We start from the raw sequence: 223758 nt of genomic DNA on the forward strand, positions 1-223758 counted from the left end.
TCAAGGCGGCGCTGGTCGGCCCACCCCCGCCCACCGACTGACAAGCCGCCGCGTCTCGGGCTGGCCCCCATCAAGGCGGCGCTGGTCGGCCCACCCCCGCCCACCGACTGACAAGCCGCCGCGTCTCGGGCTGGCCCCCATCAAGGCCGCGCTGGCCGGCCGCCCACTGACTGACGCTGGCCGGCCCGCCCGCTGACTGAGAAGCCGCCGCGTCTTGGGGTGGCCCGGATCAGGGACACGCCGGCCCACCCCGTGTCCGCCGACTGACAAGCCGCCTCCTCGTAGGCTGCTCGAGCATCTACGCCATCGCGTCGGTCAGCTGGATCTCGCCGCCGCGGCAGGGCTTGCGAGAGGCCGCGCCGGCCATCCCCGGCCGCCGCCGGCTAACAGGCCGCCGCGTGTCGGACCGGCCCAATCAAAACCGCGACGGGCGACGCCCACCACAACCGACCAACAGGCTGCCGCATCCTGCGCTGTCCCTATTCACCCTGCCTACCGGCTCACGCCGTGGACCGATTCACGGCGCGCACCGGCTGAAGCCCTCGACCGGCGCACCACCAGCTCGCGCCGCGGACCGACTTGTGCCGCGGACCGGCATGTGCCGCCCACGGGCTGAAGCCGCTGACCGGCTCAATATCGGCTTGTGCCGCGCACCAGCATGTGCCGCGCACGGGCTGAAGCCGCTGACCGGCTCACCACTGGCTCGCGCCGCGCACTGGCTCGCGCCGCGCACTGGCTCGCGCCGCGCACTGGCTCGCGCCGCGCACTGGCTCGCGCCGCGCATCGGCTGACGACCGGCTCGCGCCGCCCAACGACTGACGCCGCTCGTCGGTTCACGCCACCCCACGACTCACCACCGCCGGGCACCGGTCGACAGGCTGCTGCTCCTGGACCGGGTGGAGCCCGCCGGGGCTCAGGTGCAGCGCCGGTTCGGGTCGCGGTCGTCGGCGATTGGTCAGTGGGGTGGCGCCACCGAGTACGTCAGGTAGGCGAACGGGCCGCGGCGTTCCAGGGTCGTCAGGGTCAGGCGGGATGACGTGAGGCGGCGGGGGAGGACCGGGGCGCCCGCGCCGAGGGTCACCGGGGCGACGCCGAGGATGACCTCGTCGAGCAGGCCGGCGTCGGCGAACGCCCCGGCCAGTTCGCCGCCGCCGACGATCCAGATGTTCCGGCCGGACGCGGCCTCGGTCATCGCGGCGTGGACCGGGCGGACGTCGCCCTGCACGAAGTGCACCGTCGAGCCGGGCAGGGGCGGCAACTGCCGGTGGGTGAAGACCCAGGACGGGACGTCGCCGTAGTACTCACGCCACTTCTGCGGCTGGTCGCCCAGTTTCTCGTGGGCGAACACCCACTCGTAGGTGGTGGCGCCCATAGCGAACGCGCCGACGTCGGCGAAGAACGTGGCGAAGGGCTGCTCGCCGTTCTCGTCGTCGCGGCCGTCGCCGGTCTCGAAGAGCCAGTCGAGCGAGTTGTGTTCGTCGGCGATGTAGCCGTCGATCGAGGTGGCGGTGTAGTACTGCGTCTTCGGCATGCCCGGCACGATGCCACCGGGGTACGACAGAAACGGCCGGGTCCGGTTGGCCGGGGCGGGCCGCAGCGGGCACCATGGGCATTTGCCGTTCGAGGTCCTCCACCACGGTCACCGAACGGCCTGGTCAGCACGTCTAGCTAGTGAGACGGGGTGCGGAGAGGGTTGAGCCGGTGACCGAAGACCTGCGTGCGCTGCTGCGGGCCGAACTGAACAACGAGCGGCCGCCGCCGCTGGGCGACGTGGTGGGCGCCGCGCTGCGCGAGGGCCGCCGGGTGCAGCGGCGCCGGCGGCGGGTGATGTCGGTGGCGGCGGGCTGCGTAGGCGTGCTCGTGGTGGTGCTGGCCGGCGGGGTGGCCGCCTATTCGGAACCGCGCCGTTCGATATCCGCGGCCGATTCCGTGGTGGCGGCGTCACCGGCTGCGACGTCGGTTCCCGTTCCGCTGGGGCATGCCGCTCAGAAGGCCGCAGCGTCTCCCGGATCTGTGCCAGTCAGCCCGACTGCCCCCACGACCCTGGCCCCCGGGCGTACGTTGGCGATCCACAGCGGCGTCGAACGGGCCGCGGGAGCGCGCGAGAAAGCGACAACGGGGGCCATGCTTCATCTCTTGACGCAGTTGTTGCCGGCGGGGCAGTTGAGCAATGCGGCTGTGTCCGCCGCCGACGACCGGTACGTGCAGCTCTACCTCGACCGCGGCGACGGTCCCGGCATGGTGCGGCTGGTGGTCGGGCAGCTTCCGGCCGAGGACACCCGCCCGCCCCGCGGCGGCACGGCGACGGTGTCGATCGAGCACGTCCCCGGCAACTGCCTGCAGGACACGGTGGCGGTCTCGCGCTGGCCCGACGGCACGGCCGTGCAGCTCGACGTGGCGTCCTGCCTGGCCGGTGACGGCCGCACCAACCCGCCCGGCCGTCCCGTCCTGTCCGCCGACGAGGCCGCCCGGATCGCGGCCGACCCGCGGTGGGGCGTCACGATGGACGCCGACCTGGTCAAGGCCGGCAACGCCCGCTTCGGCCGGGTTCCGGTGTTCGACTCATGACCGACGACGAGCAGTTCGCCGAGTTCGCCCACGCCCACGCCGAACGCCTACGCACCACCGCGTTCATGCTCTGCCGCGACTGGCACCTGGCTCAGGACCTGACCCAGAGCGCGCTCACCAAGCTGTTCCTGAGCTGGCGCCGCGCCGTCCAGGCCGACAACTTGATGGCGTACGCGCAGAAGATCCTGCTCCGGGTCTTCCTCGACCACCGCCGCCGCCGCTCGTCCAGTGAATCCACGACGGCGGTCATGCACGAGCCGGCCTACCGCGAGAGCCCCGAGCTCCGCCTGACCATGCTCGACGCCTTGGCCCACCTGCCCGAACGCGACCGCGCGATCGTGGTCCTGCGGTACTTCGAGGACTACAGCGTCGACCGCGTGGCCGACGTCCTCGAACTGCCGGTCAGCGTCGTCAAGAGTCAGACCCGCCGCTCCCTGGCCAAGCTGCGCGAATTGCTGGCCGAGGACCAGTTGGCCCTCTTCGCCGGCTGAGTTACCCGGCCGGATAGCCTTTTCCGCATGTCAGTGCGGCCCATCAGAATCTTCGGCGACCCTGTCCTGCGCACCGAGGCCGACCCGGTCACCTCGTTCGACGCCGGGTTGCGAGCCCTGATCGACGACCTCGAGGACACGGTTCGCGAGCCCGGCCGGGCCGGCGTTGCCGCCCCTCAGATCGGCGTGAGCCTGCGGGCCTTCTCGTACAACGTCGACGGCGCCATCGGCCACCTGATCAACCCGACGCTGACCGACTTCGAGGGCGAGCAGGACGACGACGAGGGTTGCCTGTCCATCCCGGGCCTGTACTTCGCGACGAGGCGGGCCATGTCGGTGACCGCGACCGGCTTCGACCGCAACGGCGAGCCGCTGACCATCCACGGCACCGGCTTCCTGGCCCGTGCCCTGCAGCACGAGACGGACCACCTGAACGGCACCCTCTACATCGACACCCTCACCGGCGACGTCCGCCGCCAGGCCCTGCGCGAGCTGCGCCGGGTCCGGCCCGCCCCACCCGCCCGCTGACAGATCGCGCCGTGCGGGTGCTCTGAACCTGGCCGGTCGTCCCGGCGTGGGGCGACCGGAGATCGATCAGCTGCCCGGCGGCAAGCGCGGACGTCGTACGGTGAGAGCCCGGCGCGCCGAGGGGGTCCGATGGACGACACCAGCTCCGACCAGCTGCGCCAGTCCATTGTGCTCGCCACTGTTCCTCTCATCGGCGAGTACGACACGCTGACCACCGCGCGGATAGCCGAGGCGGCGGGGATCGGCGAGGCCGAGCTGCTGGCCGTCTTCCCCGACAAGGAAGCGGTCCTGCAGGCCTGTGTTGCCATGATGACGGCGCAGATGAGCGCGATGTTCGACCCCACCGCGGAAATGGCGAGGCTGGACGCGATCCGTGTGGATCAGCCGCTGGCCGATCGCCTGGCCGAGGTGCTCGGCGTCATCGACGACTACCGGCGCCGTGTCTGGGCCGAGACGGCCGACTTCGAACGGGGCATCCTCGCGGGCACGGCAACCGCCGCCGCGACCGGCACCCGACCGTCGGCCAGTGCGGACCTCCGGTTCCTGCCCACCCTGCCCGAGGCACGACGGGCGGTGGCCGGACTGCTGGAACCGGAGGCCGAACGCCTGCGCCTGCCCGCCGTCGCCCTCGCCGAGGCCTTCCTCATGCTGTGCCAGATGGCCGCGCCGACCCGGGAGGAAGACAGGTCACCCCTGTCACCCGGCCAGGTCGTCGACCTCTTCCTGGGCGGCGCGCTGACCACCGGCTGACCGGCCAGTTCCTCGACCTCTTCCTGCACGGCGCTCAACGCCAGCTCACCGATCAGGTCTTATGCCTTCTCCTCGGTGCACCGACCGTCTGCAGACGCCGGTATCGCTGCCTGTCCCCGGAAGCTTCGGTAGCGCATGGCCTACTCTGTGCCGATGCCGACCGGGATCGTGTTCGAAACCCACTCCTGGAGCGAGGACAACGACCGCGGGATCGCGACGGGCTGGTTGCCAGGCCGGTTGTCGGAACGCGGCCGGGAGCTGGCGGCCGAACTCGGGCAACGCCGGCGCGACGACGGCATCGCCGCGGTCTTCACCTCCGACCTGCGCCGCGCGGCCGAGACCGCGGAGATCGCGTTCGAGGGCAGCGCGATCCCGGTCCTGCACGACTGGCGGCTCCGTGAGTGCGATTACGGCACCGGCAACGGCATGCCGGCCGCCGAACTGCACGAGCACCGCGAGCAGTACCTCGACCAGCCCTATCCCGGCGGGGAGAGCTGGCGGCAGGCGGTCGAGCGCGTCGGCCGCTTCCTGACCGACGTGCCGACCCGGTGGGAGGGCCGGCGCATCCTGGTCATCGGCCACGTCGCGACCCGCTGGGCCCTGGACCACCTGTTCGACGGGGTCCCGCTGGAACAGCTCATCGTGGCCGACTTCGGCTGGCGCGAGGGCTGGGAGTACCGGCTGCGGCCGTCCTGACCGGCATCCCGACGAGTGCGCGGGACAGGGACAGGCGGCATCCTAGGATGCCTTACACGCCGAGATCAAAGGCACGGCGGAAGAGCGACCCTGCGGGCCGCTCTCGACATCGAATCTCATGAGGCCATCGCCGTTGCCGGGTCGACCGGCACCTACGGCATGGCCCTGACCACGTGGCTGGCCGCCCGCAGTCAACGAGGCGATCTCACTTGCCGTCCACGAGGCGTCGACTTGAACTCCGACTACCCGCCGTTCAGGGGCGTGTGCGCGCTGCGGTGGTGAGGCCGAATGGCAGAGCATCGGCCGGCAGTCGATTCCACATCGAACCGCGGGCTGACTCAGTCGACCAGGGACTGGGTGCCCAGGACGATGGCCAGGGCCAGGCGGTCGGCGTCCTCGGTGCCGGGCTCGGCGGTGTAGACGGTGATGCGCAGGTCGTCGACGGCGACGATGAGGGTGTCGCAGTCGAGGGTGAGGCGGCCCACGGCGGGGTGGTCGATGACCTTGCGTTTGGACGGGTCGGGCAGCGGGGGCGGCGCTTCGCCGTTCCAGAGTTCGGTGAAGCGCGGGGCGGCCGTCGCCAGATCGGCGGTCAGGCGGCGCAGGGACTGGTCGGCGGGGTAGCGGGACGCGGTGAGGCGCAGGTCGGCCACCAGGCGGGCCTCGTGTTCGGCCTGTTCCTGCGGGGTGTGTGACACGCGGCTGGGCGGGCCGCACAGATTGCGCCAGACGGCGTTGCGCTCCAGGCCGTGCCACGAGGTGGTGTCGCCCATGAGGGCGTCGTAGGGGGCGTTGGCCAGCACCAGCGTCCAGGTGGCGTCGTAGACGACGACGGGGGTGCCGGCCAGGCGGTCGAGCAGGCGCTGCACGCTGGCCGTGACGCGCGAGGGGACGACGTCGGGGCCGGGGGCGGCGTGGCCGGCCAGGCGGTGCAGCTGGTCGCGCTCGGGGGCGGGCAGGCGCAGGGCGCGGGCGAGGGCCTCGACGACCTGGGCCGAGGGGGCGGTGGCGCGGCCCTGTTCGAGGCGGGTCAGGTAGTCGGCGGAGATGCCGGCGAGCTGGGCCAGTTCCTCGCGGCGCAGGCCACTGGCGCGTCGGCGGTGGCCGGTGGGCAGGCCGACGGCGTCGGGGGCGACCCGGTCGCGCCAGCGGCGTACGGTGCTGCCGAATTCCCAGGCTTCCACGGAGTTCAGTCTGCTCGCCGGGACGGGGATTGTCCTGGCCCTGCCAGTCCTACGACAACGGGACGACTGCCTGGCGGGCGGCGGCGCGGCCAGGCTGGGGTCATGACTGGAACCGTTCTCATCACCGGGCCGACGCGGGGGCTGGGCCGTGCTGCCGTGCTGGCCATGGCGGGCCGCCCGTCGGCCGTACGCCCGGAGCTGATCCTGGTCGGCCGGGCTCTGTCCGCAGTCGCGGCCGAGGCGCGCGCACTCGGCGCCCGGGTGCACGAGGTCAGCACCGATCTGTCGCGGCTGGCCGAGGTGCGGGCTGCGGCCGGCGCCGTACGGCAGCTGCTCGACGACCGGCCGTTGCGGGCGCTGGTCGCCAATGCGGGGGCCATGTCGTCCGACACGCGGGAGGCGTCGGCCGACGGGTTCGAGTTGACCTTCGCCGTCAACTATCTGGCTCATGCGCAGCTGATCGGCTCGCTGCCGCCGCCGGCCCGGATCGTGCTGCTGGGCTCGAACACGTATCACGCGAATGTCTGGCGGCGCCTGCTCGGCGTGCCGGAGGCGCAGTGGCGTGACCCGGTCGAGCTGGCCCGCCCGGCCACCGGGGCGGTGAACCCGGGGATGAAGGCGGCCGGTGTCGCGTACTCCGATGCGAAGCTGGCGATCCTGTATTACGCGCACGAGTTGCAGCGCCACGTCGGCCCGGGCGTCGCCGTCTCGGTGTTCGAGCCGGGCTGGATGCCGGGCACCGGCCTGGGGCGCGGTGCCCCGGCGGCCATGCAGGCCGTCGGCCGGGCGCTGGGACGGCTGCCGGGAGTGTCTACGCCGGAGCGTTCTGGTCCGGCGCTGGCCTCCGTGGCGCTGGACGACAAGTGGGCCGGCCTGCGCGACGGCGCGTTCGTGCTGAAGGACCGGATCGTCGAGGTGAAGCCGATAGCCCACGACCGCGATCGCGAGCGCCGCCTGTGGGCAGCGACCGGAGAGTTGCTCGCGGCGTAGCTACGAAGCCGGCCTCAGGACGCAGAACGGGTTGCCTTCCGGGTCGGCCATGACTGCCCACGACACGTCGCCCTGGCCGACGTCGGCCGGTGTCGCGCCGAGGGCTTCGAGCCGGGCGATCTCGGCCGGCCTGTCTTCCGCGCGGTACGGCAGCAGGTCGAGGTGGACGCGGCCGGGTTCGCCGGTGGTGCGGATGAACTCCAGGTAGGGCCCGACGCCCTGGGCGGAACGCAACGACGCGAAGTTGTCGTTGGTGACGTGCGGGGTCCAGTCGGTGGCCGCGCCCCAGAAGCGGGCCAGGGCGCGCGGATCGGCGCAGTTGACGACGACCGCGGCGATCGGGCCGGTCTGGTCGTAGGGGTAGCTCTCCCGTGGTTCCAGGACGCAGAACAGGTTGCCTTCGGGGTCGGCCAGCACGACCCACGGCACGTCGCCCTGGCCGATGTCGGCCGGTGTCGCGCCGAGCTCCTGCAGACGGCCGACCAGTTCCGCCTGGTGGGCCTCGGACCGGGTGGCCAGGTCGAGGTGCACGCGATAGCGGATCGGCTCCGGGTCGTCGACGATGACGAAGTCGATGCAGACGGCGCTGGGGTCGGGCCAGTCGAAGTTCGCGGGCGTGACGTTGGTGACGCCGGGTCCTTCTTCCTGGGAGGTGACCCAGCCGAGGGCATCGGCCCAGAATTGGCCGAGTGCCACGTTGTCCCGGGCCTTGAAGTTCACCTGAGGGAGTCGCATCGCCATGCCGTCCACCTTAGGGTTGTCTCTGCTGGCCGCCGCGATCGAGGTCGCCGAGGCGGGCATGGCGGCCGGGGAGTTGCCGATCGGGGCCGTGGTCGAGATGGGCGGCGAGATCGTCGCGAGCGCGTTCACCCGCGACGTCTCGCTGGGGCGGCGGCTGGTGCACGCGGACCTGCTGGCGATGACGGCAGCCGACGAGGTGCTGGGCCGGCGCCCGCGAAAGCATCCTCTGCGGCTGGCCGTCAACCTGGAGCCGTGCCTGATGTGCCTGGGCGCGGCGATGGCGTTGAAGGTCGACGAGGTGTACTTCGGGCTGGAGTCACCCGCGGACGGCGGGGCCGCCGCGGTGGCGGCCTGGCCGGTGAGCGCCGACCTGCCCTGGTACCGCCCGCCGGTCATTGCCGGCGGTCTGCGCCGCGACGAGGTGCGCGACCAGTTCCGCCGCTACTGCGAGCGCGCGCCCGAGTCGGGATTCCGCCGGTGGGCGGCGACGCTGACGAGGTGACGAACGGTGGGCGGCGACGCTCACCGGGTGACGCTCACAGGATGACGAACTCGGGCGGGTCGTGGCGCAGGAAGTCGTGGTGGGAGATGTCCCAGCCGTAGGCGCCGGTGCGGCCGAAGACGAGCAGGTCGCCGGCGCGGACCGAGGCGACGTGTTGCCCGCGGCTGAGGACGTCGCGTGGGGTGCAGAGCTCGCCGACGGCGTCCACGGCCGTGTCGGTGGCGGCGGGCCGCAGGTAGGGGTGGGGCCAGTCGTCGACCGGGACGACGGTGAACGGGTGGTCGTAGCCCCACGCTGCGGGCAGGCGGAAGTGGTGGGTGCCGCCGCGCAGCACGGCGAAGGTGCGGCCGTGGTTGGTCTTCACGTCGATGACGGTGGCCGCGTACCAGCCGGCGTCGGCGGCCAGCAGGCGGCCGGGTTCGAAGACGAGGTCCACACCCGCCGGTACGGTGATCGACCGCAGCGGCGTGAGGTCGATGGTGGCGTCGGACAGGTAGTCGACGCCGAAGCCGCCGCCCACGTTGACCACGCGCGGGTCGATGCCGGTGGCCAGCGACCAGCGCAGGGCCTCCCGCACGAAGGCGGCGTGGGCCTCGCCGTCCAGGTTGTTGGAGACGGCGTGCAGGTGGAACCCGACGATGCGGACGCCGGGGACTGCCAGCGCGGCCGGCAGCTGGGCCTCGTCGACGCCGAACGGGGTGGGCGCGCCGGTCATCGTGTGGCTGCCGGTCAGGGCGTGGCCGGGCCGGTTGACGCGCAGCACGACCTCGGCGCCGGGGCGCAGCGCGGCGATGCGGTGCAGTTCGTGGACGCTCTCGGCGTTGATCTGCGCCCCGGCGTCGAGGGCGGCGCTCAGCTCGGCGTCGGTCTTGGCCGGGCCGCCGAACACGATGCGGCGCGCGCCGGCGGCCAGCGCGAGGGCCAGTTCGCCGCCGGAGGCCACTTCCAGCCCGTCGGCGTCGGCGGCCAGGGTCGTGAGCACCGCCGGATTGCCGTTCGCCTTCACCGCGTACAGAAGGGAAGCCGGAACCGGAAGGCTCGCCCGGACCGTCGCCGCTCTCGCGCGCAGCGCGGCCGTGTCGTAGACGTAGGCGCAGACCGGGCGGGGCAGCTCGAGCAGCGCCCGGACGACGTGGTCAGGCGGGCGCATGCAGGGGGTTCCGCACGGGCACGTAGATGTCGCCCTCGCCGGCCAGCCGCATCCGCACGAGGGCCTTGTGCAGGGCGGTGGGCGCGGTGAACGCGGCGTGGTCGTCGCCGGTCGTGTGCTCGTCGAGGACGGACCGGATGATCCGCCACGCCTGGTCCTCGTCGATGTCGAGGCGCAGCACCAGCTCGCCCAGGTGGGCCTGGAACAGCGTGTAGCCGATCTTGGCGCGGAACACGTCGAGGTCGTCGGTGCCGACCACCGAGCCGGGCCACAGGCCGATCTCGTGGCCGCCCGCGGCCAGCCGGGGCCGGTGCAGGCGCAGACCGGCGAAGTCGCGCAGGGCCAGCCGGTGCGGGCGCCCGTCGAGGAACGTGGGCAGGCAGTTCTGCAGGTGGGCCTCGAGCGCGACGCCCTGCGCGGTGAGCCGCATCAGCGGCGGCACAACCAGTTCCGCGTACGACCGGAGCCACTCGCCCGGATCCCCGGTGACCAGCTCGCCGAGCAGCAGCGGCAGCGCCCCGCCCGGAACAGCGCGTTCGCCGGGCTGGAGCCGCCCGGCGAGGCCGTCGCGGCGGATGGCCGACAGGTCGCGCCCGGATCCGACGGGCACAGCCGCGCCCGCGGTCTCGGCCATCAGCAGCAGCCGTTCCTCGCCGGCGGTCAGCCTGTGCAGCAGGGCCGACACGGCCGGCCCGTTGCGGGTGCTGGCCACGCTGATGCTGCGCCGGGTCGAGGTGACCTGGATGTCGAGCGACACCTTCAGGTACTGCCCGGCGCCCGGCAGCAGCAGGGTGCGCAGGGCCGCGGTGGGGATGGCGTCGCGCTCCTCGTCCAGGATGACCAGGTCCTTGCTGCGCAGCAGGTCGCCGTAGCGTTCGGCCAGCACGTTGTCGCGCTGCCAGGCGTGGACGGGCTGCACCGCGTACCCGGAGGGCTTGGCGATCTCGGGGAACACGTCGTCGCCGACGAGCAGCCGTTCGCGCACAGCGACGAAACCGATGCGGGTCTTCTCCGTCTCCAGGTCGTGCGCGAGGACGTCGCCGGTGTCCCAGCCGAGCCGCGTACGCCCGCAGGGGTGCAGGTTGTGCCCGGCCACGGCCAGGCGTTCCAGCCCGATGGCCTGCTCGTCCGGGTCGTCGCCGACCGGCGGGCGGGGCCGGGCCATCGCGATGGCCAGATTCATCACCGCGTTGCGCAGCTCGGCCGCGAACCCGGGGGCGTCGATGTCGCCCAGCAGCTCGACCGGATCGCCGGCGCCCGCGCTCGGGTACTCGACGCGGCCGAAGCCGTGCCGCTCGCCCGGGCCCATGTCCCGCAGCCCCTCGCGGACGAGAGCGCCGCGCAGCCGCCGCCCCACCGTGTCGGCCGCCTCCGGTAACGCCGCGAGGAAGCCGGGCACCAGGTGCGGGGCGTGGACGGCCAGGGCGGCCTCGGTGTGCGCGATCCGTTCCGGGCGCAGGGTCTTGTTCATGCGTGTGCCGCCATCGGGTTGGGGAGCAGGGCCCATCGGTCGTCGAGCGGATCGGTGGCCAGCCGCATCGCGGTCGTGGCCTTCACGGGCAGGGGGTCGCGGAGCAGATGCGGGACGTCCTCGCTGCCGGTGGCGCGGACGGCCCGGGCGACAATGCCCCACAGCCGGTCCGGATCGGTGTCCAGCGTGCGGGTGAACATGGCGATCAGCTCGGCCGCGACGGTGCCGAACGCGGACGCGGCCAGTTTCGTGCGCAGCTCGGCCGGGTCGTCGCTGGGCAGGTCGCCGAGCAGCGCGGGCGGTTCCAGGCCGGAGGCGCGCAGCCGCGAGGCGCTGACCCGCACGCCCCCGAGGTCGCGGTAGAGGATGCGGGCCGGCTGGCTGCCCGCCAGCACGACCAGCGTGTTCTGGCCGTGCGCCTCCAGCGCGACGCCGCGCGCCAGGACCCGGGTCACCGGTCCGAAGAACAGGTCGGAAAACCTTTCCCACCACGCGTACGGATCCCCGACCGGCACCGGCACGGCCGCCAGCACGGCCAGCGGCACCGCCAGCTCACCCGGCCCGAGCTGCGGAGCCTCCCGGATGACGTGCGCGAGGTGGCGCTGCGGGACGCCGTGGACGACGACCGCCCCGGCGGCGATCTCGGCCAGGATCTCGATCGGCTGGTCGGCCGTGAGCCGCCGCAGCAGCCGCGACAGAACGGGCCCGTTGTGCACGGCGGCCGCCGAGACGGTCCGTACAGCGCTGGTCATCTGCACGTCGACCGCGGTCTTGATGTGCGGGCCCCCGTCCACGGGCGCGACGGTACGCAACGACATCAACGGCCGGACGGGATCGGACCAGCCGTCCGGGATGAGCCACGGGTAGCGGTCGACCAGCCGGGCCGCCTGCCAGGGGTGTGCGAAGAGGATGGGCGCGGCGGTGCCGTACCAGCGGTCCCGGGGCACGCGCAGGCGTCGCAGGCGGATGACGGGGGAGTGTTCCGGGGCGTACGCGAGGACGTCGGCCACACTCATGCCGCCACGGGTGCGGCAGCAGGGGTGCAGGGGGTGCCCGTCGGTGACGAGCTGCTCGATGCGGCCGAGCGCGTCGGCGCCGCCCGGCTCGGGCAGACGTTGCTCCGGCCGGTCCGCCCGTGCCAGCGCCAGGTTGGCGACACTGTTGTCGATCTCGGCGACCAGGGGCACGTCACCCCACAGCAGCCGTACGAGCTCCGCCGGATCCGCGACCAGCCGAGCGCTACCCACCTCGGCCGCGAGGCCGACCCGCGCGACGGCGAACGGGCGCGCGGCACCGGCCGGGTAGCGCACGGTCACGGTATCCGTGGCATCAACGGCTGCCCTGAGCTGCGCCGCGACCGCACCAGCGACGGCTCCCACGGTTCGTCCAGCGCCGTCGGGACCTTCCATGTCACTCGGCACGCTCTGCGTAGCCACGACGCCACCGCCCGCCGCAGTGGTGGTCGGGGCAACGGCGAAGGTGGCCTCACCGGGGCGGCGTACGGTCAAACCGGGGAGGGGCTCGCGGTCGACAGCGCCGAGCAGCCGGGCGAGAACGGCCGCGCGCGCTCCGGGCAGTTCGGCGTCGTAGCGCGCGACCAGTTCGGGCCGGAGGACGGCAAGGTCCTCACGTGTCCGGTGCGGACCGGCGGTGTGCCGGTACGGCGAGGCGCTTCCAGACGATCGCGGCACGTCGTCAATTCTCCGCACCGCGCCGGCAAGATCTCCGCGGGGCGGCCCGGCGTGAGCGAGAACGCAGTAACCAATCCATCATCCTAGGACGCTTTAGCCGGTGTGCGCCTCACTACCGGCGCACCCGACCAACCAAAACCCTGAAAACCAAAAGGAATCAACGACATCCCGTTTCAGTTCGGCCCGCCTGGATTGCCGAAGTCGGCCGGCCCCGCTGGGTGCTCGTGTTTGTCGTTTCATGGGGGGTCGACCGTAGAAACGAGAGCAGCCGGAAACCCGAGCCGAACGGCAACCGCGCACCCCCGACGATCGTCAGGGTTGACCACTTCGCAGACACGAGCGCAGCGACAACCCACGCAGCGGGCCCGGCCAGTCACGGGGAGATGCCGTGATCCGAGGCGGGGGCGCGGGTGGGGGACCTCGGCACTAGTCTCGTGGCGGTGGAGATCGGGGCCGGGTTCGGGTACAAGATCGAGTGGTTGGCGGTGCGCCATCGTGGTGCCGAGTCGGTGGCGGCGGTGCTGGGGCTCGGTGGGCTCGCGCCGGCGGCCTATTCGGGCCGGTGGCTGATCACGCCGCCCGTCGACGGGTGGACGCTGGCCGCTTCGATCGATATGGAGCCGCCCGCGGACAGTCGTTTCGTGTCCTGGCTGGCGGGTTTGAGCGCGTCCCTCGGTGAGGTGCAGTATTTCGGCACGCACCGGGTGGTGGAGTACCACTGCTGGGGGCTCGCGAGTGGCGGTGTGGTGAGCCGGGTGTTCGGCTACCTCGGTGAGCGTGATGAGGTGCTGCGCCAGGTCGGTGAGCGGACTCCCGAGGAGCGGGCGCTGGGTGTCGGCTGGGTTCCCGACGACGCGTGGTGGGACGAGTGGAACGAGACGGAGGACGACGACACCTGGCCGTGGCCGACCGAGGAGACGGTGATGAGACTGGCGGGCCGGTGGAGTGTCGATCCGCAGACTTTCGAGGGCGCCCCCATGCCGGCGCGTCCGTGGATCGCCGAACGCGCCGGAAGTCAGTGACCGCGGGGCTATTTCGGTTGCGGGGGTGGCGGTGACGGGGCATTGTGGGCGTCGGACCTGTTGCCGTTTGCTGGGAGTGCCTCTCTTCATGTGATAGCGACCCGAGCTTGGTGAATCGCCCCGCTGGTGTGCGGGTGGCGTGTCCCTGTCGGTGTCTCGCTCGTGGAGGGCCCCTTGTTGAAGGCTGTCAATCTCAGTTGTTCCCATGACGGTGATCCGTTGTTCGCCGGGTTCGATCTGGTGGTCGGCGACGGTGACCGGATCGGGATCGTCGGGCCTAACGGCGCGGGCAAGTCGACGTTGTTGCGGGTGCTGGCCGGGGAGTTGGGGCCGCAGTCGGGCAGTGTGACGTACGGTCCGGGCAGCCGGGTCGGCTATGTGGCGCAGCAGATGCCTGATCCGCGGGGTTCGGTCGGCGAGTTCCTGACCGGGGGTCTGGGTGAGCTGGCGGTGGTGACGCGGACGATGCGGCAGCTCGAGCGGCGTCTGGCTGACGGTGATGACGTGCTGGCCGAGTTCGGGGTGGCGCAGGAGCGGTGGACTGCTCTGGAGGGCTGGTCGGCGGAGGCTCGGATCGCGGAGATCCGGCAGCGGCTGGACATCGCGGAGTTGCCGGATGATCTGACGCTGGCTGAGGTCAGTGGTGGTGAGCAGGCGCGGTTGTTGCTGGCGCGGGCGCTGTTGGACGAGCCGGATGTGCTGTTGCTCGATGAGCCGACGAATCACCTGGATGCCGAGGGTGTGGCCTGGCTGCAGGGCTGGCTTCAGGCGTACGCGGGTGGGGTTCTTACCGTCAGTCATGACCGGGCGTTTCTGGATGCTGTGGTGTCGCGGGTGCTGGAGTTGGACGGCATCGACACCGAGGTGCAGGACTATCCGGGTGGCGGCTATTCGGCGTACCGGGCGGAGAAGCAGCGTCGGTGGGAGCGGTTGCTGCTGGATTTCGTGGCGCAGGAGAAGGACCGCCGGCGGTGGGAGGCGGACATCGAGCGGACGAAGGAGTTCTCGCGGGGTGTCGAGAACGCTTCGGGGCTGGGGGTGGCCGGTCCGCATCTGCGGCGGGTGGCCCGGTTGGTGGCGCGTAAGGCGAAGGTGCGGGAGCGGCGGCTGCGCCGGCAGATGGAGTCGGTCAAGTGGATCGCCGAGCCTCGTACGCGCCCGCCTCTGACGTTGGCTTTTCCGGCTGATCAGGCGGATCCGGGTGAGGTGGTGCTGAAGGCTCGCGGGCTGCGCAGGACGGCCGGTGACCGGGTGCTGCTCGATCGGGTGGATGTGGAGGTGCGGCGCGGTGACCGCATTCTGATCACCGGGCGTAACGGGGCGGGGAAGACGACGTTGCTGCGGGCGTTGGCGAGCGATGACACGGCTGTGTTGCCGCAGACGACCGATGGGCTGCGTTCCGCGGCGACGGTGATGGAGTTCTTCCGGTCGCGGGTGCCGGTTTATCTGGACGATGCCGAGAAGCTGCTGGCGGGGCATCAGTTCGGGCCGGATCAGTGGGATTCGCGGCTGTCCGGTCTGTCGGCGGGGGAGTTGCGGCGGTTGCTGCTGGCCGTGCTGGTGAACAGTCCGGCGCGGGTGTTGTTGCTGGACGAGCCGACGAACTTCCTGGATCTGGACGCGCTGGACGTGATCGAGGAGGCGTTGCGCCGGTACAAGGGGACGTTGCTGGTGGTGACGCACGACCGGTTCTTCGCGGAGTCGGTCGGGTTCGGGCGGCGCTGGCATGTCGCGGGCGGCGCGGTGATCGAGAGCTGACACGATGGGCGCATGCAGCTGGTGCCGAGGCAGGGTGGGGAGCTGTCGGTCGGTGGGCCGGCGGAGCAGGTCACCGAGGTGTGGCTGGCGAACCGCCGGTTGTCGGAGCACACGCGGGCGGCGTACCGGCGGGATGTGTCGGGGTGGCTGGCGTGGTGTGCCGAGCGGGGCGCGGATCCGCTGCGGGTGTCGTTTCTCGACGTGAACGCGTACGCCAGGGGGTTGGAGGCGCAGAGTTTGGCGCCGTCGACGGTGGCTCGCAAGTTGTCGGCTCTGTCGAGTTGGTACGACTTCCTGATGAAGATCCGGGCGCTCGACGCGAACCCGGTGGCGGGCGCCGACCGGCCGTACGTGTCGCGGGATCATTCGGCGACGCTGGGGCTGTCGCCGGAGGAGGTCGACGCGCTGCTCGAGCGGGCGCGGGCGGCGGGTCCGCGGCATCACGCGGTGATGACGATCCTGGCTGATCTGGGTCTGCGGGTCGGTGAGCTGGTCGGCCTGGATCTGGGTGATCTGGGCTGGGAGCGCGGGCACCGGACGGTGCGGTTCGTCGGTAAGGGCGGTAAGCCGCGGCGGCGGGCGCTGACCCCGGCCGCGTCGCAGGCGCTGGACGCTTATCTGGCGGTGCGCGGCGATGAGGACGGGCCGGTGTTCCGGACGTCGACCGGTGGGCGCCTGGATCGGCATGCGGTGTTCCGGCTGTTGCGGCGGCTGGCGGCCGAGGCGGGTATCCCGGAGGCGGACAGGTTGTCGCCGCACTCGTTGCGGCACGCGTTCGCCACGGCGGCCCGGGCCGAGGGGGTGCCGCTGGAGGATGTGCAGGACGCGATGGGTCACGCCGACCCTCGGACGACCCGCCGGTACGATCGGGACCGGCACAACCTGGACCGTGATCCGGCCTACATGATCGCGGCGGCGCGTGCCCGCCGCGCCGGGGGATGACGGCGCCGCCTATGCTCGGCCGCGGTAAAAAGCGGATGAAAGAGGCGGTCGGGGTTTGAACATCTTCGAAGCGGTGCTGCTCGGCGCCGTTGAGGGCTTCACCGAGTTCCTGCCCGTGTCGAGCACCGGCCACCTGACGATTCTCGAGAAGCTGCTGGGGTACCGGATCGACGATCCGGCGATCACGGCGTTCACGGTGATCATCCAGTCGGGCGCGGTGCTGGCGACGATCATTTTCCTGCGCAAGGACATCGCGCGGGTGGTGCCGGCGTTCCTGGCCGGGATGTTCAACAAGGCGAAGCGGGACAACGCGGATTTCCGGTTCGGGTGGGCGGTGCTGCTGGGCGCCATCCCGATCGTGATCGTGGCCCTGTTGTTCAAGGATCAGGTGGAGACGACGCTGCGCAGCCTGTGGTTCGTGGCGGGGGCGCTGATCCTGTGGTCCGGGGTGATGGCGTTCGCTGATCACGCGGCCACCCAGGTGCGTCACGAGGAGGACGTGACCTGGAAGGATTCGCTGATCATCGGCCTGGTGCAGTGCATGGCGCTGATTCCGGGCGTGTCCCGGTCGGGGGCGACGATGTCGGCCGGTCTGCTGCGTGACTTCGACCGGGTGACGGTGACGAAGCTGTCGTTCTTCCTGTCGATCCCGGCGCTGCTGGGCGCGTCGATCCTGCAGGGTTACGAGGAGGCCGGCAACATCTCGGCCGGGGTGGGCTGGACGAACACGCTGATCGCGACGGCCGTGAGTTTCGTGGTGGCCTACTTCTCGGTGAACTGGCTGCTGCGGTTCGTGTCGCGGCACTCGTACAGCGTTTTCATCTACTACCGGGTGGCGCTGGGCGTGATCCTGATGGTGCTGCTGGCGACGAACACGATCGAGCCGAAGTGACCCCGGCGGCGCAGCGGGCTCTGGCGTACGTGCGGGAGTTGTTTCCCGAGGCGGGCCCGGAGCTCGGTGCGCCGATCACGGTGAATTTCCACCCGGACAGGTTGCTGGCCGACGGGCGTACGGTCGCCGAGCACCTGGCGGCCGACGGCGTGTACCGCTCGCAGTTCGAGACGCGCATCTCCAACGGCGGTCTGACCGCGTACGCGGGTGGTGACCGTGACGTCTGGGAGCAGCGCATGTTCCCCGGTGTGTACGAGGGTGACGTGGGCCGTCCCGTCTACGGCGCCCTGAACCTGGCCGGTTATCCGGACGGGGCGTCCCCGCGGTTCGGCAGCTGCCATCTGGTGCTGGCTCCGCACGTGGCGCCGAGGGCGACGTTCAGTCACGGTGACAGCTTCACCGAGCCGACGGTGTTCGGCACGTCGGCCACGTTCGGTGCGGTGTGGGCGGCACTGCTGGACGAGGTGTCCCGCACCGGCAGCGCGCTCAACCTGTCCGCGGCGTCGCCGGCCGAGTGGGTGCGCGCGCTGGCCGCCGGCCGTTCGGAGCCCGGGCGGGCGATGGACCACTACGTGGAGGCCCAGATCCACGGCGGCGTCACCCTGAGCGAGGATGTCGCGGCCGTCGTGGCCGACCCTTCCTTCCGCGGTACGCCGGTGGAGGCGCACCTGCGCGCCCTGGGCCCGGAACTGCGGTGGGCACCCGGTTTCGCGCTGCCCGCCGATGACTTCCCGGCCGATCTGAAGGGCCCGGAGCTGCCGCCGTTGGCCCGTGCGGTGGCCGACCACTACGACCGCGACGTGCTGGATGCCGCCGTGGTGGGCCGGGCCACGCATGAGCCACACACGTGGGCGGCGTTCGGGACGCCGCCCGAGGTGCTGCAACTGCTCAAGTACGCGTGGCACATCCTGGTGATGCTCGGTTAGGAACTGTACCGTCCGGACGGTACAGTCGCCGCATGGGCACAGCACGCGAGCGCATTCTGGACGCCGCCGAGGAACTGATCACCGCCGGTCAGGTCCCGCCCGCGTTGGACGCGGTGGCCGCGGCGGCGGGCGTGAGCAAGGGCGGCCTGCTGTATCACTTCGACAAGCAGTCTTTGCTGCGGGCGTTGGTGACCCGGGCGGTGCACCGGTTCGACGAGCGGCTGACGGCGGCCGCGACGCAGGGGATGATGGCCGCGGCCTGGTTGCGGTTGTCGGTTCCCGAGCCCGGTGAGCGCACGGTGTACCGGGCGATGCTGTCGATGCTGCGGTTGACCACCACCGGCGAGTTCGACCTGCCGGAGGAGGTGGGCGGCGCCGAACAGCGCTGGCAGCAGATGCTGACCGCCGAGCTGGGCGACCCGGTCCGGGCCCGGCTGGTGCGGCTGGTCGGTGACGGGCTGTTCCTGGCCGCGCTGACCGGCCCGGCGCCGACGTCCGACGAGGTGGAACAGCTGCTGCGCCACCTCGGCCTGCGTGCGGCAGCCGACGAGGCGTCGCCGTGACCGCGGCGCTGCTGGCCGGTGTCGCCGGCCTGGCCCTGCTCGACGCGCTGAATCCCGCGACGATCGCCGGTGTGGCCTTGCTGCTGCTCGCGCCGATGGCACACCCGGTCCGGGCGGCGGCCGGTTTCGTCACCGGCGCCTATCTGACGGTCCTCGCGCTCGGAGCCGTGGTGTACGCCGGCGCTGATATCGCCGCCGACGCCGTCGGCAACGGCCTGGTCTGGCTCCGCCGGATCGCGTTCACGGTGGCGGCCGTGGGTCTGGCCGTGGCCGGGCTGCGCCGGCTGCGCGCCCGGATCCGCCCGGCGGTCACCGTGCCGGGCTGGGTCAACCCGCTCAGCGCCGCCGTGCTCGGACTGATCATGACCGGGGCGGACCTGCCCAACGCCTTTCCCTACTTCATCGCCATCGAACGCATCGTCACCGCCGATGTCGGCGCCGCCCGCTCACTGGTCATCATCGGCGGGTACGCGCTGGTCTACTGCCTGCCGTGCCTGCTGCTCCTCATCGCCGGCGCCACCCGCGGCGACCGGGTCCGCCGCCGCCTCGGCGGCCTCTACGAGCGGCTCGGCGCGGAGAAGAAGCAGCCCCGCAGCGTGCCCATCGCAGCGGGTTACCTGGCCGCGGCGGCCGGCGTGCTCACCGTCGCCGTGCTGGCATGAATCCGACGGCGGCAGCGGTCAGGCGAATTCCGTCGCGAACGCTGTCCTGATGCTGTCGCCGTACTTGTCGCCCGAGAGCGCCCCCAGGTGCGCCTGTCCCCGCTCGTAGTGCCGCCGGGCGCTGACCTCGTCCCCGAGGCGCCGGTAGCCGACGGCCAGGTTCAGATGCAGGGACGGCAGCAGGGCGTTCCGCCCGCCCGGATTGCCGCGCTCGAGAGCACGCTGGTCGGTCAGCTCGTCGAAGAAGGCGAGCGCCCGCAGGTCCCAGGCCAGCTCGTCCTCGGGGTTGTCCTGCACATCGGCCAGCGAATGGGCGAGGAAGACCTTGAGGTACGCGTCGTTGCCGCCCTCGACCTCGGCGAAGAGGGCCTCCATGAGCGCCTTCGCCTCCGACCGGCGGCCCTGCTCGCGCAGGGCCATCCCCTCGCGGATGGTCGCGTAGGCGGGTGTTTCGTCCATGTCAGGCAGTGAACCGGGTGCGGCGGCGACGGCTCAAGGCGAACGCCAGCACGCCGGCGGCCAGCAGCACCCCGCCGGCGGCGCCGGCCAGCACGGTGTTGGCGCCGGTGATCGGCAGGCCACCGCCTTGGCCGGGGGCCGGCGTGGGCGCGCCGATGTCGTCGCCGGGCCGGCCGGGCGGGGTCTCCACCGGCGCGGTGGGCGACGAGGTCGGTGTGCCCGGGCCTTCGGCGCCGCCTTCGACCTGCACCAGCATGTCGGCGGTGGAGGTCCACGGCATGCCGGCGGTCGGGGGTGCGGTGGGGGTGCCGCAGCAGTCGTCCTGCGGGGGCGTCGTCAGTTTCAGCGCCGGCCGTCCGGGCCTGGCCTCGGCGCCGGGGATCAGGACCCGGGCCACGTTGTCGGCGCTGCTGCCGGCCCACCAGGTGGTGCGGGCCAGGTACTGGCCGTTGCGGGCGTCGTCGTCGACCTTCAGGGCGCGCTCGGACAGCTGCTGGTACGGGATCGAGCTGAGTACGGCGTCGCGCAGCTCGCACACCACGGTGCCGCCGGCCAGGGGCCAGCAGTTCTCGTAGTCGAGCAGCCAGCGCAGGGCTGCCGGGTCGGCGTCGAAACGCACCACGGCCCGGCGGACCGCTGCGGGCCCGGCGTTGGAGATCTGGATCGGCGCTTCGAGCAGGGAGCCGGGCTTCTCGGTGCTGCGGTCGCGCCATCGGACGATCAGGCGGACCTCGTCGACGGTGACCGTCGGCGTGGTGACCAGCGTGCCCAGCCCGTCACCGGTGACGGTGATCTTCAGTTTGCCGGACCGGCCCGCGGCGACGCCCTCGGTGGCCTGCAGGAGAAGCTGCGGCAGGGCGTACCCGTCGGCCGCGTCGAGCGTGCCCACCTCGCAGGCGACGGGCCGGCCGGTGGTGCCGCAGACGTTGGGCACGGCGACCGTGCCGAGACCCTCGATCCCGGTCGCGTCCAGGATGATCCGCACGTTGGTGATCTTTTTCGGCTTCACGTGGCCGGCGCGCAGCACGATGGGCAGGTAGGCGCCCGTGGTCGAGAACCCGAGGTCGGGTGCGGACAGACCGTATCCGGCTACCGGAGCGGCGGCCTGGGCCGGTGCCGGGACGAGGGCGACGGTGGCGGCGACGGCGGCCGCGGCGCTGATCAGGCGAAGCACGCGCGGCAGCGTATCGATGACCGGCTACTCCCGGCCATCGCCCGTTAGGGTGATCATCTAGCGTGGGCGGCATGCCAGTTCCCGAGTACGTGACGCGGATGCGCCAGCACATCGGACACGACCTGCTCCTGCTGCCCGGCGCCGGCGCCGTGGTCCGCGACGAGCAGGGCCGCATCCTGCTGCTCAAGCGCTCCGACAACGGTCAGTGGTCGCTCCCGGCCGGCATGATCGAACCGGGCGAACAGCCGGCCGAGGCGATTCTGCGCGAGATCACCGAGGAGACCGGGATCGTCGCCGAGATCGAACGCCTGGCCGGCGTGGCCGTGCACGAGACCGAGTACCCCAACGGCGACCGGTGCTCGTATCTGGCCGTGTGGTTCCGCTGCCGGGCGGTCGGTGGCGAGGCCCGGCCCGACGGTGACGAGTCCCTGGATGTGGGCTGGTTCGCCCCGTACGAGCTGCCCCCGGTGGGCGGGCTGACCAGGCTGCGCATCCGCACGACCGCCGACCCGGACGCCCCGGCCTGGTACGCCGAGCCCGGCGACAAGCACGAGGAGTTCGGCGGTACTCACGGACTCTGACGACAGCCGATGAGTTTCCGGAGGTCGCACGGTCTACCCCCAGGAGACCGTCTGCCTGAAGGAGAGCCATGACTTCGATCCATCCCATCGCCGGCACACCCGACCTGCCCCGGCTGCGCGCCTTCTACGAGACGGTGCTCGGAGCCACGCAGACCCTGCGCGTGCCCGAGGAGGGCGACGAGTTCTACGTCGAGCTGCGGATCGGCACGAGCACGCTCGGCATCGTGCAGGAGGAGAAGACCGAGATCGGCGCCCCGGTGCGGATCATCCTCAGCGCCGACGTCGAGGACGTCGACGCGCTGCTGCCCACGGTCGAGTCGGCCGGTGGCACGGTACCGGGACAGCCCCACGACATGCCGTGGGGCCAGCGGGTCGCCCACGTCCACGACCCCGACGGCAACATGCTCAACCTGACCCGGTGGCTCTGAGACGCGGCTACAGGCCCAGGGCCGCCCGCACCAGCGCCAGCGCTGTCTCGGGCGGCACGCCCAGGCCGGCCACCTTCTCGGCGTACGCCTGGGCGGCCTTCTGAGCCTGGGCCGAGGTGCCCGCGGCGCGGGCGGTGACGACCGTGCCGAGCCGGCCCCGTGTCTCCACGAGGCCGGCCAGTTCGAGTTCCCGGTACGCCCGTGCCACCGTGTTCGCCGCCAGGCCCAGTTCCGCGGCCAAGGCTCGTACGGGAGGAAGCTTTTCCCCCGCGGCGAGGTCGCCGGACGCGGCGAGAGCGGCGATGCGCAACCGCACCTGCTCGTACGGTGGGGTGGCCGAGCCGGCGTCGATGGTGATGTCCATCAGAGCAGTCTGGGGGGTGTGTTGCCGACGGCGGTGATGGCGCGGCGGATCGGCACGAAGGCCAGCAGGACGCCGCCGACCACGAAGAACACGATCAGCGAGATGATGCCGAGCCGGTAGCTGTTGGTGAGCTGGAAGATCAGGCCGAACAGCAGCGGGCCGAGCCAGCTGGTGCCCTTGTCGCTGATCTCGTAGAAGCCGTAGTACTCGCCCTCCTTGCCCTGGGGGATGAGCTGGGAGAACAGGCTGCGGCTGAGCGCCTGGCTGCCGCCCAGGACGATGCCGATGCCCGCGCCGAGCAGCATGAACGGCAGGGGTTCGCCGGCCGGCAGCCAGTACGCGGCGACGATGACGACCAGCCACAGGGCCAGGCTGAGCAGCACCGTCTTGCGGGCGCCGATGCGGGCGGCCAGAGCGCCCAGGGCCAGCGCGCCGCCGAAGGCCAGGAACTGCACGATCAGGATGGTGACGATCAGGGTGGACTGCTCGAGATCGAGCTCCTCGCTGCCGAACTGGGCGGCCAGGGCGATGACGGTCTGGATGCCGTCGTTGTAGATCAGATAGGCGAGCAGGAAGAACAACGTCAACGGGTACGCCTTGAGGCTGCGCAGCGTGTGGCCGAGCTGCTTGAAGCCGTCGGTGAGCAGGTTGCCGCGGGTCGTGGCGGCCCCGGCGGCCGGGTGTTCCTTGAGCCAGCGCAGCGGGATGAGCGTGAAGACGGCCCACCACACACCGGCGCTGACGATGCAGAACCGGGCGATGTCCAGGGTGCGCTGGTCGTCGCCGTCGACCGACAGCAGCATCACGGCGATCAGGTTGGCCAGCAGCAGCAGACCTCCGCCCAGGTAGCCCAGCGCCCACCCGCGGGACGACACCTTGTCCCGGTCGTCGGGGGCGGCCAGTTGCGGCAGGAACGAGTTGTAGACGACCACGGCCGCGCCGAACGCGATGTTGGCGATCAGGAACAGCAACCCGCCGAGCAGGTAGCGGTCGCCGGTCACGAACACCATGGCGATGGTGGCGCCGGCGCCGAGGAACGCGGCCCCGGCCAGCAGCGGCTTCTTGCGCGGGGCGCGGTCGGCGATGGCCCCCATGATGGGCAGGACGAACACGGTGAGCAGGACCGACAGCGACACGACGTACGGGTAGAAGGAGCCGGCGGCGACGGTGATCCCGAACGGGTGGACCCGGCCGGTGCAGTCGTCGGTGCCCAGCGGGCAGCCGGCGGCGATCTCGGTGACCGTGGTCAGGAACGGGCCGAGGAAGACGGTCAGGACGGTCGTCGAGAAGGCCGAGTTGGCCCAGTCGTAGAAGTACCAGCCGGTGCGTTCCCGGCGTGCGGTCGCCGGGGTCAGGTCGGTGCCGGGTGCGGCCATGTGTTTCGGCTCCAGAAGTCGATCGTTGGCGCCGAAACTATGTCACCTGGGTGCGGGCGAAGGGGAGAGGCCGCGTACTCAGTTTTCGCTCCACCACTTCGCGAGGGAGCTCGTGGCCGGGTCGTCGGACTCGGCGAGTGCGGCCCACGGGTCCTGCGCCGGGGGAAGGTCGACGCCGGCGTACTCGGCGAGCTCCTCCGGGCGTACGGGATCGGGGGTCTCGGCCAGGGCGGCGGCGGGCACGACACCGAGGCTGCCGGTGTCGATCCACGGGAACCCGTCGACCGGTTCCGGCAGCTCACCGACGTCGACTGCCGGCGGGAACACGTCGACCGGGTCCTCGGTGACCGCGGCCGCGTCGGTCAGCGCCGCGTGGTCCTCGACGAGCGGTTCGGAGTACGACACCTCGTCGTGGTGCTCGACGGGCGGAGCGGCCGCGCCGTGATCGTCGTCCGCGTCGTACAGCTCGTGATGATCGTCGAACGGGGGCGGTTCGTAGTGGTCGGCGTGCGGCTCCTCGAAAGACGGGAAGTCGTCGGGGTCGCCGAAGTCGTGATGATGGTCGGTCATCGGTCCTCCTCGTGCGGCACGGGCGTCAGCGACCGGGCCTGGGACAGTGCCGCGTCGGCGGCGCGCAGTCTCGCGCGCACCCCGTCGAGCTCTTGTTGTGCGGCGGCGCGGCGGCGGGTGCGGCCGGCCGCGTCCTCGGCGGCGGCCGCGTCGATCTCGGCGATGTGGGCGTCCAGGTCCCTGAGGCGTTTCTCGACGGCGTCGTCGACGGCCACGCTCAGGGCGTACTGCAGGTCGGTGAACCGGTTGGCGATCTCGTCGGCGAGGGCGGCGCGGGCCTCGCCGAGCACGTCGCGCAGCCAGATCCGGGCCTGCTGCCGGTCGGTCTGCACCCGGCGGCGGTACAGCACGTACCCGCCGGCGGCCAGCCCCAGTCCGATCCCGGCGACCGGGATGAGCAGACCGCCGCCGACCGCGAGCACGGACGCGCCGAGCATGGCGCCCCGGCCCGCCATGAACGCGATGCCGCCGGCCGACAGGGCGATGAGCAGGTTGTCGGCGGAGCCGTCGCGCGGCGGGGCGGCGGCCATGGCGTGGCGCAGGGTCGCGTTGAGCCGGCCCAGCATCTCGGCCCGTTCCTTGTCGTCGAACACCGACGCCAGCACCTTCTCGCCGAGAAGTCCGAACGTCTCCTCCAGACGTTCGGACAGCTGCACGGCGACGGCCTGCAGCTCGGCGTCCAGCTGGTCGGGCAGCTGGGCCAGGGCTTCCCCGCGCCCGGTGTCGATGCGTTCGGAGAAGTCCTGCTGGACGGCGGCGATGCGGGTGCGCAGGTGGCCGACGGTCTCGACCCGGGCGCGCTGGGTCTCGGTGCTCAGCAGCAGCGTCCACTGCCGGGACTCGGTGCGTTTGCGGGCGGCCAGGGCGGCCCGCTCGGCGCGCAGCTGAGCGGTGCGGGCGGGGTCGGCTTCCACGGCCCGTACGCGGTCGAGGGCCCCCGATTCGAGCCGGAGCAGGTCTCCCCGGGCGGCGCGCAGCACGTTGGCCAGTTGCAGCTGGTGCCCGCGGCCGGCCAGTTCGACCAGCGCGTGCTGCAACTCGGCTATCCGCGACGCCTCGATGAGGGCGGCCTGGTCGTCCGGCCCGGCGTCGACGGCCAGCTCGGCCAGCGTCGAGGAGACAGCGAACCAGGCCGCCTCGGCGAACCGGGGCGCGTGGGCCTGCAGCAGCGCCTTGTTGTCGTCGAGGATGCGCCGCCACCCCGGATAGGCGTCGACCTTGGTGAGAGCGAAGACGACGGCGTCGACCCGTTCGCTGGCGGCGACCAGGAAGTCGAGCTCGGGCCGGGACAGCGGCGCCGACGCGTCAGCCACGAACATCAGCGCGGTGGCCCGTTCCACGGCGGCCAGCGCGACCGCGGTGTGGGCCGGGTCGAGCCCGCCCACGCCCGGGGTGTCGAGCAGGCTGACGTAGCGCAGCAGCGGCGCCGGGTGGGTGACCTCGATGCGGCGGGCCCGCTGCTCCCCGGTGGCCCATCCGGCGAGCCCGTCGATGACGATCGGCTCGGCCGAACCGGGCAGCCACGCCCGCGCGCCCGGCTGCCCGGGCACGAACTGCAGATAGGTGGCGGTGGCGACGGCCGCGTCGACCGGGGACAGGCCGGGCACGCCGAGCAGCGCGTTGATCAGTGAGCTCTTGCCGCGCTTGGTCTCCCCGACGATCACCACCTGGGGCCGGGTCAGCCGGCGGCGGCGCAGCTCGGCCAGCTCGGCGCCCGCGTCGGGGTCGTGGGTCCGCACGTACGCCAGGGTGTCCTTGACGGCCGTGTCGAGCGCCGCGGTCAGGTCGGTCATCGCTGCACCTGCGGGCTGCGCAGCTGCTGGGACAGGATGTGGAAGCCGCGCTGGGCGATCTGCGCGACCCGGGACTGGGCCGGTCCGGCCCCGGCCACCGCGTACACGCGCCACCGGTTGGCCGCGGCCACCGCGGCGGCGGCCAGCTCGTCGGTGGTCGCCTCGGGCAGCCGCAGGATCCAGCGCGGGTCCTCCGAGGTGGCCAGCCGGGTCAGTTCCTGTTCCCACTCCACCGGCATCGGCACCGACCCGGTCGCCACCCGCTGCGCCGCGTCGAGCAGCCGCAGCCGGTGATAGGCGGGATCGCGCAGCAGCCGTTCGACGGCGTCGCGCAGCCGCTCGCGGTCGCCCTCGTCGCGGGTGTGCCCGGCCAGCCGCTCGAGCCGCGCCAGCGCCCACCCGGCCTTGATCGCGTCCGAGCGCCAGCGGAACGTCTCCTGCAGGGTGTGCCGCAGCCGCGGGAACCCGGACGCGGCGACCAGGCGGCGCACCAGTTCCCCGGTGGACAGGTTCCGATCGGCCGCCAGCTGGGACAGGGCGAAACCGATGCCGTACAGGTCGAGCAGGGTCAGCAGCCGTTCCCGCTGCTCGGCGCCGACCGGGCCCGGCCGGGTGCGGAACAGGTCGGCCGACGCCGTAAGGATGCGCAGCTCGGCTGCGGGCAGCTCGGACAGCCGCTGCAACGCGTCGCGGTCGGCCCCGGTCAACCGGCCCGACTCGCCGGTCTCGGCCAGCAGCCCCACCACCGGCACGACGTCGGAGACCGTGCGGGCCAGCAGGGTGGCCTGCTGCTCGGCCAGCGGCGCAGCCACCGGCCACGGGTCGCCGGCCCCGCCGACCAGGGTGTCGGCCTTGCCGAACACGCCCAGCGCGTTGATCGGGCTCGACGCCAGCCGGGACGAGGCGTCGCGGAACGCCTCCAGGGCACGCAGGTCGTCGGCCCGCACGGCCTGGGTGAACACGTAGACGACAGCCTCGGCCGCGGCGACCTCACCGGCCGAGTCGGCGTCGATGTCGGCGTCGAACGGGGCGGTGGACACGCCGACGGCCTCCTCGGCGCGGGCGCTGACGACCGTGTCGGTCGACGCCAGGCCCGGGGTGTCGACGACCGTCAGGTCGCGCAGCTTCTCACTGGTGAGGGTGACATCCACGTACGCCACCCGGGACGCGGGCACCCCGAGCCGCTGCGGGATCATGCCGTCGTCGTCCAGCGGCAGGCTGCGGCGCACCCCGTCGCGGCACACCACATCGACCCGGTCGGCCGGCCCGTAACGGAACCGGGTGACCACCCGCGTGCACTCGCCGACCGCCGTCGGGGCCACCCGGCGCCCGATCAACGCGTTGACGAGTGTCGACTTTCCGGCTTTCAGACGACCTGCGATAGCAACGCGTAGCGGCTCGCCGAGTCGATCGCGGATCTGTATGAGCTGGCCACCGGCCTCTTTGCCGACACGGGGCACCATTTCGTCACAGAGCGTCGCTACGCTGGCGCTCAGCGGGCCACTCACCACGACTCGTCAGCCGGGCACACTGTCGGAGAGAATGTGCAGACCACGGCGGGTGTCACGGCCGGCCCTCCCTGCGTGTCGGGGCGGGCCGCAAAGGTCACCCGCCGCAGGAACAGCCTACGGACAGCGCATGAGCAGGGGATCCCGTGTTCGTGCCACGCCGGATCTATTCGGGGGGAGGGGGTCAGGTGGCGGAAGCGCTGCGTCAGGCCGCCGCCATGCTGCAACGCCCCGGTCTCGTCGTGCTGACCGGCCCGCCCGGCTGCGGCCGGAGCACGGCGCTGCGCGAGATCGCCGCCTCGGTGCCCGGGCCCGTGCACGCCGGCGGCGGGCTCGCGATGCTGCAGACCGTGCCCGCGCTCGCCCTGTCGCGAGCCGTGCGCGCCCGGCTGCCCGCCGACGACGTGCACCTGCTGGCCGAGGCGGTCCGCTCCCGGGTGCGGGGCGGGCTGCTGGTTCTCGACGACCTGCACTACGCCGACCCGGCCACCCTGGCCGCGCTGCCGCTGCTGGCCGCCCGCTGCCGGGTGCTCACCGCCGTGCGCACACCGCACCGCCTGCCCGCCGCGGCCGTCGAAGCGCTCCGAACGGCGGCGACCGCGTGGATCGAGGTGCCGCCGCTCGACCGTGCGGCCGCGCTCGACCTGGCCCGCCGCAGCGCCGGCCACCTCGACGAGGCGACCGTGGCCGCGGTGACCGACCGGGCCGGCGGCAACCCCCTCGCCGTGACGGCGCTGGCCCGCCAGGCCGCCGCGGGCCGCGCCGCGTCCGGCCCCGACATCGACCAGGTGGCGTACGCGATCGCCACCGCCCTGGCCGACCTGCCGCGCCCGGCCCGCACGGCGCTGGCCGCGCTCGGCCTGCTCGGCCGCCCCGCCCCCGCCGCCCTGCTCGGCCCCGGCGCCACCGACCTGCTCGCGGCCGGCCTGATCGCCCCCGCCTCCGTCCTGCTCGGCGCCACCCCGCCGTCCCTGGGCGCCGCTCCCGGTGATGCTTCGTCGCCGCCGGGCCTGCGGTCTCCGTCCGCCAACGCCGTGCCTCCTGGCGGCGCCTCGGCAGCGGCGGCCGCCGCTGCCGGTGATGCTTCGTCGCCGCCGGGCCTGCGGTCTCCGTCGGCCGACGCTGTGCTTACCGGCGGCGGCGAGCTGTTGCTGCCGGTGTCGTCCTATGTGGCCGAGACCGCGGCCGGGCTGCTCGACGCGGCCGCCCGGGTCGAGCTGCACACGCGGCTGGCCGAGCTCACCCCGCCCGCCGAGGCGGCCCGCCACCTGGCGGCCGCCGGCGACCTCATGGGGGCACACCGGCGAGCCCTGGTGGCCGCCGACCTGGCCTCGGGTGGTGACCGGGCAGCGTTGCTGCTGTTCGCCTGCGAACTGGACGTGCCGATCGACGCGCGGGTGCGGCTGGCGGCGGCCGACGCGGCCCTGACCGCCGGACGCCCGGCCGCCGCGGCCCGGGTGCTGCAGACCGGCGAACCGCTCGGCCCCGAGGCCGACGTGCTGCGCGGCGAAGCCCTGTTGCAGGCGGGCGACCCGGCCGGGGCCCGCGCCGCGGTCCGGTCGGTGCCCGACGCCGCCACCGGCCCGGTGCTGGCCGCCCGCGACCGGGTGCTGCTGCTGGCCGAACTGGCCGCCGACCCGTCGGCCGCCCAGGACCTGGCCGGCAAGGTCAACGCCCGCCATCCGCATCCGTCGCCGGGCGTGGCGGCCGCGCTGGCCGCCGTGCAGGCCCATTTCCGCACGCCCGGGTGGGACGTCGCCCTGGCCGCGGCCGCCCGCAGCGGCGACCCGCTGATCGCCCGCTGGTCGGCGTGGCTGCTCGTGGAGCAACTGGGCGCCGACGGCAGGCTCACCGACGCGGCCGACGCGGCCCTGGCCGCCGCCCGCGACAGCGCCGCCGACCTCGCCTACGGCTGGCAGACCCGCTTCACCGCGGCCGCCGACTGGGCCCTGGCCCTGCACGGCTCGCTGCCCGGCGACCTGGTCGCCCACTCGGTCGCGCCCGCCGCATCGCCGGGCCCAGCGTCGGATCCGGCCGCGGCGCCGTCGCCCGGGCCGGGCGGTGCTCACGCCGCATCGTCGCCCTACCTGAGCACCGGCTCGGCGGGCGGCTCGGCTCCTTCGGGTGCTCACGCCGCATCGTCGCCCCACTCAGGAGCCACCTCGACAGGCGAGCCTGCTCCTTTCGGGCCGTCTGCGGCAACAGGTCGGTCCGTACCCGCGTCCCCGTCCTACCCGGGTGCCGGCTCGACGGGTACGCCGCCACCTTCCGGGCCGGCGGCATCGCTGCACTCGAGCACTGGCTCGAACGCTCCCTCCGAGCCGGGCGCGGTGGCCTACGGTTCCGGCGCGGCCGGCGTGCGGGCCGGGGGCGGCGTTGCGGCCGGGTCTGCGGTGGCGGCACGGATGTGGGACGGGGCTGACGGCGTACTGAAGCGGGCTTCGAACTTGACCGACCGGGCGCTGCCGGACGAGGCGCGCGGGTATGCGACCGCGGCGGCGGCGCTGATCGAGGCCGACACCGGGTTGCTGGCGGCGGCGCGGGCGCATCTGGACGCGGCGGGGACGGCGCATCCGGCGACTGCGTGGGTCGCTCAGGAGACGGCGTGGCTCGACGGGCAACCGGAACGGGCCGCGCAGAACGCCGCGCCGGGGGCGGCCGGGCTGCTGGCCGGGCTGCACGCGATCACCGCGCAGTGGGCGGCCCACGATCTGGGGGAACTTTCCGCCCAGCCGCTTCCGGGCGGGCTTCCGGCTGCCGCCCGGCGTACGCTGACCGCCTGGGCCACCGGCACCGGCTTCACCGCCGCCGCGGAGAGCTGGCGGCCTGTCGCCCTGCGGGAGCGGATCCGGTGCCTGCTCGCCGCCGGGGTGACCGACACCGACCCCGCCCGGGCTGTCGCCGCGCTGCTCTCCGCCGAGCAGCTCGCCGACGCGGCCGGGCTGACCGTGCTGGCCGGCCGGGCCCGCCGCGGTCTGCGCCGCCACCACGTGCACCGCGACACCCGCAGCCCGCGGTCGGGCGACCAGCTGACCCGCCGCGAGAACGACGTGCTGCGGCTGGTCGCCGCCGGCGAGCCCACTCGCCGGATAGCGGGCCAGCTCGGCATCTCGGCCGAGACGGTCGACACCCACATCCGTGCCGGCATGCGCAAGCTCGGCGCACGGACCCGTACCGAAGCAGCCGCCCTGGCCTTCGCCACCCACCCATCAGAAATCGATACGAATGATACGAATGACTCGCACAAGGATGGCCGGTGACCAGACAGCCCGACGCTCCTCGCCACGTCGTCGCCAATCACGGCGACGCCGACACCGTGATACGCCGGCTCACCCGGGACGGCTGGGTGCCGCGCGACGGGTTCGCCCTGCCCGACCCCGCGTGGGACGTCACGGGCAGTCGCCTGGTCCTGCACGGCCGGGTGGGTGATCCCGACACCCTGCAACTGGCGGTGCTGGCCGCCGCCCGCGGCGCCGGCATCGTCGCCGTGTGCGACGCCGAGTCGCAGCTGGGCCGGGCTCTGATCGACGACCTGGGCCGCCTGGGCCCGGTCAACCAGGGTGTCGCCGAGCCGGCCGGCGATCAGAACTCGGTGGCCGACCTGGTCCCCGAGCAGCGGGCCCTGCTCGACCGTCTGGCCGCGGGTGACACGATTGCCGCCGCGGCCGCCGCCGAGTTCCTGTCCTTGCGCACCGCCAACCGCCGAATCGCCGAGGCCCGGGCCATGTTCGGCGTCCGCACCACCCGCGAAGCCGTCCTGGCCTATCTGCGCCAGCGCGGCGCACCACCGCGGCAGCACTGAGACCGACGCGACGGCTCGGCCGCCAACGAGCCCGTCACGCCCCGCTCGACCACCGTTCGTGAGCAGTCACCAGGCGCCGCCACAACGCGGCCCGCTCGGCCCGGTCACCTCGCCGAGAGTGAGCCCGAACAGATCACCCAGAGCTGCGAAGTAGTCCGCCGGCTCGTCCGCGGCCGTCCGGGTGATCGTCTCCGCGACCCGTGTCAGCGTCAGACCACGCAGCACGCCGGCGCCGCCCACGTCCCGGCGCTGCGCCGTCGCCGTCCGCACGAAGCCCGAATCCGGCCAGGTCCACAAGTGTTCGTGCCTGGCGGCGAAGGCTTCCATCGGTACGGCCGGGGCCCGGAATTCCATGCCGGCGAACCCGCCCCGCCGGTCGTGGTCGAACCGCCAGCCGCCACGCTCCGCTCCGGATGCCCGCAGACCGTAGGTGAACGGCCCCTGTCGATGTTCACCCTCGGTCAGCGGCAGCGGTTCGTACAGCGCGTCACCGAGACCGACGTCGACCAGCCACCGCCCGCTTGCCGGCTGGGCACGCAGCCCGTCGGCGCTGGGCGGCGCACCCGCCAGGTGGCTCAGCCGAGCCGCCGCAGATAGGCGTCCACTTCAGTCGGCACGCCGCGCTGTCTGCAGCATGTTCAGGTAGTACTTGCGGACGGTCCCCGACGGGCGGGCCGCGATCATGCGGCGGATCTCGGCGAACAACGCCTCCCGCTGTCCGGGCGACGCGGCGATGTGCCCGGAGTAGGTCGACAGCAGGGCCAGATACTGGTCTGCCGTGTAGTCCTGGGACCAGACGTAGCGGCGCACGACCGGCGGGTCGAAGAGCCCGCTGCCGATGATCGCCTCGACGTCGGGGTCGGCGAACGCCTCGGGCGGTTCCGGGCCGTCGCTGCCGTCGCCCAGGCCGAGCCGTTCGTACACGGGCTGGACCTGGTTGAAGAAGTCGTCGCCGCCGGCCGGGCACACGTGTGTGGTGGCGACAATCGCCAGGTGGCCGCCGGGACGCAGCAACTCCGCGGCCCGCCGGTAGGCGACGTGAGGATCCAGCCAGTGCCACGACGTCGCCGCCAGGACGAGGTCGAACGGTTCCCGGCCGTCGGCGACCCACTGTTCGAACGGCGACCCGACGACCTCGACGGCGCCGCGCCCGGCCAGGACCCGGCGCGCCACCGCGGCCAGTTCCCGTCCCGGTTCCAGAGTCACCACGTTCCACCCCCGGTCGAGCAGGCTGCGGGTGGCCTGCCCGGTGCCGGTCCCGATCTCCAGCACCCGGGCGCCGGGGCCCGGGTGACCGCTCAGCTGCGCGAGGTCGTCGAACAGCTCGCCGGGATACCCGGGGCGGACCTGCTCGTACAGCTCGGCGGCCGTGTCGAAAGTGGCGGCCAGTCCGGTGTAGGGGCCTGTCGTCATCGCGGAACTCTCCCAGAAAATCGCTGTCCGGCAACCGAGGCCCGATGGTAGACAGCCCCGGTGCAAAGAACACTCGAGTTCCCCGACCTGGTGACGCTGATCGACGAGCGGTCGGCGGCCTTCCGGACGGCTCTGGCCGCGGCGCCCACCCTCGACGTGACAGTGCCGTCGTGCCCCGAATGGACGTTGTTCGAGCTGGCGCGTCACCTGGGGGAGGGGCGGCAGGCCTGGGCCGCCACCGTCGCCGCGGGCCCGGGTGCGACGTCGAAGGCCCCGCCGGGCGGCCCGGCCGCGCCCCACGATCGTGAAGCGCTGACGGCCTGGCTGGCTTCGTCGACCCAGCTGCTGATCGACGCGCTGCGGGAGGCCGGGCCCGATCGTGGCTGCTGGACGTGGTGGGGTGACTCCCAGTCCCCGCAGAACAGCGCCGCCGTCGCCCGGCACCAGCTGCAAGAGGTCGCGGTGCACACCTACGACGCGCAGCTCACGGTGGGGGAGGCGCAGCCGCTGCCGGTCGACGTGGCCCTCGACGGCGTCGACGATTTCCTGTCCACCTGCTGCGCGACGACAGCCGCGTGGCCGCACGAACCGGCCACGCTCGACTACCACGCCACCGAGGGCCGCTCCTGGCGCGTGGAGCTCTCGGCCGCCGGCGCCCGGACCGGGCGTGCGCCCGCCGACGGCGCCCCCGCCACGGCGGCTGCCTCGGGCACGGCCGGTGAGCTGGTGCTGCTGTTCTACGGCCGCATCCCGCTGGACGCGCTGAAGCTGCAGGGCGACACCCGCGTCTTCGACCAGATCATCGCCTGGGACCCGAGCCTGTGACGACCCTGCGGTGACGAGTGTGCTGAGCCGGTTGTCCGCGGTCGCGCGGGCCGAGACGGGACAGCGCTGATCGTGCGCTCGATGCGCGAGTGGGCACCGGGAAGGCGGCGACCCGGCCGCGGCCCCCGAGGATTTCGATCCGGTTCGCGCGGCCGAAGCCGCGGCCCGGCTGACCGAGGTGCTGCTGGTGCCGGCGGCAGCCGCCCATGAGGTGACGGCCCTGGTCCCCGGCCTCCTGCCGATCATGAACCACTGGCCGGGCGGCCCATCGCACCCGGATCTCCAGCACGCCGACCCGTGCTCGCCCGCGAGCCTGACGGGCCCGGCATCCGTGCCCTTGCGTCGGCGGCACCTGAGTCTTCCGCTGTCGCAGAAGCTGGCTGGGCCATACGCGGTAGCGTCGCGGCGATGCAGGTGATCCTGGTGCGGCACGCCATGCCCGAGGTCGACCGCCGCAGCACTGGCGCCTCGGCGGGCCCGGTGTGGCCGCGGCCCGGGCACTTTCGCTGCCACTGGGCGGCCGTCTGGTGGCCAGCACCGAGCCGAAGGCCGCCGAAACCCTGCGGGCGGCGGCGATCGGGGGTGGCCCGGTGCTTCAGGACGCGGGCTTCGACGAGGTGCGCCGCCCTCACGAATGGCGCGACGATCACCGCGAACGTGCCCGGGCGTACGTCGGAGGCGCCACCCATCCCGGCTGGGAACCTCAGCCGCACGTTGCCGCCCGCTTCACGGCGGCGATCGCCCGGCACGCTGCCCTGGCCGGCGCCGGCCCACTCGTGGTCGGCACCCACGGCATGGCCCTGACCACGTGGCTGGCCGCCCGCAGCCTGATCACCGACCCGCCCGGCGCGTTCTGGGCCGCCCTGACCTTTCCCGACGTGGTCACCGTCGACCTGGCTTGACGACGCGCCGTGGTTCAGCCATCTCCCAACAGCAGAGGAGTCTGAGCCGGCGCGACGGCGCCCGCGGCCGGCTCAGACTCCGAACCGCAGACGGGTTCGGTCCAGCGCGACGCCGCCGCGCGGGCTGCCGGCCTCACCCGAACGACACGAGGGCACCCCGGGAGTCGAACCGGGCCGAACCCGCCCACGCGATCTCCCACCGGTTGCCCTCGGGGTCGGCGATGTAGCCCGACCGGCCACCCCATTCCCGGTCGACCGGCTCGGCGATTGCGGTGGCGCCGGCGGCCAGCGCGGCGGCGAAGGCGGAGTCGACCTCGTCGCGCGTGTCGACGTTGCAGGCCAGCGTCACGCCCGACCACGAGCCGGGCGGCCCGCCCGCCCCGGCCTCGGCGGCCAGCTCGCCGAGCGGATACAGCGCCAGCAGCACACCGCCGAGCAGGAAACCGGCCCAGGTGTCGTCGCCGCCGGGAGCCTCGGGCCAGCCCAGGGAACGGTAGAAGGAGCGCTGCGCGCCCACGTCGCGGGCGCCGAGGGTCACGACTGTCAGCCGTGCGGGGATGTCACTCATGCGGCGATCCTTCTCCGGGGGTACGACACTTCTGCGATGGACGTCTACTGGATCGGCGGGGGCAGCGGCGCCGGCAAGAGCACCGTCGCCCGGCGGCTGGCCGCACGTCACGGCCTGCGCCTGTACGACACCGACGCCGTCATGACGGAGCACGCGCGCCGCAGCGACCCGGCCACCAGCCCGCAACTGGCCGCGTTCCTGGCGATGAGCATGGACGAGCGGTGGCTGCGGCCACCGAGGGTCATGCTGGACACGTTCCACTGGTTCCGCGGCGAGGCCTTCGACCTGATCCTGGACGACCTCGCCGCGCTGCCCGACGGCCCGCCGGTGATCGCCGAGGGGTTCCGGCTGCTGCCCGGCCTCGTACCGGACCCGGCTCGAGCCGTGTGGCTGCTGCCCACCCCGCAGTTCCGCCGGGCGGCGTTCGACAGCCGCGGTTCGACCTGGCAGATCGCCGCGCGCACCAGCGACCCGGAGCGGGCCCTGGCCGGCCTGCTCGAACGCGACGGCCTGTTCACCGACCGGCTGCGCGCGGCCACCCGCGAGCTGGGTCTGACCGCGATCGACGTCGAGCCCGGCCTGAGCGAGGACCACCTGACCGCGCTGGTCGAGGACGCGCTCGGCCTGAAAAAGTCGGATGCCGGACACCATCGAGAGGCTTAGGACGATAGGGTTCTGCCCGCTATGCGTTTGACGTCACCCGGGCGGGGGCCGAAGTGACCGAAGCGGTCGACCGTGCGTGGCCCCGGACCGCCCGCCTGGATGCCCCGCAGATCATCGACCGGATAGCCGACATCACCGGCGTCCGGCTGATCCTGGAGGGCCCGGCGCCGGGCGGCGAGGTCGGCGCGGCCTACGTGCGCTGGCCCGACGGGCGGCGATCCGTGCTGACCGAGGGCCGGTCCCGCAGCGGCCCGCTGGTCGACCGCGCCCGCCAGGCCGGCATCCCCACCGCCCGCCACGAGCTGGCCGCCCACGTCGACGGCGCCCGCGTCATCGTTCAGCAGCGGCTGCCGGGCGCACCGCCCGACCGGATGGACCAGACCCTCGTACGCCAGCTCCTCGCTCTCAACGACCGGCTGGCCGGCCTGCTGCTCGACGTGCCCGCGCCGAAGCCCAGCGACCTCTATCTGACCTCCGACGGCCCCGGGTTCTGCCTGCATCAGCCCCTGGCCGAGCACAGCGCCCGCTCGGCCGCCCTGCTCGATCGCATCCACGCCGTCGGCGCCGCCTACGGCTCGGCCATGATCGGCGACGACCTGGTGCACTTCGACTTTCACCCCGGCAACGTGCTGGTCGACGCCGGCCGCGTCACCGGCCTGATCGACTGGGACGGCGCGACCCGCGGCGACCGCCACTTCGACCTGGTCACCCTGCGGTTCTGGCTCACCGGCCGGCACGACGAGCTGCTCGCCCCGATCGACCGGCGCCTCGACGGCATCTCCCGGCGCCGCCGCGACGCCTACTGGGCCCACATCAGCCTGCGCATGGTCGACTGGTCCATCCGCCACCACGACGAAACGACGGTCGAGCACTGGCTGACCGTCGCCGAATCAGGCCTGGACGGAGATCGGCCGCCCGGATGAGCCGTGCGACCATTGTCGGCCTGATGACCAGCAACCCCGTCCCCCTCATGTGGCGTTTCATGCTCGCGCTGTCCCGCGTGGTCGTGTTTCCGCTGTGCCGGCTGCGCGTCTCCGGCGACATCCCGGCCGAGCTGCGGGCCGGCCCGCTGATCCTCGCGGCCAACCACGTCAGCCCGTTCGACCCGGCTGTGATGACCGCCGCCTGTCACAAGGCCGGCATCGCCCCGCGCATCCTGGCCACCGGCGGCCTGTTCACCGCCCCTGTCGCCGGCGCTGCCATGCGCGCCGCCGGGCACATCCGCGTCGACCGCAACACCGCCCACGTCGCCGACGCCCTGCCCGCCGCCGTCCAGGCCCTGAAGGACCGGGCGCTCGTGCTGGTCTACCCCGAGGGCCGCATCGGCCTCGACCCGTGGATGTGGCCCGAACGCGGCAAGACCGGCGTCGCCCGCATGGCCGCCGCCTCCGGCGCCCCCGTGCTGCCGGTCGCGCAGTGGGGCGCGCACGCCGTCCTGCCGTACGAAACCCCGAAGCACATGCTGCGCTCCGTGCTCCGAGCCATCCGCCACCGACCGGTCGTCCACGTCCGCTTCGGCACCCCCGTCGACCTGACCGGCCTGTCCGGAACCGCCGGCGCCCAGGCCATGCAGGCCACCCGCCTCATCATGGACGGCATCCACGACACCCTGATCCCGCTGCGCCCCGGCGAACTGGAAACCCCGCACTTCGTCGACCGGACCCGCGCCGTCGACCTGACCCGGGTCCGCCCCCGCCGCCCCGCCACCGACCAGCCCGCCGTGCCCGCCCCCACGCCACGGCACCGCCTGCGTCTACGCCGCCGCGCCGACGACACCATCACCCAGCGATGACGTCACCTCGCTCGGCGCCCGCCGAGCCCGCGCCACCACGTGGACCAACCCGGCCTCACGGCTTCTCGGTCAACTCGGCCAGCCGAGCCTCGACCTCAGCCAGCTCGGCCCGCAGCCGCCGCGCCTGTTCCTCGGCCTCGGACCGCTCGGCCGACAGGATCTGCTCCACCGCCTCGTGCACCCCGGGCACGTCGACCAGCGCCACCATCCGCAACGCCTCGGCCGGGCGCACCACGTACGGCTTCGCCAGCACCTTGGAACCCTGCGAAGCCGCCACCGTCCACTCACCCTCGCCGTAAGCCAGCGTGACCGTCAGAGCGGGCGGAGGCTTCGGCTTGGCTGAACGCCCCGCCGCCTTCCGAGGCCCAGGAGCCGCCGCCACGTCATCCCCACCCTTCCGCGGCGCGGGCGCGCGCGCCCTGTCCTCGCCGCCGGCCGCCTTGACAGCCGTCTGCGACCCGCCGTTCGCTTCCGCCGCGGCCCGCGCCTTCTTCGCCCCCGGCGCCGGCTGATCGAGCACGAACGCCGGCCCCGGCGGCGCCACCGGCTCAGCCGCGGCAGGAACGGGCGCCGCCTTCTTCGCCACCGCACCCCGCGGCGCCACCAGCAGATCACCGGGGGAGAAGGGCAACTCGTCACGCCCGAACCGCACCACCACCCACTCGTCGGACTCGGCCGGATCACCCAGCCCGACCACCTGCCCGAGCTGCCCCGCCATCTGCCCGGCGGCATCGGTGAACTGGACCCGCGGCTTACGCCCGGCCGCCAGCCCGTCACGGATCGTCTGCAACTCGTCGGTGCTCAGCCCAGCCATCGCCCCAGCCCTCCACGTCTTCGAACGTTTGTATGACACTTCTACCAGGTGCCACCGACATTCCCGCGCGCACACCCCGCACGGACGGGACAGCCGGCCACCCCGCCGGCACGCCTACGACCCTGGTCGTAGCGCTACGCTCCCCAGCAGTTCCACCCGGCTACGCCGGCATGTGCCGTGACGCGCTGAATAACGACTTCCGCCTGGTCAAGATCGACTGCGGCCCACCAGGTCCACCTCGAACGCCCCGCCGAGACGGCCGCCCCGATCAGTGGAACAGCTTGAGCCCGACCACCCCGGCCACGACCAGCAGCAACGACAGAATCCGCAGGATGCCGGCCGACTCGCCCAGAAACAGCATCCCGGCCAGCGCCGTGCCCACCGCGCCGATGCCCACCCACACCGCGTATCCCGTGCCGATCGGAATGCTCCGCAGGCTGTAACCGAGCCCGACCATCGACGCCACCAGCGCCACCACGAAGATCACGCTGGGCACAAGCCGGGAAAAGCCCTGCGAACGACCGAGGGCCACCGCCCACACCGACTCGAGCACACCAGAGATCACCAGAACGATCCAGGCCACGACGACGCACCACCTTCACGCGGTCGTCTTCGCCTGCCGGGTACGACACGTCCTCGTCCGGGATATCCGCTCCTGCGGTACCGCAACCCACGTTAGCAAACAGACGGCGACCGTCCAGTGACGCAATACTCCCGGCCCGAAGGGTCACGCAACGTCGTCCAATCACCCTCGACCCGCCGCACCACGGCCGCCCCCAGAGCAACGTGCCGCGCCACCTCACGATCCACGTCGTCACACGCCAGATCCAGGTGCATCCCCGCCCGCGACGACCCCACACGCTGCATCAACAGCTTCAACGGCAGGCCCTCGCCCCGCTCCAGGTGCTCGAACTCCGGTAGGTCCGACGGCCTGCGCGCCCACCCCGTCAACGCCGACCAGAACCCCACCTCACGATCAAAAGCCTTCCCCGGTACGTCGACACACACCTGATCCACCGCGCTGACCGGCCCGCCCGGCCACGCCACCGGCGACGGCCGCGCCACCTCGCCATCCCAGCGCACCAGGCAGAACACCGCACCCGCGGGGGAGCGCAACACCACCAGATCACCCTCGTCGAGCAGCACCGAAGCCCCCAGCGACACCGCCTCACCCGCCGCCGCCGGCACCGACAAGACATGCAGATCCAGATGCGTACGCGGGGGAGAGGACCTCAGAACCTGCACCCGCAGATACGCATCCCCGTCCGCCGGCAGCAACGTCGCGAAATCCCCGCGCCGCGCCGACAACGTCGTACCCGTCACCGCCAGCCAGAACCCCTCGACCTCACGCGCCGGCGAATCCAGGAAACCCGTGACCCACCTGACCTCCACAAGATCGCCCCCTGTCAAAATTCATCCACATCGAAGGAGCAATGCGATGAAGTGGATAACCCTCGGCAGCGCGATCATCTCAGAAGTCAGCGCCAGCCTCGCCCTGCGCGCCGCCGTCGACCACCCCGCCTGGTACACCCTGGTCGTCGCCGGCTACATCGCCGCGTTCATCCTCATGTCCCTGCTGCTGCGCCAAGGCATGCCCATCGGCGTCGCCTACGGCATCTGGGCCGCCAGCGGCGTCGCCCTCACCGCCCTCGCCGCCGCCGTCATCTTCGGCGACCCGCTCACCTGGCTCATGACCGTCGGCTTCGCCGCCATCATCGGCGGCGTCCTGCTCATCGAAACAGGCTCGCGGCCCGAAGAGGCCCGATGAGCTACCTCTACCTCGCCCTCGCCATCACCCTGGAGATCAGCGCCACCATGGCCCTGCGCGTCTCCGACGGCCTGCGCGTCAAGAAATGGATCGCCCCCATCCTCGCCGGCTACACCGTCTCCTTCACCCTGCTCTCCCTGGCCCTGCAGGAAGGCATGCCCATCGGCATCGCCTACGGCATCTGGTCAGCCATCGGCATCGCCGGCACCGCCATCATCGCCAAGGCCGCCTTCAACGACCCCCTCACCAGAAAAATGGCCGCCGGCATCACCCTCGTCATCATCGGCGTCCTGCTCGTCGAACTGGGCAGCCACTGACCCGGCGCTGCCCGATCAACCTCAGCAGGAGGAAGGATCACGACCCCGCATGAAGATCCGCGAAGCCACCGCGGCCGACATCCCCGCCATCATGGACATCGGCCACCAGACCTGGCCGCCCACGTACGCGTTCGCCGGTGAGGACTACATCGCCCACGGCTTGGCCACGTGGTGGTCCGAAAAGGCCGTCGAGCGAAGCCTGCAGCGGACCACAGTCCTGATCGCCGAACACCGCGACGGCCCGGTAGGAACCGGCAACATCAGCCTGCACGCCCCGGTCGCCATCATCTGGAAGCTGTACGTCGTCCCCGAGGCGCAGGGCACAGGCGCCGGCTCAGCCCTGCTGCAAGAACTCGTGCGCCGCGCGGACGGAGCACCCGTGCGCCTCGAATACACCGGCGGCAACCACCGGGCCGCCCGCTTCTACGCCGCCCACGGCTTCACCGAACTCCGCCGCGACCCCGGCGACCAGCCCGGCTGGCCCGACACCGTCTGGCTCGAACACCGCACCCGAAGCTGACCGGGTAGCCCGCTGCTCCCGCCCGAGCCGCACCTGGCGGGCCAGCTGACCGGCATCGCCAGCTTCGTGCTCAGCGCCGACGGGAAACCCTCGTTGCCCGCCGGCTCCGAAAACACCCGCCACGGCGTGGGACACCTCAAATCCGCCGCACCGCCGACAAACGATGCCGACCGGCTGCAGGGCCGTACCGTCGCTGGGGGAGAGGCTGATGACGTTGATCAGGCCGCGCTGTCGCCGGGGGCGATGACGCCGGCCGGCAGTGCCATCGGTCAACGCCGACCACCGACCTGGGGGACAGAACCGAACGGCGCCTCACGGTTCATCCAGGGACTGCCGACAGGAATGCTCGGTGCTGAATTCAGCGGCGAAGGTCATGAGCGCCAGCGCACAGCCCCGGCTTGCTGGCCGGCAACCCTCCGCTCGCGGGCGGGGTGCTCCGGGTGACGACCAGGCCGGCGCAATCCTGCCCGGCAAGCCGCCGGCTGAGGAGCTGTCACCGTGTCCCAACCCTCGTTCGCCGCCCGTACCGAACCGGTGATCTTCAGCCCCGCATCGCCGCCCTGCACGCCGACAGCTGGCGACGGCACTACCGAGGCGCCTACGCCGACACGTATCTCGACGGCGACCTGCTCGGCGAACGCACCGCGGTATGGTCAGCCCGCCTCGCAGCACCCGACGGCACCGCCACGATCATCGCCGAGCGCGCCGGCCGCCTGACAGGCTTCGTCCACGTGATGCTCGACGCGGATCCGCGGTGGGGCAGCCTCGTCGACAACCTTCACGTCGACCACTCGGAGCACCGCGCCGGCATCGGGGCCGAACTCATGGCCTACGCCGCCCGGGCAGTTCTCGCCCACGGCAGCTCGCCCGCCCTCCACCTGTGGGTGCTCGAGCAGAACATCCGAGCACAGAAGTTCCATCTGGCCTGCGGCGGCGCCCAGGTGGAAACCGGCACCGTCTCCGCCCCACGGGGCAACCCCACCCTCCTCAACGGAACCCCCCGCAAATACCGCATGGCCTGGCCCGACGCCACAGGACTCGTCAGCCCTGACTGGAACCGATCGGCGGATTAGCCGAGCAGGGGGACTGGCGCCGGTGTCGTCCGGCTTCAGGCTGGTCGCTGCGGTGGGGACTGACGCGTCTGACCCGCGCGCACGAGTTCGATACTCGCCGAGGTGAGGGGCGTGCCGCCGTACACAGCGGACCCGCCTCCTCACATCGCGGCGTCGTCGGGCAGTCGCGCTCGCGCGAGAATCGGAACAAACGCGCTTGGTTGCAGCGAGCATGCACGTCAGCAAGGAGCGGAAGCAGAAAACAGCCAGATGGCCGGAAACCGCGAGACAATCCATCGACGATATCCCGGGTCGAGAATGTGCGTTATGTCAACCTAGCTCGGGAGTGTGGACGACTGAAGGACCCCCGCAGTCGTTGGCTTACAGATCGGTGGTTGTTCCGTGATGGGCGCGACGTGAGGCGCGTCGGCCGAATACCTCACCTGACCGTGTCGTAGCTCGGCGGCCGCGGAACACATCGCCGGTCACGCGCTTGGTCGGCGCACGGCCGCTGAGGAACACATCTCCCGGCCATGTGATTGGCCGGCGGAGTCCGAGCGTGTCATCGCCTGCAAAGGCAAACAGTCAGAGCTTCACGCGCCGCCCACCGCAACACGGCCGCTGCGGATGGCGTCGACAGCATGGCTGCCCCATTCGGGCGGCCCGACGCTGGCCAGGCGTGCAAATGATCGCGACGCACACCGCGGTCGATCCCCGAGGGCGCCCGGCGCGCGCGCAGCATGCCATCCGGCACCCCGTACATCCGTACGAAAATGCTGTATAATATCTCATATGCATGACGAACGTAGCATTTCGGTCAGCACGCTCATTCAAGACTTTCTTGCGGCTCGGGCCGTGCGCAAGCCGTCGGCTCACACCCTGGCGGCGTACGAGCGTGATCTGAACTCGGTTGTCATGCACATGGGCGAAGGCCCGATCACTCTGGGTGACCTCTCCCCTCGTTCGCTGCGGGCGGCGTTTGCGGCTTTTGCGGGATCTCGGGCGCCGGCTTCGGTGGCGCGGGCCTGGTCGAGCTGGAACGCGTTCTTCACGTTTCTGGTGACCGAGCAGGTGGTGGCGGGGAATCCGATGTCGGCGGTCGACAAGCCCAGGCAGGCGCACCACTCCCCCAAGCCGTTGCGTGGTGAGGACACTCCGGAGCAGCTTCTTGACGCTGTGAGCAGGGTGGATGACCGGGTGCGGGATCCGTGGCCGGAGCGGGATGTGGCGGTGCTGGCGCTGGCGTTGTGTGCGGGTTTGCGGCTGTCCGAGCTGCTGGCTCTGCGGGTGGGCTCGTTTCTGGGGCGTCCGGGTGAGCGGCGGGTCGAGGTGGCCGGCAAGGGTGGGCGGCCGCGGACCGTACCTGTTGAGCCCGAGCTGGATGCTGTGGTGGAGCGCTATGTGGAGAGCCGTCGGCTGCGGTTCGGGCGGGTGGCGGCGAGCGACGCGTTGATGGTGGATCGCAAGGGTGCTCCCCTGCGGCGTGGTGGTCTGCAGTATCTGGTGAGCTCCTGTTATCGGCGGGCGGGGGTCAATGACCGGGTGCCCCGGGGCGCTCAGCTGCACGCTTTGCGGCACACCTTTGCTACGCGGCTGGCTGAGGACGGCGCCAACGCCAGCGAGATCATGCGGCTGCTGGGGCATGCGTCGTTGGCTACGTCGCAGAACTACATCGAGGTGACGGCGGAGCAGCAGCGCGCGGCCGTGCGGGCGAACCGCACGAACCGCGCGCTGGGCAAGCTGGCTTGATTGCCGCTGGTAAGGGTCAGGCGACGCTGAGTTTGACGTCGATGTTGCCGCGGGTGGCGTTGCTGTAGGGGCAGACCTGGTGGGCGGCTTCGATGAGCTGCTGGGCGGTGTCCTGGTCGACGCCGCTGAGTTCGGCTTCGATGGTGGCGTTGAGCTGGAAGCCGGGGGTGCCGTCGGCCTTGGGGCCGATGCCGACGTCGACCGTGATGGCCGTGTCGGTGAGGTCGATCTTCTGGTTGCGGGCGACGAGCTTGAGGGCGCCGTGGAAGCAGGCGGCGTAGCCGGCGGCGAAGAGCTGTTCGGGGTTGCTGTGGGCGCCGCCGGGGCCGCCCATCTCCTTGGGGACGGCGAGGTCGAAGTCGAGGACGCCGTCGCTGGAGCGGACGTGGCCGTTGCGGCCGTCGCCGGAGGCGGTGGCGCTGGCGGTGTAGATCGCCGTCATGGTGTTCCCTTTCCTTGGGTGCCGCGGATGCGGCTCAGCAGGTTGTGCAGTTGGAGGAATTCGTTCTCGGTGAGGTCGACGGCGCAGGCGATGCGCCGTGGGAGGTCGGCGAGGTCGTCGCGGAGGCGGTGGCCGCTGTCGGTGAGGTGGATCTTGTGCGCAATGGGAATGTGGCGACGACCGCAACGGTGTGTGATCATCGCTCGCGTGGCGGACATCCGATTCGTACAGCTCTCCCCCGCGGCGCTGGCCGCGCTGATCGACGGCGACCTGGCTGCCGCGAGTGCGGCGGCGGGCGCCGCCCTGAGCCCGTACCTGGTGGACGAGGCCTGGTTGTGGCGCATCCGGCTGGCCGACATCGAGGCCGATCCGGCGGCGGCCGAGTGGATCGCGCGGGCCGCGGTGGCCGAGCCGGAGGGTGTAACGGTCGGTCACGGTGGGTTTCACGGTCCGCCGGACGCCGATGGGGTGGTCGAGGTGGCGTACTCGGTGGCGCCCGAGCATCGCCGCAAGGGTTACGCCAAGGCGATGCTGCGCTCGCTGCTGGAACGGGCCGACGCCGACCCTCGGGTGACGGCGGTGCGGGCGAGCATCCGTCCGGACAATGTGGGCTCGCGGGCGACGATCGCCGGGTTCGGGTTCCGCAAGGTGGGCGAGCAGTGGGATCCGGAGGACGGGCTCGAGGACGTCTATCTGCGGTCGAGCTGAACGACCAGGGGCAGGTGGTCGGAGACGCCGGGCCGGGTGGTGGCGACCTGGACGACGCGGCCGAGGTTGTCGAGGCCGCGGGGGTCGGCCAGGATGTGGTCGAGCTGCGCGCGGGGCATGGGGCTGGGGAAGGTGGCGGCCCGGGCCAGGGTGCGCCATCCGGTCACCGCGCGGACGGGGCGCGACGGCATGTTGAGGTCTCCCAGCAGCACCCGGGGCGCGGGTAGCGCGCGCAGGGCCCGTACGGCGTGGCGCAGTTGCCGGAGGTTCCAGCCGGGCACGAAGGACAGGTGGGTGGTGGCCACGGTCATCGGGCCCTGGGGTGTTTCCAGTACGGCGGCCAGCAGCACCCGGGGTTCGTCCTTGAGCAGCCGCAGGCCGTTGTCGGGGTCGTAGATGGGTGAGCGCATGGGCGCGCCGGGCAGGGCGGTGATCTGCCAGCGGGTCACGGGGTAGCGGCTGACCAGGGCGATGCCGTACAGCGGGTGCTGGTTGTCGTCGTCGCTGCGCCAGGGTTGCCACTTCTCCCCCGGTGTGCCGACGACGGCGGCGGCGAAGCGGTGGACCTGCGCGCCGAGGGCGTCGGCGGCGATGGCGGTGAGGTCGAGCAGGCCGCTGCGGGGCTGGGCCTTGTCGACCTCCTGCAGGCCCAGCACGTCGGCGTCGAGGTCGGATACGGCGGCGGCGACGCGATCGGCGTGTACCGTGCCGTCGGACAGCGATCTGCCGTGCAAGAGGTTGAACGTGGCCAGGCGCACGAGTACCGACCCTAGCCAACGGGGAGAAGCCGATGTTCATCAAGGCGCTCTGCTGCTCAGTGATGATCTTCATCGCAGTCGCGGCGATCGGGATCTGGTTGCAGCGCCGGCGCGGCCGATAATGCCTGTCATGACTGATGATCTGATCGCCGAGCTGGAGTCGCAGGAGCGCGAGCTCGAGCTGAGCCGTTTCGACAACGCGGACGCGTGGCGGCTGGGCAGCCTGCTGGTGGAGCTGGCGACCGGGCGGGGGTTGCCGGTGGCGATCGACATCCGGCGGGGCGCGCAGCAGTTGTTCCATGCCGGGCTGGCGGGCAGTGTGGCCGACAACGACCGGTGGATCGAGCGCAAGGTGCGGGTGGTCGAGCGCTACGGGGCGTCGTCGTTCCTGGTGGGGCGGCGGCTGGCCGCGAAGGGGCAGGAGCTGGACGCGGGCATGGGGGTGAACCCGGCCGACTACGCGGCGCACGGCGGGGCGTTCCCGATCCGGATCCGTGACGTCGGGGTGGTCGGGGTGGTGACCGTGTCGGGTCTGCCCCAGGCCGACGACCACGCGCTGGTGGTGGAGGCGTTGCGGGCGTTTCGCTCGTAGCGAGAAAGCCTTCCGGTGCGGCCCGGGGCCGGGGCAGGGTCGTGCGCATGAGATTGCTGATCCTGGGCGGGTCCGGCTTCGTGGGCCGGGCCGTCGCCGACGAGGCTGTGCGCCGCGGCTACGACGTGACCGTGCTCAACCGGGGGCAGCGGGTGGCGCCGTCCGGTGTCAGCGTGCTGATCGGCGACCGGATGGGCGACCTGTCCGCGCTCGAGAGCGGCACGTGGGACGCGGTGGTCGACACATGGTCGGCCCAGGGCGAGGCGGTGCGGCGGACGGCGGAGCTCCTGAGCACAAGGGCCGGGCATTACGCGTACGTGTCGAGCCGGTCGGTCTATTCGGGCGAGCAGCACGAGAAGGCCGAGGCGGCGCCGCTGGTCGACGACGGCGACGAGGGGTACGCCGGGGACAAGCTGCGTGGTGAGCAGGGCGCGGCTGCTTTCGACGGTTCGGTGCTGCTGGCCCGGGCCGGGCTGATCCTGGGCCCGTACGAGGACATCGGCCGCCTGCCGTGGTGGCTCAACCGGCTGGCCCGGGGCGGCCCGACTCTGGCCCCCGGCCCGCGGGACAACCCGCTGCAGTACATCGACGCCCGCGACCTGGCGAACTTCCTGCTGGACACGGCCGCCCGCCGCGTCGCCGGCCCGTTCGACCTGGTCAGCCGGTCCGGTCACACCACCATGGGCGAGCTGCTGGAGGTCGCGGCCGAGGTGACCGGCGGGCGCGCGGAGCTGCGCTGGACCGACCCGGCGACGATCGAGGCGGCCGGGATCGAGCCGTGGACGCAGCTGCCGGTCTGGCTGCCGCCGGGCGACCTGCACGACTTCCTGCACGGCGGGGATGTGAGCAAGGCGTACGGGGAGGGTCTGGTCTGCCGGCCGGTGCGGGAGACGGTCGAGGACACGTGGGCGTGGCTGCGCAGCCTGCCCGGTGACGCGCCGCAGCGTGCCGACCGGCCGCGGGTGGGCCTGGACCCGGCGGTGGAGGCGAAGGTGTTAGGCGAGTAGCTCGGCCAGGCGGGCCGCGCCCACGTTGCCGCCCGAGATGATCACACCGATCCGGGCCGGCGGCGGGTCGAGGCGGCCCGCCAGCAGCGCGGCCACACCGGTGGCGCCGCTGGGCTCCATGACGAGCTTGAGCCGGTCGACCGCGAAGCGCAGGGCGTCGCGGATCTCGTCGTCGCTGACCAGCACGATCTCGTCGACCAGCTCCTTGTTGATCGAGAAGGTCAGCTCGCCCGGGGTGGGGGCGGCCTGCCCGTCGGCGATCGTGCGAGGCACGGGGATGCTCACGCGCTTTCCTGCGGCCAGCGACAGGAACGTGTCGTTGCCGGCCTCGGGTTCGACCCCGATGACGCGGATGCCCGGCTGCAGGCCCTTGGCGGCGGTCGCGCTGCCCGCGATGAGGCCACCGCCGCCGACGGGCACCAGGATCGCGTCGAGGTGGCCGGCCTCTTCGAGCAGTTCGAGGGCGGCGGTGCCCTGACCGGCGATCACGTCGGGGTGCTCGTAGGGCGGGATCAGGGCCAGGCCGCGCTCCTCGGCCAGCCGGGCGCCGATCTGCTCGCGGTCGCCGGTGTACCGGTCGTAAGTGATGATCTCGGCCCCGTAGCCGGCGACGGCGTCGAGTTTCGAGCGCGGTGTGTCCTCCGGCATGACGATGACGGCGGTGGTGCCCAGCTCCTTCGCCGACAGCGCGACCGCCTGGGCGTGGTTGCCGGACGAGTACGCGGCGATGCCGCGGGCCAGCTGCTCGGGGCTCAGCCGGCGGATCGCGTTGTAGGCGCCGCGGAACTTGAACGCGCCGATGCGCTGCAGGTTCTCGCACTTGAGGTAGACCTCGCAGCCGGCCCGCTCGTCGAGCGTGCGCGAGCGCAGCACCGGGGTGTGGTGGGCGACCCCCTCGATGCGCTTGGCCGCCTCCCGGACGTCCTGCAAGGTGACCATAAGCCGTTTCCCTCTCGACCCGCGATGCCGATAGCCTGCGCTGCGATGACGACGCTATCGCATGACTCCGACGGAACCGGGCGGCCCGTGCTGCTGCTGCATTCGACGGTCTGCGACCGCCGCATGTGGGATCCGCAGATGGTCGCCCTGGCCTCGGCCGGCCTGCGGGCGGTGCGGGTCGACCTTCCCGGGTACGGCGACTCCCCCGTCCCCTCCGCGCCGTACAACCCGGCCGACCTGGTGATCGAGACGCTCGACGGCATCGACGAGTTCGCGGTCGTCGGCTCCTCCGGCGGCGGCCTGGTCGCGTTGGAGATCGCCGCCCGCTGGCCGCAGCGGGTCACCGCCTTGGCGCTGTTGTGCACAGCCGGCCCCGAGATGAACCCGTCCGCCCAGCTGCGGGCGTTGTGGTCGGAGGAGAACGCCCTGCTCGAAGCGGGCGACGTGGCGGCCGCGACCGAGCTCATGGTGGACACGTGGGTGGGCCCGCTGGCCGACGACGCCACGCGCGCCCACGTCCGCGTCATGCAGCGCCACGCCTACGAGGTTCAGCTCGCGGCGCCCGAAGTCGAGGAGCTCGAGGTCCCGTACACGGTGGAAGCGATCACCGCCCCCACGCTGCTCATCTCCGGCGCGCACGACCTGCCCGACTTCCGCGACATCGCCGAGGGCCTGACCGCCCGCCTGCCCGCCGCGACCCACCTGCCACTCGACTGGGCCGGCCACCTGCCCAACCTGGAAGATCCGGCCGCCCTCAACGACCTGCTGCTCCCCTTCCTGACGGGTCACTGATGCCGCGGTCGTCTTCGGTAGTCATCAGTGCCGGCTGATCCGTGCGGCCTGTGGACGACCGGGCCGGCTTGGCCGCCGCCTCGGCGAACCGGGTCGAGCAAGCCACACGGTCGTGTTGTCACCCCGCCGGGCCGGCCAGGCCCAGGTCGGTGCTCGTCCCCGGCTGGATCTCGGTCGCTTGGGACCAGACCACCTGTCGGAGACCGCCTCGAACCGCCGGTAGTCGATGACGCCGCTGTTGATGCCTCCGAGGTATTCGGCCCTGGACCACACGCCCCCACCGGGATGGATCAGAACGAAGTCGTCCGCGTGCAGAGCATCCAGGGTGGGCGCGTCGGCGTCGACCAACGCCCGGAGTCGTCTCTTCTCGAGATCGATAAGGCGGGCGGCTGGGGTGACCATCCCGTGAGAGTAGGCGGGGCGGGCATCTGACCGTCCCTCACCAGCACACCTAGGACGTGTTCGACGGATCGCCGCGGTCCTGCGTCGTGGTCCGCCAAACACGCCTTCAGGTACCGATCGACTCAGGAGACGGGCACCGTGAGAACGGTCGGGTTCCCTGTGCTCCAGAGGCCCCGGATCCGGCGGTTGCTGATCTGCCATCCCTGCTCGGTACGCCGGAAAGTGTCGTCATAGGTGCCGCCCAACAGGAACTGCTCTCCACCTCGCACGTGCTGGGCCGTCATCGTGGCGTGAGTGGTGGCGGCGTCGCCGTCGATGCTGACCTCGATGTTGTGCACGGCGTGATGAGTCGCATCGAGCGGTCCCAGGAAGGCCCGGGTGCCCTCGACGATCTCCGCGCGCCCGCTGGCGGCGGCGTTGACGTAGTCGCCCTGGGCATCCTCGGTGTAGCCGGCCGCGAGCAGGTCCCAGTCCTTGCTGTCCATCGCGCGGGCGATCCGGTACAGCACGTCGGTGATGGCGGCGCGGTCGAGCAGTTCCTGAACGTCGTTGCTGTGCATGGTGGTTCTCCTGGATCGGATCGGTGGGACGCTCCGACGCTAATACGGCACTAGTCAGTGCCGCAATCGATGGTGCATACCATCACGGGATGACCAGGACTCCTACGGCGGGTAAGGCCGGACGCCGGCGCGACCCTGAGAAAGACGCGCAGATCCTCCAGGCCACCCTCGACGTGCTCGCGGAGACGGACTACGCCGACGTCACCATCGAGTTGGTCGCGGCCCGGGCCGGAGCGGGAAGGCACACCATCTACCGCCGCTGGGAAGGCAAGGACGAGCTGATCCTGGCCGCCATCGCCTGCACCGACTCGGCCGACCTGGGCCCGGACGGCCTGCCGGACACCGGCACACTGCGCTCAGACTTCCTGGCCCTGCTGGACCCGAACTGGATGGGCGGCAGCGAGCGGCGCCTGCGCATCCTGAGCAGCGTCTCGGCCATGATCACCCGCACCCCCAGGGCCGTGGACGCCGTGACCAAGGCCATTGTCGACCCGTCGACCGCCGCCTACCGGTTCCTGATCCAGCGGGCCGTCGATCGGGGCGAGTACGCCCCGCCGCACAACCTCGACGCTCTGGCACAGGTGATCCCGTCGATGGCGGCCTACCGCGCGTTCTTCATGCAGCAGGTCGTCGACGAGGAGTTCATGCTCGCGATCATCGACGGCGTCGTGCTGGCCGCACTTCGCGAACCATCCGCTGCCAATCGCTGAGGAGCGATGCCGATCCACAGCAACATCTGGCCTTGACATGGCTGCTTTACGTCGCGCCGGCCGTGGGGTCGACAGCGAACTGGGCCAGCTCGACTCCGACGGCTACCGGCCGCTACGTCTCGCGGGACCGGGCACGGGCGAGCGACCGGCCTGAACCGTTCGCCCCGCGACCAGTCCGGTCGCGGGGCGAATCCGTCTGCGAGAACCGAGGCGGCGGCGATTTTCGCCGGTGCTGTTCACCGGCTTTCGATCACCAGCCGGGCGACCAGGCCGCCGAACACGACGGCGGAGACCCGCTGCATGGTGCGGCGCCACTGCGGGCGGGCGGTGAACTTCTCCGACAGGACGAGCACTACCGGCGGCACCGCCGCTGACCTTGCATCCCCCTTACCGGGATCACGGAAACCGGCGACCGAGGTTCGGCAAACCATCCCGCCTTGAGCAAGTCGTCCCAGGTGGTGCCCTAGATAAACTGCTTACCGTTGTTTTTGGCCTGGAAACTACGGGCGGCCCAACTGGGCCGGCTCAAGCTGAGTCGGCGAGGGCGGTCGCCGGTTGGCTGCGCGGCGTCGCGGGTGCAGAGGATGGCCCAGCTGAGCTGGCGTGGGCGTCGGCTGCGCGGCATGGCCGACTGGGCCGGCTCAAGCTGAGCTGGCGAGGGTGTCGCCGGCTGGCTGCGCGGCGTTGCGGGTGCGGAGCATGGCCCAGCCGACCAAGGCGGCGGCGAGCAGGGTGAGGACGATGCCGGCCAGGGTGACGGCCTGGTGGAACTCGGCGTGCTGGTGGGCAGTCCAGGCCGAGGTGGCGATGGCGCCGGTGAACAGGGCGGCCAGCATGGTGCCGGCGATGGCGACGCCGGCGGCTGAGGTGACCTCGCTGGCCGTGTCGACCAGGGCAGCGCCGATCGAGGTGCGGTTGCCGGGCAGGCCGCGCAGGACGTTGACCCCGGCCACGGCGCCGACCACGCGGATCGCGGCGGCCACCAGGGCCAGGGCGAGCGCGACCCACACGTAGCCGAAGCGGCCCAGCGCGGCGTACACGGCCAGGCCGCCCACCACGGCGGCGGAGCTGAGCCAGGCCGCCCGGTCGAGGCCCACCCGCTCGACGAAGCGGTTGACGAACGGACCCGCGCAGACGAGCACGACCACCTGCGGCAGCAGCCCGGCGGCGGCGAGCGCGGGCGGCCAGCCCCAGTCGAGTTGGAACTGCAGGGTCACCAGGTAGCCCATTCCGGCGACGGCCAGGCCGGTCGCAGCCTTGTAGGCCAGGCCGGCCGAGACCAGCGGGCGGGCGACGAGTCCGAGGTCGAGCAGCGGTGGCGGGCCGTGCGTTCGCGCACCACGAACAGCACCGCCGCGACGACCGCGGCGACGGCGGCCGTCCAGGGCGCCCACGAGTGGCTGCCCCGGTCGACGAACAGGGTGGGGGCGACCAGGGCGAGCACGATCGTGGCGGTGCCGAGCACGGCGCCGGGGACGTCGATCGGGTCGCGATGCAGCCCGGCCGGGTCGTCGGGGTCGATGCCGGCCCGGATGCCGGCGATGGCGAGGGCGGCGATCGGCACGTTGACCAGCAGCAGCGCCTGCCACGGGGCGACGGCGAGGACGAACCCGCCGGCCGTGGGGCCGACCGCCAGGCCGACCAGGCCGACGGTCGAGATGAGCGTCATCGCGCGGACGCGCAGTTGGTCGTCGTCGAACAGACGGAACGCGAGCGCTATCGAACCAGGGGTGGTCATCGCGGCGGCGACGCCCATGACCGCGCGGACGGCGATCAGCTGCTCGGCGGTGGTGACCAGGGCGGTGGCCAGCGACGCCGCGCCGAGCAGGGTCAGGCCGGCGAGCATGACGCGGCGGCGACCGGCCCGGTCGGCGACGGCGCCGAACACCAGCATCAGGCCGCCGAAGACCACCGAGTACGCGCCGGTGACCCACTGCAGGCCGACGGTGGAGGCATGCAGCTCGCGGCCGATGGTGGGCAGCGCGACGTTGAGGATCGAGTTGTCGATCATCTCGAACAGGAACACCGCCGACAGGCCGGCCAGGGCAACCCAGGCCGACCGCAAGGACGTCTTCATGTCGCCAACGGTAACCCTAACGGTTAGGACTTCACAACAGATATGACTTCGGCACTGATAGGGTGACGAAGTGACCGAACAGCAGGTGGGCCGGCGGGAACGCAAGAAGGCGGCCACGCGCCAGGCCATCGCCGACACGGCGCTCGGCATGTTTCTCGAGCGCGGGTACGACAACGTCGGCATCCGTGAGGTGGCACAGGCGGCCGACGTCGCCGTCACCACCGTGTTCGCGCACTTCGCGTCGAAAGAGGCGCTGGTCTTCGACCGCGACCAGGGCCTGCAGGAAAGGCTGATCAAGGCTGTCACCGGTCACGGCGCGCGGTGGAGCGCCCCGCAGGCATTGCGCGACGAACTGCACCTCATGGTCGGCGAGTTCGCCGGCGAGCAGTCGACGGCGTTCTGGCGCCTGGTCGACAGCTCAACCGAGCTGCGCGACTACGAGTCGAAGATGTGGCAGCGGCATGCCGACGCCCTGGCCGTGGCCATCGCCACCGACCGCGGCCGGCCCACGACCACCACGACCGACAAGGCCCTGGCCCGCTTCGTGCTCGGCGTGTTCCCCCTGGCCCGCGAGGCCGACGACCCGGCCGCGGCCGTCGACGAGATCATGGACCTGGTCAGCGCCGCCTGGGCCGCCGCGGCCTGAAGGGGCCGAAGTGACCCGGGCGGACCTGCTTTCCTGCCGCCGCGAAGCGTCGCCCGGCCCGCGGCCGAAGCCGGCTGGGGTCCCGGCCGCGGCGTAGCGGTCAGCCGGTTGCCGGTCGGAGCCAGGTCGATCCGGGGGCCGGCGCAGCGGTCAGGCGGCGGCGAGCAGGCCCTGCGCGTCGGTCACGGCGAGGCGCGACGCCATGGTCGTACGGGCGGCGATCTTCGCGACGTAGACGGCGCGCTTGCGGGCCACGCAGCCGTCCTTGGCCGCGGCCGACTGCTGCTGCTCCAGGTGGGTGCTCAGGCCGTCCTTGAGCAGGGCCAGGGCCTCGGTGCGCAGCTGCGACACCCGGGACTCGGTCACCTGGAGCTCGGCCGCCACCTCGGCCAGCGGCCGCTCGCGCAGGTAGGACTCCTCGACGACGAACCGCAGCCGCTCGGGCAGGACGGCCACGGCGTCGTGCAGGTAGCCGATGCGCTCGCGGTGCAGCAGCATCTCCTCCGGGTTCAGGGCGGTCTCGGGCAGCATCTCCTCGGCGGTGCCGGCGGCGAAGCCCTGCAGCGAGAGCACGGCGGCGCGCTGCACGTCGTCGTGCACGGAGGCGAGCTCGCTGACGGCCACGCCCAGCAGCTGCGCCAGCTCGGTCTCGGTGGGCGTGCGGCCCAGCTGGGCGGTCAGCTCCTGGCGGGCCTGCTCGGCGCGGCGGGCGCGGGCCCGCACCGAGCGGCTGGCCCAGTCGAGGCCGCGCAGCTCGTCGAGCAGGGCGCCACGAACCCGCATCGCGGCGAACTTGCCGAACGGGACGCCGCGGGCCTCATCGAAGCCCTGGGCGGCGGTGACCAGCGCGGCGTAGCCGGCCGAGGCCAGGTCGTCGCGGTGCACGTGCGGCGGGACCTTGAACAGCGTCTCGCGCACCATGTGGCCGACCAGGGCCATGTTCTCGCGGATCAGGGTCTCCTGCTCGCGGGTGACGGTCGTGGTGGCGTTCATGGTGGTTCCCCCCTTGTCGTTGCTGACAGGGAGGAACTTTTGTCGGCGCCGGGTGCAGGATCCGGTTACACGGAGTTGCCGCTCGGTTGCACTCGGAACGGAACTCTCAAGTGAGCAGCCAGCCGTTCTCCACGGCCAGGCGCACGGCCTCGGCGCGGGTGCGGGCGCCGGTCTTGCCGATGGCCGACGACAGGTGGTTGCGCACGGTGCCTTCCGAGAGGTGCAGCTCGCGGGCGATGTCGGCCACCGTCCCGCCGTCGCGGGCGGCCCGGAGCACCCCGGTCTCGCGCTCGGTGAGCGGCGAATCGCCCTGGGCCAGGGACTGCGCGGCCAGGCCGGGGTCGACCACCCGCAGCCCCTCGTGGACCCGGCGCACCGCGTCGGCCAGCTGCCGGGCCGGGGTGTCCTTGACGATGAACCCGCCCGCGCCGGCGGCCATGGCCTGACGCAGGTAGCCGGCCCGGCCGAACGTCGTCACCATCAGCACCCGTACCGAAGGCATCGCCCGTTGCAGCGCCCGGGCCGCCGCCACCCCGTCGAGGCCGGGCATCTCCACGTCCAGCAGCGCCACGTCGGGCTCGCTGGCCCGGGCGGCCGCCACCACCTCGTCGCCGCGGCCGACCTCGGCCACGACCTTCAGGTCGGGTTCCATGTCGAGCAGCGCGGCCATCGCGCCGCGGACCAGGGCCTGGTCGTCGGCGAGCAGCAACTTGATCATGTCGGTACCTCCACGCGTACCCGGAAACCCGGCCCGTCCTCACAGGCGCCGGCCACCAGCCGGCCGCCCACACTCTCGGCCCGACGCCGCAGGCCGGACAAACCCTGCCCGGTGACGAAGACGCCGCCGGCGCCGTCGTCGACGATCTCCACGCAGTCCGGGGTGAGCTGCACCCGCACGTGCCGGGCCCGGCTGTGCCGCACCACATTGGTGACGGCCTCGCGGATGGTCCAGGCGAACAGTTCCCGGTTGCGGGTGGGCACCTCGTCGGCGGCTCCCGGCAGGTCCGCCTCGACGTTCGCCGCGGCCAGGGCTTCGCGGGCGGCGGCGATCTCACCGGGCAGCGAGATGCCGCGCACCCCCAGCGCCGTGGTGCGCACGTCGGCCAGGGCGTCGCGGGCCAGCGTCTCCAGGTCGGCCAGCTCCTTGCGGGCCCGCTCGATGTCGACGTCGAGCAGCCGCTGCGCCAGCTCCGCCTTCACGGTGACCACGGTCAGCGAGTGCCCGAGGATGTCGTGCAGGTCGGCCGCGATCCGGGCCCGCTCGTCGGCCACCGCCCGGTCGGCCAGTTCGAGCTGGGCGGCGATCAGCCGGCGCTGGCGTTCGGAGGCCATCCGGATCCCGTAGGTGGCCAGCGAGCCCAGCAGCACGGCCAGGCCGTAGCCGCGGTCGGCCCAGCCGTCGACCGTACGCGGAAGGATCTCCGCCCCGGCGAACAGGATCACGGCCAGCGGCGCCGACTGACCGATCGGCAGGTTCACCACGGCCAGGGCCGCGATGTACACCAGGCAGGTCAGCGCGTGGTCGCCGGCGCCGGGCACCTGCAGGGCGAACAGCGCCAGCAGCAGCGTGATGCCCAGCCAGACGCGGACGGTATGCCGTGCCGACGGGTCGCGCCGGCGGCCGCGGGCCACCAGGAACAGGTAGCCGGCGGCGAACACCGCTACCGAGATCAGCCCGGTCACCCGCCAGTACATGTTCGGCTGGTTCAGCAGCGCCCCGACGTTGCCGCCGAGGTAGAACAGCCAGACGGCGGCGAACACCCACCCGAAACGTGGTGGGCCGCCCGTCGCCGTCGCCGTCATACCGAGGAACCTACGGCTCATACGCGCGCGGTGTCCCGCCGGAACCGCCACATCGCGCCCGCCGCGAACAACGCGGTCCACACCACCACGTTGAGCACGGCCAGCCACAGGTTGCCGTCGTGGGTCAGCGGGTAGCGGGCGATCTCACCGACCCCGTACACCGGGGTGAATTTGGCGATCGTGGCGAACGTCGGCCCGAACTGGTCGAGCGGCACGAACAGCCCACCGGCGAACGAGAGCACCGCCAGCACCGGCCCGAGGATCTGCATCACGTTCTCGCTGGGCAGCAGATAGCCCATGAACAGGCCGAACGCGGCGAAAACGAGGGCACACACCCAGGCCAGAAACCCGCAGACGACCCACGCGTACGCCGGCAGCTGCGCCCCCGCGAACGCGCCCACCACGAACGCGACACCCACCGACACGGCCCCGATGATCATGGCGAGGACCAGTTTCACGGCGACGTAGGCGACCGGGCGCAACGGGGTCAGCCGCAGCTGCCGGCTCCACCCGGCGGCCCGTTCGATCGAGACCATCGCCCCGCCCGAGGTGGTCGCCAGCATCGCGCCGTACACGGCCATGCTGACCAGGATGTAGCCGGTGACGTTGCCGTCGCCCAGCCGTTCGGTCTTGTAATCGCTGCTCGTGCCGAGCAGTAGGAAGAACACCGCCGGCATGATGAAGGTGAAGATGACCGTGCGGCGGTTGCGCATCATCCGGCGCAGCTCGAGCGCGATCATGCCGGGGGTGAACCCGCCGAGCCGGGGAAGTGTGCGGACCGGGGCGGCAACGGTGGTCATTGCGGGGTCTCCTCGTCGGCCGTCAGGGCCAGGAACGCGTCCTCCAGGTTCCGGGAGGTGATCTCCAGGTCCCGGGCCGCGGTGCGGGTGAGCAGGAAGCGGGCGATCTCGTCGGAGTCGTTGCCGTGCAGGAAGACGGTGTCGCCGCGCACCTCGGCCCGGTCGACGCCGGCGATCCGCGCCATCTCGCCCTCGGCCGCGCCGGGCAGCGTGGCCCGGACCGTGCGGCCCGAAGCCAGGGCCTTGACCTCGGCCGCGGTGCCGTCGGCGACGATCCGGCCGCGCCGCACGAAAACGACCCGGTCGGCGTACGCGTCGGCCTCTTCGAGGTAGTGGGTGGCGAAGATGACCGTGCGGCCGCGGCGCGCGTCGTCGCGGATCGCCGACCAGAAGTCGTGGCGGCCGGCGACGTCCATGCCGGTGGTCGGCTCGTCCAGGATCAGCAGTTCCGGGTCGGGCAGCAGCGCCATCGCGAACCGCAGCCGCTGCTGCTGACCGCCCGAGCACTTGCCGACCAGCCGGTTCGCGACGTCGGTGAGGCCGGCCCGCGCGATGGTCGCGGCGACCGCCGTCCGCGGCTTGCCGAACAGCACCGCGGTCAGGCGCACGGTCTCCTCGACGGTGTAGTCCTTGAGCAGCCCGCCGGTCTGCATGACGGCCGAGACCAGGCCGAGCGCGACCGCGTCGTGCGGGGCCCGCCCGTACACCTCGACGCTGCCCTCGTCGGGCTGTTGCAGGCCCAGCAGCATGTCGACGGTGGTGGTCTTGCCGGCGCCGTTGGGGCCGAGCAGGGCGACCACCTCGCCGGGGCGGATGGTCAGGGTGACGCCGTCGACCGCGGTCACCGCGCCGTAGCGCTTGACGACGCCGGACAGGTCGACCGCTGCGGTCTCCAGAGCGGTGGTGAGGGTCATGCGTTCATCGTGGGCGCCCGGTGAGCCGAGGCCGGCTGCTGCGCGTCACGACCCGGGCATGACATTCGTCAGGGCCGCACTCTGGCGCCGCGCCGCCCCGGGCACCAGAATGCGGCGATGGAACCGACGCACAGCGCCCTGATCGTCGCCGTCGCCGAGGCCGAGCCCGCCGTGGCCGTCCACCGCGACCGCCTCGACCTGGCCGCCTCGTGGGGGGTGCCCGCGCACATCACGGTCTGCTACCCGTTCCTGCCGCCGTCTCGCATCGACGCGCACGTGCTGGCCGGACTGCGCCAGGCCGCGGCCGGGGTGCCCGCGTTCTTCTGCGCCCTGACCGGGGTGGGCTGGTTCGGCGAGCGGGTCGTGTGGCTGGCCCCCGAACCCGCGCACCCGTTCCAGGCCCTGACGGCCGCCGTCTGCGCCCGGTTCCCGGCCGCCCGCCCCTACGACGGCCTGTTCGACGAGGTCGTGCCCCACCTGACCATCGGGCACGACCATCCCCCGGCCGACCTGAAGGCCGCGGCCGGCGCCGTCGCCGAGCACCTGCCCATCCACGCCCGGGTGACCAGCATGCGCCTGGCCGTCGGCACGCCGGCCCCCGGCGCGACCTGGTCAACCCTGGAGGAGTTCGCGCTGGGCTGAGGGTGAGCCGTCGGTCACCACCGGCTCGGAGTCCAGCTCCGGCTCCGGCTCGGGCTGAGGCTCGGCCCCGGAGGCTCGCTGCCGGTCGAGGCGGCGGGTCAGGGCTCCGCCCTCGACGTCGACGTCGGGCAGCAGCCGGTCGAGCCACCCGGGCAGCCACCAGGCGGCGTTGCCCAGCAGCACCATCACCGCCGGCACGAGGATCATGCGGACCACGACCGCGTCGAACAGGATCGCCATGCCCAGGCCGAACCCGATCGACTTGATGACAGCCTCGGGGCCCAGCATGAACCCGAAGAACACACTCATCATGATCAACGCGGCCGCGGTGACGACCCGGGCTCCGTGCCGGAAGCCGCTGATCACCGCGTCGCGGGCCTTCGCGCCGTGCACGAAGGCCTCGCGCATGCGGGTCACCAGGAAGACCTGGTAGTCCATGGCCAGGCCGAACACGATGCCGATGAGCAGGATGGGCAGAAAGCTGATGATCGGCCCGGTCTGCAGGAGCCCGAACCGGTCGGCCTGCCAGCCCCACTGGAACACCGCCACCAGCGCGCCGAACGTGGCCGCCACCGACAGCAGGAACCCCAGAGTCGCCGTCAGCGGCACCAGCACCGACCGGAACACCAGCGCCAGCAGCACGAACGCCAGACCGACAACCAGGATCAGGTACGGCGCCAGGGCGCCGGCCAGCTTCTCGCTGATGTCCACGTCGACCGCGGTGGCGCCGGTGACCCCGAGCACGCCCTCGGTGTCCCGCAGCCGGTGCACGAGATCTTCGGTGGCCCGGTCTTCCGGGGCGGTGGCCGGGACTACCGTGACGATCGACGTGTCGCCGGCCACGTTGGTCGCCGGCGGACTGACCATCGCGACCCCCGGCAGGCCTTCGAGCGTCGTGCCGGGCACGACCACCACGGTCAGCGGGCCGTTGAAGCCCGGCCCGAAACCGTCGGAGAGCTGGTCGTACGCGCGGCGGGGGCTGGTGTCGGCGGCCGCGCTGCCGTCGGTCGGCAGCCCGAGGCGCAGGTCGGTGGCCGGGATCGCGATCGCGCCGAGGCCGAGCACGGCGGCCAGCAGGGCCGGCACCGGGTGACGGGCGATCACACGCACCCACGTGTCACCCAGCGCCGGGCGGGCGGTCCTGTCCCGTACCTGGGCCGGGGTGATCTTCGCGCCCGCGTACCCGAGCAGCGCCGGCAACAGCGTCAACGCGATCAGGACGGCCACCGCCACGGTGCCGGCCGCCGCCACACCCATCTGGCTCAGGAACGGGATGCCGGCGACAGTCAGACCGGACAGGGCGATGACCACGGTGAGGCCGGCGAACACGACAGCGTTGCCCGCCGTGCCGACCGCTCGCCCGGCCGCCTCGGACCGCTCCCGCCCGGCCCGGAGCTCGGTGCGGTAGCGCGACACGATGAATAGCGCGTAGTCGATGGCCACGGCCAGCCCCAGCATCATCGCCAGGGTCGACGTCGTGCCCGACAGCTCGGTGAAGCGGGTGGCGATGCCGATCCCGGCGAAGCCCAGCGCCACCCCGATGATCGCGGTCAGCAGCGGCAGGCCGGCCGCCACCAGCGACCCGAACGTGACGAGCAGGACGAGAGCGGCGATCACGACACCGAACACCTCACCGATCGGGGCGTGCCCGGCGGCCTGCACGGCGTCGCCGCCGACCTCGGCGATCAGCCCCTCGGCCCGCGCCCACAGGATCACGTCGTCCAGGCCCTGCCGGGCGGCGCCGGTCAGACCGCTCGGCGGCACGCTGTAGGTGACCTGCACGTACGCGACCGTGCGGGCCGAGTTCTGCGCCGGGTCACTGACCGTGGCGACCTGCGGCGAGCTCTTGAGCGAGGCGACCGCCCGGCTCACGGCCGCCTCGTCCAGCACGTTCCCGCCGGGCTGGGCGAACACCACCCGCGCGGTCGCCCCGGCCGTCTGCGCCCGGGCCTGCGGGAACCGCTCGGCCAGCAGGTCGATCGTCTGCTGCGCGGGCGTGCCCGGAATGCTGAACGAGTCCGTGGTGGGCCTCTGCAGCAGCACCATCCCGGCCAGCGCCGCGACCAGCACACCCAGCCAGGCCAGCAGCACCGTCCGGCGGTTGCGGAAGGAGTACCGGCCCAGCCGGTACAGCAACGTAGCCATACCCTTCACGGTCCTCGCGATCGGCGCCGCCCACGTCGTGTTCGCGCAGAAAGCCGGGTTAGGGTCGGATCATGACCGAGTGGCTGCCCGAACGCGTCGCCGCGGCCGAGCGGGAGTCCGGCACCAGCTTCGACCTGACGGCCTGCGTGCGGGAACCCATCCACCGGCTCGGCGGGGTCCAGTCGTACGGTGCCCTGCTCGCCGTCGAGAACGACCGGGTGACGGTGCTCAGCGAGAACGCCGCCGCCGTGCTGGGCGTCGGCGACCTGGCCGGGATGCCGATCGACCAGCTGATCGGGCCGCAGCAGCGCGACCTGCTGTGGTCGCTCGCCGACACCGACGCCGGGCAGACCGCGATGATGCCGCTGGAACTGGGCCCGCGCCGGTTCGACGTGACCGTGCACCGCTCCGGCGCCCGCGTGGTGCTGGAGTTCGAACCGGGCCCGGACACTCCCGAGTTCGGCAACCTGTACGCGCCGGTGCGCCAGGCCCTGGCCCGGCTGCAACGCGCCGGCACCGTCGTCGAGGCGTGCCGGGCCGCCGTCCGCGAGATCCGCGAGCTGACCGGCTACGACCGGGTCGTGGCCTACCGTTTCGAGGACGCCGACGGGCCGGGCGAGGTGATCGCCGAAGAGGTCGCCGCCGACTGGGAACCGTGGCTGGGGCTGTGGTTCCCGGCCACCGACATCCCGCCGCAGGCCCGCCGCCTGTACGAGCGCAACTGGATCCGGGTCATCGCCGACGTCGACGACGCCACCGCCCGCCTGCGCCCCGACGGCGAGGCCCTCGACCTGTCGCTGTCGGTGCTGCGTACGGTGTCGCCGTTCCACCTGGAGTATCTGCGCAACATCGGGGTGGCCTCGTCGATGTCGGTGTCGCTGCTCGACGACGGCCGACTGTGGGGGCTGATCGCCTGCCACGGCCGCGAACCCAGGGTGCTCAGCCCGCAGACCCGCGCCGCCTGCGAGTTCTTCGGGGTGGCGCTGTCGCTGCACCTGGCCGCCCTGCGGGAACGCGACGAGTCGGCGGCGCGCGAGAGCTCCCGGACGGTGATCGCGCGGCTGCTGGAGCGGTACTCGCTGGACGTGCCGGTGCGCTGGTCGCTCGACCCGGCCGGCCTCGAGCAGGTCGTCGACTGCGACGCCGTGCTGGTGCGCACCGACGGCATCGTCGTCTCGTCGGCCGACGACACGAGCGACGTGGCGGCGCAGCTGACCGTCCCGCCCGCCGGGGAGGTCTGGCACACCGATCGCCTGCCCGGGCCGTACCCGGGGGCGTTGGTGCTGCCCTTCGGCGCCGACGGCGACTGCATCGTGTGGCTGCGCCGCGAACGCAGCGTGCCGCGGCGGTGGGCGGCCGACCCCCGGACGCCGGTGATGCTCGGCCCGCACGGCGAGCGATTGACCCCGCGCGGCTCCACCGCCGTCTATCTGGCCTCGGTGCGCGGGCGGGGCATGCCGTGGTCGACCACCGACCTCGCCATGGCGGTCGAGCTGGGCCGGGCCGTCACCGGCGTCGCGGTGGTGCACGCCCGGCAACTGGCCGAGCTCAACGTCGACCTGGACGCGTTCGCCCACGCCGCCGCCCACGACCTGAAGGAGCCGCTGCGGGGGATCGCCAACACCTCGACGTTCATCGCGGAGGACGCGGCGGGGCGGCTCGACGACGTGACACTGCGCCGCCTGGAGTCGATCCAGCGGCTCGCCACGCGGATGGATTCGCTGCTCAACGCCCTGCTGTCGTACGCGCGGCTGGGGCGCACGGCGCTCAACGTGTCCTCGGTCCGGGTGCCCGACGCCGTCGAGCGGGCTCTGGACGTGGCCGGACCGCGGCTCGCCGAGGCCGCGGTCACCGTCACACCCCGGCCCGACGTCCTGGACGCCGATCCCCTGCTGCTCGACCAGGTGCTGGTCAACCTGCTCGTCAACGCGGCCAAGTACGCCCGTCCCGAGGGCGGCCACGTCGAGGTCGGCGTCGCCGACGGCGCCCTCTATGTCCGCGACAGCGGCATCGGCATGCCCGCCCACCTGCGCGAACAGGCGTTCCAGCTGTTCCGGCGGCTGCACCCCGAGGCGGCTCGCGACGGTTCCGGGGCCGGGCTGGCGATCGTGCGGCGCATCGCCGAACGGCACGGCGGTCACGCCTGGGCGGACGACTCCCCCGGCGGCGGCACCACCATCTGGGTCACGTTCGGTTCGCGGGACCGCCAGTAGTCCAAGGTCTGCGCGAGCACGCTCTGGAACAGCGCGAAGTTGATCGGTTTGTAGATGTAGCTGTCGGCGCCCGCCGCGTAGCAGGCCTCCGCCTCCGCCTGGTTCTCCGAGGACGTGAACACCACCACGCGCAGCGCCTCGAACACGGCGTCCGCCCGGACCCGCCGGATCACGTCGAGACCGCCCTCACCGGGCATGTTCAGGTCGAGCAGCACCAGCCCGGGCCGGGCCTGCCCGGTGTCGTTGAGCCGGGGCAGCACCCCGTTGCCCGAGCGCAGGAACTCCAGCCGCACCTCGGGGTGCGACCGGCCGATGGCCCGGGCTATCGCCTCGATGTCCTCGTCGGAGTCCTCGACGACCAGCACGAGATCAGTCACGGTTCTGCCCTCACCCTCAACGCCAGCAGGGCGATGTCGTCGGACGCCTCGGCGCTGGTGCTCAACTCGTCGACCAGGGTCTGCACCGGCACGCCGCCCAGCCGGTCGAGGGCCCGGGCCAGGCCGTCCTGCTCGAACATCTGCCCGTCGCCGTCGCGGCTCTCGGTCAGCCCGTCGGTGAACATCACCAGCGTGTCGTGGCGGCTCAGCCGCAGCGTCGAGGAGCCGAACTGCGGGGAGTCCAGAACCCCCAGCGGCACACCGCCCCCGGAGCCTCGGCTCGCCCCGCCGGCGCCGCGCATGACAACGGGCGCCGGGTGCCCGGCCGAGGTCCACTGCACGGCGTACCCGTCGTCGTGCGGCCGCAGCAGAGCCACGGCCGCGGTGATGAACCGCCACGAGCCGTCCAGCCGCAACCGCGCGTTGAGCCGGGTCAGCGCCCGCTCCGGCGACAGCCCCTCCTGCAGCAGCGCGGTCAGCGTGTGCCGGGCCATGCCGGTCAGGGCGGCCGCGTCCACGCCGCGCCCGCACACGTCGCCGATCACCGCGGCGACCACGCCGTCGTCACGCACCACCACGTCGTAGAAGTCACCGCCGACCTCCAGCACCCGGTCCCCCACGGTGTAGGACGCGGCCAGCTCGAGCCCGCCGGCGCGTGGCAACCGGGTCGGCAGCAGGTGCTGCTGCATCCGCGCGACCTCCTGGCGGCGCTGCTCGTACAGCGTGCTGTTGTCGATCGCGAGGGCGGCCCGGGCGGCCAGGTCGCGCAGGAACGCCGGCGGTGGGATGCGACCGGCCGGCCGGTCGAACAGGAAGACCAGCATCCCGATCACCCGGCCCCGGGCCCGCAGCTCCAGGGCGTGCTCACCCGGCTCGGCCAGGCTCTGCACCGCGTCCGGGTCGTGCAGCAGCCGGCCGAGCAGGCGCATGTCGACGTGCACGGCGCTGCGCAGCACCGGCTTGCCGTCCTCGTAGACGAAGACCAGGCAGCCCTCGGCGATCGCCGGGACGGCCATGCGTGGCACCCGGTACATGGTCTGCTCGGTGTCGAGCACCGCGTCCATCTGCAGCGACGCCTCGGCCAGCAACGCGTCGCGAACCTGTTGCTCCTGGTCGACGCGGGCCTCCGAGAGCCGGCGTACGGCCTCGTGGGTGACCTCGATGACCTGCTCCAGGCACCGGCCGACCAGCGCGGCGTCGCCCGTGTCGTCCAGCGCGACCAGGATCGTGCCACCCGCCTCGCCGGGCTGGTCGAACCGGGCCGCGACGACCCGGGTGACCCCCTGCTCGCGCAACTCGTCGCCGGCTCCGATCACCCGGGCCGGACCGGCCTCGCCGGGCGCCAGCCGTTCGACCAGGTCCCGCAGGTCGCCGGTGAGGGGCAGACCCTTCCAGCGGTACGCGAGGACGGTGTCGCCCTGCACAGCGTGGCGCAGCCCCCACACCGCCCGCACCCCTGGCAGCTCCTGTAGCGGGGGCAGCACCAGTTCGGCCAGCTGCTCGCGGGAGCTGATGACGACAGCCGCGCTCCACAGGCGGTGCAGCGCCGCCGACCACTCCGTCACGCTGCGCCCCCGATCACTTGCCTCCCAACAACTATCCCCCGCCGGGAATGATCCTGTCAGCCAGCCAATGAGCCAGTCCGGCGGGGTAGGGAGCTTGCGGACTGAGCACGAAATGGCGGAACCCGGCGTCCAGCGCCGCGGCGATCGCGTCCCGGGTCCGCTGCGGGTGCTCGTGGTCCACGGCGAAGTGCACCGAGCGGGTGATCCCGGCCGGGTCGCGGCCGATCTGCTCGCAGTAGCGGTCGAGCAGGGCGCTGCGGGCCACCACGTCGTCGTGGTCGCCGCCCGGGATGTTCCAGATGTCGGCGTGCCGGGCGGCCACGCGCAGGGTCGCCGCGGACCGGCCGCCGATGAGCACGGGCGGCACGCGTACGGGCTTGGGGTTGCCGAACGCGCCGGTCAGCCGCACCTGCTCGCCGGCGAAGTCGAACGGCGCGGGCTCGGTCCACAGCCGCCGGATCACCGTGCACGCCTCGTCCAGGGCGGCCACGGCGTCCGCGGTGGCGGCGAAGGGCAGGCCGTGCGCGTCGTACTCGCGGCGCCCGAGCGGGTGGTCCGGGCGCGAGCCGACGCCGATGCCGAACTGCAGCCGCCCGCCCGCGATCACGTCCACCGTGGTGGCGATCTTGGCCAGCACGGCCGGCGGCCGGAACCGGTTGCTGCTCACCAGCACGCCCAGCTCGAGCCGGCTGGTCTGCGCGGCCAGGGCGGCCAGCAGGGTCCAGCCCTCCAGCGCCGACCCGTCCAGGTCGCCCCCGATGGGCATGAGGTGGTCGAACACCCAGGCGTGGTCGATCGCCTCGACCGTGTCGGCCTCGCGCCACACCCGCACGATCTCGTCGTAGCCGACGTTCATGGGAGCCGTCATGATCCCGAAAGTCGGCTTCACTTCGACACCCCCGGCGTGGGCGCGCCGGTCAGGTAATCGACGGTGACCCGCTGGATCAGGGCGACCCGCTCGGGGTTCTCGTCGGTCGTCTCGGCGGCGCCGGCCCCGACGACGCCGCCCAGCGAGTGCTCGGCGCCGGGCAGCGTGAGCAGCGTCTTGGGGCCGGGGCTGTCGTGGAACGCGTCAGTGAGCCAGTCCGGACCGCGGGTGGTGCTGAAGTCGGGGTTCATGAAGGCGAAGTGCTCGGCGGCGAACGGGCTCAGGTCGGCGGGGTCGGCCGGCCCGGACACGCGCAGCTGGAGCTCCCCGAGGCGTACGGGCTTGACGGAAACGATGGTCTTCACGCTGCTCCCAGCTTCAAGCGGAACGTTGCTCCGCAAACATACGGAGCCGTGTTCCGATTCGCAAGGCCCAGCTTGTTCTTGGTCGTGGTGATCCTGAATACGTGTGGCATGCTGGTAAAAGGAGCGATGTTCTGGCTGTGGACAGCGGCGCTCTGGCGGCTCGGCGGTGTAACGCCCTGTGGACAGCCGGCACGCTGCGGCGGCGGGAACGCGTAGGGTTCGGTCCCTGCCCCGGGTGGGAGGGGGCTGGGGATGGCGGCTGAAGGTTTGATCTTGGCTGGAGGAGCGTGCGTGGCGGGCAAGCGGGCGGACGCCCGGCGTAACGAGGAATCGCTGCTGGACGCGGCGGCGGCCGTGTTCGTGGCGGCGGGGGTCGAGGCGCCGGTGCGCGACATCGCGGCCAAGGCCGGGGTCGGCATGGGCACCATCTACCGCCACTTCCCCACCCGCGCCGATTTGATCATCGCCGTCTACCGGCATCAGGTGGAGGCGTGCGCCGCGGCCGGGCCGGCGTTGCTCGGCTCGAGCTCCACGCCGTACGTGGCTCTGGGCCGGTGGATCAGTTTGTTCGTCGACTTCCTGGTCACCAAGCACGGGCTGGCGGCGGCGCTGCAGTCCGACCAGGCCGGGTTCGAGGCGCTGCACGCCTACTTCCTCGACCGCCTGGTGCCGGTGTGCGGGCAGCTGCTCGACGCGGCGGCCACGGCCGGGCTGATCCGCGGCGACGTGGAACCGCTGACGCTGATGCGCGGGGTCGGCAATCTGTGCATCGGCGCCGAGACCGACGTGCGCTACGACGCCCGCAAGATGGTCGAGCTGCTGATCGCCGGGCTGCGCGTTCAGCCGTAGTGGGCCACGCCGGCCACCAGCGCGGCCGTCACGGCCACCAGGAACACCGACGGCCCGAGCAGAGCGCGCGAGCCCACCCGCAGGTGCGCGATCAGCGCCCCGACGAAATAGAGCACCAGCCCGCCGGCGGCGAGCACCCCGAGCAGCGGCACGACGAATCCCGCCAGCAGGCCCAGCGTGCCCGCGGCGAGCAGACCACCGAGCACGGGCACCCACGAGCGGGGGATCCGCTTCACGTCGGCCTGGGTCTTGGGGTACTCGTGGCCGATCAGGTAGGTGACGGCGGCGCTGCCGGTGAGGAACGCGGCGACCAGGGTGACGACGGCATGCATGACACCAGGACGAGCCGGCCCGCCTCTATGTGACAGCGGCCAGCTGGAACTGTTCGAAGCGCGACAACGCCCGGTCGACGGCGTCGCGGTGCGTACGGTCGGAGCCGTCGCCCGTCCACGTCCACTGCTGCACGAGCAGCCGGCGGGCGGCGCGGTCGGTCTTGAGGTCGATCGCGGCGACGACGCGGTCACCGGCCAGCACGGGCAGCGCGAAATAGCCGTACCGGCGCTTCGGTTTCGGCACGTACGCCTCGAACACGTGCTGGTAGCCGAAGAACAGCTCGAGCCGCTCGCGCTGGATGATCAGCGGGTCGAACGGCGACAACAGGTGCACCGAGGCCGGGTCGGGCGCGGGCGGCACGGTGTCGAGGGTTTCCGGGGCGGCCCAGTGCTCGACGCCGGCCACCGTCACCGGCACCAACTGCTTGCGGCGTACGCGGGATTCGATCAGCTCCCGCGCGGCCGGCTTCAGCTTCGGCGCGTGGAAACACACCGACGGCAGGCTCACCACCCCTTGCGCGCGCAGCGCCCGGTCGAGGCGATAGGCCAGCTCCTGCCGCGCGGTCGCCGGCCGTGGGGGCTTCGACCAGCCGAAGTGGCGGTCCGTCAACTCGTACGTCTTGAGCATGCCGGCCCGCTCGCTGACGGTGAGCAGCCCCCACGTGACCGCGATCTCCAACGCCAGTTTGGACGGTTTCCGGCTGGCCCACAGCCAGTCCTTGTCGACCAGCACGTCGTCGGTGATGTCGCGGATCGTCAGCGGCCCCCCGTCGCGCACCCGCGCCACCACCCGCCGCACGTCCTGCGGAGTGGCCGCCGCGTGCCAGCTGAGCCACGGCCCGGTGCGCAGCTGCCGCATGCGAGGCAGGAAGAACCGGACATCCTCCGACGGCGCGTACGACAGGGCGTGCGTCCACACCTCGAAGACGCTCTTGTCGACGCTCTGCGCCTGCGTCAGATCGGCGCGCCGGTAACCCGGGATGCGGCTGAACAGGATGTGGTGGTGAGCCCGCTCGATCACGTGGATCGTGTCGATCTGCACATAGCCCAGATGCCGCACGGCTGCCGCCACCGCCTGCGGCCCCGCCCCGAACGGTTCCGCGGTGTCGAGGCGTTGCGCCCGCAGCCAGATCCGTCTCGCGTCCTCGATCGACAGGTGCACGCCATGACTTTAGGGCGTCCGGGGTTGTCCGGGATCGGTGCCCGCCGGCCACCCGCAGCGCCTGCTGCCACTGCCCGACATAACCGGCGTCGGGGTGCAGCGCCCGCACCACCGCCAGCACCAGGTCGGCGTTGACACGACGCCGGTGCGGCCGGAAACAGTCGGCGACCGTTGTGCGCGCCGCCAGCTCGTACCCCGGCCGCCCCTCGGCCCGCCACCCCGCGTTGACCCGGTCCTTGATCGTCTCGTACGACGGGTCGCCCGCCCACACCTTCATAGCCCCGCAGCATCCGCACAAGCTCGTCGAGCCTTGTGACCGCAGCCGGATCCGGTGGTGACACAGCCGACACGCTATCGACCGCGGGCAATCGGCCGGCCGGGCGCTCTAGGATGGCCCGCTGTGGAACAGCCCGTGATCTCGCGCCGCCGGCGCCGTGCCCTGATCGCCGTCATGGCCGTCGTCTTCGTGGTCGCCGCGGCGTTCACCGCCTACCTGGCCGGAGTGTTCGACGACGAGGGCAGCTACCGCAGCGAACCCCGGGCCTGCGCCGCCCTGGAACCGAGCCTGCCCCGGCTGGGCGCCACCTACGTCCCGAAGGACGACGGCAAGAACAACTGCGGCCTGTGGCTGCCCGGCGCCGACGACGCCCCGAAGATCACCGTCGCGTACGCGGTGATCGCGCCCGCCCGCGGCGACGCCCCCGACGCCGCGAGCAGCAAGCTTCAGGAGTTCGCCGCCCTGGGCTTCAGCGTACTGCCCAACCTGGCCGACGAGGCCTACATCCGCGACACCAACCTCTACTTCCGGGTCAGCAACCTGCTGGTCGGCATCACCACCGAACCCGACCCCGCCACCACCCCGGCCGCTGTCCTCGCCTTCGCCCGTGATCTGGCCACCCACCTGCAGTCCTGACGGGGACTCGTATTGTTGTACGCCTCCAGTAGCGTGGCCGCATGCCTCTTGTGGACTCCGCCAATGGACTCTCCCTCCAGGCAGCACGCCTGGGCCAGGTGGTCCGCGGTGGCCGGCGCACGCTCGACGACGTCTCGCTGAGCGTGCGGGCCGGCGAGCTGGTGGCGATCATCGGGGCCAGCGGGGCCGGGAAGACCACGCTGCTCGACGCGTTGTCCGGGGTGCGGCCACCGGCCGAGGGCCAGGTGCGGTTCGGCGGGGGCGGCGGCCCGGTCGGCTATGTGCCGCAGGACGACATCATCCACCAGCAACTGCCACTGCAGAAGACGCTTCAGTACGCAGCCCGGCTGCGCCTGCCACCTGCCGACGCGCACCGCCGGGTTGCCGAGGTGCTCGACGTGCTGGGCCTGTCCGAGCGGGCCGGCACCCGCGTGGGCGACCTCAGCGGCGGCGAGCGCAAACGGGCCAGCGTGGCGGTCGAGCTGCTGGCCCGGCCCGGAGCGTTGTTCCTGGACGAGCCGACGTCGGGCCTCGATCCGGCGGCGGCCGCGGAACTGCTCGCCGTGCTGCGCCGGCTGGCTGCCGACGGGGTGCCGGTGGTGCTGACCACGCACAACCCGGCCGACGTGGACCGCTGCGACACCGTGGTGGTGCTCGCACCCGGGGGGAGGCTGGTGTTCGCGGGCCGGCCCGCCGACGCGCCCGGCCATTTCGGCGCGGACGACGTGGCCGGCATCTACGGGCGGCTGGCCGACGCTCCGGCCTGGACTCATCCGCCCGAGCCGGTCACCGCCCCGCGCACACCGGACGCAGCGACGCACACGCCCGGCGTACTCAATCAGATAGTGCTCCTGACCCTCAGGAACGTTGCCCTGTTGCGGGCCAACCCGCTCACCCTGGCGATTCTGGCCGGGTCGCCGCTGGTCATCCTGGCCATGTTCCTGATGCTGTTCAAGGCCGGCTCGTTCGACCCGGCCCGGCCCGACCCCGCCACCACCGTGATGATCCTGTTCTGGATCGCGTTCGGCGTGTTCTTCTTCGGGCTCAGCTACGGCCTGCTGCAGATCTGCACCGAACTGGCGATCCTGCGCCGGGAAGTGTTCGCCGGCCTGCGCCGCGGACCGTACCTGGCCGCGAAGATCCTGCTGCTCATGCCGATGCTCGCCGTGGTCGACCTGCTGCTGCTCGGGGTGCTGCGCTGGCTCGACCGGCTCCCGGCGTTCGACGCCGGCCTCTACCTGACGACCCTGCTGGCGTCGGCGTGCGCGCTCACCCTCGGCCTGCTGTGCTCGGCCCTCGTGTCGGACGTGGCGCAGGTCGGGCTGCTGCTGCCCATGCTGTGTTTCCCGCAGGTGCTGTTCGTCGGCGCGATCCTGCCGGTACCGGTCATGGCGCCGGTCGGCCGGTGGATCAGCTATGCGATGTCGAATCGGTGGTCCTTCGAGGCGCTCGGGCACTCCGCCGGCGTCGAAGAGCTGTGGGCGTCCGGCGCGTCCCCGCTGGGGCCGCCGCTGCTCGCCACCTACGGCGACACGTTCAGCCGGGCCCTGTGGATCGACTGGACCATCCTGGCCGGCATGACCCTGGTGTTCACCGCCGCGACCTGGGGGGTGCTGCGCCGCCGTGTCTGAGCAGTTCGACCAGCTCCGCGCGACCGAGTACGCCCACCTCGACGCCGGCGGTGAGGTCTACCTCGACTACACCGGCGCCGGGGTGTACTCGCAGTCGCAGCTGCGGCATCACCACGAACGGCTGGCCGCCCGCGCGTACGGCAATCCGCACTCGGAGAACCCCGCGTCGGCCGCGTCCACCGCCCTGGTCGAGCAGGCCCGCGGCGACGTGCTGCGGTTCCTCAACGCCGACCCGGCCGAATACGCGGCGATCTTCACCGCCAACGCGTCGGGGGCGTGCCGGCTGGTGGGCGAGGCCTACCCGTTCGGCCGCGGCCGCGACCTGGTGATGACCTTCGACAACCACAACTCGGTGAACGGGATCCGCGAGTTCGCCCGCCGCGCCGGGGCCCGCCGCCGCTATGTGCCGCTGACAGCGCCGTCACTGCGTATCGCCGACGACGACGTGCGCACAGCGCTCCGGCGGCGGCGAGGACTGTTCGCGTTCCCGGCGCAGAGCAACTTCACCGGGGTGCAGCATCCCCTCGACTGGGTCGGCCGGGCCCACGACGCCGGCTACGACGTGCTGCTCGACGTGGCCGCGTTCCTGCCGACCAACCCGCTCGACCTCAGCACCGTGAAACCCGACTTCGTGCCGATCAGCTGGTACAAGGTGATGGGCTTCCCCACCGGCGTCGGCTGCCTGGTGGCCCGGCGCGACGCCCTGGCGAGACTGCGGCGGCCCTGGTTCGCCGGCGGCACGATCGCCGCGGTCAGCGTGGGCTCGGAATGGCACCAGCTGGCCCCGGACGAGACCGCCTTCGAGGACGGCACCCTCAACTTCCTCGACATCCCGGACGTCTCGTACGGCCTGCAGTGGCTCACCCGCATCGGGCGCGAAGCGGTGCGCTCGCAGGTGGCGGCTCTGACCGGCGATCTGCTGGCCGGGCTGTCGCCGCTGACCCACGGCAACGGACGGCCGCTCGTGCGCCTGTACGGGCCGCCCGACACCGCCGGGCGGGGCGGGACCGTCGCGTTCAACCTGCTCGACCCGGACGGCGTGGTGGTGGACGAGCGCCTGGTCGCCGCCGAAGCCCTGGCCGAGGGCCTGTCCCTGCGAACCGGCTGCTTCTGCAACCCCGGCGCCGGCGAAGGCGCGTTCGAGATCGGGCGGCGGGTGCTGCGCGGAATGCGCGGCTGGGGTGTACGCACGGTGGACGACTACCTGAAAGTGATGGGCGTGCCGACCGGCGGCGCGATCCGCGTGTCGTTCGGAGTGGCCTCCACAACCAGAGACGTGACACGGCTGCTGGAGTTCGTGGCAAAAACCTACCTCGACCGGACCGCGTCGGCGGAAGGCCTCGCCCCACGCCTGCGGTGCTGACCTCCACGATCCCTACCGTGTGTTTCGATCCGGTGCTCGGACGTGCCTAGAGGTTCTTCAGCATCTGCTCCTGGACGAGTCCGTTCGCCATCAGCAGCGCGTTTGCCACCGCTTCGATCTGGTCGCCGCCCATCGGCAGGATGACGCCCTCCGCGGACGTGCCGGTCGCGGCGAGTGTCTCGATGCCGAGACGCGGTGGCACGTTCGTTCCGACGAAAACACGTGTGAGCGGGACTTCGGGGTCGGCCAGAAGCGTGAGCTGAACGTTGTCGAACTCGATGATGCCCGTGCGGGACCGCTCGATGTCGCTGAGCATCTGGTCCACGACCCGCGCCGTTGCCAGGTCGGTCGACTTCACCTGGGTGGCCAGCACGACGACGGCCTCGCCGCCCCGTCCGTCGGCGGACAGTCGGCGGACGATGATCGCGTCGTCGTAGAACTGGGCCAGTTGCCCCCGGCCGCCGGCCGGCGCGCGAACCTGGGTGCGGCGGGTGACGACCTCCCATCCGCCGCCCGAAGCCGCGTTCAGCCGCTTCGCCACCTCCTGGGCGTCGTTGAGCGCCTGGGCGTACACGGCGCGGTAGGCCCGGGTGGACATGGTGAGCATCTCCGCAAGCAGGCCCTGGAGTCGCCAGCGGAGCCCTCGGGCCTGTTCCAGTGTCTCGACCGCCTTCATACCAGCCACCAGCTTTCCCACGGTGAACCAGTGATCGGCGTTGGCCCGGACGGCATCCCCCATGCAGGCCACGGCAAGTCGCTCCGGGTGGCCCGGCGCCAGACTGTCGATGTAGGTGTCGAGCGCCAGCAAGGCCTTGGCGCCGTCACCGCTGGGCGTGACGGCTTCGATACGGCGGATCACTCCGTTGAGCCGGTCGCGGAACTGCTTGGTCCGGCTCGGTGAGATCCGCTTGCCGACGGCAGCCACCAAAGCTGCGGCAGCGCCCCGCAGGACGGGGGTATCGCCGGTCGTGCAGGCGTCCCGGAACGCCACGAGCGCTGTCCGGACCGTTTCGTCCCGCTCGGCCAGCTCGAACAGACGATCCCACCAGTTCGGCCGGAGATCGCCGGACGCCAGTCGCCCGGCGCGCGTACGGATGCCGTGGAGGATTTCGTCGACCTCGCGCCTCGCCCGGGTCAGATCGGAGCCGCGCACCTTCGTCGCCCGTAGTGCGTCACCGAGGTCCTGTGCGCGCTGTCTGACGATCAGCCGTGCCGCGTCGTCGCCGGTCGCGACCAGCCGCTCGTGGGCCTGACCGAACAGATCCAGCGCGACCGCCACCGCTCCGTCCTGGGCGGCCACCCGGCCGAGGGCGTTCTCTGCCCGGCCGAACAGCATGCGGTTGCGGGTCACCCGGCCCAGCGCCATCCGGATGAACGAGTCCTCGATGGCCTCCTCGAACGCCCGCGTCGCGCTGCCCGCGTTCACGGCTCGGCCGGTGTCTCTGACGGTGGCCCGGGTTCCACCGCGGGCGCCCAGACGTGCATCGCGACCGGGACGAGGCCGGCCGCGACGGCGACGCCACCCTGCAGCGGGACGATGAGGACGGCGGCGAGGTTGGCGGCCACCTCGTTGCCGGACGGCGGGCCGCCCAGGGCTTTGCGCTGATCAAGGATCGCGTAGTACTCGTCCAGGCGGTCGCGGTACCGCTCGATGCTCCGGTAGAGGTCGTAGCCCGTCAGCATCAGGTCCACGGCGACCCCCACCGGCGGCGCGGCGACATAGGCGGCGGTCAGCAGGACGAAGCTGCCGGCGGTGTACGCCCAGGCTGCGGCGGACGAACCACCGGCACCCGAGATCACCTGTCCGACGGCGGCCGCTTCCGGGGTCGACCGTACCCAGCCGAGCTCCTCCGTCGCCTGCTGCAAGATCGGCGCGAACCGCCACGGCCCGGCGGTGTCGGCGTCGTCGAGTTGCTCGCTGACCTGACGGATCGGGTCCGGCCCGGTGGCGTCGCGGGCCGGTGTCGCGTACGTCCGATCGTGCTCCTTCCAGGAGCTGTCCCAGCACCTCAGCAGGGCGGTCCGGATCCGGTCGAGCAGATTGCGGTCGGTGCCGCCCGCGGTGAAGCGGTCTCTCCTCGGCTCCGGATCCGACAGATTGAGCCAGGGCAGCAGCGGCGAGTCGCTCGCGGCCCGGGCCACATAGCGCTGGAGCGCGGCGGTCTGCTGAGCAAGCTCCCGCTGCTGGGCGTCGAACTCGGCTCGGTTCGCCGGCGAGCGGCGCATCCACCGGTCCTCGACCTCCTCGATGTCGATCCGGCGGCGGGCCACTTCAACGAGGAAGACGCGGACCTCGCGGGCCCGGCGAACCGCCAGTCCGGCGCCGTCGAGCCGCAACTCCCGGTCGTCCGGCGAGGTCTTCGGCACTCCGGTGAGATAGCGGTGGCATTCCCTGAGCACTTCCACCCGGCTGTCGCGGAGACGGGCCCGGGTCAGGCCCGCGGCCCGGTCCTCGGCCCGTATCAGCCATGTCCGTACGCGGGCGTCGAAGCGCTCCACCTCGTCGTCCCACAGGTCAGCGACGGCGGCCTCGGGGTCGAGCACCGCGTCCACCGAACCCATCGCGGTGATCCGGGCGCCGGTCAAGGGCAGGTGCGCCGGGCCGGGCCGGACAGCGCGGTCAGCGTTGCCACGCAGGGCGGCGCCGACCACCAGCAGGCCCCCGTATCCCTGCAGCATGTGGACCGTGGCAACGAGTTCCGCGGTCCGGTCGCGGTCGGTGGTCACCTCGAGTGCGCCACCCTGGAACGGGATCACGGACCGGGCCGGCGCCGGGCGTGCCCCGCCACCGGTCGGTGTCGCGGCCCTCGGCGCGGTTTCGGCCCGGGGCGGCGCCACGGCCGCCAGCAATCGGATCATTCGTCCCGCGGCTCCTGCACGAGGCTGATCCGTAACGTCGGCGCCGCCTCCTGATCCGGGTCGGAAGTGTCGTCCTGGTCCAGTAGCGCCTTGCGGCGGGCGGCCTCAAGTTCCCGGATCCGTGCCTCCGCCAGCGCCAGTCGCGCCTGGGCCTCCCGCTGCTGCTCGGTGTGTTCCTCGCACCCGGAGCAGTCTCCCAGCCAGGATTCGACGCTGATGCCGGGCGTGGGGAGCACGACGTGGTCGGTCGCGATCTGTCCGCCCGCCTCCAGCGCCTCCTCGGCCGCCTTCTCCATCCGGTCGGAGAGGTTCGTGACGACCTTCGCGATCGTGGTCTCGGCGACCGGGGTCAGCGGAATCGCCAGGTTCGGGCCGTCACAGGCGACGACGTGCGGCTCGAACGTGCCGACCCGTAGCGCCGGCGCCAGGTCGACGATCCGCTGCAGCTGCTCGCTCGGCGGCATGCCTTGGAAGAGCACGAACCGGTAGTAGTCGAGGTGCTCGTTGAGGTGGGCGAGGAGCGCCTCGCGCCGTTCGAACGCGGACCCGACGACCTCGGCTCCGAACTTCATCTCGAGCCGGTCGGCGACCGTCGCCTTCTGCTGTTCGTTGTTCGCCCGCTCCAGCGCCGCCTGGGCCTGCTCGAGGCCGGCTCCTTCGGACTCTTTCGACTCCCACTCGCGGAACTTGTCCCGCAGGGCCGCCAGTAGTCCGGGGATACCGCCGTCGACGACGTTGTAGCAGCCACTGTCCTTCAGGCGCGGGTACCACCACCACCACGGTCCGCCGAGCGCGCCGGACGACGCGGCGAACAGCCCGGCGTCTTCCTTCTCCTTCTCAGACAGCGATCCGAGCTCGCCCAGCGCCGGGAAGCCTCCCGGCGGCGGGGCCGCCGCGACGAGCCGCCGTGCATTTTTGGCACCGGGAGACGCGGTCGAGAGCAGGTCGGTCAGCGTGGCGATCAGCCCGTCGCCGTACTTGGTCCTGACCAGGCGCATCCACAGCCAGCGACCGGCGTCTGTCACCTCCGTAGCAGGGGGAGGGATCTTCCAGTTGCCGATCGACTTGTAGGCCGGCGTGGCGTCGGCGCCTGGGAACGGCGCGAATCGCTTCTTCAGGTCGGTGAGGATGGCCTGCAATGGCTTGATGTGCGGGTTCGGCGGCTTGTCCTCCTTGACGTCCTCGTTGACGGTCCGTTGCCGTTCCTGGTCGAGCTCGGCCTTGGCGTCGGTCGCCAGGCGCTTGATCTCGTCCTCCGCGTATTGGTAGGCGGCCAGGAGCCGACAGGCCTCGAAGCCCTCCACCAGGCCGGCGTCGAGCAGACCCGCTCGCAGTGTGGCCTCGTGGGCGCGGACGGTGAGGCCGTCGAACCGCCGAGTCGGCTCGGGGTTGGGGACCAACACGACGAGCCGGACGGCCGCCCGGTTGAAGACCACGTCGATCTCGTAGTGGGCGAGAACCTCATGGAAGTTGAGGGTCAGCGTGTGGCAGACATTGGGGTTGCGGATCTGCCGGACCACCTCGTTCATCGAGGTCCGCTCGACCGACTCGGTGATCCGGGTAACCCGGCGCGAGGTCACCCGCGTCGCGGCGCGGGTCACCGACTCCCGCATCCGTTGCGAGGAGTTGCGCGCGGTGATGGCCAGACCGGCGTCGTTGGTGACGCCGCCGTCGGCGTGGACGGTGATCGAGGCGACCCCGGGCGAGTACGAGGCGTCGAGCGACGCGTTCGCCTGGGCGTGGAAGTCGTTGCTCTGCACGATCTCCCGGAAGACATCCTCGGTGTCGCGGGTCGTCGACGTGTAGTCGAAGGTCTGCTCGGTCTCAGTCTCTGCGAGCTGGTCGAGCGACTTGGCCCGGCGTTCCCAGCTGGCCACCGTGATTCGGGTGTCCTCCCCGGGCGCGAGGGCCAGCGAGGACAGGAGGTTCCCGCGGGTGAACCCGGTCAGCTTCCACGTCTGCTTCCACGGCAGCAGGATGGCGATCGGCAGGCCGGCCTTGGAGAACTGCGGCGCGTCTGCCGGCTTCGGGTCGGTCGCCGTGGTGCCGCCGCCGGCGCCGGTCACCTTGCCGTCGAAGTTCTGAAGGTGCCCCCAGTCACGCCGCACCCTGCTCAGGTCCCAGCGGAGATCGCCGAGCGGGACGTACGCAGGACCGAGATTCACCGGGGGCGGCCAGTCGGGATCGGGCTTCCATTCCTTCTGGGTGGAGATCCGGACCCCCGTGCCGTTCAGCACGAAGGCCCAGTTCCCCTCGGTGCGCAGCATCCGCACCGCGTCGCCGTCCAGTGGGACCCGCACCATGCTGCCGTCCTTGGCCGGGATCACCGGAGCGGCCAGGAACTCGGCGAGGTCCGCCACCACGAATGACTTCGCCGCGGGCGTGGTGACGCCCTGCCCGCCCTCAAGCTGGACGGTGACGATGCCACCGGAGTTGTTCGGGGCCCGTGCCTCGCCCGTCTCTATGAGCGAGCGGATGGCAGGCTCGGTGAAATGCACCGTCCCGTCCGGCCCCTCGAAGTCACGAGCCGCGAGCAGCTGGTCGAGCCGCTCGGCGGAAATCTGCATTGTCTGTGCCTCGGCCTGCAGCCGGACCACAGTCGGGCCACCCTCGTCCCGGTGGGCGACGGCCAGCACCGGCTCTCCGGCGCGGAGCGCCGCAACGCTGTCCGGGCCCAGCCCGACAAGCGCCGGCCTACCGTCGAGATCGACAGTGCCCTCGGCGATGACCCGCTCCGCGTCGGTGACGCGGAGCGTACGAGCCTCGCCGGCGAGCGCCCTCTCGAAGTCCGGCGACTCCCACATCCCGATCGGGGTGGCGGCGACCCGGCCGGAGGCCCCTGTGGCCCGCAGTGCCGGCGCACCGCTGGTCGTGGCGGGCCGCGGCTCGACGACGTCGCCGTCCGCGTTGAGCACGATCGGCGTGACGGTGATCTTGCCGTCCGCGCCCCTACGCTCGTCGTAGAGCCGGATGAACTGCCCGAACCGGAACTCTCGGGTGACACCCCAGATGGGCAGGTTCTGCCGGCAGTTGTCAGAGGTGAGGACCGGGACGACGGTCTCTCCCGGTGCTTGCCCGCCAGATGACATGAAGTCAGCATCCCGGGTACGCGGTGATGTCAGAGGAGCCCATCGTTGATCTGACAGTTACTCCACGGCTCGGCTCCGGGCAGGCAGCCGATGATCTGCTGGCACCCCACGCCCACAGTGCGCTGGGCAGACCTTGCGACAGTCCGAAGAGGGCACAGCCCGTTACAACATAGCAGTGATTATGGTGTCTTCGACTTTGCGGCGTGTCTCGATTAGTGGATTGCCGTTATTTGTAATCCAGTAATTTGCCAACGTTCCGGATGGCGAGCGTCGTGATCGGAAAAAGCGAGAAATCTTGAGAGAGTGCGTTCAGGAGAAGCCCAACCAAGGCGCACCGGCCGCACTGATCTGGCGTCGGGCGGAGCGGTCGATCGTCCCCAATGGACTGGTAGCGTCCCGGGCATGCGTCGTCGAGGGCTGCTCATGTTTGCCGCTGGACTGCCGCTCGCGGCGGCCGGACTGGGTGCCACGCCGGCTACGGCGGCCACCGCCATGGGCCCGCCGCGTGGGCGGGTCGCCGGGCTCCTCGCGCGCGAAGACCATCTCGTACGCCCGGGCAACCAGACGCGGCTGCGCGGGCTGGTGTTGCGGCTGCCGTGGAGCGTCGCGCAACCCACGCCGGGTGCCGGCTTCAGCGACGAGGCGAAAGCCCTGCTGGACCGGGCGGAGGATGTTGGCTACCCGTTCCTGAAGCTGCGCCTGGTCGCCGGGGCGGAATCGCCGCCCTGGGCCCTCGAGCTCGGTGACGGTCCGCTGACCGGGTGGAAGGATCCGGAGGACGACAGCGAGCACACCGTGCCGCAGTGGTGGCACGACGACTTCCTCACCGCCTACGAGGAACTGCTCGTGGAGCTGGCCTGCGCCCTCAAGGGGCGGTCACGCTGGGCCGAGGTGACAGTCTCGGCCACCTGCACTCTGTACGCGGAGCCGTGCGTCAAGCAGCTCGGGGTGGCGGCCAACCGTGGCAAGGCGCTCGCTGCCGGCTACACCGACGCGGCGGACCAGGCCGCCTTGCGACGGTCGATGGCGGCCCACGACCGGGTTCTCACGCCGTTGGGCATCACCTCGTCGGTGGCGTACAACCCGTGGCAGACGATCGACGACGGCGCGGTGAAGGTCTGCCCGGCCACCACGATCGCCCTGATGGAGCACCAGAGGAACACCATGGGCGCGTACGGCGTCTGGGCGAACAACTCGCTGAGTGCACGGTGGGCCGGTGACGAGCCGGTACAGACCCGGCCCGAGTACGAGGCGATGTACCAGCACATGGCCGCGGCCGCCGGGGATGGGCATCCGGTGCAGCTCCAGACCGCGACGCTCGCCAAGATCCAAGCGGCGCAGGGGTCGGCCTACGCCACGGCATCCTGGGCGGCCCGCCACGGCGCCGTTTCGGTCGAGCTTCCGCGCGGGTGGGAGCAGGACGACGACCTGATCGACCGGGACCGCGCCGACGAGCTCAACCTCCGGTTCGCGGACAACGCCGCGGCCACGTTGTGATCACGGCGCGCCGCCGGCGGCATCGACGGCAGCCTGCAGCGAGGACACCACCGGCACCCCGAGCTGCGCGAAGTGTTCGCGGGCGTGCAGCGCGTCCTCGCCGGCGTGGTAGATGACGCACCGCACGCCGCACTCCTGAGCCGCGCGGGCGTCATCGACGCTGTCGCCCACCAGCAGCACCTGCCACGGTTCCAGGCCCAGGCACCGAAGATGGCGGGCCAGATGGGGCGCCTTGTGAGCCAGATCCGTCCCCGTGCTGCCGTCGATACGCGCGAAGTACGACGCAATGCCGGCCGCGGACACCAGCGGCAGCAGTTCCGGATGCGGATACATCGACAGCAGCGACTGCGTTCCCCCCGTGTCCGCCCATCGACGCAGCGCTGCCGACGCGTCGGCGGTGAGGCTCACGGCCGAGCGATGCCGGGCGTACGCCTCGCGGAAGCACTCGTCCAGGCGTAGCTGCTCCTCAGCGTCCAGAGTCCTGCTGACCAGCCGCTCGTAGAACAACGGGATCGGCTGGCAGTGGTGTCGCTGATAGTCGGCCCGGGTGATGGACGGGAACCCGCAGGCCCGCAACGCGTCCATGGTCGCCGCGATGAGAGCGCCGCTGTCGCCGAGAATCGTGCCGTTCCAGTCCCACACGATGTGCGCCGTGTCCCCCACCGCGAGCACCTCCCCACCGGGAGGCGCCCTTGGGACCAGGGAACCGGCCGAGCGTGGCGGATGATCATCCGTCGCAGCGCCTCTCGACCCGCATCAGCACGGTAACAAGGCGGGACATGCCCGCGACAGTCAGCTCAGAGTTGACGAGTGGCCTCGCGGCGGCCGCGCTTGCCCAGCGGCACCTCGGCCATGTCGACCGTCTGCACCGACACACCCTTGATCGGATAGCCGCGCCCGGCCATCCACGCCTCCGCCTTCGACCGGGCACGCACACCCGCCGCCGGCACCTCGTCGGGGCCGTCCACCTCCTCGGCGAACCGGAACGTGAAGAACGGCCGCGCCGGCAGGTCGTACGCCAGATACCCCTCCGCGGTGTACTGCGTGTTCATGAAGTCATGAGCCGCCGACTCCGCCCGCAACTCCGCCACCTGCGCCTCGCTCAAACCGTCGAAGCTGCCCCGCACCGTCACCCGCACCGAACGACCCATGGCCCCAGCCTGCCAAAACCCGCCCCGGCCCGAAACCGGATTACTCACGGCCAGCCGACCTCGTCCAGGAACTCCTCGACCGCCACCACGATCCGGGCCAGCACCGCGATCGTGTCCGTCAACGGACCCGGCACATACATGCCATGGTTGGCCGCCGGCACCTCCACCACATAGGGCGACAACCGCCGCGCCGCAGCACGATCCCACAGCGGATCAGCCGAACCGCCCACCAGAAGAAACGGCGCCGTCGCCCGTTCCAACGCCGCCGTCAGCCACACCGCCGTCAGGACCGGAGTCAGCCACACCGCCGGCAGACTCCGGTCCGCCGCCAGACCCGCCGCGAAACACCCCAGCGATTTCCCGATCAGCAACGGCTGGCCCGGCAGGCCGTCGAGCACCGGGGCCACCTCACCCTGCACCCACGCCTCAACGCCCGGCCCCGGACCCGGCGGCTCCCCCGCCCACTCATGCCGATGCACCACCGCGCCCCGCTTCTCCGCCACATCGCCCGCATACATCGGAAGCGGAGAACCGGGCCCGAACCTGCGTCCAGGAATCACCACCGCATCGGCCATGCCGTGACGCTATCGGGGCTGAAAGCGGAACGCGATGCCCCGCGGATCATCCACCTCGGCCAAACCATCCGTCACGGTGAACGCCGACAACCGGTCCAGCGCCGCAGCCGCCGACGAGACATCACTCAGCTGCACCGTGAAACCCCGGAACGCCAGCCACGTGTCCACACCCACCTCATCCGGCCCCAGACCGTCGATGTCACCCGACACCGACGCCACCACCCGGATCCGGTCGCCCCGCTGCTCGGCCACCCGCACCGCCACCCGGTCGTACCGGTGATGACCGCGGAAGTACACACTCGCCTCGGCCGGCTCCGCGAACGACGCGCACGACACCTCGGCCCCGGCCATCGCCCGCCAGTCAGCCGCCGCCCACGGCAACCAGTCCAGATCCAGGGAGGCCCGCTCCCCCCGCACCGGCTCCAGCGGAACCGAACACGTCCACGTCAGCGCCGGGGACAACCCGATCACCGGATTGTCGAACAGCAGCCCGGACCAGCCGCCACCCTCGGCGGCGATCAGCGCGCGAGCCTCCAGCCCGCCCTTGTCGTCAGCCACGCGCGGCAGTTTCTCACAGCCCCCCGACACTCTCCCGGGCCGCCACCGTCAGCAGATGACTGCTCGCCCCCAGCAGACTCGGCTCGTCCTCGACCTCCCGCAACCTGTCCAGCAGCAACGCCGGATCGTCGAGAAAATCGGCCAGGGCCGCCGGGCTCATCCACAACGGACCCTCCACCGACACCAGCCGCCGCAACACCAGACCCGCCTCCGCCACCTCGACCGGCAACTCCTCCGGCCGGTGGAAATAGGCGCTCGTGAACCAGCGCGGCACGTCACGCGGATTGCCGTGCCGCCCCTCGGCCAGCGTCCGCTCGACCAGCGGACCGAACCCCGGATCCCGGAAGAACCCCTTCACGAACCCGTCGAACAACGACGCGAACCGGCTGATCGTCGCGGCCATCACCAGACCACCCGGCCGCACCACCCGGGCCGCCTCCCGCCACGCCGCCAACCGATCCGGCCGCTCCTGCAGGTGATACAGCGGCCCGAGCAGCAGCACCACATCGGCGCTCGCGTCGGCCGCCGGCAGATCGCGGGCATCACCCACCACGGCCTGCACCCCGGGCAGCTCATCCGAGACCGCTACATGCTCGGGAACCGGGTCGACCACGGTCACCCGATAGCCGGCCTGCGCCAGGGGCGCCGCGTACACACCCGTCGCGCCGCCCACATCGAGCACCTCGGCCGGAGCGGGCGGCAGCGTGCGGGTCAGCACGTCCCACGTACGCAGGAACTCGAGCCGCCCGGCGCCGGCGCTCAGCCGGCCCCGTTCGCCTCCGCGCCGGTAGTACTCCAGAACCTCAGGTCTCAGCATGCTGCCGATCGTCCGGCCTCTCGGCAAGCCGAGCAAAGGGTTTTGGCCGGTGTTGCGGGCGGCCCGAAGGGTCGTCCGTCCTGCGTGCTGTTGATCTCTGCGTCTAAGCCATCCTAGGATGATAGGAGTGACAAGGACGGCACCGTACGCATCGGGTTCAGGCCGTCAGGCAGCTCGCGGCCGGTGCGGTTGACGAAGATCGCGGGGATGCCGAGTCCGGCCGCGCCCAGCAGGTCGGAAGCGGGTGAATCGCCGATGTGGACCACGTCGGCCGGCGCCTCGCCCAGCAGGCGCAGCGCCATCTCGAACGGTTCGGGGCGGGGCTTGTAGGCGCGGGCGTCCTCGCTGGTGACCACGTGGTCGACGGTGATGCCGAGCCGGTGCAGGATGCCGTCGAGGTGGTCGCGGTCGGCGTCGGAGACCAGGCAGACGGGCACGTCGAGCGCGTCCAGGAACGGCCGTGCGTCCGGGAACAGTGCGGGCGACGGGTCCTGGGCCGCACGGCACAGGGCGAGGGCATCCACCCGTACGCCGAAATGAGTGGCCGCCGCGGCCAGACTGCCCGCGTTGAGGTCGGCAAGGGTACGGAAGCCGTCGCCGTACGCGGTGTCGGCCATCGCCCAGAGCCGCTTCTCCCACTCCCGGGTGACCTCGGCTGCGGTCACACCGGCCCGAGCGGCCACCTCGGCGGCGATGGCGGCCGCGCCCGCACCGTCGTCGCGCACGAGGGTGCCGAACACATCCAACAAGATCGCTTTGCGCACCGCCCGATCGTAGAGTGGCCCGATGAAGAGCTTCGACGAGGCGACCGCCGTCGACCAGGATCTGCGAGCCGACCTCGATGCCCAGTGGGCGGTCGGCGACAAGCTGCACGGCGGCTACCTCATGGCTGTCCTCGGCCGGGCGGTGGCGGCCGTCGCCCCGCTCCCCCACCTGGTGGCGATGACGACGACCTTCCTGCGCCCACCGGCGCCGGGGCCGGCCCACGTCGAGGTCGAAACCCTTCGCGCCGGGCGTACGGCGGGACAGTATCGGGCCCGGCTCGTGCAGGACGGGGAGCCGTGCGCGGAAGCGCTGGTCACGCAGGGCATGCTCGACGCGGCGGAACCGTTCTGGAGCCGCGCCGAAGCGCCCGACCTGCCGGCCGAACAGGACTGCTTCCTCCTGCCCGCGAACGCGCCCGGCTCGCCGTTCCCGGTGCCCCTGCTCGACGTGGTGGAACACCGGCACGACCCGGCCGTGCTGGGCTTCGCGGCCGGGCAGCCGTCGCGCGACGGGCGGGTCGCGGGCTGGCTGCGGCTGGCCGACGGCGCCGACTGGGATCCGCTGAGCCTGCTGATCGCCATCGACCCGGCCCCGCCGGTGTCGCTCACCCTGGGCGTGACCGGCTGGGCGCCGACGCTCAGCCTGACCGCGTACGTGCGGCGGCTGCCCGTGCCCGGGCCGGTGCGTGTCGTCATGCACTCCAACGAGATCACCTCGGGGCGCATGGACGAGATCGTCGAGGTCTGGGACGACGGCGACAACCTGGTGGCGCAGGGCATCCAGCTGGCCGCCGTACGGGTCTAGCCGAGCGGGACCAGGTAGGAGTCCACCCGGGCGATCAGGCCGTCCCGGAACGTGAAGAGATCGTTGAAGGCGAAGCGGAAGGGACCGTGGTCGACGGTCGTGCCCCGCCCCTCACCGGTCGTGATGACGGTGGCGCCGTCCTCGTAGACGCGCTGCACGTCGAGGGTCGGGCTGCCGGTGAAGGCCGGGTTCTCGATCTCGCCGTCGAAGTCACGCTTGCCGTGGGTGGTGCGGTGGCCGTGGATGACCCACTCGACGTCCTCGGTGAGGGTGGCCAGGATCCGGGCGTGGTCGCTGGTGCGGAAGCCGTCGAAGTACTGGGCGACCAGGTCGCGCTGTGCGGTCATCGTGTCTCCATCAGGTGGGTGGCCAAGGCGTCGAGGATGCCGGCCAGGCCGTCGGCGGCCTGGGTGGTGCGCAGTTCGGGAGGCAGCCGCTTCTGGTGGACGGTGAGATCGGTGCCACCGGGGGCCGGGCGCAGGGTCACGGTCGTGCGCAGGCCGGTGCACGGCTCGTCGAAGACCAGTTCGTGCGGCGTGAGCTCGTCACCGTGCAGGCGGGCCGTCACTGGGCCTCGAGATGCCGGGTCAGGACGTCGAGCCGGTCGTCCCAGACCCGCCGCTGCTCGTCGATCCAGCCGCCGACCAGCGCCAGCTGATCGGCCCGCAGGCGGCAGGGGCGGCGAGTGCCCTCGCGGCGCTGCTCGACCAGGCCGCAGCGGCGCAGCACGCCGACGTGGTGCGAGATGGCCTGCTGGGTCAGGGCGAAGGGCTCGGCCAGCTCGCCCACCGTGGCTTCCCCCCGGGCGAGCCGGCTGACCAGGGCCCGGCGCACGGGATCGGACAGGGCGGCGAACGAGGCGTCCAGCTCGGAAGTGGGCATGCACCGCACTCTAATACAAACGGTTGTTTGTGCAAGCGGCTGCTTGTGCGACGAGGATGATCTCGGGCGTGATCGCCGCCTCCGGCTTTCCGTCCCAATCTCCGTACGAGAAGGAGAGCCGGAAGCCGACCGCCTCGAGTGACCGGCGCAGGGTCTCCGCGTCGCGGAAGGCGAGGACGTCGCGGGTCGACGTCTGCTCGCCGGTGCGCACGTTGCGGGTGAACGTGTCGTAGGCGACCAGCGGCAGCGTGACCTCGGCCGTCTCGTGCCAGAACTCGACCGGACCGTCCGGGGTGTCCACGGTGCGCAGGGTCGCCTCCCGGGTCCAGCGCTCCCAGGCGCGGGCCGACGGGTTGCGAGACTCGAAGGCCAGCGTGCCGCCGGGAACGAGCGCCCGGTGCAGGTCGTGCAGCGTGCGCTCCCAGGACGCGTCGTCGCGGAACACCTGAGCCACGTGCCCCGACATGACCGCGAAGCTCGCCGCGCCCGGGTCGGCGCAGTCGCTGTGGCCGAGCCGCCAGTCGACGAGCTCGGCCCCCGGACGGCGACGGGCCACCCGCAGCATCTCGGGGTCGGGGTCGACGGCCACCACGGACAGGCCGCGCCGGGCCAGCAACCGCGCCAGCGTGCCGGTGCCGCAGCCCAGGTCGAGAACGCTGGTGGCGCCGAGCCGGGCGGCCAGGGCGGCGTAGAAGCGGTGGTCGTGGTCGGCCGGGTTGAGTTCGTCGTACGCGGCGGCGAAGTCGAGAGCCATGCGTGCAGTGAGCCCGTCGTGAGCCGGACACGCAACGCGATTACGCGCGATAGGCTGCGACCCTGTGATCACTGTTGCCGGGCCGGACGACCGCCGGGGCGTCCTGGAGGCTCTCGTCGCCGCGTTCGTGAAAGATCCCGCACTGCGCCACGTCTTCCCCGACGACGACACGTACCCCCGGTACGCCGAGGCGTTCTTCGGCGCGTGCTTCGACAAACGCGTCGGCCACCGCTCCATCTGGACGATCCAGGGCGGCGCCGCCACCGCCATCTGGGAGCCGCCCGGTGTCACCCATGCCGGTGACACTCTCGAGTCGGTGCTCCCGGCCGACGCGCTGGAGCGGGTCCGCGCGTACGACGAGGCGGTACACGCCGCCCTGCCGAGCGAGCCGTTCTGGTATCTGGGCGTGCTCGGCACCCACCCCGACCACACCGGACGCCGCTGGGCCCAGGCCGTCATGCACGCGGGTCTCGACCGGGCCGCCGCCGACGGCCTGCCCGCCGTGCTGGAGACCAGCAACCCCGCCAACGTCGACTTCTACCGCCAAGCCGGCTGGCAGGTGACCGGCGAGATCGAGACCCCGCTCCCCACCTGGATCATGCACCGCTGACGAATTTTGTACCCTCCCACCGTATGAAGGAGATAGCCGAGTTCTATCGGCAGCCGAGCGCGACTTCCGGCCTCGGGCGTCACCTGGACCAGGCGCCCGGCCCTCCGACCGGCCCGGAGGCACTCAGCGCAGTCGTGCGAGGTCTGCTGATCCACAACTACACAGCCGAGATTCAGGGCCTGCGATTCTCGGCCGAGCGCATGGCGCAGAAGGAGACCGTCGGCGCCGAAGCGATCCTGGACAACGTGGTCGGCATCGACGCGGCGCCCTTGAATCGCGAGCGGCCCGCCGAGCAGCGAATGTTCGGCTTCTGCTACCACTTCGCGCTGCTGCACTGCGCCTTGCTGCGGGCAATGGGAACGCCGGCCCGCATCCGATGCGGCTTCGCCGGCTACTTCGCGGCGCAAAGCTGGATCGACCACTGGGTGGTCGAGTACTGGGACGGTTCCCGCTGGATTCTCACCGACCCCCAGACCGGGCGCAGCAACCTGACGGGCGACGACTTCCAGGACGGCGTCACCGCCTGGAACCTGTGTCGCGATGGCGCTTCCCAGCCGGCCGCGTACGGCAACGGAGAACTGTGGGGCTGGGACGAGCTGCGGGGCAGCCTGATCAACGACGTCGCCGCCCTGAACAAGGTGGAGGTCGCCGGCTGGTATTGGTGCGACCGCCTCCAGGTGGAGCCTCTCGATCAACCGCACGACGAGCTCGACCAATCACTGGACGTCCTCGCCGGGCTGGCGGCCGCCGCGGAGGCGGTCGACGAGATCACGAGGTGCTTCGACCTGTATCCGGAGTTCAAGCCGCCGGCCGACGCCGCCGCGCGTTGAGGCCCAGGGCCGGCTGTTCATGCGGGCTTCGTCAGCACGTAGATGCGCGGGGTCAGTTTGCCCAGCATGCGGTAGACGTGCCACAGGCAGTCACCGAGGGCTATGTCGTACGTGGCCCGGCCGAACCGCTGCACGTAGTGCTCCGGGGCGCGGAGCAGGCGGGCGGCGTGCAGCAGCTTACGGCCGGGGGCGTTGACGCTGTGTTCCTCGGCGTATTCGCCCCACTCGCTGGTGGGCTCGATGCGCTGGTCGACGCTCAGCCCGGCCGCAGCGATCGCCGCCTCGGTGGTCGCCGGGTCGGCGTTGGCGGGCGCCACGCCCATCGTCGGGAAGAGCCATTCGGCCTCGGCCGGGGCCAGCAGCGCAGTGCCGTACATCTGGTAGACGACGGCCCGGCCGCCGGGGCGCAGGACCCGGCGGAACTCGGCGTAGGCCCGGTCGAGCGGGGTGACGTGGACGAGCACGTCGCGGCACCAGATCAGATCGACCGACCCGGAGGCGACCGGCAACTCCGTCGCCCGGCCCGCCGCGTGCACACCGGGCGCCGCGACCGGGTCGATACCGGTCACCCTGAAGCCGAAGCGGGCTGCCAGCCGGGTGGTGTGGGCGCCGTCGCCGCAGCCGACGTCAAGCGCCCGCGCGCCGGGCGGCAGACTGAGCGCGGCCACCAGGTCGTACAGCAGGTCGGGGCCGCGTGGTGTGAGGCTCTCGTCCAGGGCCGCCTGCACGTCGGCCTCGACCGCGGGGTAGTGGCGGTAGAAGATGTCCAGGTCCATGACCGGTCACGGTGCCAGGAGGCCGCCGATTTCTGCCACGGTTATTCGCATCGCCGGGCTGGTGCCACGGGGAGCGGCCCGGGTCGCCGTCGACGGGGTGGACGGGGTCGGGAAGACCACGTTCGCCGCCGAGTTGGCCGGGGCGCTGCGGGCCGGCGGCCGGGAGGTCGTCCAGGTGTCGGCCGACGACTTCCATCAGCCGCGTGCCGTGCGGCATCGGCGGGGACGGCAGTCGGCCGAGGGCTTCTGGCTGGACAGTTACGATTATCCCGCTCTGCGGCGCAATGTGCTGGAGCCGCTCGGGCCCGGGGGTGATCGCCGCTTTCGGCGGCGCGTGCACGATCTTCGTACGGACGCGGCTCTGGATCTGGAGTGGGAGACCGCGCCGGACGACGCCGTGCTGATTGTGGACGGGCTGTTCCTGCACCGGGACGAGTTGCGCGGGTGCTGGGAGTTCACGATCTTCCTGGACGCGCCGTTCGAGGTCACCGTGCCGCGGATGGCCGCGCGGGACGGCTCGCACCCCGATCCGGGCCATCCGAGCCTGGCCCGTTACGTCGGCGGGCAGCGGTTGTATTTCGCGGCCTGCCGACCGCAGGACCGGGCCGATGCGCTGATCGACCACTCGGATCCGGGCGCCCCGAGAATTCTTCGGCCCGGCGAGGCGGTGAGGTAGAAATCCGTCGGGCGGCTCCGTTCAACCGGTGACAGCACGAACGAGGACGGGAGACAGCAATGCCGAGGTACCTGCTCATCGTGGACCACCGGCCCGGGGCGGTCGAGACTCCGATGGACGAGTGGAAGCCGGACGACGTCAAGGCCCACATGGACTACTACGGGGCGCTGCGCGAGGAGCTGCTCGACAGCGGGGAGCTGGTCGACCAGCACGCGCTGACCGGGCCCGAGTTCGCCAAGGAGGTCGTCAGCGACGGCGGCGCGCCGGTGGTCACCGACGGCGTCTTCCCGGAGTCGAAGGAGATGCTGGCCGGCTTCCAGCTCGTCGAGGTGGCCGACGAGCAGCGCGCCTTCGAGATCGCCGCCCGCATCTCGGCCGTGCCGGGGCCGGGCGGGGTGCCGCTGCGGCAGCCCATCGGCGTACGGCGGGTGATGGAGGCCGCCGACTTCGAGGCCCTCGGGTCCGAGCGGTGATCGACCTGCTGCGCGAGCTGGCGCCGCAGGTCGTCGGCGTGCTCACCCACCGGTTCGGCGACTTCGAGTCGGCCGAGGACGCGGTGCAGGAGGCCCTGCTGGCGGCGGCCACCCGCTGGCCGGTGGACGGGATGCCGGCGAACCCGCGCGGCTGGCTGATTCAGACGGCGCAGCGCAAGATGCTCGACCAGCTGCGCGGCGACCAGGCCCGGCGCCGACGCGAGGTTCTCGCGGAACGCCGGGGACCGGCCGGGCCTGCTGTGGACCGCGACGACACGCTCGATGTGCTGTTCCTGTGCTGCCATCCGGCCCTGAGCGACACGTCGGCCGTCGCGCTGACGCTGCGGGCGGTGGGCGGGCTGAGCACCGGGGAGATCGCGCGCGCGTTCTTCGTGCCGGAGAAGACCATGGGTCAGCGGATCAGCCGGGCCAAGCAGCAGATCCGCGCGTCGGGCGCGCCGTTCGGCGGGGAGCCGCGGCTGGGAGCGGCCCTGCGCGTCCTCTACCTGATCTTCAACGAGGGGTACGCGAGCAGCGCCGGGACGACCGTGCACCGGGTCGAGCTCGCGGCGGAGGCGATCCGGCTGGCCCGTCTGGTGCACGAGCGGCTGCCGGAGGACGGCGAGGTGGCCGGCCTGCTCGCGTTGATGCTGCTCACCGACGCGCGGCGGGGCGCTCGCACGGGGCCGGCGGGCGATCTGGTGCCGCTGGCCGAACAGGACCGGACGCTGTGGGACGCCGGCCGGATCAAGGAGGGCACGGCCGTCCTGGACGCGGCGTTCCGGCGCGGCCGGGTCGGCGAATATCAGCTGCAGGCGGCGATCGCGGCGCTGCACGACCGGGCCGCCTCGGTCGACGCCACGGACTGGCCGCAGATCGCCGCCCTGTACGGGATCCTGGAACGGATCACGGGCAGCCCGGTGGTGGCGCTGAACCGGGCGATCGCGGTGGCCATGGTCGACGGGCCGGCGGCCGGGCTCGCCCTGGTCGACACCGTTTCCTTGACAGAGCACCATCGGGTCGCGGCGACCCGCGGTCACCTGCTCGAGCTGGCCGGCGACCCCGCGGGGGCGGTGGCGCAGTACCGGCTGGCCGCGGCGGCGACGGCCAGCGAACCCGAGAAGCGGTACCTGACGATCCGGGCCGCGACCTTGACCTTGACCCTCGGGCAAGGCCCAGGGTGAGTCGTGCCGGTCGTGGTGACCGGCACGAGGAGGATGTCGCTGTGGGGCTGCTGACGATCGGGGCGTTCGCCCGCGCGGTGGGGCTGACGCCCAAGGCGCTGCGGCTCTACGACGAGCTCGGTGTGCTGGCGCCGGCCGCGGTCGACGCCGAGTCGGGCTACCGGTTCTACGACCCGTCGCAGGCGGCGCACGCCCGGCTGGTCGCGCAGCTGCGCGAGATCGGGATGCCGCTGGCCGAGATCCGGGAGGTGTGCGCGCTGCCCCCGGGGGCGGCCGCGGACGCCGTCGCCGGGTTCTGGCAGCAGGTCAGCGCCGACACGGCGGCCCGCGCCCGGCTGACGTCCGCCCTCGTCGAGCATCTGTCGGGGAAGGACACCACCATGAGCGACTACCGTTTCGCCGCGGGCACCGACCCGGGCGTCGGGCGCGACACCAACGAGGACCAGGCGTACGCGGGTGAGCACCTGGTCGCCGTGGCCGACGGCACGCGGGGACCGTTCGGGGCGGCCGCCGCGGCGGCGGCGATCGAGGCGCTGAAGCCGTTGGAGCTGACGGCCGGCCCGGGCACGGAGCTGCTGACGGCGCTGGCCTCGGCAGTCACGGCGGCCGACCGTACGGTGCGGGGCCTGAGCCCGGACGACGAGCCGGTGACCACGCTGACGGCGTTGCTGCGGCGCGGGTCGCAACTCGCGCTCGTGCACATCGGCGACACCCGGGCCTACCTGCTGCGCAACGGCGAACTGTCGTTGCTGACCCAGGATCACACGTGGGTGCAGACGCAGGTCGACCAGGGCAAACTGACCGCGTCGGAGGCAGCCGGGCATCCGCAGCGGGCGCTGCTCGTGCGGGCGCTGGGCTGGGGCGAGGGCGTCGAGGCCGACCTGGCCCTGCGGACGGCCCTGCCCGGCGACCGATACCTGCTCTGCTCGGACGGGCTGTCGACGGTCGTGCCCCGGGACACGCTGCGGGCGGTGCTCACCTCGGCGCAATCACCGGACGAGGCTGTTCAACAGTTGATCGCCGCCGCCCGCGAGGGCGGGGCGCCGGACAACATCGCGTGCGCCGCTTACTTCAGCGCTGCTTAAGTGTCGACGAGCAGAATTAAATAGACCTTACGCGTACGCGTTGAGACCGTGACCGCATGACTCTGAGCGGCCTCTACGTCCCGTTGATCACCCCGTTCGCCCCGGACGGCACTGTCGACCTGCCCGCGCTGGAGCGCCTGGCCGCTGACGTGCTCGACGCCGGGGCGAGCGGCGTGGTCGCGCTCGGCACCACCGGCGAGCCGTCGTCGTTGACCCCCGCCGAGCGCGCTTCCGTCCTCACCGTCCTCACCGGCGTCTGCCGCGACGCCCAGCTGATAGTGGGCGCCAACGACGCCGCCGGGCTGCGCGCGGTGCCCGCGTCGGCCACGGCCGCGCTGACTCTCGTGCCCCCGTTCGTCAGGCCCGGCGCCGACGGGGTGGTCGCCCATCTGACGGCCCTGGCCGCCGAAAGCCCGGTGCCGCTGGTGATCTACCACGTCCCGTACCGCACGGCCCAGCCCCTGCCGGCCGACGCCATCCGCCGCCTGGCCGCCATCCCGGGCGTGGCCGGCATGAAGCTGGCCGTCGGCGGCATCGACGCCGACACGATCGCCCTGATGGCCGACCCACCCGCCGGCTTCGCGATCCTCGGCGGCGACGACGCCTTCATCTCCCCCCTGCTGGCGCTGGGCGCCCACGGCGGCATCGTCGCCTCGGCCCACCTCGCCACCGCCGCATACGCCGCACTGACGCACGCCTGGGAACCCACCCTCGGCCACCGCCTGGCCCGGCTGTCGGCAGCCCTGTTCGCCGAGCCCAACCCCACGGTCATCAAGGGCGTCCTGTACGCACAGGGCCGCATCGCCACCCCGGACGTCCGCCTCCCCCTGCTCCCCGCCGGACCGGAGTCCGTACGGGCCGCGCTGGATCAGGCGGGCCAGGGCTGGTCGGTCTCGACCGGGGCGGTGTAGTCGACGCCCGGGACGTCGAAGCCGTACAGGGACCGGAACTGGCGGCGGAACCAGGCGATGTCGGCCACCTCGTCCACCGTGGCCGGAGTGACGGCGGCCCAGCGCCGGGCCACCTCCGCCTGCACCGCCGGGTCGAGCTCCCAGCGGTCCAGGCGGATCCGGCCCTCGTCGTCGAGATCCAGCGGCGCCGCGCCGGTCAGCTGGTCCCAGAGCTGCACCGACTGCTCCAGCGGGGACTGCATCCGGTCGCCCAGCACGCTGCGCAGCAGGCTGACGTAGAGGGCGATCCCGGGGATGGCCGTCGACGCCTGGGTGACAGCCGCGCCGTTGACCGACGTGAACGCCCGGCCACCGACCGGCGTCAACCGCTCCGTGAGGGCGGCCGCGGTGTTCTCCAGGTCGACCTTGGCGGCCCCGATCGTGCCGTCACGGTAGATGGCCGACGTCAGCTTCGACCCGATGTAGGACAGGGCCACGGTGGTGAACCCGTCGCGCAGCAGATCACGTGAGGCCAGCGCCTCGACCCACCACGACCAGTCCTCGCCGCCCATCACCTTGACCGTGGCCGCCGCCTCGTCCTCGGTGGCGGGCGCGGCGGTCACCTCCCGCAGTTCGGGGCGGCCGTCGCGATCGAAGCCCAGCGTCCGGGTGGTGTGCTCGGCGCCCAGCGGCTTGATGACCGACTGGTGGGTGGTGCCGCTGCGGGGGTCGGTGCGCCGGGGCGCGGCGACGCTGTAGACCAGGACGTCGAGGCCGCCGAACCGGTCGGCGATCAGGTCGAGCGCCTGCTGCTTGGTGGTGTCGGCGAAGGCGTCGGCGTTGAGGAAGGTGAACGCCGGCGACAGCTTCGCGGTGGCGATCGTGCGGTACCAGCCGGCGGTTGCCGTGCGGCGGCCCGGCGGCTGTTCGAACGCGATCCCGATGCCCTCGATGCCGTGGCGGGTCAGGCCGGCCACGGTGGCCGCCAGTCCGTACCCAGCGCTCGAGCCGATCACCAGAGCGGTCGGCTTCCTGCCCGGCGCCCGGGCCTCGCCGAGCTGCTCCCGCATGTCGGCGACCGTGCGGAAGCAGCCGGCGGGGTGCGAGTCGACCAGCAGGAAGCCCAGACCGGCGGGGCTGACGATGCGTTCGGACACGGGCGGCCTCTCAGCGGGGAACGCGGTACCAGACGGAGGGGATCGGTCCCGGCGTCGACGAGATCTCTTCCAGGGGCACGGCCCGGCCGCCGGGGTGGCGGAACAGCGGGGTGCCGTCACCCAGCAGGACGGGAGCGACGAACACGAGGATCTCGTCGAGCAGGCCGGCGGCCAGGCACTGGGCGGCCACGTCGGCGCCCAGGACGTTGACGTAGCGGTCGCCGGCGGCGGCCCGGGCCGCGGTCACCGCCTCGTGCAGGTCGGTGACGAACGTGGTGCCGGGGACGGGGCTGTCCGGCGGGTTGTGGGTCAGCACGAACTGCGGGCCCGACCACAGGCCGCCGAAGGCTCCCTCCTGGTCGGTGCCCTCGTTCGGGTCGTTGCCGAAGAACGTGCGGGCGCCGGTCAGCAGGGAGCCGATCTGCTGCCACAGGCCGTCGGCGACCGTGTGCGGGCCGGTGTCGGGCAGCTCGGCCATCCAGGTCATGTCGCCGTCGGGGCCGGCGATGAAGCCGTCCAGGGACATCGTCGCGGAGTACAGGAGTTTCGCCATGGTTGTTGAGACGGTCGCGGCGCCGGAAACTGATCGGCCGGGTCAGGAGCGGCGGCGCCGGCCCAGCAGCACAGCGCCCGCTCCCACGACGAGCAGGAGCACGCCGCCGAGCAGCAACGGCATCGTGGCCGCGCCGGTGATCGGCAGGCCGCCGCCACCGCCGCCGTCACCGGGCGCGGGCGCCGCGGTGCCGCCCGTCGAGGACGGGGACGGCGACGGCGACGGGGTGGGCGACGGCGACGCGGGCGGGGCGAGGCCGGTCAGGTCGGCCACATAGCTGGTCTTGTCGTTGTCCGGGTTGATCGTGTTCACGAACCATTCGCTGCCGGCGAAGTTGGACGGCGAGTCGTAGACGTACAGCTCGACCGGGACCTTCGTGCCGCGCCACTTGGAGTTCGCGGCGATCGGGACCGTGCGCTTGATCTCGGTCTCCTGCCCGGGGGCGAGCGCCTGCCGCACCGTGCACTGGTTCTTGCCGGCGGTGAACCGGCAGGACGCGCCCTGCCCCACGCCGGTGCCGTGCCAGTTCGTCACCGGGAACGTCTCGTGATAGGTGAACTTCGTCGTCGTCTGCGGGCCGTAGTTGTGCAGCACGACGGTGTAGGTGACCGCCTCCTCGGCGACCGCCAGATCCTTCACCGCGATGCCCATGTCGGCCGACCCGGCCACGGTGATCTCCCAGCTGCGGGTGTTGTCGTTGGGCCAGTCCTCCTGGCCGCCTTCGACGTCGAACGTCAGCTTGAAGGGCAGCTTCGTGCCGATCGGCGTGTCCGGGCCGACCCGGAGCTCGATCGGGAAGGCGAGCGACGTGAACATGCTGCCGGCCGGCGGCTGCTGGGTGGACGTGCAGGTCAGGACGCCTTCCGCCAGGTCGCAGGGACCGGACGACTCGCCCTCGCCGGGGGCGTACGTGACACCGGCCGGGATGGTGAGCTTGACGGCGAGGCGGGACGGATCGATCGGCAGGGTGTCCCCGCCCGTGGTCGAGGCGTCGGCGCGCAGCGTCAGCTTCCACACGTAGCCCTGCGGGAACTCGGCCGGTGCGACGATCTCACGCACGCCGGAGTGGACGGGCTCGGCCTGGGCGGGGGTGGCGGCGACACCCGCGAGAACGACGGCGAAGCCGAGCACGGTGGCGATGCGGCGGAGGATCACCGCCGGAGGTTAGCAGGGCTCAACGCCGTACGGTGCCCCGGATCAGATCCTGCGACGGCGACCCGTCATCAGGGCGAACGCCCCGGTCGTCAGCAGCGCCAACCCGGCCAGCGCGACCGCCGCGGCCGGCGCGCCGGTGATCGGCAGGCCGCCCCCGCCGCCGGGCGCCGGGGCGGCAGTGCCACCGGACGCCGCCGGGGAAGGCGGGGACGGCGGCGAGGGTGCGGGCGACGGATCCGGCGACAGCGCGGTCAGGTCGATCGTGAGGCTCGCCTTGTCGTTCGTGGCGTCGAACGTGGGGTGGATCCAGACCGAGCCGACGAAGTTGGACGGCGAGTCGAAGACGTGGAGGGCGAGCTTCACCGTCGTGCCCCGCAGCGGCGAGTTCGCGGGGATCGGCACGGTCCACCGGACTTCGTAGTCGTCGCCGGGCGCGAGCGGGTCGCGGACGGTGCACTGGTTCTTGTCCGACGTGTTCCGGCAGGTCAGACCCGGCTTCGTGCTGGCGCCCCGGCCCGGCCAGCGCGGCCCGTAGGTGTGGGTCTCGTGGAAGGTGAACCTGCCGGTCGTCATCGGGCCGTTGTTGCGCACGACCACGGTGTACGCCACGGCGTCGGCGCCGACTTCCAGGTCCTTCACCGACAGGCCGAGGTCGGCCCCGGCCGCGACCCGGCTCTGCCGGGTGATCGTGATCGGGCTGTTGGGCAGACCGTCGGCCGAGACCACCAGCCGGAACGGCAGCACGGCGCCGACCGGGGTGCCGTCCGCGACGCGCAGCTTGACCGACCACGGGAAGAGCCAGGGCTCGGTGGGGCTGACCCTGGTCGCCCGGCAGGTGAGATCGACGCCGTCCTGGACGCACGGGCCGGCCTCCTCGCGGCCCTCGAGCGCGCCGGGGCCGTCGTAGCTGACGCTCGGCGGCAGGGTCAGCACGGCCTTCAGCAGGGACGCGTCGGCCTCGCCGCCGATGAACTGCGCGCCGAACCCCTGCTGATAGGAGTAGCCGGCCGCCATCTCGGGGGTGAAGGTGCCCGCGTAGGCGGACAGCTCGACAGCCGCGGCACGGGCGGGGGTCATGGCTGCGCCCACGAGGGCAAGCGCGATGCCGAGGGAGCAGACGAGCCGGCGCAGGATCACGGCCGCACGGTAGCAACTGCGACGGTCCCGCCACGCACTCATCCGATTTGGCGCTAATTCCGGATGGTGAAGCGGGTGCGCTCCCAAGTTTCGGGGTCATGACAGCGGCGTTACGTTCCGGCAATGGCGATGAAAGCGCTTTCAAAGGCGACCATCTATCAGGTGGCCCAGCTCGCGGATGTCTCCATCGCCACTGTCTCGCGGGCTCTGCGCGACTCCGATCTGGTCACGGCCGAGACGCGGGAGCGGGTGCGGAGCGCCGCCCGCGAGCTGAACTTCACCCCCAGCCGGCCGGCACGTTCGCTGGCCGAGGGGCGCCACGCGGCCAACGGCATCGTCTTCCCCGACCTGATCGGTCCCTACTACGCCGAGGTGGTGCTGGGGTACGAGGCGACCGCGGCCGCCTCGGGCAGCAGCGTGCTGATCCTGGCCACCAACGGGCGGCCGGACGCGGCGGCCGCCGTTCGTGAGCTGGCCGGGCGGGTCGACGGGCTCACCGTGATGGGCCGCACCGTCGACGACGAGGTGGTGGCCGGGATCGCGAGCACCGGACTGCCCGTCGTGCTGCTGGCGCGCGACCCGGTCGACGGCGTGGACACCGTGCGGGCCGGCAACTCCGGCACGGCGCGGGCGCTGGCCGAGCACCTGGTCGGGCATGGGCACCGCACGCTCACGTTCCTGGGCGACCCGGACGAGTCGCCCGACGTCGCCGGCCGGTACGCCGGTGTGCGGGCCGGGTCGAAGGGGGCGCGTCTGACCCTCGTACGCGGGAAGGGTCTTGACCTTGATTCGGGCCGGCGCGCCGCCGAGCAGCTGCTGACCCGCGCGAAGCCGGACGCCGTGATCTGCGCGAACGACGAGGTCGCGCTGGGAGTGCTGCTCGCCGCGAGCGAACAGGGCCTGCGCGTGCCCGAGGACCTGGCCGTGACCGGCTGGGACGACCTGCTCGCGGCCCGGTTCGCCGGACTGACCACCGTGCGGCAGCCGATGCGCGAGCTCGGCGCGACCGCGGCCCGCTGGCTGAACCGGCGGATCGACGAGAACAGCTCAGAACAGAACAGGACAGCCGCCCGCCGCCGGATCCTGGCCACCGAGCTGGTGATCCGGCAGAGCTGCGGCGTGCACGAGGAGGTGCGTTCATGAGACAGCGATGGCTGGCCGTGGCAGCGTCCGCGGCCCTGATGGTGAGTGTGACCGCGGGATGCGGCCGCGACGACAGCGGCGGCGGCGAGACCGCCAAGGCCGTGGAGGAGGGCAAGGCCACCGGCGAGATAACCGTGTGGGCGATGGGCACCGAGGGCGAGAAACTCGGCGAGTTCGCCAAGGCGTTCACCGCCGAGAACCCGGAGGCCAAGGTCAATGTGACCGCGGTGCCGTGGGACTCGGCGCAGCAGAAGATCTCGAGCGCGATCGCGGCCGGGCAGACCCCGGACGTGTCGATGATCGGCACGACCATGCAGGGCGAGTTCGCCAAGACCGGCGCGCTCGACCCCACCCCGGCTGACCTGTTCCAGAAGGACGCCTTCTTCCCGGGCGCGTGGGACACCACGGTCGTCGACGACACGCCGTACGGCATTCCCTGGTACGTCGAGACGCGCGGCATCTTCTACCGGACCGACCTGGCCCGGAAGGCCGGCTTCCCGGACGGCCCGACGACGTGGGAGGACCTGACGGCGTTCGCGAAGGCGTTGCAGGACAAGGCCGGCGCCAAGTGGGGCATCAGCCTGCAGCCCGGCAAGACCGGCAGCTGGCAGTCGATCCTGCCGTTCGGCTGGTCCAACGGCGCTTCCATCGAGGCCGACGGTAAATGGACGTTCGACACGCCGCAGATGGCCGAGGCGCTGACGTACTACCAGTCGTTCTTCAAGGACAAGCTGTCCCCGGCCGACCTGCCGCAGGGCGCGCTCGAGCCGGCCTTCGTCAAGGGTGAGATCGGCGCGTTCATGTCCGGCCCGTGGCACGTGGGCATCCTCAACGAGCAGGGCGCCAAGGGGAAGTTCGCGGTCGCGCCCATGCCCACCAAGCAGTCGTCGACCTCGTTCATCGGCGGCAGCAACCTGGCCGTCTTCAAGGACGCCAAGAACCGGGACGCCGCCTGGAAGTTCCTGGCCTGGCTGAGCAAGCCCGACGTCCAGGTGAAGTGGTACCAGGCGGTCAGCGACCTGCCCGCCGTCCAATCGGCCTGGGACGACCCGGCGCTGTCGGCCGACCCGATGCTCAAGGTGTTCGGGACGCAACTGGAGTCGGCCAAGGCGCCACCGTCCTTCCCGACCTGGACCCAGCTCGCCGCGACGTTCGACGTCGAGGCCGAGAAGGTGTGCGTCGCCGGGGCCGACCCCGCGGCCGCGCTGAAGGCGGTGCAGAGCCAGGCCGAATCCATCGGCACCGGCTCGTGACCGCGGTCCTGACGCGGCCCGCTGAGGCGGGCCGCGTCGCCCCGGCCGGTAAACGGCGCCGGAAGTGGGTCGGCTGGTCCTTCGCGGCCCCGTTCACCGTGCTGTTCCTGGTGTTCGCGCTGCTGCCGGTCATCGCCTCGCTGGTGATGAGCGTGACCGACATGCGGGCCACGGACCTGCGGACGCCGCTGTCGGTGAACTTCGTCGGCCTCGACAACTACACGAGGCTGTTCTCCGACGACCTGTTCGTCCGCTCGGCGATCAACACGCTCGTCTTCGTGGGTCTGGGCGTGCCGCTGACCATCGTGGCCGCCATGGCCGCCGCCAACGGGCTCAATTCGGGCCTGATCCGGTTCCGCGCGCTGTTCCGCGTCGGGTTCTACCTGCCCGTGGTCACCAGCATCGTGGCCATCGCGGTGATCTGGCGGTTCCTGCTCGACCCCGAGGCAGGCCTGGTCAACAACCTGCTCGCCCAGGTCGGGATCACGGGGCCGAACTGGCTCGGGGACACCAGCACGTCGCTGGGCTCGATCATCGTGATGGCCGCGTGGCGCAACTTCGGCTCGCTCATGGTGATCTTTCTGGCGGCGCTGCAGGGCATTCCCACCGATCTGTACGAGGCCGCGCGGCTCGACGGCGCGGGCCGGTGGCAGCAGTTCCGGCGGATCACGCTGCCGCTGATGCGCCCGGCCCTGCTGTTCGGCGCGGTCATCACCGGCATCGGCTACCTGCAACTGTTCGAGGAGCCGCTGGTGATGACCCAGGGCGGGCCGCTCAGCTCGACGTTGTCGGTCAGCTACCACATCTACAACCAGTTCGGGTTCGGCAACTACGGCTACGCCGCGGCGGCCTCGTACGTGTTGTTCGTGGCCGTCGTCGCCCTGTCCGTGCTGCAGTTCCGGCTGCTGGGGAGCCGTGATGACTAGAGACCGCGTCGCCAAGCTCTCGCTGTACGCCATCCTGGTCGCCGGGCTGCTGGTGGTGGTCGGGCCGTTCCTGTGGATGCTGCTGTCGTCGTTCAAGACCGAGGCCGAGATCCGCTCGGTGCCGCCGACCTGGTGGCCGTCCACCTGGTCGCTCGGCAACTACCGTGACCTGTTCGACCGGCTCGACTTCCCGCAGTACTTCGCCAACTCGGCGATCGTGGCCGTGCTGGTGACGCTGGGGAACCTGCTGTTCTGCTCGCTGCTCGGGTACGCCCTGGCCAAGCTCGACTTCCCCGGGCGCAAGGCGCTGTTCCTGGTCGTGCTGGGCATGCTCATGGTGCCGGGCATGGTGACCTTCGTGCCGCAGTTCGTGCTCGTGTCCAACATGGGACTGGCCAACTCGTACGCGGGCCTGGTGCTGCCGTTCCTGGCCGGGCCGTTCGGCGTGTTCCTGATGCGCCAGTTCCTGCTGGCCGTCCCGGACGACCTGATCGAGGCGGCCCGGGTCGACGGGGCCGGCGAGTGGCGGATCTTCTGGCGGGTCGTGCTGCCGCTGTGCAAACCGGCCCTGGCCACCCTGGGCATCCTGACGTTCCTCAGCTCGTGGAACAACTTCCTGTGGCCGCTCGTGGTGGCCACGACCGACGACAAGTACACGCTGCCGGTGGCCCTCGCGCTCTACGCCATCGGGCAGAACCGCATCTACTACGGCCTGCTGCTCGCGGGCGCGGTCGTGGTCGTGCTGCCCGTCCTGATCGTCTTCCTGGCGCTGCAACGGCACTTCATGCGCGGCATCGCCACCACCGGACTCAAATAGAAGGAGCACTCGGTGAGACGCCTACTCGTGCCAGTCCTCGCACTAGTGATGATCTTGAGCGGTGCCCAGGTGGCGCAGGCCGCGCCCGATCCACTACGCGCCTACGCCAAGGACACCTGGAAGTCGCTGGTCGCCATGACCGATCCGGCCACCGGCCTGGTCGCCGACAACATTCCAGGCGACTTGTCCGCGCCGGATGCCTACACCTCGCCGACCAACATCGGCGGTTACCTCTGGTCGGCTCTGGTGGCGCGGGAACTGGGCCTGATCTCGCCGCGGGAAGCCACGCAGCGGGTTGATCGCACGCTGACCACGCTTGCTTCGCTGCGCCACCACGACAGATCGGGCATGTTCTATAACTGGTACAACCCACACACCGGAGACGTGCTGACGGTGCTGCCGGACGGCACCGCGGTGACGCCCTTCCTGTCCAGCGTCGACAACGGGTGGCTGGCCGCGGCGCTGCAGGTCGTGCAGGGTGGATTCCCGTCGCTGCGGGGCAAGGCGGCGCGGGTGCTCGACCGGATGGACTTCGGCTTCTCCTTCAACCCGGCGGCGACGTCCCCGATCGGCACGCGCGGGCTGATCCGCGGCGGCTTCTGGGACACCCAGCCGCCCGGGTGCTCGGTGGCTTCTCCGGCCGACGGCGTCTGGTTCACCTGCAACCACTACGACATCACCGTGACCGAGCCGCGGATGGCGACCTATCTGGGCATCGGCTCGGGGCAGATACCGGCCACCGCGTACTTCGACACCATGCGCACCCTGCCCGACAGCTGCGACTACTCGTGGCAGGAGATGCAGCCGCAGGGCTTCACCACCACCCACCTGGGCCGGCAGGTCTACGAGGGCTCGTACCGCTACCGGGGCATCACGTTCGTGCCGTCGTGGGGCGGCGACATGTTCGAGGCGCTGATGCCCGACCTGTTCGTGCCCGAGGCGGCGTGGGGTCCGCGCAGCTGGGGCCGCAACCACCGGGCGACGGTGGCGGCGCAGATCGAGCACGGGCTGAATGACGCCCGGTACGGCTACTGGGGGTTCTCGCCGGCGTCGAACCCGTTCGGTGGGTACGGGGTGTACGGCGTGGACGCCATGGGCATGGACACCGACGGCTACCCGTCCGATGTCGAGGGCGGCAGGTACGACGCCGGCTTCGGTGACTGCCGTCCGGCCGGGCCACCCGCCGTCTACGGCGACGGTGTGGTCACGCCGCACGCGGCCTTCCTGGCTCTGCCGTACGCGCCCGGGCCCGTCCGGGCCAACCTGGCCAAGATGAAGAGCAACCTCGGTGCGTACGGGCCGGGTGGGTTCTACGACGCGGTCGCCGTGCGCTCGGGCACCGTCGCCCAGCGGTATCTCTCCCTCGATCAATCGATGATCATGGGTGCGTTGGGTAACCACCTGGCCAAGGACGTCATCAAGAAGGCGTTCGTGACGCCGCGGTTCGAACGGGCCGTGAGGCCGCTGCTCGCCCGCGAGACGTTCAACGTGCCGGCCGGGCAGAGGCTGCCGCAACTGGGAGGTCGATGAAATGACGATCGAGGACCAGGCCCGGTCCCGCTGGGCCACCCTGATGGGCGGCGGCGGGGCTCAGGACCGTACGCCCGGAAAACCGCAACAGTCGACGCTGCCCGCACCGACCGGGGTCTTCGCGGTCAGCGGCCGGGGCCAGGTCAGCGTCTCGTGGGACGCGGTGCCGGGCGCCATCGGCTACGCGGTGCACCGGGCCGACTCGGCCGACGGGCCGTTCGAGGTCGTCGACCACGGCGGTGGCGACGTCCTGGCCGTGCCGCACGGGCCCTACGCCGACACCACGGCCGGGCGGGGCGGCTGGTACGCGGTCGCTGCCCTGGAAACGGTGACCGCGCTCGGGCCGGTGTCCACCCCGGTGCCCGCCGTCGACATCTCGCAGCCCCCGATGGTGACCGTCAACGTCGGCTCGGACACCTCGCCGCTGCCGCGGGTGTGGGAGGCGATGGTCGGCTCGGAGCATCTGTCGCACCTGCTGTCGGCCGAGGTCACCGGCGGGCGGCTGATCGGTGAGGAGCTGACCGAGGCGCTGCGGCGCGTCCACGACGAGCTGGGCGTGCGGACGGTGCGCGCGCATCACATCCTCGGCGACGACGTGGGCGTCTACCGCGAGGTCGGCGGCGAGCCGGTGTACGACTTCAGCCGGGTCGACCGCGTCTACGACGCCGTCCGCTCGATCGGGCTGACGCCGGTCGTCGAGTTCGGCTACATGCCCCGCGACCTGGCCCGCGATCCGTCGCAGACGGTCTTCACGTATCAGGGCATCATCTCGCCGCCGCGCGACTGGGACCGCTGGTACGACCTGATCCGGGCCTTCACGGCGCACGTCGTCGACCGCTACGGACTCGACGAGGTGCGCTCGACCTGGTGGTTCGAGGCGTGGAACGAGCCCAACCTGTCGGTGTTCTGGTCGGGCACGACCGAGGAGTACTGGAAGCTGTACGAGCTCACCGCGCGGGCGGTGCGCGACGTCGACCCCGGCCTGCGGGTGGGCGGCCCGGCCACGGCAGCGGTCGGCTGGGTCGAGGACACGCCCGCCTCGGCCGACTTCATCTCCACCCACGTGTACGGGACGCTGCCGCTCGACCTGCGCCCGCTGGCCGGCGACCGTCCGCTGCTGTGGACCGAATGGGGCGTCACCGCCACCCACGGCAACCCGATCAACGACACCGTGTTCGCGGCGGCGTTCCTGCTCAAGGGCATGCACTCGGCGTCCGGGCGGATCGAGGCGCTCGCACCCTGGGTGGCCAGCGACCACTTCGAGGAGCTGGGCCGCCCGCAACGGCTGTTCCACGGCGGCTTCGGGCTGCTCACCGTGGGCAACCTGGCCAAGCCGAAATTCTGGGCGCTGTCGCTGGCGGCCCGGCTCGGCCCCGAGGAGCTGCCGGTGTCGCTGTCCGGCGACGGCGCGAACAGCCTGGTCTCGGCGTGGGCGTCCCGCTACGACGACGGCGGAACCGGGGTGCTCCTGTTCAACAGCACCCTCGACCACAGCCGGACCGCCGGCGAACCGCACCTGCACCGCAGGGTCGTGCTGCGGCCCGGCCTGACCGCGCCGCACCGGCTGCGGATGTGGCGGGTCGACCAGACCCACGGGAACATCGCCGCCCAGTTCGACGGCGAGTGGCCGTCGCCCACGCAGTGGGAGGCCCTGGCCGAGGCGGACCGCCTGGATGAGTCCGAGCCGCCGCGGCGCGTCGCGCCGGGCGAGGACGTCACCCTGGAGCTCCCCAACCCGGGCATCGTGTTCCTGGAGTTCCGGCCTATTCCGACCAGGACCGGGTGACCGTCAGGTTCTCCTGCCACCGGCGGCGGGCAGCCGCCGGCCCGTGACGGAAGCGCTCCACGAAGCCTTCGCACCGGGCCACGGCCGCCCGCTGCCGGCGCGCCCACGAGGGACGCACCCCGTACCCGCCGAACAGGTCGTCCAGGTCGGCGACGGCCCGCGGGTGGTGGCGCCGGACTATCCACTCGCACCAGGCGAGGTCCTCGATCGGGTCGCCCGGGTGCGCCCACTCCCAGTCCAGCAACCCGGTGACCCGGAACGTGTCCTGGTCGAACAGCATGTTGTTGGGCCCGAAGTCGCCGTGCACCACGACCCAGCCGGTGCCGGCCGCGGTGCCCGGGAAGACCCGGCCCACGTCGACCTGCTGGAGCCGCCGCAGCAGGTCGCCGCACGACCGCAGCACCGGACGGGCCAGCCCCTCGTCGATCAGATCCTGGCCGTGCAGGCCGGGCAGCTGCTCGAGCTGAAGCGCGCCCTCGGGCACGCCGAGCACCTTGGGCACGGGGAAGCCGGGCGGGAGCCGCTCGAGCAGGCTCAGCTCGGTGCCCCGGCGCAGCGCCTCGTCGATGCCGCCCTGGTAGCGCTTGACCACCACGGACCCATCGCCGCGGGTGTCGTTCGTGTAGCCGTGCCGCAGTGGCCGCACCGCCCCTCCCCTGCCGCTCGTCCTGTGCCTGCGGGTGCCGGGCGATCGTACGACCTGCGCCTTCCGGCTTTCTCCCGGCGCCGGTCCGCCGCGCTGTTCCTCCGTGCCCTTGGTGGCCGCCTTTCGGTGGCCGGGACGCGTCGCCCGCCGAGCCTTTCGGTGGCCGGGGACGCGTCGCCCGCCGAGCCTTTCGGTGGCGGGACCGCCGCCGCCGAGGCGATCCGACGCCGAATCAGGCCACCTGGGTCCGAGCCGGTGGGCCCTGGCTGATCCGTTCCGAGGCGAAGGCAACGCCGCCGCGCCAGTAGCCGAGCGCCTCGATCCACCAGGTCAGGCCGGCTTCGGCGTAGGGCGCTGTCTGTTCCGCTGCCGTCGCCGGGTCGGTGGCGCCCTCCAGCACGAAGTCGTACGGGCGGTTCACCCGACGCGGCTGCCGCTCGGACTCGCCTCGGACGAAGGCGACAGTCGCGGCGAACTCGTCGAGGGGGACGTTGCGTTCACGCTGGTTCTCGTAGATGGGCATGGCGCCGTCGAAGCGGGCGGCCCGGCGCAGACCCGGGCGGTGCGGCCAGAGCCCCCCGCACCAGATCGGGATGCGACCGGCGCCCCACTCGGCCCACAACGCGCTGAGCCGGTCGATCCGCTCGTCGAGGGCGCGGCCGCGTGCCCTCAGGTCGGCGTCGAGGCCGAAGTCGGTGAACTCCCGGTCGAGCGAGCCGATGATCGGCAGCACGGTGAGCCGCCCACCGGACAGGACGTTGAGGGCGGCTGTCTCCTGGGCGACGTCCTGCACCTGCCGCCGGGGCAGCACGACCGTGAGGATGATCTGCACCCGCTCGGTGGCCGCCGCGATCGCCGACGCCGCCACCACGGCGTTCGTGACCGGCCAGTCCGGGTCGTGATAGAGCAGGTGGTCCCACAGATGCACGCCGTCCCATCCGTGCCGTTCGGCCGCGATCCCCAGCTCGACGATCCGCCGGACGTCCCCGAATTCCCCGACCGTCGGCAGACCAACGGCGTACTTCAATCCCATGCCCGCACCCTACTGAGGCCCAGCAGGGTCCCCGTGGACCCCCTCACGGCAACCCAGGAACACGTTCCCGAGCATTGCGCTTCTTACTTTCGCCCCTCGACCGGCAAAGCCTCCCACCCGGGCACTCTGCCCGGCTGACGCACGGCGGATCACCGGCGCCCCGCGCAACGCGCTTTGGGTGGCCATCGCTCCCGGCGTACCTACTCTCGGGCGCAGCGGGAGGTCACTCGGTGGGGCCGCGCGCGCCCAGGATGGTCGGGTCGTCGAGGGCGCGGCGGATGGTCAGTCGGTGGAGCCGCGCGCCCACAATGGCCGGGGCGGCGTAGGGCGCGGCGGGTAGTCAGTCGGTGGGGCCGGGGTCAGCGGGGTGCCAGGCGCGACGGCGGCCGGAGCGGACGACGACCGCAACAATGCCCAGCAGAAGCACGACGCCGCCGCCGATCGCGGCGAACAGCATGGCGTTGCGCTGGGATCGCTCACGGCGGGCGGCCAGCGCGACAGCGGCCGGGTCGTTGGCGCCCATCCGCTCGGGGACCGGCTCGGCGCGGCCCTCGGTGTTCAACGTCGCGGTCAGTGCCCGGTAGGGGTTGAGCGCGCCCAGGCCGTACTCGGCGCTGGACGCACCGCCCGGCACCGGGTCGGCCGTGGCGACGATCCGCTGCCGCACCTGGGCCGGCGTGATCGCCGGGAAGCGCTGCTTGAGCAGGGCCGCCGTCGCCGAAACGAACGGCGTGGCGAAACTGGTGCCGCTGACCGACGCGTGCCCGGAGACCCGGTTGGCCACCGTGACCGGCTCCCCGATCGCGACCAGGTCGACATAGTCGCCGCGCTGGGAGAACGACGCGCGTACGCCGCTGCTGGTGATCGCCCCGACCCCGATCACGCCCGGATAGCGGGCCGGGAACGGATCGGGATTGCCGTCGTCGGGGCCGCCCTTGTTGCCGACGGCGGCCACGACGACCACGCCGGCCGCGATCGCCCGGGCCACCGCCGCCTTCACGTCGTCGTTGTTCTCGGTCATCACGAGCGAGAGGTTGATCACGTCGGCGTCGCCCTCGTCGACCGCCCAGTCGATCGCGTCGGCGAACTGGGCCGGGGTGCCACGGTCACCCACCACGTCGCCGCCGATCTCGAGCTGCTCGCTGATCCGCACCGGGACGATCACCGCGTCGGGCGCGAGCCCCTGGAAGCCCGTGTTGCCGGCCGGCGCGGCCCCGATGATGCTCGCCACCGCTGTGCCGTGACCGGCGCAGTCCTGCCGGCCGGACTGCTCGCCGTGCAGGAAATCTGCCCCCTCCTCGACACGTCCGCGCAGCTGGGGATGCTCGGCGTCGACGCCGGAGTCGATCACGGCGACCCGCACGCCGGCGCCCGTGGCGAACCCGGCGAGCCGCTTGGGGTCGTACACCTGGTCTTCGGTCGGAACGCCCGCGGCGACCGGCGCGGCCGCACCCGGCTGCTCACAGACCACCGCCGCGCGGGCCGGCGCGGGAACCGTCAGCACCGCGACGAGCACCGCCCCGGCGGCGGCCGGCCGACGCCAGTCCATCGAACACCTCCGCACCTGTGGCAGCGATTCGCATGGATGGTATCGAGGGGGTGCGACAACCCCTGTTGTGCGTCCAGCGATCACACAGTTAGGTTGTGGGAACCATCTGCGGCGTCGTGAGGGAAACCGGTGAGATTCCGGTGCGGTCGCGCCACTGTGAACGAGGGTCTCGGTCCTCGTGAGTCAGGACGCTCACCCGTCGCAGCCTGTCATCCGGGACGCGTCATCCCGCAAGGAGGTTCCTGCCATGCCCAAGGCCACGACCGCAGGTCACGTGAGCACCCCCGCTGTCTCCCCGCGGCTGCTCTGGACGGCCCTGACCGTCGTCGCGTTCATGCTGCTCATCACCTACCTGGTCGCGTTCGACCAGGGTGCGGTGTCGCAGAGCGGCATGTACCTGCACGAGCTCATGCACGACGGCCGCCACCTGCTCGGCGTTCCGTGCCACTGAGCGAGGGCTCGAAGGCGCCCACGTTCGGCGCCCTGCTGCTCCGGGGTCTGCTCGCAGGCCTGATCGCCGGTCTGCTGGCCGGCTTCTTCGCGTACGGCTTCGGCGAGCCCAAGATCGACGCGGCCATCGCCATCGAGGAAGCGGCCTCCGCCGCCCAGGTGCCCTCCGCCGAAGCCGGTCACGAAGAACCGCTCGTCAGCCGCGGCGGCCAGAAGGGCGGCCTGTTCCTGGCCACCGGTCTGTACGGCGCGGCCATGGGTGGCCTGCTGGCCGTGGCGTACACGTTGCTCCGCCGCCGCCTGCGCACCGCGAGCGACACCCGCGCCGCCCTCAGCCTGGCCGGCGCCGCCCTGCTGGGCCTGGTGCTGGTGCCGTACGTGAAATACCCGCCGAACCCACCGGCCGTCGGCGACCCCGACACGATCAACCAGAGAACGATCAGCTACCTGGCGATCGTCGTCATCGGGCTGGTCGCGGTCTGGGCCGCCGTGGTCGCGAAACGCACCCAGCCCACCGAGTGGCGCCAGGCGATCGCCGCCGTGACCGGCTTCGTGGTCGTCGTGGTGATCGGCTACGCCCTGCTCCCGAACATCAACGAAGTTCCCGCCACCTTCCCGCCCGACCTGTTGTGGTCGTTCCGCCTGACCTCCCTGGGCACCCAGGCCGTCATGTGGACCGTCCTCGGCCTCGCCTTCGCAGCGCTGCTGTCGCTGGGTCGCCGCCCAGCCACCCAGCCCGAGAAGGCAACCGCGGCCGCCGCCTGACGCGGCCCGTCCACCATCGCCGCTGCTTCACTGTAGCCGCTGCGCACGTTCGGCCCGACGCCGAGCGCGCGCAGCGGCGTTCACAACCTCAGGCTTGCCGAGCGACGTCCGCCGCAACCTCACAGCACCGCGTCGGCCCAGCGGGCGACCACCGTCAGCACCGGAGCGCGGCCGGCCAGCATCGCTTCGAGGCCGCGCTGGTCGTAGCCCGCCTTGCGACCACCGCCGTTCATCGCGGCCGTGACCATGCGGGGCGCGAGCCAGAAGTACTTCGCCGCGCCGCACGTCATGATCGCGCGGCGGACCGTCTCGTCGTCGACCGCGCCGTCGAGGCCGCGCCGGTACTGCTCGGCCACGGCCGTGAGCACGTCGTCGAGCAGCGCGATGTCGATCAGGCCGTCGAAGAACGTGTCCAGGGCCAGGTTCGCCGGGTCCTCGCCGATCGCCCCCGGCCCCGCGTACGCCCAGTCGAGCAGCACCGGGCCGCGCTGCGCGAAGACCAGGTTCATCGGCCAGACGTCGTGGTGGCACAACGTACGCGGCAGGTCGTCGGCCCGCGCGAGGATCTCGGCCCGCCGCTCCCACAACCGGCGCAGTCCATCCCGCAGCGATGGCACCCACACCGCCGCCAGCACCGGGTGCTCCCAGTCGAGGTCGGCGTCGAACGCGTTCGCCATCGTGTAGTCGCGTAGCCAGTCCCGCGCCAGCCACGGCTCCGTGGGTTGGCGACCGAGCCACTGCGCGTGCGCGCCACCCAGGCGGTAGGCAACATCGCCCAGCTGGGACACGTCGGCGGCCGGCCCGGCGGTGCCGGTCACGTCCTCGAGCCACATCGCCACCGACCCGTCGGGGCAGTCCACCTCCTCGTACAACTCGGGCCCGGGAAGGCCGGGCAGGGCGGTCGCGGCGAACCCGGACGCGTACGCCGCCGGCTCGCGCCGCCAGTAGTTGAAATGACCCGGATCATCGCTGGCCGCCAGGTGGCCGGCTGCGCCCTCTCGCCGCGGCGTCGCGATCTTGAGGATCGCGGTGCCTCCGTCACGGTGGACCCGCCAGACTCCGCCGGTCACCTCGTTCGCCGTGCTGTAAACAAGTTCCTCGACGGTCCATCCCGGACGGAGCAGGTTTTCCACAGGCCGACCTTATCGGCGCGAAACTGTCGGAGCCGCCCGCTACGGTCCTCGCCATGACCGCATTCCTGCCCGGCGTCGAACTCGCCCGCCTCTTCTACGCCGAGGCGGTCCGCCCGCTCCTCGGCCACCGGCCCCATGCAGCCGCCCGCCTCGGCCCCGGCTCCGACGTGCTCGGCTTCGACACGCCCCGATCCACCGACCACGATTGGGGCCCGCGCCTCGAGCTGTTCGTCGACGACGACATCGGCGAGCTCGGCGCCCTGCTCAGCGAGCAGCTGCCGACACGCTTCCGCGGCTGGTCCACCCACTTCGAGCCGCCGGGCGCCCGGGTGCGCACGATGGCCGACGCCGACGGCCCGGTCGACCACTACGTGACGATCACCCCGTTCCCCCGGTGGTGCCACGGCCTGCTCGGCTTCGACCCGGCCGGCGGCGTCACCCCGCTCGACTGGCTCGCCACACCCTGGCAGCGCTTCGCCGAGATCACCGGCGGCGCAGTCTTCCACGATCCGGGCGGTGCGATCTCCCGCGTACGCGAGAGCCTGCGCTGGTATCCGGCCGACCTCTGGCGCTACGTGCTGGCCACCCAGTGGCAGCGCATCGCCGAGGAAGAGCCGTTCCCCGCCCGCGCGGCCGAGGCCGGCGACGACCGCGGCGCACGGGTGATCACCGCCCGGCTCTGCCGCGAGATCGCCCGGCTGTCCCTGCTCCAGTCGCGCCGCTGGCCGCCCTATTCGAAGTGGCTGATGGCCGCCCTGCCGCCCGACAAGTCCGCCTGGCACCTGACGGCCGCGCTGTTCGCCGACGACGCCCGCTCCCGCGAGGACGCGGTGTGCACCGCCCTCGAGGCCGCCGCCGAGAGACAGAACGAGCTCGGCCTGGCCGCAGAACTCCCCCCGACACGACGTGAGTTCCACGACCGGGGCTACGAGGTGATCGGCGGCGACCGTTTCGCCGAGGCCCTGCGCGACGCCATCACCGACCCGTCCCTGCGCACCCGTCCCCTGACCGGCGCGATCGACCAGATCACCGACAACACCGCCGTCCTCACGAGCCCACCCATCTGCCGAGCCGTCACTGCGGCCGCCACCATCCCGTGACGCACCAGCCCGACCACCTGTACCCAGCAGCCCGAACCGCCGACGAATGGAGCACCAGCCTGCCCGCGTAGAACACCACTCCGCCCGCGGTCGCGCAGCCTTCTGCAGCGAGGCGAGGTCGAACCGGCAGATCGTGCCCGGGCCCGCGCTACGAACCAATCAAGAGGAGCACCCGAACCGGCAGCGCAACTACCCCGGCAGTGCCGGCCCCGGTCGAAGGCGACAGCCCGGGCCGTCCGCGACAGTCGCCACGTCCCGGCCACCGAGCGCACACCGTCGAGGTAGCTCAGGAGCAGAAGTCGGTATCGCAGCCGCCACTCCCGCGATGCAGCAGGCCGAACAGATGTATCCAGCGTTGCCGAGGCGCACCTCGCTACCGCCGAAGGCCAAGCCCGCGCCACGGCTGTCGCCTGTCCCGCGGGCGCCATCGCGGTCGGCGGCGGCCCGCCACGTACCTGCCGGGCCGTTGCGCAACGCCCGGTCCGGCGTGCAATGGCCGGCGGCGGGGCGGGACGTCGCACAGCCCGGGATGTCTCACGGCCCGGGAAGGCGGTGCGAGGCGGGACGGAGGGCCGGATAGGTTCCGCTGGTGATGACGATTGGTGCGCTGTGGTCCTTCGTCGTGGTCGTCGGCCTGCTCACGATGACTCCCGGGCTCGATACCGCGCTCATCCTGCGGACGGCGACCGTCCGGTCGACGAGGCAGGCCTGGGGTGTGGTTCTCGGCATCCAGACCGGCACGCTCGTCTGGGGTGTGCTGGCCTCGGCGGGCATCACGGCGCTGCTGACCGCGTCGCACGTCGCCTACGACGTGGTCCGATGGACGGGTGCCGGCTATCTCGTCTGGATGGGGGCTCGCATGCTGTGGGCCACGTGGCGCGGAGAGACGGCGGGCGACCATGACCCGCGCATGGCTTCCGCGGCCGGCTTCCGCGCCGGGTGGCGGCGCGGCCTGTTCACCAACCTGCTCAACCCGAAGGTGGGCGCCTTCTACATGGCGCTGCTCCCCCAGTTCATCCCGGCCGGCGCGACGCCCTTGCTGTACGGCGTCCTGCTGGCGGGCGTGCACGTCGCGCTCGGGCTCCTGTGGTCCACGGCCCTGGTGGCAACGGCACGCCGGCTGCGCGGTCTATTGAGCCACCCCCGCGCCCGGCGTGTCCTCGACCGCGTCACCGGCGTCGTGATCGTCGCCTTCGGGATCCGCCTCGCCACCGAGGCTCGCTGACACCACGCGGGGCAGGCCGAACACCACCGTGCAGGCCGACGGTCACCATGGCAGGCGTATCGCCGCCGAGGCCGCTGACGCCACCCCGAGAAGGCTGAGAACCACCGGGCCGGCCGACGGTCACCAAAGCGGGCGTCTCGTCACCAAGCGACCGCGGGGACGGAGCTGGGTGGTCCGCCTGACGCACCGGGGGCTGGCTGGAGGCCGGGCAGGCAGTCGGAAGGCCACCTGGACGGGTGCCACAGTCCCGCGAGTGGCCTGCTGTTGAAGGCTGCACCAAAGCCGCTGGACAACTTTTCTTTTCGGTGGGAGGGTGACGGCGTGGAAGACGTTGCAGTTATCGAGGACCCGGCTGCGGCTGAGGTGTCGCTTGACCCGATTCGTAATCGACTGCTGGCTGAGCTGGCCGTGCCGGGGTCGGCGGCGATGCTCGCCGGCAAGGTGGGCCTGCCGCGGCAGAAGGTGAACTACCACTTGCGGACGCTCGAGCAGCACGGCCTCGTCCGGCTCGTCGGGGAAAGGCGCCGGGGCAACGTCACCGAGCGGATGATGCAGGCCACCGCGGCCTCGTACGTCATCTCGCCCAACGCGATGGCCTCGGTCGCGCCCGACCCCGACCGGGCGCCCGACCGGCTCTCGGCACGCTGGCTGCTCGCGCTGGCCGCCCGCCTCGTGCGCGAAGTGGGCTCCCTGATCACCGGCAGCGCCCGGGCGCGGCAACGGGTAGCTACGTTCGCCATCGACGGGGAGGTGCGATTCGCGTCTCCGTCCGAGCGGGCCGCCTTCGCCGAGGAACTCACGACAGCCGTCACCGACCTGCTCGGCCGCTATCACAGCGAGGCCGGCCGTAAGCACCGCATCGTCGTGGCCCTGCACCCCGCCCTCGACTCCGCTGCGCCGCCGGCCCAGCAGCAGATGACCACAGCACCTCCGGCCACCAACCCCGCCCCTGCCGTTCAGGAGCAGCTGCCCCCGACACCCGCGGCAGCCCTGGACCGGCGGACCAGCGCGCCTCCGGATCCTGGCCCGGACGCACACGAACGGCCGACCGGCGCGCCTCCCGCCACTGGCCGGGAACAGAGGGCCGAGCGCGACGGTGAACAGCGGTGAGCACGGGCAAGGAATACGAGGTCGGCATCGAGGTCACCGTTGCGGCTGGGCCCGAGCAGGTCTGGGAAGCCGTGGCGACCGGGGCCGGCGTGTCTTCGTGGTACATCGGACGGACCGAGGTCGACGGCTCGACCGTGCGGACGGCCTTCGGCGGTGGCAACATGCCGGCGTCCGCGATCACGGCGGCCGACGAGCCGGAGCACTTCGCCTTCCGTACGCCTACCGCGCCCGACGGGCGTTTTCAGGCCTTCGAGTTCCTCGTCGAGGGACGCGACCGGTCGGCCACCGTGCTGCGCGCCGTCAGCAGCGGCTTTCTTCCGGGTGAGGACTGGGCCGACGAGTACGAAGCCATGTCGTACGGCCTCTCCCTGTTCTTCGCCACGCTGGTCGAATATCTCGAACACTTCGCGGGACGGGCCGGAACACCCGTCACGGCGTTCGGGCCGCCGGTCGACGACTGGGCCGCCGCCTGGGCAGCGCTCCACCGCGCGCTCGGGCTGAGCGCCTCACCGACGGCCGGCGACGTCACCCCCGACGGTGGCGAAGTGTTCTTCACCAACCCGCACAGCCTTGCCATCCGTACGCCGGAGGGTCTGCTCCGCTACATCCGCGGCTTCAACGGATCCATGGTGGCCGCCCACGTGATCTTCCCGCCCGCCGACGCCGGCGCCGGCCGGTGGCAGAACTTCCTCCACGCACACTGAGGAGCACGCCCATGCCCACTGTCACTTCCGCGGACGGCACCGCGATCGCCTATGAGACCACCGGCCGCGGGCCCGCGCTGGTGCTCGTCGACGGCAGCCTGTGCCACCGCGACTTCGGACCCGCCCGCGCCCTGGCCGCAGCGCTGGCCGACACGTTCACCGTCCACCTCTACGACCGTCGCGGCCGGGGTGCCAGCGGCAACACCCAGCCGTGGTCGCCCGAGCGCGAGATCGACGACCTGGCCGCCCTGCTCGAGGCCGCGGGCGGCGAGGCGTACGTGTTCGGAGCGTCGTCCGGGGCGGTGCTCGCGGCCGACGCCGTCAACCGCCTGCCCGGGTTCAGCCGGGCCGTCCTCTACGAGCCGCCGTTCATCGTCGACGACACCCGGCCCCCACGCCCGGCCACGTTCACCAGCGACATCGAGGCGATGATCGCCCGCGGCGAAGAGTCGGCCGCCCTCACCACCTTCTTCCGCGACGTCGGCGTGCCCGGACCCGTCGTCCGGATCATGAAGCTCACCCCGAACTGGAAGAAACTGAAGGCGGTCGCCCCCACCCTCCCTTACGACCTGCACATCCTCGGCGACACGAGCCGCGGCGTCCCGCTCGACAGCGCCCGCTGGGCCGCAGCCGCGGCGCCCACCCTGGTCATGGACGGCGGCAAGAGCCCCCGGTACATGCGCAACGCCGCCCGCGCGCTCAGCGAGGCGCTGCCCGAGGCCGAATACCGCACCATCCCCGGCCAGACCCACATCATCAAGGCCGCCGCCCTGACCCCGTCGATCAAACAGTTCCTGAACACCTGAGCGCTTTCCCGGCCGGGTCACCGCGCGGCGAAAGCCCGGGGTGGAATGCCGTTGATTCCTTCTGTTTTTGATCCGGCCCGCACCGGGGCGACCAGTCGCACAACCGCTACGGCGTCCTAGGATGCTAGTTCACTCGTCCCGAGCCGCAGAGTCGTGTCGTGGCGGTGTCGGCGGGCCGCGCACGCTTAGGGTGACCTTGCGATGAACGAGAACGACGATGTCGAGACCAGGCCCTGCGCGCACTGTGGACGGCCGGTGCCGCAGCGGGCGTCCGCCGGGCGGCCCTTCCGGTACTGCCGTGACAACGACGGGGAATGCCAGCGCGCGTCGCGGAACGTGCGCATGCGGCACCGCTCCTCCCCCGGGCTGGCGGGCGAGGTCGCCCGCACCTGGGAGATTGTCGACCGGCTCGATCAGCTCGCCGGGTCGCTGACCGAGGCGCTGCACTCCGAGCTGTCGCCGGCCGGTGTCGAGCGTCAGGTGGCCGAGATCCGGGCCGAGACATCGAGCCGGATCGCGGCCGCGCACACCGAACGTGACGATGCCCGCCGTGACGCGGAGCGGTCGGTGGCGGAGACGGCTGCGGCGCAGCAGCTCGCCTCGGCGGCGGTGGCCGAGCGGGACGAGGCCCTCCGGCGCGCGGAAGAGGCGGAGCAGGCGTCCCGCACCGCGGCCGAACGGGCCGCCGAGGCGCTTGCCGGGCGCGAGGAAGCCCAGCGTGCGGCTACCGCCGCGGCGGCTCTCAGGGAACGGGCGGAGGCGGACCGGGATGCCGCGCGGGATGAGCTCGGCACGACCCGGGCCGAGATTCTCGACGTACGCCGGGAACGCGAGGCCACCGAGCGGGAGCTGGTCTCGGCGTTGCGCGACGCCGAGACGGCCGCGACCCGCAGCGAGGAGCTCCGCCGCGAACGGGACGCCGCCCGCGAGGACACCCGGAAGGCCGAGACCGAGCTGGCCGCCGCCCGGCGCGAACTCACCGAGCAGCGTGACGCGGCGGACAAGGCCCTTCACGACGTACGCCGGGAGGCCGCATCCGCCCGGCAGGCCGCCGATGCCGAGCTGGCCGAGGTGCGCCGCGACCTGGCGAGTGCCCTGTCCGAGCGGGATGCCCTGCTGCGGACGCGCGAGGAGCTGGAGCGGGCCACCCGCGACCGGGCCGACCTGGAACGCCGCCTGGCCGCCGCCCAGTCCGAGGCGGAGGCCGCACAGACCCGGGCCGCCCAGCTGTCCACCCAGGTCAGCGACCTCGCCTCGGCCCTGGCCAGCCTCGGCACGACCCGCCCCACCCCGCCCGCCCAGCCCACGCGGGCCGACACCCACGCCTGACCGGCCGGAATGCTGCCCCGTAGGCACGGGGCAGCGTCGGCTGTGGATCACGGCCGTCGGAGGCCGGGGATGATCATCCGCTGGGTGGACCGTCCACATCACCCGCAGGCGGGATTGCGGGGCGGCGGCGCGCCGGTACATTGCTGCCGTGAGCGGAGGTGGGGGTGTGCGGCATGGTCGTCTGATGCTGCTCGCGGCCCTGGTGGCTGTGCTGGCCGGTGCGTGCACGAGCGGGCGCCACGGGGCTGCGCCCGCGCCCTCCGGCGAGGGGGCGCCGCAGGCGCTTCCGACGCCGGTGGGAGCCGCGGCCGCCGCGTTCCCGCTCGATCAGTTCATGATGCGGCCGGCGCAGGCCAACGACCTCGACACGGTGGTCAAGCGGCTCACCCGCGCCTGCCTGCTGAGCCGCGGGGAGGACTGGCGGGGCGGGCAGCGCAACGAGTTCGATCTGCTGCGGCACCGGGCGCACCGGTTCGGGCTCGACGACGAGCTGCTGGCGGCGTCCGTCGGCTATCACTGGGACGACGTGCCGGGCACGCCTGCCCCGCGAGGGCTCGACGACTGCGCCGGCCAGGCTTATCAGGCCCTGGGATGGGCGCCGGACGAGTTCCGATGGCTCGGGCAGCTTGCCGAGCAGACGGTCGAGCAGACGTACGCCGACCCGCGCGCAGCCACCGTCACGAGGCGCTGGAGCGAGTGCATGGGCCGTGCCGGCTTCCGGTACGCGGCTCCGCTCGACGCCGAGGCCGACCCCCGCTGGTGGCGTGACGAGCAGGCCGGCACGGCGGAGAAGCAGACCGCAGTGGCCGACACCCGGTGCAAGACCCAGGTCCGGTTCGCCGAGCAGCTCAGCGGCGTGCTCGCCGAGAAGCAGGTGCGGGCGGTGCGCGACAACGCCCGGCGGCTCGAGGCGTTCCGCCGCATGGCTACCGCCGCGGCGACGAAGGCGGACGCCCTACGCGGCGACCACCGGTCCCCGCAGCCCGGCGGATCCGTGAAGGTCGTTCCGCCCGGCATGTGGCGAACCGAACACACCTCCGCCTGATTTTGACTGCTAGGAAGGATCCAGCTGCGCCTGAAGTCCGGCGCGATGCCGATGTCCGGGCGCGCCGGACAGGACCGGTGCGACGCCAGAGGGCCGGGCGTCAAGTCGGTCCGGAGTGATCCGGCCGCACCCGGCGAGAGGCGGGAACAGCAGGTCGGACAGGTCAGAAGGGAACGCCGGATCCGGGCGGAGCCGCATGATCCGGCTCGAACGGGGAACGTTAGTTCTCAGCTTCGGTGGACGCCGGACGAATGGTGGGCAACGCGGCGCCGAACCAGGCGGCGGTATGCGGTATTACTCGACCGGGTGAGCAATATCGCACCAGTTGGAGAACACCCATAGGCCGTAAAGTGGACCAAGGTCCACTTCGGTGGGGGTGCGCGGTGCCAGGTAAGGGACGCGGGCGGTTACGCTCGTAGCGTTAACACCGCCGTCACAACGGTGGTCCAGTGTCTCGGCGACCGTAGGAATCCGACGGCCGCCCCTTTCGTTACATCAACGGAAGCAGCACCACGAGCGAGGGGAAAGCCACCATGGGCGAACGCATGCTGCGCGGCAGCCGTCTTGGCGCAGTCAGCTACGAGTCCGACCGCAACACCGAGCTGGCTCCCCGGCAGACCCGAGAGTACCTGTGCGTGAAGGGGCACCAGTTCGAGGTGCCGTTCGCCGTCGACGCCGAGGTGCCCGCCACCTGGGAGTGCAAGTTCGACGGCAGCGTCGCCCGACTGGTCGACGGCAGCGAGCCGGAGCAGAAGAAGGCCAAGCCGCCGCGTACCCACTGGGACATGCTCCTCGAGCGGCGGTCGATCTCGGAGCTGGAGGACATCCTCAACGAGCGGCTCCAGGAAGTCCGCACCCGCCGAGGCCGCTGACCCGGTCCGACCGAATCACGAACGAGGCCGCCCCCCATCGGGGCGGCTTTTTTCGTACGCGCCATAGCCGGGAACGTCCGAGCGGAGCGCACGCACGAAGGACAGCAAGCGGGCCCCGCGCCTAGGAACGGCGGAGGCCCGGAGCGGGACGGCAATTGGGTCGCCTAGCGCATGACCTCGCCCTCGATGACCTCGCCCTCGATGGCGGCGGCCGGCGGCCGCGGGCGCGGCGAGGACGACACCGGCTCCTCGTCGATCACCACGATCGGGTCGCCCGGGTGCACGCGCACGTGGCGGGCGCCGAACAGGTCGGACGCGGCGGCGCCACCCACGCGGCGCTCGGCGTACCGCTCCATCTGGTGGCGGGCCAGCTGACGGCCCGGCGGCAGCAGCAGGAGCAGACCGGCGACCGACGACACGAAGCCCGGGACGGCCAGCAGCAACGACCCGAACAGCCCGACGAGGCTGTGGGACACCTCACGGCCCGGCGGGCGTCCCTCGACGGCGGCGGCCTGGAAGCGGCGCCAGCCCTTCATGCCCTCGCGGCGCAGCAGGGCCAGGCCGGTGAGGCTGGCCGCGACGCCCAGCAGGATCGCCCACAAGCCCCCGATGGCGTGCACGACGGCGATGAAGACGACGATCTCGACAACAGCCAGCGCGGGCAGCAGCAGCGGTAGCAGGGCAAGGCTTCGACGGCGCATGCGGTCCCTCCGTGTCAATCGACCTCAAGCATGACACGCAGCGGCGCGGTCACGGCCAGGTCGAGCCCTCGGCGGCACGCTTGCCGAACCGCTTGCGCAGCACCTCACGGCGGGCCTGCAGGCCCCACACCGTGACCCTGAGCAGCTGTTCCTTGAAGATGTTGCCGCTCATCTTGCTGACGCCGTGTTCGCGCTCGGTGAACGTGATCGGCACCTCGGCGATCCGGAACCCGGCCTGATAGGTGCGCCAGGCCAGCTCGACCTGGAAGGAGTAACCGGTCGAGGCGACCGTTTCGACGTTGATCACGTCGAGAACGGGCATCCGGTAGGCACGGTAGCCACCGGTCGCGTCCTTGAACGGCATGCGCAGGGCCATCCGGATGTAGATGTTGCCGCCGCGCGAGAGCAGCAGCCGGCGCATCGGCCAGTTCCGCACGCTGCCGCCGGGGATGTAGCGGGTGCCGAGGACGGCGTCGGTGTCCTTCAGCGCGTCGAGCAGCCGCGGCAGCTCCTCGGGGGCGTGGGAGCCGTCGGCGTCCATCTCGACGACCGCGTCGTAGCCCTTGTTCTTGGCCCAGGCGAACCCGGCCTTGTACGCGGCCCCGAGCCCTTCCTTGCCCGCGCGGTGCAACACGAAGATGTGGTCGTCGGCGACACCCAGCTCGTCGGCGATCGCGCCGGTGCCGTCGGGGGAGTTGTCGTCGGTGACGAGGATGTCCGCCTCGGGGACCGAGCTTCGCACCCGCTCGGTGATCAGGCGGATGTTGTCCGCCTCGTTGTAGGTCGGGATCACCACCAGGACCCGCCCCACCCCGGGGTAGCCTTCCGCCTCGCTCACCGTGCCTCCGCATCGTCGTCCGTCGTACGCCGGCGGCGACGCAGCGGAAGCGCACCGGCCAGGGCGAGGACCGCCAGTGCGGTCATCGCCATCTCGGGCCAATGGCCCAAACGAGTCGCCAGCGTAGTCGTTCCGCCCAGCCTCATGTCACGCACCATCACCGCGCCGACGTTGAAGCCGCTCGAGTCGTACACCTGACCGGCCGTGCCGGCGAAGGCGGACACCCCGACCGTGGACACCATCAGGGCCTCCCGCCCGTGCTCGACGGCGCGCAGCCGCACCATGGCGAGCTGCTGACGGGCCTCGGCCTCGTTGAAGGTCGCGTTGTTGGTCTGCACCGCGAGCACCTGCGCCCCTCCCGTCACAGTGTCGCGGACCACATCGTCGTACGCCACCTCGAAGCAGATCACGTCGCCCACGGTCACCGCGCCGCTGTCGATGACGCCGGGGTGGTCGCCGGCGAGCATGTTGCGCACCAGGTCGACCTTGTCGGTCACCATCCGGGCGATCGTGCGCAGCGGCACGTACTCGGCGAACGGCACGGGGTGGCGTTTCACGTACGTCTGGCCGAGGTCGGGCCCGGTGCCGGGGTTCCACAGGATGCCGGCGTTCTTGATGTCGCCCGGGGTGTCGGTGCGCAGCACGGTGCCGACCAGGATCGGCGCCCGGATCAGGTCGGCCGCCCGGGAGATCTCGGCGGCGGCGTCGGCGTTGCGCAGCGGGTCGATGTCGCTGGAGTTCTCGGGCCAGACGACCAGGGTCGGCTGCTTCTGGCGGCCGGCGGCGACCTCGGCCGCGAGCCGTTCGGTGGCGGTGACGTGGTTGTCGAGCACGGCCCGGCGCTGGGCGTTGAAGTCGAGCCCGAGCCGGGGCACGTTGCCCTGCACGACCGCCACCGTCGCGGTCTCGCGGCCCGGCTGGGCCACCGGCGCCAGCAGCGGACCGGCGATCAGCGCGGCCGCGGCCAGCGCGAAGCCGAGGGCCGGGCCGAGCGGACGGCGGGTGTGCGGTCGCCGCGAGCTGGGCCGCCACGCGCGCCAGGCCAGCGCGACCAGGGCGCCACCGGCCGCGGCGACGGCGAAGGTGACCAGCGGGGCGCCCCCGTAGGCGGCCAGCCGCAGCGCGGGCCCGTCGTCCTGGCTGAAGGCGAGCCGCCCCCAGGGGAAGCCGCCGAACGGGGCACGGTCGCGGGCCGCCTCCTGAGCCACCCAGAGCAGGCCCAGCAGGAGCGGCCACAGGGCGCGCCGGCGGTCGGCCAGGGGCGAGAGCCAGGCCGTGGCCAGACCCAGCAGCCCGAAGTACGCGGCCTGGGCCAGCGACAGCAGCAGCCAGGGCAGCCACCCGGCGGCGAACGTGGTCCACCACAGCAACGGCAGGAACAGCACGAGCCCGGCCAGGAAGCCGAGCCCGAACGCCGGGCGCAGCCGCCGCCGGTGGGTCGCCCCGGCCAGCAGGGCCACGCCGACCGGCGAGAGCCACCACAGGCCGTACGGCGGGAGCGCGAGCAGCAGGGTCAGCCCGGCCAGCACGGCCAGCACGGGCGCGACCCGCCGCGGCACCGGCCGGGGCCCGGAGTTGTGCGCCGTGACCTGCGGCGCAGCGGGGGGCTGCAACGTCATCTCCACGCGCGAGAGGCTACCTCGCGACACCTGAGCGGAAACGGACAGTCGGGGCGGGCGGGGGCATCGATAAGGAAACAATCGATGCGGGCCCCACCGGAAAAGCGAGGCGCGGCCCCGCCCCGGGACCGCGCCTCATGTGCACCACACCCCGGGCACGGCCGGTGGACCGCGGGGAGTTCCCGAACGCCTTCGGACCGACATGCTCCGCGCCGGCTGCGCGGGTCACGCCGTTGTCTACTGGCGCCCGTTCCCTCCTCATGCCCACCGCGGACGTGATCTTTCCGCGTCGCCCCGCCGACCCCCGCCCCCTGGACCTGGCTGAACGCGCGACCCCTGCGAGGACTGCGGCCAGTGGGCGGAGGAACGAAGCGAACAGCATCGCTCCCGTGCTCAGGATTCGACGACGGTACGTCCGTCCCCCGCGGTGCTGTCAACCGGCGTCCCGGTGCTCGGGCGTGTCGCGTTTCCCGGCGTGTCATGTCACCTACCCGTTCGGGCTACAGGCTGTTCACCAGGGTGGCCGCGGCGTCACGATGATCGATCGACAACAGCCCGGCGGCGGCCAGGACGTACTGCTCGTCGACGACGGCGCGGGCCGAGGTGGGCGCGACCCAGCCGCCGGACTGGTCAGAAAGCACCGCGTCCAGCACAAACCCTCCGCCCCCGTGCCGCAGCACGCCCCCGGATCCGACCACCAGCCGCACGTCCCGCAGATCCCGGCCGCCCGTACGGGGCTGACCAGGACCGGACGAGTGGCCCCGCGCGTGACGCCGTAGCGCGACCGTGGCGGCGGCCGCGGCTAACTCATTGTCACCCGATGGAAGTCCGGATTCCGGCAGTGCCAATTTCTCGGCCACAGCGGCCGCGCGCGTGCCGTCGGCACTCACCGCGACGCCGAGATCACCCTCCACGGTGCGGGAGCGCCACAGCGTTCCCGCCACGTCGCGCCGCGGCCCCGATTCGCTCTCGGCGTCGGGCACCAGAGCCGAATACACGTCCGTGGTCGCCCCGCCCACGTCCACCACCAGGACACCCGATCCAGTGCTGTCAGCGAGCAGCTCAACCCCCGCGAGGACCGCGTCCGGGGTGGCCGCCCGGACCAGCGAGGCGAACCGGGAGCCCCGCGACAGCCGCTTGCCGCCGATGACGTGCCGCAGGAACACCTCGCGGATGGCCGCCCGCGCCGGGGCCGGATCGAGCACACCGATCCGGGGCAGCACGTTGCCCGTGACGGTCACCGGGACGCGGCGTTCGGTCAACAGCGCCGCCGCCTCGGCGCGGACGTCCGCATTGCCCGCGACCACGACCGGCGCGCGCAGTCGCGAGGCGCCGAGCCGCCGGGCGTTGTGCAGCAGCACCTCGCCGTCGCCGCCGTCGGTCCCGCCGGCCAGCAGGATCACATCCGGCCGGGTTTCGCGCAGGGCCGCCACCGCCCGGCCGTCGAGCAGCCCCGCCGCCACGTGCACGACGCGGGCGCCCGCGGACAGGCCGACCCGGTGCCCGGCCTCGGCGGTGACCAGCGACTCGTAGCCCACGACAGCCAGCCGCAGCCCGCCGCCGGCCGACGAGCAGACGTACATCTCGTCGGCCGGCCCGACCGCCGCGACGGCCTGATCCAGGCCGGTCAGCACGTCACCGCTCGTCGTGGTCGGCACCTCGGCCCGGCGCACGAGCCGCCCCGCCGACAGGTCGATGAGGGCGGCCTTCGTGTACGTGGACCCGACGTCGACGCAGACGGCGGTGCTCACGCCTTCGGCGGGACGACAACCGTGCCCGTCGCGGTCACGGCGACGATCGGCTCGTCCAGGACGGAAGCGGCCGACCCGCCCGTGCCCCGGCACACCACCCGCGACTCGAACGCGATGGTGCGCGACCGGGTGCCCATCCGCACGACGGTGGCGACGATCTCGAGCACGTCGCCGGCCTGGATCGGGGCCTTGAACTGCACGTCGTCGTACGAGGCGAAAAGCCCCTCGTCGCCGTCGAGCTGGATGCAGACCTCGGTGGCGACGTCGCCGAACAGGCCGAGCGAGTAGGCCCCGTCGACCAGGTTGCCCGCGTAGTGCGCGTGCGAGTAGGGGACATAGCGGCGGTGGGTCACTGCGATCACGAGGAGCTCCCGACGAGGGCGTGGACGAGGTAGGAGGCGACTTCGCGCGGGGTGGTGCCCCGGCTGAAGATCCGGTCGACGCCGAGCTCGCCGGCCATCAGCTCGTCGAAGCGCGGCCCGCCGACGATCAGAAGCGGACGCTTGCCGGCCGGCAGGGCCTCCCGGAAGGCCGCCGACATGGCCCGGGTGTTCTGCAGGTGCGCGTCGCGCTGGGTGACGACCTGGGAGACGAGCACGGCGTCGGCCTTGCGCTCCCGGGCGGTCTCGACCAGGTCCGGCACGGAGACCTGGGCGCCCATGTTGGTCACCGACAGCTCGCTGTAGTACTCCAGGCCCTTCTCCCCCGCGATGCCCTTGAGGTTGAGGATCGCGTCGATGCCGACGGTGTGGGCGTCGGTGCCGATGCACGCGCCCACCACGTTGAGCCGCCGCCGGAGCCGCCGCTTGATCGTGGCGTTGACCTCCTTGGCGCTCAGCAGCGGGTAGTCCCGCTCGACGACCTGCACCTTCTCGGTGTCGACGAGATGGCTGACCTTGCCGTAGACGACGAAGAACGTGAACCCGTCCCCCATCGGCCTGGCGTGCACGAGCAGCGCCGGGTCCATGCCCATCTTGTTGGCGAGCTGGACGGCCGCGCCCTCGGCCCGCTTGTCGTGCGGGATCGGCAGCGTGAACGACAGCTGCACCATCCCGTCCCCGGTGGTGTCCCCGTAGGGCCGCACGATGCTCATGCTTCCAGGGCCTCCGTGACGGGGTTGTAGTAGTCGTCGTCGTGGCGGGCGACGCCGTCGAGGCCCTTGCCCCGGTCGGCGGGCCGCTTCATGATCCCGAACGTGCCCTCGGCGATGGCCGTCAGCAACGAGTCGTCGACGATCTTCGCCAGCAGGTCCACGGCCTCGCCGAGCACCTCGTCGGCGCGCTGCTGGATGAAGCCGCCGGGCGCCGGCGCGAAGTCCTCGTGCAGGTTGCCGGCGCCGGTCAGCACGTAGCGGACGTTCTGCAGGGCGATGTCGCGGTCGGACAGCCACGGCGTCACCACGGCCTCGGTCATCATGCCGACCAGCAGGATGCCCTGGCCGGTGAGCGCGCCGACCAGGTTGAAGAACCCGTCGAGCAGGTTGCCGCGGAACACGTCGCCGGTCATGTGCTTGGTCGGCGGCATCCACTTGAGCGGCGCGTCCGGGAACAGCTCCCGGGCCAGCAGCGCGTGCGCCAGCTCGAGGCGGAACGACTCGGGCAGCTCGGGATTGATCTCGAAGGCGTGGCCGAGGCCGAGCTGCCAGTCCTCGAGGCCGGCCTCGTGCGCGAAGAACTCGTTGAGCAGCTGCGACACCGTCACCGTGTGGGCCGCCTCGACCGCGTCGGCCGTGGTCAGGTAGTTGTCCTCGCCGGTGTTGATGATGATGCCGGCGCGGGCGTGGACCTGGCGGCTGAACCGCTGGTCGACGAAGGTGCGGATCGGGTTGATGTCGCGGAACAGGATGCCGTACATGCTGTCGTTGAGCATCATGTCGAGCCGTTCCATGCCGGCCAGCGCGGCGATCTCGGGCATGCACAGCCCGGACGCGTAGTTGGTCAGGCGCACGTACCGGCCCAGCTCCCTCGACGTCTCGTCCAGGGCGGCCCGCATCAGGCGGAAGTTCTCCTGGGTCGCGTACGTGCCGGCGAAGCCCTCGCGGGTCGCGCCCTCGGGCACGTAGTCGAGCAGCGACTGACCGGTCGAGCGGATCACCGCGATGACGTCGGCGCCGGCCCGCGCGGCCGCCTGGGCCTGCGGGATGTCCTCGTAGATGTCGCCGGTGGCCACGATGAGATAGATCCACGGCCGCTGCTTCGGGTCGCCGAGGCGCTTGACCAGCCGCTCCCGTTCGGCCCGGCGGCGGTCGACGATCTTCAGGCCGCCGCCCGTCGCGCGCTTGGCCGCCCGCTTGACCGCCGCGACTTCGGAACGAGACGACGGCACGTCGAAGCGGACCGCGCCGGCCGCCGCCTTCTGAGCCAGGACCGTGATGTCGTCGACCCCGGTGCTCCGCATGGCGTGGAACACCGGGACCGCGACGCCGTGCCCCAGCCCGACGTCGGCCCGCACCGCGTCGACGAGGCGGTTCACCCAGGGGATGCCGTCCTGATCGGCGCCCTGCACACCGGCCAGCCGCAGCACCGCCCGCTCCACCGACACGGTGGTGTGCGAGCGGGCCAGGTCGACCACGGGCTGCCCCGCCTTCGCGGCGAGCCGGCGCGCCGAGCGCACCACCCGCGGGTCCAGATCAAGCTTGGACGCCACCCCTGCTCCTCACTTCGTCAGACTTCGTGGATCGTTTCGCCGTGCAAAGTCGTGCGGCGGCACACCGGGGACGCGCCGTCGAGAACCGGCAGACCCTCCCGCACGCCGGCCGGGGTCTCCCAGACGGCGAAGGTGGCCGACTGCCCCGGGGCCAGCACACCGGCGTCGCCGACACCGGCCGCCCGCCAGCCGCCCCGGGTCGACGCCGCGAACGCCGCCCGGACGCTCATCCGGAAGACCGGGTTGCGCGGGGTCACCGCCGCCGCCACCATCGCCCACGGGTCGAGCGCGGTCACCGGCGAGTCCGACCCGAAAGCCAGCTGAACCCCGGTGGCGTGCATCGCCCCGATCGGGTTGGAGGCCATCGACCGCTCGACGCCCAGGCGCTGCGCGTACATCCGGTCCGGGCCGCCCCACAGCGCGTCGAAGACCGGCTGCACCGAGGCGATCACCCCGAACTCGACCATCCGCGCGATCATCGGCTTGTCGATCAGCTCGACGTGCTCGACCCGGTGGTGACCCGCGCGGACCGCGTCCACCCCGACCGACCCGGCGGCCAGCGCGAAGCCCTCCAGGACGGTCTCGATCGCGGCGTCGCCGATCGCGTGGAAGCCGCCCTGCACGCCGACGGTGATGCAGTCGAGCAGGTGCTCGGCCGCCTGCTCGGCGGTCACGAACGCCTCGCCGCAGCCCCCGCTCGTATAAGGCGTTCGAACCGAAGCCGTGGCGGAACCCAGAGCGCCGTCGGCATAAAGATCACCAGCCGCCCCGACCGCGCCCAGCTCCTTGGCCTTCACAGCGCCGCCGAGCTCGCCCCAGTAGCCGAAGACCTGGGGCAGGCCCCGGCCGCCCAGCGCCAGCAGGGACGTGAAATCCGCCTCGCTGGACGTGCCGGGGCCGCCGCACTCGTGCACGGCGGCGATGCCGAGGGAGGCGGCCTTGGCCAGCGCGGCCCGCTGGGCCGTCGTCCGCTGCGCACCGGTCAGGGCGTTCAGCGCGATGGCGCGTACGGCATGGTGCTTGTCCTCCTTGACCAGGCTCTCGCCGACCGGCAGCCCGGCCGCCGCGAGCAGCGCGGTCGAGGCCAGGGCGGAGTGCACCGAGGCCTGCGAGAGGTAGACGCGACGGCCCCCGGCGGCCCGGTCGAGCTCAGCCGAGGTCGGCAGCGTCTGGTCGGCCCAGGTCGACTCGTCCCAGCCGTGCCCGTGCACGACGCCGTCGGCCGGGCGGGTGGCGGCGAACCGCTCGACGGCGGCCAGCAGCTCGCTCCGGGCGCGGACGTCGGCCAGGTCGAGACCGTCGATCGCCAGACCGGTGTCGGTGGCGTGCAGGTGCGCGTCGACGAAGGCCGGGGTGACCAGGCCGTTCTCCAGGTCGACGGTGCGGTCGGCGGACGGGGCGTCGGCAGCGTCGCCGAGCCACGCGATCCTGCCGTCGCGAACCAGCATGGCGGTGGCCCGCGGGTCGGCGGCGGAGTAGAAGCGGCCGTGGGTGTAGAGCACCTCAATCATGAGCGTCAGTCTCTCGCGAGACGCGCCTCGAAGAGAGACCGGACCGCCGGGACGCGACGGAGCAGATCCACGGCGAACTCGGCGTGACCGGGCACGTAGCCGTTGCCGATGAGCATCGTCACGTCGGCCGCCAGGCCCTCGGCGCCCAGCGCGGCCGCGGGGAAGCTGGTGGCCATCGAGAAGAAGATCACCGTGCCGCCGGGCGCCGTGGCCAGGATCGCGCCGTGCTCGCAGCCGGGCACGTCGACGCAGACGACGGTGATCGTTGCCGGCTCCCCCACCGCCGCCGCGACCTCGACCGGGTTGCGGGCGTCCGCGATCGCCACCTCGTCGGCCACCCCGGCGGCGCGGAGGAGGCCGGCCTCCTCGGCATTCCGGACGATTCCCACCGTACGGGCGCCGGCCATCCGTGCCGCCGCGAGCGCAAGCGAGCCGCTCTTGCCGGCGCCGCCGAGGACCGCCACCCGGGGATGCTCGTATTCGGCGACGATCCGGTCGGTGAGCGCGGGCGCGCCGCACACGTCGTAGACGGCCAGCGCCAGTTCAGGGGCGAGATCGTCGGGCAGCACGCCGACGATCGAACGGCCGAACAGGATCGCGGTGCCCTCGGCCGGCACCTGCTCGCTGCGGCCGTCCCAGTTCCTGAGGGCGTCGGTGATCCGGAGCGGGGTCAGGGTCAGCGAGACGAGGGTCGCCACGCGGTCGCCGGCCTTCACGCCCAGCGGCGACGAGAGACCGACCTCGTCGACGACGCCGATCAGCATGCCGCCCGAGCCGGTGACCGGGTTGTGCATCTTGCCCCGGGCGCCGACGATCTCGAGCACCTCGGCCCGGATCGCGTCGCCGTCGCCGCCGTGCTTCTCGGACAGCTGACGGAAGCTCGCCGCGTCGAGATTGAGGCGTTCCACCCGTACGCGAACTTCGTCCTTGCGGATGGCGGGGCTCGCATCGAGACGCCAGGCGGCCTGCGGGAGCACGCCGACCGGCTCCAGAACCCGTTCAAGACCGACAGAAGACGTCATTCGCCCCACCTTTCACAGCAATTCGTAGATCTGGGACCGCATGTCTACCGTAAATCCTACGGGCAGATGGTTTCTAGGCCGGAAATCCTCCAGTAGCGTGATGTTGTCCGAACGATCGATCAGGGAGGCCCCGTTGACCCAGCCCGCCGGACAGCCGTACGAATACCACCGCCGCCCCCTGGTCGAGCCGGACTGGACCCGGTTCCCCGGCTGGCGCGACGTGACCGAGGCGCAGTGGCAGTCCGCCCAGTGGCAGCGGGTCAACTGCGTCAAGAACATCAAGCAGCTGCGCGCCCTCATGGGCGACCTGCTCGACGAGAGCTTCTACACCGACCTCGAGACCGACCAGAAGCGCCTGGCCACGATGTCGATGCTGATCCCGCCGCAGATGCTCAACACCATGGTCCCCGACCGGGCGCCCGACACGGAGTCGTTCTACGCGGATCCGATCCGCCGCTACATGCTGCCGGTCGCCACCGACCGCCACCTCGACTGGCCGTCGCACCCGCACGCCACCCGCGACTCGCTGCACGAGCACGACATGTGGGTCGCCGAGGGCCTCACCCACCGCTACCCCACCAAGGTGCTGGCCGAGCTGCTCTCCACCTGCCCGCAGTACTGCGGGCACTGCACGCGCATGGACCTCGTCGGCAACAGCACGCCCACGGTCGACAAGCTCAAGCTGTCGCTCAAGCCGGTCGACCGGTACGACGCCCACCTGGCCTACCTGAAGGCCCACCCCGGCGTACGTGACGTGGTGGTCAGCGGCGGCGACGTGGCCAACGTGCCGTGGAAGCAGCTCGAGGCGTACCTGATGGGCCTGCTCTCGGTGCCGACGGTCCGCGACATCCGGCTGGCCACCAAGGCGCTGATGGGCCTGCCCCAGCACTGGCTGCAGCCCGACGTCGTCGAGGGCCTGCACCGGGTGGCCATCACGGCCCAGCGGCGGGGCGTCAACCTGGCCGTGCACACCCACGTCAACCACGTGAACTCGCTGACCCCCCTGGTCGCCAAGGCCACGCAGACGCTGCTCGAGGTCGGCGTGCGCGACGTCCGCAACCAGGGCGTGCTCATGCGCGGCGTCAACGCGACCACGGCCGACCTGCTCGACCTCTGTTTCGGGCTGCAGGGCGAGGCCGGCATCCTGCCGTACTACTTCTACATGTGCGACATGATCCCGAACGCGGAGCACTGGCGGGTGCCGGTGTGGCACGCCCAGCAGCTGCAGCACGACATGATGGGCTACCTCCCCGGCTACGCGACCCCGCGGATCGTCTGCGATGTGCCCTTCGTCGGCAAGCGGTGGGTGCACATGGTGTCCGAGTACGACCGCGAGCACGGCATCTCGTACTGGACCAAGAACTACCGCACGTCCATCGAGCAGGACGACGACGAGGCGCTGTCGAAGCTGTACGCCTACTACGACCCGATCGACACGCTGCCCGAGTCCGGTCAGGACTGGTGGCGCAAGCAGGAAGCCGCGGCATGACAGAAGGGGCCCCCGCTCGGGGGCCCCTTCTGCGCGTCGACTGTCAGCTGAAGGCGTCGCGGACGTCCTTGCCGGCGTCCTTCACGTGCTCGCCGGCCTTCTTCGCGTGCGCCCCGGTCTCCTGAGCCTGCCCCTCGGCGACGAGACGCTCGTTGTCGGTGGCCCGGCCCACGGCCTGCTTCGCCTTGCCGGAAAGCTCTTCCGCCTCGTTCTTGACCTTGTCGGTGAAGCTCATTGCTCTCGAACCTCCGTGGTTTTTCGGCGTGCTTCAGGGGTGCCCGTCCGTCCGTGCCCCGAAACACAACCGGCCCAGCATCCTAGGAACCTAGTCCGAGGTTGATATATAAGATCGCCGTTGTGACTGATCGCGCTGCACACGCGAACTCCTTCGGACCGGCCGCCGCGACCTACGAGCGAGGGCGGCCGTCCTACCCGGCGCAGGCCCTCGACTGGCTGCTGCCCGGCGGACGTCCCCGCGTGATCGACCTTGGCGCCGGCACCGGCAAGCTGACCCGCCAGATCGCCGGCCGCGGCCTGCCGGTCACCGCCGTCGAACCGTCCGCGGGCATGCTGGACCAGTTGCGCCTCGCCGCGCCCGGGGTGCCCGCCGTGCTGGGCAGCGCCGAACAGATCCCGCTGCCCGACGCCTCGGCCGACGCCGTCCTGGTCGCGCAGGCCTGGCACTGGGTCGACCCGGTCGCCGCCGTGCCCGAGATCGCCCGGATCCTCTCCCCCGGCGGTCGCCTCGGCCTGGTGTGGAACGTGCGCGACGAACGGGCCGGCTGGGTCCGGCGTCTCGGCGAGATCATCGGCCGCCCCGAGCAGGACCGCGACACCACGGTGGGCGCCCCGTTCGGCCCGGTCGAGACGGCGACCTTCGAGTGGACCGAGCTGATCGGCCCGGAGCGCCTGATCGACATGGTGTCGTCGCGCAGCTACGTGATCCTGCTGGAGCCGGACGAGCGGGCGGCCCTGCTCAGCGAGGTGCGCCGGCTCATGGCGACCCACCCGGATCTGGTCGGCCGCACCGAGTTCACGCTTCCCTACGTCACCGAGTGCGCCCGGGCGACGCTGAGCTGAGGCCTCAGTGCACCTCGGCCGGGGCGGCGCCCGGGGCGATGCGGGGCGGCCGGTTCTCGTACGGCGTGGACAGCACGACCGTCGTGCGGGTGGTGACGTTGGCCGCGGTGCGGATCTCCTGCAGCAGGCGCTCGAGGTCGGCCGGGCTGCCCACCCGGACGAGGAGCATGTAGAAGTCCTCGCCGGCGACCGAGTAGCACGAGTCGATCTCGGGGAGGTGGGCCAGGCGCTCGGGCGCGTCGTCGGGCTGGGACGGGTCGAACGGTCGGATCGCCACGAACGCGGTCAGCGGCAGTTCGAGCGCCTCGAACGAGACCTTGGCCGTGTAACCGGCGATCACGCCACGCTGTTCGAGACGGCGCACCCGCTGGTGGACGGCCGACACGCTCAGCCCGACCCGCTCGGCGAGGTCGGTGTAGGACAGGCGGCCGTCCGCGGTGAGGGCGCCCACGATCGCCCGGTCGATCTCTTCCACGGGCGCCACCCTACCCAACCGGTCCGCCGCTACGACGCGTCCTTCTCGGTGTCGGCCAGCAGCTGCCGGGCGGCCGCCTCGTCCTCCGGGTTGACCTGCACCTGCACGCCGTCGGTGACCGCCAGGGCGGGGTCGAGACCGCCGGCGTCGTCGGCGATCGCGACCGCCCGCAATCCGTTGCTGCGCAGCAGGCCGACGGCCAGGTCGGCCTCGATCTGGGAGCCGACCACCGCGACCGTCACACCTTCGATGTTCTCCATGGCGACCAGCATGGTCGTTTCCGGGCGCGCCCGCACCCGTGACGCGCCCGGGTCACACCCCCTTGACCAGAGCGCGGCTGATCACCAGGCGCTGGATCTGGTTGGTGCCCTCGACGATCTGCAGCACCTTGGCCTCGCGGAACCACCGCTCAGCCGGGTGGTCGCTGACGTAGCCGGCCCCGCCCAGCACCTGCACGGCGTCGGTGGTGACCCGCATCGCGGCGTCGGTCGCGAACAGCTTCGCCTTGGCCGCCTCGGTCGAGAAGGGACGGCCCGCGTCCTTGAGCCGGGCCGCCGACAGCAGCAGCGCGCGGGCCGCCGAGACCTGCGTCGCCATGTCGGCCAGCATGAACCCGAGGCCCTGGAACTCGGCGATCGGGCGGCCGAACTGCTCGCGCTCCCTCGCGTACGCCACGGCGTAGTCGAGCGCGGCCTGGGCCAGCCCGACCGCGCAGGCCGCGATGCCGAGCCGCCCGGCGTCGAGCGCCTCCATCGCGATGGCGAAGCCGCTGCCCTCCGCGCCCACGAGGCGGTCGGACGGCAGGCGGCAGTTGTCCAGGACGATCTGCGACGGAGCCGACGAGCGCAGGCCCATCACCCGTTCCGCCTTCTGGGGTTGGAGGCCCGGCGTGCCGGCGTCGGCGATCAGGCACGAGATGCCCCGGGGGCCCGGTTCCCCCGTACGGCAGAAGATGTTGTAGAAATCGGCGTCGCGCCCGTGCGTGATCCAGGCCTTGGTGCCGGTCACCACCCACTCCTCGCCCTCGCGCACGGCCTTGGTCGCCAGCGCGGCGGCGTCGCTGCCACCCTGCGGTTCGGACAGACAGTAGGCGCCGAGCAGTTCGCCGCCGAGCATGTCGGGCAGCGACTTGCGTTGCCGCTCGCTGCCGTGGGCGTAGACCGGGTAGCAGGCCAGGGAGTGCACGCTGACCGCCTCGGCGACGGCCAGCCAGCGGCCGGCGAGCGTCTCGAGCACCTGCAGATAGACCTCGTAGGGCTGGCCGGCGCCGCCCACCTCCTCGGGATAGGGCAGGCCGAGCAGACCGGAACGGCCCAGCGTGCGGATCACCTCACGGGGGAATTCGGCTCGCGCCTCGTAGGCGTCGGCTTTGCCGGCGAGCTCGCGGTCGCAGAGCTCCTCGGTCAGGGCGAGCAGGTCGTGTGCTTCTTCGGTCGGGAGCATGCGATCTACCGTCACGACGGTCAGCTTAACGGTCGTTAGGGCAGCGGCGCGACGGGCGGTCAGTATGGTGGCACGGTGACCGCACAGCCGCTGCTCGCCGTCGACGCCCCCAGCCTCTACTTCCGCGCCTTCCACGGCATCCCCGAGAAGGCCGCGCAGACCAGCGCCGGGGAGCCGGTGAACGCGATCCGCGGCTTCATGGACATGCTGGCCCAGCTGATCCGCACGCGTCACCCGGACCGGATCGTCTGCGCCCTCGACGCCAGCTGGCGCCCGGCCTGGCGGGTGGCGCTCGTGCCGTCGTACAAGAAGCACCGGGTCGCCCACGGCGACGTCGAGGTGGTCCCGCCGGCCCTCGAGAAACAGATCCCGGTGCTGCTCGAGGTGCTCAAGGCGGTCGGGATCCCGGCCTTCGGCGTCGACGGCTACGAGGCCGACGACGTGCTGGGCACTCTGGCCGCCGGCCAACCGGGCCCGGTCGAGGTCGTCTCGGGCGACCGCGACCTGTTCCAGCTGGTCGACGACGAGCGCGGCACCCGGCTGCTCTACTGCGGCCGCGGCGTGGCCAAGCTCGAGGACGCCGACAACGCGCTGGTCGAGGCGAAGTACGGCGTGCCCGCCAAGTGGTACGCCGATTTCGCGGCCATGCGCGGCGACGCCAGCGACGGCCTGCCCGGGGTGGCCGGCGTCGGCGAGAAGACGGCGGCGCGGCTGGTCATGCGGTACGGCGGGGTCGACGAGATCCTGGCCGCGCTGGACGACCCCGACGCGGGCTTCGCCCCGGGCCTGCGGACCAAGCTCGAGGACGCCCGCGACTACCTGGCCAAGGCCCTGCCGGTGTGCAAGGTCGCGCTCGACGTGAAGCTGCCGGAGTTCGACCCGGCCCGGCCCCGCGCCCCGAAGGACCCGGACGCGCTGCTGGCGCTGGCCGACCGCTGGAACCTCGCCTCCTCGGCCAAGCGCCTGGTCGACGCGCTGGCCGGTTAGAGCGTCAGCAGGTAGGTCTCTCCGGTGACCGCCTCGCCGGCGAAGCCCGGGTGCGGCGCCGCGTCGGTCAGGGCGAAGCCGCGGGAGAGGTAGATCCTGCGCGCCGCCGCCTGCCGGTCGGTGGTCCACAGCCGTACGCGCCGATAGCCGGCCTTCCGAGCAAAGCCGACGCACGTGTCGACGAGGTGCCCGCCGACGCCGTGCCCGCGCGCGTCGGGGTGCACGAGCAGCACGCGGAGCACCGCCGTGCCGTCCCCGCCGTCCACGCACAGCACGCAGCCGGCACGCCGCCCGTCGACCTCGGCGATCCACGCCGCCTCGCGCCGGGGGTCGTGGGCGGCGGCGTAGTCGGCCACGATCCGCGCCACGAGCCCCTCGAACGACGCGCCCCAGCCCCACTCCGCCGCGTACAGCTCGCCGTGGGCCAGCACCACCCAGCCGAGATCCCCCGGCTGTCCCAGTTCCCGGATCACCGTCGCCACCTCCAACTGAAACGACTGTTTCAGTTGGCATACTATGCCTCGTGTCGGGCGAGCGGCGGGAAGAGCTTCTGGAGAAGGCGTACGCCTACGTCCGCCGGACCAGCCTGTCCGAGATGTCGCTCCGGCCCGTCGCCGCGGCCATCGGATCGAGCCCTCGCGTGCTGCTCTTCCTGTTCGGCAGCAAGGAGGGACTGATCCGGGCCCTGCTGGCCCGGGCCCGCGCCGACGAGCTCGCCTCGGTCGACGGCCGCCTTCCCGACGGCGCCGACGCGGCCGGCCTCGCCGTGTGGGAGTGGCTCGCCGACCCGGCGAACGCGTCCCTGCTGCGCCTGTGGGTGGAGGCCTACGCCCGCTCGCTCGGCGCCACCGACGGCCCGTGGGCCGGATTCGCGGCCGAGACCGTGAGCGACTGGCTCGACGTGCTCGCGAGAGCCCAGCCACCGGGCGAGCGTGACTCCCCCGCCGGCCTGGCCCACCGCACAGCGGTGCTGGCCGTCCTGCGCGGCGCCCTGCTCGACGTCCTCGCCACCGGCGACGCCGGCCGGGTCACCGACGCCGTCCGCCGAGTCCTCGCTCCTTGATGTCTACGCGTGGGACGAACGGGTGGTGGGGACAGCGTCGTTCTGCCGGCCGCGCGCGGTCAGCACGTCGGCCAGGGCGGCCACCAGCGCCACCACGACGAAGCCGACCGTCAGCCACAGGGCGCCCCGGAAGGCCGAACCCCAGTCGCCCTGACCGGCGGCCAGGCGGTTGAAGAACAGCGAGCCGACGGCGGCGATGCCCATGGCCGTGCCGATGCGCTGACCGGTCTGCAGAACGGCGCCGGCGCTGCCCGCACGGGCCACCGGCACCTCGGCCAGCGTCAGCGTCTGGTTCGGGCTGATCACGAAGCCGCTGCCCGCACCCGCCACCAGCAGCGGGAGGGCAGCCGCCCAGCCGCCGCCCGAGCCGGGCACCGCGTCGAGCACGACGTCCGTGGCGACCAGACCGGCGATGACCGCGATCAGGCCGCCTACCACCATGTGCCGGCCGAAGCGGTTCACGAACCGGCCGCCCACGGCCGCTGCCACCGCCGAGCCGACCGCGAACGGCGTGATGGCCAGGCCCGCCTCGAGCGCGCTGTAACCCAGCCCGCTCTGCAGGTAGAGGGTGTAGATGAAGAAGATCGTGGTGAAGCCGGCGAAGTACAGCAGCCCGATCAGCGCGCCCAACGCGTACGACCGCACCTTGAACAAGCCCAGCTCGACCAGCGCGGTCCGCGTCCGGTTGAAGGACCGCTCCCACAGCACGAAGCCCACCAGGACCGTTAGCCCGGCCGCCGCGAGCAGCCACTTCCAGGAGCCCTGCCACTCGCGCTCCTGAACCAGCGGCAGCAGCACCAGCGTCACACCGATCCCGAGCAGGGCGACCCCGACCGGGTCCAGGCTCTCCTGCCGCTTCTGCTCCCCGGTGGGGATCCACCGGCTGCCCAGCCACACCGCGACGACGCCGATCGGGATGTTCAGGAAGAAGATCCAGCGCCAGCCGTCGGCGGGGCCGATCGCCGCGATCAGGACGCCGCCGAGCAGCGGTCCGACCGCCGTGGAGACGCCGATGGTCGCGCCGAGCAGACCGAACGGGCGGCCGCGCTCCCGGGGCTCGAACATCTGCTGGATCAGGCCGGAGACCTGCGGGTTGACGATGCCGGCGGCCGCGCCCTGCACGAGCCGGGCCACGACGAGCCACAGCGCCGACGGGGCCAGGCCGGCCGCGGCGCTGGCCAGGGTGAAGAGGATCAGCCCGGCGATGAAGACGTTCCGCCGGCCGCGGGCGTCACCGAACCGGCCCGCCGGCACGAGCAGCAGGCCGAAGGTCAGCGCGTAGCCGGAGAGCACCCACTGCAGCTCGGCCGAGCTCAGGTCCAGCTCGTTGCGGATGGAGGGCAGCGCGACGTTGACGATGCTCACATCGAGCAAGGTCATGAAGCCCGCTACCAGGGCAACGGTGAGCGCCTTCCAGCGCGTCGACTGATCCGTGGTCACGAATTGACCGGTTCCCCGTCGATGCCGGTCCAACCCGGGATCTAGTGTGTGCCGCATGACGCGCCCGTCGAGCCGTATCCTCTGGCCGAAGCGTGTGCACCCGCACCGTCCAGAAATCGGCCGATACCGACCATAGCGTGACGATCTCCGCTGCCCGGGGCGGGAGATCCGACCATTCACTCAGGCCCGGGCCCGAGAGCCCGATCAAACACGGGGACGGGCTGGTGCGGCGAGGCGAGGAGGACCGATGACGACGCGAACCGCTCGCGCCGCTTTCGGCGCCTGGATCGTGGTGCTCGCCGCGTTCTACTACGCCTTCCCGGGCAGCCACCTGGTCACGTGGGCCCTGCTGGGCTACTCGTGCGCGGCCGCGGTCGTCTGGGGCGTACGCCTGAACCGCCCCGCCCGCCGCCTGCCGTGGTACCTCATCGCGGCCGGGCTGGTCTGTTTCGTCACCGGCGACACGGTCTACAACCTGATCCTGTGGCTGGGGCACGAGCCGGCCTTCCCGGGTCCGGCCGACCTGCTCTACCTGCTGGTCTACCCGCTGATCACGGGCGCCTTCCTGCTCTTCGTACGGTCCCGGGGCGGCGCCAGCAACCGGGCCGCCCTGCTCGACGCGCTCGTGCCCACCGTCGGCCTCGGCCTGCTCGCCTGGGTCTACTGGATCGCGCCGTTCACCCGCTCCCACGAGCTGAGCTTCCTCGAGAAGCTGGTGTCGATCGGCTACCCCCTCGGCGACGTCCTGGCCCTGGCCGTGACCCTGCGCATGCTCACCACCCCCGGCCGGCGGCCCCCGGCCCTCACCGGGATCGTCGTCGCGATCGTCGGCCTGCTGATCAGCGACATCTTCTACGGCCAGTCCGTGCTCAACAGCGCCTGGTCGCTGGGCGGGCCGGTCGACCTGGGCTGGATCGTCTTCTACGCGGTCACCGGCTGGACGGCCCTCATGCCGTCGATGCGGGACCTCACCGAGAAGCTGCCCCAGCACGTCGGGGCCGAGCTGGGCACCAGCCGGATCGTCTGGATGGCCACGGCGGCGCTGATCGCCCCGGCCACCCTGTACGTCGAGTGGATGAACGGCCACGAGGTCGAGGTGGCCCGCGGCGGGGTCGTCGACGCGCCGGTCATCGCGGCCGCCGCGGCCCTCATGTTCCTGCTGGTGCTGGCCCGGGTCAACGGCCTGGCCGACGCCCAGCGGCGGGCCCGGGCCCGGGAACGGGCGTTGCACCAGGCCGGCGCCACGCTGTTCGCCGCCACCACCGAGCCCGAAGCCCTCCAGGCCATCCGCGACGGCGTCGCCACCCTGATGCCGCCCGACACGCCGTTCGAACTCACGCTGGCCTGCGACCCGGACGCGCCGGTCGAGCCCGGTCTGCGGCTGCTCACCGCGGCTGAGCTGCCCGCCGGCCTGCCCGCCGGCGACTTCACCCACTTCCTGTGCGCCACCGTGCCGGTGCCGGGCGACAACCGGACGGGCATCTGGCTGCTCGGCGGCCCCGGGCCGGTGCTGCGCGAGCTGATGCCGTCGATCGAGGCCTTCGTGGCCCAGATCGAGGTCGTCATGCAGCGCATCGGCCTGTCCCGCGAGGTCAGCCGGCGCGACAGCGAGGCCTACTTCCGCACACTCATCCAGAACGCGTCCGACGTCATCCTCATCGTCGACGGCGACGACCGGATAACCTACGCCAGCCCGTCGGCCGACACCGTGCTCGGCCACCCCGACCTGACCGGCGCGCCGCTCGAGTCGCTGATCGCGCTCAGCCACCACACCGCCCTGCACGACGCCCTGGCCGCGATCCGCGACGGACACGACCAGCACGAGGCGACCGACCTGGCCGTGCTGTGCGCCGACGGGCGGCTGCTCCAGGTCGAGTGCACCGGCCGGGATCTGCGCGAGGACCCGACCGTACGCGGCCTCGTGCTGACCATCCGGGACGTGACCGACCAGCGCCGCCTCGAGAGCGACCTGTCCCACCTGGCGTTCCACGACGGCCTGACCGGGCTGGCCAACCGCGTGCTGTTCCGCAACCGGCTCGAGCAGGCGTTCGCCGTGGCCGGCCGGGACGACGCCACCATCGCCGTGCTCTTCGTCGACCTGGACGACTTCAAGGACGTCAACGACACGCTCGGGCACGCCGTCGGCGACCAGCTGCTGGTCAGCGTGGGTGAGCGGATCGCCGAGATCATCGGAGTGGCCGACACGGCGGCCCGGATGGGCGGCGACGAGTTCGCCATCCTGATCGAGCAGAGCCCCGACGCCACCCGCGCCGAGGAGCTGGCCGCCGAGATCGTGCGGGCGCTGGCCGTACCGGTGGAGGTCTCGGACGGCATCGGCGGCACCCACATCGTCAGCGGCGCGGCCAGCGTCGGCGTGGCCACCAACCGCGACGCCGAGTCGGCCACCGAGGTGCTGCGCCACGCCGACCTGGCGCTGTACCAGGCCAAGGGCGACGACAAGGGCACCTGGCAGCGCTACCGCGGCGAGCTGCACACCGCCATGGTGCAGCGGCTCGAGACCCGTACGGCGTTGCACGAGGCCATCGACGACGAGCAGTTCGCGCTCATGTACCAGCCGATCGTGGACCTCGACGACAGCACCATGGTCGGGGTCGAGGCGCTGATCCGGTGGCAGCACCCGGTCCGCGGCCTGCTCGGCCCGTACCACTTCATCGAGGTGGCCGAGGAGAGCGGCGCGATCGTCGAGATCGGCCGGTGGGTGCTGCGCGCGGCGCTGAACGAGTTCACCAGCATGCGGGCCGGCACCACCCTCAAGTACGTCAGCGTCAACGTCTCGGCCCGCCAGTTCCGCACGCCCGGCTTCGTCGACCAGGTGCGCCAGGCCCTCGAGGACAGCGGCGCCCGCCCCGAATGGCTGCTGCTCGAGATCACCGAGAGCCTGCTGCTGCGCGACGCCGACCAGGTCTGGCACGACCTGGGCGAGCTGCGGGCGCTCGGCGTCCGGATCGCGATCGACGACTTCGGCACCGGGTACTCGTCGCTCAGCTACCTGCGCCAGATGCCGGTCGACGTGCTCAAGGTCGACAAGTCCTTCATCGACGACGTGCTCGGCAGCGAGCAGCAGCGGGCGCTGGTCGACGCCATCGTCACCCTGGCCCGCAACCTCGACCTGGCCGTGGTGGCCGAGGGCATCGAGCACGAGGGGCAGCGGACCGAACTGGCCGCGATGGGATGCCCGTACGGCCAGGGCTACCTCTTCTCGAAGCCGGTGTGGCCGCACGAGATCACGGCCCGGCCGCAGCCCGGCGTCATGTCGCCCGCAGCCTGAATTTCGGTTCATTCACTGGCAATAACGGTCAGTAGGCGGCAGGGTTCTCGGTGTGCTCGAGAATCCCGTATGGGCCGCCCTCTCCGGGCCGCAGGCCTGCTTCGCCGAGGCGTCCGGTGACGCCGCCCGCTACCGGTCCGACGTCGCGCCCTGGTGCGCCGTCGCCGACCCGGCCGACCCGTCGGCCTGGGCCGACCTGGCCACGCTGACCGATCAAGCCGCCCTCACCGCCCCGGCGCTCCGTCCGCCGGCCGGCTGGGAACCGGTGACCGTGATCCCCGGCGTCCAGATGGTCGGCCACACCATGACCGGCGTGCACGACCCCGCCGCAGTCCGCCTGACCGAGACCGACGTGCCCGAGATGCTCGACCTCGTCTCCCGGGCGAAGCCCGGCCCGTTCGGCAAGCGCACCGTGGAGCTCGGCAACTATCTGGGCATCCGCCACGAGGGCCGGCTGGTTGCGATGGCCGGCGAGCGGTTCCGGCTGCCCGGCTGGACAGAGGTCAGTGCGGTCTGCACCGATCCCGAGTTCCGCGGCCAGGGCTTCGGCGCCCGCCTCACTATGGCGGTCGCGGCCGGCATCCTCGAGCACGGTGACCTGCCGTTCCTGCACGTGGCGGCCGAGAACGCGGCCGCCATCCGGCTCTACGAACGGCTCGGTTTCCAGACCGGCCACGAGGTGGTGTTCGCGGACTACCGCCGGGTGGGCTGACTATTCGCCCAGCGCGCCGTCCGGGTCCGGCTTGGCGTGCCCGGTGTCGGCCCAGCGGTCCTGCAGGTCGCCGATCTGCTGCAGCACGTCGGCGATCTCGCCGCGCACCCGGGCGAGGCGGTTCTGCTCGTCGGCGGGCAGGCCGCCGCCGTGGTCGTGCGAGGTGAGGGTGGTCTCCGACTCCTCGAGCTCCTCGCGACGCTCGTGCAGCCGGTTGAGCTGCGACTCGTACTCGGCCTGGGTGATCGGTTCGGGTTGCATGGCCGTCCCTTTCCCTGGCGCCGGCCGTGCTGAAACTCGGCGTGAGCCGGCACACGCCGCCGTCCTGTCGTACCGGGGTGGGAGGCTCTGCCTCATGGTTAGCTTCGATCCCAAGGCCGATCTCGTCCACTATCTGCAGCAGGCGCGCGAAGCGTTGCTGTGGAAGCTCGACGGGCTTTCCGACTACGACGTCCGCCGGCCGCTGGTCTTCACCGGCACCAATCTGCTCGGGCTGGTCAAACACGTCGCGAGCGTGGAGGCGGGCTACTTCGGCGCTACGTTCGGGCGGCCGTTTCCCGAGCCGATGCCGTGGATCGAGGAGGACGCCGAGGACAACGCCGACATGTGGGCCGACGAGTCCGAGTCGCGCGAGCAGATCGTCGATCTCTACCGGCGGGTCCGGGCCCACGGCGACACCACGATCGCGGAGCTGCCGCTCGACGCGGCCGGGCGGGTGCCGTGGTGGCCCGCCGAGCGCGCCGAGGTGAGCCTGCACCGCATCCTGGTCCACGTGACCGCCGAGGTGAACCGGCATGCCGGCCACGCCGACATCGTGCGGGAGCTCATCGACGAGTCGGTCGGGGTGCGGGCCGCCCACAGCAACCTGCCGCCGGGTGACCGCGACTGGTGGGTCGCCTACCGGGAGCGGCTCGAGCGGGTGGCCCGGCTGTCGCTGCGGGAATGAGGGCGGCGGGCCCGGCGGGGCAGTTGCACGCCGGCGAGGGTGCGGGTGGCCGCCGGGCCGCGCCGGCGGCGGGGCTTGGTCTCCGGGCGGCCCAGGTGCGCCAGCAGGTCGATGGTGTCGTGGGTGCGCACGGGGTCCGGCTGCTCGCCCTCGGGGCGGGCGTAGGCGGCCTCGTCCTCCACCGGCGCGATCCACTGGCGCTCGGGTTCCGGCAGCGCCACCGGGCGGAAGCGCGGGAAGCGGTCTGCCACGGCGAGAGCGCGCTCGGGGCTGGCGAAGACCAGGGCGGCGGCCAGGTTGGCGACCGCGAAGGGCAGACCGAGCAGCAGCCAGCCCGGGTTCGAGCCGATCGATCCGGCGGCCAGCACGGCCGCGGCCACCGCGACGCTCAGCGCCGCTCCGGTGCCGATCCGGCGGATCGAGTACGAGCCGAGACCCGAGAGCCGCGCCACCGCGGTGGCACAGACGCCGGCGAGCACCACGGCGATCAGCCACGAGACGATGAGCGGCCACAGTCGCAGCCAGGTGCCGTCCTCGTCGCCGAAGAGGAACATCAGCAACGGCACGCCGATCACGGCCACCGCGAGCAGCACCACCGCGTCGACGGTCAGCACGATCGCCGCCGCCATCACGGTGTCGACGCGCGAGCCCCGTACGGACTCCCCCGCCTCGATGTCGACCATTGCCCCGCCGCCCTCCGCCAGATCCTGACGCAGGAACCTAACGTATCGACACCGGCGGTGTCTCCTCGGCCGAGGCGGTGTCAGAGCTGGCCGTGGTTGGGCGGCTGGACGTCGGCGAGTTCCCAGGCGGCCAGGTGGTGGTACTTCCAGTCGACCGGGTCGTGCACGCTGTGGGTGCGCGCGTTGCGCCAGTGCCGGTCCAGGTCGTACTTGCTCGCGGCCGAGCTCGTGCCGCACAGCGCGAACAGCTCCGACCCGGCCTCCACGGCCACCTCGCTGCCGAAGGCCTTCGCGGCCGCCACGGCCAGCGAGCCGCGGGCTGCGGTGGCGGCGTCGGCGGGCGCCAGGCCGATCTCGTCGAGCGTGCGGGCCGCGTCGGCCAGCAGAGCCTCGGCGGCGCGGACGCGGGTGGCCAGCCGGCCGTATCGGTACATGACATGCGGGTCGTCGACGGCGCGGGCGGCGCCGGCGCGTACGGCCTCGGTCGACGGGCGGGCCTTCTCGCGCAGGTAGGCCCGGGCGTCGGCCAGGGCGCCGCCGGCGATGCCGACCTCGATGGCGGCGTGCACGAGCTGGGCGCGCGCGCCGAGCTGCTGCGGCGCCTCGTAGGCGCGGGAGTAGTCGAGGGCGTGTTCGACCGGCACGCCGGTGAAGGTGGCGGTGCCGCTGATGGTCGCGCGCTGCCCGATCACGTCCCAGTCGGTGCCGACCTCGACACCGGGGGCGTCCCGCGGCACGAACGCGAGCACCAGCCGGCCGTCCTCGCCGATCGCGCTCACCGCGATCCAGGCGCTGGTCAGGGCGCCGGTGGTGTAGTACTTCACGCCGTCGAGCCGCCCGCCGGCCACCCGCGTCCTCAGATCCTGGGCGTGCTTCCCGCCCCGCTCGGCCAGCGCGTTGCCGATCCGGCGCCCGGCCAGCACCTCGGCGAACAGCCGCCCGCGCAGGTGGTCGTCGCCGTGGACGGCCACCACGTCGACCAGCAGGTAGTGCGCCTGGGGCACCTGGGCCAGGGCCGGGTCGGCGGCGGCGATCAGCCGGGTCACCTCGGCCAGCGTCGACGGGCCGAGGCCGGGGCCGCCGTCCTCGGCCGGAACGGTGATCGCGAGCAGGCCGGAGCCGTCGATCAGGGCCAGGGCCTCGCACGGAATCACGTCGGCGCCGTTGCGGTCGCGCTCGGCCGCGCCCGGGGCGAGGGCAGCGGCAAGCTCGGTGGCGGCGGCGACGGCCTCGTCGTGGGTCTTCATCACCGGCACCGTATCAGCGGCCCAGCAGCTCCAGCGTGCGCTCGTCGGGGCCGTCGTAGAAGTGGTCGATGACCTGCTGGAACGGGGCCGGGTCGCCGTCCACCCCGGCGGCTCGCGCGAACAGGGTCATCGACGAGCGCAGCTTCAGGTCGTCGGGGTAGCCGAAGATCTCCGTCGCGCTCCGCTCCGCCTTGACCAGCACGCCGGCCAGCTCGTACAGCCGCGGCCCGAGCACCGGGTGCGACAGGTAGGCCCGCGCCTCGTCGAGGTCGCGGATCGCGTAGTGCTGGGCCGTCGGGCTCGAGCCGAGACCGCTGAGCTGCGGAAAGATGAACCACATCCAGTGGGTGCGCTTGCGGCCGGCCGTCAGCTCGGCCCTCGCGTCCTCGTACGTGCCGTCCTGCGCTTCGACGAACCGGTCCAGACTCATCGGTTCAGGCTACGGCGCGACTCCCGGTCGTTGGCCTTCTGGATGGCCTCCACCAGCTCGGCCTTGGTCATCCGGGACCGCCCGGTGATGTCGAGCCGCTTCGCGAGGCCGAGCAGGTGCTCCTTGCTGGCGTTGGCGTCCACGCCGCCGGCCGTCTCGGCCCCGGTGTCCCGCCCGCCCGCGGCCTGGGCGTCGCTCGGGCCCTTGGTCTCCTTGGGCTCCCAGTGGTCGCCGACCTTCTCGAACGAGTGCTTGACGGCCGAGAACGCGGTGCGGTGCGCGCGCTCGCCCTCGCCGTACTGGTCGACGGCCGAGTCGTGCGTCTTCGCGAACGTGTCCTGGGCCTTCTTGGGCGACCGCTTCAAGGTGGCGGGCATTTCCTCGCGTGCTGGCATGTATTCGGCGTTCCCGCCGCCCGGACCGGCCAAACACGCCTCCGCCGGTGCCTCGGAAACGGACAAAGGACGGATAAGGGACTACAGCGGGGGCTGAATCAGAAAAGACGCCGGTAAAGGCCCATAACCTCGGACAATAGGGGCTCCTGATCATTTAGGAGTCCTCCATGTCGGACGGCGAGTTCCTCCGGTACGCCGGGGCGCTGGCAGCGTCGGGCCTGCTGTTCCTGATCCTGGCCGTGCTGGGCGTCGGCCAGGGTCTGCTCCTGCGCGCGCTCGACGTGCTGGCCGGCCTGGCGTTCCTGGGGTACGCGGGCTACCTGATGGTGGTCGCGCCCGAATCGCCGTTCATGAGCTGGTTCGTCTTCGCGACGCCCGTGCTGGGCCTGGCGGTGGCCGTGATCGCCCGCCGCCGCACCCGCGCCCGGATGAAGCGGCTGGAGGAGGATCTCACTTCCCCGTACGCCGCCCCGGCCGTCACCGGCCATGCCGAGCGCCAGCCGTTCCCGACGCCGCCGCCCCCGCTCGACCCGTCAGCGCCGGCGCCCGCGCCGACGAAGCACAAGAGGTCGGACGCCCCCGCCAAGTCGACCGCGATGCCGTCCGGCCTGCCTCCGTCCGGCCTGGGCGAGAACCCGGTGGTGGCCGAGCCGCGCCCGCCCCGCCCGTCCGGTCTCCCCTCCCTGCGTTCCGAATCCGGCTCTCCTGCGCATTCCGAGCCCGGCCGCCCGCCGGCCCACGTAAGGCCCAGCTCCTCAACGCACGCCGAACCCGGTTGGTCCGCGGCGCACTCTCCATCCAGCGGCCCGCCAACGCACGCCGAACCCGGCCGGCCCTCGGCACACTCCCATCGGAGCGATCGCTCGACGCACGCCGAACCGGACTGGGCATCGGCGCACGCTCACCCGAACGATCCGTCAACACACGCCGAACCGGACTGGGCGTCAGCGCAGGCCCAGGCCGGCGGGTCGTCGACGCCGACCGAGCCCGGGGCATCAGCGTGGCGAGGCGGGAACGGCCCACTCCCGGGCCACGCCGGACACAACCCGGCCCTGCGGCCGCCGGCGCCGGGGTATGCCGAGCCCGGGTATGCCGAGCCCGGGTATCGGGCCCGCCACGGGGCGTCGGGCGACGAGACGGCCGAACACGACTACGCCCGCGGTCGGCACCGGTCCGACTCTGACTAAATTGACGGCATGGACTACCGCCGGACGTACCGCTCCGCCGCCGTGACCTTCGTCGACCTGGTGGGCCGGGTGCCCGCCGACCGCCTCGACGGTCCCGGCCTGGGCGAGTGGACGCTGCGCGAGCTGATCGGCCACACGGTCAGCTCGGCGCTGGAGCAGGTGCCCGCGGTGCTGGGCACGGCATCGTCACCCGCGCTGCGCTCCCCGTCCCTCCCCGGCGCGACCGCGGCGCAGCGGGGCGGCCCCCAGGCAGTCAACATCGAAGCTCCCGAGGGCTACTTCGCCTTCATCCGCGATGTGCCGGCCGACGTGTACGCGGCCGCTGTCGCCGCTTCCGGCGACGACGCCCGCCGGGCCGTCGACCTCCTGGACGCCGTGGGCGAACTGGCCGGCCGGGCAACCCAGGCGCTGGCCGGCGCAGGCGACGACGACGTGGTGACCACCCCCGTCGGCGGCATGCGCGTCCGCGACTGGCTCCCGACGCGAACGTTCGAACTGGTGGTCCACGGCAACGACGTGTCCGCCGCGGCCGGGGTCCCCGCCGGCTTCGACCCCGCGGCCGTGTCGGAGGCCACGCTGCTGGCCGTCCGGATCGCCGTGGCCCTGGGCGAGGCACCAACGGTGCTGAGCGCCCTGACCGGCCGTTCACCCCTGCCCGAGAAGTACTCGGTCGTCTGAGACATCACCCGGGACGCCGAGCGCCCACCGCCCCGGCCTCCGGCGTTCCGCGACTCCCCCGGTCGGGTGACGTCCCGGGTAGGCGTGATGCCCAGGCTTGCCGACTTTGCGTGATGCCCGGCTTTGCATGACGCCCCTTCGCCGGGCCATCGACGTCAGAATCTGAGCGTTCCGGCCGCGGTCTCACCGAACTGCAACCGGTCTGCACTCCACAACGGGCCGAAACACCCGAAGAGAGGGTCATGACCGACACAATGATCATCGAGCTCGGCCTGGGAGCCATGACCATCGCCGCCAAGATGTGCGCACCGGTCCTGCTGACGGCCCTGGCGGTCGGCTTCGCCATCTCCCTGTTCCAGTCGGTGACCCAGATCCAGGAAGCCACCCTGTCCTTCGTCCCGAAGGCCGCAGCAGTCTGCGCCGCCCTCCTGTTCTCGGGCAACTGGATGCTGCACGAAATGATCACCTATACGACGCAGCTCTTCGGCCGCATCCCCGAGCTGATCGGCTGACCCAGCCGTCCCACCACCCGTTCAGCGGCCGACGATGAGTTCGCGCAATCTGTGGAGGGCGTCGGTTCGCGCACCGGCCAGTGCGGGCTCGTGCTGCACCTTCGCGGCGCGCACCGGCACCGGCCGGGGCGAGCACGCGACCTCCTGATCGATGCGGTCGATGAGCTGCATCCCCCATCGGCCACCGATGACCACCATCTCGGGGTCGATGAGCGTCGCGAGTGCCGCGATCAGCCCGCCGACGGCGGTCACCACCGCGGGCGGACGTTCCTCGAGCACACGCCCGACGTCGATGGCGGTCGAGCCCGCACACCGCAGGCCCAGCTCACCGAACACCTCGATGAGCGGCATCGCCCGTCCGCCCGGACCCACCGTGATCAGGTGGGCCACCTCGCCGGCGACCCCTCGATGCCCCCGGCGCACCTCCCCGTCGCTGACGATCGCGCAGCCGAGTCCCTCGTCCAGATACACATAGGCGAAGTCGTCGACCGGCGCCGCCGCCCATTCGGCTTCGGCAGCCCAATTGACGTCGTTGTCCACATGCACAGGGCCGTCCACCCGCCCCGCCAGCACCGCCACCGGATCGATCTCGCCCAGCAGGAACGGCGCATCGGGCAACTGCAGCAGCCGCCCCGTCTGCCGATCAACCGGATCGGCCGCGCTGACCACCGCCAGCCGAGGCTTCGGCCCGGGCGAGGCGGGTCGGATCGACGGATCCACGCCGTTCGAGGGCGACTCGTGGATGGTGCCGGCTTCCGGCTGCTCACCGGCGAGTTGGCGCACCCGGTCGACCGCCCGGGCCAGCGCTGCGGTCACGTCGTCGGGCCGGGCGGGCCGGCCCAGGGGCTCCTGCGCGCGGGCCATCAGGTCGCCGTAGGCGTTGTGGCACTCGGCTACCACGCCCTCGGGGGCGATGCTGACGGCCAGCGCGGTGCCCACGTCGGGAGCCAGCGAGTAGTAGGAGCCGACCCGGCCCCGTCCCCGGCCACCGGGGGTCCGGCGGCCGGTATCCACAACCAGGCCGGCTTCGGTCAGGCGCCGGACGCTTTCTCCGGCGGTGGGCTTGGAGATGCCGGTCTCTGTGGACAACTCGGCGCGCGTCAACAGGCGATGGCGCATGAGAGCACGCAACACGTGCTCATCGGTCAGCGAGCGCAGCAACTCCTGGGAAGGCTTGGCCGGATCCACCGCGCCATTCTAGTCAAGGCTCTTGCCTGGAAAGGGCGCGGGGCCTTACCGTGTTTCCAGTAAAGGGACATGACTAGAAGGGACCCGCCATGTCGCTCCCCCACTGGGAGGAGACGCCCGCCGACCTCCCCGCCGCCATCCGCGAGGTCAAGGCGGCGCTCCGCCGGCAGATCGCCGCTTCCGGCCGTACGGTCGAGGAGGTCTTCGCCGTCGTCGAGCGCTCCATCGCCGCCGAGGTCGCCGAGATCAACGCCGCCCGGTCGCGCGGCGAGACGATCTGGCCCGTCATCTCGTACGACGACATCGAAGCCGGCACCGTCAGCGCCGCCGACGTCGCGCGACTGCGCAAGCGCGGCTGCCTCGTTGTGCGCGGTCACTTCGAGCGTTCGCAGGCCCTCGGCTGGGATGCCGGCATCGTGCAGTACGTCGAGGACAACAACTTCTTCTCCGACTACCGCGGTCCCGGCGACGACTTCTTCGGCAGCGTCGGCTCGAAGCCCGAGATCTACCCGATCTACTGGTCGCGCGCGCAGATGGAAGCGCGCCAGAGCGACCGCATGGCCCGCGTGCAGACGTTCCTCAACAGCCAGTGGAAGCACACCTCCGAGGGCGTGCAGTGGTTCGACCCGTCGCGTGACTCGCTCTATCCCGACCGCATCCGCCGCCGGCCCGAGGGCGCCGACTCCGCCGGCCTGGGAACGCACCTCGACCCCGGCACGCTCGATCTGTGGATGACGGAGGCCTATCAACAGGCCTTCCGCCACCTGTTCAACGGCGATGTGGAGAAGTACGACCCGTGGGACGCGGCCTACCGCACCTCCGGCCCGCAGTACCCCGGCTCGACCATGTGCTCGGCCTTCCGCACCTTCCAGGGCTGGACGGCACTCTCCGACATGGCGCACGACCAGGGCGTCCTGCACACCGTGCCGATCCCCGGCGCCATGGCGTACCTGATGCTGCGCCCGCTGCTGAGCGACGTGCCCGACGACGAGATGTGCGGCGTGACCGTCAACCAGGTCTTCCCCGCCACCGACAAGTGGCACGGCCTGCTCCTGGAGGCGCTGGCCGGCATCCCCGACGTCCAGGCCGGCGATTCGGTCTGGTGGCACTGCGACATGATCCACAGCGTTGCCCCGGTGCAGGACCAGAAGGGCTGGGGCAACGTCATGTACATCCCCGCCGCCCCCTGGTGCCCCCGCAACGAGACCTACGCCGCCACCGTCCGCGAGGCGTTCCTGTCCGGCTCGAGCCCGTCCGATTTCCCGGCCGAGCACTACGAGCGCGAATGGCCCGACCGTTTCACCGAGGCCGACCTCAACGAAACCGGCCGCCGCGGCCTCGGCCTGGCCTGACCGCGGCAGCCGACGGCAGCGCGGCAGGGTAGGCGGGTCGGAGTACTCCAAGTCGTCGACGAGAATCAGCCCGCCCCGCACCCGGGTGCAGACCTCGTCGGCGCACAGCCTGGACACCCAGCTTCAGCCTCGCCCGACCGCAACGCTCAATCCGGACGCCACAACCTCAGCCCCACCTGACCACAACGCGGTCGCCGCAGCCTTTTGGCCGCGGTGACCGCGCGTCGCTGTCCAGGCGAACGCGCCGAACGTCGAAGCGCCGGCACATGACACTCGGCTCCGTCGGCGCGGCTGGCTCGCGTCGTTAATCCGGTGCCCGGAGACCGGGGCGGTCAGTATTCTCGGGCGATGATCAGCGCTCGGCGGGCCACGGTGGACGACGCGGACGAGTTGGTACGGCTGCGAGGCGTGCTCTTCGGCATCGCCGACGACTCGGACGAGCACGGCTGGCGCGATACCGCCCGGCGCATCCTGTTGAGACGGCTGGCCGAGCCGGAGCCGTCCATGGCCGGCTTCGTCGTGGACCAGCCGGGCGCAAACGGGCGGCTCGCGGCCTGCGCCGTCGGCATCCTCGAGGAGCGGCTCGGCGGTCCACGCAATCCCCAAGGACGGGTCGGCTACATGTTCAATGTCGCCACCGACCCCGGCCACCGGCGCCGAGGCTATGCGCGGGCGTGCACGGCAGCGCTGATCGAGTGGTTCCAGAATCAGGGCGCCGGCCTGGTCGACCTTCGAGCCAGCGAGGATGGCCTACCGCTGTACGCCTCGCAGGGCTTCGTCCGCACCGCCGACCCCGCGATGCGGCTCACCCTGCCCCGGGCCTGACACTCCCGGCGCCGCCGCCACCATCGATCGCTTCGGCCAGCCCTCGCCGACCGGACCACGCAATCCCTCCACAGACTCTCGTGGGCGCACCATTTGGCACCGATCGGAGCACTCACGCAGTCAGCTCAACGAACGAGGTTGTCAGCATCGGCCCGGAACCGATCGGTACGGTCAGGGCCACCAGCCCGGCGAACCATCGTCGTCAGCAACGTCAGTCTGTCACGACCGTCGGCACAACCCACGGCACGAGCAGCAGGCGGACAACGCGATCAGGCTGAGGTCGTGACCGAAACCGCTCGAAGCAGCCAGCAGCCGGCTCAACAAGGCCTCGTGGCCAGAACCGCACAAAGCAGCCAGCCCGGCAAGCCTCGCGGTCAGGCGATCAGCTTCAGCAAGGCCGCATGGGTGTCACTGTCGGCGGCGGCTATGAGGCCTTGTGTTCCGCTGTGCACGGGTGAGCCGTCGAGAGCGGTCACGACGCAGCCCGCGGCCTGACACAGCGCTATGCCGGCGGCGAAGTGGACGCTGTCGCCCAGGTGCCCGTCGGTGATGTAGGCGGCCCGGCGACCGGCGGCGACCCACGCGACGGCCAGGGTGCTGGAGATGACACGCGGGCGGAACCGACCGGTGAACCCGTCGTCGAGCAACAACCGGGCCGCGCGGAACGCGGGCGCGTTCGGGAACGGCGGGTCGAGATTGAGGTCGACCAGGTTCGACGAGGCATCCGGCGCGAGCGGCTCGTCGCGCCCGCCGGTGCGGCCCCACGCGCGGTCGCCATCTGTCCAGAACACCTCGCCCGCGAACGGATCAGCGGACGCGGCCGCCACCGTGCGCCCGCCGCCGCGAAGGGCGACGTTGACCGAGACCAGCATCGTGCGCGCCGCGTAGTTCAGCGTGCCGCACAACGGATCCACGAGCCACTCGCGCTGCGGACCGACGCCATCGGACGAGCCTTCGCTGCGCCCGCCCTCCTCCCCGACGACGACGTCCCCGGGCCGAGCCTCCCGCAGGATTTCCAGAATCGCCTTCTCGGCTTCCACGTCGGCCTCGGTGGCGAAGTCCCCCGGCGCCTTGTCGAAACGCGCGAGATCGGTGCCGTATCGGTCGAGCACAACCGCAGCGCCCGCTTCGGCCGCTGCGACGGCCAGTTCCCCGTCAGTGTTCAGCACCGCCCGATCTTAAGATCTTCGCTCTTGAGCGGAACCACTCACTCACGTCGCCGTGGTGGGGTGAGCGTTCCGGGCGCGCCAGCGCCCTGCTCGCCCCGCCGCGGCCCTCGGCGTGAGCGACGATTCGCACCACCCGCCCCGCTACGACATCCGGCTCTTCGAAGTGGGCCCGCCGGGACGCCGGGATCTGCCGCAGGGTATGGATTCACCATGAACCTCGACGAGCAGCGGGCGCACATCCTGACCGGTGCGATGTATGACGATCTGACAATCGAGCTGGTTGCGGCCCGGCAGCGAACCGTCCTGCTCACCGGCGAGTACAACGACAGCTTCGGACAGCCGCCGGCCGCGCGCGAGGCGATCCTGCATCGGCTGTTACGAAACGTGGGCGCCGGCTGTCACTTCGAGCCGACGTTCCGGTGCGAGTTCGGCTTCAACATCACGGTCGGCGACCGGTTCTACGCGAACTTCGACTGCGTCCTGCTCGACGGCGGCGGGATCACCATCGGTGACGACGTGCTCTTCGGTCCGCGGGTCGGCATCTACACCAGCAATCACGCCATTGACCCGGTCGAACGCGCCGCCGGCGGCTGTTACGCGAGACCGGTGGCCATCGGTGACCGCGTCTGGGTGGGAGGCGACGTCACGATCAATCAGGGCGTGACGATCGGTGACGGGTCGATCGTCGGGTCGGGCAGCGTGGTGACGCGATCGATTCCGGCCGGGGTGATCGCCGCGGGCAATCCGGCGCGAGTGCTCCGTAAGATCACCGAGGCGGACAAGACCGGATTCAAGGGGAGCTCGTCGTGACGCGTGTCGGTGTGATGTTGCCGCGGGACCTGCCGGTGGATGAGGTGCTCGACTATGCGCGACGCGCCGACGACCTCGGCTTCGACGAGCTGTGGGTCGTCGAGGATCTGGGCTTCCGCGGCGGCATCGCCCAGGCGGGCGCGGTGCTCGCCGCGACCTCGCGGATCGTGGTGGGCATCGGGATCCTGCCGGCCGGCGCGCGCAACGCGGCCTTCGCGGCGATGGAGCTGGCCACGCTCGCGCAGCTGTTCCCCGGCCGCTTGATCGCCGGGATCGGCCACGGCATGCCCGACTGGATGCGGCAGACCGGCGCGTGGCCGAAGAGCCCGCTCACCCTGCTCGAGGAGTACACGATCGCCGTCCGCACGCTGCTGCGGGGCGAGCCGGGACCGGCCGCGGGCCGGTACGTGCAGGTGGAGGGCGTGATCATCGGCGAGAAGCCGAGCGTGGCGCCGCCGGTCGTGCTGGGCGTGCGGGGGCCGAAGTCGATCGCGGTCGCCGGCCGGGTCTCCGACGGCGTGCTGCTGGCCGAGCCGGCGGCGCCGCCCTACGTCGAGGCGTCGATCGGGCACCTGGGCTCGTCGTCCCTCGAGGTCATCACGTACGACGCCGCGGTGGTCGGCGCCGACGGCCGCGCCGCCCGCGACCTGGTGCGCCCCGGCCTGGCCTGGATCGGCGAGCCCGACTGGGCCCCCCATCTGGCCCCGATGCCGTTCGCCGACGACCTGGCAGAGCACCGCCGGACGTCAGCGGGCCCGGAGGACTTCGCCGCCACGATGCCCGACACCTGGGTCGGCGAGTTGTCGCTGGCGGGCACGCCCGATGAGGTACGCGCTCGGATAGCGGCCCGGCACGGCGCCGGAGCGACCAGCGTCGTGATGATCCCGGCCGAACCCGACCGTCTGGGCGCACTCGAACGCCTCGCACAGGTCGTGCCGCGACAGCAACCGCGCGGTGTGAGCATGCGGACCGGGGTGCCCGACCGTCTCTAACCGCGGCTGACCTGCTGCATCGCGCTGACGTAGCGATTGGTGGCGTACCGCTGGACCTGCTTCGCCACCGGGCTGCCCAGCCGTACGAGGAAATTGGCGGGCCGGCTGAAGGCCCGCAGCTGGAAACGCACCTCGCCGTCGTCCTTGAGCACGACGAAGAACGCCTCCTCGCCGCTCTCGGGGTGGCCGGGCAGCGTGCCGTAGCCGAAGCCCCGCCGGTTCGGCTCGTCGATCGTGTAGACGACGCGGCACGGGATGCTCAGGAACAGCAGTCGCAGCGTCACGTCGACACCAGGTGCGGCCGGCCCGGGAGCGTCACGAACGCTCAGACCGGCCGCGCGGTGCATCTGCCAGTGGAAAAGTCCGTCCACAGCCTTCTCGTACGTCGTACGCCCCTCGCCCAGCCGCACGTCGCGGAAGACATGGTCGTAACCGCCGGGCAGCGGTCCTTCGCGGGTCGCGCCGACCTCGGCGTACGTGAGCGCCTTCTGCATGGGATGAACGTATCCGGTCAGGTTCTGCGCAGGCGGAGCACCTCGGCCCGGGCATGCGCCACCCGAGGTGTCTCCTGCCCGCCCGCGGCCGCGATCTCCTGAGCCAGGTCGCCCGCGCTTTCGACGAGGTGACGAGCGCGGTGCCGGCTGTGGACGAGTTTGCCGAAGTGACGACGGTCCTTGTGCAGGCCGCTCACCGCGTCCAGCAGCGGCGCGTCGATCACGCCGGTCTCGACCTCGGGCGCGAGCAGTTCCCGCATCCAGGCGCGTTCCTTGGCCGAGGCCAGCCGGCGCACGACCAGCAGCGTCGCGATCGCGAGCGGCATGAGGATCAGGTAGGGCCCGACCACGACGAGGAAGGTGCTCCAGCCGAACAGGCCGGACGCGTCGTCCCACGCGAAGTGCAGACACATCGCAGCCAGGCAGGCCAGGATGCCGCGTCCCACCCGTCGTTCCCCGGGTGCGCGGCCGAGAACCCACATCACACCGGCGCAGAAGATCGCGCTGAACAGGGCGTGCGACGTGATGCCGACGAACCCGCGAATGGCCAGGATGAACAGCGAGGACTCCAGTTGGCCCACGCCGAAGCTGGAGGTCGCGTTGTTGTAGGCGTACAGGACGTCCTCGGAGACCTGGAAGCCGAGCCCGATGAACGCGCCGACGATGAAACCGTCGTACGCGCTGCGGATCAGGCGGGGCGCCAGCGCGATCAGCAGGATGAGCCCGAGGGCCTTGCTCCATTCCTCGTCGATCGGCGCGCTGAGCCCGGCGGCCCACGTGCTCGCGCCGGTCGGGCCGAGCAGTTTCGTCCAGATCTCGAGCAGGGCGGTGTTCGCCGGCAGAGCGATCCAGAACGTGGCGGCGACCGCACCCCAGACGAAGCCGGTGGCCAGCAGGCGGCCCGGCTGCGCGGTGTAGCGGTTCTGGCGGCGCAGGAAGATCAGCCACGGGATGAGATAGATCCCGAAGAACACGATGCCGCTGGTGACAGCCAGGCGGTAGGTGCCCCCGAGGGCCGGCCCGAAATACTTGATCATGCCGAGCGCGCCGGCGCCCACCCCGATGACATAGACCCAGAAGGCCGGGTTGTGCGGCTGGAAGAACTTGAAAGGGGCGCCCCAGCCGGACTCGTCGATCGCCTCGAGCTGGGCGTTCTTGGCGGTGGAGATGGTGACCGTCATTCGTTCGCCCCCGAGGTGATGCTGCGCAGGAACGTGTCGACCTCACTGGAGACCTGCTGGAACTCACCGGGTACGGCGGCGACCTCGACCAGCAGGGCCGGCGCCGCCGCCGGTTCGGTCCGCGACATCTTGAACGCCGCGAGCAACTCGTCGCCGCCGGTGCCGCTCGCACTGCGCACCACACCGACCAGTCCGGACGTCGTGGTGAACGTCGCCGGCGTGTCGGAGATGTCGGCGTCCGGGTCTTCCGAGCTGATGACCTGGTCGAGGAACTGGGCCGCGGTGCCGTTGAACGCCGCGCCGGTCATCTGAATGGTCGTGCCCGCCTTGACCAGCTTCACGTTGTCGTTGGTGGCGCTGACGCCCGTACGATCGCTGACCAGCGCCCCGTCCTCCAACTGCCAGCCGACGGGCGGCACCGCGGTCGCGCCGTCGCCCAGGTCGAGCACGTCGCCGACCTTCGTCGGGTTGTCCCAGGGCACGATCGCGTTGAGGGCCGGCCAGCCGTAGATGAGGAGAAGAGCGACCACGAGAACGAACAACGCGGGCTTCATCTGTCGCCGGTCGAGCCCGAACCACCTATGTTCGACGGGCACCCAGCCCGGTATGCCTGTACTCATGCGCACCCCCTGGACATCAACCTAGTGCTGACGACCACCGGACGCTCGGATTGACGACGGTGGTGGGAGGGAAGCAACATCCGCATGCACATCTGGCCAGGAAACCCGTACCCTCTCGGCGCCACCTACGACGGCGGCGGGACGAACTTCGCGCTCTTCTCCGAACTCGCGGAACGGGTCGAACTGTGTCTGTTCGACGAAGACGGAAACGAGACGCGTATCGACCTGCCGGAGCGGGAAGCGCTCGTCTGGCACGGCTATCTGCCCCGGATCGTGCCGGGTCAACGGTACGGATACCGGGTGCACGGCCCCTACGATCCGGCCAACGGTCTGCGCTGCAATCCCAGCAAACTTCTCCTCGACCCGTACGCCAAGGCCATCGACGGACGTAACGACTGGAACGAGGCGCTCTTCGCGTACCGCTTCGGCGATCCCCATTCGCGCAACGACGACGATTCCGCGCCGTACGCGCAGAAGTCCGTCGTCATCAATCCGTTCTTCGACTGGGGCAACGACCGGCCGCTGCGCATCCCGTTCCACCAGACGGTCATCTACGAGGCGCACGTCAAGGGCATGACCGAGCGCCATCCCGGCATTCCCGAGGACGTGCGCGGAACCTATTCGGGACTGGCCCACCCGGCGATGATCAAGCACTTCAAGGAGCTGGGCGTCACCGCCGTCGAACTGATGCCGGTGCACCAGTTCGTGCACGACAGCACGCTCGTCGACCGCGGGCTCACGAACTACTGGGGCTACAACACCATCGGCTTCTTCGCACCCCACAACGGGTACGCGTCCTTCGGCGGGCACGGCGGCCAGGTGCAGGAGTTCAAGTCGATGGTCAAGGCGCTGCACCAGGCCGGCATCGAAGTCATTCTGGACGTCGTCTACAACCACACCGCCGAGGGCAATCACCTCGGGCCGACGCTGTCGTTCCGGGGCATCGACAATCCGGCGTACTACCGGCTGGTCGAGGAGGACAAGCAGTTCTACTACGACACGACCGGCACCGGGAACAGCCTGAACGTCCGGCACCACGAATCGTTGCGGCTCATCATGGACTCGCTGCGCTACTGGGTGACCGAGATGCACGTCGACGGTTTCCGCTTCGACCTGGCGGCCGCGCTGGCGCGTGAGTTCCACGCCGTCGACCGGCTGGCCGCCTTCTTCGACCTGGTCAACCAGGACCCGATCGTCTCGCAGGTCAAGCTGATCGCCGAGCCCTGGGACGTCGGCGACGGCGGCTACCAGGTCGGCGGGTTCCCCCCTTTGTGGACCGAGTGGAACGGCCGCTACCGCGACTCGGTCCGCGATTTCTGGCGCGGCGAACCGTCGTCCCTGGGTGAGTTCGCGTCCCGGTTCACCGGCAGCTCCGACCTGTACGAGATCGACGGACGCCGGCCGATCGCGTCCATCAACTTCGTGACCGCGCACGACGGCTTCACCCTCGAGGACCTGGTCTCGTACAACGAGAAGCACAACGACGCCAACGGTGAGGACAACCGCGACGGCGAGAGCCACAACCGGTCATGGAACTGCGGCGTCGAGGGCCCGACCGACGACGCCGACATCGTCGCGCTGCGGGAACGACAGAAGCGCAATTTCCTGGCCACGCTGCTGCTGTCGCAGGGCGTGCCGATGATCGCGCACGGCGACGAGCTCGGCCGCACCCAGGGCGGCAACAACAACGTCTACTGCCAGGACAACGAGATCAGCTGGGTCGACTGGACCGAGGCCCGCAATCAGGATGTGCTGACCGGTTTCACCCGGCGGCTCACCGAACTGCGGGCGAAGCACCCGATCTTCCGGCGCCGGCGGTTCTTCACCGGCGAGGCGTTCGGCGACGACAAGGTGCCCGACATCGCGTGGTTGCGGCGCGACGGCCGGCCGATGACGGAGGCCGATTGGAACACCCGCAGCGGCATGACGATGACGGTGTTCCTGAACGGGCGAGGCATTCCGGAACGCGGCGCGCTCGGCGAGACGATCAACGACGACTCGTTCCTGCTGTTGTTCAACCCGCTCGGCGAGACGGTGCAGTTCACCTTGCCGGACCGCAGTTTCGGGCGTACGTGGGAGATCGTGGTCAATACCGCGGATCCGTTGCTGGCGGTCCGGCGGAAGACCGCGAAGGCCGCGTCGCAGCACGAGGTGATGGGGCACACGCTCGTGGTGCTACGGTGCCGCTATTAGCGAGACGCGGTTCGCCCTGTTCCCTTCGATGGGCGAATATCCGGTGTACGACGACGGCGTGTACGACGCTTTCGACGTCCGGGACGAACGGTTCCGCGCCTATGGCGACGCGATTGCCCCAGCGGTAGCGGGCAAGGTGGTGCTCGACATCGGCACCGGGCGGGACGCGCTGTGGGCCGTCGCGGCGGCGCGGGCCGGGGCTGCGCATGTCTACGCGATCGAGCGGCAGCCCGACGTGGCCGCGCAGGCGCGCTCGGCCGTGGCCGAACTCGGCGGCCGGGTGACGATCCTCGAGGGCTTGTCGACGGGCATCGACCTGCGCACGCCGGCCCAGGTGTGCGTGTCGGAGATCGTCGGGAACATCGCCTCCGCCGAAGGGGCCGTCGCCGTCCTCGCGGACGCGCGGCGGCGCCTCTGCACCGCGGACTGCCTGTGGATACCGTTCCGCATGCAGACGTGGGCGGCGGCGGTCTCGCTTCCGCAGGGCACCCGGACGCTGGCTGCCGAAAGCCGTCCGTACGTCGACAAGGTCTTCGCCGCGGTCGGCCGGCCCTTCGATCTGCGGCTGTGCCTGGGCGGCCCGGCCGCCGAGCTGCTCGTCTCGTCGGCCGGGTTGGTGGAGTCGCTGGTCTTCGACCACCGGCGCGCGCCGCCCGACGCCGACGAGGTCGCCTCGGCGCAGCTCATTGTCGAAGCCGCCGCGGCCCGGATGACCGGGTTGTTGCTGTGGAGCCGGATCGCCGTCTCGCCGGCGACGTCGTCGCGCGAGATCGACACGCTGTCCGGCGGCACGCGCGGATGGGCGCCGGTCTACGTGCCGCTCGGCGCCACCGAGGTCCGGTCCGGCGATCGTCTGGACGTCACGTGGCGCCGCAGCACCAGCGATGACGGAGTCCATCCCGACTATTGCGTGTCGGTGGCCGGGCCGGGCGCCGAGGAGCCGCTCGTGTGGTCGAGCCCGCACCACGGCGGCGGCTTCCGCGAGTCGGCCCTGCACCGGGAGTTGTTCCCGTCCTGACTTGCGCTGTCCATTGAGGCCGATGGATCGTTGGTTCATGTGGCCGCCGCCCGAACCGGACTGCTGGCTGCATCCTGCTGTCGAGGTGCGGCCCTCCCCCGTCCAGGGTGACGGCCTGTTCGCGCGGGCGCCGATCTCCGAGGGCGCAACGGTTTCCCGCCTGGGCGGACGCCTCGTCTCCACGACGGAGCTGACCGGCAAGCTCGCCACGGCCGACGGATATGTTGACTCGATCAATGTGTATCAAGATGTACACCTGGTGCTGCCGCCCGCCCGTCCGAACGGCAAGGGCAACCACAGCTGCGACCCGAACCTGTGGTGGGCCGCGCCCTACACGCTGACGGCCCGCCGTGACATCGCCGCCGGCGAGGAACTGACCAACGACTACGCCACCAGCACCGGCGTCGACGACTTCGCCATGCCGTGCCGCTGCGGCGCCGCTCGATGCCGCGGCCTGGTCACCGGCCAGGACTGGACCCGCCTCGACCTGCAACAGCGCTACGGCGACCACTGGGTGCCGGCGCTCCTGAGCCGCATCCACCGCCTCGGCTAGCGTCCGCGGTTGCGCGGATGGTTCCGGGCCACGCGCTCGTTGCCGTGCCGGTAGTTGCCGGTCAGCCGGGCCATGAGCTCCTGGGGGTCGCCCTCCTCGACCTCGGCCAGGAACCGCGCGGCCGCCGGCCCGCGCAGCACCCCCGCTGGTCGCCCATGGTGCAGCATCTCGATGTCGCCGTTCTTGCGGACGCGGTAGGTGAATCCCTCAGGCGCATTAGTCATTCCGGCATCGTGCGCGCGGTCCGGAACCCACGCGACCGATTTCCCCAGCCGTCGTCGCCTCGACCCGCACGCTCCGACATCACGGTCCCGTGTGCCGCGAGCGGCCTCAGTTCCGGGCGGACAGTCGGGCGGCGTGGCGGCTGGTGGCTGTTGCCCAGCCGGGCAGGTCGGCCGCGGCGCGTTCGGACGGGCCCACGTAGTCGGCCGACGGCCGGATGATCTTCGCTAGGCGCTTCTGCTCGAGGATGTGCGCGCTCCAGCCGGCCGTGCGGCCACAGGTGAACATCGCGGCGAGCATGTCCACGGGCACTTCGGCGAAGTCGAGCACGATCGCCGCCCAGAACTCGACGTTCGTCTCGAGCACCCGGTCGGGCTTGCGCTCCCGCAGTTCGGCCAGGGCGGCCTTCTCGAGTTCGGCGGCGACCTCGTAACGCGGCGCCCCCAGCTCGCGCGCCGCTTCCCGCAGGATCCGGGCACGCGGGTCCTCGGCGCGGTAGACGGCGTGCCCGAAGCCCATCAGCCGCTGCCCGCTGTCCAGCACCTTCCTCACGTACGCCCGCGCGTCCCCGCTCTTCTCCACGGCCTCCACCATGCCGAGAGCCCGGGCAGGCGCCCCGCCGTGCAAGGGCCCCGAGAGCGCAGCCACCGCGGCCGACAGGCACGCCCCGACATCCGCGCCGGTGCTGGCCACCACGCGCGCCGTGAACGTCGACGCGTTCATGCCGTGCTCGGCCGCGCAGACCCAGTAGCGGTCGATCGCCGCGACGTGCCGCGGGTCGGGCTCGCCGCGCCACCGGATCATGAACTGCGACGTCACGTCCGAGCCCTCGGCGACGCGCCGCTCCGGCACCGCCGGCAGTTCCTCGCCTCGGGCCGACGCCGCCACGACGCTCATGATCGCTGCCGAGGTCCGCGCCAGGTCCTGACGAGCCTCCGCGTCCCCGATGTCGATGAGCGGCCGCATCCCCAACGCGGCCGCGGCCGCCTGGGCGTCCACCCGCGCATCCCCGGTCCGCACCGGCCGCCGGGCCGGCTCCTCCGGTCCCACCGGCACCAGCGGCGACTCGAACGAGCCGTCCGCGAGCAGCCCCCACACGTCACCGAACGAGACGGCGCCGGCCAGCGAGCGGATGTCGACGCCGCGGTAGCGGAGCGCCCCACCGTCACGGTCGGGCTCGGCGATCTCGGTGTCGAACGCGACGACACCGGCCAGCCCTGGGTTCACAGTCATCATGTTGAGAGACTGGATCGCGTACATATTGACGTCAACATTGATCCAGTCAATATGAGAGCATCTGCACATGACCGCCGAGCCGCCCCGCCTGACCACCGCCGAAGTCGCCCAGCGCCTCGGCGTGCGACCAGCTACGGTCTACGCCTACGTCAGTCGCGGCCTGCTCAGCAGCCACCGCAACGCCAGCGGCAAGGGCAGCCTCTTCGACCGGGCCGAGGTCGACAACTTCCTGGCCGCACGGAAGCAACCCATCCTGCCCGGCATCCAGACCGGCATCACCCTCATCCGGAACGGCACACTGCAGTATCGCGGTCACGACGCCATCCAGCTCGCGAGCGTAGCGAGCTTCGAAGAGATCGTTGAGCTCCTGTGGACAGGCACCCGCGCCTACGTCGCCCTGCCGCCCGACGAGACCCAGCGCCGCCTGGCCGAGGCCGTGATCGCCCCGCTGCCCGCGATCGCCCGCCACACCGACCGGCTCCGCGTGGCGGTAGCCGCCCTGGCTGCCGGCGATCCCCTCCGCTTCGACACCACCCCCGCCGCCGTGACCGCCACCGCGCGCACCCTGCTCGGCACGATGGTCGCCGCGCTCCCCCACGCCACCCAGCCGGCGGGTAAACACGGCGGCCAGTCCGCCGGCAAGACGGCCCAGCCGGCCGGCACCATCGCCGAGCGGCTCTGGCCCCGCCTCACCGCCCACGAGCCGACCCCGAAGGACCACAGCCTGCTGAACGCCGCCCTGATCCTGCTGGCCGACCACGACATAGCCGCCTCCACCCTGGCGGCACGGGTGGCGGCCTCGACCCGCGCCAACCCGTACGCCGTCGTCGGCGCCGGACTGGCCGCGCTCGACGGCCCCCTGCACGGCGCCGCCAGCAGCCTGGCCTACCCCCTGCTCGCCGAGTCGATGTCGCGGCCCGACCCGATCGGCACGATCGCCGACAAGCTGCGTTCCGGCGATCCGGTGCCGGGCTTCGGCCACCGCCTCTACCCCGGCGGCGACCCGCGGGCGACGGCCCTGTTCGCGATGCTCGGCGACACCCGCGCCCGGGACGCGGCCGAGCGGCTGGTCGACATCATGCGTACGCGATCGGGCCTGCGACCGAACGTCGACCTGGCCCTCGCCGCCCTGACCATGGAGCACGGCATGCCGGCGGAGGCGGGCGAGACCATCTTCGCCATCGCCCGCACGGCCGGCTGGATCGCGCACGCCCTCGAGGAGTACGGCGACCGCCCGTTGCGGTTCCGCCCGTCCGGCGAGTACGCCACGCCGGCGCCCGCGCCCTGATCGCCGGGCGGGCCGGGCCTGTTCGAGACCGGTAAGGTCCGGGCATGTCGTCCGAAGATCCGAACAGCCTGTACCTGCTCGAAGGGCTGCACTCCACACCCGCCCGCCGCTATCTGTCCACAGAGCCGATCAGCGACGAGGTCGTCCGCGCGATTCTCGACGCCGCTGTCCGCGGTCCCAGCGGGGGCAACAGCCAGCGGTGGGCGTGGATCGTCGTCCGGGACGCGGAGGTCAAGCGGCAGATCGCCGAGTGGTACCGGGAGGGCTGGGAGAAGAACTACGGTTCACGGCGTGAACAGATTCTCCGCGCCGACGACCCGGAGGGCATGAGCGCGGCCAGCTTCCGGGCCGCCGACCATCTCGCCGCGCATCTCGAGGAGGCGCCGGTCTGGGTCTTCCCGGTGCTGCTCGGGGCTGCGCGGTCGAACAACCCGCGGCTGGGCTCCTCCATTTACGGCGCGGTACAGCAACTGATGCTGGCCGCTCGCGCCCACGGGATCGGCTCCACCCTGACGACGCTCTACGCCGGACACGAGGACGGCGTACGCAAGCTTCTGAATCTGCCCGGCGACGCGCTCACCATGGCGCTGATCCCGCTCGGCTACCCGGCGCGCGGGCGGTGGGCGCAGCCGAAGCGGCGCCCGCTCGACGAGGTGGTCTTCCACGAGCGGTACGAGGAATGGGGTTGACGGCATGAACCCGTACGTCAAGAGCTTGACCATCGATTGCCAGGACGCGCTGGTCGTGGGCCGCTTCTGGGCCGCCGCGCTCGGTGGCGAACTGGAGGAGGACTCGACCTCGGCCAAGGCGTTCGTGGAGGCGCCGGGCTGGGGCGGGCCGAACCTGTGGTTCCAGCGTGTGCCGGAGCCCAAGCAGGGCAAGCTGCGCATGCACTTCGACCTGCGGGCGCCCGGCGGCGACATCCCGGCCGAGGTGGAACGGCTGAAGGGCCTGGGCGCGACGTTCGCCTGGGAGGCGGACGGGCTGATCGTGCTGCGCGACCCGGAAGGCAACGAGTTCTGCGTCGAGGAGTAGGCGTCGCCGAGTCGTAAAGTGCGGCGGGGGCCGACCGATATCGGGGTATCGCACGACGACACCACGAGGAAGGGACCCCGCCCATGGCTCAGCGGACACTGCCGGTCCGCGAAGACCGGTGGCAGCCCACGGACCGGATCTACGAAGGCCTGATCGCCCGCGCGGTCGACCGTTCCGAGGATTCCGAGGCCCGCGACGGCACCGCCGAGATGATGGCCGGCGCCCTGATCCTCGTCATCCTGTTCATCGTCGTGATGAAGGGCTCGGGATCGGTCACCGCGGCGCTCGCCGTGACCGGGCTGCTCGGCGCGCTCGGCTTCCTCTACACGGTCAACAGCGCGCGACCCGCCAAGGGCAACCGTTCCCAGGCGCTGCAGGAGCTCGGTGGTCCCGGTCTGCTCCCGGCCGGCTACCTGGTGCACCCGAAGGCGTGGCAGGCGGGCATGTCCGACCATGTCGCGAGCGTGCCCGAGTCGCAGCTGCTGGCCGCGGCCGAGCTGTGCAACATCTTTCCGGGCACGGTCAACGACCTGCTCCGCTTCGTCGGCAACGTCGCGATCCACGTGCCGTCGGGCCGTCACACGAACGCCGAGGACGTCCGCCGCCGGGCTCGCGAGCTGGTGCACGTGGCCAAGCCGATCGTCGTCGACTACGCGAAGAGCGCACCCAAGCTGCCCGCCCCGCCTCCCGAAGGCAAGAAGAGCAAGTAACCACGAGAAACGCCCCGGGCCGATCGGCTCGGGGCGTTTCTGTGTTCGGCTGTCACCGCGGGTCAGGCGGCGAGGGCCGCGTAACGGCCACCCACGTCGACCAGCGTGTCGTGCGTGCCGGACTCGAGGATCCGGCCGTGGTCGACCACGGCGATCTGGTCGGCGTCGCGGACCGTGGACAGGCGGTGGGCGATCGTCACCGTCGTCCGGCCGCGGGCGAGTTCGTCGAACGCTTTCTGCACGGCCCGCTCGGTCTCGTTGTCGAGCGCGCTCGTCGCCTCGTCGAGCACCAGGATGCGCGGGTCGCGCAGCAGGGTCCGCGCGATGGCGATCCGTTGCTTCTCACCGCCGGAGAACCGGTGGCCCCGCGAGCCGACCATCGTGTCGTACCCGTCGGGCAGGCCCGCGATCATGTCGTGGATCTGAGCGGCCCGGGCCGCGGACTCGATCTCGTCGTCGGTGGCGTCCGGCTTGGCATAGCGCAGGTTCTCGCGGACGGTCGTGTGCAGCAGGTAGGTCTCCTGCGACACCACTCCGACGATCGAGGTGAGCGTCTCGAACGACAGGTCGCGCAGGTCGACGCCGTCGATCGTGATGCGACCGGCCTTCGGGTCGTAGAGCCGCGCGATCAACGAGGCGATCGTGCTCTTGCCCGAGCCGGTCTCGCCGACCAGGGCGAGCGACGACCCCGCGGGCACGTCCAGGGTCACACCGGCGAGGGCGGCGGACGGACTTCCCGCGTACGTGAAAGTGACGTCCTCGAAGCGCAAGTGGCCCCGGGGAGCCGCGACCGGCACGGGCCGGGCCGGCTCCTCGATGTCGACCGGCAGGTCGAGATATTCGAAGATGCGCGCGAACAGCGCCAGCGAGGTGGTGACCGTGACGCCGACGTTGAGCAGTCCCATGAGCGGCCGGAACAGGCCGGACTGCAGCGCTGTGAAGGCGACCAGCGTGCCGATGCTCATGCCGCCGGAGGTGACCGGCAGGCCGGCGGCGAGATAGATGACCGCCGGGATGGCCGCGAACACGATGCTCATCGAGGCCATCCGCCAGCGCCCGGCCAGCTCGGAGCGCAGCTCGAGATCGATGAGCCGGCTCGACGAGCTGCTGAACCGGTCGACCTGGGCCGGGCCGGTGCCCATGGTGCGGCTCAGCTGCACGCCGCCGATGGACAGGCCCTCCTCGATGATGACGTTGAGGTCGGCCAGCTCGCGCTGGCGCTGGGCGGTGATGGCCCGGCGCATGCTCGCGACCCGGCGCGTGAGCCAGATCGACGGCGGCAGCACGAGCAGCGACACCAGCGACAGCTTCCAGGACAGGGCGGCCATGGCGACCGCGGTGGCGACGACCGTGGTCAGGTTCGAGGCGATCGAGGTGGCGGTGGACGTGACGACCGATTCCATGCCGCCGATGTCGTTCGTGATGCGCGACTGCACCTCGCCGGTGCGGGTCCGGGTGAAGAAGGCGATCGACTGGCGCTGGAGGTGGCGGAAGACGTCGGTGCGCAGGCGGTGCATGACGCGCTGGCCGATGGTGGTGGAGATCCAGGTCTGGACGACACCGAGCGCCGAGGTGACGGCGGCGACGGCGACCATGCCGACGACGAGCCAGACGAGCAGTCGCACGTTCCTGTCGGGCAGCGCGGCGTCGATGACCTCGCGGAGCAGGAACGGACTGGCCAGGCTGACGATCGAGGAGACCACGATGGTGAGGACGACGACGGCCAGGGGGCCGCGGTGGTCGGTGAACAGGGAGCCGATGCGGCGCAGGGACACGTTCTTCGCCTGCGCGATCTCGGCGGCGGTGGGCTTCTTGCCGCGACCGCGGCCTGAGGTGGGGCTTTCCAAGAGCAAACCTCGTTCCGTACGGGGATTCGGCCGCGGCCGCTCGTAGCGGCGCCTACCGGCCGGGACTTTGCTGAGGTTACCTCAACATGAGGGAACAACAGAAGCCGCTGGTACGGTATTCCCGTGGACGACGAGGGTCTGCTCGAGGCGTTCTTCGCGGTGTCCCGCCAGTTGCGCCACCGCACCCGCGAGGCGCTGGAACCCTGGGAGCTGTCCCCCTCACTGGCCCGCGCGGTCAGCGTGCTGTCCCGTCACGGCGACATGCGCCCGGGCACGCTGGCCGAACATCTGCGGATAGCGCCGCGCTCCGCCACCGAGGTCGTCGACGACCTGCAGGCCGCCGGCCTGGCCGAGCGTCATCCCGACCCGGCCGACCGCCGGGCCGTGCTTGTGACGCTCACCGATGAGGGCGTCCGCGTCAGCCGCGACATCCGGGAGGCCCGCCAGGCCGCGGGCGAGCGCTTCTTCGCCACCCTCTCGGCCGGCGACCGGGCCGAACTCGGCCGCCTCCTACGCCGCCTGCGCGCGGACGCCGGCTGACCGAGGGACGGGCGCCGGTTAACCGAGGCGTCGCGTGTAAGCGGTCAGACAGGCTGCCGAACCGGTGATGCAGAAGACGACGACCAGCAGGGGCATGGGGACCTCGACCCCGGCCAGGCGGATGAGCACGGCCAGCACCACCAGGGCGACCAGGCAGACGCCGAGGGCCACCGCCGCGACGTGGGCAAGGGCGGAACGCGCCTGGTCCGGACGACCGATCCCCCCGGCCGGGACGCGCAGGGACTCGGCGAACGCGTCGGCCAACCGCACCAGCGAGTCGGCGTCCCGGATCTGGTTCTCGGCCGCGGTCAGGCGCCGCAGCTCGGACAGGGCACGCTGGTGTCCGGGCGCGATGCGCAGGGCACGGGCGTACACCTCGCGGGCGCTCAGCGGGCGGCCCACGGCGAACAGCGCCATCCCGTACGCGACCTGCACGTCGGCGTCGTAGTGGGCGATCTCGGCCGCGGCGGCCAGCACGGTCTCGGCCTCGGCTGTGCGCCCGGCCGCCAGCAGGGCGCGACCGTGCCGCTCGGCCGGCCGCGGGTTGCCCGGATCCTCGTCGGCGGCCGCCGACGCGGCGGTGATCGCCAGGTCGTGGCGGCCGAGCGCGGTGTAGGCGGCGCTGACCCAGAACAGCTCCTCGACGCCGCGCGGGTTGATCCCGAGTGCGGTCCGGGCCGCGTAGAGGGCGTCGGTGTACGAGCCCAGCGCCATCCGGGCCCGGGCGAGCAGCAGCCAGGCGACGGCGTTGTCGGGCTCGGCGCCGACCACGGGGGTCAGCAGGGTCGCGGCCTGGCCGGCCCGCCCGCTGGTCAGCAGGTCATCGGCACGGTCGAGAAGGTTTTCGCTGGGCACGCAGTGGTGATCGGTCCGCCCCGGGGCGGATCGCGGTACCGCTCGGGTGCGTCTCGGTTGTGGAAAACGTGACGCAGCTCATTCGCTCCGGCCTTCAAGCGCGACGGTGGCGATGCCGATCGAGAACGGGTGCGAACGAGGAGCAACACCGACTCGGGAGCCCGAAGCCCTCACCCCCGGCTTCGTAGCGAGACGAAGGGAAGACAGCCATGAACCTGACCATCACCGAGACCCGCTGGGCCGCCCACACGAGCCTGGTCCACCTGAACGCGGACGTGCAGCGCCTGCGCACGGACTTCGTCACGGGCGCCGACAAGGAGACCCTGGCCGCCGACCGCGCCGCCGTCCACGACAGCCGCCGGATCCTCAACACCCACCGCGCCACCCTGGTCGACGTCACCGTCTGACTGCCGCGCCGCCTGCGCCGTCAGGTGTTTCCGGTGCGCAGTTCCTGATGGTGTTCGGTGATCGCTTCGAGCATTCCGCTCAGAAAACGACGCACGGTCTCCATCTCGTCCGCGCTGAAGTCGTCCATGACGACCTGGCTACGGGCGCCCAGGGGCCCGAAGAACGCCACCGCGAGCTCCATCCCCGGCTCCCCGTAGCGCAGGTGCACGACCCGGCGGTCGGCGCTTTCGCGCGTACGTCGCAGGTGCCCGGCCCGTTCCAGGCGGTCGATCACCGCGGTGGTCGCGCCCGACGAGAGCCCGAGCGTCTCCCCCAGCCGGCCCGGCGTCAGCGGCGTCCCGCGCCGTTCGGCGTGCATCACCGCGATGAGCGCCTGCAGGTCGGTGAAGTGCAGACCCTGCTGCCCGGCGAACTCATGGGCGACCCGTTGCGCCTCGATCGTGTAGAGCCGCAGCAGGTCCACGACGTCACGGCGCACATCACTCACCGCGCCAGTGTTGCAGATTCCGTCACGAGAGGTAAGAATCTCGATAGTCGAGATACTTAATCGTGGAGGGTTCATGCGACGCGCCTGGCTGACGCTCGTGCTGACGGTGCTGATCGGTGGCGGGGTGCTCGCCTTCGCCGGCCCGCTGGAGACGACGAACGACCCCACCGCCTCGCTGCCCAGCGCGGCCGAATCGACGCGTGTGGCCGAACTCGAGCGCCGGCTGCCGTCCGGGCAGGTCAATCCGGCCCTGATCGTCTTCGCGAAGGACGACGGCGCCGCGCTCACGCCGGCCGAGCTCAAGACGATCGAAAGCTTCGGCACGCCGATCGTGGCGCCGGGCAAGGACGCCGCGATCGTCTCCAAGCCGTACCCCGCCGGCTACTCGGCCGAGCAGATCGTCGAGGCGGTCGGTCAACTGCGTGATCAGGTGCGCGCCGAGGTCCCGCCGGGCATCACGGCCCAGGTCACCGGCGGCGCGGGCTTCACCGCCGACCTCGCCGACAGCTTCTCCGGCGCCAACACCCGCCTGCTGATCGTCACCGTCCTCGTCGTGGCGCTGCTGCTGCTCGTCACGTACCGCAGCCCGATCCTGTGGCTGGTTCCGCTGGCCGTCGTCGGACTGGCCGACCGCCTGAGCGGCTCCGTCGTCGCGATCCTGTCGCGCCACACCGACCTGGCGATCGACGCGTCCACCAACGGCATCATCACCGTGCTCGTCTTCGGCGCCGGCACCAACTACGCGCTGCTGATCATCTCGCGCTACCGGGAGGAGCTGCACCGGTACGAGGACAGGTTCGAGGCGATGCGGCACGCGCTCAAGGGCGCCGGTCCCGCCGTCCTGGCCAGCTCGGGCACGGTCGTGCTCAGCCTCCTGACCCTGTTGCTGGCCAGCCTCGGCAAGAACCTCGCGCTCGGTGTCGCGGGCGCCGCCGGCATCGCCATCGCCGCGGTGTTCGCCCTGTTCGTTCTGCCGCCCGCGCTGCTCGTTTGCGGACGAAAGTTGTTCTGGCCGTTCATCCCGCGCGTGGGCGCTGCCGGAGCCGAGGCGGAGAAGGGACTGTGGGCCCGCATCGGCCGGGGCGTCTCGCGCCGGCCCGCCATCGTCACGGTCGCGGCCGTGCTCGTGCTGGCCGCGCTCGGCAGCGGCCTGGCCGGCACCAAGCTGGGCCTCTCGCAGGCGGACCAGTTCCGGGTCGAGGCCGAGGCGGTCGACGGCCTCGAGACGGTCAGCCGCTACTTCCCGGCCGGCGCCACCGATCCCGCAACGATCATGACCACCCCCGACCGGGCCGAGGAGGTGCTCGCGCTCGTCACCCGGACGTCCGGCGTCGCCTCGGCGCGGATCGGTGAGCGCACGGCCGACCTCGCCAGCATCAGCGCCGTGCTGACCGCCGCGCCGGACACCCCCGAGGCGTACGACACCGTGCGCGCCCTCCGCGACAACGTGCACGCCGAGCAGGCCCTGGTCGGTGGCAGCGTCGCGGCGAGCCTCGACGACCGGGACGCGGCCCGGCGCGACCTGACGGTCATCGTGCCGGCCGTGTTGATTGTCGTGTTGCTCGTGTTGATCGGCCTGCTCAGGGCCCTGGTGGCGCCGATCCTGCTGCTGCTGACGGTGATCGCCAGCTTCGGGGCCGCGCTGGGCGCCGGCTCGTGGCTGTTCCGGCACGTGCTCGACTACCCGGCCCTCGACACCGGCGTGCCGCTGCTGGCGTTCCTCTTCCTGGTGGCACTGGGCGTCGACTACAACATCTTCCTGGTGACGCGGGCCAAGGAGGAGACGCCGCAACGAGGCACGCGAAACGGGATGGTGCACGCCCTCGCGGTCACGGGCGGCGTCATCACCAGCGCCGGCATCCTGCTGGCGGCCGTGTTCGGGGTGCTCGGCGTCCTGCCGGTGATCACGCTGACCCAGATCGGCGTCATCGTGGGCATCGGCGTCCTGCTGGACACGCTGCTCGTCCGCACCGTGCTGGTCCCGGCCCTGGCCACCATGTGCGGCGACCGCTTCTGGTGGCCGGGCCGCCCAGCGGTCAGCTCGGCGAAGCCGGAGCCGGAGCCGGAGCCGGAGTCGCTTCGGGCTTGATCGGCACGCCGGCGAACGGGATCGCCGACGTGACCGCGACGCCGGCTCCCGCGGGGTGCTGCCACACCCCGCGGCGGGCCAGTTCGGGCAGGACACCCTCGCCGAACCAGTACGCCTCCTCCAGGTGGGGATATCCGCTCAGGATGAACTCGTCGATGCCCAGCGCGGCGTACTCCTGGATCCGGTCGGCCACCTCCTGGTGACTGCCGACCAGCGCGGTGCCGGCGCCGCCGCGGACCAGCCCGACGCCCGCCCACAGGTTCGGCGAGACGACCAGCCCGTCCCGGCTGCCCCCGTGCAGCTCGAGCATCCGCCGCTGACCCTCGGACTCGCTGCGGTTGAGCCCCGCTTGCACAGCGGCGATGTCCGCCTCGCTCACCCCGCGCAACAAACGCTCAGCTTCCGCCCATGCGGCGTCGGCCGTGTCGCGGGCGATGACGTGCAGCCGGATGCCGAACCGCACGTCCGGATTCAGGGACCGGATCCAGTCGAGCTTCTGCGCCACCTTGGCCGGCGGCTCACCCCAGGTGAGGTACACGTCGGCGTGCTCCGCGGCCACCGGGCCGGCCGCCTTCGACGAGCCGCCGAAGTAGATCGCCGGCACCGGGTCGGGCAGCTTGGCCAGGCGCGCGCCCTCAACATGCACATGTTCGCCGTCCAGACTGACGGTTTCCCCGCGGAACAGTGAGCGGACGACACCGAGGAACTCGGCCGTCCGGGCGTAGCGCGCGTCCTTGTCCAGGAAGTCGCCGTACTGGCGCTGCTCGTGCGACTCCCCGCCGGTGACGACGTTGAGCAGCAGCCGCCCGCCCGAGAGCCGCTGGAACGTCGACGCCATCTGGGCCGCCAGCGTCGGCGACAGCACGCCCGGCCGGAAAGCGACCAGGAACTTCAGCCGCTCGGTCACCTCGGTCAGCATCGCCGTGGTGATCCAGGCGTCCTCGCACCAGGCGCCGGTCGGGGTGAGCGCCCCGACGAAGCCGAGCTGCTCGGCGCTGCGCGCGATCTGGCCGAGGTATCCGATGGTCAGGGGGCGCACGCCGCCGGCCGCACCGACCGGCACGCCGTGGCCGCCGCCCACGATGTCGCGGCTGTCGCCGTTGGTGGGCAGAAACCAGTGAAAGTCCATGCCCGCACCCTATCTACTTCTCCTATCAACTGGATAGGGTGACGGTCATGGATGAGGTGGCATACGACAGGCTGCGCCTGGGCCAATGGCTGGCCGGCCGGGCGCACGGATTCTCCCGGCGCGACCTGCTGAGGCTGACGGCGGCGGCCGGCGTCGCGGGCGCCTTGGCCGAGGCCGCGCCGGCGTCGGCGTCGGCGGCCGACGGACCGATCGTCAAGCCGCTGCCGCCCGAGCTGTTCAAGTCGTTCGGCACCAACGCCGAGACGTTGTGGTCGTCGCTGGCCGAGACGGGCTACCACGTGCCGATCGACCGCTTCTTCGTGCGCAACCACACCAGCACCCCGGTTGTGGACAAGGCGGCGTGGCGGCTCGAGGTGTTCGGCGCCGGTCTGCGCGGCGGCCCGGTCTCGTTCTCGCTGCGCGACCTCGAACGCCTGCCGTCGGTCGCGCGGTCGGTCACGGTCGAGTGCGCCGGCAACGGCCGCAGCTATTTCGCGTCGCAGCAGGGCCAAACCGTTTCCGGTACGGCGTGGGGGCTGGGCGCGGTCGGCGTGGCGCGCTGGCGGGGCGTACGGCTGTCAACCGTCCTGCGCCGGGCCGGGCTCAGCTCGCGGGCCGTCGACGTGCAGGCCTCCGGACTCGACCCGAACTACGTGACCGGCGGCGTCGACCTCGGCCCCGTCCGGCGGCCGCTGCCGGTGCGCAAGGCGCTGGACGACGTCATCCTGGCGTACGAGATGAACGGCTCCCCGCTGCCGGTGGACCACGGAGCCCCCGTACGCCTGATCGTCCCGTCGTGGATCGGCATCGCGTCCATCAAGTGGGTCGGTCGCATCGAAGTCTCCGACGTGCCGCTGTTCTCACCGTGGAACACCCAGTTCTACCGGTTCTTCGGCCCGGACTTCCCCACCGACGGGCAGCCGTTCGACCGCCAGTCGATCAAGAGCGCCTTCGAACTCGATCCCGGCGCGACGTTCCGCGCCGGCGAGCGGGTACGCCTGACCGGCCGGTCGTGGTCGGCCGCCGGGCGCATCAAGCACGTCGAGGTGAGCACCGACGGCGGCGTCCGGTGGCGCCGTGCCCGCCCGGTCGGCCCGTCCGTCGACAACGCGTGGCAGCGCTGGGAACTCGACTGGAGACCCGAGGCGGGCGCGCACGTCCTCCAGGCGCGAGCATTCGACGTACGGGGTAACTCCCAGCCCGAGGTGGCCACGTTCAACTCGCTGGGCTACCTGTTCGACGCCGTCGTGAAGGTGCCGGTGACCGCGGTTTAGCGCGTTCGGCCGGTCAGGGGAACGGGCAGGCCCTGCTGCACCTCCAGGACGGCTCGTTCCCCCAGCGGCGCGGCGAGCTCGACGGTCGCCGTCCGCGCGGCGCCGATCAACGTGCACGTCTCGTTCGCGTCGTGCGGATCCGCCCGGACGATGACCGCGACAGCGTTGACGGATTCGACAGCCTCGGCCACGTAGTCGATCCCGCACGGCACATCACCGGCCTCGGGCGCTCCGGTGAACCCGACCGTCAGCCGGTTGCCGCCCGCCACCGAAGCCGAATCGATCGCCAGACCGCCGGGCGCGTTGTCGGGATCCCACGAGGGCGGCGTGACCGTGACCGCGCCGCGCCCCTCCACAGCCACCCGGGTGACGCGCAGTTTCGTCCCCGCCACGCTGAACACCCAGGCCGGAACCGTGGCCCGGCCCCGTGTCGTGGGAACATCCACAGTGGCCAGAAGCGCCCCGGTCACCTCGAGCGTCTCGCACTCGCCGCAGTCGGGCGTCCCGCCGGCCACGACGTCGGCCAGCGCCTGCTCGGCGGACACCAGCGGCAGCGCCAGCCGGGATTTGTCCGCCCAGACCACCTCGCCGGTGGCTCGCGGCGCCTCGGGAAGCTTGCCGTCGGCGACGAACCGGCCGGCCCCGATCGACAGCTTGTAGTCACCGTTCTGCGGCTCGAGGTCACCGATGACTCCGGTGAGCTCGCCCACCGGCACAAACTTCGGTCTGCCGCCCGCGGCTGTCACGGCGTCGTCGTACCGCGCCAGCGCAGCCTCCGCCTGTTCCCGCAGCCGATCCCCGCCCCCGCCGGCATCGCCCCGTCCCCCGTCCGCGGAGCCACAACCGGCCACCAGTACGACAGCCGCCACCCACGCCGCCCGGCGCATCCGTCCCATGTCGCTTTCGACTCCCCCACGCGCGCCGCGGTTCCACCCGCACGACCCTGGGAGACGAGTGTGCCGGAACAACTACTGGCCGCGCACGAACGGCTGCCGGACGCGCTGAGCCACGACCGGTTCGCTGTCCCGCGGCGCCGGCGCCGCGGGACAGCGAATGCCGTTCAGATCGCGGGGACGCCGACGGGGACGTCGCCGCGCAAGGTGATGCGGTGCATGACCCGGCGATCAGTGCCGTAGTCCCGGTTGGCGTAGTGGGCCGTGCTGCGGTTGTCCCACATCGCCACGTCGCCGGGACGCCAGCGGTGGCGGACGATGTGCTCCGGCTTGGTCAGGTGGGCGTAGAGCAGGTCCAGGATCGCCCGGCTCTCGAATTCGGACACGCCGACGATGTGCGACGTGAAGCCGGGGTTCACGAAGATGCCGCGCCGGCCGGTCTCGGGGTGGACGCGGACCACCGGGTGCTCGATCGGTTCGAGCTGGGTGACGACCTCGCCGTCCCACTCGTTGCCACGGCCGCCCCGGCGCTGGGCCAGGTAGTAGCCGAACTCCCGGTTTCCGTCGTGCACCGCGACCAACTGGTCGGCCAGGCGCTGCACCGGTTCGGACAGCGAGTCGTAGGCCAGCTGCGCGTCGGCCCAGTTGGTGTCGCCACCGGTCGGCGGAAGGGTCACCGCGCGCAGGATCGAGCCGAGCGGGGGACGCCGCATGAACGTCACATCGGTGTGCCACACGTCGGCGAAGCCGTTGTCGGCGCTGTCGAGCGCGTACACCTCGGGATGCGCGTCGTCCACAGAACCGACCACCGGATGCGAGGCGGTCAGCTCCCCGATGCGCCGGCCGAGCGCGACCTGCCCGTCGTCATCGAGCGTCTGATCGCGGAAGAACAGCACCTTGCGTTCCACCAGCGCGGCCCGGATGTCGGCGACATCGGCGTCGGACACCTTGGACAGGTCGATCCCGTGGACGATCGCGCCGAAGTGCGGCGACAACTGATCGAAAATCATGCGGAAACCTCCGGCGAGTAACGGTCCCGGACGGCGGCGCCGATCTCGGCACGCAGGGCAGCGAACTCCGGCGAGCCGCGCAGTTCGTCCGGGGCGATCCCGGTGCGCGGCAGGCCGATGGGCAGGTCGAGGGCGATCCGGCCGGGCCGCGGTGTGAGCACCACGACCCGGCTGCCGAGGAAGACCGCCTCGTCCACGCTGTGGGTGACGAACACGCACGTGCGGTTGGATGCGGCGCTCACCCGGCGCAGGTCCTCCTGGAGGCGCTCGCGGGTGAGGGCATCGAGTGCCGCGAACGGCTCGTCCAGCAGCAACAGGAGGCCTTTAGTCCGGTCTCGGGTGGCGGGCGGGGTGGTTGGACGGGGGTTGTTGACAGCCAACGCACGCGCGATGGCGACACGTTGCTGTTGTCCACCGCTGATCTGCCATGTCCGCCGGCGCGCGACGTCGTGCAGACCGACACGTTGGAGCAGTTCGTCCACTCGCTGCGGGGTGGCTGGCAGCCCCGCGTACTTCAGGGCGAGTGCCACGTTCCCGCCGACGCTGCGCCAGGGGAACAGGCGGGGCTGCTGGAAGACGAGCCCGGCGCCGCGCCCCGGCACAGGCGGCTCACCTGCCGTCCGTACGGTGCCGAAGGTCGGCTCCTCGAAGCCCGCGATCAGGCGCAGCAGCGTGCTCTTGCCGCATCCGGACGCTCCGACCAGCACCAAGAACTCACCCTCGGGCACGGTCAGGTCGATGGGCCCGACCGCGGTGACGTCGCCGTACCGGTGCTCGACGTCCGCCAGCCGAATGGCGGCGCCCCCGTGCGGGGCCCCGTCGGAGATCCGGGCGGCACCCGACGACCGGCTGTCATCTGATGACCGGGCGGCACCGGAGGACCGGCTGTCACCCGAGGACACTGGGGAGCCCCTTCACGTAGACGGCGCTCTGCACGTCGGCCAGCGCGGGCACGGCGTCGATCTTCTGCTGGTTCTTGAGGAACTCGGCCGCGCTGACCAGGTTGTCGGCCAGCTTGCCGACCTTGCCCTCGGTGCCCAGCCACTCGTCGGTCGCCAGGTCGGCCGGCTTCAGGAAAACGCCTTGCGACAGCTGTTCCTGCGCTTCGGCCGGGCTCAGGTTCAGCTCGGCGCCGACCGCCTTGCCCGCGGTAGCCGGGTCGGAGGCAATGATGTCGAGCGCCTGCGCCTCCACCTTGCGCCACGCGTCCACAGCCTCGGGGTGGGCGTCGATGAAGGCGGTGGACACGACGCCCAGGTCGAGCGTCGGCTTGCCCGCGGTCGCGAGCTCGCGGCTCGAGATGAGAACCTTGCCGGTCTTCTTGATCTCGGCGAGGGACGGCAGCCAGGTGTACGCGGCGTCGAGGTCCCCGCGCGTCCAGGCGGCCTGGATGTCCTGCGGCTCGAGGTCGACGATGCTGACCTCGTTCTCCTTGACGCCGGCCTTGTCGAGCGCGGCGAGCAGGCTGTAGTGCGCGGTCGACGCGAACGGTGTTGCCACCTTCTTGCCGCGCAGCGAGGCCACGTCGGTCACGCCGCTGCCGTTGCGCGCGACGAGCGCCTCGTTGTCCCCGGCCACGTCCAGGACGAACGCCACCTTGTACGGAATGTTGAGCGGCGCCGACAGGCCACGCGCGACCGGGCTGGATCCGATGGCCGCGATGTCCACACTCTTGGCGACGAACGCGGTGTTGATGCTCGCGCCGGAGTCGAACTTGGTCCACGTGATCTCGTAGTCCGGCAGCGCCTTCTCGAGCAGCCCCTGATTCTTGACGATCAGGTCGCCACTCGGGAACGCCTGGTAGGCGATGCGGATCGTCTTCTTGCCGGCGTCCGCGCTGACTCCGCCGCTCGCGGCCCCGTTGCCGCAGGCGGCCGTGCCGGCGGCGAGAAACAGTACGGCGAGGCCGGCAACTCCGGCTCGAAGCTTCTTCACGATCGATCGCTCATTTCTGCACTGTCGTTGTGGATGACACCGAGCTGTGGACATCACGCCCGGAAAGACGGCCGTTGTGGACAACAGTTGTTCTGCACGTTTCCTGGCGCTTCGGTGGACGTATTCGCGCGTCTGAACCGAAGCGCCGGCATTCGTGCAAGCTGTGGACAGCGGCCGGGCAGTCTTGGCCCGAGGTGGATCGACGGCTTGCATCTCGTGCGGGCTCCGGATAGCGGACGGTCTTGGCTTGAGGTGGTTCGACGGGCTCGATCTCGTGCGGGCTGTGGACAAGGGACGAGCCGTGGCTTCAGGCGGTCCGACGGCTTGCATCTGATGCGGGCTCAGCTTCAAGGGCTTTCGGGCTTGCATCTCGTGCCGGCGGTGGACAACAGACGGGCCCTGCCCTTCAGGCGGCTCCGCGGCTGGCAACTCGTGCGGGCTGTGGACAAACGGTCGTTCGGTCGCCTGTCGGGCGGAGGGCGGAGGTCGGAGGGCGGAGGGCGGAGGGCGGAGGGTCAGGTTCGGCCGCGCCATGGGATCAGCCTGTTCTCGGCTGTGCGCAGCAGGGCGTCGATGAGCAGGCCGGAGAGGCCGATGGCGAACAGGCCGAGCACGACCACGTCGGTCTGGGAGTAGCGCTGGGCGTCACGGACCATGCCGCCGATGCCGGGGACGCCGTTGATGGTCTCGGCGGCCACCACGGAGCTGTACGCGATGCCCACGGCCAGGCGAATGCCGGTGAAGATCTCGGGCAGGGCGTTCGGCAGCGTCACGTCGCGGACAACAGCCCAGCGGCCGGCGCCCAGAGCACGGGCGGCCTCGACCAGGCCGGTCGGGGCGCCCTGGACGGCGGCGGCGGTGGCCACGGCGACCGGTGGCAGCGCGGCGATCGACAGCAGCCAGAGCTTCGGCGTCTCGTCGATGCCGAACCAGATGATGAACAGGCTGAAGTACGCCAGCGGCGGCAGCGCCCGCACGAACGTGACCACCGGTTCGGTGACGATCCGCAGCCAGGAAACGACGCCCATCAGCACACCGAGCACCAGGCCCCCGGCCACGCCGATCGCGGAGCCGATGAGAATGCGGCGCAGGCTCACACCCAGGTGCTCGATGAGCAGGTGGCCGCTGTAACCGCGCACCCCCTCATGGACGGTGGACGTCTCGATCAGCTGGTGCCAGACGTCACCCGGCGACGGGATGAAGGTCGGATTCTGCGTCGTGCGGGCGGTGATCTCCCACAGTCCGTAGAGGACGACGAGAGCCAGCGCGCGCAGCAGGAATCGGCGGCGGCGCCCGCCCTGGGGCGCCAGCGGCGAACGCCGGGGCAGCGCGGCTTCGGCCGGCACAACCGGCGGCGCGGACAACGAGGTGGTCACACGCCATTTCCTACCTTGCCTATCGGCTTTTAGGCAAGGGCGCGTCCCGACTACTGGACTTCCCCGCGTCACAACACCAGGAATGCCGCACGAACGCACCGCCGCTGTGAGCGCCGCAGGGTGACCGGGTCGAAGTGGCGCTCGCGCCGGGAGTCGTATGCGCGAGGGAGTCAGACGGGCACGCGAAACGAACAGGAAGCGCGGGAACGGGCAAGCGCAAAGCCGCACGCGCGGCCGCGGCGAATGGCCGTGGCCGCGCGACGTCTTGGCGTGGCGGTGGCTTGTGGTTGCCCGTGGAGCGGGCGGGTGTCAGCTCACGCGAAGGACGGAAATCGTGTCGTCGTCGCCGTTCGAGACGTAGGCGAAGCGGCCGTCGGGGGACACCGCCATGGTCCGGGGACTGCGGCCGACCGGGACCGTTGCCGTGGTGCGGCCCGTGCGCGGGTCGATGACTGAGACCGAGTTGCCGGCTTCGTTCACCGCGTAGGCGTGGCCGCTGTCCGTCGCGAAGGCCGCCGCCTGCGGTTTCTGGCCGACCCGGAACGGGCCGCGGCGCTGGAGCGTTGTCGTGTCGATCAGTTCCACGGCGTTGGCTCCGAAGCAGGCGACCACGACCGTACGGCCGTCGGGCGACACGGCCAGGCTGTGGGGCGCCGTGCTGACCGGGATCGAGCGCAGCCGCTTGTCGGTGCGGACGTCGATCACCGATACCGTGCTCGACTCGTGGTCGGGCGTGAAGGCCCGCCGGCCGTCGGTGTCGAAGGCGACCGCGTGCGGGTTCTCCGGCACGAACACCCGGGCGGTGAGCCGCAGAGCGGCGGCCGAGTAGATCTCGACGTTGCGCCCGCCGTGGATCGGCACCCACAGGCGACCGTCGGGGGCGACCGACAAGGCGTACGGCTGCACGCCGGTCTTCAGATTGCCGACGACCTTCAGCGAGGGAGCGTCGACGACAGCGACGCCGCTGCCGCTGAGGTCGTTCTCGTACATCGAGACGAAGACCCGCCGGCCGTCCGGGGCGACCGTGACGAACCGCGGCGTGTTCCGCAAGGTCACCGATCGGACCTTCCGGGAGGCGAGGTCGACCACGGACAGGATGCGCGAGTTCTGGTTGGCGACATAGACAGTGCGGCTGTCGGGTGACACCGCCACACCCTCCGGCTCGTCACCGACCCGGATCGTCCCTTCGACAGCAGGCCTGTCCGAACTGGCCGGGCCGGCCGGCGGCGAGGTCGGCGCGGAGGGCGCGACGGAGGAGGCGGACGGGGACGGCCCGGACGATGGCGACGAAGGCACGAAGGACGGCGAGGAGGACGTGCCGGTGAACGTCACGGCCGCCGCAATGCCGGTGCCACCGAGCAGAGCGACGGCGGCCGCGCCGGCGATGATCAGACCCTTCACACGCCGCGCCGGACGAGGCGCCCGAGCCGTGATGGATCGCCATGACCGACCGACTCCGCCGCCCCCTCCGAGACCCCCGGCCGCCGCCGAATCGGCCCCCTCGCCGGAGCCGAAACGCAGCCGACCGCCGCCCGGCGGATCCGCGCCACCACCCGAACCGCGACCCAGCAGATCGGCGCCACCACCCGAACCGAAGCCGTGGTGACCACCCGGCAGGTCCGCGCCACCGGCCGAGCTGGGACCCGGGTCGGCGCCCGGCAGACCCGCCGCCGTACCGCTCAAGCCGAAACCCAGCAGATCGGCGTCACCGCCAGAGTCGGAACCCAGGTGGCCACCCGGCAGATCCGCGCCGGCGGCCGATCCGAAGCCCGATTGACCGAACAGCAGATCGGCCCCTCCAGCGGAGCTCAAGCCCAGATGCGCACCCGGCACCCCGGCCGAGGCGACGCTCAGGTGGCCGGTGACCGGCAGGTCGGCCGCGCCCGCCGGACCGTCGAGCGAGATCATGCCGGTCAGCGCCCTCTCCCCCGGTGCCCATTCGATCTGCAACTGATCGCCGGCGAGGCGTGCCCGCAGCCCCGGGCCGGTGACCTTGAGCCGTGAGCTCAGCGCCGCCGGCGAGCCCAGCACAGCCACGCTCGCGGACAGTCGGGGGGTGCCGGGCGACACGGGTCCGAAGTCGATCCGGGCCGGCTCCAAGGCGATCGAGGTCGCGGCCAGCGCCTCGGCCGCCGCGGTAGCGACCTCGGTCGTCTGGGAGCCGGCCAGCCGCACGAGGGCGGCGCGGGCCGCTACGGCCGCGTCCAGATCGGTGCCGGCGGCCAGTTCGCGCAGCTCGCCGACGGTGGTCGGAAGATTGTCGGAGTTCATGGTGTCACCGCGCCCCATCCTTCGATGGGCAGCGGATCGGCAAGCCCGCCCCGGTCAGTCGACCGGGTGGGGCCGGAGCTTCAGAACCGGGGCGATGTGCCCCGGGGGAAGCGCCGGAGCCCGCTCCGCGCCCAGTTCCTGGCGGAGGCGTCTCGCCGTACGCCGCCACTGCAGATCGTCGTCACCGGTCGGGCCCTGGTCGAAGGCCTCGGGTGGCAGCGCGGCGAGCGCGGCCAGCAGTCGCCCGTCATCCCACATGTGGGGTGGTACGGACATCGGGACCTCCCGGTTCAAACCCTGCCGTCCACACGTCGCGACCGCCCGTCCGGTTCGACCAGAAGACGACGAGGAAACACGACGGGGACCGGGCAGACTGGTGCCGGTGGACGCACGGGCAGCGGTGGACGAGACCTGGCGTACGGACGCCGCCGGCATGCTCGGTGTGCTGGCCCGCCGGCTGGGCGACCTCGACCGGGCCGAGGAGGCGCTCCAGGAGGCGCTGGCCGAGGCGTTGCGCCGGTGGCCGTCCGACGGTGTGCCCGGCAGTCCGGCGGGCTGGCTGGTGACCACGGCCTGGCGCAAGGCGCTCGACGCGATCAAGCGGGAGGCGACCGGCCGCGAGAAGGTCGCGGTTCTGGCCCGTACGCCCCCGGACGCGCCCACCGGGGACGACCGGCTCGCCCTGATCTTCGCGTGTTGTCACCCCGCGCTGCCGGAAGCGGCCCGCATGGCGCTGACCCTGAACGCCGTGGCCGGTCTGCCCACCGAGGCCGTCGCGGCGGCGTTCCTGACGCCGCGGGCCACCATGGCCCAGCGCCTGGTGCGGGCCAAGAAAAACCTTCGAGCTTCCGGCGTACGGGTGGAGGTTCCACCCGAAGACGAGCTGGGCACCCGCCTCCCGGCCGTGCTGACCGTGGTCTACCTGATCTACAACGAGGGCTACCTGGTCCACAACGAGGGTCACCTGGCCCGCGAGGGGCTCGACCTGGCCCGGCAGCTGGCCCACCTGATGCCGCGCGAGCCCGAGGCGGCCGGCCTGGCCGCGCTGGTCGAACTGCACGAGGCCCGCGCGGCGGCCCGCTTCGACGACCAGGGCCGGCTCGTGCTGCTGGAGGAGCAGGACAGGTCCCGCTGGGACGGTGCCATGATCCGGCTCGCGGTGGGACGGCTCGCCCGGGCGGCCGCGCTGGACCGGCCCGGGCCGTACCAGTTGCAGGCGGCCATCGCGGCCCAGCACGCGCTGGCGCCGTCGTGGCCGGCGACGAACTGGGCCGCCGTACGCGCTCTCTACGACCGGTTGCAGCTGCTCACGCCGTCGCCGGTGGTCTCGTTGAGCCGGGCCGTGGCGACCGGCTTCGTGGCCGGGCCGGCGGCGGCGCTCGACGAGGTGGACGCCCTCGCCGAGCGTTTGTCCGGCTATCGGCTTTGGCACGCGACCCGGGCCGACCTGCTGCTGCGGCTGGGCCGCCGGGACGAGGCGGCCGAGGCGTGGCGACGGGCGCTGGCCCTGGCCACCAACCCGGCCGAGCGGGAGCTGCTCACCCGGCGGCTGGCCGCGCTCGGCACGGAGTGACGGCTCAGCGTTCCAGGACCGGGCGGATCTCCACCCGGTCGCCGATGGCCGCGATGCCCGGCCAGGTGGAGGCGATCGCCACCGCCTCGTCCATGTCGTCGGCGGTCAGGAAGAGGATCGCGCCGACGACCTCCTTCAGCTCGAGGAACGGGCCGTCGGTGACCGTCGGCCCGCCGTCGGCGCCGCGGCCCACCGTCTTCGCGGTCGAGGAGGGCTGCAGTTCGGCGCCACCCTCCTCGATCTTGCCGGCCGCGGACCACTTCTCCCACCACGAGGTGATCTCGCCCATCAGTCGCTCGGCCGTCCCGGGGTCGTTCCAGGGGGTCTCGTCGCCGGCCAGGATCATGACGTAACGCATGGTGTTGTCTCCTCCGCTGGTGTGCCGTCTCCATGGTGACGATCGAGGCGGCGCCGGAATCGACATCCCGTCGGATCCTTTTTACGAGGCGGGGGTCTGCTCGCCGAACGCGGTGAAGAACTTGTTCCGGAAGTCGTTCATCGGCCAGACCGGGGCGTCGGGGCGGGGGCGCAGGCCCTCGGTCCAGCCCCAGCTCGCGATGCGGTCGAGCGCCTTCGGGTCCTTGGCCAGCACCGTGACGGGCACGTCGTGGCTGGCGCCGGCGCCGGCCGCGATCGGCGACGGTTGGTGGTCGCCGAGGAAGACCATCACCAGGTCGTCGTCGCCGTAGAGCCTGACCCAGTTGATCAGGGCGGTGAGCGAGTACACGATCGACTTGCCGTACTCGGCCCGCACCTCGCGCGGCTCGGCCCACAGGGCGCTCGGCTTCTTGGCCCCTTCGACCATCCGGTGATAGATCGAGCCGTCGCCGACCTGGTTCCAGTCGGGCAGGTAGTCGGGGATCGGCGCCCACGGCGTGTGGCTCGAGACCAGCGGCATCTCGACCATCAGCGGGCCGCGGCCGGCCTTCTTGTACTCGATCGTGTTGAGCTGCTTGAGCGTGTACTGGTCGGGCATGGGCGACCAGCTGAACTTCGGGCCCTGGTAGCCCAGGTTGCGGCTGTCCCACACGGTGTCGTACCCGTAGAAGTTACCCTCGGGCCAGGCCCGCGTCGCCCCCGGCATGACGCTCACCGTGCGGTAGTTCGCGTCGCGGAACGCCCTGGTCAGCGTGAGCCGGTCGGTGGCGACCAGATTGCGGTAGCGCTGCTCGTTGTTGATCCACAGGCCGGACTCGAACGTGGCGTGGGCCAGCCAGCTGCCGCCGCCGAACGTGGGCGAGGTGAGCCAGCCGCTGCGCGCGGTGAATCCGGCCTCGGCCAGGGTGGCCGTCCCCCGGTCGAGCACGGGCGTGACGGTCGGGGCGAGGGCGACGCCCTCGACGGCGCTGCGGCCGTAGCTCTCGACGAAGGTGAAGATGACGTCCTTGCCCTTGAGGCCGGTGAGCATCTGCGCCGGCGGCACGGTCTTGAACGGGTCCTGCTGCACCTCCTTGGCGAACTCAGCCTCGTCGCGGAGGCCGGCCCGGGCCTGGTGGGCACGGTCCCAGGCGTACGTGGCGGTGCTGCGCGCCGCGACCGGCACAGCGCCCCAGACGGAGACGCCGAGCGAGAACGTGAGCGCCCACGCCACGCCGACGCCGCCCGCGGTGATCGCCGACTTCCTGCGGTGGCGGCCGACGAGGGCGCCCACCCGCAGCACCGACCAGCAGGTCAGGGCCAGCACGCCGACGACCAGCAGCACGATCACGGCGACGGCGGCGATCGCGGCGAAGCGGCCGTACGAGTCGACGACGAAGCTGAACGCATCGTCGAACAGCACCCAGTCGAGCACCGGGTCGAACGGCCGGTTCAGCTCCTCGAAAAAGCCCATGTCGAGGCACTTCTCGATGACCAGCAGACCCACGAGGGCGCCGGCGGCGATCGCGAAAACCCGGCGCGCCCGCGGTGGGAGCACCACCAGCAGGCCGACCATGACCGCGCCCTCGAGCGGGATGCGCAGGAAGCCCAGCGGCGTGAGGCGGGACAGGATGTTCGGGAAGATGAGGGCCACGAAGAGCAGCAGGGCCGCCAGGACCGTCAGCGTCAGCTGGACGCGGGGGTGGCGGGCGAACGTCTTCAAGCGGCCGACGGCTGGCGGGCCGTCCTGGATCTCGGGCACGCCAGGGGGAACGGATGTACGGGGCCGGCGGTTCAGTGACACGCGAAAGTCACTTCCACCCCGTACCGAAGACTCTATTGGCCGCCGCCGGGTAGCCGTAGCGTGACTGTCAACGACCGCGAAGTGAGAGGACGAGCCTGTGCCCACGGCTGTCTCCGACCTGTTGCCGACGCTCGACGATGCCGACCTCGCTCGTATCGACGCCTGGTGGCGCGCCAACAACTACCTGACCATCGGTCAGATCTATCTTCAGGCCAACCCGCTGCTGCGCGAGCCGTTGAAGGCCGAGCACATCAAGCCGCGGCTCCTCGGCCACTGGGGCACCAGCCCGGGCCTGTCCTTCGTCTACGCCCACGTCTCGCGCCTGATCCGCCACACCGGGCAGGACGCGATCTACCTGACCGGCCCCGGGCACGGCGGCCCGGCCCTGGTCGCGGCCGGCTACCTCGAGGGCACCTACTCCGAGGTCTACCCCGAGGTCACCCGCGACGAGCCGGGCCTGCGCAAGCTGTTCCGCCAGTTCTCCAGCCCCGGCGGCATCCCGAGCCACGTCTCGGTGACCACCCCGGGCTCGATCCACGAGGGCGGCGAGCTGGGCTACGTGCTGGTCCACGCGTTCGGCGCCGTCTTCGACAATCCCGACCTGCTGGCCGTCGCCGTGGTCGGCGACGGCGAGGCCGAGACCGGCCCGCTCGAGGGTTCCTGGAAGGGCGTGTCCTTCCTCAACCCGGCCCGCGACGGCGCTGTGCTGCCGATCCTGCACCTCAACGGGGCCAAGATCTCCGGCCCGACCGTGCTCGGCCGCAAGGACCCGGCCGAGGTGCGCGAGCTGCTGAGCGGTCACGGCTACGAGGTGATCGAGGTCGAGGGCGACGACCTTCCCGGCATGCACCAGCGGTTCGCCGCCGCGCTGGCCGAGGCGTGGGGCCGCATCCGCACCATCCAGCGCTCGGCCCGCGACGGCGGGTGGGACGGCACGCGCCCCACCTGGCCGCTGATCGTGCTGCGCACCCCCAAGGGCTGGACCGGCCCGGCCGAGGTCGACGGGGTCAAGGTCACCGGCACGTTCCGGTCCCACCAGGTGCCGCTGTCCGGCGTGCGCGACAACCCGGAACACCTGGCCCTGCTGGAACAGTGGCTCAAGTCGTACCGGCCGGAGGAGCTCTTCGACGACGACGGCGCGCCCGTCGCCCTGCTGCGCGAGCAGGACCCGGAAGGCGACCTGCGGATGAGCGCCAACCCGCACGCCAACGGCGGGGTGCTCACCCGCGAGCTCGACCTGCCCGACTTCCGCGACTACGGCATCGACGTGACGACGCCGGCGACGCTGCGGGCCGAGTCGACCCGCAGGCTCGGCGAGTACATGCGCGACATCTACCGCACCAACCCCGACCGGTTCCGGCTGTTCTCGCCGGACGAGACCAACAGCAACCGGCTCGGCGCGGTCTTCGAGGTCTCCGACCGCGCCTTCATGGAGAAGGTGCATCCCGACGACGTGGCGCTCGGCCCCGACGGCCGGGTGATGGAGGTGCTGTCCGAGCACAACTGCCACGGCTGGCTCGAGGGTTACACGCTGACCGGGCGGCACGGCCTGTTCGCGACGTACGAGGCGTTCGCCATGGTGAGCGCGTCGCAGACCATCCAGCACGGCAAGTGGCTGGAGGAGGCCGACCACCTGCCCTGGCGGGCCAAGGTGCCGAGCCTGAACGTGCTGCTCACCTCGACGGCGTGGCGCAACGACCACAACGGCTTCAGCCACCAGGGCCCCGGCCTGATCCAGAACGTGCTGACCCAGCGCGGCACGGTGAGCCGGGTCTACCTGCCGCCGGACGCGAACTGCCTGCTCTCGGTGGCCGACCACTGCTTCCGGTCGAAGTCCTACATCAATCTGATCGTCATCGACAAGCAGCCGCAACTGCAGTGGCTGACCATGGACGAGGCGATCGAGCACTGCGCCCGCGGCGCCGGCATCTGGAACTGGGCCGGCACCGACGACGGCACGACCGACCCCGACATCGTCATGGCCTGCGCCGGCGACGTCGTGACCATGGAGACGGTGGCCGCGGCCCAGATCCTCAAGCAGAGGCTGCCCGGCATGCGGGTGCGCGTGGTCAACGTCGTCGACCTGATGACGCTCGTCCGGCGCAAGGACCACCCGCACGGCATGAGCGACACGCTGTTCACCGAGCTGTTCACCGACACGGTCGACGTGGTGTTCGCGTTCCACGGCTACCCGGGCGCCGTGCACCAGCTCGTGCACGGCCGGCCCGACGCCGACCGTTTCCGGGTGCGCGGCTTCATCGAGCAGGGCACCACCACGACCCCGTTCGACATGACCGTGCGCAACCGGGCCTCGCGCTACCATCTGGTCATCGACGCCATCAACAACGCGCGCCGCCTGCCGCAGGGCGCGGAGGACCTGAAGAAGTGGTGCGAGTCCCAGCTGGCCCGCCACGAGCAGTACGTGGTGGAACACCTGGAGGACATGCCCGAGGTCCGCGACTGGTCGCTCGGCGACTGGGCCGAGTCCTAGGCGACGACGGTGGCGGCCCGTACCGGGATGCGGGCCGCCGCGAAATCGGGGTCGGCGACCGGGCGGCCGAAGTGGTAGCCCTGCAGGTAGCGGTAGCCGAGACGCTGCAGGGCCTCGGCCTGGGCCGCCGTCTCGACGCCCTCGGCCACCGCGGTCAGGCCGAGGCCGGCGGTGACCTGGAAGAGCGCGTCGGCGATGACCGTGTGCCGCCCGGCCTCGGTCACGTTGTCGACGAAGGACTTGTCGACCTTGAGGATGTCGACCGGGACGGTCTGGAGCAGGCCGAGCGACGAGTGCCCGGTGCCGAAGTCGTCGAGCGCGATCCGCACGCCCAGCGCGCGCAGCTCGTGCAGCGCGACCACGGCCTGGCCGCCCTCGAAGACGGCGGTCTCGGTCACCTCGACGGCCAGGCACGAGGCGGGCAGGCCGCTGTCGGCCAGCGCGGCCGCCACCGTCGCCGCGAAGTGCGGGCGGGCCAGCTGCCGGGCCGAGACGTTGACGCTGATCCGGTCGGGCGCGCCCGGGCCGAGGTCGGCGCGCCACGTCGCGAGGCGGTGGCAGGCCGTCCGCAGGATCCACTCCCCCAGCTCGACGATCAGGCCGTTGCGCTCGGCGACCGGGATGAACGCGGCCGGGCTGACCAGGCCCCGCACCGGGTGCTCCCAGCGCACCAGGGCCTCGACCGCGGCCACCCGCCCGGCCGGCAGCTCGACGATCGGCTGGTAGACGACCCGGAACTGGCCCAGATCGAGCGCCGTGCGGATCTCGGCGCCCAGCCGGACGTACTCGCCGGCCCGCTCGTCGAGGGCGGGCGTCCAGCGGCGTACGGGCTCGCCGGTCTGCTTGGCCGCGTGCATCGCCGACTCGGCCTGCCGCAGCAGCTCCACCGGGGTGGTGCCGGCGCCGCCGGCCAGGCCGATCGCGACCCCCACGTACAGCTCGTGACCGCCCTCGGCAACCGGCGCGCCCAGCGTGCGGGCCAGCGACGCGGCGAGCGCCCGGGCCTCGTCGGCGTCGGCGTCGGTCAGCAGCACCGCGAACTCGTCGCCACCGATGCGGGCCACCAGGGCACCCGCCGGCGCCGCCTCGGCCAGCCGGGCGGCCACGGACACGAGCACCCGGTCGCCGATCGGCCGGCCGAGCTCGTCGTTGACGTTCTTGAAGCCGTTCAGTCCGAGCAGCGCGATCTGCGGGCGGCCGGCGGCCAGGGCGTCGCGCAGCTCACCTTCGAAGCGGCGGCGGCTGGCCAGTCCGGTCAGCGGGTCCTGCATGGCGGCCCGGGTCAGCTCGGCCGACTGCCGGCGCACCTCGAACACGAAGCCGGACATGCGGGCGATGATCAAGAGCACCAGGGTGCACGCACCGACGGCGACCGAGAGGCGGCCGACCGGGTCGGCGCCGATCCGCGGGACCAGCAGCAGGGCCGGCGCGAGCAGGGAGCAGGCGCCGAACAGCAGCAGCCGGGACGGGCCGACGCGGGCGGCCACGCGCTCCTCGCCGCCCCGCTCGCCGGCCATCGACGGGTGCAGCGCGGCCACCGACCACAGGATGTAGGCGAGCAGGAACACCGGGTCGGCCAGGTGGGTCGAAGCCGTGGTGTAGAGCGGGATGACGGCGAACGCGGTGTCGGCCACGAGCATCATCACCGCGCCGGCGACCAGCAGGCGGGCGCTCGGCGATCGGGCCGCGCCCCCGGTGAACAGGCGCGCGAGCAGTCCGAGGACCATCGCGTCGGCCGCCGGGTAGGCGACGGTGGTGATCTGCTCCAGCGTCGACGAGCCGGAATCGGCGGCCACGGGATAGAGCACGAACAGCCAGAAGACCAGCCCCAGGCCGGTGCCGACGATGGCCGCGTCGATCAGGTCGCCGGTGCCGCCGCGGTTGCGCCGCACCAGCAGCAGAAGACCGGCGAACAGCATCGGGTACGAGCCGAGGTAGAAGATGTCGGCCGGCGAGGGATACGGCGACCGGTGCAGGACGTTCTCGTAGAACTCGTAGGTCAGGTCACCGGCGACGAACGTGATCTGCGCGGCGGCCAGCCAGCGCCACATCGCCGGGCGCTCCGGCCGGTGCAGGCGCAGGGCGAGCAGGATGCCGGCCGCGGTGGCCACCCCGATCACGTCGTAGAGGAGGCTCGCGACCCTGCCCTCGGGCAGGACGTAGTGAACGGCGGTCGCGACCATCCCGATCGCGAGCCACCAGATCCAGAGCCGTCCGTGCCGCACGCCGGGTGATCGACGGACGGGGACCCGACCTGAGCCGGTGCGATGGACTTCACATGATCATGTGCAGTAGCCTCCGGTGGCCGCTCATCAGGAAGGGTGGATATGGTCCTCCGCCGGTTCCCCCGACGTGTCTATCAGGGCGCCGCCGTGATCGCCCTCGTCGCCGCCACGCAGGCCGCGATCATCCCCGCGATCGGCGCCGGACCGGCCTGGCTGTGGGCCGGCGTCCCCCTGCTGGGCGCCGCCGCCGCGGTCCTGATCGCCAAATCGATCCCGTACGAGCATGTGAAGTTTCCCTAGACATGTTGATCTATCTCGACTGCGACACCGGCATCGACGACTCGATCGCGCTGGCCCTGTTGCTCGGCCACGACGACGTGGAACTGGGCGGGATCGGGACGGTCAACGGGAACACGTCGGCGCGGCAGGCCGCGGCCAACACGCTGGGGCTGCTCGCGCTGGCCGGGCGGGAGGACGTTCCGGTCGCCGTCGGTGCGGGGAACTGGCGCGGCGGGACGCCCCACGTGCACGGCGGGAACGGCGTCGGTGGGGTGCACCTGCCGGCCGGGGGTGCGCCGGACCCACGTACGCCGGTGGAGCTTTTGATCGGACTGGCCCGGCAGCGGCCGGGGGAACTGCACGTGCTCGCGGTCGGGCCGAGCGGAAACCTGGCGGCGGCGCTGCGAGCGGAACCGCGACTGCCGGAGCTGGTGGCCTCGGTGACGGTGATGGGAGGCGCGGTGCGCGCGCCGGGGAACGTCACGGCGCAGGCGGAAGCCAACATCGCCGACGATCCGGCAGCGGCGGCGGAGGTGCTGGCCGCGCCGTGGCCGCTGACGCTCGTGCCGCTCGACGTGAGCATGCATCATCGCTGGTCAGAGGAGGACCGCGCGGCCCTCGCGGCCTCGCCGTCGAGGCTCAACCAGGCGCTCGCCGCGATGCTGCCGGCATATTTCGACTTCTACGAGCCCCGCCTGGGCGAACGAACGGTCCCGCTGCACGACCCGCTCGCGGCGGCGTTCGCCGTGGGTGACGTGGACGCCGCCGACGCGCCCGACCTGGGCGTCCGCGTGGATCCGGCCACCGGGCGCACGGTCGAGGACCCAGCGGCGCGGCACCTGCGGGTCGTCCTCGCCCTGACCGAGCCGGCCGGGCCGGTCATCCGCGACCGTCTGCTGCGGAATCGCTTGCCGGGGCTCGCTTGAGAGACCGGAACATTGGTAGCGTCTCGCCATGACGACGGAATCCGGAGTTGATCGTGCCCTGCTCGCCGGGCTGACGGCCCGCGAGCGCAGCGTCTTCGCGCAGCGGCGGCCCCGCTCGGCCGCCGCCTACCAGCGGGCCGACCACCTGTTCGGCCGGGTGCCGATGACCTGGATGAACAAGACCGCCGCCGGCTTCCCGGTGTATTTCGAGCGGGCGTCCGGCAACCGGATCACCGACGTCGACGGCCACGAGTACCTCGACTTCTGCCTGGGTGACACGGGCGCCATGGCCGGGCACTCGCCGGCGCCCGTCGTCGAGGCCGTGAACCACCGGCTGGCGACGCTGGGCGGCGCCACCACGATGATGCCGACCGAGGACGCGGCAGCGGTGGGGGCCGAGCTGAGCCGGCGCTTCGGCCTGCCGTACTGGAGTTTCGCGCTCACCGCGACCGACGCCAACCGGTGGGCCATCCGCCTGCTGCGCGCGGTCACCGGCCGGCCGAAGATCCTGGTCAACAGCTACTGCTACCACGGCTCGGTCGACGAGTCGCTGATCGTGGTCGGGCCGGACGGGCGCGGCGTGAGCCGCGAGGGCAACGTCGGCGCGCCGGTCGACGTGACCGCGACGAGCCGGGTCGCCGAGTTCAACGACCTGGCCGGGCTGGAGCGCGAGCTGGCCCAGGGCGACGTGGCGGCCGTGCTGATGGAGCCGGCGCTGACGAACATCGGCATCGTGCTGCCCGAGCCGGGCTACCTGGCCGGGGTGCGCGAGCTGACCCGCAGGCACGGCGCCTATCTGATCAACGACGAGACGCACACGTTCTCGGCCGGTCCGGGCGGGGCCACCGCGGCCTGGGAGCTCTCGCCCGACGTCGTCACGATCGGCAAGGCGATCGCCGGCGGCATCCCGATCGGCGCGTACGGGCTGAGCGCCGGCCTGGCCGAGGCGATCCTCGGCCGCGACGACCTCGACCTGGTCGACATGGGCGGCGTCGGCGGCACCCTGGCCGGCAACCCGGTCTCGATGGCGGCGGCCCGCGCATGCCTCGAGCAGGTGCTCACCGAGCAGGCGTTCGACGTCATGACCGCCACCGCCACGGCGTTCGCCGGCGGGCTGCGCAAGATCATCGAGGGGTACGGCCTGCCGTGGTCGGTGAGCCAGCTGGGCGCCCGCGTCGAATACCGGTTCGCCGACCCCGCCCCGCGCAACGGCACCGAGTCGGCGGCCGCCGCGGACGCCGAGCTGGAGGACTTCCTGCACGCCTATCTGGCGAACCGCGGCGTGCTGCTCACCCCGTTCCACAACATGGCGCTGATGTCGCCCGGGACCACCACGGCCGACGTCGAGCGCCACCACTCGATCTTCGCCGACGCCCTGGCCGAGCTCACGGCCTGAGGACGGGCGCCGTTTCACGATAGTGCCGTAAATACCGCATAACACTCCGTAGCCTGACATCATGGGTCTGTTCGGAAAGCGAGCGGTGGACGAGGGCGCGCCGCCGCGCGCGCTCCCCCGCGACATCGAGGCACTCGAAGAGCTCGTCACCAACCTCGAGTCGGCGGTCGACGAGGCCAGCAGCTGGCGCATTTACGCCTCGACGAACCTCGAGTTCTACGGCCTCGAATACGTCGCTGTCTGGCTCGTCGAGAAGGGCAACCCGCGGCTGGAGTTCGAGTGCGGCCAGCTGGCCGGCAAGCTCACCGGCTCCGGGCCGTCCCCGCTGGTGCAAGAGGCCGTTCGCAGCGGGCACGCGGTGTGGGCGAACGAGCGTACGGCGGCCACCGATCCCCGCCTTGCCTCGGCGCTGCGCGGCGGTGCGAACGCCGGGGTGGCCGTTCCGGTCGTCAAGCACGGCCGTCCCACCGCGGTGCTGGAGTACTACACCGCCGCCGACTTCGCTCCGGACGCCGCCCTGATCAGCAAGTGGGGCGCCATCGCGCGGGTCGCCGAGCAGGCCCGGGTGGCCGCGCTGACCGCGTACTACACCCGGCAGGTGGCCGACGACCGGCTGGCCGTCACCAACGTGGTCGCCGCGCTGGGACACACGACCGACTCGTCGGTCGCGCTCCGGTCCGCGCTGGACGCCGTGCGAACGGCCTTCCACTGGGCCTACGGGTCGTACTGGCAGATCGACGAGCAGGACAACGTGCTGCGCTTCTGCGTGGAGTCGGGCGACGCCGGCGAGGAGTTCCGGAAGGTGACGCTGGCCGCGACCTTCGCCGAGGGGGTGGGCCTGTCGGGCCGGGCCTGGCGGGCGCGCGACCTCGTCTTCGTCCGCGACATCGGACAGCTCACCGACTGCGTGCGGGCTCCCGCGGCGCAGCGGGCCGGCGTACGGTCCGGGGTCTGCTTCCCGATCTCCAGCGGCGACCGCATCGTGGGCACGATGGACTTCTTCACCACCGAGTACGTCGAGCTCTCCGACTCGCGGATGGACGCGCTGCGCAACGTGCAGCAGCTGGTGTCGCAGCGCCTCGACGTGGTGCGCGGCGCCGAGCAGGCGGCGAACAACGCCCGCGAGCTGCTCGACACGGTGTCCCGCCTGCGCACGGCCACCAGCGACGCGAGCCGGGTGGCCGACGACGCCGTGAACCGGGCGTCCGACATGACCGGCGACGTCGCCTCGCTCAACGACGCCTCCGCGGCGATCGGCGACGTCATTCAGATCATCTCGTCCATCGCCGACCAGACGAACCTGCTCGCCCTCAACGCCACGATCGAGGCCGCCCGCGCGGGCGAGATCGGCAAGGGCTTCGCGGTCGTCGCGGGCGAGGTCAAGGAGCTCGCCCGCGAGACGGCCGAGGCGACCAAGAAGGTCTCCGAGCAGATCGCGGCGCTGCAGTCGAGCGCCGAGTCGGTGGCCTCCGGCATCCGGACCACCAGCGAGACGATCGCGCAGCTGGACGCGGTGCAGGCCCGGATCGGCGAAGTGCTCGAGGAGCAGGCCTCGATGGCTCACGCCTTCGAGCACTGAGACCGGTCAGTAACGGAAGCGCGAGACCAGGGTCTGCAGCTGGCTCGCGGTCGTCGCCAGATCGTCGGCCGCGTGCCGGGTCTCGCCGACCGAGGCCGTCGTGCGCTGGGTCGCCTCGGAGACGCCGCCGATCGTGGCGGCGATGTTGCCGGCGTTCGACGCGGCCTCGGACAGGGTCCGGTTCATCTCCTGCGTGGTGGCGGTCTGCTCCTCGACGGCCGAGGCGATGGTCATCTGGATGCCGTTGATCCGCTCGATGATCGCCGAGATCTCGCCGATCGCGGCGACCGCGCCGCCGGTGTCGCTCTGGATGGCCTGCACCCGGCGCGCGATGTCCTCCGTGGCCTTCGCCGTCTCCTGAGCCAGGTCCTTCACCTCGCCCGCGACGACCGCGAAGCCCTTGCCGGACTCGCCCGCGCGGGCGGCCTCGATGGTGGCGTTCAGGGCGAGCAGGTTGGTCTGCTCGGCGATCGCGGTGATCGTCTTGACGACCGAGGCGATCTCGCTGGACGACTCGCCCAGCCGGGCCACGATCGCGTTGGTGGCCGACGCGACCTCGACAGCCTGCACGGCCACCTCGGACGCTTCGGTGGTGGAGACGCTGATGTCGCGGATCGCCGAGCCCATCTCGTGCGAGCCGGCCGAGACGACCTGCAGGTTGCTGGAGACGGTGTCGGCCGCGGTGGCGACCGACCCGGCCCGGACCGAGGCGTCCGAGGCGGCCGAGTCGACCGCGCCGGAGACCGCGGTCAGCTGACCCGCGGCGGCGTGCAGCGTGGAAGCGTTGCCGGCCAGGGACACGACGTCCTGGCGCAGGCGGGCGATGGCCTGGTCGAGGGACGCGGCCATCAGGCCCACCTCGTCGCGGACGGTCACGCCCGAGCTCCGGGTCAGGTCACCCTCGGCCAGGCCCTCGGCGACCCGGGCGACCCCACGCACCGTGGTCCGCACCCGGTTCGCCACCCGGAACCCCAGCACCAGGCTGATCAGCACGCCCAGTCCCAGCAGGAGGGCGATCGTCCAGGTGGCGGAGGTCGTGTCGGACTCGGCGGCGCGGATCGCGGCCTCGGAGCGGTTCTGCGCCAGCTCGGCCAGCGCGGTCTGGTCGGCGCCCAGCGCGGCGTAGAGGTTGTTGTACGTCTCGAGGATCGTCTGCAGGTCGGCGGCCGAGGCCTTGCTGTTGTCGGTCCCGAGGAACTTCAGGAACGCGTCCCAGTCGGCGGCCGCCTTGTCGACCACGGCAAGGGCGTCCGCGTCACCGGCGAAGGCGGCGCGCAGCCGCTGGAGCGAGTCCTGGATGGCGGCCTTGTTGGCCTCCATGTTCTGCTCGATGACCGTCCTCAGCGCCGGGTAGAGCCGGGACGCCGAGGTGTTGCCGCCGAACGACTCGATGTTCTTGGCGAACGCGCCGGACGCCGCCGAGACGTCGATGGTCGACCGCTGAGCGGCCGCCGCGTCCCTGTTCTGCCCGCGCAGGGTGACCAGCGCGACGCCGCCGACCAGCACCCCGCTCAGCGTTCCGGCCAGCACGGCCGTCCCGATCTTCGTCCGCAGCGAGCGGTTGTCGAACGCCCCGACCAGTCCCATAATTCCGTGCCTTTCCGGTTGAGCTCCGGTCTCGCTCCGGCTTCGCTCCGGTTTCAGATCCGCGAAACATCAAATCGGCACGGAAGGCACTCTTGCTGAGGTTTACGGCACAGGACCCATTCGCACCTGGTCCGGTGTCCGGCCGGTCCAGGCGTGGAACGCCCGATAGAACGAGTTCGTGTCGTCGTAGCCGAGCAGGTACGAGATCTCGCCCGCGCTCATCCGCGACGTGGACAGATAGTGGCGGGCCAGCGCCTCCCGGGTGTCGCGCAGCACGGCCTGGAAACTGGTCCCCTCGTGCCGGAGCCGGCGCTGGAGAGTGCGGACGCTGACGGCGAGTTCCGCGGCGACCACATCGACACCGGCCGACCCGGCCGGCAGCATCCGCAGCAAGGCCTGGCGGACCAGCTCGGCGTTCGAGGGTTCGGCTTCGAACGCGGTGAGGCGCTGCCGCAGGGCGGGCTCGAAGTACTCCCACATCCGGTCGTTCGCCGTCAGGAAGGGGCGCTCGGCGTCCGTACGCGAGAAGGTGACCGCCGGAACGGGAGCGTGCTCGATCGGGGCGCCCAGATACTCCCGGTACGCAGTGGCCTGGGCCGGGGTCGTCTCGACGGGTGCGGCGAACCGCAGCGGCCGGACGCCGGTCCGCGTCGCGATCCGGGCCAGGGCGACCCAGAAGATCAGCTCCATGAGCATCAACGCGGGCGGAGCGTTCCCCGGGTCGGGCCAGAGCATGGCGATGGTCATGTCGCCGCGGTTCGTGTCCACCTCGAGCCGCAACGGACCGATCAGCTTCTTGTACGTCGCGAGCCGGGCCGCGGCGACAGTCAGATCGGGGCTGCAGAACGCCGAGAACAACGGCGGATCGAAGATCTCGGGGCGGAGGGCCTGACCGACGCGGATCGGCAGCAACCCGTCAGCCGCTTCCTCGTCCAGCGCCCGCCAGAACGCGTAGAACTGCGCGGTGTCGAGCTCGACGGTCCGCTGCCCGTAGACCACCGCCGGAAGCCGGGCCCGGCGCAGCACACCGGGCAGGCTGATGCCCAGGTCGTCAAGCAGCGCCCGGCCCGCCGGGCCGACCGTGAAGTGGTCCGGGCTCATCGCGCTCCTTCCCTACAGCCGGGCCATGACCGCGCGGTCGTAGACCCGGTCGCCGAGCCACTTGCGCGTGGTCATCAGCATCCTCGCGTACTTGCCGGCGACGTAGCGGGTCCGCGGGCGCCGCGCCGTGATCGCCTTCGCGATCAGATCCGCGATCACCGACGGCGGGGTGGCGCCGCTCTCGTACATCGTCCGCGTTCCCTCGGCGACCTTGGCCGCCAGCGCCGCGTACGGGCCCGAACCGGACCGCTTCAGCATCGGCCCGGAGACGACCTCGGCGAACTCGGTGCCGATCACGCCCGGCTCGATGACGATCACGTCGATGCCCAGCGGAGCCAGCTCGAGCCGCAGGCAGTCGGACCAGCCCTCCAGCGCGTGCTTGGTGGCGTGGTACCAGGCGCCCAGCGGCGTGTAGACGCGGCCGCCCATCGACGACAGGTTCACGATCGTGCCGGAGCGACGTTCCCGCATGCCGGGCAGCACCAGCTGGGTGAGCCGGGCCGCCCCGAACAGGTTCACCTCGAACTGGTAGCGCGCCTCCTCCAGCGTGATGTCCTCCATCGCGCCGTACAGCCCGAAACCCGCGTTGTTGACGAGCACGTCGACTCCGCCGCGCTCGGCCGTGATCCGTTCGACCAGCTTCACCAGGTCGCGTTCGTCCGTGACGTCGACGGCGACCACGACGGCGCCGAGCCCGGCGAGATCCCGCATCCGCTCCTCCCGCCGCGCCACCGCGTACACGGTGTGCCCGTCCGCTAGCAGCCGCTCGGCCGTCGCCTTGCCCATGCCCGACGAAGCCCCGGTCACCAGTACGGTCTTCACGCTGTGCCTCCCGCTTCGGCGGCCCCGGCGGCCACCTGGGGACAACGCTAGGGAGCGCCGAGCGTCGGATCACCAGCCGAACCCGCCATCCCACTCGCCATTCCCGCCATTCCCGCCATCCGGCGCTGGCCGGCGGCGAGCGGGTCGTTCACGATGTGTCGGTGGCGGTCGACTTCACGGATCCCGAATTCATCCAGAACCCGTATCCGGGGCTGGCCCGGTTGCGCGAGCAGGGCGCGGTCACGTGGCACGAGCCGACCGGGCAGTTCCTGACGGCCACCCACGCCGCGGCCGGCGCCGTGCTGCGGGACAGGCAGCTCGGGCGGTTCTGGCAGGACAGGGAGCCGGCCGAGGTGTACGAGCCGTTCAACCTGCTGCACCGGAACCAGATGATGGAGAACGAGCCGCCCGTCCACACCCGGCTGCGGTCGGTCGTGGCCCGGGCGTTCGGGCGCGGGCACGTCGCCCGGTTGCGGCCGGCCGTCGCGGCGTCGGCACAGACGCTCGTACGGGAAGCCGGGCGGGAGTTCGATCTGCTGGCCGACGTGGCGGAACCGCTGGCGGTCACGGTGATCGCGGAGCTGCTGGGCATTCCGCCGGGTGACCGGGCGCGGTTGCGGCCCTGGTCGGCGGCGATCGTACGGATGTACGAGGTATCCCGCACGCCCGAGGTGGAGGCGGCTGCCCTCGAAGCCTGCCGGGAGTTCACCAGCTACCTGCGCCGGCTGGCCGCCGAGCGCACCTCGTCGCCGCGGGACGATCTGATCAGCGACCTGGTGCCGGAGCTCTCGGCCGACGAGCTCGTGGCGACGGCGATCCTGCTGCTCAACGCGGGACACGAGGCGTCGGTCAACGCGCTCGGCGGCGGTGTGGTGGCGCTGCTGCGGCACCCGGCCGAGCTGGCGCGGCTGCGGAGCGATCCGGCGCTGCTCGTCCCGGCGGGTGAGGAGATGATCCGGTACGACTCCCCGCTGCACATGTTCGTGCGGACGGCCGCCGCGGACGTCACGGTCGCGGGCGTACGGGTTCCGGCCGGAGCGAAGATCGCCGCCCTGCTCGGGGCGGCCAACCGGGATCCGGCCGTCTTCGCGTCGCCCGACAGCTTCGACATCGGCCGGGATCCCAACCCGCACCTGGGTTTCGGCGCGGGGCTGCACTTCTGTCTCGGAGCGCCCCTGGCCCGCATCGAGCTGCAGGCCGGACTACGGGCGCTGCTGTCGCACCAGTTCGAGCTGGCGGCGGAGCCGGTCAACCGGCCCACGTTCGTGCTGCGCGGCTATCGCGAGGTGCGGCTCACCCGGTCGTGACCGGCAGCGCCGAGAAACCGCGCAGCACCAGGCGGTCGCGGCGCTCGGCCTCGCCGGTCAGGGCCAGACCCGGCAGCGTGGTCAGCAGCAGCGGGAAGGCGACCTGGGCCTCGAGCCGGGCCAGCGGAGCGCCCAGGCAGTAGTGGGCACCGCCGCCGAACGAGACGGGCTGGATGTTCGGGCGGGCGGGGTCGAAGCGGTGCGGGTCGTCGTAGCGGGCCGGGTCGCGGTTGGCCGAGCCGAGCAGCATCGTGAGGCCTGCGCCGGCGGGAACGCTGAGGCCGTCGCCGAGGTCGAGCGGCTCGGTGGTGAAGCGGGACGTGAGTTGCACCGGTGAGTCGTACCGCAGGATCTCCTCGACGAAGGCGGGCGCCCGGTCGGGGTGCGCGCGCAACCGCTCGGCCTCGGCCGGGCGGCTCAGCAGCAGGTGCAGGCCCAGGCCGAGCAGGTTGGCCGTGGTCTCGAAGCCGGCCACGAGCAGCAGCACCAGGTTGGCCAGCATCTCCTCGCCGGTCAGCGTGTCCCCCGAGGCGGCCAGGGCGCTGGTCAGATCCTCCTGCGGGTGGCGCCGGCGCTCGGCGATCAGGCCGACGAAATAGTCCTCGAGGTCGCGTCCGGCCGCGTCGGCCAGCTCCATCTCGGCGACCGTGCTGATCGGCTCGAGCACCACGGTCAGGTCGGCCGCCCGCTGCCGGAACCAGGCGCGGTCGCTGTCCGGCACGCCGAGCAGCGCGCAGATCACGCCGATCGGCAGCGGATAGGCGAACGAGGTCATGAAGTCGGCCGTCGCGGGCATCGCCTTGATCAGCTCTTCGGCCTGCCCGGCGATCACGTCGCGCACGGCGGCGATGCGGCGCGCGGTGAACGTGGCCGCGGCGACCCGGCGTACGCGGGTGTGGTCGGGCGGGTTCATCTGCAACATCGACAGCACGACGGACGCGACCCCGCGGTTCTGCCGCCACTCGGGCCAGAACTGGTCGTAGTCGCGGCTGTCGGCCAGGCGGACGGCCGGGTCCCGCAGGAGGCGGTTGGTCAAGGCGTGGGTGGTGACATACCAGCGCTCATCGGGCGCCAGGAACGCGGGTGCGTGCGCCCGCAGGACGTCGTAGGCCGGGTAGGGGTCGTGACGGCCCTCCGGGGAGAACAGCGAACCGAGCGCGGTCTGGTAGTCCATGCCGTCCATCATCTCCGGCGCGGGCCAGTATCGCGCCCGGCCGTTGGTGGGCGGGCCGCCGCCCCGCTGCCCGCCCACCCCGGCACGTGACCGCCGCCGCGCGCCTGGACAAGCGTTCCCCCGGCGGCGGTCACCCCGGCCGGCCGGCCGCGACCCGGTTCCCGCGGTGTCGTCGGCCGGCTCATCATGACGTTCGATGTGCCGTTACCACGCTATGGAGGTTTCCGGTCGCTCCGGAATCGGCCGTCCCACCCCGGCACCCCCTCGCGTTGGGGGTCCCGATCGGACCGATCCGCCTACCCCGCCGGGACGGCCGGCACGTGCGCCGACAGGAACTCCCAGGCCGCGCTGGCCCGGTCGACCCGGTTGTAGATCCCGACCCACGACTGCGGGCGCCCGCTGAGGTCCGGCGCGTCGCAGGTCTCGCGGTCGGCGGCCCCGGCGGTGACGGTCTGCAGTTCCAGAGCGCCGTCACGCCGTACGAACATGGGCCCGCCACTGTCGCCCCGCGAGGAGCCACCGTGGACGGACGTCACGAACGTCATCTCGCGATCGGGAAACACGCAGGGCCCGTTGTTGACCGCGGCCAGGCTGGTGACCCGCACCCGCCCCACGTGCTGGGACGGCCGGCCGGCGAAGCCGTACACCTCCGCCGTGGCGCCGTTCGGCGCGCCCCGGGCCGCTATCCGGGCCGGCGTCACGGTGGTGACCGGGTCGGTCAGCTCGAGCAGCGCGATGTCGTTGGCCAGGCTCCGGCTGTCGTAGCCGTCCATGCGCCACACGGCCGCGACCGCCCACTGCGCGTCGTCGGGGGCCGACGGCCGGACCACCATGTCCTTCGCCCGGTAGCCGTGGCCGGGCTGCCGGCCCACATTCGTGCAGTGCTGCGCCGTGACGACCCAGCGCGGCGCGATCAGCGTGCCGGTGCAGGCGAGCCCGTCGTCGAGCAGACCCCGGTCGGCCTCGACCCGCACGACGGCCGCGACACCCGCGTCACCGGCCACCTCGGTCGCCATGGCCTGGGCGCCGACGATCGCCGAGGCCTGCCCGGTCATGGCCCAAGCGACGAAGGCGGCCAGTCCGACCGAGCCGACTCGGCCCCATGTGAGCCTGTTCACCACCCGGGCCTCCCCGTAGCGTTCCGCCGCGACGCCCTCACGCTACGAACAACGCGCCACTCCGCGGAATCCCCCGACCCACCGGGCCCGCCCGTCGATCCGCCTACCTCAAAAGTGGAACGCGGACGTGACGCGGCCCGGGCCGCTCGGACGAGCGACCCGGGCCGGGCGGGACGACGAAGCTACTGGAACAGCTTGGCCGCGGTCATCACCGTCTGGATGATGCCGTAGCCCAGCAGGACGGCGACCAGCAGCCAGGACAGAACCAGACGGGCGCTCATGCCGCGGCCTCCTTCTCGAGCGGCTGGGCCGGCTCGTGGTAGCGCTCCGGCACCGGCCGGACCAGCAGGTTGGCGACGAAGCCGACGACCAGGACGCCGACCATGGTGAACAGGGCCGGCTGATAGGCCGCGCTGGTCAGCGTGCCCGGCTTGCCCTCGGCGTCGAGGAAGCCGTTGATGATCAGCGGCCCGGCCACGCCGGCGGCCGACCAGGCGGTCAGCAGGCGGCCGTGGATCGCGCCGACCTGGAACGTGCCGAACAGGTCCCGCAGGTAGGCCGGGACCGTGGCGAACCCGCCGCCGTAGAACGACAGGATGATGCCCGCAAGGATGACGAACAGCCAGGTCGCGGCGTCGCCGACCGTGGCCAGCAGCAGGTAGAGGATCACGCCGACGCCCAGGTAGACCATGTAGATGGGCTTGCGGCCGATCACGTCCGACGTCGACGACCAGGCGAAACGGCCGGCCATGTTGAACAGCGACAGCACGCCCACGAAGCCGCCGGCCGCGGCCACGCTGACGCTGGAGACGCCGTCCGACCGGAAGAAGTCCTGAATCATCGGGCTGGCCTGCTCGAGGATGCCGATGCCGGCGGTCACGTTGCAGAACAGCACGATCCACAGCAGCCAGAAAGCACGCGTGCGGATCGCGTTGGCGGCCGACACGCTCGCGGTGGTGACCAGCGGCTTCGCCTTGACCGAGGCCGGGTCCCAGCCGTCGGGCTTCCAGTCGTCGGCCGGCACGCGCATGTTGGCCACGCCGAACATCATGATGACGAAGTAGGCGATGCCCAGCGTCAGGAACAGCGCCACCAGCGACCCGCCCGAGGCGACCGAGGTGGCCACGCTCGGGTCGTAGTTGTCGTCGTAGAACGAGAGCAGCTGGCGCGAGGCCGGGCTGGCGATCAGCGCCCCGCCGCCGAAGCCCATGATGGCGAGGCCGGTGGCCAGGCCGGGCCGGTCGGGGAACCACTTGATCAGTGTCGACACCGGCGAGATGTAGCCGATGCCGAGGCCGATGCCGCCCAGCACGCCGTAGCCCAGGTAGACCAGCCACAGCTGACTCGTGCTGATGCCGAGCGCGCTGACCAGGAAGCCGGCCGCCCAGAAGCTGGCCGACACGAACATCGCCTTGCGCGGTCCGTTGCGTTCGACCCAGGTGCCGCCGACCGCCGCCGACAGACCCAGCATCACGATGGCGATGCTGAAGATGATGCCGATGGAGGTCTGGCTGGCCTCGAAGTGCGAGACGAAGGAGTTCTTGTAGACACTCGTCGCGTAGACCTGGCCGATACAGAGGTGCACCGACAGGGCGGCGGGCGGGATCAGCCAGCGGCTGAAGCCGGGCGGCGCCACGGAGTGTTCGCGGTCGAGCCTGGTGAGCAGGGACAAGGTAGCGCCTCCCAACCCCGGTGGAGGGTATCGATCTTCATGATCGACCCTCCGGTCCGGGGCGGCAACCGGAGACGGAGCCTAACGCCGGGCGTTGGCGACGATCGCGTCGATGATCTGCGGCCACAGCGCTTCGGGCAGGTCGTGGCCCATGCCGGGGATGACCAGGAGCTCCGCGCCGGGGACGGCGGCCGCGGTGGCCCGCCCGCCGCTCACGTTGATCAGCGGGTCGTCCGCACCGTGAATGACCACCGTCGGCACGGCGACCGACTGCAGGGCTTCCGTCCGGTCCGGCGAGGCGACGATCGCCGCGTACTGGCGCTGGCCCCCGGCCGGGCGGTAGCTGCGCTCGAACTTGGCCGTGGCCCGCCGGCGCAGTTCGGCCTCGGCCGTCGGGTAGCCGGGCGAGCCGATGACCCGCGACGCCGCGACCGCTCCATTGATGATCTCGTCGCGGGTCGTGGCGGGCGGGCGCATCAGCGCGGCCGCGGCCTCCGGCGTCGGGCGGCCGACCGCCCGGTCGCCGGTCATCGACATGATGGAGCACAGGCTGGCCACCAGGTCGGGGTGGTCGAGGGTCAGCTGCTGGGCGATCATGCCGCCCATCGAGGCCCCGACGACGTGCACCGGTTCCAGGCCGAGCTCCTTGATCAGGCCCGCCGCGTCGGACGCCATGTCGCTGAGCAGGTAGGGCGCGCCGGCCGGGTCGCCGCCGAAGATCGCGGCGAGGTCGGGCGCGGGCAGGTCGTCGAACGCGGTCGACAGCCCGGCGTCCCGGTTGTCGAAGCGCACCACGTGGAAGCCGCGTGCGGCCAGCTCGCCGACGAATCCCGCCGGCCAGTCGACGAGCTGCGCGCCCAGCCCCATGATCAGCAGCAACCCGGGATCATCCGGGTTGCCCGTCGTCTCGTACCTCAGATCGATCCCGTTGGCCCGCACATCCGGCACCGCGACTCCCCTTCCTCGCGCCTTCACGATCAGCATGCCGCATCGCCCCGGACACGCCATCGGCAGAACCACCTGTTTCAGCCTTGGCTTATATAAGGACGAGCTGATAACGTACGGCTGTGCATGCGTTCGATGTTCTCGGAGATCCCGTGCGGCGGCGGATCCTGGAGCTGCTCGCCGAGGGTGAGCAGAGCTCCGGTTCCGTCACCGGCGTGATCCGGGCCGAGTTCGGCATCTCGCAACCGGCCGTGTCGCAGCACCTGCGCGTCCTGCGCGACAACGGCTTCGCGACCGTGCGCCCCGAGGGCGCCCGCCGCCTCTACGCCGTCGACGACACGGCCCTGCGCGAGGCCGACGCCTGGCTGGCGAAGTTTCGCCGGTTCTGGGTGCCCCGCCTGGCCGCCATGGAGACCGAGGTGGCTCGGGGCAAGCGGCAGCGACGCCTACAACACGACGAGGAGAAACACGATGATTGACGTCAACCACCAGATCAGCCAGGTGCGCCGGCAGCAGGGCCGCCGCACGCTCGAGGCGGGCGAGGCACGCGTCCAGACGATCAGCCAGGTCTACGACACCGACATCGAGGACCTGTGGGACGTGGTGACCAACCCCGAGCGCATCGCCCGCTGGTTCCTGCCGGTCGAGGGTGAGCTCAAGGAGGGCGGCCGGTATCAGCTCACCGGCAACGCGGGCGGCACGGTCACCCGCTGCGACCGCCCCAGCGGCTACTCGGCCACGTGGGAGTTCGCCGACCAGGTGAGCTGGATCGAGGTGCGCCTGACCCCCGAGGGTGACAGCACCCGCTTCGAACTCGAGCACGTCGCCCACGTCGCCGACGAGTGGTGGGACCAGTTCGGCCCCGGCGCCACCGGCGTGGGCTGGGACGGCGGCTTCTACGGCCTGGCCAACTATCTGGCCGACCCGGCGACCGCCGTCAACCCGGAGTCGATGGCGACCTGGCACGAGACCCCCGAGGGACGGTCCTTCTACCGCCAGTCCAGCGACGCCTGGGTCGAGGCCTCGATCGCCGACGGCGCCGACCCGGTGGCCGCCAAGGCCGCCGGCGAGCGCACCTACGCGTTCTACACCGGCCAGGAGGCGCCGAGCTGACCTGGGCATACTGGTCGCATGAACCTGCTCTCGGCCCGCGCCGGCCACTGGACGTCCGACGGCACCGGGGTCACCGTGATCCTGCCGCCGCCGGGCACGGTCGGCTCGGGCGAGATCAGGGGCGGCGCGCCCGCCACCCGCGAGTTCGCCCTGCTCGAACCCACCCGTCTGGTCGACCGCGTGGACGCGGTGGTGCTGTCGGGCGGGTCGGCGTTCGGTCTGGCCGCCGGCGACGGCGTGATGTCACTGATGCGCGCCCGGGGGCTGGGTCTGCCCACCCCCGCCGGCCCGGTCCCGATCGTGGTGGGCCTGTCGCTCTTCGACGCCTCGGTGGCAGCGCCGGTCCGCCCCGACTTCGCCGAGGGCGGCCGGCGGGCCGCCCAGGCCGCTCTGGACGGCGCTCCCTTCGAGACCGGCCGGGTCGGCGCGGGCACCGGCGCCACCACCGGCAAGTGGCGTGAACGCCTCGACCCCGGCGGCCTGGGCGTGGCCGAGGGCCGGGCCGGCGAGGCGTCCGTGGTGGCCCTGGCCGCGGTCAACGCCTGGGGCGACGTCATCGGCCCCGACGGCCGGCCGCTGACCGCCCCGCCCGTCACGCCCGGCGCCGCGCCCGCCCCGCCGCCCTTCCCCACGGCCAACACCACGATCGCCGTGGTCCTGACCGACGCCCGGCTCGACAAGGTGGCTTGCAACTGGCTGGCCCAGAGCGCCCACACCGGCTTCGCCCGGGCCCTGCACCCCGCCCACACCCGCTACGACGGGGACGCCGTGATCGCCCTGGCCACGGGCGAGCGGAAAGCCCCCGTCGACCTCGAGCACCTGCGGACCGTCACCGCCGACGTGATGGCGGCCGCGATCCGCTCCACGGCGTGATTCGCGAACGGCCGCTACCGTTGGTGGGGTGTTCCTCATCTTCGGCATCCGCAGCAAAGACAAGATCGTCGGTTCGCGCCTCGGCCGGTGCGAGGTCTGCGGCGCCACCGCGGCCCAGACCCTCGTGCGGCGTACGACGAAGTTCAGCCTCTTCTTCGTGCCGCTGTTCCCGGTGCGAGCCGCCCGCCACTTCGTGACCTGCACCAACTGCGGCCGCTCCCGCGCCGCCGCCCGCGAAGAGCTCGTCGCGGCCTGAGCCCACCCGGCACAACCCACGGCCGTCAACATGATCGACTGATCGGCGTGACACATCGACCGACCTGCGTGACGAGAGGGCAAGCATGAATCCGGCCGCCGAGGGCGACGCCCCGTTGCCGGCGCGGGTGGCCGAGCACCTGCAGCCCGGCGAGGGCCTGGTCGCCGCCATCTGGGTCAGCCGCCCCGCCGGGGTCGAGGCGCTCCGCATGTCCCGAAGCGAGATGTCCCCGTGGCGCCTGCGCCGGGCCACCCCCGAGTCGCGCCGGGGCGTCAACGGCCGGCCGAGCAGCCATGCCGTCGCCCTGGACGAACACGTCCGCACCGTCAACGACCCCCGCGTCCTGGCTCTCACCGACCGCCGGCTCCTGCTGCTGTCCCAGGGCCTCGGGTCGTGGCGCGACCTGCTCCCCCGCCCCGCCGGCACGCTGTCCCCCTTACGCCTGCGCTGGGAATCGCCTCGCACCGACCTGACCAAGGCCACCGAGGAGTCCGGGCACCTGCGCCTCGACTTCACCGACGGCTCGTACCTGATTCTGCTGACCCCGTCGGCCCACGTGCAGCCCTTCCTTGACGGCTGACGGCCGCGGGACGCCACGTCGGGCCAACGAGTGAGGCATCGCGCTGCTCGGGTGAGCTGGAGAGAAGGCTGTGTCCTTCGGCGCGCTCCTGCCTGCCGTCAAACAACGCGGCGCCCGAGGTGCTGGTGGCCCACCACGCAATAAAGTGGACCGTCGCTACCACGGCCGAGAGACTCCCGGTTGCCCCCGAGTGCCTCGACGCCATTGCGGACCGTCACTCGCGCTGGCACCGGTGCGCCGCCGATCCCAAGACCAGGTCGCGATCGTCGACGGCACCCTGATCCCGACCCGCGATCACCGGCTCGCCGCGCCGAGGAAGCGCACCGCTCGGCGCCGTGACCGTCGCTGCCTGATCAGGTATGGACGGTCACGGCCGTACCAATGGCTTTTTGCTATCTGAACTGCGGGACCAGGTCTTCGGCCAGGCGGAGCAGCGGGGCGTGGTCGTAGGCGACACGCGGGATGTAGAAGATGACGTAGTCGGCGCCGGCCTCGACGACCTTCTCGACGCGGGCCATGGTGTCGGCCGTCGACTCCGTGAGGTCGAGCTCGATCGTCGTCGACTTGGTGATGTCGGCGAAGTCGCGGCCGACGGTGTCGCAGTGGGCGCGCAGCACTCTCAGCTTGTGCGCGATCATCTCGGGGTTGCCGCCGCCGACGTTGCAGCCGTCGGCGTACTGGGCGACCAGCTTCAGCGTGATCTTCTCGCCGCCGCCGCCCAGCCAGAACTGGGGCTTGCGGCGCGGCTGGTTGATCGCGCCGTCGAGGCGGTAGTGCTTGCCCTCGAAGACCGGGCGGTCCTCGGTCCACAGCTTGTGCACGACCTGGACGGCCTCGCGGAACTCGCTCATCCGCTGCGGCACGTCCTTCCACTCGTAGCCGTACGCCTTCCACTCGTGCTCGTACCAGCCGGCGCCCAGACCGGCGATGAGCCGGCCGTTGCTGGCCACGTCGACCGTCGACGCGATCTTGGCGTAGAGGGAGGGCTGGCGGTAGCCGTTGCAGCCCACCATCTGGCCGATCCTGACCCGGCTGGTGTCGCGGGCCAGCGTCGATGTGGCCGTCCAGCACTCGAAGACCGAGTTGTCCGTCGGCTCGGGCACGGTGTGGAAGTGGTCGTAGAGCCAGATCGCGTCCCACGGACCGGCGTCGGCCACGCGGGCCACCTGGGTCATCGCCTCGTACTGCTCGACCGGGTCGGCGATCTCGACCAGGTCCATCTTCCAGCCCTGGGGCACGAACACCCCGAAACGTACGCTCATGGACCTCAACCTAATCGACGCTTGGCAAAAACGATCGGCGGTACCAGAGTGTCCGTGGATCGAGTAAGACGGGGGATCGGAACGGATGTACTACATAGCCCTGGGCGCCGTCCGCCGGCGCTCCGGTCCGGCGTTGCTGGTCGGCCTGCTCGCGGCCCTGCTCGCGACGGCTGCCGGCGGGGCCGCGTGGTACGGGCTGACCGTCTCGTCGCGCTCGGCGGGCAATGTGGTGACCTCGGCCCCGGTCGAGGAACGCGTCATCCTGGTGCGCCAGGCCGGTGAGGGCACCGACGACCCGCGGGGCGCGCTCGACGACTTCGGCGCCACCGCGCGAGGCCTGCTGCCGGTGCCCGGCGCCGAGCCGGTGCTGGGGGCTGTGGCCGACGCCAGCTTCGTCTATCCCGGGGCGGTCGGGGCGTCCACCGGGCTGCCGATCGCCTACCGCGACGGGTTCTGCGAGCACGCCCGGCTCACCGGAACCTGTCCGGCGGCCGCGAACGAGGCGGCCGTCAGCAGCGACTCCGCCACCCGGCTCAAGCTGAAGCCGGGCGACACGTTCCGGGTGCGGCCGGCGACCACGGTGAACCCGATGACGTTCCGTGTCACCGCCGTCTACCAGCCGATCGACCCGGGCGGTCCGTACTGGAGCGACAAGCTCTTCCGCGCCCAGGGCTCGCTCGACCCGCTGTTCACCTCGCTCGACACGTTCCGCGACCCCGGCCTGACCCGCCCGGTCCACGCGTGGGACCTCGAGGTGCCGCTCCCGCTGCTGCGCGGCGATGGCGGGTACGACCTGAACGGGCTGGTGAACCATGCGGCGCCCCGCTTCGCGGCCCAGCAGCTCGAGCTGGTCGCCCCCACCGGCAAGCTGGTCGACCGGGTGCGCGCCGAACGGCTGGCCGTGGCCGGCGGCGTGGCGATCGCCCTGGGCCAGGTCGCCGTCCTCGCCTGGTTCGCGATCGCGCTGGCCGGCCGCTTCACCGGTCGCGACCGCCGCGCCGACGCCGGCCTGCTCAAGCTGCGCGGCAGCACCGCCCGCGGCATCCTGCGCCTGGCCCTGAGCCAGCATCTGCTCCCGCTGGCCGGCGGCGGCCTGGCCGGGTGGGTCGCCGGATTCCTGGTCGCCTGGCCGCTGTCCCGCGGCCTGCCGGTGCGCGTCGAGCTGTGGGTGGCGCTGCTGCTGTCGCTGGGCCTCGTCGTCGTCACGCTCGGCATCGCCCTGCTCGTGCTGCTCGCCGTGGACGCGCTGCAGCAACGGGCGCCGGTCGCGGCCCTGTTGCGGCGGGTGCCCACGGCCCGGCGGGACTGGCGTTCGGGGGTCGTCGACCTGGCCCTGATCGCGCTGGCCGCCGGGGCGGTCTACCAGGCCCGGTCGGGCGGCAGCGGCCTCGGCGTGGTCGCGCCCGCGCTGGTCGCGCTGGCCGTCGGGCTGCTGCTGGCCCGGCTGTTGCGGCGGCTGGCCGACAGGGTGGGCGCGGTGGCTCTGCGCGCCGGCCGGGTGCGGCTCGGGCTGACCGCCGTACGGGTCTCGCGCCAGCCCGGCACCGACCGGGTCTTCGCCCTGGTCGTGGTGGCCGTCGCCGTGCTGGCGCTGACGCTGGGCACCTTCGCGGCCGGCCGCGCGGAGCGGGTCGAGCGGGCCGACGTCGAGCTGGGCGCGGCCCGGGTGCTGACCGTCTCGGCGGCCTCCCGCACCCAGCTGCTGCACGCCGTGCGCCAGGCCGATCCCGAGGGCCGCTACGCGATGGCCGTCGTCGTGGACTCCGGCGGCACCCCACCCGTGCTGGCCGTCGACAGCAGCCGGCTCGCCACCGTGGCGACCTGGCGTCCCGAGTACGGTCCGGTCACCGCCCTGACCACCGCGAAGGCCCCACAGCTGCTGCCGCTGATCACCGGCAACCGGCTGACCGTGGACGTGACCAGCGGGCGGCGCACCACCACCCTGCTCGGCGTCATCCTGCAGCACGAGGGCACCGGCGAGGGCGTACGCCTGGAGTCCAGGGGCATCCGGCGGGGCGCCCAGTCGGTATCGGCCGCCGTGCCGGCCTGCGCCGTCGCCCCCGGCTGTCGCCTCGTCGGGTGGGAACTGTTCACCCCCGAGGGCTCGGACACCGGCGCGGTCACCATCCGCTCGCTCAGCCAGCAGAACCCGCCGGCCACCGTTGTCGACGCCGCCGGGCTCGGCGACGTGACCCGCTGGCGCGGCGACTTCACCACCCCGGCCGTCCACGTCGCGGCTGGTCCCGGCGGCCTCACCCTCAGCGCGGGGCAGGCCGGCGGAACCAAGGTGGCGGTCGTCGACTCGCCGCTCCCGCTGCCGATCGTGCTGGCCGGCAAGGCCCCGGGCACCTGGTTCTTCGACGACGCGGCGCTGGGCCGGTTCGGGGACGTGGCCACGCCCGTCCACGTGGCCGCCGTGGCACGGGTGCTGCCGGTCATCGGCGCCGACGGTGTGCTGACCGACCTCGACGCCGCCCGCCGGGTCGCCGGCGACAGCGACCAGGGCGGCACCCTGCAGGTCTGGCTGACCGGCGACGCGCCCGCGCCGGTGGTCGACGCGATCGGCCTGCCCGTGCTCGACGACCGCACGGCCGACGGGCGGGTGGCCGAACTGGCCGCCGACAGCTCGGTCGTCACCGCCTCGTTCGGCCTGTTCGCCGCCGTCCTGGCCGCCCTGATCGCGGCCGGCCTGCTCGCGGTGGCGGCCGCCGTCGACCGCGAACCTCAGCTCGACCATCTGCGCGCGCTGCGCCATCAGGGCCTGCCCCGGCGAACCGCCCTGACCACCGCATACGCCGGGGCCGGCTCGGTCGCGCTGGCCGGGCTGCTCGGCGGGCTCGCGGCGGCGCTGGCCGCCCGTCCGATCGCCGAAGTCACCGCACCCCCGTTCCCGGACGGCTGGCGGGTGATCCCGCCGCCCGGTGCGCTCGGGCCCGCCGCGCTGGGCATCGCGGCCGCGGTGGCCGTGGTCGTCCTCGGCGTGACGACCTGGCTGTCGGTGCGGCGGCTGAACGGGGAACTTTCATGATCGCCCTGGTGCTCGCGATGGTGTGGGCGCGCCGCGGCCAGACGCTGGTGGTGGCGCTGCTGGCGCTGTTCGGGGTGGCGGCGGCCGTGGCGGCGCCGGCGTACCTGCGCGCGGCCGACCGCGCGGTGGCCGCCGGCCAGGTCGAGACGGCCACTCCGAACGAGCTGGCCGTCGCGGTCCGCGCGTATCAGCAGGACGTCCGGGAGGACAAACCGGGGGCGGATCCGCGCGGCCCCGACCTGGAGCGCAGCGGCACCGCGCTGGCCGGGCTGCCCGGCTTCGACTACGTCTACTCGATGGAGTTCCCGACGATCGGGATGGAGCCGTCGATCGCGTACGCGACCAGGTTCGCCTACCGCCAGGACGTCTGCGATCACCTCGAGATGACCGCCGGGCGCTGCCTGGTCGGCGAGTCGGACATCGTGCTGCCCGAGCAGATCGGACGGCGCCTCGAGATCGGCGCGGGCGACTCGGTCTCGCTCAGCTTCGCCCTGCGCATCGTCCCGCGCGGCGAGCCCCCGTTCTACGTGAAGAACGGCGCGGCCAAGCGTTTCCTGGTCGCCGGCCTCTACCGGGTGCCCGACCCGGGCGACGTCTACTGGGGATCCCGCGGCTTCATCAATCCGGGAGCGAGCCTGCCGGCGGGCGCGGGGCTGCCGGCTTTCGTCAACAACGCCACCATTCATGCCATGGACCGGGGGGCCGTCGACACCGGACTCGACGCCTTCCCGGGGCCCGGCGCTCTCGACGTCGACAAGCTTCCCGCCGTACGCGACGGTCTGGCCGACGTGCAGGCCGGGGTGACCGCCTTCCAGGGCGGGGTCGAACTGCACAGCCAGCTGCCCGACCTGCTGGCCCGGATCGACTCGGGCCGCGCCGCCGGCCACCGCATCGTTCCCGTCCTGGCCGTCGCGCTCGTGCTGCTGGCCTGCCTGACCATCTTCCTGGCCGTCGGCTACGGCACCGAGGGGCGCCGGCCCGAGCTGGCCGTGGTGGCGCTGCGCGGCGCCCGCTGGGGTCAGCGCTGGTGGCTGGCCACCGGCGAGAACCTGGTGGCGATCCTGATCGGCGCGACAGCGGGCTGCCTGGCCGGTCAGCTGCTCGTCAACGCGTTCGCGGCCTACCGCTTCCCCGGCGTCGGGGCCGACCCCGGTCTGGAATCGCTGCGCTGGGCGCCGGTGGCGGCCGGAGCGGCGGTGCTGACCGCGCTGCTGGCCGAGCGCCGGCAGATCGCCACCCCCGTCGCCGAGTTGTTGCGCCGGGCGCCGTCCGTGCCCAACAGCGCCCGGGCCGTCGCCGCCGAGCTGGTGGTGGTGATCCTGGCCGTGGTGGCTGTCGTTCAGCTCAGCTCGACGCTGCGCGGGGTCGGGACGGCGGCGGCGGCCCTGGTGCTGCTGGCCGGGTCGCTGGTCGCGGCGCGGCTGCTCGTGCCGCTGGTGACCGTGCTGGGCCGTCGCGCGTTGCGGCGCGGGCGGCTGGGCGTCGCCCTGGCCGGCCTGCAGCTGTCCCGGCGGCCCGGCGCGGTGCGGTTGTTCGCGCTGCTCACGGCGGCGGTCGCGGTCATCGGGTACGCGGCGGCGGCGGTCGACGTGGCCGCGAGCGGCCGCAGCGCCCAGGCCGTGCTCGGCACCGGCGCCACCCGGGTGCTCCACCTGGGCCCGACCGGCCGGCAGAACCTGCTCGCGGCGGTGCGCGCGGTCGACCCGCAGGGGACGTTCGCGATGGCGGCCGTGACGCTGCCGTCCGAGCCCGGCGCCCCGTCCGCCGTCGCGGTCGACACCACCCGCCTGAGCGCGGTGGCCGCGTGGCCCTCGGGCGGGCCGGCCGCCACGCGGATCGCCCAGCAGCTGCACCCGGCGGCCGCGCCCCCGGTGAAGGTGGACGGGGCCCAGGTGACGTTCGACATCAGCGCCCGGTTCGCGCAGGGCAAGGCGGTGGCCGTGACCGCTGTGCTGTCACCCCGCGAGGGCGGGAACGACGAGGTGGTCGAACTCGGCGTGTTGCGCAACGGCCGGCACGCGTACGGGCAGAGCGTTCAGGCCTGTGCCCGGGGCTGCACGCTGAACTCGCTGCGGATCGTGGGCGGCCAGGGCACCCTCGACGTGGCCGGCGTGCTGACCGTGCACAGCATCAACGACGCGCCGTCCGACGTCCTCAACGACCCGGCGCCGTGGCGGGCCTCCGAGGGCGGCCGGATCGGGGCCTCGGCGTCGGGCGGCCTCGAGATCGAGGTGACCTCGCTCAACGGCCTGCCCGACGGCATGTTCGTGCACCCCGCGTCCGCCCCGTACCCGCTGCCGGTGGCCGTCTCCGGCGTCACCGCGCTGCCCGCGATCGACAACCTGGACGCCCGCTCGACCCCGGTCGACGTGCGGGCGTCGCTGCCGGCCATCCCTGGCGCGGGCTCCCCGGCCGTGCTGACCGACCTCGACTACGCCGACCGCCTCGCCACCGACGGCGCCGCCAGCAGCAACGCGATGGTCTGGCTCAACGACAAGGCCCCGAAGGACGCCGTCGCGGCCCTCTCCGCCCACAACCTCACCGTGACCGCCGACGTCCGGGCGGACGACGTCCGGAAGCGCCTGGACAAGCAGGGCCCGGCGATCGCCCTCTGGTTCTACGTGATCGTCGCCGCCCTGGCCACGGCCTTGGCCGCGGGCGCCCTGGTGCTGGCCGCCGCCGTCGACCGGGAACGGCGGGTGGAAGACCTGTCGGCGCTGCGCGGACAGGGACTGAGCCGCTCCGCGCTGCGCCAGGCCACCCTGTGGACGTACCCGGTGCTGGTCGTGGCCGCGGTCGTGGCCGGCATGGGTGTGGCCACCCTGGGCTGGTGGCTGACGGGCTGGGCCCTGCCACTGGCCGGGCTCGACCCGCCGGCCCTGCCCCTGGCCGCCTGGCCCCGCCTGCTCACCATGCTGCTGACCGCCGCCGCCACGGCCCTCCTGCTGGCCGGCGCCGCCGTCCTGGCCGGCCGCCGCACCCTGCGCCGGATCTCCTAGCTGGCTGGGCGAGCCGCACTCCCGGCAGTGGCTGGTCGTGCTGGACGAACTCGGCGATCCGACCGGCCTTCAAGACCTGTGGCCGCCGGCCGGGGGACCCGGACGGCATCCCCGTCGGTCTCTTCCGGTCAGCGCCCGCACTGACCATGGTGTCGGCACGACGCGGCCGGGTGACGACCGCCGACGACGCGGCCGACGGACTGACCAACCTGGAACGGCTGAGCCGGTGCCGGCTCGACGACGACGGGCACACCGAGGTGGCCGGGATCCGCCGCATGATCGACCTCTGGACCCCTCAGGCCGGCGTCTCCTTCGTCACCAGGCGGCGGCTCTCCTCGCCCGCGCTGACCGAGAGGGCCCAGCCCTTGACCGACGACACCCGGCGGGAGGACGTGATGGTTCTGCCCTTGGTGGCGTCGGGGCAGGGCTGGCCGGCGTCGGGCGGGACCGTGGTGCCCGAGATGCCGAAGCTGGCGCCGGTGATCCAGAAGCCGACCAGCTTGCCGCGGTAGCCCTTGGCTGTGCCGCGGCCCTTGTCGAGCACCGCGGCGTTGCGCAGCTCGTAGCGGCCGAACTCGCGGTAGTGCGTCACCGGGAAGGGTTGCCCGCCGCAGGCGACGGTGTAGGTGTCGTTGGTCCAGAAGTCGTGGTTGAAGACCAGGGTCGACGCCTGGGCCGACAGCTTGGAGTCGCTCCACCCGAACGCCTTCTGCAGGTCGGCCCGCGCCACGTAGCCCTTCATCGTCCGCGAGTCGTAGGTCACCGCGGCCGAGGCCGGGGCGGCCGCGGCGACGGTGGCCACGAGGGTCGCGCCGGCGGTGGCGAGGCGGAGCAGTGCGTTCATTGTGCGACTCCTGGGCTGCGGGGATCCATCGGAACCAACGATCATGGTCAGTCGTGGGATGCGGGGAGGACGACGGTGAAGACGCTGCCCGCGTCGGCGCCGGCGGCCGGGGCAGCGGTGATGCGGCCGCCGTGGGCGTCCACGATGGCCTTGGTGATGGCCAGGCCCAGGCCGGTGCCCTTGGTGCCCTGGCGGACGGCGTTGCTGGCGCGGAAGAAGCGCTCGAACAGCCGGTCGTACTCGTCGGCGGGCACGCCGATGCCGGTGTCGGCCACCTCGATGACGACGTCGCCGGCCAGCCGGGCCGTGACCGTGACGGCGCCGCCGTCGGGCGTGTACTTCACGGCGTTGCTCACCAGGTTGTCGAGCACCTGGCGCAGCCGGACCGGGTCGGCCAGCACGGGCAGGTGGCGCGGCACGCCCGCGGTGACGGTCAGGCCCTTGGCCTGCGCGGCCGGCTCCTGGGCCTGCAGGGTCTCGCGGATCAGGCGGGCGGCCGAGAGCGGCTGCGGGTCGATGTGCAGCTGACCGGCCTCCAGGCGGGCCAGGTCGAGCAGGTCGTCCACGAGGTGCTGCATGTGGGTGGACCGGCGGTCGATCACCTCGGCCAGGTTCCGCTGCTCGTCGGAGAGCTGCGGGTCGTCCAGCAGCGTCTCGCTGTAGCTGCGGATCGCGCTGAGCGGGTTGCGCAGCTCGTGGCTGACCATGCCGACCAGCTCGTCCTTGACCCGCGCGAGCTCCAGCGCCAGGTCCTCGGCGCGGCGGCGTTCCATGTGCCGGCCCAGGTGGGCGCAGACGCCGTCGAGCAGGTCGAGCACGTCGGGGTCGGGTTCCTGGGGTACGGCGGTGAAGAACAGCAGCACGCCGAGCACCCGGTCGTCGGAGCGCACCGGCACCCCGATCGCGCTGTGCAGGCCGGCCGCCCGCACCTGGGCCGCGCGTAACACCGTACGGGGATCGTCGAGCACTTCCGGCAGCCACAGCTCGCTGTCGCCGGCCCAGATGTGCCCGGCCAGCCCCTCGCCCCACCGCACGTGCGCCGGCCGGTCCGGGACGGCGTGCCCGGGCGCCGCCCAGGAACCCACGCGGTCGATTCGATCGCCGTTGACCTGCCAGAACTCGCCCAGGGCCCATTCCAGCCCGGCGCACACGGCGGCCACCGTGCAGTCGGCCGCCTCACCGGCGCTGTGCGCGTCGGCCAGCCCGCGGGCAACGGCCAGGAGCACCTCGCGGAACACCTCGGCCTGCCGCTGCTCGGTGATGTCGTGCATGGCGACCACCGCGCCGAGGCGGTGGCCGTCGGGCGTCTCCAGCGGGCGCGCGTTCACGGTGAAGCGGCGGGCCGATTGGCCGGGCGGGGCGATCATCAGTTCGGCGTGGTCGACCCTTTCGCCTGCGTACGCCCTGGCCAGCGGGACCTCGTCCGGCCGGAGCGGCGTACGCCCGTCGGGGTGGTAGAGGTCGTAGGCGCGGGGCCAGTCGTCCGGCGGCAGCTCCCGGGCCGAGCAGCCGTGGATGTCGCGCAACGCCTGGTTGAAGAGGGTCAGCCGCCCGTCCTCGTCACAGGCGCCGACCCCGGTGTCCAGGCTGTCCAGAAGGGCCTGCAGGAAGGCGCGCTCGTGTTCGAGCTGGCGTTGCCCGGTCCGCCGGTCGCTGATGTCGTGCAGGAAGGCGTGGAAGCCGCCGTCGTGCTGCAGCAGGCTCATCTCGATCGGGAACTCGGCGCCGTCGCGCTTGCGGGCACACAGCTCCACCCGCTTGCCGACCAGCGTCGACATGCCGCCGCTGTGCATCCGGGCCAGCCCGGCGGCGTGCGCGGAAGCGAACCGGTCCGGAATGATGAGGTCGGCCACCGGCCGGCCCTCGGCCTCGCCCGCGGGGTAACCGAAGAGGCGCTCGGCCGCCGCGTTCCAGCCCGTCACCACCCCGTAGGCGTCGACCGCGACGTGCGCGTCGGGCGCGTTGTCGAGCATCCCCCGCAGCCGGCGCACGGTGGCGGCCTGCTCGTGTTCGCTCGCCCGCAGCGCGATCTCGCTCTCGGCCGCGGCCGCCAGGTCCTCGATGAGCAGCAGCTCGCGCGGTTCCCAGTCGCGGGGCCGGTTGTCGAGCACGCCGAACGCGCCCAGCGGGTAGCCGTCGGGGCTGCGGACGGGGAACCCGGCGTACGCGATGATGCCGCCGGCGACGGCCGGGTGCCCGGCGACGCGCTCGTCGGTCCGCGCGTCGCACACCAGCAGGGGCGCGTCGGAGTCGACCACCAGCCGGCAGAACGTGTGCTCGGGCGGCGGGCCGGACTGCCCGGCCACCGTACGGTCGTCCGCGCCGACGAGCGAGACGACAGCCCGGGCGGCCCGCAGTTGGTGCGCGGCGGCGTGGGCCAGCCGGTCCAGCGACGGGTAGGGCGGGTGCCCGAGCATGCCGGTATCGCGCAGGCGACTCAACCGGACGGCGTCGCTCAGCCGGCCGTCCGCACCGGTCGTGCCCGCTGTCGGCCCCACTCCCTCCGATTCGGCCGCACCGGGGCGGGCCTGAGCCGGAAAACGGAAGTCGTCGCTCAGCCCTCTTGTCAGCTACGGAATCAGTGGGAGGATGGCTGCCAAACAATGGAGATCCTGCGTCTGGAGATCGCGTGACCGCCAAGACCGTGCTGCACAACTTCATCGGCGGCGCCCCGGCCGCGCCCGCCGAGGGCCGATACGAGGACCTGATCGACCCGGCCACCGGCGAGGTGTTCGCGTCCGCCCCGGTTTCCGGCCGGCCGGACGTCGACAAGGCGATGCAAGCGGCCTCCACGGCGTTCGAGGGCTGGCGCAACACCACGCCGAGCGAGCGGCAGCAGGCGCTGCTGAAGTTCGCCGACGCGGTCGAGGCGCGGGCCGACGAGCTGGTCAAGGCCGAGTCGCAGAACACCGGCAAGCCGCTGGGCCTGACCGCCAGCGAGGAGCTGCCGCCGGCGATCGACCAGATCCGCTTCTTCGCGGGGGCCGCCCGGCTGCTCGAGGGCCGCTCGGCCGGTCAGTACATGCAGGGCTTCGAGAGCTACGTGCGGCGCGAGCCGATCGGCGTCTGCGCGCAGGTCACACCGTGGAACTACCCGCTGATGATGGCCGTGTGGAAGATCGCGCCCGCGCTCGCCGCCGGCAACACGGTCGTCCTCAAGCCGTCCGACACCACCCCGGTCACGTCGGTCATGCTGGCCGAGATCGCCGCCGAGTTCCTGCCCGCGGGCGTCTTCAACGTGATCGTCGGCGACCGCGACACCGGCCGCGAGCTGGTCACCCACAAGACCCCGCAGATGGTGTCGATCACCGGCTCGGTCCGCGCCGGCATGGAGGTCGCCTCGGCCGCCTCGGCCGACCTCAAGCGCACCCACCTCGAACTGGGCGGCAAGGCCCCGGTCGTGGTGTTCGACGACGCCGACATCGCGGCCGCCGCCGCGTCGATCGCCGAGGCGGGCTACTTCAACGCCGGCCAGGACTGCACCGCGGCCACCCGCGTGCTCGCCTCGCCGCGGGTCTACTCCGACTTCGTGGCGGCGCTCAGCGAGGCCGCCCAGGGCACCAAGACCGGCGCGGCCGACGACGAGGACGTGCTCTACGGCCCGCTCAACAACGCGCGCCAGCTCGAGCGGGTGGCCGGCTTCGTCGACCGTCTGCCCGATCACGCGGTGCTGGGCGCCGGCGGTTCGCGCGTGGGCGACCGGGGCTACTTCTACTCCCCCACCGTGGTCTCCGGCCTGAAGCAGACCGACGAGGCCGTTCAGGACGAGATCTTCGGCCCGGTCATCACCGTCCAGCAGTTCAGCGACGAGGACGAGGCGGTCGCCTGGGCCAACGGCGTCGAGTACGGCCTGGCCTCCTCGGTGTGGACGAAGGACCACGGCCGCGCGATGCGCATGACCCAGCGGCTCGATTTCGGCTGTGTGTGGGTCAACTGCCACATCCCGCTGGTGGCCGAGATGCCGCACGGCGGCTTCAAGCACTCCGGCCACGGCAAGGACCTGTCGGTCTACGGCCTCGAGGACTACACCCGGCTCAAGCACGTCATGCACAGTCTCGGCTGAGCCCACAGGCACATGGGGGCGGCTGGCGGGCCGCCCCCATGTCTTTCACCGCTCCTGCAGTTCCCAGGGGCTTCCGTACGCCGTGAGCAGGTCGAGGAACGGGACGGGATCGAAGGCCTCGGGTCCCAGCACGCCGGCGCCCGCCCAGACGCCGGTGGCGAGCAGCTCGAGGGCGACGACCGGGTTCACGGCCGTCTGCCAGACCACGGCCTGGGCCCCGTACTCGCGCATCGACCACTCGTTGTCGACCAGGTGGTACAGGTAGACCTCGCGCGGGTTGCCGTCCTTGCCGGCGCCCTTCACCCACGTGCCGGCGCAGGTCTTGCCGGTCATCCGGTCGCCCAGGGTGGCCGGGTCGGGCAGCACCGCCGCCACGACGTCCCGGGGCGAGACCTCGACGCCCTTGACGCGTACGGGTTCCGTCCTGTCGAGGCCGAGCCTGCGCAGTGTCTTCAGCACGTCGATGAACTCGGCGCCCAGGCCGTACTTGAAGGTGACCTTGCCGGCCTCGACCCAGCGCGGGATCAGCAGCACCTCCTCGTGTTCGACGTGGACGCACTCGACCGGGCCGATGCCGCCGGGGAAGTCGAAGATCTCGGGTTCGGCGAACGGCTCGGTCGTGTACCAGCCGCGCTCCTGGGAGAAGATGACCGGCGGGTTCAGGCACTCCTCGATGGTCGTCCACACCGAGAACGACGGCGCGAAGTCGTAGCCCTCGACCACCAGGTTCGCCCCGTCGCGCACGCCGATCTCGTCGATCCGGTCGAACAGGTGCTCGGCGGCGTACTTGGCGAAGATGTCGGACAGCCCCGGTTCGACACCGATGCCGACCAGCGCCAGCCGCCCGTCCCGCTCCCAGGCGGGCGCGGCCGCGAACTGCTCGTCGCCCAGCTTCACGCCGGTCTGCCGGTAGGGGTCGGTCGGGTGGGGGTGCGACAACGACATGGCCATGTCGAGGTAGTGGGCGCCGGCCGCGGCAGCCCCCTCGAAGACCGGCATGACGAAGCGCGGGTCGACGGCGTTGAAGACGTGCGTGATGCCGTGCTCCCGGCAGAGCTCGGCCACCGCCTCCGCGGACGACGCGTCGATCTTCGCGGCGACGAAGCGGGGGTCGTCGCCGGCCGCCTTCTCGGCGCGGGCCAAGTCGTAGTCGGCGATCACGAACAGATCGAAGAAGGTGCGACGGGCCGCGATGGCAGCGGCGGCGGATCCGACACCACCCGCTCCGACGGCGAGGATGCGCATGATGACCGTACCTTTCGGGCATTTAGGATGGTGGATCACTGAAACCGTGCCCCACGAGCCTCGATGCCACGGAAAAGCTTGTCAAGAGCGATCAACTCTGCGATAAACGCATCTACGCGGCCCGGCCCGGGTCGCCGCCACCGGAACGGATTCCCTTGATCAGCGCGAACCGGACGAGTGATTCCATTGCCGTCCAGGAGCGTGAAAGGAAGAATCGCGGCGTGACGGCGGACCTGGCACTGGACGACATCAACAAGCAGATCATCGAGCACCTGCAGCGCGACGGGCGGATGTCGTACGCGACGCTGGCGAAGACGATCGGGCTCTCCGAGGCAGCCGTGCGCCAGCGCGTGCAGCGCCTGCTCGACGGCGGCCTCATGCAGATCGTGGCGGTGACCGACCCGCTCACCCTCGGCTTCGCCCGGCAGGCGATGGTCGGCCTCAAGGTGAACGGCGACCTGCGGGCCATCGCCGACGAGATCGCCGCAATCCCCGAGGTCGACTACGTGGTGATCTGCGCCGGCGGCTTCGACCTGCTGGTCGAGCTCGTCTGCACCGACGACGAGCACCTGCTCGACCTGCTCAACGAGAAGGTGCGCGCGGTCAAGGGCGTCATCGCGTGCGAGACCTTCATGTACCTGAAGCTGGCCAAACAGACGTACGCGTGGGGCACCCGATGACGCCGTCCTTCTGGCTGAGCACCCTCGACCCCGTGACACCCCGGCCGCCGCTGCCCGGCGACCGGTCGTACGACGTCGCGATCGCCGGGGGTGGCTACACCGGACTGTGGACGGCCTACTACCTCTCGCACCTCGCGCCGGAACTGTCGATCGTCGTGCTCGAGGCTTCGTACTGCGGGTTCGGCGCCTCCGGCCGGAACGGCGGCTGGGCATCGGGCCTGTTCCCGGTCAGCGAGGCCAAACTGGCCCGGCGGTACGGTCCCGACCGTGCGCGGGCGATGCACGCCGGGCTCGCGGACGCGGTCGACGAGGTGGGCCGGGTCGCGTCCGCCGAGGGCATCGACTGCCACTACGCCAAGGGTGGCACCATCTCGCTGGCCCGCTCGCCCGCCCAGCTGCGCCGCGCGCGCAAGTCGGCGGCCTTCCTGGAAAGGGACGCCGCCCGGGCCATCTGCAACGCCACCGACGTGCTCGGCGGCGTCTACAGCCCGGACTGTGCGGCCCTGCACCCCGCGCGGCTCGTGCGCGGTCTGGCCTCCGCGGTGGAAAATCGCGGCGTCGACATCTTCGAGGGCACCCGCGTGCTGTCACTCAACCGTGGCACGGTCGTGACCGACCACGGCACCGTCACCGCCGGCACAGTCGTGCGGGCGCTGGAGGGCTACACGGCTCAGTTGCCCGGCCACCGCCGCGCCCTCGCCCCGGTCTACTCGCTGATGATCGCCACCGAGCCACTGCCCGCGGCCGACTGGGAGCGCATCGGCCTGGCCCGCCGCGAGACCTTCACCGACGAGCGCCACATGATCATCTACGGCCAGCGCACCGCCGACGACCGCCTGGCCTTCGGCGGCCGCGGCGCCCCGTACCACTTCGGCTCCCGCATCGAACCCTCGTACGACCAGGTGCCCGAGGTCTTCGACAGCCTGCGCCACACCCTGACCGACATGTTCGGCATCCGGCCCGAGATCGCCTACCGCTGGGGTGGCCCGCTCGGCATCCCCCGCGACTGGATGCCCAGCGTGGGCCTGGCCGACGGCGTCGCCTGGGCCGGCGGCTACGTGGGCGACGGCGTGGCCGCGGCCAACCTGGCCGGCCGCACCCTGGCCGACCTCATCACCGGCGCCGAGTCGAGCCGGACCGCCCTGCCCTGGGTGGGCCACCGCTCCCGCCGCTGGGAACCGGAACCGCTGCGCTGGCTGGGCATCAACGCCGCCCTGCGCGCCACCAACCTGCGCGACGCGCTGGAGAAACACCCCGCCCCGGCCCGCTGAGCGGCCCGCCGCAGTCTGTCAGCGGGCCACCCGCATCCGCTCGCACAGCCCGCGCAGGGCCGTGCCGCCACCGTCTGTCAGCCCGCGACCCGCATCCGCTCGCACAGCCCGCGCAGGGCGGTGCCCCCGGACCGGCGTTGCACGCGGTCGAGCAGACTCCGCGCCGTCTCCTGCACCAGCGGCGACGAATGCACGTGCTGCGGCGCGACCCGCTCGGCCGCCAGCAGATGCTTCACCGCGTCCTGGTCGCGACCGCGAAGCCCCGCGTACGCCCGGGCCAGATCCGTGTGGAAGAAGACCACCCGCGAGTTGACCCGGGCCGCGCTGACGTCGGCCGTCGTCGCGATCTCCACCGCCCGGCCCGGCTCGCCCGCGTCCGCCTCGAAGCCCAGCCGCCACAGGTTCACGTTGGCCGGCCCGAAGTACAGCGCGAAAGTCGTGGTCTCCCCCGTCCGCCGCGCGATGGTCCCGGCCTCGGTCAGCCACGACCCGTTGCCGCCGGACCGGCTGGCCGACGCGCCGATCAGGTGCAGCACGCCGAGCATCTCGAGCACGCCCGGCGCCCCTGCGTGCGGGTCCAGGGCGACGATCCCGCCTTCGGCCAGAGCGAGCTCGCGATCGTAGGAGCCGCAGGCACTGGCCGCGCACGCCCGGGCGAAGGCGGCCAGCCCGAGCAGCACCGGATCCTCGGTCTCGGCCGCCACGTCCCGGCATCTCTCGGCGCCCAGCCAGGCGTCGGCGGGATGCCCCAGGGACCGCAGCAGCGACGAGGCCAGGAAGCTCGCCTCGCACAACATGCGCAACGCGGCCCGCCGCTCGGGCCCGCGGCCGGCAGCCTGCAGATCCCGCAACAGCCCCGGCATCAGAGCGACCGCCCGCGCGTAGTCACATTCGTGCCGCAGCCGCCGCACCAGCGCCAGCTCCTCGTTCAGCTCGGCCACCGGCCGGCCCGGCCCCGTGTCGTCCTGATCGGGGTCGATCTCCACGAGGGCGACCCGGATCGCGTGCACCCCCAGCTGGGCAGCGGCCGCCCGCCGGTCCCCCGCCGGCATCACCGCCCCGGTCAGCTCGACGATCGAACACTGCAGCGCCGCGGCGATGCCGCCCAGGACGAACCGGTTGTCCGCCGCCTGCAACCCGCGCTCGATCCGGCTCCACGACGCGTGCGAGATCCCCGCCCGATCCGCCGCGAGCCGGACACTCCACCCCCGAAGCTGGCGCCGCCGCTTGATCCGCTCCCCGATGGTCATCCCGACCCCTCCTCCCGCCGCAGTGCCACCACCGTAGGGCCATCCCCGGCCCGCCTTGTTCCGTCCGCGTACCGCCCGGGCGGATCGGACTGGACGCGACGATCTGCGGTCTTGTAGCTTTCTCGCCGACTGTCACGCTGCCCGAGGAGGTGAGCCCCGTGAACGTTGTATCGATGTGGGTGCTCCCCCTTGCTGTCACGGCGGGCGATTGACGTAGCTGTCGCCGGAGCGCCTCGCCACGAAGGCACTCCGAGGGGCCAGACCATGCGTTCTGCGCACACCGACACCGACTTCGACGTGATCATCGCCGGCTGCGGGCCGACCGGCGCCATGCTGGCCGCCGAGCTGGGGCTGCACGACGTACGCGTCCTTGTTCTCGAACAGGAGACCGAGCCCGCGTCGTTCGCCCGCACCGTCGGGCTGCACATCCGCAGTATCGAGCTGATGGCCATGCGCGGGCTGCTGGAACGCATGCTCGAACACGGACGGCGGCGACCGGCCGGCGCCTACTTCGCCGCCATCGACCGGCCCGCGCCCGAGGGTCTCGACACCCCGTACGCCTATCTGCTCGGCATCCCGCAACCGGTCGTCGTCCGCCTGCTCGAGGACCACGCCGTCGAGCTGGGCGCGCGGGTTCGGCACGGCTCGCGTGTCAGCTTCCGGCCCGCGGGCGCCGGCGTCCATCGCGTCGTGGTGCCGGCCGCGGAGGTCGGCGACCGTGCGCAGCCGCCCACCATCGAGGACTTCCGGCGCTCGCTGCGCGCCCCCGCCGGAACCGACTTCGGGGCATCGACGCGGTCAACCGCCACCTGCTCGGAAAGATCACCGCGATCGACATCCGCTACGACTTCGGCGAGGGCCCCGAGCTGCTGGGCCGCCGCCTGCCCGCCATCACCACCGGACAGGGCCCCCTGTACGCCCGGCTGCACCGCGGCCGCGGGTTGCTGCTGGACCGGACCGGCGACCTGACCACAGGCGGCTGGTCGGACCGTGTCGATCGCCTTCCGGATCCGGCCCCCGACGCCCCCGTCCGTCCTGCTGCGCCCCGACGGCCATGTGGCCTGGCTCGGCGAGCACCAGATCGACCTGAACGAGCACCTCGCCCGGTGGTTCGGCGCCGAAAGACCACGGTTCCCGGCGAACGGATGACATCGGCTGCACCTTTGCCGCCGGCATGCTGCTGTCCCCCGTTCTGATGCTGTTGTCACCGCTGTCCGCTCGGACCGGGTTACGGTTTCCGGGTAGTCACTTCCGTTTGCGGTCAGAAGGGACGCGATGCGGCTACAGCAACCAGTTCCGGGCCCGGTCTCCCGGTTCGAGTTCGCCACCCGCGATGTGGGAGCGGCGCACGACGTCCTGCGACGGATCTACGCCGGGTACACGTTCCGGATCCACCGGGCGGCGCACGAGTTCAGCTATCGGCACCTGGTCGTGGACGCCGGCCCGATCCGGGCGGTCCGGGTCACGTACACGATGGACGTGACCGTGCAGTTCGAGCCGCTCGACAGCCTGATCTTCGTGGCCCTGGCCGGCGGCCACGTCGACACCCACGACGGGCGCGACGTGGGCCGCACCGGGCCGGGCGACGTGCAGTTGCACCGGCTCGGACGGCAGTTGACCAACCACTGCCGCGACTTCGACATGTTCAGCATCAACCTGGACCCGGCCGTGGCGGCCGACCTGGCCGGCGCCCGGACGGGCATCGCGCCGCACGACTTCCGGTTCGACGGGCCGGCGCCCGTCTCGGCCGAACTCGGCCGCTACTGGTGGGACACCATGGCGTACCTGCACTGCTTTCTCACCGGCCCGCCGGAGCCGGTGGGGAGTTCCCTGGCGATCAGGGCCGCCGCCGACCTCGCCGCCGCGGCCGCCCTGATCGTCTTCCCGAACACGGCGATGGTGGCCCCCGGCCGTCCCCCCGGCGGGCCGCCCGCGCCGGCCTCGGTGCGCCGGGCCGTCTCGTACATCGAGTCGCACGCCGGCGAACCGATCACGGCCGCCTGGATCGCCGAGGCCGCCCGGATATCCCCGCGCGGGTTGCAGGCGGCCTTCCGGCGGCATCTGGACACCACACCGATGGCCTATCTGCGAAAAGTGCGGTTGAGCCGGGCCCACCGCGACCTGGTGGACGCCGACCCGACCCGCGGCGACACGGTGGCCGCCATCGCCCGCCGCTGGGGCTACCTCAGCCTGAGCCGGTTCGCGGCCGACTACCGTGCCGCCTACGGCCGCTCCCCTCGCCAGACCCTGATCTACTGAGCCTCGATCGGCAGCCACAGGTCGGTGACCGCCGTGCTGAAGTCGTCCGCCCGGTCCACCACCGACACGATCGACGGGCCCGGCCGCAGCCGCCACGGGTTCGACGGGAACCACTCGGCGGCCGTGGCGGCCCACGTCCTCTGCAACGCGTCCGGGTAGTTTCCGGTGCTGCGGAAGACAGCCCACGTGCCGGCCGCCACCGGGATGCTGTCGAGATCCGCCGACACCGGGCTGTCCGCGGTGACGGCCACGCCGTGCAGGTAGGTCAGGTCGCTGCCCTCCGCGGCCTCCGGTTCGGAGTCGCTGACGGCCAGCAGCCCGGCCGGCTCGGTGTCGGCCAGTTCCTTCAGCCGCGCGTGCTCCTCGACCGGCAGCCGCGCCACGTGCGCCTGGATGTGCGGATTGATCCCCTCGTAGATCAACGGCACTCGGGCCGCGTGTCCCACCAGCCGGAACTCCGGCCGTTCGACGATGCGGGTGTCCATCGGTTCGCTCCCTTCGAC

224 protein-coding genes, 3 pseudogenes and 2 riboswitches (1 of these 229 only partly in view) are annotated in these 223758 nt (G+C 72.0%); of the genes and pseudogenes, 110 read left to right on the top strand and 117 right to left on the bottom strand.

Annotation, left to right across the window (positions count from 1 at the left end):
* Positions 1–955: 955 nt before the first annotated feature.
* The gene (locus tag KXC43_RS19060; RefSeq protein WP_221377440.1) at positions 956–1531 is read right to left on the bottom strand and encodes a dihydrofolate reductase family protein; all 576 of its coding nucleotides are present in this window, start codon (positions 1529–1531) and stop codon (positions 956–958) included.
* A 170-nt stretch (positions 1532–1701) separates the two neighbouring features.
* On the opposite strand from KXC43_RS19060, the gene KXC43_RS19065 reads away from it, so the two are divergent.
* The 5 genes from KXC43_RS19065 (at position 1702) to KXC43_RS19085 (ending at position 5033) form a co-directional block, all read left to right on the top strand.
* Entirely contained in the window at positions 1702–2568 is an 867-nt protein-coding gene (locus tag KXC43_RS19065) for a hypothetical protein (protein ID WP_221377441.1), read from the top strand.
* Complete coding sequence (locus KXC43_RS19070) at positions 2565–3059, top strand: sigma-70 family RNA polymerase sigma factor (RefSeq protein ID WP_221377442.1); 495 nt, start codon at positions 2565–2567, stop codon at positions 3057–3059. Before KXC43_RS19065 ends, KXC43_RS19070 begins: the two co-directional genes overlap by 4 nt.
* Before the next feature lie 27 nt (positions 3060–3086).
* On the top strand, positions 3087–3587 hold the full coding sequence (gene def, locus KXC43_RS19075) for a peptide deformylase (RefSeq protein ID WP_221377443.1): 501 nt from the start codon (positions 3087–3089) through the stop codon (positions 3585–3587).
* A gap of 129 nt (positions 3588–3716) precedes the next feature.
* Positions 3717–4337 carry a TetR/AcrR family transcriptional regulator gene (locus tag KXC43_RS19080; RefSeq protein ID WP_221377444.1) on the top strand — a complete coding sequence of 207 codons (621 nt, stop codon included), beginning with the start codon at positions 3717–3719 and terminating at the stop codon, positions 4335–4337.
* Between the two features lie 153 nt (positions 4338–4490).
* Positions 4491–5033 carry a histidine phosphatase family protein gene (locus KXC43_RS19085; RefSeq protein WP_221377445.1) on the top strand — a complete coding sequence of 181 codons (543 nt, stop codon included), beginning with the start codon at positions 4491–4493 and terminating at the stop codon, positions 5031–5033.
* A gap of 338 nt (positions 5034–5371) precedes the next feature.
* On the opposite strand, the gene KXC43_RS19090 is transcribed toward KXC43_RS19085, so the two are convergent.
* Positions 5372–6217, bottom strand: coding sequence for a helix-turn-helix transcriptional regulator (locus KXC43_RS19090; protein WP_221377446.1), 846 nt, complete (start codon positions 6215–6217; stop codon positions 5372–5374).
* Positions 6218–6319: 102 nt separating this feature from the next.
* Between KXC43_RS19090 and KXC43_RS19095 the strand changes: the two genes are divergently transcribed.
* Entirely contained in the window at positions 6320–7207 is an 888-nt protein-coding gene (locus KXC43_RS19095) for an SDR family NAD(P)-dependent oxidoreductase (protein ID WP_221377447.1), read from the top strand.
* On the opposite strand, the gene KXC43_RS19100 is transcribed toward KXC43_RS19095, so the two are convergent.
* Positions 7208–7948, bottom strand: coding sequence for a VOC family protein (locus tag KXC43_RS19100; protein WP_221377448.1), 741 nt, complete (start codon positions 7946–7948; stop codon positions 7208–7210).
* Here KXC43_RS19100 and KXC43_RS19105 point away from each other — a divergent pair.
* A complete protein-coding gene (locus KXC43_RS19105) occupies positions 7947–8450 on the top strand; it encodes a tRNA-specific adenosine deaminase (protein ID WP_221377449.1) in 504 nt (167 codons plus the stop codon). The two genes, KXC43_RS19100 and KXC43_RS19105, sit on opposite strands and share 2 nt — an antisense overlap.
* A 34-nt stretch (positions 8451–8484) precedes the next feature.
* On the opposite strand, the gene KXC43_RS19110 is transcribed toward KXC43_RS19105, so the two are convergent.
* The 3 genes from KXC43_RS19110 to KXC43_RS19120 are packed head-to-tail and all read right to left on the bottom strand — an operon-like array spanning position 8485 to position 12762.
* Entirely contained in the window at positions 8485–9600 is a 1116-nt protein-coding gene (locus tag KXC43_RS19110) for a type III PLP-dependent enzyme domain-containing protein (RefSeq protein ID WP_221377450.1), read from the bottom strand.
* Entirely contained in the window at positions 9587–11071 is a 1485-nt protein-coding gene (locus tag KXC43_RS19115; protein WP_221377451.1) for an IucA/IucC family protein, read from the bottom strand. The genes KXC43_RS19110 and KXC43_RS19115 overlap by 14 nt, the downstream gene beginning before the upstream one ends.
* Entirely contained in the window at positions 11068–12762 is a 1695-nt protein-coding gene (locus KXC43_RS19120) for an IucA/IucC family protein (RefSeq protein WP_308129144.1), read from the bottom strand. The genes KXC43_RS19115 and KXC43_RS19120 overlap by 4 nt, the downstream gene beginning before the upstream one ends.
* A 440-nt stretch (positions 12763–13202) precedes the next feature.
* Between KXC43_RS19120 and KXC43_RS19125 the strand changes: the two genes are divergently transcribed.
* The 7 genes from KXC43_RS19125 to KXC43_RS19155 all read left to right on the top strand — a co-directional run bounded on the left by KXC43_RS19125 (position 13203) and on the right by KXC43_RS19155 (position 19527).
* Positions 13203–13784: a hypothetical protein gene (locus tag KXC43_RS19125; RefSeq protein WP_221377452.1), complete on the top strand. Its 582-nt coding sequence runs from the start codon at positions 13203–13205 to the stop codon at positions 13782–13784.
* Positions 13785–14003: 219 nt separating this feature from the next.
* On the top strand, positions 14004–15542 hold the full coding sequence (locus KXC43_RS19130) for an ABC-F family ATP-binding cassette domain-containing protein (RefSeq protein WP_255644379.1): 1539 nt from the start codon (positions 14004–14006) through the stop codon (positions 15540–15542).
* Positions 15543–15554: 12 nt separating this feature from the next.
* The gene (locus KXC43_RS19135) at positions 15555–16484 is read left to right on the top strand and encodes a tyrosine-type recombinase/integrase (protein ID WP_221377454.1); all 930 of its coding nucleotides are present in this window, start codon (positions 15555–15557) and stop codon (positions 16482–16484) included.
* Positions 16485–16539: 55 nt separating this feature from the next.
* Entirely contained in the window at positions 16540–17376 is an 837-nt protein-coding gene (locus tag KXC43_RS19140) for an undecaprenyl-diphosphate phosphatase (RefSeq protein WP_221377455.1), read from the top strand.
* On the top strand, positions 17373–18302 hold the full coding sequence (locus tag KXC43_RS19145; protein WP_221377456.1) for a DUF3626 domain-containing protein: 930 nt from the start codon (positions 17373–17375) through the stop codon (positions 18300–18302). Before KXC43_RS19140 ends, KXC43_RS19145 begins: the two co-directional genes overlap by 4 nt.
* 32 nt (positions 18303–18334) lie before the next feature.
* Positions 18335–18865, top strand: a complete 531-nt coding sequence (locus KXC43_RS19150) for a TetR family transcriptional regulator (protein ID WP_221377457.1) — start codon at positions 18335–18337, stop codon at positions 18863–18865.
* A complete protein-coding gene (locus KXC43_RS19155; RefSeq protein ID WP_221377458.1) occupies positions 18862–19527 on the top strand; it encodes a GAP family protein in 666 nt (221 codons plus the stop codon). The genes KXC43_RS19150 and KXC43_RS19155 overlap by 4 nt, the downstream gene beginning before the upstream one ends.
* 18 nt (positions 19528–19545) lie before the next feature.
* Here the strand turns inward: KXC43_RS19155 and KXC43_RS19160 are convergent, their stop codons facing one another.
* Together KXC43_RS19160 and KXC43_RS19165 are read right to left on the bottom strand one after the other, a co-directional pair.
* The gene (locus KXC43_RS19160; protein ID WP_221377459.1) at positions 19546–19986 is read right to left on the bottom strand and encodes a hypothetical protein; all 441 of its coding nucleotides are present in this window, start codon (positions 19984–19986) and stop codon (positions 19546–19548) included.
* Position 19987: 1 nt separating this feature from the next.
* On the bottom strand, positions 19988–21160 hold the full coding sequence (locus KXC43_RS19165) for a hypothetical protein (RefSeq protein ID WP_221377460.1): 1173 nt from the start codon (positions 21158–21160) through the stop codon (positions 19988–19990).
* A gap of 71 nt (positions 21161–21231) precedes the next feature.
* Here KXC43_RS19165 and KXC43_RS19170 point away from each other — a divergent pair, with 71 nt between their 5' ends.
* Both KXC43_RS19170 and KXC43_RS19175 read left to right on the top strand, forming a co-directional pair.
* On the top strand, positions 21232–21741 hold the full coding sequence (locus KXC43_RS19170) for an NUDIX hydrolase (protein WP_221377461.1): 510 nt from the start codon (positions 21232–21234) through the stop codon (positions 21739–21741).
* Positions 21742–21809: 68 nt separating this feature from the next.
* The gene (locus KXC43_RS19175; RefSeq protein ID WP_221377462.1) at positions 21810–22169 is read left to right on the top strand and encodes a VOC family protein; all 360 of its coding nucleotides are present in this window, start codon (positions 21810–21812) and stop codon (positions 22167–22169) included.
* A gap of 7 nt (positions 22170–22176) precedes the next feature.
* Here KXC43_RS19175 and KXC43_RS19180 read toward each other — a convergent pair whose 3' ends face one another.
* The 5 genes from KXC43_RS19180 to KXC43_RS19200 all read right to left on the bottom strand — a co-directional run bounded on the left by KXC43_RS19180 (position 22177) and on the right by KXC43_RS19200 (position 27735).
* Positions 22177–22533 carry a GntR family transcriptional regulator gene (locus KXC43_RS19180; protein ID WP_221377463.1) on the bottom strand — a complete coding sequence of 119 codons (357 nt, stop codon included), beginning with the start codon at positions 22531–22533 and terminating at the stop codon, positions 22177–22179.
* A complete protein-coding gene (locus KXC43_RS19185; RefSeq protein ID WP_221377464.1) occupies positions 22533–23909 on the bottom strand; it encodes an MFS transporter in 1377 nt (458 codons plus the stop codon). The genes KXC43_RS19180 and KXC43_RS19185 overlap by 1 nt, the downstream gene beginning before the upstream one ends.
* Before the next feature lie 78 nt (positions 23910–23987).
* Positions 23988–24479, bottom strand: a complete 492-nt coding sequence (locus KXC43_RS19190; protein ID WP_221377465.1) for a hypothetical protein — start codon at positions 24477–24479, stop codon at positions 23988–23990.
* Positions 24476–26272: a dynamin family protein gene (locus tag KXC43_RS19195; RefSeq protein ID WP_221377466.1), complete on the bottom strand. Its 1797-nt coding sequence runs from the start codon at positions 26270–26272 to the stop codon at positions 24476–24478. Before KXC43_RS19195 ends, KXC43_RS19190 begins: the two co-directional genes overlap by 4 nt.
* Positions 26269–27735: a dynamin family protein gene (locus tag KXC43_RS19200; RefSeq protein WP_255644383.1), complete on the bottom strand. Its 1467-nt coding sequence runs from the start codon at positions 27733–27735 to the stop codon at positions 26269–26271. The genes KXC43_RS19195 and KXC43_RS19200 overlap by 4 nt, the downstream gene beginning before the upstream one ends.
* Positions 27736–27968: 233 nt before the next feature.
* On the opposite strand from KXC43_RS19200, the gene KXC43_RS52375 reads away from it, so the two are divergent.
* Together KXC43_RS52375 and KXC43_RS19210 are read left to right on the top strand one after the other, a co-directional pair.
* The gene (locus tag KXC43_RS52375) at positions 27969–31040 is read left to right on the top strand and encodes a LuxR C-terminal-related transcriptional regulator (protein ID WP_308129145.1); all 3072 of its coding nucleotides are present in this window, start codon (positions 27969–27971) and stop codon (positions 31038–31040) included.
* On the top strand, positions 31037–31582 hold the full coding sequence (locus tag KXC43_RS19210) for a LuxR family transcriptional regulator (RefSeq protein ID WP_221377468.1): 546 nt from the start codon (positions 31037–31039) through the stop codon (positions 31580–31582). Before KXC43_RS52375 ends, KXC43_RS19210 begins: the two co-directional genes overlap by 4 nt.
* Before the next feature lie 66 nt (positions 31583–31648).
* Here KXC43_RS19210 and KXC43_RS19215 read toward each other — a convergent pair whose 3' ends face one another.
* Both KXC43_RS19215 and KXC43_RS19220 read right to left on the bottom strand, forming a co-directional pair.
* Positions 31649–32161 carry an arylamine N-acetyltransferase gene (locus KXC43_RS19215; RefSeq protein WP_221377666.1) on the bottom strand — a complete coding sequence of 171 codons (513 nt, stop codon included), beginning with the start codon at positions 32159–32161 and terminating at the stop codon, positions 31649–31651.
* Between the two features lie 27 nt (positions 32162–32188).
* A complete protein-coding gene (locus KXC43_RS19220; protein WP_221377469.1) occupies positions 32189–32995 on the bottom strand; it encodes a class I SAM-dependent methyltransferase in 807 nt (268 codons plus the stop codon).
* 60 nt (positions 32996–33055) lie between these two features.
* Here KXC43_RS19220 and KXC43_RS19225 point away from each other — a divergent pair, with 60 nt between their 5' ends.
* Positions 33056–33820, top strand: coding sequence for a maleylpyruvate isomerase N-terminal domain-containing protein (locus KXC43_RS19225; protein ID WP_221377470.1), 765 nt, complete (start codon positions 33056–33058; stop codon positions 33818–33820).
* 527 nt (positions 33821–34347) lie between these two features.
* Positions 34348–34722 carry a histidine phosphatase family protein gene (locus tag KXC43_RS19230; protein WP_221377471.1) on the top strand — a complete coding sequence of 125 codons (375 nt, stop codon included), beginning with the start codon at positions 34348–34350 and terminating at the stop codon, positions 34720–34722.
* Positions 34723–34855: 133 nt separating this feature from the next.
* Here KXC43_RS19230 and KXC43_RS19235 read toward each other — a convergent pair whose 3' ends face one another.
* Complete coding sequence (locus KXC43_RS19235) at positions 34856–35290, bottom strand: VOC family protein (RefSeq protein ID WP_221377472.1); 435 nt, start codon at positions 35288–35290, stop codon at positions 34856–34858.
* A 36-nt stretch (positions 35291–35326) separates the two neighbouring features.
* Between KXC43_RS19235 and KXC43_RS19240 the strand changes: the two genes are divergently transcribed.
* From KXC43_RS19240 to KXC43_RS19250, 3 genes are read left to right on the top strand one after another with little or no spacing between them, the layout of a single operon-like run.
* A complete protein-coding gene (locus KXC43_RS19240) occupies positions 35327–35953 on the top strand; it encodes a shikimate kinase (protein WP_221377473.1) in 627 nt (208 codons plus the stop codon).
* A 53-nt stretch (positions 35954–36006) separates the two neighbouring features.
* On the top strand, positions 36007–36876 hold the full coding sequence (locus KXC43_RS19245) for a phosphotransferase enzyme family protein (RefSeq protein ID WP_221377474.1): 870 nt from the start codon (positions 36007–36009) through the stop codon (positions 36874–36876).
* Positions 36877–36899: 23 nt separating this feature from the next.
* On the top strand, positions 36900–37745 hold the full coding sequence (locus KXC43_RS19250; RefSeq protein WP_255644386.1) for a lysophospholipid acyltransferase family protein: 846 nt from the start codon (positions 36900–36902) through the stop codon (positions 37743–37745).
* 55 nt (positions 37746–37800) lie between these two features.
* Here KXC43_RS19250 and KXC43_RS19255 read toward each other — a convergent pair whose 3' ends face one another.
* From KXC43_RS19255 to KXC43_RS19265, 3 genes are all read right to left on the bottom strand, one after another.
* On the bottom strand, positions 37801–38559 hold the full coding sequence (locus KXC43_RS19255) for a hypothetical protein (RefSeq protein WP_221377475.1): 759 nt from the start codon (positions 38557–38559) through the stop codon (positions 37801–37803).
* Positions 38560–38827: 268 nt separating this feature from the next.
* Positions 38828–39142 carry a quaternary ammonium compound efflux SMR transporter SugE gene (sugE, locus tag KXC43_RS19260; protein ID WP_221377476.1) on the bottom strand — a complete coding sequence of 105 codons (315 nt, stop codon included), beginning with the start codon at positions 39140–39142 and terminating at the stop codon, positions 38828–38830.
* 92 nt (positions 39143–39234) lie between these two features.
* Positions 39235–39951, bottom strand: a complete 717-nt coding sequence (locus KXC43_RS19265) for a VOC family protein (protein WP_221377477.1) — start codon at positions 39949–39951, stop codon at positions 39235–39237.
* Positions 39952–39997: 46 nt separating this feature from the next.
* Between KXC43_RS19265 and KXC43_RS19270 the strand changes: the two genes are divergently transcribed.
* From KXC43_RS19270 to KXC43_RS19290, 5 genes are all read left to right on the top strand, one after another.
* The gene (locus KXC43_RS19270) at positions 39998–40327 is read left to right on the top strand and encodes a DMT family transporter (RefSeq protein WP_221377478.1); all 330 of its coding nucleotides are present in this window, start codon (positions 39998–40000) and stop codon (positions 40325–40327) included.
* Entirely contained in the window at positions 40324–40644 is a 321-nt protein-coding gene (locus KXC43_RS19275; protein WP_221377479.1) for a DMT family transporter, read from the top strand. The genes KXC43_RS19270 and KXC43_RS19275 overlap by 4 nt, the downstream gene beginning before the upstream one ends.
* A gap of 49 nt (positions 40645–40693) precedes the next feature.
* Complete coding sequence (locus KXC43_RS19280; RefSeq protein WP_221377480.1) at positions 40694–41164, top strand: GNAT family N-acetyltransferase; 471 nt, start codon at positions 40694–40696, stop codon at positions 41162–41164.
* Between the two features lie 369 nt (positions 41165–41533).
* Positions 41534–41648, top strand: a riboswitch (SAM riboswitch).
* Positions 41605–42237: a GNAT family N-acetyltransferase gene (locus KXC43_RS19285; protein ID WP_308129146.1), complete on the top strand. Its 633-nt coding sequence runs from the start codon at positions 41605–41607 to the stop codon at positions 42235–42237. (Overlaps the previous riboswitch by 44 nt.)
* 771 nt (positions 42238–43008) lie before the next feature.
* On the top strand, positions 43009–43965 hold the full coding sequence (locus KXC43_RS19290; RefSeq protein WP_221377481.1) for a tyrosine-type recombinase/integrase: 957 nt from the start codon (positions 43009–43011) through the stop codon (positions 43963–43965).
* Positions 43966–43981: 16 nt separating this feature from the next.
* Here KXC43_RS19290 and KXC43_RS19295 read toward each other — a convergent pair whose 3' ends face one another.
* Together KXC43_RS19295 and KXC43_RS19300 are read right to left on the bottom strand one after the other, a co-directional pair.
* Positions 43982–44407 carry an organic hydroperoxide resistance protein gene (locus KXC43_RS19295; protein ID WP_221377482.1) on the bottom strand — a complete coding sequence of 142 codons (426 nt, stop codon included), beginning with the start codon at positions 44405–44407 and terminating at the stop codon, positions 43982–43984.
* The gene (locus tag KXC43_RS19300) at positions 44404–44607 is read right to left on the bottom strand and encodes a hypothetical protein (protein WP_221377483.1); all 204 of its coding nucleotides are present in this window, start codon (positions 44605–44607) and stop codon (positions 44404–44406) included. The genes KXC43_RS19295 and KXC43_RS19300 overlap by 4 nt, the downstream gene beginning before the upstream one ends.
* A gap of 7 nt (positions 44608–44614) precedes the next feature.
* On the opposite strand from KXC43_RS19300, the gene KXC43_RS19305 reads away from it, so the two are divergent.
* Positions 44615–45115 (top strand): GNAT family N-acetyltransferase, encoded by a 501-nt coding sequence (locus tag KXC43_RS19305; protein ID WP_221377484.1) that lies wholly within the window; start codon positions 44615–44617, stop codon positions 45113–45115.
* Here the strand turns inward: KXC43_RS19305 and KXC43_RS19310 are convergent.
* Positions 45097–45873 (bottom strand): endonuclease/exonuclease/phosphatase family protein, encoded by a 777-nt coding sequence (locus KXC43_RS19310; protein WP_221377485.1) that lies wholly within the window; start codon positions 45871–45873, stop codon positions 45097–45099. The two genes, KXC43_RS19305 and KXC43_RS19310, sit on opposite strands and share 19 nt — an antisense overlap.
* Positions 45874–46003: 130 nt before the next feature.
* Between KXC43_RS19310 and KXC43_RS19315 the strand changes: the two genes are divergently transcribed.
* Together KXC43_RS19315 and KXC43_RS19320 are read left to right on the top strand one after the other, a co-directional pair.
* Complete coding sequence (locus tag KXC43_RS19315; protein ID WP_221377486.1) at positions 46004–46465, top strand: heme-degrading domain-containing protein; 462 nt, start codon at positions 46004–46006, stop codon at positions 46463–46465.
* Positions 46466–46512: 47 nt separating this feature from the next.
* On the top strand, positions 46513–47472 hold the full coding sequence (locus KXC43_RS19320) for an NAD-dependent epimerase/dehydratase family protein (RefSeq protein ID WP_221377487.1): 960 nt from the start codon (positions 46513–46515) through the stop codon (positions 47470–47472).
* Here the strand turns inward: KXC43_RS19320 and KXC43_RS19325 are convergent.
* Entirely contained in the window at positions 47461–48411 is a 951-nt protein-coding gene (locus KXC43_RS19325) for a threonine ammonia-lyase (protein ID WP_221377488.1), read from the bottom strand. The genes KXC43_RS19320 and KXC43_RS19325 overlap by 12 nt on opposite strands.
* 45 nt (positions 48412–48456) lie before the next feature.
* Between KXC43_RS19325 and KXC43_RS19330 the strand changes: the two genes are divergently transcribed.
* On the top strand, positions 48457–49203 hold the full coding sequence (locus KXC43_RS19330; protein ID WP_221377489.1) for an alpha/beta fold hydrolase: 747 nt from the start codon (positions 48457–48459) through the stop codon (positions 49201–49203).
* A 24-nt stretch (positions 49204–49227) separates the two neighbouring features.
* On the opposite strand, the gene KXC43_RS53225 is transcribed toward KXC43_RS19330, so the two are convergent.
* Complete coding sequence (locus KXC43_RS53225; protein ID WP_369076954.1) at positions 49228–49806, bottom strand: nuclear transport factor 2 family protein; 579 nt, start codon at positions 49804–49806, stop codon at positions 49228–49230.
* Positions 49728–50165 (bottom strand): nuclear transport factor 2 family protein, encoded by a 438-nt coding sequence (locus tag KXC43_RS19340; protein WP_221377491.1) that lies wholly within the window; start codon positions 50163–50165, stop codon positions 49728–49730. Before KXC43_RS19340 ends, KXC43_RS53225 begins: the two co-directional genes overlap by 79 nt.
* 89 nt (positions 50166–50254) lie before the next feature.
* On the opposite strand from KXC43_RS19340, the gene KXC43_RS19345 reads away from it, so the two are divergent.
* Positions 50255–50875, top strand: a complete 621-nt coding sequence (locus tag KXC43_RS19345) for a TetR/AcrR family transcriptional regulator (protein ID WP_221377492.1) — start codon at positions 50255–50257, stop codon at positions 50873–50875.
* Positions 50876–51111: 236 nt separating this feature from the next.
* Here the strand turns inward: KXC43_RS19345 and KXC43_RS51020 are convergent, their stop codons facing one another.
* The 3 genes from KXC43_RS51020 to KXC43_RS52770 form a co-directional block, all read right to left on the bottom strand.
* Positions 51112–51240 carry a hypothetical protein gene (locus KXC43_RS51020; RefSeq protein WP_255644392.1) on the bottom strand — a complete coding sequence of 43 codons (129 nt, stop codon included), beginning with the start codon at positions 51238–51240 and terminating at the stop codon, positions 51112–51114.
* 276 nt (positions 51241–51516) lie between these two features.
* Entirely contained in the window at positions 51517–52104 is a 588-nt protein-coding gene (locus KXC43_RS52765) for an MFS transporter (RefSeq protein WP_308129147.1), read from the bottom strand.
* Complete coding sequence (locus KXC43_RS52770; RefSeq protein WP_308129148.1) at positions 52089–52952, bottom strand: MFS transporter; 864 nt, start codon at positions 52950–52952, stop codon at positions 52089–52091. The genes KXC43_RS52765 and KXC43_RS52770 overlap by 16 nt, the downstream gene beginning before the upstream one ends.
* A 70-nt stretch (positions 52953–53022) precedes the next feature.
* On the opposite strand from KXC43_RS52770, the gene KXC43_RS19355 reads away from it, so the two are divergent.
* Positions 53023–53598 carry a TetR/AcrR family transcriptional regulator gene (locus KXC43_RS19355; RefSeq protein WP_308129149.1) on the top strand — a complete coding sequence of 192 codons (576 nt, stop codon included), beginning with the start codon at positions 53023–53025 and terminating at the stop codon, positions 53596–53598.
* Between the two features lie 150 nt (positions 53599–53748).
* Here KXC43_RS19355 and KXC43_RS19360 read toward each other — a convergent pair whose 3' ends face one another.
* From KXC43_RS19360 to KXC43_RS19380, 5 genes are all read right to left on the bottom strand, one after another.
* The gene (locus tag KXC43_RS19360) at positions 53749–54591 is read right to left on the bottom strand and encodes a sigma-70 family RNA polymerase sigma factor (RefSeq protein ID WP_221377493.1); all 843 of its coding nucleotides are present in this window, start codon (positions 54589–54591) and stop codon (positions 53749–53751) included.
* Between the two features lie 106 nt (positions 54592–54697).
* On the bottom strand, positions 54698–55309 hold the full coding sequence (locus KXC43_RS19365; protein WP_221377494.1) for a response regulator transcription factor: 612 nt from the start codon (positions 55307–55309) through the stop codon (positions 54698–54700).
* Positions 55306–56394, bottom strand: coding sequence for a sensor histidine kinase (locus KXC43_RS19370; RefSeq protein WP_221377495.1), 1089 nt, complete (start codon positions 56392–56394; stop codon positions 55306–55308). The genes KXC43_RS19365 and KXC43_RS19370 overlap by 4 nt, the downstream gene beginning before the upstream one ends.
* A gap of 17 nt (positions 56395–56411) precedes the next feature.
* Positions 56412–57194, bottom strand: a complete 783-nt coding sequence (locus KXC43_RS19375) for an ABC transporter permease (RefSeq protein ID WP_221377496.1) — start codon at positions 57192–57194, stop codon at positions 56412–56414.
* Positions 57191–58108 carry an ABC transporter ATP-binding protein gene (locus tag KXC43_RS19380; RefSeq protein WP_221377497.1) on the bottom strand — a complete coding sequence of 306 codons (918 nt, stop codon included), beginning with the start codon at positions 58106–58108 and terminating at the stop codon, positions 57191–57193. Before KXC43_RS19380 ends, KXC43_RS19375 begins: the two co-directional genes overlap by 4 nt.
* Positions 58109–58225: 117 nt before the next feature.
* On the opposite strand from KXC43_RS19380, the gene KXC43_RS19385 reads away from it, so the two are divergent.
* Positions 58226–58750, top strand: coding sequence for a 2'-5' RNA ligase family protein (locus KXC43_RS19385; RefSeq protein WP_221377498.1), 525 nt, complete (start codon positions 58226–58228; stop codon positions 58748–58750).
* Here KXC43_RS19385 and KXC43_RS19390 read toward each other — a convergent pair.
* A complete protein-coding gene (locus tag KXC43_RS19390) occupies positions 58721–60895 on the bottom strand; it encodes an MMPL family transporter (protein WP_221377499.1) in 2175 nt (724 codons plus the stop codon). The two genes, KXC43_RS19385 and KXC43_RS19390, sit on opposite strands and share 30 nt — an antisense overlap.
* Positions 60896–60966: 71 nt before the next feature.
* Between KXC43_RS19390 and KXC43_RS19395 the strand changes: the two genes are divergently transcribed.
* Positions 60967–63108 (top strand): ATP-binding protein, encoded by a 2142-nt coding sequence (locus tag KXC43_RS19395; protein WP_221377500.1) that lies wholly within the window; start codon positions 60967–60969, stop codon positions 63106–63108.
* Here the strand turns inward: KXC43_RS19395 and KXC43_RS19400 are convergent.
* The 4 genes and pseudogenes from KXC43_RS19400 to KXC43_RS19415 form a co-directional block, all read right to left on the bottom strand.
* Positions 63033–63485, bottom strand: a complete 453-nt coding sequence (locus KXC43_RS19400) for a response regulator (RefSeq protein ID WP_221377501.1) — start codon at positions 63483–63485, stop codon at positions 63033–63035. The two genes, KXC43_RS19395 and KXC43_RS19400, sit on opposite strands and share 76 nt — an antisense overlap.
* Positions 63482–65050: a PP2C family protein-serine/threonine phosphatase gene (locus KXC43_RS52775; RefSeq protein ID WP_221377502.1), complete on the bottom strand. Its 1569-nt coding sequence runs from the start codon at positions 65048–65050 to the stop codon at positions 63482–63484. Before KXC43_RS52775 ends, KXC43_RS19400 begins: the two co-directional genes overlap by 4 nt.
* 31 nt (positions 65051–65081) lie before the next feature.
* Positions 65082–65918, bottom strand: a complete 837-nt coding sequence (locus tag KXC43_RS19410) for an LLM class flavin-dependent oxidoreductase (RefSeq protein WP_221377503.1) — start codon at positions 65916–65918, stop codon at positions 65082–65084.
* 17 nt (positions 65919–65935) lie between these two features.
* Positions 65936–66208: pseudogene (locus tag KXC43_RS19415) on the bottom strand (chlorophyllase); the annotation flags it as partial.
* Positions 66209–66574: 366 nt separating this feature from the next.
* On the opposite strand from KXC43_RS19415, the gene KXC43_RS19420 reads away from it, so the two are divergent.
* Positions 66575–67132, top strand: coding sequence for a TetR/AcrR family transcriptional regulator (locus tag KXC43_RS19420; RefSeq protein WP_308129150.1), 558 nt, complete (start codon positions 66575–66577; stop codon positions 67130–67132).
* Here KXC43_RS19420 and KXC43_RS19425 read toward each other — a convergent pair.
* Both KXC43_RS19425 and KXC43_RS19430 read right to left on the bottom strand, forming a co-directional pair.
* A complete protein-coding gene (locus KXC43_RS19425) occupies positions 67123–67464 on the bottom strand; it encodes a DoxX family protein (protein ID WP_221377505.1) in 342 nt (113 codons plus the stop codon). The genes KXC43_RS19420 and KXC43_RS19425 overlap by 10 nt on opposite strands.
* Before the next feature lie 25 nt (positions 67465–67489).
* Positions 67490–68626 carry a winged helix-turn-helix domain-containing protein gene (locus KXC43_RS19430; protein WP_221377506.1) on the bottom strand — a complete coding sequence of 379 codons (1137 nt, stop codon included), beginning with the start codon at positions 68624–68626 and terminating at the stop codon, positions 67490–67492.
* Between the two features lie 400 nt (positions 68627–69026).
* On the opposite strand from KXC43_RS19430, the gene KXC43_RS19435 reads away from it, so the two are divergent.
* Genes KXC43_RS19435 through KXC43_RS19445 form a run of 3 tightly spaced genes read left to right on the top strand, consistent with a single transcriptional unit; the run spans position 69027 to position 72533 of the window.
* Positions 69027–69539 carry a hypothetical protein gene (locus tag KXC43_RS19435; protein ID WP_221377507.1) on the top strand — a complete coding sequence of 171 codons (513 nt, stop codon included), beginning with the start codon at positions 69027–69029 and terminating at the stop codon, positions 69537–69539.
* Between the two features lie 41 nt (positions 69540–69580).
* Positions 69581–71170, top strand: coding sequence for an ATP-binding cassette domain-containing protein (locus KXC43_RS19440; protein WP_221377508.1), 1590 nt, complete (start codon positions 69581–69583; stop codon positions 71168–71170).
* Positions 71163–72533, top strand: coding sequence for an aminotransferase class V-fold PLP-dependent enzyme (locus tag KXC43_RS19445; protein ID WP_221377509.1), 1371 nt, complete (start codon positions 71163–71165; stop codon positions 72531–72533). The genes KXC43_RS19440 and KXC43_RS19445 overlap by 8 nt, the downstream gene beginning before the upstream one ends.
* Positions 72534–72579: 46 nt before the next feature.
* Here KXC43_RS19445 and KXC43_RS19450 read toward each other — a convergent pair whose 3' ends face one another.
* The 3 genes from KXC43_RS19450 to KXC43_RS19460 are packed head-to-tail and all read right to left on the bottom strand — an operon-like array spanning position 72580 to position 78481.
* Positions 72580–73959 (bottom strand): hypothetical protein, encoded by a 1380-nt coding sequence (locus KXC43_RS19450; RefSeq protein WP_221377510.1) that lies wholly within the window; start codon positions 73957–73959, stop codon positions 72580–72582.
* Complete coding sequence (locus tag KXC43_RS19455; protein WP_221377511.1) at positions 73956–75392, bottom strand: hypothetical protein; 1437 nt, start codon at positions 75390–75392, stop codon at positions 73956–73958. The genes KXC43_RS19450 and KXC43_RS19455 overlap by 4 nt, the downstream gene beginning before the upstream one ends.
* On the bottom strand, positions 75389–78481 hold the full coding sequence (locus KXC43_RS19460) for a hypothetical protein (protein WP_221377512.1): 3093 nt from the start codon (positions 78479–78481) through the stop codon (positions 75389–75391). Before KXC43_RS19460 ends, KXC43_RS19455 begins: the two co-directional genes overlap by 4 nt.
* A gap of 402 nt (positions 78482–78883) precedes the next feature.
* On the opposite strand from KXC43_RS19460, the gene KXC43_RS19465 reads away from it, so the two are divergent.
* Entirely contained in the window at positions 78884–79978 is a 1095-nt protein-coding gene (locus KXC43_RS19465; RefSeq protein ID WP_221377513.1) for a hypothetical protein, read from the top strand.
* Here the strand turns inward: KXC43_RS19465 and KXC43_RS19470 are convergent, their stop codons facing one another.
* From KXC43_RS19470 to KXC43_RS19495, 6 genes are all read right to left on the bottom strand, one after another.
* Positions 79979–80641, bottom strand: a complete 663-nt coding sequence (locus KXC43_RS19470) for an HAD family hydrolase (protein WP_221377514.1) — start codon at positions 80639–80641, stop codon at positions 79979–79981.
* A 134-nt stretch (positions 80642–80775) separates the two neighbouring features.
* Complete coding sequence (locus tag KXC43_RS19475) at positions 80776–81129, bottom strand: DUF6204 family protein (RefSeq protein WP_255644393.1); 354 nt, start codon at positions 81127–81129, stop codon at positions 80776–80778.
* Positions 81130–81173: 44 nt separating this feature from the next.
* Positions 81174–81704, bottom strand: a complete 531-nt coding sequence (locus tag KXC43_RS19480; protein WP_221377515.1) for an alpha/beta hydrolase — start codon at positions 81702–81704, stop codon at positions 81174–81176.
* Between the two features lie 9 nt (positions 81705–81713).
* Positions 81714–82262, bottom strand: coding sequence for a hypothetical protein (locus KXC43_RS19485; protein WP_221377516.1), 549 nt, complete (start codon positions 82260–82262; stop codon positions 81714–81716).
* 13 nt (positions 82263–82275) lie between these two features.
* On the bottom strand, positions 82276–83079 hold the full coding sequence (locus KXC43_RS19490; protein ID WP_221377517.1) for a class I SAM-dependent methyltransferase: 804 nt from the start codon (positions 83077–83079) through the stop codon (positions 82276–82278).
* Between the two features lie 113 nt (positions 83080–83192).
* Positions 83193–83843: an HAD family hydrolase gene (locus tag KXC43_RS19495; RefSeq protein WP_221377518.1), complete on the bottom strand. Its 651-nt coding sequence runs from the start codon at positions 83841–83843 to the stop codon at positions 83193–83195.
* A 22-nt stretch (positions 83844–83865) separates the two neighbouring features.
* Between KXC43_RS19495 and KXC43_RS19500 the strand changes: the two genes are divergently transcribed.
* Complete coding sequence (locus KXC43_RS19500) at positions 83866–84648, top strand: thioesterase family protein (RefSeq protein ID WP_221377519.1); 783 nt, start codon at positions 83866–83868, stop codon at positions 84646–84648.
* Here the strand turns inward: KXC43_RS19500 and KXC43_RS19505 are convergent.
* The 4 genes from KXC43_RS19505 to KXC43_RS19520 are packed head-to-tail and all read right to left on the bottom strand — an operon-like array spanning position 84645 to position 86284.
* Positions 84645–84995: a nuclear transport factor 2 family protein gene (locus KXC43_RS19505; protein WP_221377520.1), complete on the bottom strand. Its 351-nt coding sequence runs from the start codon at positions 84993–84995 to the stop codon at positions 84645–84647. The two genes, KXC43_RS19500 and KXC43_RS19505, sit on opposite strands and share 4 nt — an antisense overlap.
* On the bottom strand, positions 84992–85216 hold the full coding sequence (locus tag KXC43_RS19510; protein WP_255644394.1) for an SRPBCC family protein: 225 nt from the start codon (positions 85214–85216) through the stop codon (positions 84992–84994). Before KXC43_RS19510 ends, KXC43_RS19505 begins: the two co-directional genes overlap by 4 nt.
* Positions 85213–85530: an ArsR/SmtB family transcription factor gene (locus KXC43_RS19515; RefSeq protein ID WP_221377521.1), complete on the bottom strand. Its 318-nt coding sequence runs from the start codon at positions 85528–85530 to the stop codon at positions 85213–85215. The genes KXC43_RS19510 and KXC43_RS19515 overlap by 4 nt, the downstream gene beginning before the upstream one ends.
* A 10-nt stretch (positions 85531–85540) precedes the next feature.
* Positions 85541–86284 (bottom strand): class I SAM-dependent methyltransferase, encoded by a 744-nt coding sequence (locus KXC43_RS19520; RefSeq protein ID WP_221377522.1) that lies wholly within the window; start codon positions 86282–86284, stop codon positions 85541–85543.
* A gap of 64 nt (positions 86285–86348) precedes the next feature.
* Here KXC43_RS19520 and KXC43_RS19525 point away from each other — a divergent pair, with 64 nt between their 5' ends.
* Both KXC43_RS19525 and KXC43_RS19530 read left to right on the top strand, forming a co-directional pair.
* The gene (locus KXC43_RS19525) at positions 86349–86894 is read left to right on the top strand and encodes a GNAT family N-acetyltransferase (protein WP_221377523.1); all 546 of its coding nucleotides are present in this window, start codon (positions 86349–86351) and stop codon (positions 86892–86894) included.
* 23 nt (positions 86895–86917) lie between these two features.
* Positions 86918–87724 (top strand): transglutaminase-like domain-containing protein, encoded by an 807-nt coding sequence (locus tag KXC43_RS19530; protein WP_221377524.1) that lies wholly within the window; start codon positions 86918–86920, stop codon positions 87722–87724.
* Between the two features lie 17 nt (positions 87725–87741).
* Here KXC43_RS19530 and KXC43_RS19535 read toward each other — a convergent pair whose 3' ends face one another.
* Positions 87742–88500, bottom strand: a complete 759-nt coding sequence (locus KXC43_RS19535; protein WP_221377525.1) for a class I SAM-dependent methyltransferase — start codon at positions 88498–88500, stop codon at positions 87742–87744.
* A 61-nt stretch (positions 88501–88561) separates the two neighbouring features.
* Here KXC43_RS19535 and KXC43_RS19540 point away from each other — a divergent pair, with 61 nt between their 5' ends.
* Genes KXC43_RS19540 through KXC43_RS19560 form a run of 5 tightly spaced genes read left to right on the top strand, consistent with a single transcriptional unit; the run spans position 88562 to position 92829 of the window.
* Entirely contained in the window at positions 88562–89176 is a 615-nt protein-coding gene (locus KXC43_RS19540) for a nucleoside/nucleotide kinase family protein (protein WP_308129151.1), read from the top strand.
* Positions 89177–89235: 59 nt separating this feature from the next.
* Positions 89236–89649 carry a YciI family protein gene (locus KXC43_RS19545; RefSeq protein WP_221377527.1) on the top strand — a complete coding sequence of 138 codons (414 nt, stop codon included), beginning with the start codon at positions 89236–89238 and terminating at the stop codon, positions 89647–89649.
* Positions 89646–90833, top strand: coding sequence for an RNA polymerase sigma factor (locus KXC43_RS19550; RefSeq protein WP_221377528.1), 1188 nt, complete (start codon positions 89646–89648; stop codon positions 90831–90833). Before KXC43_RS19545 ends, KXC43_RS19550 begins: the two co-directional genes overlap by 4 nt.
* A 41-nt stretch (positions 90834–90874) precedes the next feature.
* The gene (locus KXC43_RS19555; protein ID WP_221377529.1) at positions 90875–91918 is read left to right on the top strand and encodes a MerR family transcriptional regulator; all 1044 of its coding nucleotides are present in this window, start codon (positions 90875–90877) and stop codon (positions 91916–91918) included.
* Positions 91919–91974: 56 nt separating this feature from the next.
* On the top strand, positions 91975–92829 hold the full coding sequence (locus KXC43_RS19560; RefSeq protein WP_221377530.1) for a dihydrodipicolinate synthase family protein: 855 nt from the start codon (positions 91975–91977) through the stop codon (positions 92827–92829).
* Here KXC43_RS19560 and fabV read toward each other — a convergent pair.
* From fabV to KXC43_RS19580, 4 genes are read right to left on the bottom strand one after another with little or no spacing between them, the layout of a single operon-like run.
* On the bottom strand, positions 92787–93965 hold the full coding sequence (gene fabV / locus KXC43_RS19565; protein ID WP_221377531.1) for an enoyl-[acyl-carrier-protein] reductase FabV: 1179 nt from the start codon (positions 93963–93965) through the stop codon (positions 92787–92789). The two genes, KXC43_RS19560 and fabV, sit on opposite strands and share 43 nt — an antisense overlap.
* Before the next feature lie 10 nt (positions 93966–93975).
* Positions 93976–94518, bottom strand: a complete 543-nt coding sequence (locus KXC43_RS19570; RefSeq protein WP_221377532.1) for a dihydrofolate reductase family protein — start codon at positions 94516–94518, stop codon at positions 93976–93978.
* Positions 94519–94560: 42 nt separating this feature from the next.
* The gene (locus KXC43_RS19575; protein WP_221377533.1) at positions 94561–95673 is read right to left on the bottom strand and encodes a hypothetical protein; all 1113 of its coding nucleotides are present in this window, start codon (positions 95671–95673) and stop codon (positions 94561–94563) included.
* Positions 95674–95715: 42 nt separating this feature from the next.
* The gene (locus tag KXC43_RS19580; protein WP_221377534.1) at positions 95716–96810 is read right to left on the bottom strand and encodes a hypothetical protein; all 1095 of its coding nucleotides are present in this window, start codon (positions 96808–96810) and stop codon (positions 95716–95718) included.
* A 123-nt stretch (positions 96811–96933) separates the two neighbouring features.
* On the opposite strand from KXC43_RS19580, the gene KXC43_RS19585 reads away from it, so the two are divergent.
* Genes KXC43_RS19585 through KXC43_RS19610 form a run of 6 tightly spaced genes read left to right on the top strand, consistent with a single transcriptional unit; the run spans position 96934 to position 104265 of the window.
* Positions 96934–97953 carry a LacI family DNA-binding transcriptional regulator gene (locus KXC43_RS19585; RefSeq protein WP_221377535.1) on the top strand — a complete coding sequence of 340 codons (1020 nt, stop codon included), beginning with the start codon at positions 96934–96936 and terminating at the stop codon, positions 97951–97953.
* On the top strand, positions 97950–99206 hold the full coding sequence (locus KXC43_RS19590) for a sugar ABC transporter substrate-binding protein (protein ID WP_221377536.1): 1257 nt from the start codon (positions 97950–97952) through the stop codon (positions 99204–99206). Before KXC43_RS19585 ends, KXC43_RS19590 begins: the two co-directional genes overlap by 4 nt.
* Positions 99203–100132 carry a carbohydrate ABC transporter permease gene (locus tag KXC43_RS19595; RefSeq protein WP_221377537.1) on the top strand — a complete coding sequence of 310 codons (930 nt, stop codon included), beginning with the start codon at positions 99203–99205 and terminating at the stop codon, positions 100130–100132. The genes KXC43_RS19590 and KXC43_RS19595 overlap by 4 nt, the downstream gene beginning before the upstream one ends.
* Complete coding sequence (locus KXC43_RS19600) at positions 100125–100949, top strand: carbohydrate ABC transporter permease (RefSeq protein WP_221377538.1); 825 nt, start codon at positions 100125–100127, stop codon at positions 100947–100949. Before KXC43_RS19595 ends, KXC43_RS19600 begins: the two co-directional genes overlap by 8 nt.
* Before the next feature lie 12 nt (positions 100950–100961).
* Positions 100962–102479, top strand: a complete 1518-nt coding sequence (locus KXC43_RS19605) for a glucoamylase family protein (protein ID WP_308129152.1) — start codon at positions 100962–100964, stop codon at positions 102477–102479.
* Between the two features lies 1 nt (position 102480).
* Entirely contained in the window at positions 102481–104265 is a 1785-nt protein-coding gene (locus tag KXC43_RS19610; RefSeq protein WP_221377539.1) for a GH39 family glycosyl hydrolase, read from the top strand.
* Here KXC43_RS19610 and KXC43_RS19615 read toward each other — a convergent pair.
* From KXC43_RS19615 to mycP, 3 genes are all read right to left on the bottom strand, one after another.
* Positions 104243–104911 carry a phosphotransferase family protein gene (locus KXC43_RS19615; RefSeq protein WP_221377540.1) on the bottom strand — a complete coding sequence of 223 codons (669 nt, stop codon included), beginning with the start codon at positions 104909–104911 and terminating at the stop codon, positions 104243–104245. The two genes, KXC43_RS19610 and KXC43_RS19615, sit on opposite strands and share 23 nt — an antisense overlap.
* A 232-nt stretch (positions 104912–105143) precedes the next feature.
* Positions 105144–105944, bottom strand: a complete 801-nt coding sequence (locus KXC43_RS19620; protein WP_221377541.1) for an LLM class flavin-dependent oxidoreductase — start codon at positions 105942–105944, stop codon at positions 105144–105146.
* Positions 105945–106284: 340 nt separating this feature from the next.
* On the bottom strand, positions 106285–107493 hold the full coding sequence (gene mycP, locus KXC43_RS19625) for a type VII secretion-associated serine protease mycosin (RefSeq protein ID WP_221377542.1): 1209 nt from the start codon (positions 107491–107493) through the stop codon (positions 106285–106287).
* 93 nt (positions 107494–107586) lie between these two features.
* Positions 107587–107735, top strand: a riboswitch (adenosylcobalamin (AdoCbl) riboswitch).
* 5 nt (positions 107736–107740) lie between these two features.
* Between mycP and KXC43_RS19630 the strand changes: the two genes are divergently transcribed.
* Positions 107741–107944, top strand: coding sequence for a CbtB domain-containing protein (locus tag KXC43_RS19630; protein WP_221377543.1), 204 nt, complete (start codon positions 107741–107743; stop codon positions 107942–107944).
* Complete coding sequence (locus KXC43_RS19635) at positions 107935–108708, top strand: CbtA family protein (RefSeq protein WP_221377544.1); 774 nt, start codon at positions 107935–107937, stop codon at positions 108706–108708. Before KXC43_RS19630 ends, KXC43_RS19635 begins: the two co-directional genes overlap by 10 nt.
* 119 nt (positions 108709–108827) lie before the next feature.
* On the opposite strand, the gene KXC43_RS19640 is transcribed toward KXC43_RS19635, so the two are convergent.
* Positions 108828–109841 (bottom strand): phosphotransferase, encoded by a 1014-nt coding sequence (locus KXC43_RS19640; protein WP_308129153.1) that lies wholly within the window; start codon positions 109839–109841, stop codon positions 108828–108830.
* 53 nt (positions 109842–109894) lie between these two features.
* On the opposite strand from KXC43_RS19640, the gene KXC43_RS19645 reads away from it, so the two are divergent.
* The 8 genes from KXC43_RS19645 (at position 109895) to KXC43_RS19680 (ending at position 118032) form a co-directional block, all read left to right on the top strand.
* Positions 109895–110941: a DUF4037 domain-containing protein gene (locus KXC43_RS19645; RefSeq protein WP_221377545.1), complete on the top strand. Its 1047-nt coding sequence runs from the start codon at positions 109895–109897 to the stop codon at positions 110939–110941.
* A 592-nt stretch (positions 110942–111533) separates the two neighbouring features.
* The gene (locus KXC43_RS19650; RefSeq protein ID WP_221377673.1) at positions 111534–112166 is read left to right on the top strand and encodes a LysE family translocator; all 633 of its coding nucleotides are present in this window, start codon (positions 111534–111536) and stop codon (positions 112164–112166) included.
* Positions 112167–112487: 321 nt separating this feature from the next.
* Positions 112488–113276, top strand: a complete 789-nt coding sequence (locus KXC43_RS19655; RefSeq protein ID WP_308129154.1) for an ArsR/SmtB family transcription factor — start codon at positions 112488–112490, stop codon at positions 113274–113276.
* Positions 113273–113980: an SRPBCC family protein gene (locus KXC43_RS19660; RefSeq protein ID WP_221377546.1), complete on the top strand. Its 708-nt coding sequence runs from the start codon at positions 113273–113275 to the stop codon at positions 113978–113980. Before KXC43_RS19655 ends, KXC43_RS19660 begins: the two co-directional genes overlap by 4 nt.
* A gap of 11 nt (positions 113981–113991) precedes the next feature.
* Positions 113992–114786 (top strand): alpha/beta fold hydrolase, encoded by a 795-nt coding sequence (locus KXC43_RS19665; protein WP_221377547.1) that lies wholly within the window; start codon positions 113992–113994, stop codon positions 114784–114786.
* 201 nt (positions 114787–114987) lie between these two features.
* Entirely contained in the window at positions 114988–116115 is a 1128-nt protein-coding gene (locus KXC43_RS19670) for a coiled-coil domain-containing protein (RefSeq protein WP_221377548.1), read from the top strand.
* Positions 116116–116281: 166 nt separating this feature from the next.
* Entirely contained in the window at positions 116282–117160 is an 879-nt protein-coding gene (locus KXC43_RS19675) for a hypothetical protein (protein ID WP_221377549.1), read from the top strand.
* Positions 117161–117693: 533 nt separating this feature from the next.
* Positions 117694–118032, top strand: coding sequence for an RNA polymerase-binding protein RbpA (locus tag KXC43_RS19680; RefSeq protein WP_221377550.1), 339 nt, complete (start codon positions 117694–117696; stop codon positions 118030–118032).
* Positions 118033–118196: 164 nt separating this feature from the next.
* On the opposite strand, the gene KXC43_RS19685 is transcribed toward KXC43_RS19680, so the two are convergent.
* From KXC43_RS19685 to kdd, 9 genes are all read right to left on the bottom strand, one after another.
* A complete protein-coding gene (locus tag KXC43_RS19685) occupies positions 118197–118733 on the bottom strand; it encodes an FxsA family protein (protein WP_221377551.1) in 537 nt (178 codons plus the stop codon).
* Between the two features lie 49 nt (positions 118734–118782).
* A complete protein-coding gene (locus KXC43_RS19690) occupies positions 118783–119571 on the bottom strand; it encodes a polyprenol monophosphomannose synthase (protein ID WP_221377552.1) in 789 nt (262 codons plus the stop codon).
* The gene (gene lnt / locus KXC43_RS19695) at positions 119568–121190 is read right to left on the bottom strand and encodes an apolipoprotein N-acyltransferase (RefSeq protein ID WP_221377674.1); all 1623 of its coding nucleotides are present in this window, start codon (positions 121188–121190) and stop codon (positions 119568–119570) included. The genes KXC43_RS19690 and lnt overlap by 4 nt, the downstream gene beginning before the upstream one ends.
* Positions 121191–121690: 500 nt before the next feature.
* Positions 121691–122941, bottom strand: a complete 1251-nt coding sequence (locus KXC43_RS19700; RefSeq protein ID WP_221377553.1) for a glutamate mutase L — start codon at positions 122939–122941, stop codon at positions 121691–121693.
* The gene (gene kal / locus KXC43_RS19705; protein WP_221377554.1) at positions 122938–123303 is read right to left on the bottom strand and encodes a 3-aminobutyryl-CoA ammonia lyase; all 366 of its coding nucleotides are present in this window, start codon (positions 123301–123303) and stop codon (positions 122938–122940) included. The genes KXC43_RS19700 and kal overlap by 4 nt, the downstream gene beginning before the upstream one ends.
* Positions 123300–124034 carry a lysine 5,6-aminomutase subunit beta gene (kamE, locus tag KXC43_RS19710; protein ID WP_221377555.1) on the bottom strand — a complete coding sequence of 245 codons (735 nt, stop codon included), beginning with the start codon at positions 124032–124034 and terminating at the stop codon, positions 123300–123302. Before kamE ends, kal begins: the two co-directional genes overlap by 4 nt.
* On the bottom strand, positions 124031–125587 hold the full coding sequence (gene kamD / locus KXC43_RS19715) for a lysine 5,6-aminomutase subunit alpha (RefSeq protein ID WP_221377556.1): 1557 nt from the start codon (positions 125585–125587) through the stop codon (positions 124031–124033). The genes kamE and kamD overlap by 4 nt, the downstream gene beginning before the upstream one ends.
* 17 nt (positions 125588–125604) lie before the next feature.
* Positions 125605–127098: an amidohydrolase gene (locus tag KXC43_RS19720; protein WP_255644398.1), complete on the bottom strand. Its 1494-nt coding sequence runs from the start codon at positions 127096–127098 to the stop codon at positions 125605–125607.
* 5 nt (positions 127099–127103) lie between these two features.
* Complete coding sequence (kdd, locus tag KXC43_RS19725; RefSeq protein WP_221377557.1) at positions 127104–128120, bottom strand: L-erythro-3,5-diaminohexanoate dehydrogenase; 1017 nt, start codon at positions 128118–128120, stop codon at positions 127104–127106.
* A 100-nt stretch (positions 128121–128220) separates the two neighbouring features.
* On the opposite strand from kdd, the gene KXC43_RS19730 reads away from it, so the two are divergent.
* Positions 128221–129609, top strand: coding sequence for a KamA family radical SAM protein (locus KXC43_RS19730; RefSeq protein ID WP_221377558.1), 1389 nt, complete (start codon positions 128221–128223; stop codon positions 129607–129609).
* Positions 129610–129652: 43 nt separating this feature from the next.
* On the opposite strand, the gene KXC43_RS19735 is transcribed toward KXC43_RS19730, so the two are convergent.
* Complete coding sequence (locus KXC43_RS19735; RefSeq protein WP_221377559.1) at positions 129653–129844, bottom strand: CsbD family protein; 192 nt, start codon at positions 129842–129844, stop codon at positions 129653–129655.
* Between the two features lie 122 nt (positions 129845–129966).
* On the opposite strand from KXC43_RS19735, the gene KXC43_RS19740 reads away from it, so the two are divergent.
* Positions 129967–130689: a class I SAM-dependent methyltransferase gene (locus tag KXC43_RS19740; protein WP_221377560.1), complete on the top strand. Its 723-nt coding sequence runs from the start codon at positions 129967–129969 to the stop codon at positions 130687–130689.
* Positions 130690–130693: 4 nt separating this feature from the next.
* On the opposite strand, the gene KXC43_RS19745 is transcribed toward KXC43_RS19740, so the two are convergent.
* From KXC43_RS19745 to KXC43_RS19755, 3 genes are read right to left on the bottom strand one after another with little or no spacing between them, the layout of a single operon-like run.
* Positions 130694–131164 (bottom strand): Lrp/AsnC family transcriptional regulator, encoded by a 471-nt coding sequence (locus tag KXC43_RS19745; protein WP_221377561.1) that lies wholly within the window; start codon positions 131162–131164, stop codon positions 130694–130696.
* 29 nt (positions 131165–131193) lie between these two features.
* On the bottom strand, positions 131194–131424 hold the full coding sequence (locus tag KXC43_RS19750; RefSeq protein WP_221377562.1) for a hypothetical protein: 231 nt from the start codon (positions 131422–131424) through the stop codon (positions 131194–131196).
* 52 nt (positions 131425–131476) lie between these two features.
* Complete coding sequence (locus tag KXC43_RS19755) at positions 131477–132622, bottom strand: acyl-CoA dehydrogenase family protein (protein WP_221377563.1); 1146 nt, start codon at positions 132620–132622, stop codon at positions 131477–131479.
* A gap of 60 nt (positions 132623–132682) precedes the next feature.
* Between KXC43_RS19755 and KXC43_RS19760 the strand changes: the two genes are divergently transcribed.
* Positions 132683–133594: a 5'-3' exonuclease gene (locus tag KXC43_RS19760; protein WP_251802289.1), complete on the top strand. Its 912-nt coding sequence runs from the start codon at positions 132683–132685 to the stop codon at positions 133592–133594.
* Here KXC43_RS19760 and KXC43_RS19765 read toward each other — a convergent pair.
* A complete protein-coding gene (locus tag KXC43_RS19765) occupies positions 133591–134067 on the bottom strand; it encodes a GNAT family N-acetyltransferase (protein ID WP_308129155.1) in 477 nt (158 codons plus the stop codon). The genes KXC43_RS19760 and KXC43_RS19765 overlap by 4 nt on opposite strands.
* Positions 134068–134117: 50 nt before the next feature.
* Between KXC43_RS19765 and KXC43_RS19770 the strand changes: the two genes are divergently transcribed.
* A complete protein-coding gene (locus KXC43_RS19770) occupies positions 134118–134657 on the top strand; it encodes a TetR/AcrR family transcriptional regulator (protein WP_308129156.1) in 540 nt (179 codons plus the stop codon).
* Between the two features lie 3 nt (positions 134658–134660).
* Here the strand turns inward: KXC43_RS19770 and KXC43_RS19775 are convergent, their stop codons facing one another.
* Positions 134661–136097, bottom strand: a complete 1437-nt coding sequence (locus KXC43_RS19775; RefSeq protein WP_308129157.1) for an MFS transporter — start codon at positions 136095–136097, stop codon at positions 134661–134663.
* Positions 136098–136344: 247 nt separating this feature from the next.
* Between KXC43_RS19775 and KXC43_RS19780 the strand changes: the two genes are divergently transcribed.
* Together KXC43_RS19780 and KXC43_RS19785 are read left to right on the top strand one after the other, a co-directional pair.
* A complete protein-coding gene (locus KXC43_RS19780; RefSeq protein WP_221377566.1) occupies positions 136345–139386 on the top strand; it encodes a putative bifunctional diguanylate cyclase/phosphodiesterase in 3042 nt (1013 codons plus the stop codon).
* A 52-nt stretch (positions 139387–139438) separates the two neighbouring features.
* The gene (locus KXC43_RS19785; protein ID WP_221377567.1) at positions 139439–140098 is read left to right on the top strand and encodes a GNAT family N-acetyltransferase; all 660 of its coding nucleotides are present in this window, start codon (positions 139439–139441) and stop codon (positions 140096–140098) included.
* Here the strand turns inward: KXC43_RS19785 and KXC43_RS19790 are convergent, their stop codons facing one another.
* Positions 140099–140359 (bottom strand): hypothetical protein, encoded by a 261-nt coding sequence (locus KXC43_RS19790; RefSeq protein ID WP_221377568.1) that lies wholly within the window; start codon positions 140357–140359, stop codon positions 140099–140101.
* 94 nt (positions 140360–140453) lie between these two features.
* Between KXC43_RS19790 and KXC43_RS19795 the strand changes: the two genes are divergently transcribed.
* Positions 140454–141044, top strand: a complete 591-nt coding sequence (locus KXC43_RS19795; RefSeq protein WP_221377569.1) for a DinB family protein — start codon at positions 140454–140456, stop codon at positions 141042–141044.
* On the opposite strand, the gene KXC43_RS19800 is transcribed toward KXC43_RS19795, so the two are convergent.
* The 4 genes from KXC43_RS19800 to KXC43_RS19815 form a co-directional block, all read right to left on the bottom strand.
* The gene (locus KXC43_RS19800) at positions 140996–141727 is read right to left on the bottom strand and encodes a hypothetical protein (RefSeq protein ID WP_221377570.1); all 732 of its coding nucleotides are present in this window, start codon (positions 141725–141727) and stop codon (positions 140996–140998) included. The genes KXC43_RS19795 and KXC43_RS19800 overlap by 49 nt on opposite strands.
* An 80-nt stretch (positions 141728–141807) precedes the next feature.
* Positions 141808–142974, bottom strand: a complete 1167-nt coding sequence (locus KXC43_RS19805; protein WP_221377571.1) for an acyl-CoA dehydrogenase family protein — start codon at positions 142972–142974, stop codon at positions 141808–141810.
* A 13-nt stretch (positions 142975–142987) separates the two neighbouring features.
* On the bottom strand, positions 142988–143404 hold the full coding sequence (locus KXC43_RS19810) for a DUF1810 domain-containing protein (RefSeq protein ID WP_221377572.1): 417 nt from the start codon (positions 143402–143404) through the stop codon (positions 142988–142990).
* Entirely contained in the window at positions 143401–143799 is a 399-nt protein-coding gene (locus tag KXC43_RS19815; protein ID WP_221377573.1) for a ChaB family protein, read from the bottom strand. Before KXC43_RS19815 ends, KXC43_RS19810 begins: the two co-directional genes overlap by 4 nt.
* Positions 143800–143966: 167 nt before the next feature.
* Between KXC43_RS19815 and KXC43_RS19820 the strand changes: the two genes are divergently transcribed.
* The 3 genes from KXC43_RS19820 (at position 143967) to fliQ (ending at position 146176) form a co-directional block, all read left to right on the top strand.
* Positions 143967–144986 (top strand): Yip1 family protein, encoded by a 1020-nt coding sequence (locus tag KXC43_RS19820; RefSeq protein ID WP_221377574.1) that lies wholly within the window; start codon positions 143967–143969, stop codon positions 144984–144986.
* 9 nt (positions 144987–144995) lie between these two features.
* Complete coding sequence (locus KXC43_RS19825; RefSeq protein WP_221377575.1) at positions 144996–145664, top strand: maleylpyruvate isomerase N-terminal domain-containing protein; 669 nt, start codon at positions 144996–144998, stop codon at positions 145662–145664.
* Positions 145665–145906: 242 nt separating this feature from the next.
* Positions 145907–146176 (top strand): flagellar biosynthesis protein FliQ, encoded by a 270-nt coding sequence (fliQ, locus tag KXC43_RS19830; RefSeq protein WP_221377576.1) that lies wholly within the window; start codon positions 145907–145909, stop codon positions 146174–146176.
* A 21-nt stretch (positions 146177–146197) separates the two neighbouring features.
* Here fliQ and KXC43_RS19835 read toward each other — a convergent pair whose 3' ends face one another.
* Positions 146198–147364, bottom strand: a complete 1167-nt coding sequence (locus tag KXC43_RS19835) for an ROK family transcriptional regulator (RefSeq protein WP_221377577.1) — start codon at positions 147362–147364, stop codon at positions 146198–146200.
* A gap of 89 nt (positions 147365–147453) precedes the next feature.
* On the opposite strand from KXC43_RS19835, the gene KXC43_RS19840 reads away from it, so the two are divergent.
* Both KXC43_RS19840 and KXC43_RS19845 read left to right on the top strand, forming a co-directional pair.
* A complete protein-coding gene (locus KXC43_RS19840) occupies positions 147454–148716 on the top strand; it encodes a DUF1479 domain-containing protein (protein ID WP_221377578.1) in 1263 nt (420 codons plus the stop codon).
* A 348-nt stretch (positions 148717–149064) separates the two neighbouring features.
* Positions 149065–149541 (top strand): GNAT family N-acetyltransferase, encoded by a 477-nt coding sequence (locus KXC43_RS19845; protein WP_221377579.1) that lies wholly within the window; start codon positions 149065–149067, stop codon positions 149539–149541.
* Positions 149542–149915: 374 nt separating this feature from the next.
* Here KXC43_RS19845 and KXC43_RS19850 read toward each other — a convergent pair whose 3' ends face one another.
* Positions 149916–150707 carry an inositol monophosphatase family protein gene (locus KXC43_RS19850; protein WP_255644438.1) on the bottom strand — a complete coding sequence of 264 codons (792 nt, stop codon included), beginning with the start codon at positions 150705–150707 and terminating at the stop codon, positions 149916–149918.
* Between the two features lie 213 nt (positions 150708–150920).
* On the opposite strand from KXC43_RS19850, the gene KXC43_RS19855 reads away from it, so the two are divergent.
* Both KXC43_RS19855 and KXC43_RS19860 read left to right on the top strand, forming a co-directional pair.
* Positions 150921–151520: a sugar O-acetyltransferase gene (locus KXC43_RS19855; RefSeq protein ID WP_221377581.1), complete on the top strand. Its 600-nt coding sequence runs from the start codon at positions 150921–150923 to the stop codon at positions 151518–151520.
* Positions 151517–152512 (top strand): LLM class flavin-dependent oxidoreductase, encoded by a 996-nt coding sequence (locus KXC43_RS19860; RefSeq protein WP_221377582.1) that lies wholly within the window; start codon positions 151517–151519, stop codon positions 152510–152512. The genes KXC43_RS19855 and KXC43_RS19860 overlap by 4 nt, the downstream gene beginning before the upstream one ends.
* Here KXC43_RS19860 and KXC43_RS19865 read toward each other — a convergent pair.
* The 3 genes from KXC43_RS19865 to KXC43_RS19875 are packed head-to-tail and all read right to left on the bottom strand — an operon-like array spanning position 152509 to position 154807.
* Positions 152509–153006 (bottom strand): DUF1990 domain-containing protein, encoded by a 498-nt coding sequence (locus KXC43_RS19865; protein WP_221377583.1) that lies wholly within the window; start codon positions 153004–153006, stop codon positions 152509–152511. The two genes, KXC43_RS19860 and KXC43_RS19865, sit on opposite strands and share 4 nt — an antisense overlap.
* A 17-nt stretch (positions 153007–153023) precedes the next feature.
* A complete protein-coding gene (locus KXC43_RS19870; RefSeq protein WP_221377584.1) occupies positions 153024–154187 on the bottom strand; it encodes a PrsW family intramembrane metalloprotease in 1164 nt (387 codons plus the stop codon).
* The gene (locus tag KXC43_RS19875; RefSeq protein WP_221377585.1) at positions 154184–154807 is read right to left on the bottom strand and encodes a hypothetical protein; all 624 of its coding nucleotides are present in this window, start codon (positions 154805–154807) and stop codon (positions 154184–154186) included. Before KXC43_RS19875 ends, KXC43_RS19870 begins: the two co-directional genes overlap by 4 nt.
* Before the next feature lie 84 nt (positions 154808–154891).
* Between KXC43_RS19875 and glgX the strand changes: the two genes are divergently transcribed.
* The 3 genes from glgX to KXC43_RS19890 are packed head-to-tail and all read left to right on the top strand — an operon-like array spanning position 154892 to position 158571.
* Positions 154892–157000 (top strand): glycogen debranching protein GlgX, encoded by a 2109-nt coding sequence (glgX, locus tag KXC43_RS19880; protein WP_221377586.1) that lies wholly within the window; start codon positions 154892–154894, stop codon positions 156998–157000.
* Between the two features lie 28 nt (positions 157001–157028).
* The gene (locus KXC43_RS19885; RefSeq protein WP_221377587.1) at positions 157029–158018 is read left to right on the top strand and encodes an SAM-dependent methyltransferase; all 990 of its coding nucleotides are present in this window, start codon (positions 157029–157031) and stop codon (positions 158016–158018) included.
* 22 nt (positions 158019–158040) lie between these two features.
* Entirely contained in the window at positions 158041–158571 is a 531-nt protein-coding gene (locus tag KXC43_RS19890; RefSeq protein ID WP_221377588.1) for an SET domain-containing protein, read from the top strand.
* On the opposite strand, the gene KXC43_RS19895 is transcribed toward KXC43_RS19890, so the two are convergent.
* Entirely contained in the window at positions 158568–158795 is a 228-nt protein-coding gene (locus KXC43_RS19895; RefSeq protein WP_221377589.1) for a hypothetical protein, read from the bottom strand. The two genes, KXC43_RS19890 and KXC43_RS19895, sit on opposite strands and share 4 nt — an antisense overlap.
* 106 nt (positions 158796–158901) lie before the next feature.
* Positions 158902–160029: a citrate synthase 2 gene (locus KXC43_RS19900; protein WP_221377590.1), complete on the bottom strand. Its 1128-nt coding sequence runs from the start codon at positions 160027–160029 to the stop codon at positions 158902–158904.
* 67 nt (positions 160030–160096) lie between these two features.
* Here KXC43_RS19900 and KXC43_RS19905 point away from each other — a divergent pair, with 67 nt between their 5' ends.
* From KXC43_RS19905 to KXC43_RS19920, 4 genes are all read left to right on the top strand, one after another.
* Complete coding sequence (locus KXC43_RS19905; protein ID WP_221377591.1) at positions 160097–161317, top strand: citrate synthase; 1221 nt, start codon at positions 160097–160099, stop codon at positions 161315–161317.
* 44 nt (positions 161318–161361) lie between these two features.
* Entirely contained in the window at positions 161362–162006 is a 645-nt protein-coding gene (locus KXC43_RS19910) for a nitroreductase family protein (protein ID WP_221377592.1), read from the top strand.
* 4 nt (positions 162007–162010) lie between these two features.
* Positions 162011–162352, top strand: a complete 342-nt coding sequence (locus tag KXC43_RS19915) for a VOC family protein (RefSeq protein ID WP_221377593.1) — start codon at positions 162011–162013, stop codon at positions 162350–162352.
* A gap of 83 nt (positions 162353–162435) precedes the next feature.
* On the top strand, positions 162436–163062 hold the full coding sequence (locus tag KXC43_RS19920) for a hypothetical protein (protein WP_221377594.1): 627 nt from the start codon (positions 162436–162438) through the stop codon (positions 163060–163062).
* Between the two features lie 62 nt (positions 163063–163124).
* Here the strand turns inward: KXC43_RS19920 and KXC43_RS19925 are convergent, their stop codons facing one another.
* Positions 163125–164909, bottom strand: coding sequence for an ABC transporter ATP-binding protein (locus tag KXC43_RS19925; RefSeq protein WP_221377595.1), 1785 nt, complete (start codon positions 164907–164909; stop codon positions 163125–163127).
* A gap of 123 nt (positions 164910–165032) precedes the next feature.
* Between KXC43_RS19925 and KXC43_RS19930 the strand changes: the two genes are divergently transcribed.
* Positions 165033–165449, top strand: coding sequence for a MarR family winged helix-turn-helix transcriptional regulator (locus KXC43_RS19930; RefSeq protein ID WP_308129158.1), 417 nt, complete (start codon positions 165033–165035; stop codon positions 165447–165449).
* Between the two features lie 18 nt (positions 165450–165467).
* Here KXC43_RS19930 and KXC43_RS52780 read toward each other — a convergent pair whose 3' ends face one another.
* On the bottom strand, positions 165468–166304 hold the full coding sequence (locus KXC43_RS52780; RefSeq protein ID WP_221377596.1) for a tetratricopeptide repeat protein: 837 nt from the start codon (positions 166302–166304) through the stop codon (positions 165468–165470).
* Between the two features lie 209 nt (positions 166305–166513).
* Here KXC43_RS52780 and KXC43_RS19940 point away from each other — a divergent pair, with 209 nt between their 5' ends.
* Entirely contained in the window at positions 166514–166711 is a 198-nt protein-coding gene (locus KXC43_RS19940) for a hypothetical protein (protein WP_221377597.1), read from the top strand.
* 20 nt (positions 166712–166731) lie between these two features.
* On the opposite strand, the gene KXC43_RS19945 is transcribed toward KXC43_RS19940, so the two are convergent.
* Positions 166732–167199 carry a MarR family winged helix-turn-helix transcriptional regulator gene (locus KXC43_RS19945; protein WP_308129159.1) on the bottom strand — a complete coding sequence of 156 codons (468 nt, stop codon included), beginning with the start codon at positions 167197–167199 and terminating at the stop codon, positions 166732–166734.
* A 73-nt stretch (positions 167200–167272) separates the two neighbouring features.
* Here KXC43_RS19945 and KXC43_RS19950 point away from each other — a divergent pair, with 73 nt between their 5' ends.
* Entirely contained in the window at positions 167273–169288 is a 2016-nt protein-coding gene (locus KXC43_RS19950) for an MMPL family transporter (protein WP_221377599.1), read from the top strand.
* Here the strand turns inward: KXC43_RS19950 and KXC43_RS19955 are convergent.
* Positions 169236–170417, bottom strand: coding sequence for an LLM class flavin-dependent oxidoreductase (locus KXC43_RS19955; protein WP_221377600.1), 1182 nt, complete (start codon positions 170415–170417; stop codon positions 169236–169238). The two genes, KXC43_RS19950 and KXC43_RS19955, sit on opposite strands and share 53 nt — an antisense overlap.
* Before the next feature lie 47 nt (positions 170418–170464).
* Between KXC43_RS19955 and KXC43_RS19960 the strand changes: the two genes are divergently transcribed.
* The gene (locus KXC43_RS19960; RefSeq protein WP_221377601.1) at positions 170465–171691 is read left to right on the top strand and encodes a sulfite oxidase; all 1227 of its coding nucleotides are present in this window, start codon (positions 170465–170467) and stop codon (positions 171689–171691) included.
* Here KXC43_RS19960 and KXC43_RS19965 read toward each other — a convergent pair.
* From KXC43_RS19965 to KXC43_RS19995, 7 genes are all read right to left on the bottom strand, one after another.
* Positions 171688–172587 (bottom strand): hypothetical protein, encoded by a 900-nt coding sequence (locus KXC43_RS19965; protein WP_221377602.1) that lies wholly within the window; start codon positions 172585–172587, stop codon positions 171688–171690. The genes KXC43_RS19960 and KXC43_RS19965 overlap by 4 nt on opposite strands.
* A gap of 164 nt (positions 172588–172751) precedes the next feature.
* Complete coding sequence (locus KXC43_RS19970; RefSeq protein ID WP_221377603.1) at positions 172752–173594, bottom strand: TauD/TfdA dioxygenase family protein; 843 nt, start codon at positions 173592–173594, stop codon at positions 172752–172754.
* A complete protein-coding gene (locus tag KXC43_RS19975) occupies positions 173591–174496 on the bottom strand; it encodes an ABC transporter ATP-binding protein (protein WP_438870902.1) in 906 nt (301 codons plus the stop codon). The genes KXC43_RS19970 and KXC43_RS19975 overlap by 4 nt, the downstream gene beginning before the upstream one ends.
* Positions 174483–175529: a taurine ABC transporter substrate-binding protein gene (locus tag KXC43_RS19980; RefSeq protein ID WP_308129160.1), complete on the bottom strand. Its 1047-nt coding sequence runs from the start codon at positions 175527–175529 to the stop codon at positions 174483–174485. Before KXC43_RS19980 ends, KXC43_RS19975 begins: the two co-directional genes overlap by 14 nt.
* 515 nt (positions 175530–176044) lie before the next feature.
* Positions 176045–176905 carry an ABC transporter permease gene (locus tag KXC43_RS19985; protein ID WP_221377605.1) on the bottom strand — a complete coding sequence of 287 codons (861 nt, stop codon included), beginning with the start codon at positions 176903–176905 and terminating at the stop codon, positions 176045–176047.
* 309 nt (positions 176906–177214) lie between these two features.
* Positions 177215–179176, bottom strand: a complete 1962-nt coding sequence (locus KXC43_RS19990) for a beta-propeller fold lactonase family protein (protein WP_221377606.1) — start codon at positions 179174–179176, stop codon at positions 177215–177217.
* A gap of 54 nt (positions 179177–179230) precedes the next feature.
* Positions 179231–179452, bottom strand: a complete 222-nt coding sequence (locus KXC43_RS19995; protein ID WP_221377607.1) for a hypothetical protein — start codon at positions 179450–179452, stop codon at positions 179231–179233.
* A gap of 106 nt (positions 179453–179558) precedes the next feature.
* Between KXC43_RS19995 and KXC43_RS20000 the strand changes: the two genes are divergently transcribed.
* Complete coding sequence (locus tag KXC43_RS20000; protein ID WP_308129161.1) at positions 179559–180749, top strand: RNA polymerase sigma factor; 1191 nt, start codon at positions 179559–179561, stop codon at positions 180747–180749.
* 4 nt (positions 180750–180753) lie between these two features.
* Here KXC43_RS20000 and KXC43_RS20005 read toward each other — a convergent pair whose 3' ends face one another.
* Together KXC43_RS20005 and KXC43_RS20010 are read right to left on the bottom strand one after the other, a co-directional pair.
* The gene (locus tag KXC43_RS20005) at positions 180754–181107 is read right to left on the bottom strand and encodes a YciI family protein (RefSeq protein ID WP_221377608.1); all 354 of its coding nucleotides are present in this window, start codon (positions 181105–181107) and stop codon (positions 180754–180756) included.
* An 81-nt stretch (positions 181108–181188) separates the two neighbouring features.
* On the bottom strand, positions 181189–182868 hold the full coding sequence (locus tag KXC43_RS20010) for a sulfatase-like hydrolase/transferase (RefSeq protein ID WP_308129162.1): 1680 nt from the start codon (positions 182866–182868) through the stop codon (positions 181189–181191).
* Between the two features lie 139 nt (positions 182869–183007).
* Between KXC43_RS20010 and KXC43_RS20015 the strand changes: the two genes are divergently transcribed.
* Entirely contained in the window at positions 183008–185401 is a 2394-nt protein-coding gene (locus KXC43_RS20015; protein WP_221377609.1) for a phosphoketolase family protein, read from the top strand.
* Here KXC43_RS20015 and KXC43_RS20020 read toward each other — a convergent pair.
* On the bottom strand, positions 185398–187626 hold the full coding sequence (locus tag KXC43_RS20020) for a putative bifunctional diguanylate cyclase/phosphodiesterase (RefSeq protein ID WP_221377610.1): 2229 nt from the start codon (positions 187624–187626) through the stop codon (positions 185398–185400). The genes KXC43_RS20015 and KXC43_RS20020 overlap by 4 nt on opposite strands.
* A gap of 102 nt (positions 187627–187728) precedes the next feature.
* Between KXC43_RS20020 and KXC43_RS20025 the strand changes: the two genes are divergently transcribed.
* The 4 genes from KXC43_RS20025 to KXC43_RS20040 all read left to right on the top strand — a co-directional run bounded on the left by KXC43_RS20025 (position 187729) and on the right by KXC43_RS20040 (position 191806).
* Positions 187729–187926, top strand: a complete 198-nt coding sequence (locus KXC43_RS20025; RefSeq protein WP_221377611.1) for a hypothetical protein — start codon at positions 187729–187731, stop codon at positions 187924–187926.
* A gap of 2 nt (positions 187927–187928) precedes the next feature.
* On the top strand, positions 187929–188831 hold the full coding sequence (locus KXC43_RS20030; protein ID WP_221377612.1) for a nucleoside hydrolase: 903 nt from the start codon (positions 187929–187931) through the stop codon (positions 188829–188831).
* Positions 188832–188859: 28 nt separating this feature from the next.
* Entirely contained in the window at positions 188860–190227 is a 1368-nt protein-coding gene (locus tag KXC43_RS20035) for a transaminase (RefSeq protein ID WP_221377613.1), read from the top strand.
* Positions 190228–190288: 61 nt separating this feature from the next.
* Positions 190289–191806, top strand: a complete 1518-nt coding sequence (locus KXC43_RS20040) for a methyl-accepting chemotaxis protein (protein ID WP_221377614.1) — start codon at positions 190289–190291, stop codon at positions 191804–191806.
* A gap of 6 nt (positions 191807–191812) precedes the next feature.
* Here KXC43_RS20040 and KXC43_RS20045 read toward each other — a convergent pair whose 3' ends face one another.
* From KXC43_RS20045 to KXC43_RS20055, 3 genes are all read right to left on the bottom strand, one after another.
* Positions 191813–193393: a methyl-accepting chemotaxis protein gene (locus tag KXC43_RS20045; RefSeq protein ID WP_221377615.1), complete on the bottom strand. Its 1581-nt coding sequence runs from the start codon at positions 193391–193393 to the stop codon at positions 191813–191815.
* Positions 193394–193495: 102 nt separating this feature from the next.
* Entirely contained in the window at positions 193496–194494 is a 999-nt protein-coding gene (locus tag KXC43_RS20050) for an AraC family transcriptional regulator (RefSeq protein WP_221377616.1), read from the bottom strand.
* Positions 194495–194506: 12 nt separating this feature from the next.
* A complete protein-coding gene (locus KXC43_RS20055) occupies positions 194507–195316 on the bottom strand; it encodes an oxidoreductase (RefSeq protein ID WP_221377617.1) in 810 nt (269 codons plus the stop codon).
* Positions 195317–195477: 161 nt separating this feature from the next.
* On the opposite strand from KXC43_RS20055, the gene KXC43_RS20060 reads away from it, so the two are divergent.
* Positions 195478–196623, top strand: a complete 1146-nt coding sequence (locus KXC43_RS20060; protein WP_221377618.1) for a cytochrome P450 — start codon at positions 195478–195480, stop codon at positions 196621–196623.
* Here the strand turns inward: KXC43_RS20060 and KXC43_RS20065 are convergent.
* The 5 genes from KXC43_RS20065 to KXC43_RS20080 all read right to left on the bottom strand — a co-directional run bounded on the left by KXC43_RS20065 (position 196610) and on the right by KXC43_RS20080 (position 201535).
* Positions 196610–197797 (bottom strand): cytochrome P450, encoded by a 1188-nt coding sequence (locus KXC43_RS20065; RefSeq protein ID WP_221377619.1) that lies wholly within the window; start codon positions 197795–197797, stop codon positions 196610–196612. The genes KXC43_RS20060 and KXC43_RS20065 overlap by 14 nt on opposite strands.
* 296 nt (positions 197798–198093) lie before the next feature.
* The gene (locus KXC43_RS20070; RefSeq protein WP_221377620.1) at positions 198094–198915 is read right to left on the bottom strand and encodes a trypsin-like serine protease; all 822 of its coding nucleotides are present in this window, start codon (positions 198913–198915) and stop codon (positions 198094–198096) included.
* Positions 198916–199097: 182 nt separating this feature from the next.
* Entirely contained in the window at positions 199098–199196 is a 99-nt protein-coding gene (locus KXC43_RS53565) for an MFS transporter small subunit (protein WP_438870903.1), read from the bottom strand.
* Positions 199193–200581, bottom strand: coding sequence for an OFA family MFS transporter (locus tag KXC43_RS20075; protein WP_221377682.1), 1389 nt, complete (start codon positions 200579–200581; stop codon positions 199193–199195). Before KXC43_RS20075 ends, KXC43_RS53565 begins: the two co-directional genes overlap by 4 nt.
* Before the next feature lie 87 nt (positions 200582–200668).
* Positions 200669–201535 carry an alpha/beta fold hydrolase gene (locus KXC43_RS20080; RefSeq protein WP_308129163.1) on the bottom strand — a complete coding sequence of 289 codons (867 nt, stop codon included), beginning with the start codon at positions 201533–201535 and terminating at the stop codon, positions 200669–200671.
* Between the two features lie 119 nt (positions 201536–201654).
* On the opposite strand from KXC43_RS20080, the gene KXC43_RS20085 reads away from it, so the two are divergent.
* The 6 genes and pseudogenes from KXC43_RS20085 to KXC43_RS51040 form a co-directional block, all read left to right on the top strand.
* Positions 201655–202011 carry an ArsR/SmtB family transcription factor gene (locus KXC43_RS20085; RefSeq protein ID WP_221377622.1) on the top strand — a complete coding sequence of 119 codons (357 nt, stop codon included), beginning with the start codon at positions 201655–201657 and terminating at the stop codon, positions 202009–202011.
* Complete coding sequence (locus KXC43_RS20090) at positions 202004–202645, top strand: SRPBCC family protein (RefSeq protein WP_221377623.1); 642 nt, start codon at positions 202004–202006, stop codon at positions 202643–202645. The genes KXC43_RS20085 and KXC43_RS20090 overlap by 8 nt, the downstream gene beginning before the upstream one ends.
* 18 nt (positions 202646–202663) lie before the next feature.
* Positions 202664–203518 carry a P1 family peptidase gene (locus KXC43_RS20095; protein ID WP_221377624.1) on the top strand — a complete coding sequence of 285 codons (855 nt, stop codon included), beginning with the start codon at positions 202664–202666 and terminating at the stop codon, positions 203516–203518.
* Positions 203519–203546: 28 nt separating this feature from the next.
* Positions 203547–203774 (top strand): zinc-ribbon domain-containing protein, encoded by a 228-nt coding sequence (locus KXC43_RS20100; protein ID WP_221377625.1) that lies wholly within the window; start codon positions 203547–203549, stop codon positions 203772–203774.
* Between the two features lie 85 nt (positions 203775–203859).
* Positions 203860–204354, top strand: a complete 495-nt coding sequence (locus tag KXC43_RS20105; RefSeq protein WP_221377626.1) for a hypothetical protein — start codon at positions 203860–203862, stop codon at positions 204352–204354.
* Positions 204355–204556: 202 nt separating this feature from the next.
* A pseudogene (locus KXC43_RS51040) lies at positions 204557–204673 on the top strand (IS5/IS1182 family transposase); the annotation flags it as partial.
* Between the two features lie 73 nt (positions 204674–204746).
* On the opposite strand, the gene KXC43_RS20110 reads toward KXC43_RS51040, so the two are convergent.
* On the bottom strand, positions 204747–205616 hold the full coding sequence (locus KXC43_RS20110; RefSeq protein WP_221377627.1) for an LLM class F420-dependent oxidoreductase: 870 nt from the start codon (positions 205614–205616) through the stop codon (positions 204747–204749).
* A gap of 85 nt (positions 205617–205701) precedes the next feature.
* On the opposite strand from KXC43_RS20110, the gene KXC43_RS20115 reads away from it, so the two are divergent.
* Both KXC43_RS20115 and KXC43_RS20120 read left to right on the top strand, forming a co-directional pair.
* Positions 205702–208644 (top strand): FtsX-like permease family protein, encoded by a 2943-nt coding sequence (locus KXC43_RS20115; protein WP_221377628.1) that lies wholly within the window; start codon positions 205702–205704, stop codon positions 208642–208644.
* A complete protein-coding gene (locus KXC43_RS20120) occupies positions 208641–211643 on the top strand; it encodes an ABC transporter permease (protein ID WP_221377629.1) in 3003 nt (1000 codons plus the stop codon). Before KXC43_RS20115 ends, KXC43_RS20120 begins: the two co-directional genes overlap by 4 nt.
* 295 nt (positions 211644–211938) lie before the next feature.
* Here the strand turns inward: KXC43_RS20120 and KXC43_RS20125 are convergent, their stop codons facing one another.
* Positions 211939–212487: a hypothetical protein gene (locus KXC43_RS20125; protein WP_221377630.1), complete on the bottom strand. Its 549-nt coding sequence runs from the start codon at positions 212485–212487 to the stop codon at positions 211939–211941.
* A 47-nt stretch (positions 212488–212534) separates the two neighbouring features.
* Positions 212535–214985: a PAS domain-containing sensor histidine kinase gene (locus KXC43_RS20130; protein ID WP_221377631.1), complete on the bottom strand. Its 2451-nt coding sequence runs from the start codon at positions 214983–214985 to the stop codon at positions 212535–212537.
* 131 nt (positions 214986–215116) lie between these two features.
* Here KXC43_RS20130 and KXC43_RS20135 point away from each other — a divergent pair, with 131 nt between their 5' ends.
* Complete coding sequence (locus tag KXC43_RS20135; RefSeq protein ID WP_221377632.1) at positions 215117–216550, top strand: gamma-aminobutyraldehyde dehydrogenase; 1434 nt, start codon at positions 215117–215119, stop codon at positions 216548–216550.
* Between the two features lie 45 nt (positions 216551–216595).
* Here KXC43_RS20135 and KXC43_RS20140 read toward each other — a convergent pair whose 3' ends face one another.
* Positions 216596–217795, bottom strand: a complete 1200-nt coding sequence (locus KXC43_RS20140) for a saccharopine dehydrogenase family protein (protein ID WP_221377633.1) — start codon at positions 217793–217795, stop codon at positions 216596–216598.
* A 221-nt stretch (positions 217796–218016) separates the two neighbouring features.
* Here KXC43_RS20140 and KXC43_RS20145 point away from each other — a divergent pair, with 221 nt between their 5' ends.
* The gene (locus KXC43_RS20145) at positions 218017–218475 is read left to right on the top strand and encodes an Lrp/AsnC family transcriptional regulator (protein ID WP_221377634.1); all 459 of its coding nucleotides are present in this window, start codon (positions 218017–218019) and stop codon (positions 218473–218475) included.
* Positions 218472–219746 (top strand): NAD(P)/FAD-dependent oxidoreductase, encoded by a 1275-nt coding sequence (locus KXC43_RS20150; RefSeq protein WP_221377635.1) that lies wholly within the window; start codon positions 218472–218474, stop codon positions 219744–219746. The genes KXC43_RS20145 and KXC43_RS20150 overlap by 4 nt, the downstream gene beginning before the upstream one ends.
* Before the next feature lie 77 nt (positions 219747–219823).
* Here the strand turns inward: KXC43_RS20150 and KXC43_RS20155 are convergent, their stop codons facing one another.
* Complete coding sequence (locus KXC43_RS20155) at positions 219824–220996, bottom strand: helix-turn-helix domain-containing protein (protein WP_221377636.1); 1173 nt, start codon at positions 220994–220996, stop codon at positions 219824–219826.
* Positions 220997–221260: 264 nt separating this feature from the next.
* Between KXC43_RS20155 and KXC43_RS20160 the strand changes: the two are divergent.
* Positions 221261–222145 (top strand): annotated as a pseudogene (locus KXC43_RS20160) (FAD-dependent monooxygenase).
* 126 nt (positions 222146–222271) lie between these two features.
* Complete coding sequence (locus KXC43_RS20165) at positions 222272–223255, top strand: AraC family transcriptional regulator (RefSeq protein ID WP_221377637.1); 984 nt, start codon at positions 222272–222274, stop codon at positions 223253–223255.
* On the opposite strand, the gene KXC43_RS20170 is transcribed toward KXC43_RS20165, so the two are convergent.
* Positions 223249–223758, bottom strand: partial view of an AraC family transcriptional regulator gene (locus KXC43_RS20170; RefSeq protein WP_221377638.1) — the 3' portion only. The gene runs 357 nt beyond the window's last position; the window shows 510 of its 867 coding nt (coding positions 358–867); its start codon lies beyond the right edge, outside the window; the stop codon is at positions 223249–223251. The genes KXC43_RS20165 and KXC43_RS20170 overlap by 7 nt on opposite strands.

The organism is Paractinoplanes polyasparticus (assembly GCF_019710575.1).
Lineage (GTDB): Bacteria > Actinomycetota > Actinomycetes > Mycobacteriales > Micromonosporaceae > Actinoplanes > Actinoplanes polyasparticus.

Excerpts from the sequence above, each read along its gene's own strand:
- KXC43_RS19060 (WP_221377440.1), bottom strand. The coding sequence starts at position 1,531 with ATGCCGAAGACGCAGTACTACACCGCCACCTCGATCGACGGCTACATC.
- KXC43_RS19070 (WP_221377442.1), top strand. The coding sequence starts at position 2,565 with ATGACCGACGACGAGCAGTTCGCCGAGTTCGCCCACGCCCACGCCGAA.
- def (WP_221377443.1), top strand. The coding sequence starts at position 3,087 with ATGTCAGTGCGGCCCATCAGAATCTTCGGCGACCCTGTCCTGCGCACC.
- KXC43_RS19080 (WP_221377444.1), top strand. The coding sequence starts at position 3,717 with ATGGACGACACCAGCTCCGACCAGCTGCGCCAGTCCATTGTGCTCGCC.
- KXC43_RS19085 (WP_221377445.1), top strand. The coding sequence starts at position 4,491 with ATGCCGACCGGGATCGTGTTCGAAACCCACTCCTGGAGCGAGGACAAC.
- KXC43_RS19095 (WP_221377447.1), top strand. The coding sequence starts at position 6,320 with ATGACTGGAACCGTTCTCATCACCGGGCCGACGCGGGGGCTGGGCCGT.
- KXC43_RS19105 (WP_221377449.1), top strand. The coding sequence starts at position 7,947 with ATGCCGTCCACCTTAGGGTTGTCTCTGCTGGCCGCCGCGATCGAGGTC.
- KXC43_RS19100 (WP_221377448.1), bottom strand. The coding sequence starts at position 7,948 with ATGGCGATGCGACTCCCTCAGGTGAACTTCAAGGCCCGGGACAACGTG.
- KXC43_RS19110 (WP_221377450.1), bottom strand. The coding sequence starts at position 9,600 with ATGCGCCCGCCTGACCACGTCGTCCGGGCGCTGCTCGAGCTGCCCCGC.
- KXC43_RS19115 (WP_221377451.1), bottom strand. The coding sequence starts at position 11,071 with ATGAACAAGACCCTGCGCCCGGAACGGATCGCGCACACCGAGGCCGCC.
- KXC43_RS19135 (WP_221377454.1), top strand. The coding sequence starts at position 15,555 with ATGCAGCTGGTGCCGAGGCAGGGTGGGGAGCTGTCGGTCGGTGGGCCG.
- KXC43_RS19150 (WP_221377457.1), top strand. The coding sequence starts at position 18,335 with ATGGGCACAGCACGCGAGCGCATTCTGGACGCCGCCGAGGAACTGATC.
- KXC43_RS19160 (WP_221377459.1), bottom strand. The coding sequence starts at position 19,986 with ATGGACGAAACACCCGCCTACGCGACCATCCGCGAGGGGATGGCCCTG.
- KXC43_RS19170 (WP_221377461.1), top strand. The coding sequence starts at position 21,232 with ATGCCAGTTCCCGAGTACGTGACGCGGATGCGCCAGCACATCGGACAC.
- KXC43_RS19175 (WP_221377462.1), top strand. The coding sequence starts at position 21,810 with ATGACTTCGATCCATCCCATCGCCGGCACACCCGACCTGCCCCGGCTG.
- KXC43_RS19180 (WP_221377463.1), bottom strand. The coding sequence starts at position 22,533 with ATGGACATCACCATCGACGCCGGCTCGGCCACCCCACCGTACGAGCAG.
- KXC43_RS19185 (WP_221377464.1), bottom strand. The coding sequence starts at position 23,909 with ATGGCCGCACCCGGCACCGACCTGACCCCGGCGACCGCACGCCGGGAA.
- KXC43_RS19190 (WP_221377465.1), bottom strand. The coding sequence starts at position 24,479 with ATGACCGACCATCATCACGACTTCGGCGACCCCGACGACTTCCCGTCT.
- KXC43_RS19195 (WP_221377466.1), bottom strand. The coding sequence starts at position 26,272 with ATGACCGACCTGACCGCGGCGCTCGACACGGCCGTCAAGGACACCCTG.
- KXC43_RS19200 (WP_255644383.1), bottom strand. The coding sequence starts at position 27,735 with ATGGTGCCCCGTGTCGGCAAAGAGGCCGGTGGCCAGCTCATACAGATC.
- KXC43_RS19220 (WP_221377469.1), bottom strand. The coding sequence starts at position 32,995 with ATGACGACAGGCCCCTACACCGGACTGGCCGCCACTTTCGACACGGCC.
- KXC43_RS19235 (WP_221377472.1), bottom strand. The coding sequence starts at position 35,290 with ATGAGTGACATCCCCGCACGGCTGACAGTCGTGACCCTCGGCGCCCGC.
- KXC43_RS19240 (WP_221377473.1), top strand. The coding sequence starts at position 35,327 with ATGGACGTCTACTGGATCGGCGGGGGCAGCGGCGCCGGCAAGAGCACC.
- KXC43_RS19250 (WP_255644386.1), top strand. The coding sequence starts at position 36,900 with ATGACCAGCAACCCCGTCCCCCTCATGTGGCGTTTCATGCTCGCGCTG.
- KXC43_RS19255 (WP_221377475.1), bottom strand. The coding sequence starts at position 38,559 with ATGGCTGGGCTGAGCACCGACGAGTTGCAGACGATCCGTGACGGGCTG.
- KXC43_RS19270 (WP_221377478.1), top strand. The coding sequence starts at position 39,998 with ATGAAGTGGATAACCCTCGGCAGCGCGATCATCTCAGAAGTCAGCGCC.
- KXC43_RS19275 (WP_221377479.1), top strand. The coding sequence starts at position 40,324 with ATGAGCTACCTCTACCTCGCCCTCGCCATCACCCTGGAGATCAGCGCC.
- KXC43_RS19280 (WP_221377480.1), top strand. The coding sequence starts at position 40,694 with ATGAAGATCCGCGAAGCCACCGCGGCCGACATCCCCGCCATCATGGAC.
- KXC43_RS19290 (WP_221377481.1), top strand. The coding sequence starts at position 43,009 with ATGCATGACGAACGTAGCATTTCGGTCAGCACGCTCATTCAAGACTTT.
- KXC43_RS19295 (WP_221377482.1), bottom strand. The coding sequence starts at position 44,407 with ATGACGGCGATCTACACCGCCAGCGCCACCGCCTCCGGCGACGGCCGC.
- KXC43_RS19300 (WP_221377483.1), bottom strand. The coding sequence starts at position 44,607 with ATGATCACACACCGTTGCGGTCGTCGCCACATTCCCATTGCGCACAAG.
- KXC43_RS19315 (WP_221377486.1), top strand. The coding sequence starts at position 46,004 with ATGACTGATGATCTGATCGCCGAGCTGGAGTCGCAGGAGCGCGAGCTC.
- KXC43_RS19320 (WP_221377487.1), top strand. The coding sequence starts at position 46,513 with ATGAGATTGCTGATCCTGGGCGGGTCCGGCTTCGTGGGCCGGGCCGTC.
- KXC43_RS19325 (WP_221377488.1), bottom strand. The coding sequence starts at position 48,411 with ATGGTCACCTTGCAGGACGTCCGGGAGGCGGCCAAGCGCATCGAGGGG.
- KXC43_RS19330 (WP_221377489.1), top strand. The coding sequence starts at position 48,457 with ATGACGACGCTATCGCATGACTCCGACGGAACCGGGCGGCCCGTGCTG.
- KXC43_RS53225 (WP_369076954.1), bottom strand. The coding sequence starts at position 49,806 with ATGGCAGATCAGCAACCGCCGGATCCGGGGCCTCTGGAGCACAGGGAA.
- KXC43_RS19340 (WP_221377491.1), bottom strand. The coding sequence starts at position 50,165 with ATGCACAGCAACGACGTTCAGGAACTGCTCGACCGCGCCGCCATCACC.
- KXC43_RS19345 (WP_221377492.1), top strand. The coding sequence starts at position 50,255 with ATGACCAGGACTCCTACGGCGGGTAAGGCCGGACGCCGGCGCGACCCT.
- KXC43_RS52765 (WP_308129147.1), bottom strand. The coding sequence starts at position 52,104 with ATGGGCTACCTGGTGACCCTGCAGTTCCAACTCGACTGGGGCTGGCCG.
- KXC43_RS52770 (WP_308129148.1), bottom strand. The coding sequence starts at position 52,952 with ATGAAGACGTCCTTGCGGTCGGCCTGGGTTGCCCTGGCCGGCCTGTCG.
- KXC43_RS19360 (WP_221377493.1), bottom strand. The coding sequence starts at position 54,591 with ATGAACGCCACCACGACCGTCACCCGCGAGCAGGAGACCCTGATCCGC.
- KXC43_RS19365 (WP_221377494.1), bottom strand. The coding sequence starts at position 55,309 with ATGATCAAGTTGCTGCTCGCCGACGACCAGGCCCTGGTCCGCGGCGCG.
- KXC43_RS19370 (WP_221377495.1), bottom strand. The coding sequence starts at position 56,394 with ATGACGGCGACGGCGACGGGCGGCCCACCACGTTTCGGGTGGGTGTTC.
- KXC43_RS19375 (WP_221377496.1), bottom strand. The coding sequence starts at position 57,194 with ATGACCACCGTTGCCGCCCCGGTCCGCACACTTCCCCGGCTCGGCGGG.
- KXC43_RS19380 (WP_221377497.1), bottom strand. The coding sequence starts at position 58,108 with ATGACCCTCACCACCGCTCTGGAGACCGCAGCGGTCGACCTGTCCGGC.
- KXC43_RS19385 (WP_221377498.1), top strand. The coding sequence starts at position 58,226 with ATGGAACCGACGCACAGCGCCCTGATCGTCGCCGTCGCCGAGGCCGAG.
- KXC43_RS19390 (WP_221377499.1), bottom strand. The coding sequence starts at position 60,895 with ATGGCTACGTTGCTGTACCGGCTGGGCCGGTACTCCTTCCGCAACCGC.
- KXC43_RS19395 (WP_221377500.1), top strand. The coding sequence starts at position 60,967 with ATGACCGAGTGGCTGCCCGAACGCGTCGCCGCGGCCGAGCGGGAGTCC.
- KXC43_RS19410 (WP_221377503.1), bottom strand. The coding sequence starts at position 65,918 with ATGACGGCTCCCATGAACGTCGGCTACGACGAGATCGTGCGGGTGTGG.
- KXC43_RS19425 (WP_221377505.1), bottom strand. The coding sequence starts at position 67,464 with ATGCATGCCGTCGTCACCCTGGTCGCCGCGTTCCTCACCGGCAGCGCC.
- KXC43_RS19440 (WP_221377508.1), top strand. The coding sequence starts at position 69,581 with ATGCCTCTTGTGGACTCCGCCAATGGACTCTCCCTCCAGGCAGCACGC.
- KXC43_RS19455 (WP_221377511.1), bottom strand. The coding sequence starts at position 75,392 with ATGATCCGATTGCTGGCGGCCGTGGCGCCGCCCCGGGCCGAAACCGCG.
- KXC43_RS19460 (WP_221377512.1), bottom strand. The coding sequence starts at position 78,481 with ATGTCATCTGGCGGGCAAGCACCGGGAGAGACCGTCGTCCCGGTCCTC.
- KXC43_RS19465 (WP_221377513.1), top strand. The coding sequence starts at position 78,884 with ATGCGTCGTCGAGGGCTGCTCATGTTTGCCGCTGGACTGCCGCTCGCG.
- KXC43_RS19475 (WP_255644393.1), bottom strand. The coding sequence starts at position 81,129 with ATGGGTCGTTCGGTGCGGGTGACGGTGCGGGGCAGCTTCGACGGTTTG.
- KXC43_RS19480 (WP_221377515.1), bottom strand. The coding sequence starts at position 81,704 with ATGGCCGATGCGGTGGTGATTCCTGGACGCAGGTTCGGGCCCGGTTCT.
- KXC43_RS19490 (WP_221377517.1), bottom strand. The coding sequence starts at position 83,079 with ATGCTGAGACCTGAGGTTCTGGAGTACTACCGGCGCGGAGGCGAACGG.
- KXC43_RS19500 (WP_221377519.1), top strand. The coding sequence starts at position 83,866 with ATGAAGAGCTTCGACGAGGCGACCGCCGTCGACCAGGATCTGCGAGCC.
- KXC43_RS19505 (WP_221377520.1), bottom strand. The coding sequence starts at position 84,995 with ATGACCGCACAGCGCGACCTGGTCGCCCAGTACTTCGACGGCTTCCGC.
- KXC43_RS19515 (WP_221377521.1), bottom strand. The coding sequence starts at position 85,530 with ATGCCCACTTCCGAGCTGGACGCCTCGTTCGCCGCCCTGTCCGATCCC.
- KXC43_RS19520 (WP_221377522.1), bottom strand. The coding sequence starts at position 86,284 with ATGGCTCTCGACTTCGCCGCCGCGTACGACGAACTCAACCCGGCCGAC.
- KXC43_RS19530 (WP_221377524.1), top strand. The coding sequence starts at position 86,918 with ATGAAGGAGATAGCCGAGTTCTATCGGCAGCCGAGCGCGACTTCCGGC.
- KXC43_RS19535 (WP_221377525.1), bottom strand. The coding sequence starts at position 88,500 with ATGGACCTGGACATCTTCTACCGCCACTACCCCGCGGTCGAGGCCGAC.
- KXC43_RS19545 (WP_221377527.1), top strand. The coding sequence starts at position 89,236 with ATGCCGAGGTACCTGCTCATCGTGGACCACCGGCCCGGGGCGGTCGAG.
- KXC43_RS19560 (WP_221377530.1), top strand. The coding sequence starts at position 91,975 with ATGACTCTGAGCGGCCTCTACGTCCCGTTGATCACCCCGTTCGCCCCG.
- KXC43_RS19570 (WP_221377532.1), bottom strand. The coding sequence starts at position 94,518 with ATGGCGAAACTCCTGTACTCCGCGACGATGTCCCTGGACGGCTTCATC.
- KXC43_RS19585 (WP_221377535.1), top strand. The coding sequence starts at position 96,934 with ATGGCGATGAAAGCGCTTTCAAAGGCGACCATCTATCAGGTGGCCCAG.
- KXC43_RS19590 (WP_221377536.1), top strand. The coding sequence starts at position 97,950 with ATGAGACAGCGATGGCTGGCCGTGGCAGCGTCCGCGGCCCTGATGGTG.
- KXC43_RS19600 (WP_221377538.1), top strand. The coding sequence starts at position 100,125 with ATGACTAGAGACCGCGTCGCCAAGCTCTCGCTGTACGCCATCCTGGTC.
- KXC43_RS19610 (WP_221377539.1), top strand. The coding sequence starts at position 102,481 with ATGACGATCGAGGACCAGGCCCGGTCCCGCTGGGCCACCCTGATGGGC.
- KXC43_RS19620 (WP_221377541.1), bottom strand. The coding sequence starts at position 105,944 with ATGGGATTGAAGTACGCCGTTGGTCTGCCGACGGTCGGGGAATTCGGG.
- mycP (WP_221377542.1), bottom strand. The coding sequence starts at position 107,493 with ATGGACTGGCGTCGGCCGGCCGCCGCCGGGGCGGTGCTCGTCGCGGTG.
- KXC43_RS19630 (WP_221377543.1), top strand. The coding sequence starts at position 107,741 with ATGCCCAAGGCCACGACCGCAGGTCACGTGAGCACCCCCGCTGTCTCC.
- KXC43_RS19645 (WP_221377545.1), top strand. The coding sequence starts at position 109,895 with ATGACCGCATTCCTGCCCGGCGTCGAACTCGCCCGCCTCTTCTACGCC.
- KXC43_RS19650 (WP_221377673.1), top strand. The coding sequence starts at position 111,534 with ATGACGATTGGTGCGCTGTGGTCCTTCGTCGTGGTCGTCGGCCTGCTC.
- KXC43_RS19665 (WP_221377547.1), top strand. The coding sequence starts at position 113,992 with ATGCCCACTGTCACTTCCGCGGACGGCACCGCGATCGCCTATGAGACC.
- KXC43_RS19670 (WP_221377548.1), top strand. The coding sequence starts at position 114,988 with ATGAACGAGAACGACGATGTCGAGACCAGGCCCTGCGCGCACTGTGGA.
- KXC43_RS19680 (WP_221377550.1), top strand. The coding sequence starts at position 117,694 with ATGGGCGAACGCATGCTGCGCGGCAGCCGTCTTGGCGCAGTCAGCTAC.
- KXC43_RS19685 (WP_221377551.1), bottom strand. The coding sequence starts at position 118,733 with ATGCGCCGTCGAAGCCTTGCCCTGCTACCGCTGCTGCTGCCCGCGCTG.
- lnt (WP_221377674.1), bottom strand. The coding sequence starts at position 121,190 with ATGACGTTGCAGCCCCCCGCTGCGCCGCAGGTCACGGCGCACAACTCC.
- kamE (WP_221377555.1), bottom strand. The coding sequence starts at position 124,034 with ATGAGCATCGTGCGGCCCTACGGGGACACCACCGGGGACGGGATGGTG.
- KXC43_RS19720 (WP_255644398.1), bottom strand. The coding sequence starts at position 127,098 with ATGATTGAGGTGCTCTACACCCACGGCCGCTTCTACTCCGCCGCCGAC.
- kdd (WP_221377557.1), bottom strand. The coding sequence starts at position 128,120 with ATGACGTCTTCTGTCGGTCTTGAACGGGTTCTGGAGCCGGTCGGCGTG.
- KXC43_RS19730 (WP_221377558.1), top strand. The coding sequence starts at position 128,221 with ATGTTGTCCGAACGATCGATCAGGGAGGCCCCGTTGACCCAGCCCGCC.
- KXC43_RS19735 (WP_221377559.1), bottom strand. The coding sequence starts at position 129,844 with ATGAGCTTCACCGACAAGGTCAAGAACGAGGCGGAAGAGCTTTCCGGC.
- KXC43_RS19750 (WP_221377562.1), bottom strand. The coding sequence starts at position 131,424 with ATGGAGAACATCGAAGGTGTGACGGTCGCGGTGGTCGGCTCCCAGATC.
- KXC43_RS19780 (WP_221377566.1), top strand. The coding sequence starts at position 136,345 with ATGACGACGCGAACCGCTCGCGCCGCTTTCGGCGCCTGGATCGTGGTG.
- KXC43_RS19790 (WP_221377568.1), bottom strand. The coding sequence starts at position 140,359 with ATGCAACCCGAACCGATCACCCAGGCCGAGTACGAGTCGCAGCTCAAC.
- KXC43_RS19795 (WP_221377569.1), top strand. The coding sequence starts at position 140,454 with ATGGTTAGCTTCGATCCCAAGGCCGATCTCGTCCACTATCTGCAGCAG.
- KXC43_RS19800 (WP_221377570.1), bottom strand. The coding sequence starts at position 141,727 with ATGGTCGACATCGAGGCGGGGGAGTCCGTACGGGGCTCGCGCGTCGAC.
- KXC43_RS19805 (WP_221377571.1), bottom strand. The coding sequence starts at position 142,974 with ATGAAGACCCACGACGAGGCCGTCGCCGCCGCCACCGAGCTTGCCGCT.
- KXC43_RS19810 (WP_221377572.1), bottom strand. The coding sequence starts at position 143,404 with ATGAGTCTGGACCGGTTCGTCGAAGCGCAGGACGGCACGTACGAGGAC.
- KXC43_RS19815 (WP_221377573.1), bottom strand. The coding sequence starts at position 143,799 with ATGCCAGCACGCGAGGAAATGCCCGCCACCTTGAAGCGGTCGCCCAAG.
- KXC43_RS19820 (WP_221377574.1), top strand. The coding sequence starts at position 143,967 with ATGTCGGACGGCGAGTTCCTCCGGTACGCCGGGGCGCTGGCAGCGTCG.
- KXC43_RS19825 (WP_221377575.1), top strand. The coding sequence starts at position 144,996 with ATGGACTACCGCCGGACGTACCGCTCCGCCGCCGTGACCTTCGTCGAC.
- fliQ (WP_221377576.1), top strand. The coding sequence starts at position 145,907 with ATGACCGACACAATGATCATCGAGCTCGGCCTGGGAGCCATGACCATC.
- KXC43_RS19840 (WP_221377578.1), top strand. The coding sequence starts at position 147,454 with ATGTCGCTCCCCCACTGGGAGGAGACGCCCGCCGACCTCCCCGCCGCC.
- KXC43_RS19845 (WP_221377579.1), top strand. The coding sequence starts at position 149,065 with ATGATCAGCGCTCGGCGGGCCACGGTGGACGACGCGGACGAGTTGGTA.
- KXC43_RS19855 (WP_221377581.1), top strand. The coding sequence starts at position 150,921 with ATGAACCTCGACGAGCAGCGGGCGCACATCCTGACCGGTGCGATGTAT.
- KXC43_RS19865 (WP_221377583.1), bottom strand. The coding sequence starts at position 153,006 with ATGCAGAAGGCGCTCACGTACGCCGAGGTCGGCGCGACCCGCGAAGGA.
- KXC43_RS19870 (WP_221377584.1), bottom strand. The coding sequence starts at position 154,187 with ATGACGGTCACCATCTCCACCGCCAAGAACGCCCAGCTCGAGGCGATC.
- KXC43_RS19875 (WP_221377585.1), bottom strand. The coding sequence starts at position 154,807 with ATGAGTACAGGCATACCGGGCTGGGTGCCCGTCGAACATAGGTGGTTC.
- glgX (WP_221377586.1), top strand. The coding sequence starts at position 154,892 with ATGCACATCTGGCCAGGAAACCCGTACCCTCTCGGCGCCACCTACGAC.
- KXC43_RS19885 (WP_221377587.1), top strand. The coding sequence starts at position 157,029 with ATGGGCGAATATCCGGTGTACGACGACGGCGTGTACGACGCTTTCGAC.
- KXC43_RS19890 (WP_221377588.1), top strand. The coding sequence starts at position 158,041 with ATGGATCGTTGGTTCATGTGGCCGCCGCCCGAACCGGACTGCTGGCTG.
- KXC43_RS19895 (WP_221377589.1), bottom strand. The coding sequence starts at position 158,795 with ATGACTAATGCGCCTGAGGGATTCACCTACCGCGTCCGCAAGAACGGC.
- KXC43_RS19900 (WP_221377590.1), bottom strand. The coding sequence starts at position 160,029 with ATGATGACTGTGAACCCAGGGCTGGCCGGTGTCGTCGCGTTCGACACC.
- KXC43_RS19905 (WP_221377591.1), top strand. The coding sequence starts at position 160,097 with ATGACCGCCGAGCCGCCCCGCCTGACCACCGCCGAAGTCGCCCAGCGC.
- KXC43_RS19910 (WP_221377592.1), top strand. The coding sequence starts at position 161,362 with ATGTCGTCCGAAGATCCGAACAGCCTGTACCTGCTCGAAGGGCTGCAC.
- KXC43_RS19915 (WP_221377593.1), top strand. The coding sequence starts at position 162,011 with ATGAACCCGTACGTCAAGAGCTTGACCATCGATTGCCAGGACGCGCTG.
- KXC43_RS19920 (WP_221377594.1), top strand. The coding sequence starts at position 162,436 with ATGGCTCAGCGGACACTGCCGGTCCGCGAAGACCGGTGGCAGCCCACG.
- KXC43_RS19940 (WP_221377597.1), top strand. The coding sequence starts at position 166,514 with ATGAACCTGACCATCACCGAGACCCGCTGGGCCGCCCACACGAGCCTG.
- KXC43_RS19950 (WP_221377599.1), top strand. The coding sequence starts at position 167,273 with ATGCGACGCGCCTGGCTGACGCTCGTGCTGACGGTGCTGATCGGTGGC.
- KXC43_RS19955 (WP_221377600.1), bottom strand. The coding sequence starts at position 170,417 with ATGGACTTTCACTGGTTTCTGCCCACCAACGGCGACAGCCGCGACATC.
- KXC43_RS19960 (WP_221377601.1), top strand. The coding sequence starts at position 170,465 with ATGGATGAGGTGGCATACGACAGGCTGCGCCTGGGCCAATGGCTGGCC.
- KXC43_RS19965 (WP_221377602.1), bottom strand. The coding sequence starts at position 172,587 with ATGGGACGGATGCGCCGGGCGGCGTGGGTGGCGGCTGTCGTACTGGTG.
- KXC43_RS19970 (WP_221377603.1), bottom strand. The coding sequence starts at position 173,594 with ATGATTTTCGATCAGTTGTCGCCGCACTTCGGCGCGATCGTCCACGGG.
- KXC43_RS19990 (WP_221377606.1), bottom strand. The coding sequence starts at position 179,176 with ATGAACTCCGACAATCTTCCGACCACCGTCGGCGAGCTGCGCGAACTG.
- KXC43_RS19995 (WP_221377607.1), bottom strand. The coding sequence starts at position 179,452 with ATGTCCGTACCACCCCACATGTGGGATGACGGGCGACTGCTGGCCGCG.
- KXC43_RS20005 (WP_221377608.1), bottom strand. The coding sequence starts at position 181,107 with ATGCGTTACGTCATGATCCTGGCCGGCGACGAGACCCCCTGGAACGAC.
- KXC43_RS20025 (WP_221377611.1), top strand. The coding sequence starts at position 187,729 with ATGGTCCTCCGCCGGTTCCCCCGACGTGTCTATCAGGGCGCCGCCGTG.
- KXC43_RS20030 (WP_221377612.1), top strand. The coding sequence starts at position 187,929 with ATGTTGATCTATCTCGACTGCGACACCGGCATCGACGACTCGATCGCG.
- KXC43_RS20035 (WP_221377613.1), top strand. The coding sequence starts at position 188,860 with ATGACGACGGAATCCGGAGTTGATCGTGCCCTGCTCGCCGGGCTGACG.
- KXC43_RS20040 (WP_221377614.1), top strand. The coding sequence starts at position 190,289 with ATGGGTCTGTTCGGAAAGCGAGCGGTGGACGAGGGCGCGCCGCCGCGC.
- KXC43_RS20045 (WP_221377615.1), bottom strand. The coding sequence starts at position 193,393 with ATGGGACTGGTCGGGGCGTTCGACAACCGCTCGCTGCGGACGAAGATC.
- KXC43_RS20050 (WP_221377616.1), bottom strand. The coding sequence starts at position 194,494 with ATGAGCCCGGACCACTTCACGGTCGGCCCGGCGGGCCGGGCGCTGCTT.
- KXC43_RS20065 (WP_221377619.1), bottom strand. The coding sequence starts at position 197,797 with ATGGACTACCAGACCGCGCTCGGTTCGCTGTTCTCCCCGGAGGGCCGT.
- KXC43_RS53565 (WP_438870903.1), bottom strand. The coding sequence starts at position 199,196 with ATGAGCGCCCGTCTGGTTCTGTCCTGGCTGCTGGTCGCCGTCCTGCTG.
- KXC43_RS20090 (WP_221377623.1), top strand. The coding sequence starts at position 202,004 with ATGATTGACGTCAACCACCAGATCAGCCAGGTGCGCCGGCAGCAGGGC.
- KXC43_RS20095 (WP_221377624.1), top strand. The coding sequence starts at position 202,664 with ATGAACCTGCTCTCGGCCCGCGCCGGCCACTGGACGTCCGACGGCACC.
- KXC43_RS20105 (WP_221377626.1), top strand. The coding sequence starts at position 203,860 with ATGAATCCGGCCGCCGAGGGCGACGCCCCGTTGCCGGCGCGGGTGGCC.
- KXC43_RS20110 (WP_221377627.1), bottom strand. The coding sequence starts at position 205,616 with ATGAGCGTACGTTTCGGGGTGTTCGTGCCCCAGGGCTGGAAGATGGAC.
- KXC43_RS20115 (WP_221377628.1), top strand. The coding sequence starts at position 205,702 with ATGTACTACATAGCCCTGGGCGCCGTCCGCCGGCGCTCCGGTCCGGCG.
- KXC43_RS20120 (WP_221377629.1), top strand. The coding sequence starts at position 208,641 with ATGATCGCCCTGGTGCTCGCGATGGTGTGGGCGCGCCGCGGCCAGACG.
- KXC43_RS20125 (WP_221377630.1), bottom strand. The coding sequence starts at position 212,487 with ATGAACGCACTGCTCCGCCTCGCCACCGCCGGCGCGACCCTCGTGGCC.
- KXC43_RS20140 (WP_221377633.1), bottom strand. The coding sequence starts at position 217,795 with ATGCGCATCCTCGCCGTCGGAGCGGGTGGTGTCGGATCCGCCGCCGCT.
- KXC43_RS20150 (WP_221377635.1), top strand. The coding sequence starts at position 218,472 with ATGACGCCGTCCTTCTGGCTGAGCACCCTCGACCCCGTGACACCCCGG.
- KXC43_RS20155 (WP_221377636.1), bottom strand. The coding sequence starts at position 220,996 with ATGACCATCGGGGAGCGGATCAAGCGGCGGCGCCAGCTTCGGGGGTGG.
- KXC43_RS20165 (WP_221377637.1), top strand. The coding sequence starts at position 222,272 with ATGCGGCTACAGCAACCAGTTCCGGGCCCGGTCTCCCGGTTCGAGTTC.